189 protein-coding genes and 1 tRNA gene (1 of these 190 only partly in view) are annotated in these 194,542 nt (G+C 63.0%); 77 read left to right on the forward strand and 113 right to left on the reverse strand.

What is annotated here, in order from left to right; all coding sequences use genetic code 11:
* From PVW27_RS02175 to PVW27_RS02220, 10 genes are all read right to left on the reverse strand, one after another.
* On the reverse strand, positions 1-652 hold the 5' portion of the coding sequence (locus tag PVW27_RS02175; RefSeq protein WP_274554896.1) for an enoyl-CoA hydratase-related protein. The gene continues 125 nt to the left of window position 1, outside the view; the window shows 652 of its 777 coding nt (coding positions 1-652); the start codon lies at positions 650-652; its stop codon lies beyond the left edge, outside the window.
* Between the two features lie 78 nt (positions 653-730).
* On the reverse strand, positions 731-1,216 hold the full coding sequence (locus PVW27_RS02180) for a cytochrome c-type biogenesis protein (RefSeq protein WP_274554897.1): 486 nt from the start codon (positions 1,214-1,216) through the stop codon (positions 731-733).
* Entirely contained in the window at positions 1,213-3,189 is a 1,977-nt protein-coding gene (locus PVW27_RS02185; protein ID WP_274554898.1) for a heme lyase CcmF/NrfE family subunit, read from the reverse strand. The genes PVW27_RS02180 and PVW27_RS02185 overlap by 4 nt, the downstream gene beginning before the upstream one ends.
* A gap of 109 nt (positions 3,190-3,298) precedes the next feature.
* On the reverse strand, positions 3,299-3,901 hold the full coding sequence (locus PVW27_RS02190) for a holin family protein (protein ID WP_274554899.1): 603 nt from the start codon (positions 3,899-3,901) through the stop codon (positions 3,299-3,301).
* Positions 3,892-4,503 carry a holin-associated N-acetylmuramidase gene (locus PVW27_RS02195; protein ID WP_274554900.1) on the reverse strand — a complete coding sequence of 204 codons (612 nt, stop codon included), beginning with the start codon at positions 4,501-4,503 and terminating at the stop codon, positions 3,892-3,894. Before PVW27_RS02195 ends, PVW27_RS02190 begins: the two co-directional genes overlap by 10 nt.
* Before the next feature lie 87 nt (positions 4,504-4,590).
* Positions 4,591-5,049 (reverse strand): cytochrome c maturation protein CcmE, encoded by a 459-nt coding sequence (gene ccmE, locus PVW27_RS02200; protein ID WP_274555082.1) that lies wholly within the window; start codon positions 5,047-5,049, stop codon positions 4,591-4,593.
* A gap of 28 nt (positions 5,050-5,077) precedes the next feature.
* Positions 5,078-6,106 (reverse strand): N-acetyl-gamma-glutamyl-phosphate reductase, encoded by a 1,029-nt coding sequence (gene argC, locus PVW27_RS02205; RefSeq protein ID WP_274554901.1) that lies wholly within the window; start codon positions 6,104-6,106, stop codon positions 5,078-5,080.
* Positions 6,107-6,190: 84 nt separating this feature from the next.
* Positions 6,191-7,006: a glutamate racemase gene (gene murI / locus PVW27_RS02210; protein WP_274555083.1), complete on the reverse strand. Its 816-nt coding sequence runs from the start codon at positions 7,004-7,006 to the stop codon at positions 6,191-6,193.
* 26 nt (positions 7,007-7,032) lie between these two features.
* Complete coding sequence (locus PVW27_RS02215; protein ID WP_274554902.1) at positions 7,033-7,911, reverse strand: lysophospholipid acyltransferase family protein; 879 nt, start codon at positions 7,909-7,911, stop codon at positions 7,033-7,035.
* A 128-nt stretch (positions 7,912-8,039) separates the two neighbouring features.
* Positions 8,040-11,462 (reverse strand): indolepyruvate ferredoxin oxidoreductase family protein, encoded by a 3,423-nt coding sequence (locus PVW27_RS02220; protein ID WP_274554903.1) that lies wholly within the window; start codon positions 11,460-11,462, stop codon positions 8,040-8,042.
* A gap of 181 nt (positions 11,463-11,643) precedes the next feature.
* On the opposite strand from PVW27_RS02220, the gene PVW27_RS02225 reads away from it, so the two are divergent.
* On the forward strand, positions 11,644-12,549 hold the full coding sequence (locus PVW27_RS02225) for a LysR family transcriptional regulator (RefSeq protein WP_274555084.1): 906 nt from the start codon (positions 11,644-11,646) through the stop codon (positions 12,547-12,549).
* A gap of 296 nt (positions 12,550-12,845) precedes the next feature.
* Here PVW27_RS02225 and PVW27_RS02230 read toward each other — a convergent pair whose 3' ends face one another.
* Positions 12,846-13,685 carry a hypothetical protein gene (locus PVW27_RS02230; RefSeq protein WP_274554904.1) on the reverse strand — a complete coding sequence of 280 codons (840 nt, stop codon included), beginning with the start codon at positions 13,683-13,685 and terminating at the stop codon, positions 12,846-12,848.
* Positions 13,686-13,788: 103 nt separating this feature from the next.
* Between PVW27_RS02230 and purL the strand changes: the two genes are divergently transcribed.
* On the forward strand, positions 13,789-15,951 hold the full coding sequence (gene purL / locus PVW27_RS02235) for a phosphoribosylformylglycinamidine synthase subunit PurL (RefSeq protein WP_274554905.1): 2,163 nt from the start codon (positions 13,789-13,791) through the stop codon (positions 15,949-15,951).
* A 94-nt stretch (positions 15,952-16,045) separates the two neighbouring features.
* Here purL and PVW27_RS02240 read toward each other — a convergent pair whose 3' ends face one another.
* Positions 16,046-16,462: an OsmC family protein gene (locus tag PVW27_RS02240; RefSeq protein ID WP_274554906.1), complete on the reverse strand. Its 417-nt coding sequence runs from the start codon at positions 16,460-16,462 to the stop codon at positions 16,046-16,048.
* Between the two features lie 138 nt (positions 16,463-16,600).
* Here PVW27_RS02240 and PVW27_RS02245 point away from each other — a divergent pair, with 138 nt between their 5' ends.
* Together PVW27_RS02245 and grxD are read left to right on the forward strand one after the other, a co-directional pair.
* Positions 16,601-16,843, forward strand: a complete 243-nt coding sequence (locus PVW27_RS02245; protein WP_230798629.1) for a BolA/IbaG family iron-sulfur metabolism protein — start codon at positions 16,601-16,603, stop codon at positions 16,841-16,843.
* A gap of 46 nt (positions 16,844-16,889) precedes the next feature.
* Entirely contained in the window at positions 16,890-17,252 is a 363-nt protein-coding gene (gene grxD / locus PVW27_RS02250; RefSeq protein WP_274554907.1) for a Grx4 family monothiol glutaredoxin, read from the forward strand.
* A gap of 69 nt (positions 17,253-17,321) precedes the next feature.
* On the opposite strand, the gene PVW27_RS02255 is transcribed toward grxD, so the two are convergent.
* Positions 17,322-17,714: a cell division protein ZapA gene (locus tag PVW27_RS02255; RefSeq protein WP_274554908.1), complete on the reverse strand. Its 393-nt coding sequence runs from the start codon at positions 17,712-17,714 to the stop codon at positions 17,322-17,324.
* The gene (locus PVW27_RS02260) at positions 17,714-18,241 is read right to left on the reverse strand and encodes a hypothetical protein (RefSeq protein ID WP_274554909.1); all 528 of its coding nucleotides are present in this window, start codon (positions 18,239-18,241) and stop codon (positions 17,714-17,716) included. The genes PVW27_RS02255 and PVW27_RS02260 overlap by 1 nt, the downstream gene beginning before the upstream one ends.
* Before the next feature lie 215 nt (positions 18,242-18,456).
* On the opposite strand from PVW27_RS02260, the gene tkt reads away from it, so the two are divergent.
* Complete coding sequence (tkt, locus tag PVW27_RS02265; protein WP_274554910.1) at positions 18,457-20,472, forward strand: transketolase; 2,016 nt, start codon at positions 18,457-18,459, stop codon at positions 20,470-20,472.
* A 68-nt stretch (positions 20,473-20,540) separates the two neighbouring features.
* Here the strand turns inward: tkt and PVW27_RS02270 are convergent, their stop codons facing one another.
* The gene (locus PVW27_RS02270) at positions 20,541-21,509 is read right to left on the reverse strand and encodes a DUF808 domain-containing protein (RefSeq protein WP_274554911.1); all 969 of its coding nucleotides are present in this window, start codon (positions 21,507-21,509) and stop codon (positions 20,541-20,543) included.
* Between the two features lie 259 nt (positions 21,510-21,768).
* Between PVW27_RS02270 and gap the strand changes: the two genes are divergently transcribed.
* The 3 genes from gap (at position 21,769) to PVW27_RS02285 (ending at position 24,025) form a co-directional block, all read left to right on the forward strand.
* Positions 21,769-22,770, forward strand: a complete 1,002-nt coding sequence (gene gap, locus PVW27_RS02275; protein ID WP_274554912.1) for a type I glyceraldehyde-3-phosphate dehydrogenase — start codon at positions 21,769-21,771, stop codon at positions 22,768-22,770.
* Positions 22,771-22,857: 87 nt separating this feature from the next.
* On the forward strand, positions 22,858-23,001 hold the full coding sequence (locus PVW27_RS02280) for a hypothetical protein (protein ID WP_274554913.1): 144 nt from the start codon (positions 22,858-22,860) through the stop codon (positions 22,999-23,001).
* A gap of 76 nt (positions 23,002-23,077) precedes the next feature.
* A complete protein-coding gene (locus tag PVW27_RS02285) occupies positions 23,078-24,025 on the forward strand; it encodes an alpha/beta fold hydrolase (RefSeq protein WP_274554914.1) in 948 nt (315 codons plus the stop codon).
* Positions 24,026-24,156: 131 nt separating this feature from the next.
* Here the strand turns inward: PVW27_RS02285 and coaD are convergent, their stop codons facing one another.
* From coaD to PVW27_RS02300, 3 genes are all read right to left on the reverse strand, one after another.
* Positions 24,157-24,666, reverse strand: coding sequence for a pantetheine-phosphate adenylyltransferase (coaD, locus tag PVW27_RS02290; RefSeq protein WP_274554915.1), 510 nt, complete (start codon positions 24,664-24,666; stop codon positions 24,157-24,159).
* A gap of 133 nt (positions 24,667-24,799) precedes the next feature.
* Positions 24,800-25,234: a CBS domain-containing protein gene (locus PVW27_RS02295; protein WP_274554916.1), complete on the reverse strand. Its 435-nt coding sequence runs from the start codon at positions 25,232-25,234 to the stop codon at positions 24,800-24,802.
* Positions 25,235-25,322: 88 nt separating this feature from the next.
* A complete protein-coding gene (locus PVW27_RS02300) occupies positions 25,323-26,213 on the reverse strand; it encodes a LysR family transcriptional regulator (RefSeq protein WP_274555085.1) in 891 nt (296 codons plus the stop codon).
* A 108-nt stretch (positions 26,214-26,321) separates the two neighbouring features.
* Here PVW27_RS02300 and PVW27_RS02305 point away from each other — a divergent pair, with 108 nt between their 5' ends.
* The 7 genes from PVW27_RS02305 (at position 26,322) to PVW27_RS02335 (ending at position 32,452) form a co-directional block, all read left to right on the forward strand.
* On the forward strand, positions 26,322-27,821 hold the full coding sequence (locus PVW27_RS02305; RefSeq protein ID WP_274554917.1) for a CoA-acylating methylmalonate-semialdehyde dehydrogenase: 1,500 nt from the start codon (positions 26,322-26,324) through the stop codon (positions 27,819-27,821).
* A 175-nt stretch (positions 27,822-27,996) separates the two neighbouring features.
* Positions 27,997-29,139: an acyl-CoA dehydrogenase family protein gene (locus PVW27_RS02310; RefSeq protein ID WP_274554918.1), complete on the forward strand. Its 1,143-nt coding sequence runs from the start codon at positions 27,997-27,999 to the stop codon at positions 29,137-29,139.
* The gene (locus PVW27_RS02315; RefSeq protein WP_274554919.1) at positions 29,136-30,167 is read left to right on the forward strand and encodes an enoyl-CoA hydratase/isomerase family protein; all 1,032 of its coding nucleotides are present in this window, start codon (positions 29,136-29,138) and stop codon (positions 30,165-30,167) included. The genes PVW27_RS02310 and PVW27_RS02315 overlap by 4 nt, the downstream gene beginning before the upstream one ends.
* Positions 30,168-30,179: 12 nt before the next feature.
* On the forward strand, positions 30,180-31,052 hold the full coding sequence (gene mmsB / locus PVW27_RS02320; protein WP_274554920.1) for a 3-hydroxyisobutyrate dehydrogenase: 873 nt from the start codon (positions 30,180-30,182) through the stop codon (positions 31,050-31,052).
* The gene (locus tag PVW27_RS02325) at positions 31,049-31,702 is read left to right on the forward strand and encodes a Crp/Fnr family transcriptional regulator (protein WP_274554921.1); all 654 of its coding nucleotides are present in this window, start codon (positions 31,049-31,051) and stop codon (positions 31,700-31,702) included. The genes mmsB and PVW27_RS02325 overlap by 4 nt, the downstream gene beginning before the upstream one ends.
* Before the next feature lie 67 nt (positions 31,703-31,769).
* A complete protein-coding gene (locus tag PVW27_RS02330) occupies positions 31,770-31,970 on the forward strand; it encodes a YgaP family membrane protein (RefSeq protein WP_274554922.1) in 201 nt (66 codons plus the stop codon).
* Positions 31,971-32,074: 104 nt separating this feature from the next.
* Complete coding sequence (locus PVW27_RS02335; protein WP_274554923.1) at positions 32,075-32,452, forward strand: excinuclease ABC subunit A; 378 nt, start codon at positions 32,075-32,077, stop codon at positions 32,450-32,452.
* A gap of 12 nt (positions 32,453-32,464) precedes the next feature.
* On the opposite strand, the gene PVW27_RS02340 is transcribed toward PVW27_RS02335, so the two are convergent.
* Together PVW27_RS02340 and uvrA are read right to left on the reverse strand one after the other, a co-directional pair.
* Positions 32,465-33,370: a patatin-like phospholipase family protein gene (locus tag PVW27_RS02340; protein WP_274554924.1), complete on the reverse strand. Its 906-nt coding sequence runs from the start codon at positions 33,368-33,370 to the stop codon at positions 32,465-32,467.
* Positions 33,371-33,375: 5 nt separating this feature from the next.
* A complete protein-coding gene (gene uvrA, locus PVW27_RS02345) occupies positions 33,376-36,234 on the reverse strand; it encodes an excinuclease ABC subunit UvrA (protein ID WP_274554925.1) in 2,859 nt (952 codons plus the stop codon).
* A 269-nt stretch (positions 36,235-36,503) separates the two neighbouring features.
* On the opposite strand from uvrA, the gene PVW27_RS02350 reads away from it, so the two are divergent.
* Positions 36,504-36,860 carry a rhodanese-like domain-containing protein gene (locus PVW27_RS02350; protein WP_274554926.1) on the forward strand — a complete coding sequence of 119 codons (357 nt, stop codon included), beginning with the start codon at positions 36,504-36,506 and terminating at the stop codon, positions 36,858-36,860.
* A 73-nt stretch (positions 36,861-36,933) separates the two neighbouring features.
* On the opposite strand, the gene lpdA is transcribed toward PVW27_RS02350, so the two are convergent.
* The 5 genes from lpdA to PVW27_RS02375 form a co-directional block, all read right to left on the reverse strand.
* Positions 36,934-38,328 (reverse strand): dihydrolipoyl dehydrogenase, encoded by a 1,395-nt coding sequence (gene lpdA / locus PVW27_RS02355; protein WP_274554927.1) that lies wholly within the window; start codon positions 38,326-38,328, stop codon positions 36,934-36,936.
* 107 nt (positions 38,329-38,435) lie between these two features.
* Positions 38,436-39,011, reverse strand: coding sequence for a DUF924 family protein (locus tag PVW27_RS02360; RefSeq protein ID WP_274554928.1), 576 nt, complete (start codon positions 39,009-39,011; stop codon positions 38,436-38,438).
* A 132-nt stretch (positions 39,012-39,143) separates the two neighbouring features.
* Complete coding sequence (locus tag PVW27_RS02365; RefSeq protein WP_274554929.1) at positions 39,144-40,409, reverse strand: MFS transporter; 1,266 nt, start codon at positions 40,407-40,409, stop codon at positions 39,144-39,146.
* 135 nt (positions 40,410-40,544) lie between these two features.
* Entirely contained in the window at positions 40,545-41,600 is a 1,056-nt protein-coding gene (gene queA, locus PVW27_RS02370) for a tRNA preQ1(34) S-adenosylmethionine ribosyltransferase-isomerase QueA (protein WP_274554930.1), read from the reverse strand.
* Positions 41,601-41,673: 73 nt separating this feature from the next.
* Positions 41,674-45,051: an AsmA-like C-terminal region-containing protein gene (locus PVW27_RS02375; protein WP_274554931.1), complete on the reverse strand. Its 3,378-nt coding sequence runs from the start codon at positions 45,049-45,051 to the stop codon at positions 41,674-41,676.
* A gap of 212 nt (positions 45,052-45,263) precedes the next feature.
* Between PVW27_RS02375 and PVW27_RS02380 the strand changes: the two genes are divergently transcribed.
* The 4 genes from PVW27_RS02380 (at position 45,264) to PVW27_RS02395 (ending at position 48,583) form a co-directional block, all read left to right on the forward strand.
* On the forward strand, positions 45,264-45,725 hold the full coding sequence (locus PVW27_RS02380) for a peroxiredoxin (RefSeq protein ID WP_274554932.1): 462 nt from the start codon (positions 45,264-45,266) through the stop codon (positions 45,723-45,725).
* A 29-nt stretch (positions 45,726-45,754) separates the two neighbouring features.
* A complete protein-coding gene (locus PVW27_RS02385) occupies positions 45,755-46,579 on the forward strand; it encodes a ferritin-like domain-containing protein (protein WP_274554933.1) in 825 nt (274 codons plus the stop codon).
* 176 nt (positions 46,580-46,755) lie between these two features.
* Positions 46,756-48,099 carry a M23 family metallopeptidase gene (locus PVW27_RS02390; protein ID WP_274554934.1) on the forward strand — a complete coding sequence of 448 codons (1,344 nt, stop codon included), beginning with the start codon at positions 46,756-46,758 and terminating at the stop codon, positions 48,097-48,099.
* On the forward strand, positions 48,089-48,583 hold the full coding sequence (locus PVW27_RS02395) for a bactofilin family protein (RefSeq protein ID WP_274554935.1): 495 nt from the start codon (positions 48,089-48,091) through the stop codon (positions 48,581-48,583). The genes PVW27_RS02390 and PVW27_RS02395 overlap by 11 nt, the downstream gene beginning before the upstream one ends.
* A gap of 70 nt (positions 48,584-48,653) precedes the next feature.
* Here PVW27_RS02395 and PVW27_RS02400 read toward each other — a convergent pair whose 3' ends face one another.
* Positions 48,654-49,241, reverse strand: coding sequence for an HNH endonuclease (locus PVW27_RS02400; protein WP_274554936.1), 588 nt, complete (start codon positions 49,239-49,241; stop codon positions 48,654-48,656).
* Positions 49,242-49,471: 230 nt separating this feature from the next.
* On the opposite strand from PVW27_RS02400, the gene PVW27_RS02405 reads away from it, so the two are divergent.
* Positions 49,472-49,921, forward strand: a complete 450-nt coding sequence (locus tag PVW27_RS02405) for a VOC family protein (protein WP_274554937.1) — start codon at positions 49,472-49,474, stop codon at positions 49,919-49,921.
* Positions 49,922-49,926: 5 nt separating this feature from the next.
* Here PVW27_RS02405 and PVW27_RS02410 read toward each other — a convergent pair whose 3' ends face one another.
* Positions 49,927-50,592 (reverse strand): alpha/beta hydrolase, encoded by a 666-nt coding sequence (locus PVW27_RS02410; protein WP_274554938.1) that lies wholly within the window; start codon positions 50,590-50,592, stop codon positions 49,927-49,929.
* Entirely contained in the window at positions 50,589-51,218 is a 630-nt protein-coding gene (locus tag PVW27_RS02415) for a DNA-3-methyladenine glycosylase family protein (RefSeq protein ID WP_274554939.1), read from the reverse strand. Before PVW27_RS02415 ends, PVW27_RS02410 begins: the two co-directional genes overlap by 4 nt.
* A 309-nt stretch (positions 51,219-51,527) precedes the next feature.
* Between PVW27_RS02415 and cobA the strand changes: the two genes are divergently transcribed.
* Both cobA and PVW27_RS02425 read left to right on the forward strand, forming a co-directional pair.
* On the forward strand, positions 51,528-52,361 hold the full coding sequence (gene cobA, locus PVW27_RS02420) for a uroporphyrinogen-III C-methyltransferase (protein ID WP_274554940.1): 834 nt from the start codon (positions 51,528-51,530) through the stop codon (positions 52,359-52,361).
* A gap of 72 nt (positions 52,362-52,433) precedes the next feature.
* The gene (locus tag PVW27_RS02425) at positions 52,434-53,651 is read left to right on the forward strand and encodes an MFS transporter (RefSeq protein ID WP_274554941.1); all 1,218 of its coding nucleotides are present in this window, start codon (positions 52,434-52,436) and stop codon (positions 53,649-53,651) included.
* A 4-nt stretch (positions 53,652-53,655) separates the two neighbouring features.
* Here PVW27_RS02425 and PVW27_RS02430 read toward each other — a convergent pair whose 3' ends face one another.
* Genes PVW27_RS02430 through cysS form a run of 3 tightly spaced genes read right to left on the reverse strand, consistent with a single transcriptional unit; the run spans position 53,656 to position 57,454 of the window.
* Positions 53,656-54,411: a squalene/phytoene synthase family protein gene (locus PVW27_RS02430; RefSeq protein ID WP_274554942.1), complete on the reverse strand. Its 756-nt coding sequence runs from the start codon at positions 54,409-54,411 to the stop codon at positions 53,656-53,658.
* On the reverse strand, positions 54,408-56,042 hold the full coding sequence (gene cimA / locus PVW27_RS02435; RefSeq protein ID WP_274554943.1) for a citramalate synthase: 1,635 nt from the start codon (positions 56,040-56,042) through the stop codon (positions 54,408-54,410). Before cimA ends, PVW27_RS02430 begins: the two co-directional genes overlap by 4 nt.
* Positions 56,042-57,454 carry a cysteine--tRNA ligase gene (gene cysS / locus PVW27_RS02440; protein ID WP_274554944.1) on the reverse strand — a complete coding sequence of 471 codons (1,413 nt, stop codon included), beginning with the start codon at positions 57,452-57,454 and terminating at the stop codon, positions 56,042-56,044. The genes cimA and cysS overlap by 1 nt, the downstream gene beginning before the upstream one ends.
* A gap of 224 nt (positions 57,455-57,678) precedes the next feature.
* On the opposite strand from cysS, the gene PVW27_RS02445 reads away from it, so the two are divergent.
* Positions 57,679-58,869, forward strand: a complete 1,191-nt coding sequence (locus tag PVW27_RS02445) for a pyridoxal phosphate-dependent aminotransferase (RefSeq protein WP_274554945.1) — start codon at positions 57,679-57,681, stop codon at positions 58,867-58,869.
* A gap of 165 nt (positions 58,870-59,034) precedes the next feature.
* Here the strand turns inward: PVW27_RS02445 and PVW27_RS02450 are convergent, their stop codons facing one another.
* Entirely contained in the window at positions 59,035-59,583 is a 549-nt protein-coding gene (locus tag PVW27_RS02450; protein WP_274554946.1) for a peptidylprolyl isomerase, read from the reverse strand.
* Positions 59,576-60,082: a peptidylprolyl isomerase gene (locus PVW27_RS02455; protein ID WP_274554947.1), complete on the reverse strand. Its 507-nt coding sequence runs from the start codon at positions 60,080-60,082 to the stop codon at positions 59,576-59,578. Before PVW27_RS02455 ends, PVW27_RS02450 begins: the two co-directional genes overlap by 8 nt.
* A gap of 126 nt (positions 60,083-60,208) precedes the next feature.
* On the opposite strand from PVW27_RS02455, the gene PVW27_RS02460 reads away from it, so the two are divergent.
* From PVW27_RS02460 to PVW27_RS02490, 7 genes are all read left to right on the forward strand, one after another.
* A complete protein-coding gene (locus PVW27_RS02460) occupies positions 60,209-61,393 on the forward strand; it encodes a phosphoglycerate kinase (RefSeq protein ID WP_274554948.1) in 1,185 nt (394 codons plus the stop codon).
* 180 nt (positions 61,394-61,573) lie between these two features.
* Positions 61,574-61,873 carry an FtsB family cell division protein gene (locus PVW27_RS02465; protein WP_274554949.1) on the forward strand — a complete coding sequence of 100 codons (300 nt, stop codon included), beginning with the start codon at positions 61,574-61,576 and terminating at the stop codon, positions 61,871-61,873.
* Between the two features lie 155 nt (positions 61,874-62,028).
* On the forward strand, positions 62,029-63,039 hold the full coding sequence (gene pdhA / locus PVW27_RS02470; protein ID WP_274554950.1) for a pyruvate dehydrogenase (acetyl-transferring) E1 component subunit alpha: 1,011 nt from the start codon (positions 62,029-62,031) through the stop codon (positions 63,037-63,039).
* Positions 63,040-63,053: 14 nt separating this feature from the next.
* Entirely contained in the window at positions 63,054-64,421 is a 1,368-nt protein-coding gene (locus PVW27_RS02475; protein WP_274554951.1) for a pyruvate dehydrogenase complex E1 component subunit beta, read from the forward strand.
* Between the two features lie 11 nt (positions 64,422-64,432).
* Entirely contained in the window at positions 64,433-65,746 is a 1,314-nt protein-coding gene (locus tag PVW27_RS02480; RefSeq protein WP_274554952.1) for a pyruvate dehydrogenase complex dihydrolipoamide acetyltransferase, read from the forward strand.
* A 180-nt stretch (positions 65,747-65,926) separates the two neighbouring features.
* Positions 65,927-66,529, forward strand: a complete 603-nt coding sequence (locus PVW27_RS02485; protein ID WP_274554953.1) for a toxin-activating lysine-acyltransferase — start codon at positions 65,927-65,929, stop codon at positions 66,527-66,529.
* Positions 66,530-66,532: 3 nt separating this feature from the next.
* Complete coding sequence (locus tag PVW27_RS02490) at positions 66,533-67,408, forward strand: Hint domain-containing protein (protein WP_274554954.1); 876 nt, start codon at positions 66,533-66,535, stop codon at positions 67,406-67,408.
* Between the two features lie 35 nt (positions 67,409-67,443).
* On the opposite strand, the gene cysE is transcribed toward PVW27_RS02490, so the two are convergent.
* The 18 genes from cysE to PVW27_RS02580 all read right to left on the reverse strand — a co-directional run bounded on the left by cysE (position 67,444) and on the right by PVW27_RS02580 (position 82,448).
* Positions 67,444-68,253, reverse strand: coding sequence for a serine O-acetyltransferase (gene cysE / locus PVW27_RS02495; RefSeq protein ID WP_274554955.1), 810 nt, complete (start codon positions 68,251-68,253; stop codon positions 67,444-67,446).
* Between the two features lie 77 nt (positions 68,254-68,330).
* Positions 68,331-68,636 carry a DUF7742 family protein gene (locus PVW27_RS02500; RefSeq protein WP_274554956.1) on the reverse strand — a complete coding sequence of 102 codons (306 nt, stop codon included), beginning with the start codon at positions 68,634-68,636 and terminating at the stop codon, positions 68,331-68,333.
* Positions 68,636-72,553 (reverse strand): baseplate multidomain protein megatron, encoded by a 3,918-nt coding sequence (locus PVW27_RS02505; RefSeq protein WP_274554957.1) that lies wholly within the window; start codon positions 72,551-72,553, stop codon positions 68,636-68,638. The genes PVW27_RS02500 and PVW27_RS02505 overlap by 1 nt, the downstream gene beginning before the upstream one ends.
* Positions 72,553-72,993, reverse strand: coding sequence for an NlpC/P60 family protein (locus tag PVW27_RS02510; RefSeq protein WP_274554958.1), 441 nt, complete (start codon positions 72,991-72,993; stop codon positions 72,553-72,555). Before PVW27_RS02510 ends, PVW27_RS02505 begins: the two co-directional genes overlap by 1 nt.
* Entirely contained in the window at positions 72,990-73,862 is an 873-nt protein-coding gene (locus PVW27_RS02515) for a DUF2163 domain-containing protein (protein WP_274554959.1), read from the reverse strand. The genes PVW27_RS02510 and PVW27_RS02515 overlap by 4 nt, the downstream gene beginning before the upstream one ends.
* A complete protein-coding gene (locus PVW27_RS02520; protein WP_274554960.1) occupies positions 73,859-74,491 on the reverse strand; it encodes a DUF2460 domain-containing protein in 633 nt (210 codons plus the stop codon). The genes PVW27_RS02515 and PVW27_RS02520 overlap by 4 nt, the downstream gene beginning before the upstream one ends.
* 16 nt (positions 74,492-74,507) lie before the next feature.
* Positions 74,508-75,167, reverse strand: a complete 660-nt coding sequence (locus PVW27_RS02525) for a phage tail tape measure protein (RefSeq protein ID WP_274554961.1) — start codon at positions 75,165-75,167, stop codon at positions 74,508-74,510.
* Positions 75,160-75,363: a rcc01693 family protein gene (locus tag PVW27_RS02530; protein WP_274554962.1), complete on the reverse strand. Its 204-nt coding sequence runs from the start codon at positions 75,361-75,363 to the stop codon at positions 75,160-75,162. The genes PVW27_RS02525 and PVW27_RS02530 overlap by 8 nt, the downstream gene beginning before the upstream one ends.
* Positions 75,350-75,688, reverse strand: a complete 339-nt coding sequence (locus PVW27_RS02535; RefSeq protein ID WP_274554963.1) for a gene transfer agent family protein — start codon at positions 75,686-75,688, stop codon at positions 75,350-75,352. The genes PVW27_RS02530 and PVW27_RS02535 overlap by 14 nt, the downstream gene beginning before the upstream one ends.
* Before the next feature lies 1 nt (position 75,689).
* On the reverse strand, positions 75,690-76,103 hold the full coding sequence (locus PVW27_RS02540) for a phage major tail protein, TP901-1 family (protein ID WP_274554964.1): 414 nt from the start codon (positions 76,101-76,103) through the stop codon (positions 75,690-75,692).
* A gap of 28 nt (positions 76,104-76,131) precedes the next feature.
* Entirely contained in the window at positions 76,132-76,539 is a 408-nt protein-coding gene (locus tag PVW27_RS02545) for a DUF3168 domain-containing protein (protein WP_274554965.1), read from the reverse strand.
* Entirely contained in the window at positions 76,536-76,874 is a 339-nt protein-coding gene (locus tag PVW27_RS02550) for a head-tail adaptor protein (protein WP_274554966.1), read from the reverse strand. The genes PVW27_RS02545 and PVW27_RS02550 overlap by 4 nt, the downstream gene beginning before the upstream one ends.
* A complete protein-coding gene (locus PVW27_RS02555; RefSeq protein ID WP_274554967.1) occupies positions 76,871-77,485 on the reverse strand; it encodes a head-tail connector protein in 615 nt (204 codons plus the stop codon). The genes PVW27_RS02550 and PVW27_RS02555 overlap by 4 nt, the downstream gene beginning before the upstream one ends.
* Before the next feature lie 171 nt (positions 77,486-77,656).
* Positions 77,657-78,859: a phage major capsid protein gene (locus tag PVW27_RS02560; RefSeq protein ID WP_274554968.1), complete on the reverse strand. Its 1,203-nt coding sequence runs from the start codon at positions 78,857-78,859 to the stop codon at positions 77,657-77,659.
* 36 nt (positions 78,860-78,895) lie between these two features.
* The gene (locus PVW27_RS02565; RefSeq protein ID WP_274554969.1) at positions 78,896-79,468 is read right to left on the reverse strand and encodes an HK97 family phage prohead protease; all 573 of its coding nucleotides are present in this window, start codon (positions 79,466-79,468) and stop codon (positions 78,896-78,898) included.
* Positions 79,469-79,479: 11 nt separating this feature from the next.
* Positions 79,480-79,746 carry a GTA head formation protein, RCAP_rcc01685 family gene (locus PVW27_RS02570; protein ID WP_274554970.1) on the reverse strand — a complete coding sequence of 89 codons (267 nt, stop codon included), beginning with the start codon at positions 79,744-79,746 and terminating at the stop codon, positions 79,480-79,482.
* The gene (locus PVW27_RS02575; protein ID WP_274554971.1) at positions 79,743-80,945 is read right to left on the reverse strand and encodes a phage portal protein; all 1,203 of its coding nucleotides are present in this window, start codon (positions 80,943-80,945) and stop codon (positions 79,743-79,745) included. Before PVW27_RS02575 ends, PVW27_RS02570 begins: the two co-directional genes overlap by 4 nt.
* 132 nt (positions 80,946-81,077) lie before the next feature.
* Positions 81,078-82,448: a DNA-packaging protein gene (locus PVW27_RS02580; RefSeq protein WP_274555086.1), complete on the reverse strand. Its 1,371-nt coding sequence runs from the start codon at positions 82,446-82,448 to the stop codon at positions 81,078-81,080.
* Between the two features lie 4 nt (positions 82,449-82,452).
* Between PVW27_RS02580 and PVW27_RS02585 the strand changes: the two genes are divergently transcribed.
* Complete coding sequence (locus PVW27_RS02585) at positions 82,453-82,719, forward strand: hypothetical protein (protein WP_274554972.1); 267 nt, start codon at positions 82,453-82,455, stop codon at positions 82,717-82,719.
* 202 nt (positions 82,720-82,921) lie between these two features.
* On the opposite strand, the gene mltG is transcribed toward PVW27_RS02585, so the two are convergent.
* From mltG to fabD, 5 genes are all read right to left on the reverse strand, one after another.
* A complete protein-coding gene (mltG, locus tag PVW27_RS02590; protein ID WP_274554973.1) occupies positions 82,922-84,100 on the reverse strand; it encodes an endolytic transglycosylase MltG in 1,179 nt (392 codons plus the stop codon).
* A complete protein-coding gene (gene fabF / locus PVW27_RS02595) occupies positions 84,100-85,359 on the reverse strand; it encodes a beta-ketoacyl-ACP synthase II (protein WP_274554974.1) in 1,260 nt (419 codons plus the stop codon). The genes mltG and fabF overlap by 1 nt, the downstream gene beginning before the upstream one ends.
* A gap of 211 nt (positions 85,360-85,570) precedes the next feature.
* Positions 85,571-85,804 carry an acyl carrier protein gene (locus PVW27_RS02600; RefSeq protein ID WP_068293114.1) on the reverse strand — a complete coding sequence of 78 codons (234 nt, stop codon included), beginning with the start codon at positions 85,802-85,804 and terminating at the stop codon, positions 85,571-85,573.
* A 236-nt stretch (positions 85,805-86,040) separates the two neighbouring features.
* Positions 86,041-86,778 (reverse strand): 3-oxoacyl-[acyl-carrier-protein] reductase, encoded by a 738-nt coding sequence (gene fabG / locus PVW27_RS02605; protein ID WP_274554975.1) that lies wholly within the window; start codon positions 86,776-86,778, stop codon positions 86,041-86,043.
* Positions 86,779-86,787: 9 nt separating this feature from the next.
* Complete coding sequence (gene fabD / locus PVW27_RS02610) at positions 86,788-87,726, reverse strand: ACP S-malonyltransferase (protein ID WP_274554976.1); 939 nt, start codon at positions 87,724-87,726, stop codon at positions 86,788-86,790.
* Positions 87,727-87,927: 201 nt separating this feature from the next.
* Between fabD and PVW27_RS02615 the strand changes: the two genes are divergently transcribed.
* Positions 87,928-89,151, forward strand: coding sequence for a cytochrome b/b6 domain-containing protein (locus tag PVW27_RS02615; protein ID WP_274554977.1), 1,224 nt, complete (start codon positions 87,928-87,930; stop codon positions 89,149-89,151).
* 78 nt (positions 89,152-89,229) lie between these two features.
* Here the strand turns inward: PVW27_RS02615 and PVW27_RS02620 are convergent, their stop codons facing one another.
* Positions 89,230-89,808, reverse strand: coding sequence for a YceI family protein (locus PVW27_RS02620; protein WP_274554978.1), 579 nt, complete (start codon positions 89,806-89,808; stop codon positions 89,230-89,232).
* Positions 89,809-89,975: 167 nt separating this feature from the next.
* Positions 89,976-90,341 (reverse strand): hypothetical protein, encoded by a 366-nt coding sequence (locus tag PVW27_RS02625; protein ID WP_274554979.1) that lies wholly within the window; start codon positions 90,339-90,341, stop codon positions 89,976-89,978.
* Positions 90,342-90,781: 440 nt separating this feature from the next.
* On the opposite strand from PVW27_RS02625, the gene rpsF reads away from it, so the two are divergent.
* From rpsF to rplI, 3 genes are read left to right on the forward strand one after another with little or no spacing between them, the layout of a single operon-like run.
* A complete protein-coding gene (rpsF, locus tag PVW27_RS02630) occupies positions 90,782-91,225 on the forward strand; it encodes a 30S ribosomal protein S6 (RefSeq protein WP_274554980.1) in 444 nt (147 codons plus the stop codon).
* A 28-nt stretch (positions 91,226-91,253) separates the two neighbouring features.
* The gene (gene rpsR / locus PVW27_RS02635; protein WP_068292848.1) at positions 91,254-91,481 is read left to right on the forward strand and encodes a 30S ribosomal protein S18; all 228 of its coding nucleotides are present in this window, start codon (positions 91,254-91,256) and stop codon (positions 91,479-91,481) included.
* 12 nt (positions 91,482-91,493) lie between these two features.
* Entirely contained in the window at positions 91,494-92,078 is a 585-nt protein-coding gene (gene rplI / locus PVW27_RS02640) for a 50S ribosomal protein L9 (RefSeq protein ID WP_274554981.1), read from the forward strand.
* Between the two features lie 236 nt (positions 92,079-92,314).
* On the opposite strand, the gene tig is transcribed toward rplI, so the two are convergent.
* Both tig and PVW27_RS02650 read right to left on the reverse strand, forming a co-directional pair.
* Positions 92,315-93,649, reverse strand: a complete 1,335-nt coding sequence (gene tig / locus PVW27_RS02645; protein WP_274554982.1) for a trigger factor — start codon at positions 93,647-93,649, stop codon at positions 92,315-92,317.
* Between the two features lie 24 nt (positions 93,650-93,673).
* Positions 93,674-93,758, reverse strand: a tRNA-Leu gene (locus tag PVW27_RS02650).
* Positions 93,759-94,017: 259 nt separating this feature from the next.
* Here PVW27_RS02650 and PVW27_RS02655 point away from each other — a divergent pair.
* Positions 94,018-94,518, forward strand: coding sequence for a Hint domain-containing protein (locus PVW27_RS02655; protein WP_274554983.1), 501 nt, complete (start codon positions 94,018-94,020; stop codon positions 94,516-94,518).
* 19 nt (positions 94,519-94,537) lie between these two features.
* Here the strand turns inward: PVW27_RS02655 and PVW27_RS02660 are convergent, their stop codons facing one another.
* Complete coding sequence (locus PVW27_RS02660; RefSeq protein ID WP_274554984.1) at positions 94,538-95,401, reverse strand: NAD(P)H-hydrate dehydratase; 864 nt, start codon at positions 95,399-95,401, stop codon at positions 94,538-94,540.
* A gap of 35 nt (positions 95,402-95,436) precedes the next feature.
* Positions 95,437-96,105 (reverse strand): NAD(P)H-hydrate epimerase, encoded by a 669-nt coding sequence (locus PVW27_RS02665; protein ID WP_274554985.1) that lies wholly within the window; start codon positions 96,103-96,105, stop codon positions 95,437-95,439.
* A 169-nt stretch (positions 96,106-96,274) separates the two neighbouring features.
* Here PVW27_RS02665 and PVW27_RS02670 point away from each other — a divergent pair, with 169 nt between their 5' ends.
* The 4 genes from PVW27_RS02670 (at position 96,275) to PVW27_RS02685 (ending at position 100,259) form a co-directional block, all read left to right on the forward strand.
* Positions 96,275-96,613 (forward strand): P-II family nitrogen regulator, encoded by a 339-nt coding sequence (locus tag PVW27_RS02670; RefSeq protein ID WP_068292860.1) that lies wholly within the window; start codon positions 96,275-96,277, stop codon positions 96,611-96,613.
* A 30-nt stretch (positions 96,614-96,643) separates the two neighbouring features.
* The gene (glnA, locus tag PVW27_RS02675; RefSeq protein ID WP_274554986.1) at positions 96,644-98,050 is read left to right on the forward strand and encodes a type I glutamate--ammonia ligase; all 1,407 of its coding nucleotides are present in this window, start codon (positions 96,644-96,646) and stop codon (positions 98,048-98,050) included.
* A 216-nt stretch (positions 98,051-98,266) separates the two neighbouring features.
* Complete coding sequence (locus tag PVW27_RS02680; RefSeq protein ID WP_274554987.1) at positions 98,267-99,328, forward strand: hypothetical protein; 1,062 nt, start codon at positions 98,267-98,269, stop codon at positions 99,326-99,328.
* A 121-nt stretch (positions 99,329-99,449) separates the two neighbouring features.
* Positions 99,450-100,259: a lytic murein transglycosylase gene (locus PVW27_RS02685; protein WP_274554988.1), complete on the forward strand. Its 810-nt coding sequence runs from the start codon at positions 99,450-99,452 to the stop codon at positions 100,257-100,259.
* A 3-nt stretch (positions 100,260-100,262) separates the two neighbouring features.
* Here PVW27_RS02685 and PVW27_RS02690 read toward each other — a convergent pair whose 3' ends face one another.
* Entirely contained in the window at positions 100,263-101,021 is a 759-nt protein-coding gene (locus PVW27_RS02690; RefSeq protein ID WP_274554989.1) for a heme-dependent oxidative N-demethylase family protein, read from the reverse strand.
* Positions 101,022-101,202: 181 nt separating this feature from the next.
* On the opposite strand from PVW27_RS02690, the gene PVW27_RS02695 reads away from it, so the two are divergent.
* On the forward strand, positions 101,203-102,417 hold the full coding sequence (locus PVW27_RS02695) for a bifunctional alpha/beta hydrolase/OsmC family protein (protein ID WP_274554990.1): 1,215 nt from the start codon (positions 101,203-101,205) through the stop codon (positions 102,415-102,417).
* Here the strand turns inward: PVW27_RS02695 and PVW27_RS02700 are convergent.
* The 5 genes from PVW27_RS02700 to PVW27_RS02720 all read right to left on the reverse strand — a co-directional run bounded on the left by PVW27_RS02700 (position 102,414) and on the right by PVW27_RS02720 (position 107,244).
* Positions 102,414-102,812, reverse strand: coding sequence for a response regulator (locus PVW27_RS02700; RefSeq protein ID WP_274554991.1), 399 nt, complete (start codon positions 102,810-102,812; stop codon positions 102,414-102,416). The genes PVW27_RS02695 and PVW27_RS02700 overlap by 4 nt on opposite strands.
* A 172-nt stretch (positions 102,813-102,984) precedes the next feature.
* On the reverse strand, positions 102,985-104,403 hold the full coding sequence (locus PVW27_RS02705) for a sensor histidine kinase (RefSeq protein WP_274554992.1): 1,419 nt from the start codon (positions 104,401-104,403) through the stop codon (positions 102,985-102,987).
* A gap of 453 nt (positions 104,404-104,856) precedes the next feature.
* Complete coding sequence (locus PVW27_RS02710) at positions 104,857-105,621, reverse strand: acyl-homoserine-lactone synthase (RefSeq protein ID WP_274554993.1); 765 nt, start codon at positions 105,619-105,621, stop codon at positions 104,857-104,859.
* A gap of 518 nt (positions 105,622-106,139) precedes the next feature.
* Positions 106,140-106,739, reverse strand: a complete 600-nt coding sequence (locus tag PVW27_RS02715; protein ID WP_274554994.1) for a biotin transporter BioY — start codon at positions 106,737-106,739, stop codon at positions 106,140-106,142.
* A 91-nt stretch (positions 106,740-106,830) separates the two neighbouring features.
* Positions 106,831-107,244: a DUF6314 family protein gene (locus PVW27_RS02720; protein WP_274554995.1), complete on the reverse strand. Its 414-nt coding sequence runs from the start codon at positions 107,242-107,244 to the stop codon at positions 106,831-106,833.
* 77 nt (positions 107,245-107,321) lie between these two features.
* Here PVW27_RS02720 and purB point away from each other — a divergent pair, with 77 nt between their 5' ends.
* From purB to PVW27_RS02755, 7 genes are all read left to right on the forward strand, one after another.
* Entirely contained in the window at positions 107,322-108,629 is a 1,308-nt protein-coding gene (gene purB / locus PVW27_RS02725) for an adenylosuccinate lyase (RefSeq protein ID WP_274554996.1), read from the forward strand.
* Positions 108,630-108,699: 70 nt separating this feature from the next.
* A complete protein-coding gene (locus PVW27_RS02730) occupies positions 108,700-108,855 on the forward strand; it encodes a hypothetical protein (RefSeq protein WP_274554997.1) in 156 nt (51 codons plus the stop codon).
* Positions 108,856-109,043: 188 nt separating this feature from the next.
* Positions 109,044-110,111: a flagellar motor switch protein FliG gene (locus PVW27_RS02735; RefSeq protein ID WP_274554998.1), complete on the forward strand. Its 1,068-nt coding sequence runs from the start codon at positions 109,044-109,046 to the stop codon at positions 110,109-110,111.
* 78 nt (positions 110,112-110,189) lie between these two features.
* Positions 110,190-110,549, forward strand: coding sequence for an SH3-like domain-containing protein (locus PVW27_RS02740; RefSeq protein ID WP_274554999.1), 360 nt, complete (start codon positions 110,190-110,192; stop codon positions 110,547-110,549).
* Complete coding sequence (locus PVW27_RS02745) at positions 110,542-110,820, forward strand: SH3-like domain-containing protein (protein ID WP_274555000.1); 279 nt, start codon at positions 110,542-110,544, stop codon at positions 110,818-110,820. The genes PVW27_RS02740 and PVW27_RS02745 overlap by 8 nt, the downstream gene beginning before the upstream one ends.
* On the forward strand, positions 110,810-111,496 hold the full coding sequence (gene nthA, locus PVW27_RS02750; RefSeq protein WP_274555001.1) for a nitrile hydratase subunit alpha: 687 nt from the start codon (positions 110,810-110,812) through the stop codon (positions 111,494-111,496). Before PVW27_RS02745 ends, nthA begins: the two co-directional genes overlap by 11 nt.
* Positions 111,493-112,407, forward strand: a complete 915-nt coding sequence (locus PVW27_RS02755; protein ID WP_274555002.1) for a DMT family transporter — start codon at positions 111,493-111,495, stop codon at positions 112,405-112,407. Before nthA ends, PVW27_RS02755 begins: the two co-directional genes overlap by 4 nt.
* Here PVW27_RS02755 and PVW27_RS02760 read toward each other — a convergent pair.
* The gene (locus tag PVW27_RS02760) at positions 112,382-113,095 is read right to left on the reverse strand and encodes a DUF1223 domain-containing protein (RefSeq protein WP_274555003.1); all 714 of its coding nucleotides are present in this window, start codon (positions 113,093-113,095) and stop codon (positions 112,382-112,384) included. The genes PVW27_RS02755 and PVW27_RS02760 overlap by 26 nt on opposite strands.
* Positions 113,096-113,316: 221 nt before the next feature.
* Here PVW27_RS02760 and acnA point away from each other — a divergent pair, with 221 nt between their 5' ends.
* Positions 113,317-116,091 (forward strand): aconitate hydratase AcnA, encoded by a 2,775-nt coding sequence (gene acnA / locus PVW27_RS02765; protein WP_274555004.1) that lies wholly within the window; start codon positions 113,317-113,319, stop codon positions 116,089-116,091.
* Positions 116,092-116,186: 95 nt separating this feature from the next.
* Here acnA and PVW27_RS02770 read toward each other — a convergent pair whose 3' ends face one another.
* From PVW27_RS02770 to yajC, 10 genes are all read right to left on the reverse strand, one after another.
* Positions 116,187-116,732, reverse strand: a complete 546-nt coding sequence (locus PVW27_RS02770; RefSeq protein ID WP_274555005.1) for a DsbE family thiol:disulfide interchange protein — start codon at positions 116,730-116,732, stop codon at positions 116,187-116,189.
* On the reverse strand, positions 116,725-116,883 hold the full coding sequence (gene ccmD, locus PVW27_RS02775) for a heme exporter protein CcmD (protein WP_274555006.1): 159 nt from the start codon (positions 116,881-116,883) through the stop codon (positions 116,725-116,727). Before ccmD ends, PVW27_RS02770 begins: the two co-directional genes overlap by 8 nt.
* Positions 116,880-117,611, reverse strand: a complete 732-nt coding sequence (locus tag PVW27_RS02780) for a heme ABC transporter permease (RefSeq protein WP_274555007.1) — start codon at positions 117,609-117,611, stop codon at positions 116,880-116,882. Before PVW27_RS02780 ends, ccmD begins: the two co-directional genes overlap by 4 nt.
* A gap of 46 nt (positions 117,612-117,657) precedes the next feature.
* Positions 117,658-118,314: a heme exporter protein CcmB gene (gene ccmB / locus PVW27_RS02785; protein WP_274555008.1), complete on the reverse strand. Its 657-nt coding sequence runs from the start codon at positions 118,312-118,314 to the stop codon at positions 117,658-117,660.
* A complete protein-coding gene (ccmA, locus tag PVW27_RS02790; RefSeq protein WP_274555009.1) occupies positions 118,311-118,928 on the reverse strand; it encodes a heme ABC exporter ATP-binding protein CcmA in 618 nt (205 codons plus the stop codon). The genes ccmB and ccmA overlap by 4 nt, the downstream gene beginning before the upstream one ends.
* A 43-nt stretch (positions 118,929-118,971) precedes the next feature.
* Entirely contained in the window at positions 118,972-119,340 is a 369-nt protein-coding gene (locus PVW27_RS02795) for an Mth938-like domain-containing protein (RefSeq protein WP_274555010.1), read from the reverse strand.
* A gap of 25 nt (positions 119,341-119,365) precedes the next feature.
* Positions 119,366-120,118, reverse strand: a complete 753-nt coding sequence (locus PVW27_RS02800) for a sulfite exporter TauE/SafE family protein (RefSeq protein ID WP_274555011.1) — start codon at positions 120,116-120,118, stop codon at positions 119,366-119,368.
* Positions 120,111-121,079, reverse strand: coding sequence for a protein translocase subunit SecF (secF, locus tag PVW27_RS02805; RefSeq protein ID WP_274555012.1), 969 nt, complete (start codon positions 121,077-121,079; stop codon positions 120,111-120,113). Before secF ends, PVW27_RS02800 begins: the two co-directional genes overlap by 8 nt.
* Before the next feature lies 1 nt (position 121,080).
* Positions 121,081-122,754 carry a protein translocase subunit SecD gene (gene secD, locus PVW27_RS02810; RefSeq protein WP_274555013.1) on the reverse strand — a complete coding sequence of 558 codons (1,674 nt, stop codon included), beginning with the start codon at positions 122,752-122,754 and terminating at the stop codon, positions 121,081-121,083.
* 98 nt (positions 122,755-122,852) lie between these two features.
* Positions 122,853-123,134, reverse strand: a complete 282-nt coding sequence (gene yajC / locus PVW27_RS02815) for a preprotein translocase subunit YajC (protein WP_274555014.1) — start codon at positions 123,132-123,134, stop codon at positions 122,853-122,855.
* 229 nt (positions 123,135-123,363) lie between these two features.
* Between yajC and serS the strand changes: the two genes are divergently transcribed.
* Entirely contained in the window at positions 123,364-124,656 is a 1,293-nt protein-coding gene (gene serS, locus PVW27_RS02820; RefSeq protein WP_274555015.1) for a serine--tRNA ligase, read from the forward strand.
* A gap of 17 nt (positions 124,657-124,673) precedes the next feature.
* Here the strand turns inward: serS and PVW27_RS02825 are convergent, their stop codons facing one another.
* On the reverse strand, positions 124,674-125,843 hold the full coding sequence (locus PVW27_RS02825; protein WP_274555016.1) for a DUF2235 domain-containing protein: 1,170 nt from the start codon (positions 125,841-125,843) through the stop codon (positions 124,674-124,676).
* A gap of 137 nt (positions 125,844-125,980) precedes the next feature.
* Here PVW27_RS02825 and PVW27_RS02830 point away from each other — a divergent pair, with 137 nt between their 5' ends.
* Complete coding sequence (locus tag PVW27_RS02830; protein ID WP_274555017.1) at positions 125,981-126,685, forward strand: TspO/MBR family protein; 705 nt, start codon at positions 125,981-125,983, stop codon at positions 126,683-126,685.
* Positions 126,686-126,697: 12 nt separating this feature from the next.
* Here PVW27_RS02830 and der read toward each other — a convergent pair whose 3' ends face one another.
* The 3 genes from der to PVW27_RS02845 all read right to left on the reverse strand — a co-directional run bounded on the left by der (position 126,698) and on the right by PVW27_RS02845 (position 130,322).
* Positions 126,698-128,194 carry a ribosome biogenesis GTPase Der gene (gene der / locus PVW27_RS02835; RefSeq protein WP_274555018.1) on the reverse strand — a complete coding sequence of 499 codons (1,497 nt, stop codon included), beginning with the start codon at positions 128,192-128,194 and terminating at the stop codon, positions 126,698-126,700.
* A 51-nt stretch (positions 128,195-128,245) separates the two neighbouring features.
* The gene (locus tag PVW27_RS02840) at positions 128,246-129,586 is read right to left on the reverse strand and encodes a PQQ-like beta-propeller repeat protein (RefSeq protein WP_274555019.1); all 1,341 of its coding nucleotides are present in this window, start codon (positions 129,584-129,586) and stop codon (positions 128,246-128,248) included.
* Positions 129,587-129,650: 64 nt separating this feature from the next.
* Positions 129,651-130,322: a hypothetical protein gene (locus PVW27_RS02845; RefSeq protein ID WP_274555020.1), complete on the reverse strand. Its 672-nt coding sequence runs from the start codon at positions 130,320-130,322 to the stop codon at positions 129,651-129,653.
* 331 nt (positions 130,323-130,653) lie between these two features.
* Here PVW27_RS02845 and PVW27_RS02850 point away from each other — a divergent pair, with 331 nt between their 5' ends.
* Both PVW27_RS02850 and PVW27_RS02855 read left to right on the forward strand, forming a co-directional pair.
* Positions 130,654-131,739, forward strand: coding sequence for an efflux RND transporter periplasmic adaptor subunit (locus PVW27_RS02850; RefSeq protein WP_274555021.1), 1,086 nt, complete (start codon positions 130,654-130,656; stop codon positions 131,737-131,739).
* Complete coding sequence (locus PVW27_RS02855) at positions 131,739-135,344, forward strand: efflux RND transporter permease subunit (protein ID WP_274555022.1); 3,606 nt, start codon at positions 131,739-131,741, stop codon at positions 135,342-135,344. Before PVW27_RS02850 ends, PVW27_RS02855 begins: the two co-directional genes overlap by 1 nt.
* Before the next feature lie 98 nt (positions 135,345-135,442).
* Here PVW27_RS02855 and PVW27_RS02860 read toward each other — a convergent pair whose 3' ends face one another.
* From PVW27_RS02860 to PVW27_RS02870, 3 genes are all read right to left on the reverse strand, one after another.
* Entirely contained in the window at positions 135,443-137,260 is a 1,818-nt protein-coding gene (locus PVW27_RS02860; protein WP_274555023.1) for an ABCB family ABC transporter ATP-binding protein/permease, read from the reverse strand.
* A 70-nt stretch (positions 137,261-137,330) separates the two neighbouring features.
* A complete protein-coding gene (locus tag PVW27_RS02865) occupies positions 137,331-138,401 on the reverse strand; it encodes a DUF2855 family protein (RefSeq protein ID WP_274555024.1) in 1,071 nt (356 codons plus the stop codon).
* A gap of 99 nt (positions 138,402-138,500) precedes the next feature.
* On the reverse strand, positions 138,501-140,009 hold the full coding sequence (locus tag PVW27_RS02870) for a LysM peptidoglycan-binding domain-containing protein (protein WP_274555025.1): 1,509 nt from the start codon (positions 140,007-140,009) through the stop codon (positions 138,501-138,503).
* Positions 140,010-140,113: 104 nt separating this feature from the next.
* On the opposite strand from PVW27_RS02870, the gene PVW27_RS02875 reads away from it, so the two are divergent.
* The gene (locus PVW27_RS02875; RefSeq protein ID WP_274555026.1) at positions 140,114-140,698 is read left to right on the forward strand and encodes a TIGR00730 family Rossman fold protein; all 585 of its coding nucleotides are present in this window, start codon (positions 140,114-140,116) and stop codon (positions 140,696-140,698) included.
* Here PVW27_RS02875 and rarD read toward each other — a convergent pair.
* The 7 genes from rarD to PVW27_RS02910 form a co-directional block, all read right to left on the reverse strand.
* On the reverse strand, positions 140,584-141,534 hold the full coding sequence (gene rarD / locus PVW27_RS02880; RefSeq protein ID WP_274555027.1) for an EamA family transporter RarD: 951 nt from the start codon (positions 141,532-141,534) through the stop codon (positions 140,584-140,586). The genes PVW27_RS02875 and rarD overlap by 115 nt on opposite strands.
* 99 nt (positions 141,535-141,633) lie before the next feature.
* Positions 141,634-142,092, reverse strand: coding sequence for a host attachment family protein (locus tag PVW27_RS02885; protein WP_274555028.1), 459 nt, complete (start codon positions 142,090-142,092; stop codon positions 141,634-141,636).
* Between the two features lie 159 nt (positions 142,093-142,251).
* Complete coding sequence (locus PVW27_RS02890) at positions 142,252-142,851, reverse strand: superoxide dismutase (protein WP_274555087.1); 600 nt, start codon at positions 142,849-142,851, stop codon at positions 142,252-142,254.
* A 94-nt stretch (positions 142,852-142,945) separates the two neighbouring features.
* Positions 142,946-143,527, reverse strand: a complete 582-nt coding sequence (locus PVW27_RS02895; RefSeq protein WP_274555029.1) for a sarcosine oxidase subunit gamma — start codon at positions 143,525-143,527, stop codon at positions 142,946-142,948.
* Positions 143,520-146,531, reverse strand: coding sequence for a sarcosine oxidase subunit alpha family protein (locus PVW27_RS02900; RefSeq protein ID WP_274555030.1), 3,012 nt, complete (start codon positions 146,529-146,531; stop codon positions 143,520-143,522). Before PVW27_RS02900 ends, PVW27_RS02895 begins: the two co-directional genes overlap by 8 nt.
* Complete coding sequence (locus PVW27_RS02905; RefSeq protein WP_274555031.1) at positions 146,528-146,857, reverse strand: sarcosine oxidase subunit delta; 330 nt, start codon at positions 146,855-146,857, stop codon at positions 146,528-146,530. Before PVW27_RS02905 ends, PVW27_RS02900 begins: the two co-directional genes overlap by 4 nt.
* Positions 146,858-146,918: 61 nt before the next feature.
* Positions 146,919-148,163, reverse strand: a complete 1,245-nt coding sequence (locus PVW27_RS02910; RefSeq protein ID WP_274555032.1) for a sarcosine oxidase subunit beta family protein — start codon at positions 148,161-148,163, stop codon at positions 146,919-146,921.
* Positions 148,164-148,350: 187 nt separating this feature from the next.
* Here PVW27_RS02910 and ccmI point away from each other — a divergent pair, with 187 nt between their 5' ends.
* Genes ccmI through PVW27_RS02925 form a run of 3 tightly spaced genes read left to right on the forward strand, consistent with a single transcriptional unit; the run spans position 148,351 to position 150,300 of the window.
* Positions 148,351-149,595 carry a c-type cytochrome biogenesis protein CcmI gene (gene ccmI / locus PVW27_RS02915; RefSeq protein WP_274555033.1) on the forward strand — a complete coding sequence of 415 codons (1,245 nt, stop codon included), beginning with the start codon at positions 148,351-148,353 and terminating at the stop codon, positions 149,593-149,595.
* On the forward strand, positions 149,592-150,074 hold the full coding sequence (gene ruvX, locus PVW27_RS02920; protein WP_274555034.1) for a Holliday junction resolvase RuvX: 483 nt from the start codon (positions 149,592-149,594) through the stop codon (positions 150,072-150,074). Before ccmI ends, ruvX begins: the two co-directional genes overlap by 4 nt.
* Positions 150,067-150,300 (forward strand): DUF1289 domain-containing protein, encoded by a 234-nt coding sequence (locus PVW27_RS02925; protein WP_274555035.1) that lies wholly within the window; start codon positions 150,067-150,069, stop codon positions 150,298-150,300. The genes ruvX and PVW27_RS02925 overlap by 8 nt, the downstream gene beginning before the upstream one ends.
* Before the next feature lie 25 nt (positions 150,301-150,325).
* Here PVW27_RS02925 and PVW27_RS02930 read toward each other — a convergent pair whose 3' ends face one another.
* The 7 genes from PVW27_RS02930 to dctP all read right to left on the reverse strand — a co-directional run bounded on the left by PVW27_RS02930 (position 150,326) and on the right by dctP (position 158,010).
* Entirely contained in the window at positions 150,326-151,339 is a 1,014-nt protein-coding gene (locus PVW27_RS02930) for a calcium-binding protein (protein ID WP_274555036.1), read from the reverse strand.
* Positions 151,340-151,521: 182 nt separating this feature from the next.
* The gene (locus PVW27_RS02935; protein WP_274555037.1) at positions 151,522-152,304 is read right to left on the reverse strand and encodes a hypothetical protein; all 783 of its coding nucleotides are present in this window, start codon (positions 152,302-152,304) and stop codon (positions 151,522-151,524) included.
* A complete protein-coding gene (locus PVW27_RS02940; protein ID WP_274555038.1) occupies positions 152,305-153,129 on the reverse strand; it encodes a sulfite exporter TauE/SafE family protein in 825 nt (274 codons plus the stop codon).
* Positions 153,130-153,220: 91 nt separating this feature from the next.
* Positions 153,221-154,219 (reverse strand): tRNA dihydrouridine(20/20a) synthase DusA, encoded by a 999-nt coding sequence (gene dusA / locus PVW27_RS02945; protein ID WP_274555039.1) that lies wholly within the window; start codon positions 154,217-154,219, stop codon positions 153,221-153,223.
* A gap of 730 nt (positions 154,220-154,949) precedes the next feature.
* Positions 154,950-156,293 (reverse strand): TRAP transporter large permease, encoded by a 1,344-nt coding sequence (locus PVW27_RS02950; RefSeq protein WP_274555040.1) that lies wholly within the window; start codon positions 156,291-156,293, stop codon positions 154,950-154,952.
* Positions 156,294-156,296: 3 nt separating this feature from the next.
* Positions 156,297-156,839 carry a TRAP transporter small permease gene (locus PVW27_RS02955; RefSeq protein ID WP_274555041.1) on the reverse strand — a complete coding sequence of 181 codons (543 nt, stop codon included), beginning with the start codon at positions 156,837-156,839 and terminating at the stop codon, positions 156,297-156,299.
* 94 nt (positions 156,840-156,933) lie between these two features.
* Complete coding sequence (gene dctP, locus PVW27_RS02960) at positions 156,934-158,010, reverse strand: TRAP transporter substrate-binding protein DctP (protein ID WP_274555042.1); 1,077 nt, start codon at positions 158,008-158,010, stop codon at positions 156,934-156,936.
* A 163-nt stretch (positions 158,011-158,173) separates the two neighbouring features.
* Between dctP and PVW27_RS02965 the strand changes: the two genes are divergently transcribed.
* From PVW27_RS02965 to PVW27_RS02980, 4 genes are all read left to right on the forward strand, one after another.
* A complete protein-coding gene (locus tag PVW27_RS02965) occupies positions 158,174-158,980 on the forward strand; it encodes an IclR family transcriptional regulator (RefSeq protein WP_274555043.1) in 807 nt (268 codons plus the stop codon).
* Positions 158,981-159,069: 89 nt separating this feature from the next.
* Positions 159,070-160,326, forward strand: coding sequence for a 3-isopropylmalate dehydratase large subunit (locus PVW27_RS02970; RefSeq protein WP_274555044.1), 1,257 nt, complete (start codon positions 159,070-159,072; stop codon positions 160,324-160,326).
* A gap of 9 nt (positions 160,327-160,335) precedes the next feature.
* A complete protein-coding gene (locus PVW27_RS02975) occupies positions 160,336-160,854 on the forward strand; it encodes a hypothetical protein (RefSeq protein WP_274555045.1) in 519 nt (172 codons plus the stop codon).
* Positions 160,851-161,780, forward strand: coding sequence for an isocitrate lyase/PEP mutase family protein (locus PVW27_RS02980; RefSeq protein ID WP_274555046.1), 930 nt, complete (start codon positions 160,851-160,853; stop codon positions 161,778-161,780). Before PVW27_RS02975 ends, PVW27_RS02980 begins: the two co-directional genes overlap by 4 nt.
* 174 nt (positions 161,781-161,954) lie before the next feature.
* Here PVW27_RS02980 and PVW27_RS02985 read toward each other — a convergent pair whose 3' ends face one another.
* Both PVW27_RS02985 and PVW27_RS02990 read right to left on the reverse strand, forming a co-directional pair.
* Entirely contained in the window at positions 161,955-162,782 is an 828-nt protein-coding gene (locus PVW27_RS02985; protein WP_274555047.1) for an MBL fold metallo-hydrolase, read from the reverse strand.
* Positions 162,783-162,988: 206 nt separating this feature from the next.
* Positions 162,989-164,281, reverse strand: coding sequence for a Rieske 2Fe-2S domain-containing protein (locus PVW27_RS02990; RefSeq protein WP_274555048.1), 1,293 nt, complete (start codon positions 164,279-164,281; stop codon positions 162,989-162,991).
* Positions 164,282-164,406: 125 nt separating this feature from the next.
* Between PVW27_RS02990 and PVW27_RS02995 the strand changes: the two genes are divergently transcribed.
* From PVW27_RS02995 to PVW27_RS03010, 4 genes are read left to right on the forward strand one after another with little or no spacing between them, the layout of a single operon-like run.
* Positions 164,407-165,354 carry a PDR/VanB family oxidoreductase gene (locus tag PVW27_RS02995; RefSeq protein WP_274555049.1) on the forward strand — a complete coding sequence of 316 codons (948 nt, stop codon included), beginning with the start codon at positions 164,407-164,409 and terminating at the stop codon, positions 165,352-165,354.
* Positions 165,344-166,528 (forward strand): Gfo/Idh/MocA family protein, encoded by a 1,185-nt coding sequence (locus tag PVW27_RS03000; protein WP_274555050.1) that lies wholly within the window; start codon positions 165,344-165,346, stop codon positions 166,526-166,528. Before PVW27_RS02995 ends, PVW27_RS03000 begins: the two co-directional genes overlap by 11 nt.
* Before the next feature lie 14 nt (positions 166,529-166,542).
* Entirely contained in the window at positions 166,543-167,535 is a 993-nt protein-coding gene (locus tag PVW27_RS03005) for an ABC transporter substrate-binding protein (RefSeq protein ID WP_274555051.1), read from the forward strand.
* A 9-nt stretch (positions 167,536-167,544) separates the two neighbouring features.
* Complete coding sequence (locus PVW27_RS03010; RefSeq protein WP_274555052.1) at positions 167,545-167,991, forward strand: hypothetical protein; 447 nt, start codon at positions 167,545-167,547, stop codon at positions 167,989-167,991.
* A 3-nt stretch (positions 167,992-167,994) separates the two neighbouring features.
* Here PVW27_RS03010 and PVW27_RS03015 read toward each other — a convergent pair whose 3' ends face one another.
* Positions 167,995-168,507, reverse strand: coding sequence for a MarR family winged helix-turn-helix transcriptional regulator (locus PVW27_RS03015; protein WP_274555053.1), 513 nt, complete (start codon positions 168,505-168,507; stop codon positions 167,995-167,997).
* Positions 168,508-168,739: 232 nt separating this feature from the next.
* Between PVW27_RS03015 and PVW27_RS03020 the strand changes: the two genes are divergently transcribed.
* From PVW27_RS03020 to PVW27_RS03040, 5 genes are read left to right on the forward strand one after another with little or no spacing between them, the layout of a single operon-like run.
* Positions 168,740-169,804: a hypothetical protein gene (locus tag PVW27_RS03020; RefSeq protein ID WP_274555054.1), complete on the forward strand. Its 1,065-nt coding sequence runs from the start codon at positions 168,740-168,742 to the stop codon at positions 169,802-169,804.
* Positions 169,801-170,190: a hypothetical protein gene (locus tag PVW27_RS03025; protein WP_274555055.1), complete on the forward strand. Its 390-nt coding sequence runs from the start codon at positions 169,801-169,803 to the stop codon at positions 170,188-170,190. The genes PVW27_RS03020 and PVW27_RS03025 overlap by 4 nt, the downstream gene beginning before the upstream one ends.
* Positions 170,187-171,569, forward strand: a complete 1,383-nt coding sequence (locus PVW27_RS03030; RefSeq protein WP_274555056.1) for an acetyl-CoA carboxylase biotin carboxylase subunit — start codon at positions 170,187-170,189, stop codon at positions 171,567-171,569. The genes PVW27_RS03025 and PVW27_RS03030 overlap by 4 nt, the downstream gene beginning before the upstream one ends.
* Positions 171,566-172,060, forward strand: coding sequence for an acetyl-CoA carboxylase biotin carboxyl carrier protein (locus PVW27_RS03035; protein WP_274555057.1), 495 nt, complete (start codon positions 171,566-171,568; stop codon positions 172,058-172,060). Before PVW27_RS03030 ends, PVW27_RS03035 begins: the two co-directional genes overlap by 4 nt.
* A gap of 7 nt (positions 172,061-172,067) precedes the next feature.
* On the forward strand, positions 172,068-173,534 hold the full coding sequence (locus PVW27_RS03040) for a hypothetical protein (protein WP_274555058.1): 1,467 nt from the start codon (positions 172,068-172,070) through the stop codon (positions 173,532-173,534).
* Here PVW27_RS03040 and PVW27_RS03045 read toward each other — a convergent pair.
* The 7 genes from PVW27_RS03045 to PVW27_RS03075 all read right to left on the reverse strand — a co-directional run bounded on the left by PVW27_RS03045 (position 173,531) and on the right by PVW27_RS03075 (position 178,843).
* Positions 173,531-174,262: a GntR family transcriptional regulator gene (locus tag PVW27_RS03045; RefSeq protein ID WP_274555059.1), complete on the reverse strand. Its 732-nt coding sequence runs from the start codon at positions 174,260-174,262 to the stop codon at positions 173,531-173,533. The genes PVW27_RS03040 and PVW27_RS03045 overlap by 4 nt on opposite strands.
* Before the next feature lie 115 nt (positions 174,263-174,377).
* Positions 174,378-174,680: a hypothetical protein gene (locus tag PVW27_RS03050; RefSeq protein WP_274555060.1), complete on the reverse strand. Its 303-nt coding sequence runs from the start codon at positions 174,678-174,680 to the stop codon at positions 174,378-174,380.
* A complete protein-coding gene (locus PVW27_RS03055; RefSeq protein WP_274555061.1) occupies positions 174,664-175,746 on the reverse strand; it encodes a hypothetical protein in 1,083 nt (360 codons plus the stop codon). Before PVW27_RS03055 ends, PVW27_RS03050 begins: the two co-directional genes overlap by 17 nt.
* Positions 175,746-176,165 carry a hypothetical protein gene (locus tag PVW27_RS03060; RefSeq protein WP_274555062.1) on the reverse strand — a complete coding sequence of 140 codons (420 nt, stop codon included), beginning with the start codon at positions 176,163-176,165 and terminating at the stop codon, positions 175,746-175,748. The genes PVW27_RS03055 and PVW27_RS03060 overlap by 1 nt, the downstream gene beginning before the upstream one ends.
* Complete coding sequence (locus PVW27_RS03065) at positions 176,162-177,646, reverse strand: FAD-binding protein (RefSeq protein WP_274555063.1); 1,485 nt, start codon at positions 177,644-177,646, stop codon at positions 176,162-176,164. The genes PVW27_RS03060 and PVW27_RS03065 overlap by 4 nt, the downstream gene beginning before the upstream one ends.
* Before the next feature lie 121 nt (positions 177,647-177,767).
* On the reverse strand, positions 177,768-178,457 hold the full coding sequence (locus PVW27_RS03070) for an RES family NAD+ phosphorylase (protein ID WP_274555064.1): 690 nt from the start codon (positions 178,455-178,457) through the stop codon (positions 177,768-177,770).
* A complete protein-coding gene (locus PVW27_RS03075) occupies positions 178,454-178,843 on the reverse strand; it encodes an antitoxin Xre-like helix-turn-helix domain-containing protein (protein ID WP_274555065.1) in 390 nt (129 codons plus the stop codon). Before PVW27_RS03075 ends, PVW27_RS03070 begins: the two co-directional genes overlap by 4 nt.
* A 206-nt stretch (positions 178,844-179,049) precedes the next feature.
* On the opposite strand from PVW27_RS03075, the gene selD reads away from it, so the two are divergent.
* A complete protein-coding gene (gene selD, locus PVW27_RS03080; RefSeq protein ID WP_274555066.1) occupies positions 179,050-181,230 on the forward strand; it encodes a selenide, water dikinase SelD in 2,181 nt (726 codons plus the stop codon).
* Positions 181,231-181,233: 3 nt separating this feature from the next.
* On the opposite strand, the gene mnmH is transcribed toward selD, so the two are convergent.
* Complete coding sequence (gene mnmH / locus PVW27_RS03085; RefSeq protein ID WP_274555067.1) at positions 181,234-182,280, reverse strand: tRNA 2-selenouridine(34) synthase MnmH; 1,047 nt, start codon at positions 182,278-182,280, stop codon at positions 181,234-181,236.
* 111 nt (positions 182,281-182,391) lie between these two features.
* On the reverse strand, positions 182,392-185,907 hold the full coding sequence (gene putA / locus PVW27_RS03090; protein ID WP_274555068.1) for a bifunctional proline dehydrogenase/L-glutamate gamma-semialdehyde dehydrogenase PutA: 3,516 nt from the start codon (positions 185,905-185,907) through the stop codon (positions 182,392-182,394).
* A gap of 134 nt (positions 185,908-186,041) precedes the next feature.
* Between putA and PVW27_RS03095 the strand changes: the two genes are divergently transcribed.
* On the forward strand, positions 186,042-186,512 hold the full coding sequence (locus PVW27_RS03095; protein ID WP_274555069.1) for an Lrp/AsnC family transcriptional regulator: 471 nt from the start codon (positions 186,042-186,044) through the stop codon (positions 186,510-186,512).
* A gap of 7 nt (positions 186,513-186,519) precedes the next feature.
* On the opposite strand, the gene PVW27_RS03100 is transcribed toward PVW27_RS03095, so the two are convergent.
* Positions 186,520-187,647 (reverse strand): CaiB/BaiF CoA transferase family protein, encoded by a 1,128-nt coding sequence (locus PVW27_RS03100; RefSeq protein WP_274555070.1) that lies wholly within the window; start codon positions 187,645-187,647, stop codon positions 186,520-186,522.
* Between the two features lie 479 nt (positions 187,648-188,126).
* Here PVW27_RS03100 and PVW27_RS03105 point away from each other — a divergent pair, with 479 nt between their 5' ends.
* The 4 genes from PVW27_RS03105 to PVW27_RS03120 all read left to right on the forward strand — a co-directional run bounded on the left by PVW27_RS03105 (position 188,127) and on the right by PVW27_RS03120 (position 194,485).
* Entirely contained in the window at positions 188,127-192,614 is a 4,488-nt protein-coding gene (locus PVW27_RS03105) for a PAS domain-containing protein (protein ID WP_274555071.1), read from the forward strand.
* Positions 192,615-192,806: 192 nt separating this feature from the next.
* Entirely contained in the window at positions 192,807-193,208 is a 402-nt protein-coding gene (locus PVW27_RS03110; RefSeq protein WP_274555072.1) for a response regulator, read from the forward strand.
* 84 nt (positions 193,209-193,292) lie between these two features.
* Positions 193,293-194,258, forward strand: coding sequence for a response regulator (locus tag PVW27_RS03115; RefSeq protein ID WP_274555073.1), 966 nt, complete (start codon positions 193,293-193,295; stop codon positions 194,256-194,258).
* A 5-nt stretch (positions 194,259-194,263) separates the two neighbouring features.
* Complete coding sequence (locus PVW27_RS03120) at positions 194,264-194,485, forward strand: hypothetical protein (protein WP_274555074.1); 222 nt, start codon at positions 194,264-194,266, stop codon at positions 194,483-194,485.
* Positions 194,486-194,542: the final 57 nt, after the last annotated feature.

Consider the following 194,542-nt stretch of genomic DNA (forward strand, 5'->3'; position numbering starts at 1 on the left):
TATCCCAGCTGCCCCGGATCGCCTGCTTCACATGGGCATAGGCCACGGTCGGGCCCTTGGCCAGATGCGCGGCCCGCGCGCGCCATGTGGCGTCAAAGGCATCATCGGCCACCGCCTCCCAGATCAGGCCCCAGTCATCGGCCTGTTGCGCGCTGATCTTGTCGGCAAAAAGGGCCGCTCCCATCGCCTTTGCAGTGCCCATCTGGCGCGTCATCCAATAGGTGCCGCCCGCATCGGGGATCAGGCCAATCCGGGTGAATGCCTGCAGGAAATAGGCGCTTTGCGTGGCGATCACCACATCGGCCGCCAGCGCCAGATTGGCCCCTGCCCCGGCAGCGGCCCCGTTCACGGCGCTGATTGTCGGGATCGGGCAATCATAGATCGCCTGCAGCATGGGCAGGTATTCGTCGCGAAGCGTGCGCTCCATATCCAGGTTGGCGGCATTGGCCCGGTCGCTGAGATCCTGGCCCGAGCAGAAGGCGCGGCCCGCCCCTGTCAGCACCAGAACCCGCGCCTCCTTGCCGGCCGTGCGCGCCGCATCGGCGATTTCGGCCCGCATCTGGGTATTCAGCGCGTTCATCTTGTCCGCGCGATTGAGGGTCAGCACCGCGACATCGTCGGTGATGTCCAGCGTGATGGTCTGATACTCCATGGGATCGGCCTCTCCTTGTCTCCGCCTCGTCGCGCCACCTTATCGCAGCGGATCACAAGGAAAAGATCAAACCCGGCGTCAGTCTTCCAGAATCTTGCTGAGCTTGGCCTTTTCCTCATCGCTCAACTGGCCCGGTCCCGTCTCAGTCGCGGATTGACGCGTGCGCAGATAGGAAAAGCCAACCCCAAGCGCCAGAAGCATCATCAACGGGCCAGCGGCCCATAGCAGCCAATTTGCCCCGCCCGTGGTCGGTTTCAGCAGGGCATATTCGCCGTAGCGATCCACGATGAATTCCACGACCTCCTGATCGCTGTCCCCGGCAACCAGACGCTCGCGCACAAGGAGACGCATGTCGCGGGCCAGTTCGGCATTGGATTCGTCGATACTTTCGTTCCGGCAAACCATGCAGCGCAACCCCCGCGACAATTCGCGGGCGCGCGCCTCAAGGTCAGGATCGTCGAGCACCTCGTCGGGTTGCACCGCATAGGCGGGGATGGCCGTCACGAGTGACAACGGCGCGACACCGGCCAAGGCCAGCCACAGGGCGATGAACAGACGGGTCATTCCGCAGGTACCCCTGCCGTCGGTTCGCGTCGTGCGGCCCCGGCGGCCACACGGAAGCGACGGTCGCTGATGCTGAGCATGCCCCCCAGCGCCATCAGGATGGTGCCTCCCCAGATCCAGTTGGCCAGGGGCTTGTAATAGGTGCGGATTGCCCAGCCACCATTGGCCTGCGGATCACCGATCACCACATAGACATCGCGCCAGAAGCCGATATCGATCGCCGCCTCGGTCGTGGGCATTTGCGCCACCGGATAGAAGCGCTTTTCTGGCGTGAGCGTAGAGATCGCCCGTCCGTCGCGGGACAGATCAACCCAGCCCATGGTCGAGATGTAATTGGGCCCTTCGATCCGCTGCACATCTGTCAGGGACAGGGTGAAGCCTGCCACCTCGAACGGTTCGTTGAACTGCACGACGCGGATGTCTTCCTGCTGCCATGCCAGAAGCCCGGCAATGCCCAGCATGGTCACACCAAGCCCGCCATGGGCCACGGCCTTGCCCCAATCAGCGCGTGGCAGGCGGCCCAACCGCGACAGGCGCCCCGCGACGGCCCCGCGCCCGGTGCGCGACCAGACATCGACCATCGCGCCGGAAATCAGCCATGTGCCAAGGAACAGGCCCACTGGCCCCAGCGCCGAGCGACCTGTCTGCATGGCGAAGGCCAGGACAGCAACCGACAGCGCCAGAACGAAAGCCGGGATGAGTGGACGGAGACTTCGTCCCAGTTCCGCCCGCTTCCACGGCATCATCGCGCCAATCGGCAGGATCGCGCCAAGAACCACCATGAAGGGGGTAAAGGCCATGTCAAAGAAGGGCGGACCGACCGAAAGCTTGCGGTCGAACAGCATCTCGGCCACCAGCGGCCAGATGGTGCCGATGAAGACGACGAAACAGGACACCGCCAGCAGGATATTGTTCATGACCAGTGCGCTTTCGCGGCTGACAAGGCTGAACACGCCCTTGGCTTCCATCGAACTGGCGCGAGCGGCGAACAGGGTCAAGGCCCCCCCCATGAAGAAGCCAAGGATCATCAGGATGAACACGCCGCGTTCGGGATCATTGGCAAAGGCGTGGACCGATGTGATGACGCCCGACCGCACGATGAATGTGCCGATCAGCGAGAAACCGAAGGCCAGGATCGCCAGAAGAATCGTCCAGCTTTTCAGGCTTTCGCGTTTTTCCACCACGATGGAGGAGTGAAGCAGGGCAGCCGCCAGAAGCCATGGCATGAAGCTGGCATTTTCGACCGGGTCCCAGAACCAGAAACCACCCCAGCCAAGCTCGTAATAGGCCCACCAGCTTCCAAGGCCGATCCCGATGGTCAGGTTGACCCAGGCCAGCAGCGTCCAGGGGCGCACCCAACGCCCCCAGGCCGCATCCACGCGCCCTTCGATCAGGGCCGCCACGGCAAAGGAAAAGGCAAGGCTCAGCCCCACGTAACCCAGATACAGAAACGGCGGGTGAAAGGCCAAGCCGGGATCTTGAAGCAGCGGGTTCAGATCCTGCCCGTCAAAGGGCGGCACGCTCATGCGGATGAAGGGGTTCGAGGTGAAGATGATGAAGGCGAAGAAAGCGACCGCCACCGAGGATTGCACCGCCAGCACGCGGGCCTTGAGCGTGGGCGGCAAATTGCCCCCGAACCATGCCGCCATGGCTCCGAACAGGGTCAGGATCAGCACCCAAAGAAGCATCGACCCCTCATGGTTACCCCAGACGCCGCTGATCTTGTAAATCATGGGCTTGAGGGAATGCGAGTTCTGCACCACCAGCGCCACCGAGAAATCGGAGGTCACGAAAGCATAGGTCAGCGCGCCAAAGGAAAACGCGGTCAGCATGAACTGCGCGTTGGCGGCGGGTTCAGCCATCGCCATCCAGCCCGGCCAGCGTTGATGCGCGCCAATCAGCGGCACCACCGCCTGCACGCAGGCGACGAGAAAGGCGAGGATGAGGGCGAAATGTCCAAGTTCTACTATCATGGGCCTGTTATAGGGCCTGCATCAGGACGCTCCAAACGGAATCGGTATTCCGCGGTGTTCACATTGTCGCGGCCCTTCTGCCTTTCGGGGGCTTGGTGCGGCCGCCATCTCACCGTCCGCCAAGCGGGTCGGCATGCGGCGTGGACGCGGCAGCGTTACGCCAATCGGTCAGGGCCGGATTGTCGGCCTCTGACATGGCCGGGTGATGTGCGTCAGGAAGGCTGTCGGCCGTCGTGCTACTCCCCGCTTCCAGCGCGCGCAGGGTCTTGAGGTTGTCCACCACCTGCGGGACCTGCGCCATGCTTTGCGCGACACGCATCTGAAACTCCTGCCCTTTCGCCTGATGGCGCGCACCGAAGTAGAAGGAAACGATAGCGCCCAGCAGCCACCAGAGCGGCTCGGGTACCAGTGCAATCCCCTGCATCCGGCTGGCGAACCAGACGGGATCGACCATGGCCGAGACGAAAAGCCCCAGCGTTCCCAAGGCCATCATGGGGCGCGGCAAGCGATTGGCGGCATCGACGGCCCGGTCGAACCAGCCCTGCCGGGCCAGTGCAAATTCCGCTCCGAATTGCGACAGGGCGGCTTGCCTCAGGGCGATCTCGCGGTTGGCGCCCTCTTCCGCATTCTCGCGAAAGACCTCGGCCGTTTCGCGCAGGACATTGCGCCCACCGCCGAATATCGCGCCCAGAATCGTGTCGATCAATGCCATTGCGCGGTCCTCGCTGCGAATTCGGAAGGGCTGAGGTGATACCGGGGATGGATGAATTCCTCGGCCCGCCTGATCCAGCCGCCCTTGGTTCCCTCGCGTGTTCTGGCGAATTTGCGGCTTTCGGGGCGCAGATCGGCCAGTCGCAGGTAGTAGTTGCGCCGCGCGATTCCATAGGCGTCAGCCAGATGATCGGGCGCCGCGGCGGCAGCGGCCTGACTGGCCGCAATGGTCTGTGGGCCGACAATCCCATCGACGGTCACGCTTTGCCCCATCTGGCGCAGCAGGCGTTGCAGGATCTTGACCGCATTGGCCCCGGCATTGACATACATGTCAAAGACGCTGGCCTGTATGCGCTCGGGCAATCGGTCAAGTCCGGGCGCATGAAAGTAGTGATCCACGAAAATCTCGGCCGCGCGGGTCTGGGTCATCGCCTCGACATCGGCGATTGTCACCCGCCCGTCGCCGGTCAGATCCAGACCCAGCCGGCGCAGGGTGCCGATGGTCACACCGTGTTTGGTCGCCCCACCCGGATCGGCCGGGTCGTTCACGAAACCACCCTCGCGCGCCACGATGTCCTGCGCGATCCGTCTGACATTATGCATAAGCCTGTTCCCGATTGATGCGGGATCAGGCTGAGGCATCGGGATTAATGGCAGGAAAACCCACCGGGCGGATCACCTAGCAGTGGGTTAACTGTCAGTGGCTTCTGCGTTCGGGTCCTTGTAGATGCCCTGTTCCTTCAGCGCGTCGATCACTTCGGCGGGCATGTAGGTTTCATCATGTTTCGCAAGGATTTCAGAGGCTTCAAAGACACCATCCACAAGGCGTCCGGTGCCTACCATGCCTTCATTCTCGCTGAAGAGGTCGGGAAGCACGCCCGTATAGACGACCGGAATACTGGCACCGCCATCGGTCACGCTGAAGCGGATCTGTTCGCCCTGCCCGCGCACGATGCTGCCTTCCTCGACCAGACCGCCGATCCGAAACACCTCGTTCGGGCCGGGCGGTTCGGCGATGATCTGGCTGGGCGCACGGAAGAAGTTGATCCCGTCGCGCATGGCATAGCCGATCAACGCGGTCGATATGATCAGCGCCACAGCCGCCAGCGCCACGATCTGGATCCGGCGTTTCTTTTTCAGTCCACCCATGGCCATGCGTCGTCTCCTTGATCCCGCGTTACGGGAAACAGGGGGCCAGCATCAACCCCGTTGTCTCGTCTTCACCTAACATCAGATTGGCGTTTTGCAACGCCTGCCCGCTGCTACCTTTTGTCAGGTTATCCAGCGCGGCGATGATGATCGCGCGACCGGCGCGCCGGTCGGCCACCACGCCGATATGGCAGAAATTCGAACCGCGGATATGCCGCGTGCTGGGATGCTGGCCGAAGGGAAGCACCTGCAGGAACGGCTCTTCCGCATAGGTGCTGGCCAGAACCTCATGGATGCGCGCGGCATCGCCCTTGACATAGACCGTCGCCAGAATTCCCCGGTTGGCCGGGATCAGATGCGGTGTGAACTGCACATGGACAGGCCGGCCCGCAACAGCGGAAAACTCCTGATCGAATTCGCCCAGATGGCGATGCACCCCGCCGACGGAATAAGCGTGATAGCCTTCTGACAATTCCGCGTGAAGCAGGTTTTCCTTGAGGCTGCGGCCCGCGCCCGACACGGCGCATTTCAGATCAAGGATGATGTCATCCAGATCAATCACGCCTTCAGCAATCAGCGGGCGCAAGGCATATTGGCCCGTAGCCGCATTGCAGCCCGTCCCCGCCACCAGACGCGCGACGCGGATCTCGGCGCGGTAGAACTCGGTCAGGCCATAGACGGCCTCGGCCTGGCATTCCAGCGCGGCATGGTCATTGCCATACCAGCGTTTGTATTCCGCAGGATCACGCAGCCGGAAATCGGCGGACAGATCCACGATCTTCAACGTCTTTGGCAGATCGCGGATCACTTCCTGCGATGTCGCATGCGGCAGCGCGCAAAAGCACAGATCGACGCCAGAGAAATCAATCTCTTCGATCTTCTGCAGCACAGGCAGGTCCAGATGGCGCAGATGCGGGAAAACATCCGCCATGCTTTGCCCGGCCTTGGAGTTGGCCCCCATCGCGGTGATCCGCATGTTCGGATGCGTGGCGATCAGGCGGACAAGTTCTGCCCCCGTATAGCCCGAAGCCCCCAGAATAGCTATGTTATGCGGCATGTCATCTGTCCTTGCTTGCACCGGCACCATGGCCTGCGCAGGTTGTATCATCATCTACAGTAGAAGCGGAAACCTTGACCGGGATCAACCGGCGGACCGAAAGGTGATCTGTCGTCGCAGGAATTGCGTCGCCCTGTCCGACACGCGACGCGGATCGCCCGTGGTCAGAAACATATCCTCGGCCCCCTGCCCCAGCATCTCGGGGCGGCGGGCCAGATAGTCGGCCAGACTCTCGGCCACCAGATTGGCTTGGGAATAGACCTGCACATCCGCCCCCAACGCATCCTGAAACACTTGCTGCATCAAGGGATAATGCGTGCAGCCCAGAATCGCCGCCTCGGGCCGGGGCATCTTGCGCTTGAGAGCATCGACATGGGAGCGCACCAGCGCCTCGGCCAGGATCATATCTCCCTCTTCGATCGCATCGACAACGCCGCCACAGGCCTGCGCCTCGACATCCACGCCGATGGCACGGAAAGCCAGTTCGCGCTGAAAGGCGCGGCTGGCCACGGTCGCAGGGGTCGCAAACAGGGCGACATGTTTCACCGCCACTTCACGCGGCGGCGAGTTGTCACCCCATTGCCGTTCGGTCAGCGCCTCGATCAGGGGCACGAACACACCCAGCACACGCTTGCCGGGGGGCACGCCCGCCTCCTGCATCCGGCGCAGGGCGGCCGCGCTGGCGGTGTTGCAGGCCAGGATCACCAGATCGCAGCCATGGGCCCACAGGTATTCCACGGCGGTTTTGGTCAGCTTGTAGACATCATCGGCATCGCGCACGCCATAAGGCGCGTGGGCATTGTCGCCATAATAGACAAAATGCACGTCCGGCAGCCGCTTTGTCACCGCTTCCAGAACGGTCAAGCCGCCAAGACCACTGTCGAAAATCCCTACTGCCATCGCGCGCCCGTCCTTGGGCGTGATGGTCACGCCCGGTGTTTCTCCTCGAACTCGAACCCGTAATCGTAATTGGCGAGCGGAGTCGGAGACAGGTCATACGTCGCTTTGCGCAGGAAATCCATCATTGCTTTGGTATCCCCCGCGCAGGTGGCGATCTGGTCGGCAGAGATCGGCGCGCCGATGGCGACACGCACGGGTGTATCGACGCGGGTCGCGAATTCCTTGATCAACAGCCCCATACGCAGCGTGACATGCAGATGGCTGGCAATCTGGAACATGCGGCTGGTGTGCCCGTCGAAATAGATCGGGACGACAGTTGCACCGGATTTCGCCACCATGCGCGCGGTGAAACTACGCCAGCCGGGGTCCATCGGCTGGGAAAAGGGCGTGGCGGCGGTGGACACCGTGCCGCCCGGAAAAATCCCGATAGCCCCGCCCTGCCCCAGATAATCCAGCGCAACCCGGCGCGTTTCAAGATTGCGCTGCACCGCGGCCTTGGTTTCGTCAAAGGCGACGGGCAGGATCACCCTTGCCAGATCAGGGGCCTTGCAGAAGACATGATGGGCAAGGATGCGGAAATCACCCCGCCGATGCGACAGGATATGCCCCAGCATCAGCCCGTCGAGGAGTCCGTAAGGATGGTTCGCAATCACGATCAGCGGACCGTCGCGCGGGATCAGATCCAATGAGCCGCGCAGGATATCAAGGCCAAGGCCATAGCGGTCCACCATGACCTGCCAGAAGTCCCGGCCTTGCGCCACCTCCTGCTCATACCCGGCCGCGCGGCGGATCAGTCTGATCCGCCCTGTGGCATTCTCCATCATGCGGATCAGGGCGCGGCCGCCCTTGGTGGTCGCCGAATGGGCATAGCTGATATCGCGGGCGATGCTTGATTGGGTGGTCACGCGGGGATGCTCCGGGCTGCGCGGGATATTTGCCCGAACCATGCCGCGAGACTGTGACGGTTGCATGAAGCCATAATGACAACGCCCGCCATGGGGCGGGCGTTGCTATCCTGTCTATGACCTGCCGATCACTCCGCGGCTTGCGCCATCCCCTTGCCGCCATCGCGGAAGGTCGCCAGCAATTCCTCACGCCGTTTGGCGGCCTTGGCCTCATTCGCTTCCTTGACCGGACCAAACCCACGGATCGACAAGGGCAGTTCCGCCAAGGCCACAGCGGCATCCATCGTCGCGGGTGTGACCTTGGGCAGGATCTCGGCCATGTCGGCCTCGAACTGAGCGATCAGGGCGCGCTCCATCCGGCGTTCAGTGGTCCGGCCGAAGATATCCAGCGGCGTGCCGCGCAGCATCTTCATCCCGGCAAGGATACGCATCGGTCTGGCCATCCACGGGCCGAACGTCCGTTTCACGGGGCGACCATCAGGCCCGATTTTCGAGATGATCGGCGGTGCCAGATGGAAAGTCATGCGGAAATCGCCGTCGAACTGTTCGGCTGCCTTCTCCTGCGAGGTCAGCAGAAGCCGCGCCACCTCATATTCATCCTTGTAAGCCAACAGCTTGTGATAGCCCTTGGCGACTGCTTCCTTGAGGCGCGCATCCGCGACGCCATCCACCATCTTGCGGTAGCGTTTGGCCAGCCGCTTGCCCTGATAAGCCACCAGATGATCCGCGCGGAAGGCGATTTTCTCTTCCAGCGATTTGGGCAGTTCGATCACCTTGGGTTTCAGCAACCGCGCGGCCTGATCGGGGTAGAGCGCCGCCCAGCGACCCAGTTCAAAGGCGCGCTGGTTCTTTTCCACCGCCGCACCGTTCAATTTGATCGCATGGGTAATCGCCTCATGGCTGAGCGGGATCAAGCCGCGCTGCCAAGCGGCCCCGAACAGCATCATGTTGGAATAGATCGAATCCCCCAGCGTGACGCGGGCCAGTTCGGACGCATCGAACAGCATTACCCGGTCCTGCAACCGCGCCTCCAGCGCAAGCGCCAGACGGTCGGACGGCAGCGAGAATTCAGTGTTGCGGGTGAAATCGCCTGTAATGATCTCGTGATTGTTCACGACCGCCCCGGTTCGCCCCGTGCGGGTCAGACCAAGGGTTTTGGCCCCGGCCGACACGACCAGATCGCCGCCGATCAGGGCATCCGCTTCGCCCGTCGCCACGCGCACGGCGCTGATGTCGTCAGGCTGCTCTGCAATACGGCAATGGATATGCACGGCGCCGCCCTTCTGCGCGAGCCCCGCCATTTCCATCATGCCAGCTCCCTTGCCATCGATCTGCGCGGCCTGTGCCAGCACCGCGCCGATGGTCACGACGCCGGTGCCGCCCACGCCAGTGATCACCACGTTATATGTGCCTTTGATCGCGGGCATATCGGGTGTCGGCATATCGGGCAGATCGACCGCGGCGGTCGCGGCCTTTTTCGGTGTCGCCCCCTCCAGCGTCACGAAGGAGGGGCAGAATCCCTTGAGGCAGCTGAAATCCTTGTTGCAGCTTGACTGGTCAATCGCTCGTTTGCGGCCCAGTTCGGTCTCCACGGGCACGATGGACACGCAGTTCGATTGCACACCACAATCGCCGCAGCCTTCGCAGACATCCGTATTGATGAACACGCGCTTGTCGGGATCGGGGAACTTGCCCCGCTTGCGGCGGCGGCGCTTCTCGGCGGCGCAGGTCTGCACATAGACGATGGCCGACACACCCTTCAGCTTGGCGTATTTCTCCTGCACCGACTGCAATTCGGCACGCTCATGCTTTTCCACGCCTGCCGGGAAGGTGGACAGGTCGATCTCTTCCTTCTCGTCATAGACGACGGCGATGTTCGGCACGCCCATCGCCTTCAACTCGGCCACGATCCGCTGCGAGGTCAGGCCCCCTTCGTTGCCCTGCCCGCCGGTCATGGCGACCGCATCGTTGAACAGGATCTTGTAGGTGATGTTCACATCCGAGGCGAGCGCGGCACGGATCGCCTGAATGCCCGAATGGTTATAGGTGCCGTCCCCAAGGTTCTGGAACACATGATCGCGGGTCGAAAACTTCGCCTCACCGATCCAGTTCGCCCCTTCGCCGCCCATATGGGTGGCCCCGATGGTCGAACGGTCCATCCACTGCACCATGTAATGGCACCCGATGCCGGCATAGGCGCGGCTTCCCTCCGGTACCTTGGTCGAGGTGTTGTGCGGACAGCCCGAGCAGAAATAGGGCAGACGCGAGGCCAGTTCCTGCGCGTTATCATTGCGCCGCGCATCGGCCAGCGCGGACAGACCCGCCTTGATGCCATCGGTGCTGCGGCCTTCCTCGATCAGGATACCGCCCAGTTTTTCGGCGATCATGATCGGGTCCAGCGCGCCGCGCGTCGGGAACAACTCCTCGCCATGCATGGACCCCGCACCGCCACCCTTGTGCCAGCCCCAGACGCGGCGACCATGACGGTCGTCGAAAATCGCTTCCTTGATCTGCACTTCGATCAGCTTGCGCTTTTCTTCCACCACCACGATCAGGTCCAACCCTTCGGCCCAGTCGTGAAAGCCCTTCATATCCAGCGGGAAGGTCTGCCCGATCTTGTAGGTCGTGACGCCCAACCGTTCCGCCTCGGCCTCGTCGATGTTCAACAGCGCCAGCGCATGCACCAGATCCAGCCAGTTCTTGCCCGCAGCCACAAAGCCGATCTTGGCACCAGGCTTGCCCCAGATGCGCTTGTCCATCTTGTTGGCGTGCGAAAACGCCTCGGCCGCGAAGCGCTTGTAGTCGATCATCCGCGCTTCCTGCGCGTGGGGCGTGTCGATCAGCCGGATGTTCAGACCGCCTTCCGGCATCTCGAACTCGGGCATCACAAGCTTCATGCGCTCCGGACGGCCATCCACGACCGCCGTCGCCTCGACCGTGTCCTTCATCGTCTTCAGACCGACCCAGAGGCCGGAAAAGCGCGACAAGGCATAGCCGTAGACACCGTAGTCCAGAATTTCCTGCACCCCGGCAGGGCTGACCACGGGCATATAGGCATCCACCATCGCCCATTCCGACTGGTGCAGCACGGTCGAGGATTCGCCGGTATGGTCATCCCCCATCGCCATCAGCACGCCGCCGTGGCGCGACGATCCGGCCATATTGGCATGGCGCATCACATCACCCGAGCGGTCCACGCCGGGGCCCTTGCCATACCAAAGACCAAAAACCCCGTCGAACCTGCCCTCCCCGCGCAACTCGGCCTGCTGGGCGCCCCAAAGCGCTGTCGCGGCCAGATCCTCGTTCAGACCTTCCTCGAATGTCACGTCTGCGACCGCCAATTGCTTGGCCGCGCGGTTCATCTGCATATCGACCGCCCCCAGCGGCGATCCGCGATAGCCCGTCACGAAACCGGCCGTATTCAGACCTGCGGCACGATCCCGCGCTTTCTGGATCAGCATCAGACGAACAAGTGCCTGGGTTCCGTTCAACAGCACAGGAGACTTTTCAAGGTCGAACCTGTCGTTGAGAGTGATTTCCTGCCTTGTCATCGCGCATCTCCCCATCTGAACGATCTTGTTTTAACTATAACGCGATATTAGGTCACAAATCATGACCTACCAAACTATTTTTTATTTGCCCTATGGGCTATAGGAAGTTTGGGGAGCATTTGAGCGTAACGATTTTCGCCTGTTACACGCAGGCGCCACAAGAAGACGGAATATTGCCATGATGGACTGGGACAAACTCAGAATATTTCACGCGGTGGCCGATGCGGGCAGCCTCACACATGCCGGTGACACGCTGCATTTGTCCCAGTCGGCGGTCAGTCGCCAGATCCGCGCGCTTGAGGACAGCCTGAACACGACCCTCTTTCACCGCCATGCGCGCGGCCTGATTCTGACCGAACAGGGCGAGTTGCTGTTCGAGGCGACATCTTCGATGGCCAAGCGGCTTGAAACCGCCGCCGCGCGGATCCGCGACAGCGAGGAAGAGGTGTTCGGAGAGTTGCGCGTGACCACCACCACGGGATTCGGCAGCCTGTGGCTGGCCCCGCGCCTGCCCCGGCTTTACGAGAAATATCCCGACCTCAAGATCGACCTGATGCTGGAAGAACGCGTTCTGGACCTGCCCATGCGCGAGGCCGATGTGGCCATCCGCATGAAGGAACCCAGCCAGGCCGACCTGATCCGCAAGCGGCTGATGCATATCCGGATGCGTCTCTATGCGTCGCCCAGCTATCTCGAGAAACGTGCAGCCCCCGACAGGATCGAGGAGATCTCGGGCCATCGCCTGATCTGCCAGAACCCGCAATCGGCGCAGGTCGGGGCCGGGGCGAACCTTGTGCAATATCTGATGACCCATGACATCCAGTCCACGCTGACGGTGAACAATTACTTCGGCGTGCTGCAAGCTGTGCTGCATGATCTGGGGATCGGGGTGCTGCCCGACTATCTGACCCATGATTTTCCCGAGCTCGTGCGCATCCTGCCGGATATCGAATCTGTCGAAGTGCCGGTCTTTCTGGCCTACCCGGAAGAACTGCGGCAGTCCAAACGGGTCGCCGCCTTCCGCGATTTCGTCCAGGACGAGATCGTCAGTTATCGCAAACAGATGAAAGATCAGGAAGTTAGCTAACAGGTTAAGCAAGCCATGCAAAGGACGCATAGCGGCCTTGCTGTAATGCAGCATGTTTTGCCTTGATCGTACACAAACGGATGCCTAATTCATCGTTTGACGGTGATGCTGATTAGGTTCGCATCATCATCATACCTCCCTGTTGGACTTTGGCCGAGCTTAGTGCTCGGCCTTTTTTTTGACCAAACGGGTGGAAAACCGCCTTTTGCACCGCCCGCACGGGCAGTAGCGCGGCACGGCGCAACCCATGGTTACCCCTGCCCCTCAACGCAAACGACGCACGCCTCCTGCGCGCATCACCGGATCAAATGACTCTGCGGCGCAGCGACAGGTACCGCAGCCATGCTGCACTCATATGCCTGTAACCACATTGCATCGATCACCGCCAATGAGGCAGGCGTGATGTCGCGCCCCTCCAGCCAGTAGCGACCCGAGCGCACGCGCGCTCCCAGATCCTGCTCCGCATCGAGTGCTGCGCGCACCGCGACGTCATCCACCATCATTGGCCGCAACCGTGCCAGCCCATCGGCGCGCGCCCTTGGAAACAGCAACCGGCTGGGATCGTTGGACAGGTTCACCACGGCACAGCCCTGACGCGCGGCAAGCAGCATGATCCGCGCCGATTTCGACTCAAGGCTTTGCAAGGTCATGTCGGGGCGCAGCGGGTCGGCAGTGCCGTTGCCATAGAAATGCGTGTTCACGGCGACAGGATAAACCATGTCACAGCCCATCACTGCCAGCACACGGGGCCGGTGCCGCCACAGCGCCCAATAGGCCGCCGTGAAGGCCATCGTGCCCCCGGCATAGACCACGCCGCCATAGGCGTTGTTGGCCGGGATATAGTCCTGAGACGTCACCACGCTCTGGCTTGCGGTGACGCTGTCAGGCCAGCGGTCCTGCGGAAAATCATCGGGGTGGATCAGCGCGTCCCAGTCCGGGCGGACGCGCCATGCGTTGTTGATCGCCAGAACATGCCCAAGCGCCGTCTTGGGCCAGGCTTGCGCCCGGATCACATTGGGCCCGCTGCCCAGGATCGTCACCACCGTCATATCTGCCCTCTGCCCGTGACCTACCGGCAGAGCGCCGGCTGCCGCAAAGCTAGGGCAATGGTCGCGCAGGGCGACAGGTTTTTGCATGCCTCGATCCGCTTTCTGTTGCCGCCTGCCCCTTTCCCCGCGCAAAGCCTTGTCGTAAAGAGACGGCGCAGACCTGCCCAGGGGGACGAAAGACATGCAAGACATGGCGCAAGAACCGGCCATCACGCCCGAACTGATCGCGGCGCACGGGCTCAAGCCCGATGAATACCAGCGCATCCTCGACATCATCGGACGCGAGCCGACCTTCACCGAGCTTGGCATCTTCTCGGCCATGTGGAACGAGCATTGCTCCTACAAATCCTCCAAGAAATGGCTGCGCACCCTGCCGACAACGGGCCCGCAGGTGATCTGCGGCCCTGGCGAGAATGCGGGCGTCGTGGATATCGGCGACGGGCAGGCCGTTGTCTTCAAGATGGAAAGCCACAACCACCCCTCCTACATCGAACCCTATCAGGGGGCGGCCACCGGCGTGGGCGGCATCCTGCGCGATGTTTTCACCATGGGCGCGCGCCCCATCGCGGCGATGAACTCTCTGTCTTTCGGCGCCCCTGATCATCCCAAGACGCGGCAGCTGGTGCATGGCGTTGTCGAAGGGATCGGCGGCTATGGCAATGCCTTCGGCGTGCCCACCGTGGGCGGCGAGGTGCGGTTTCACCCCGCCTATAACGGCAACTGCCTTGTAAACGCATTCGCCGCCGGTCTGGCTGACGCGGACAAGATCTTCTACTCCGCCGCCTCGGGCGTGGGCATGCCCGTCGTCTATCTGGGCGCCAAGACCGGCCGCGACGGCGTGGGCGGGGCCACGATGGCCAGCGCCGAATTCGACGACAGCATCGAGGAGAAGCGCCCCACGGTGCAGGTGGGCGACCCCTTCACCGAAAAGCGCCTGATGGAAGCCTGCATGGAGCTGATGCAAACCGGCGCCGTCATCTCGATCCAGGACATGGGGGCCGCGGGCCTGACCTGTTCGGCGGTGGAAATGGGCGACAAGGGCGATCTGGGCGTGCGGCTGGATCTGGAAAAGGTCCCCTGCCGCGAAACCGGAATGACCGCCTACGAGATGATGCTCTCGGAATCCCAGGAGCGCATGCTGATGGTTTTGCGCCCCGAGAAAGAGGCCGAGGCCAAGGCCGTCTTCGACAAATGGGATCTGGACTTTGCAATCGTTGGCGAAACAATTGCCGAAGATCGTTTCCTCATCATGCACAACAACGTCTGCAAAGCGGATCTCCCGCTCAAGGCTCTGTCTGGCAATGCACCGGAATATGACCGCCCCTGGGTCGAACCCCAAGCCCCCGCGCCTTTGGGCGATGTGCCGGGCATCGACCCCATCGACGGGCTGAAGGCCCTCATCGGCAGCCCCAACTACGCCGCCAAACAATGGGTTTACGAGCAATATGACAGCCAGGTCATGGCCGACACCCTGCGTACGCCGGGTCTGGGTGCAGGTATCATCCGGGTGCATGGCACGGACAAGCTGATCGCCTTCACCTCGGACGTGACGCCGCGCTATGTCTTTGCCAACCCGTTTGAAGGCGGCAAGCAGGCCGTGGCCGAAACCTATCGCAACCTCACCGCCGTGGGGGCCAAACCCTTGGCCACAACCGACAACCTCAATTTCGGCAATCCCGAAAAGCCGCAGATCATGGGGCAATTCGTGGGTGCGATCAAAGGCATCGGCGCGGCTGTGGCGGCGCTGGACATGCCAATCGTGTCCGGCAATGTCAGCCTCTACAACGAAACCGATGGCAAGGGCATCCTGCCCACCCCCACGATCTGCGCCGTGGGTCTGATCCCGCATGTGGATCAGGCCATCACAGGACAGGCCCGTGACGGGCATGTGGCCCTTCTGGTCGGCGACAGCGCAGGCCATCTGGGCCAGTCCGCGATCCTTGCCGAAGTGTTCCACCGCGAAGAGGGTGATGCGCCCCCTGTGGACCTTGAGGCCGAACGCCGCAACGGCGATTTCATCCGCGCCAATCACACGCTGATCCGTGCCTGCACGGATCTCTCCGATGGTGGTCTGGCGCTGGCCGCCTTCGAGATGGCCGAGGCCGCAGGTGTGGGCGTGCAGATCGACGCGGCGGACACCCCCACCCTCTTCGGCGAGGATCAGGCCCGCTACCTGATCGCCTGCAATTTCGATCAGGCCGAGGCGCTGATGATTGCCGCTGGCAAGGCGGGCGTGCCGATCCAGACCGTCGGCAAGTTCGGTGGCAGCATGGTGCGTTTCGGCGCATCCGAAGCGCCGCTCGCGGACCTGTCAGCCCTCTATCGCGGCGCATTCGAGGCGGCCTTGGGCTAAGCGTTTCTTCTTGCGGGAAATATCCTCGGGGGGAGCGTCGAACAAAGTTCGACGCGGGGGGCAGACAGCCCCCCTCTGCGCCCCGACAAGCCGATCACGCCTCTTCGATCTTCCACTCATGCGTCAATGTGGCGGTCTTTTCAAACATCTTGGAGGCCGAGCAATATTTCTCCGCCGACAGATTCACCGCGCGTTCCACCAGCGCGGGTTTCAGATCATGCCCACGGATCGTGTAAACCAGTTTGACGGCGGTAAAGACCTTCGGCTCCTCATCCGCGCGGGTGCCGACCAGTTCCACCTCGCAGCCCGTCACCTTGGCGCGGGCCTTTTCCAGGATCATCACGATGTCAAAGGCGGTGCAACCGCCCAACCCCAGCAACATCATCTCCATTGGGCGCGGGCCGATATTGCGCCCGCCCGCCTCGGGCGCGCCGTCCATGACCACCCCGTGACCGGAACCTGTCTCGCCCAGAAAGGCGCGTCCGTTGATCCAGCTGACCTTGGCTTTCATGCGATCCTCCATCTGATTGCCGCGCAGCTTTGGCCGATCTAGGACCCCTTGTCAAAGCCGGGCCTTGCGCGGCGACCAACCCTTGCAGCGCAGCCGTCAAAGGCATAAATCTGATGCAAAGAGACAGGAGCATCCCATATGGCCATCGAAGCACAGGAAATCGAAGACCTGATCCGCGCAGGCTTTCCGCAAGCCAAGATCACCGTCACCGATCTGGCTGGGGACGGAAACCACTACGCCGCCGAGGTGATCGACGCCTCGTTCAAGGGCATGAACCGCGTGCAGCAGCAGCGCGCCGTCTATGCCACGCTCAAGGGCAAGATGGACGGGGCGAACGGGCAGTTGCATGCTCTGGCCCTCACCACCAAAGCCCCCGACTGATCCCATTCCCGGGGGCTTTCCCCCGCCTTACCAAGGAACATCCCAGATGACCGACGCAACCACCCAGATCAAGGAAACCGTGACCGCGAATGATGTGGTCCTGTTCATGAAGGGCACCAAGGAAATGCCGCAATGCGGGTTCTCCAGCCGCGTGGCCGGTGTGCTGAACTACATGGGCGTTGAATTCAAGGACGTGAACGTGCTGGCTGATGCCGATATCCGGCAGGGCATCAAGGATTACTCCGACTGGCCCACGATCCCGCAGCTTTACGTCAAGGGAGAGTTTGTCGGCGGGTGCGATATCGTCACCGAAATGACCCTTTCGGGCGAGCTGGATCAACTGTTCGAGGCCAATGGCGTCACCTTCGACAAGGCCGCCGCCGAAAAGATCCGTGAAGCCAACGCCTGATCGTCACCACACCATAAAAAGCCAAAGGCCCCGCGAGGGGCCTTTTTTGCATGCGTGATCAGACGGTTTTCAGCCAGCCTTTTCCTCTACCGCGTCAGCCAGCGCCTCGGCCCGTGCGGCAAGTTCGGACAGCGTGTCCGCCAGTTCCGGCGGAATGACCGCCACCTCGATCTTCTGCGGCTCGGGTGCGGGGCGGGATGACAGGCGGGCGATCTCGGCCTCTTTTTCGGCCATGCGCGCCTCGGCCTCGCGCAGCTTGTCCTCAAGACCGGCCGTCTTGTCGGCCAGCATCAACCCGGCCATCAGCAGCATCCGCGCTTCGGGCAATCGACCGATCTGGCCTGCCAGAACCGAGGCTTCGTCATCCAGCATCTTGGCAGCGGAATGCAGATAATGTTCCTCGCCATCCTGACAAAAGACCTCAAAGGCGCGTCCGCCGATCTTGATTTCCACTTCGGGCATCAGTTCGCCTCCTCTTTGCTGTCCAGCAAGGGCTTGAGCGCGTCCTTGATTGCCTGCGCTTCGGCAATATCCACCTGTCGCGCGGCACGCAGCGATTCCAGCTCGGCCATCATTGCCTTGTTGATCAGATGCGGCTCGCCCACGCCGGATTCATTGGCGGCTCGCAGCGCGCTGTTGCTGGCTTGAAGCTGTTCATTGGCCTTGCGCAGGCGCGACAGCTCGGCGTCCAACTGGCTCAATGCCTCACGGGTCGCGGCCAGATCGGCCTCGGCTTGCGCGGCGCGGGCCTCCTGCTTCAGCTTGATGGCGCGGACGCGCTCTTCCAACTGTTCATTGGCCAGACGTTCCTCGGCCAATTGCGTCCGCAACGCCTCGATATCCGCCGCAGCATCCGCAGAGGCCGACTGCGCCCTGTCCCCGGTTGGCGGCACGGGTGCGGGTGTGGCCCTGTCCAGTGCCTCGATCCCCTTGGCGATCCGCTCCATCGCATAGGCGATCCTGCGTTCCAGTTCGGCGATATCGTTCATTGGCTCACCTTTCACCTGACGTCTGCTCACCCCAAAGATGACCTTGTGCTGACCGAATCATCAACCCATGGTCATGGGAAAACTTTACCCAATGGATATGCAAAATGCGCGCCCTTTGCCACCAATGGGTTACAGCCTGCGCTTGAACTTGCGCGACAGGCTGGTATCAAGCCCGCAACCTATCCTGTCACATCGTCAGACGAAGGACCGATCCCTTGGACATCACCGCCCTGCGCACTGCCCATCCCGAGCATTGGATGAAAGCCGCCGCCATTCGCGCCCTGACGCTGGATGCGATCCACGCCGCCAATTCGGGACATTCCGGGATGCCGATGGGCATGGCCGATGTGGCGACCGTTCTTTACGAGAAACATCTGAAATTCGACCCGACCGCGCCCCATTGGCCGGACCGGGACCGGTTCATTCTGTCGGCAGGCCACGGCTCGATGCTGCTTTATGCGCTGCTCCACCTGACCGGCTATGCCGACATGACGATCGAACAGATCCGCAATTTCCGCCAGTGGGGCGCAAAAACGGCGGGTCACCCCGAATATGGCCATGCCACGGGGATCGAGACCACGACAGGCCCGCTGGGCCAGGGGATCGCCAATGCCGTGGGCTTCGCCATGGCCGAGGAGATCCAGCGCGCCCGCTTTGGTGCCAAGATCGTGGACCATTACACCTATGTCATCGCCGGTGACGGCTGCCTGATGGAAGGCGTCAGCCAGGAGGCCATCGGCATCGCCGGGCGGCACGAACTGTCCCGGCTGATCGTCTTCTGGGACAACAACGACATCACCATCGACGGCAAGGTCTCGCTTTCGGACCGCACCGATCAGGTCGCGCGCTTCCGTGCCTCGGGCTGGGATGTGCAAGAGATCGACGGACATGACCCGGTGGCCATCGACGCGGCCATCTCGGCTGCAAAGAAAAGCCCCCTGCCCTCGATGATTGCCTGCAAGACGCATATCGCACTGGGCTCATCCGCGCAGGACACTTCCAAAGGTCATGGCGCGCTGACCGATCCCAAGCTGATCGCCGATACCAAAGCCGTATACGGCTGGACGGCCGGACCGTTCGAAGTTCCCGCCGACATCAAAGCCGCATGGGAGGCCATCGGCGCGCGCGGCGCGTCCGAGCGCAGCGCGTGGGAGGGGCGTCTGGCTGCGCTGAACGGCAAGAAACGCGACGAATTCACCCGCGCCTATACGCGTGAGGTCCCTGCCCGCCTGTCCGCCGTGATCCGCGCCCTGAAGAAACAGATCAGCGAAAGCGCGCCTTCGGTAGCCACGCGCAAATCATCCGAAATGGTGCTGGAAGTGGTGAACCCCGTGCTGGGTGAAACCGTGGGCGGCTCTGCCGACCTGACCGGGTCGAACAATACCAAGACCGGCGATCTGGGCATATTCGATACGGACAACCGCAAGGGTCGCTACGTCTATTGGGGTATCCGCGAGCATGGCATGGCCTCGGCCATGAACGGCATGGCGCTGCATGGCGGCATCCGCCCCTATGGCGGCACCTTCATGTGCTTCACCGATTACGCGCGCCCCGCGATGCGATTGGCGGCCCTGATGAAGATCCCGACCGTCTTCGTGATGACCCATGACAGTATCGGACTGGGCGAGGATGGCCCCACGCACCAGCCCATCGAACATCTGGCGATCAGCCGTGCCACGCCGAACACCTGGGTCTTCCGCCCCTGCGACACGGTCGAGACAGCCGAGGCCTGGGAACTGGCGCTGACCTCGAAAGAGACACCCTCGGTGCTGTCGCTGACGCGCCAGAACCTCAAGACGCTGCGGACCGAGCACAAGGCCAAGAACCTGACCGCACAGGGGGCCTATGTTCTTGCCGATGCCACGGGCAAACGTCAGGCGATCCTGCTGGCCACCGGCTCCGAAGTGGAAATCGCCATGGCCGCCCGCGATCTGTTGCAGGCCGAAGGGATCGGCACCCGCGTCGTCTCGATGCCCTGCTGGGAGTTGTTCGAGGAACAGGACGAAGCCTATCGCCGCCGCGTCCTGCCCGCAGGCCCGGTGCGCGTGGCCGTCGAGGCCGCGATCCGTTTCGGCTGGGACCGCTGGCTATTCGGCCAAGGCGGCAAGCGCGAGAAGTCGGGCTTTGTCGGCATGCATGATTTCGGCGCATCCGCCCCGGCAGAGGTGCTGTATGAACAGTTCGGCATCACCGCGCAGGCAGTTGCGGACAAGGTAAAGTCCCTGCTCTGATCCGGACATGAACCCGGTCGGGTGCGGATTTTGAGTATTTGAAGAACGATGAAAGGGCCGTTCCGCGATCAGGCGGGGCGGCCCTTTCCCGTAATCGTGGTCCAAAGCGGGGCGATGATCCGCGTGACCACCGGGATCAGCAACAGACCCAGTGCCAGACCGAACACTCCATCCATTGCGGCAGTCGCCGTCCATGTCACCGCGCCTGTGGCTTGTGGCACCAGCGCGCCCAGATAAGCGGCAACATCATGGATCAGATGGGCAGGCGCGGCCACGCCCAACTCCTCCAACCCGTGCAGGATGATCGAGCCGCCCACCCACAGCATCGCCGCCGTGCCGACCGTTGTCAGCGCCTTCAGAAAGCCCGGCATGCCCTTGACGATCCCGCGCCCGATGGTCCGGGTCAGGGCGAAATGGCCGCGTTCCGCCATGAACAGCCCTGCATCATCCGCCTTCACGATCAACGCCACACCGCCATAGACAACAACCGTGATCCCGATCCCGACCACGGCAAGTGTGGCCGCCTCCATCAACAAAGTGCCCACCGGAATCGCTGCCAGCGCGATGGTCATGATCTCGGCCGACAGGATGAAATCGGTCTTGATGGCCCCGGCGACACGCTTTTCTTCCAGATGCAGCGGATCGCCGACATCCAGATCCTTGGCCACATGCTCATCGGCATGGGGAAACAGAACATGCGCGACCTTCTCGGCCCCCTCAAAACACAGATAGGCCCCGCCCAGCATCAGTAGCGGCGTGATCAGAAAAGGGGCAAAGGCCGACAGGATCAGCGCGGCAGGCAGCAGGATCAGCATCTTGTTTTTCAAAGACCCGCGCGCGATGCGCCAGACGATCGGCAGTTCCCGTGCAGGTTCAAAGCCGTGCACATATTTCGGCGTCACAGCCGCATCGTCTATGGCAGCACCTGCCGCCTTGGCCCCCGCCTTGGCCGCCTGCCCGATCACGTCGTCCACTGACGCCGCGGCCACTTTGGCGATCGCTGCGACATCGTCCAGCAGGGCCAGCAAACCGCTCATATCATGCTCCGTTCTATGATCTGCCCCGACAGTAGCGATCCAAGGTGGCGTGGCAAGCAGAGATACCCCCTCGGCGGGGTCCCGCCACCCTTGGGCAAGCGTTAGCGCAATCATGGCCGCCAACCCGACAGTTTGCGCTAACATACTGATAATGTGACCATTTCAGCGCCAATCGACGACAGACTCGTCGCTTTTCACCTTTCGGGTGGCAGGCGGCTTGGCTATACCCCGCGCAACCAGCAAGACGCAGGAGACCCCCATGACCATCACCCTTGGCATCAACGGATTTGGCCGCATCGGCCGCTGCACCCTCATGCATATCGCGGAAAGCGCGCGGCAGGATGTGCGCGTGGTCAAGCTGAACGCGACCGGCCCGCTGGAGACTGCGGCGCATCTGGTGCGCTATGACTCGGTGCATGGGCGGTTCCGCAACCCGGTCACCACGGGCGACGGCTGGATGGATCTGGGCGCGGGCCGGATCGAGATGATGTCGACCTACAACATGGACGAGCTGGATTGGTCAGGCGTCGATGTGGTTCTGGAATGCACTGGCAATTTCAACGATGGCACCAAGGCCAAGACGCATCTGGAGAGGGGCGCGAAGAAAGTGCTTCTCTCCGCGCCCGGCAAGAACGTGGACCGCACGGTCGTCTACGGCGTCAATCATGAGAGCCTTCAGGCCAATGAGACGATGATTTCGAACGGGTCCTGCACGACGAACTGCCTTGCCCCGCTGGCCAAGGTGCTGAACGATGCCATAGGGATCGACAGCGGGATCATGACCACGATCCACAGCTATACAGGCGACCAGCCCACGCTGGACCGGCGGCACAGTGACCTGTACCGCGCACGGGCGGCGGCGATGTCGATGATCCCGACCTCGACGGGGGCGGCCAAGGCGTTGGGCGAGGTGCTGCCCGAACTGAAGGGCAAGCTGGACGGGTCCGCCATCCGCGTGCCGACCCCGAATGTCAGCGCCGTGGATCTGACCTTCGTGGCTGGCAAGGATGTGACCGTGGAGGATGTGAACGCCATCGTGGCCGAGGCGGCGGCGGGCGCGATGAAGGGCATACTGGGCTATGACCCGGAGCCCAAGGTCTCGATCGACTTCAACCATACCGAGGAAAGCTCGATCTTCGCGCCAGATCAGACCAAGGTGATCGGCAAGCGGCTGGTGCGGGTTCTGTCCTGGTATGACAACGAATGGGGCTTCTCCTGCCGGATGGCGGATGTGGCCGCGCTTATGGGGCGTCTGGGCTGATCTGTCCGGAAGGCTTGCACAGGTAGGGGGGGCTGCGGCATAGCTGTCGCAGCCCTTTCGTTTGCGTGTCGGTGACAAGGACCCCTCATGACCAACCAGATCGCCATCGGCCTTGGTTTGTTGATCGTTGCCGGACTGGGTCTGGATGCTGTGCTCTATGATGGGGCAAACCTTCTGTTCCTGCTGCGAAAGCTGGCCGACCTGATCGAGTGGCTGGCCTTCTGGCGCTGACACGGCGGGGCTTGCCCCTGTGGCGGCAGGCTCTATCGTGGCACGGCTTGCTTCTTTTGAAAGGTCCTCCCCTGTCATGCAGATCCTGATTGCCCTTGTATTGATGATCCTGCTGGCCATGGCCGGGCTGGTCTGGTTCACCTGGAACACCAAGCGCGGGGCCGAGGTGGCCATTCCGCCGCGCGGGCGGTTTCTGGACCTGCCGGGCGGGCGCCTGCATTACACGGACGAGGGGAGCGGTCCGGCCATCGTGATGATACACGGGCTGGGCGGGCAGATGGGCAACTTCACCATGGCTCTGGCCCCCCTCTTGTCGGGCACGCATCGTGTGATCGTGATCGACCGGCCCGGCATGGGCTATTCCGACCGCGCCCCTGATGCGCCGGCCAATCCGCGGGCGCAGGCCGAGACTGTCGCACGACTGATCGACAAGCTGGGGCTGGAGCGGCCTCTCGTGGTGGGGCACTCGCTGGGGGGAGCGATTGCCCTCTGCCTGGCGATGGAACATCCCGAGCAGACACGAGGGCTGGCGCTGTTGGCGCCGCTGACGCAGCCGCCGTCGGGGCCGATCGAGGCGTTCAAGGGGCTGGCCATCAGCGGGCGGGTCAAGCTGTTCGTGATCTCGTGGCTGCTGGCGATCCCCATGTCGATCCGGACGGCGCCGCAGGTCTTGGATCAGGTCTTCGGGCCGGACCCGGTGCCTGATGATTATGCGATCAAAGGTGGCGCGCTGCTGGGGTTGCGGCCTGCGTCGTTTCGGAACACCTCGCGGGATTATCTGGCGTCGGGGCGGGATCTGCGGTGGATGGCGGGGCAGTATGAGAGCCTGCGGGTTCCGGTGCGTATCCTTTACGGGGAGCAGGACCGGATCTTGGAGGCTGAGTTGCATGGCCGCGCCTTGGTGGCCAAGCACCCGCATATCGGGCTGGAGGTGATCAGCGGCGGGCATATGCTGCCCATCACCCATGCCCAGGATTGCGCCCGCTTTATCCGGGAGACAGAGGCGGCCATCGCCGCTGACTGATGTCCCACGATGGGACATTTCTTGCAACCCGCAAAATCAATGACTTACGCGTTTGCGTTCATGAATTTTTAACCGTTTCTTCTGATCCGGCCCGAGATTGGCCCGGCCGGATCTGCGCGCGGCTGATGGGCCTATAGCGGGCGCGGGGTCTGGCCCAGTTTGGCGCGCAGCGCCACATTCACGGCGGGGGGGACGAATTTGTGCACGTCGCCGCCAAGGCGGGCGATTTCCTTGACCAGCTTCGAGGCGATCGCCTGATGCCGCGCCTCGGCCATCAGAAACACCGTCTCGATCGAGCTGTCGAGCGCGCGGTTCATGCCGACCATCTGGAATTCATATTCGAAATCAGCCACGGCCCGCAGGCCACGCACGATCATCTGGGCCCCCACGTCGCGGGCACAGTCGATCAGCAGGTTCTCGAACGGATGGGCGACAATCTCGGTTCCCGTTTCCTCGGACAGGGTCACGCATTCCGCTTCGATCATCGCGACGCGTTCTTCGAGGGTGAACATCGGGCCCTTGTCGCGGTTGATCGCAACGCCGATCACCAGCCTGTCCACCAGCGTGGCCGAGCGGCGGATGATATCCACATGCCCGTAGGTGATCGGATCGAAGGTGCCGGGGTAAAGTCCGATGCGCATGGGCATGCTCCGTCTGTGGTCTTCCGGTTATTCTGCGGCGCACGCAATATTATTGCCTGACCGATTGCAACCCCAAAACAACCTTGGTTGCGGTCCCGGCGCGCGGGGAAGGCACCGGGTTCCTGCCCTGCGCCTAATGGCCCATGATCATGCCTTCCAATGCGGATTTCTCCATCGCCAACTCGTCGATGCGGGCCTTGACCACATCGCCGATGGTGACAATTCCCACCAGTTCCCCCGCTTCTGTCACGGGCATGTGGCGGAAACGTCCGTCCGTCATGCGCGCGAGCACATCATCGGCACTGTCGCCACGCCCGCAGCAGGAGGGATTGCGGGTCATCATGTCGCCCACCGTCTCGGTCAGGCAGACCGGGCCGCGCAAGGCGAGGGACCGGACGATGTCACGTTCCGAGATGATCCCGTCCACGGACACGCCATCGCGCGAGACGACGAGGCCGCCGATACGTTTCTCGGCCAAAAGCTGCACCGCATCCGAAACGATCGTGCCGGGTGTGACGGTAAAGACGGATATGTCGCCTTTCGACTTCAGGATCTGATGCACCAGCATGAACTTTTCTCCTCCTCAGGATGGCCCTGTTCCAGTCAGCGTCCATCAGGGAAAAGAGTCTGTCAAGAAAACCCTGTGGTTGCGTGGCTCATGTCTCGGCTTCGAGCCGTGCCACCTCGCGTTTAAGCCCCTCGGCGAGAGCCAGCGCAAAGCGGTTGAGCCGATCCATGCGGCGGTCGTCCGCATGGCGTATCAGATAGAAACTGCGCGTCAGGCTGATCTGATCCGGCAACAACTTGACCAGTCCCTTGGCGAAGGGAATTGCGAAATCATGCACGATGCCCACACCGCTGCCCTGTCTGATCCAGTTGAACTGCACCGACACCGAGTTCGAGGCGAGCGGCACCTTTTCGACGCCAATTCCGGTCAGGTAGTCCAGCTCCTTGTCGAAGATCATGTCGGGGATATAGCCGATCATGCGGTGTCCTTGCAGATCCTGAAGCGTCCTGATCGCGGCGTGGCGGCGCAGGTAGCGGCGCGAGGCGGCCAGATGCAGGCGGTAATCGGTGATCTTCTGCACGGTCAGGCGGCCCGCGGCGGGGGGGCTGACGCCGATGGCCATGTCGGCCTCGCGCTTGGAGAGGTTGAAGACGCGCGGCAGGGCGACGATCTGCACCTCGAGATCGGGGTTGTCGGCGACGATGGCCGCGCAGACCTGCGGCAGCAGGAAATTGGCGCAGCCATCGGGCGCGCCGATGCGGATCTGACCCGAGAGTGCGCCCGCCTGCCCCGCCAGTTCCTCGACCGCGGCCCCCATCGCGGATTCGGCCCGTTCGGCATGGCCCATCAGGCGCTGTCCTGCGTCGGTCATGGCATAGCCTTGCGGGGACTTGGCGAAAAGCGGCGCGCCGAGGTTTTCTTCCAGCCGCGCGATGCGGCGGCCCACGGTGGCGGGATCGACCTTGAGCACGCGGCCCGCCCCCGACAGGCTTTCGGTGCGCGCCACGGCCAGAAAGATCTTCAGGTCATCCCATTGCAGGTCCATGCTGCCCCCTTTGCAGAAATGCAAAACCCTTTTGGAAACTTGTCTCTTTCCGGATGAATTTTGCAAGCCTATCCTGTGGCCAGATTCAGGAGGAGTTATCCCATGCAGGAACTGACCCATTATATCGGCGGCGCGCACGTCAAAGGCACGTCGGGCCGTTTTGCCGATGTTTTCAACCCCGCTACCGGCGACGTGCAGGCGAAAGTGCCGCTGGCCAATGCCGCCGAGATGGCCAAGGCCGTCGAAATTGCCGCCAAGGCGCAGCCCGCCTGGGCCGCCGTGAACCCGCAGCGCCGCGCGCGGGTGATGATGAAATTCGTGGATCTGTTGAACCGGGACATGGACAAGCTGGCCGAGGCGCTGAGCCGCGAGCATGGCAAGACCCTGCCCGATGCCGCCGGTGACGTGCAGCGCGGGCTGGAAGTGGTGGAATATTGCATCGGCGCGCCGCAGCTTTTGAAGGGCGAGTTCACCGATAGCGCCGGTCCCGGCATCGACATGTATTCGATGCGTCAGGCGCTGGGTGTGACGGCGGGGATCACGCCGTTCAACTTTCCGGCGATGATCCCGATGTGGATGTTCGCGCCGGCGATTGCCTGCGGGAACGCGTTTATTCTGAAGCCGTCGGAGCGTGATCCGTCCGTGCCCCTGATGCTGGCCGAGCTGATGGAAGAGGCCGGGTTGCCCAAAGGCATCCTGCAGGTCGTCAATGGCGACAAGGAAGCGGTGGATGCGATTCTGGATCATCCGGTGATCCAGTCGGTCGGGTTTGTGGGGTCCACGCCGATTGCGGAATACATCTATGGTCGTGGCTGTTCGAACGGCAAGCGTGTGCAGTGCTTTGGTGGCGCCAAGAACCACATGATCATCATGCCCGATGCCGATATGGATCAGGCGGCGGATGCGCTGATCGGCGCGGGTTATGGCGCGGCTGGCGAGCGCTGCATGGCGATTTCGGTGGCCGTCCCCGTGGGTGACGAGACGGCGGATCGTCTGGTGGAAAAGCTGGTGCCGCGGATCGAGGCGCTGAAGGTCGGGCCTTATACGGCGGGCAAGGACGTGGATTACGGCCCCGTCGTGACGGCGGCGGCCAAGGCGAATATCCTGAAACTGGTGGAATCCGGTGTGGCACAGGGTGCCGAGCTGGTCATCGACGGGCGTGGCTTCAACCTGCAGGGCTATGAGAATGGCTTCTTCGTGGGTCCGCATCTGTTCGACCGGGTCACCAAGGACATGGACATCTACAAGAAGGAAATCTTCGGTCCGGTTCTGTCGGTGGTGCGGGCGCAGTCCTATGAGGAGGCGCTGGGTCTGGCGATGGATCATGAATATGGCAACGGCACCGCGATTTTCACCCGTGACGGTGACGCGGCGCGGGATTTCGCGAACCGTGTCAATGTGGGCATGATCGGGGTGAACGTGCCGATCCCGGTGCCGCTGGCCTATCACACCTTTGGCGGCTGGAAGAAATCGGCCTTTGGTGACCTGAACCAGCACGGGCCGGATGCGTTCAAGTTCTACACGCGGACCAAGACCATCACCTCGCGCTGGCCGTCCGGCATCAAGGACGGGGCGGCCTTCAACTTCAAGCCGATGGATTGATCGGCGCTGCGGCCCCTCGTGCGTGACACGGGGGGCCGTTTTTCTGTGGGCAGCCGGGTTTGAGTATTTGAGGCAAGATGAAGCGGGGTGGCGTGTCCGTTCCGGCTTTGCAAAACTGCTGCAACAGTTCAGAATTAAACATGCGTTCAATTCGACCTCGGGAGGAGGAGAGACCATGGATTTCGCACTGAGCGAGGAACAGAGTGCCATCTTCGACATGGCGCGGGATTTCGGGCAGGCGCAGATTGCCCCCCATGCGCGGGAATGGGAAGCGGCGGGGATTATTCCCAAAGAGCTATGGCCTGAAGTCGGTGCGCTGGGGTTTGGCGGGCTTTATGTGTCCGAAGAATCCGGTGGCGCGGGGCTGTCACGGCTGGACGCGACGCTGGTGTTTGAGGCGTTGAGCATGGCCTGCCCTTCGGTGGCGGCGTTTCTGTCGATCCACAACATGTGCGCGCGGATGCTGGATTCCTTTGGGTCGGACGATCTGAAGGCGCGCTACATGCCGCAGGTCTTGAGCATGGAGACGGTGCTGTCCTATTGCCTGACCGAACCCGGTTCGGGGTCGGACGCGGCTGCGCTCAAGACGCGGGCGGTGCGGACCAATGACGGCTATGTGCTGAACGGGACCAAGGCTTTCATCTCGGGCGGGGGCTATTCCGACGCTTATGTGGTGATGGTGCGCACGGGCGAGGATGGGCCGAAGGGCGTGTCCACGGTGATCGTCGAGGATGGCGCGAAGGGCCTGAGCTTTGGCGGGCTGGAGGACAAGATGGGATGGCGCAGCCAGCCCACGCGGCAGGTGCAGTTCGACGATTGCGCGGTGCCCGCCGAGAACCTTGTCGGCGAGGAAGGCAAGGGTTTCACCTATGCCATGAAGGGTCTGGATGGCGGGCGGCTGAATATCGCGGCCTGTTCATTGGGGGCGGCTCAGCAGGCGCTGGATATGACGCTGGCCTATATGGGCGAGCGGAAAGCCTTTGGCAAATCCATCGACCAGTTTCAGGCGTTGCAATTCCGGCTGGCCGATATGGAGATCGAGTTGCAAGCCGCGCGCACCTTCTTGCGCCAAGCGGCGTGGAAGCTGGATCAGGGCGCCCCGGATGCGACGAAATTCTGCGCCATGGCCAAGAAATTCGTGACCGAGGCGGGCAGTCGCATCGTGAACCAGTGCCTGCAACTGCATGGCGGATACGGCTATCTGGCCGATTACGGGATCGAGAAACTGGTGCGCGATCTGCGCGTGCATGAAATTCTGGAAGGCACGAACGAGATCATGCGGGTGATCGTGGCACGCCAGATGCTGGCCGACAGATGAGCGACATTGCCATCCGGGTTGAGGGGCGCGCGGGACGGATCACGCTGAACCGGCCTGCGGCGCTGAACGCGCTGACCTATGACATGGTTCTGGCGATCGAGGCGGCGCTGGATGCGTGGCGCGACGATGCGGCCCTGTCCCTGATCGTTCTGGATGCTGCGGGTGAGAAAGCCTTTTGCGCGGGCGGCGATATCGCCGACCTCTATGCCAGCGGCAAGGCTGGCGATTTCGCCTATGGGCGGCGCTTCTGGGCGGATGAATACCGTCTGAACGCCAAGCTGGCCGAATATCCCAAACCCGTCGTCAGTCTGATGCAGGGTTTCACCATGGGCGGCGGCGTGGGGGTCGGCTGTCACGCAAGCCACCGGATCGTGGGTGAGACGAGCCGCATCGCCATGCCGGAATGTGGCATCGGCCTTGTGCCGGATGTGGGCGGATCGCTGCTGCTGGCGCAGGCACCGGGGCGGCTGGGGGCCTATCTGGGCCTGACGGCGGCGCGGATGGAGGCGGGTGACGCGATCATGTCGGGTTTTGCGGATCATTTCGTGCCGCAGGACCGTTGGGCTGACCTGATTGCCACGCTGTGTGAGACGGGTGACGCCGATGCCGCCGCGCGGGTCAGCGAACAGGCCCCACAAGGGCCGCTGAGCGCCCTGATGCCGCAGATCGACACCCTGTTTGCGGGCAGCACATTGCCCGAGGTGATCGCGGCCCTGCGTGGCGATGACAGCGCCTTCGCCACGGAGACGTTGAAGGCGGTGCAGCGCAACTCGCCTCTAGCGATGGCCTGCACGCTGGAGATGCTGGCGCGTCTGCGCGCGGGGGGAGCCACGATCCGTGATGCCCTTGATCTGGAATACAGGGTCACATGGCGGGCGATGGAACAGGGTGACTTCATCGAAGGAATCCGCGCGGCGATCATCGACAAGGACCGCAAGCCGGTCTGGAAACACGACATAGATACCTTGCCTGCAACGGCCGTGTCAGAGATGCTGGCACCGCTGGGCGAGGATGCTCTCAGCCTCTGAAAGGACCATGACATGAAGATCGGATTTATCGGGCTTGGCAATATGGGCGCGCCGATGGCGGCCAATCTGGTCAAGGCGGGGCACGAGGTGACGGGGTTCGACACGGCTGGTGTGACCGTTGAGGGCGTGACGCCTGCCGCCTCTGCCGCGGCGGCGGCCACGGGGGCGGATGTGGTGATCACCATGCTGCCCAATGGCGCGATCCTGCGGTCTGTCGCGGCCGAGGTGATCCCTGCGATGACCAAGGGCGCGGCGCTGGTCGATTGTTCGACCGTGGAAGTGGACAGTGCCCGCGCCGTGGCCGATCAGGCCGAAGCGGCAGGTTTGCTGGCCGTGGATGCGCCTGTATCGGGCGGCACGGGCGGGGCAACGGCGGGCACGTTGACCTTCATGGCGGGTGGCTCGGACGCGGCCTTTGCCAAGGCCAAGCCGCTGTTTGATGTGATGGGCCAGAAGGCCGTGCATTGCGGCGCGGCGGGGGCGGGACAGGCGGCCAAGATCTGCAACAACATGATTTTGGGCGTGACCATGATCGCCACCTGCGAGGCCTTCGCGCTGGCCGACAAGCTGGGGCTGGACCGGCAGAAGATGTTCGACGTGGTCTCGACCTCCTCGGGGTATAGCTGGACGATGAATGCCTATTGCCCGGCACCGGGTGTGGGGCCGAAAAGCCCTGCGGACAACGATTACAAGCCCGGTTTCGCGGCGGAGCTGATGCTCAAGGATCTGCGCCTGTCGCAGCAGGCGGCGGAGAGTGCGGATGCGGACACCCCGATGGGCAAGGCGGCGGCGGCGCTCTATGAGCAGTTCGTCGAGGCCGAGGGGGGCCGCGGGATGGATTTCAGCGCCATGCTGCCCCGGTTCGAGAAGCGCGGGCGCAGTTGAGCTGGCTGGCGGAGGCCCCTGCCCTTGCCGGGCTTGAGCCGCGCGACCGTGACCGGCTGGCGCAGTTGCGCCCCATGGACTTGCCCGCAGGCGCGGTGATCTTTCGCCCCGGTGACGCGGCGCAGGGCTATGCCGTGGTTCTGTCGGGGCGTGTGGATGTGTCGCTGACGGGGGCGTCGGGGCGCGAGATGCTGCTTTATTCGGTCGAGCCGGGGCAAAGCTGCGTGCAGACGACCTTTGGTTTGCTGTCCGAGGCTGCCTATTCCGCCGACGCCGAGACGGCGCGGGCCACGCGGCTGGTGCTTATTCCCCGGACGGTGTTTCTGGATCTGCTGGACCGCTCTGCCCCGTTTCGCGGGCTGGTTTTCGGGGCGTTTGCCGATCGCATGGCCTCGATGCTGAAGCTGGTGGAAACGGTGGCCTTCACCCGCGCCGAATGTCGGTTGGCCGCGCGTCTGCTGCATCTGTCTGCGGAGGGTCCCGTCATGGCCACGCATCAGGAACTGGCCGCGCAGGCCGGCACCGCGCGCGAGGTGGTGAGCCGGCGCCTTGAGGCATGGGCGCGCAAGGGATGGGTGCGCACCGCGCGGGGGCAGGTCGAGGTGATCGACCGCGCGGCCCTGTCGGATCTGGCGCAGGCCGACATGTGACGGTGTCACAGACAGGAGGCCGCGACTCGGGGTAGCGTTATGTCATGACCAACCAATGGAGGACGTCATGACAAGAAATGTCGGCGGTATCGACCGCATCGCCCGGATCGTGCTGGGGCTGGCCCTGCTGGTCGGATATGCGTTCAATCAGGATGGGGCCTATAGCTGGCTTTATCTGTTGGGGATCATCCCTCTGGCCACTGGCCTGATCGGCTGGTGCCCGCCCTATTCGCTGCTGGGAATCAACACCTGCCCGGCGAAGAAGTAGGCGACACACATCCCTGCCCCTGCGCGAGAAACCGCGCAGGGACGCGGGCCAGGGTTTGGCTGGCAGCGGCGAGTGACTATATCTTCTGCAAAAGGAGAGATGCCATGACCCGCCACCTGACTCTGTTGAACGTGGCGCTTGCGCTGTCTTTGCCCGCAAGCGCAATGGCCGACGCTCCACATATGGCCCGCGGCACACAAAGCTTCGGGCTTGTCCCGGTTTCCGCTGCGGGATGCCCGCCCGGCTTGGCCAAGAAGAACCCGTCTTGCGTGCCACCCGGTCAAGCCAAGAAAGCCTATCGCGGCGACTACCGCGTGGGTGATCGCTTGCCGGACGGGTTCATCCTTGTGCGGACGCCCTCGCGCTATGGTCTGGACCCGCGCCGGACCTATTACGAACGGGATGGCTATGTGGTGCTTGTTGACCGCGAGACGCGTGAGATCTTGAACCTTGTCGGTGCGATCAGCGATCTGCTGAACTGACGACCCTGCCCGTCAGGCTGACGGGCACAGGGCGAGGATCTGGGCTTCGTGGGCTGAGACGAGGGCACGTCCCTCGTCTATGGCCTCGCCCGCGCGGTGCATGTCCAGCAGACCGATCCGCCCCAGATCAAGGCTGAGCGTCAGATGGGGCGAGTCGCTGGCGGCGCGCGCCTTGCGCACGAATTCCGCCATGATGTCGATCGCCACCGAGACAACCTCGGCATAGCTGGGTGGCAGCGGAGGTTTCTCGGACGGCTCCGCGCCGACGGGGATGATCTTCTGCAACGGGCCCACGATCCTTGAGACGACCTCGTTCTGGGCGATCTGATCCCACAGGCTGTCCGGCGTCGGTGGACGCGACCAGAGCGCGTTCTCGGGCTTGGCATTGGGGTTGACGGCGATGGTCACATCCGCCCCCAGCGCGCGACAGGCCGAAGCGGGCACGGGATTGGTCAGTCCCCCGTCCAGAAGCCATTTCCCCTCGTGCCAGTGCGGGCTGACAACGCCGGGGATCGACACGGACCCGCGCACCGCATCATAGACCGATCCCTGCTGCAACCAGACCTCACGCCCGCTGGCAAGGTCGGTCGCCACCACGATCAGCGGTCGGGTCAGCGCCCCGAAACTGTCCGGCACGCCCAGATCCGTCAACACGCGCATCACGGCGCTGCCGCGCATCAGCCCACCGCCGGTAAAGCTGAAATCCATGTGCTTCAGGATATCGGCGCGGGTCTGCGCGCGGGCCCAGGCTTCCATTTCGTCCAGCCGGTCAGCGGCCCAGACGGCGCCGATCAGTGCCCCCATCGAGGATCCCGCCACGACATCGGGCTGCACACCCAGATCGCGCAGGCCCAGCAAGACGCCCACATGCGCCCAGCCCCGCGCCCCGCCTGATCCCAGTGCAAGGCCCAGCCGCATCCGATCTACTCCGCCGCGACGCGACGCCCGGTCAGCATCGGCTTGAGATAGCGTCCGGTATGGCTGCGCGGTTCTTCGGCCACGTCTTCCGGCGTGCCGACCGCGACAAGTTCACCACCCCCGTCGCCGCCTTCGGGGCCGATGTCGATGATCCAGTCGGCGGTTTTCACCACATCGAGGTTATGTTCGATCACGATCACCGTGTTCCCCTGATCGACCAGTTCGTGCAGCACTTCGAGAAGTTTCCGCACATCTTCGAAATGCAGGCCCGTGGTCGGCTCGTCGAGGATATAGAGCGTGCGGCCCGTGGAGCGTTTGGCCAGTTCCTTGGACAGTTTGACCCGCTGCGCTTCGCCGCCCGACAAGGTCGTCGCCTGCTGGCCCACCTTGATATAGCCCAGACCCACGCGCATCAGCGCGTCCATCTTCTCGCGGATGGACGGCACCGCCTGAAAGAAGGTTTGCGCATCTTCCACAGTCATATCAAGCACATCGGCGATGCTTTTGCCCTTGAACTTGACCTCCAGCGTCTCGCGGTTGTAGCGCGCGCCTTTGCAGGTTTCGCAGGTGACATAGACGTCCGGCAGGAAGTGCATCTCGATCTTGATGACACCGTCGCCCTGGCACGCCTCGCAGCGCCCGCCCTTGACGTTGAAGCTGAAGCGGCCGGGCTTGTAGCCGCGCGCCTTGGCTTCGGGCAGGCCCGCGAACCAGTCACGGATCGGGGTGAAAGCGCCTGTGTAGGTGGCGGGGTTCGAGCGCGGGGTGCGGCCGATGGGGCGCTGGTCGATGTCGATGACCTTGTCGAGCTGCTCCAGCCCCTTGATCGTCTCGCATGGTGCGGGTGTCTGGCGCGCGCCGTTCAACTTCATCGAGGCGGTCTTGAACAGGGTTTCAATCGTCAGGGTGGATTTGCCGCCGCCTGACACGCCTGTGACGCAGACGAATTTCGCCAGCGGGAAATCCACGGTCACGTCTTGGAGGTTGTTGCCGCTGGCCTTGACGACGGTGATCTTCTTGTTGTTGCCCTTGCGCCGCGTGGCGGGGACAGGAATGCTGCGCGCGCCAGACAGGTATTGCCCGGTCAGGCTGGCCGGATCGGCAATGATCTGTTCCGGTGTGCCGTGGGCGACGACGCGCCCCCCGTGCACCCCTGCGCCGGGGCCGATGTCGAAAACGTAATCGGCAAGCCGGATCGCCTCTTCGTCATGTTCGACGACGATCACGGTATTGCCCTGATCGCGCAGGTTCTTCAGCGTGCCGAGCAGGCGGTCATTGTCGCGCTGGTGCAGGCCGATGGAGGGTTCGTCCAGCACATAGAGCACGCCCGTGAGGCCGCTGCCGATCTGGCTGGCCAGCCTGATCCGCTGGCTTTCACCGCCCGAAAGCGTGCCTGCGTTGCGGCTGAGCGTGAGGTATTCGAGGCCCACATTGTTCAGGAATCCCAGACGTTCGCGGATTTCCTTGAGGATGGCGCGGGCGATTTCGTTTTTCTGATCGGTCAGATGGTCGGGGACGGTCTTGCACCAGTCGAACGCCTCGCGGATGGACATCTGCACGACCTGACCGACATGCAGGCCCGCTATGCGCACCGCCAGCGCCTCGGGGCGCAGGCGGAAACCGTTGCAGACGCCACAGGCGCGGTTGTTCTGGTAACGCTCGAACTCCTCGCGGATCCAGGCGCTGTCGGTTTCACGGTAGCGGCGTTCCATATTGGGAATGACGCCTTCGAACACGCGGGACACCTGATAGACGCGGCCGCCTTCGTCATAGCGGAAGCTGATCTCCTCGCCCGCCGAGCCGTGCAGGAAGACTTGCTGCACATGTTCGGGCAGGTCCTTCCACTTGGCGGTCTTGTCGAATTCGTAATGCTTGGCGATGGCGTCGATGGTCTGGGTGAAATAGGGGCTTTTGCCCTTGCGCCACGGGGCCAGCGCGCCGTCGCTGATCCTGAGGTTCTGATCGGGCACGACAAGACGTTCGTCGAAGAAGAGTTCCACCCCCAAGCCGTCGCAAGCCGGGCAAGCGCCGAAGGGCGCGTTGAAGGAGAAGAGGCGCGGCTCGATTTCGGGGATGGTGAAGCCGCTGACGGGGCAGGCGAATTTCTCGGAGAAGGTCATACGGTCGGGCTCGCCCTCGGATGGGGCGGTTTCCAGAACGGCGATGCCATCGGCCAGATCGAGGGCCGTGCGGAAGCTGTCTGCGAGACGGGTTTCGAGACCGGGGCGGACGACCAGTCGGTCCACCACCACGTCGATATCGTGGCGGAATTTCTTGTCCAGCGTGGGCGGTTCGTCCAGTTCGTAGAATTGGCCATCGACCTTGACGCGCTGGAAGCCCTGCTTGCGCAGTTCAAGGAATTCCTTGCGGTATTCGCCCTTGCGGTCGCGGATGATGGGGGCGAGCAGATAGGCGCGGGTGTCTTCGGGCATGGCCATGACGCGGTCCACCATGTCCTGAACCTGCTGCGCCTCGATCGGCAGGCCGGTGGCGGGGCTGTAGGGGGTGCCGACGCGCGCGAAGAGAAGGCGCATGTAATCGTAGATTTCGGTGACGGTGCCGACGGTCGAGCGCGGGTTCTTGGAGGTGGTCTTTTGCTCGATGGAGATCGCGGGCGAGAGGCCGCTGATGTGATCCACATCGGGCTTCTGCATCATGTCCAGAAACTGGCGGGCATAGGCCGAAAGGCTTTCGACGTAGCGGCGCTGCCCTTCGGCATAGATGGTGTCGAAGGCAAGGCTGGATTTGCCAGACCCCGACAGGCCCGTGATCACCACCAGTTGATCGCGCGGAATGTCCACGTCGATGTTCTTGAGGTTGTGTTCGCGCGCGCCGCGCACTTCGATTTTCTTGAGATCAGCCATATGTGCCCCCGTTCAGCCCTGCATAGATAGTGGAGCCGTGCCGAGTCTCCAATGCTTAGTTAAGAACAAGTCAAGAACATCGCATTTTCCTGCCAGCGTCAACATGCCTTTGTGATGTGGGTTCTGCCCGTTTGCTGTGCGTCCGGGCGAAAACCATGCAGAACGGTTGTTTTTATATTCCACTTTTGGAATTTATTGGTTATCCTGTCTTGACGGGGCCGCGTTGCCCCCCACATACCGCCACGACAGCATTATCAGAGGATTTCCCCATGTTCGGTTTCAAACGTCAGACGGCTCCTGCCCTGCCCCTATCCGATGCGGTTTCCCGTGTCGCGGCGGGAGAGATCCTGCTGCTTGATGTGCGGGATCATGCAGAGGTCGCGCAGACCGGCAAAGCGAAGGGTGCTGTGCATATCCCGCTCATGCGGTTGCCGACGATGGCGGATCCGCGCCATCCCGATTTCGACAAACGCCTGACCGGGGACAAGCCGATCGCGATCTATTGCGCGTCGGGCGCGCGGTCGGGGATGGCGATGAACATCCTGCAAAAACTGGGCTATGCCGAGACACACAATCTTGGCGGCTTGCGCGACTGGATGAGCGCGGGCGGTCAGGTCCAGCGCTGAGGCGGATCGCGGCCATCCCGAAATCAAAAGGCACCCCACGGGGTGCCTTTTTTCATGGGACTGCGGCAGGGTTTCAGTAGTGCAGCGCGCGGCCGTAAGCGTCCAGAACGGATTCGTGCATCATCTCGGACAGGGTGGGATGTGGGAAGACCGTGTTCATCAGGTCCTCTTCGGTTGTCTCCAGCGTCCGTCCGATGACATAGCCCTGGATCAGTTCGGTCACTTCGGCCCCCACCATATGCGCGCCCAGAAGTTCGCCCGTCTTGGCGTCGAAGATGGTTTTGATCATGCCTTCCGCCTCGCCCAGGGCAATCGCCTTGCCGTTGCCGATGAAGGGGAAGCGGCCCACCTTGATGTCATGGCCTGCGGCTTTGGCCTTGGCTTCGGTCAGGCCGACGCTGGCGATTTGCGGGTGGCAATAGGTGCAACCTGCAATGCTTTCGGGTTTGACGGGATGCGGATGGCCGCCCGCGATGAGTTCGGCGACCATGACACCCTCGTGGCTGGCCTTGTGCGCGAGCCAGGGCGCGCCAGCGATGTCGCCGATGGCGTAGAGACCGTCCACGCCAGTGCGGCAATAGGCATCCGTGACCACATGGGTGCGGTCGATCTTGACCCCCAGTTCCTCGAGCCCCAGACCTTCGGTATTGCCGACGATGCCCACGGCGGAGATGACGGTGTCGAAGGTGATCTTCTCGACCTTGCCGTCTTTTTCGATATGGGCGGTGACAGCGCCCTTGGCGCGGTCGAGTTGCTTGACGGTGGATTTCTCGAGGATCGTCATGCCCTGTTTCTGGAAGGATTTGCGCGCGAAGGCGGCGATTTCCTCATCCTCGACAGGCAGGATGCGGTCCATCACCTCGACCACGGTCGTTTCGGCGCCGAGCGTGTTGTAGAAGCTGGCGAATTCGATGCCGATGGCGCCTGATCCGATCACCAGCAGTTTCTTCGGCATGCGGGGCGGGACCAGCGCGTGGCGATAGGCCCAGACCAGATCGCCGTCGGCCTCGAGTCCCGGCAGTTCGCGGGCGCGCGCGCCGGTGGCCAGCACGATATTGGGCGCGGTCAGGTCTTCGCTGCCCTTGTCGGTCTTGACCGTGACGCGGCCCTTGGCGGGGATCGTCGCCTCGCCCATGACCACGGTGATCTTGTTCTTCTTCATCAGGTGCCCGATGCCCGAGGACAGCTGTTTGGCGACCCCGCGCGAGCGTTTGACCACGGCATCCAGATCGTAGGAGATGTTGTCCGCGCTGAGGCCGAATTCCTTGGCGCGGTGCATCAGGTGGAAGACTTCGGACGAGCGCAGCATCGCCTTGGTCGGGATGCAGCCCCAGTTGAGGCAGATGCCGCCCAGGTTTTCACGCTCGACGATCACCACCTTCAGGCCCAGTTGCGCCGCGCGGATCGCCGCCACATAACCGCCGGGTCCGGCCCCGATCACGATCAGATCAAATGCTTTGGCTGACATGCGCCCCTCCGATTCCAAAATTAGTTTGACGTTAAACTAATTTCTGCAACGCTTCAACGCGGCATATCCACCTGCGCGGCCGCGTCGTCGCAAGGGTGTGAAAGGGATCAGCCGGCCTGCAGTTGCCGCACAGTTTCGCCGTAGCCGCCCTGATCGACATAGGCCCGTTCGGGCGCGGTTGACGGACGGTCCAGCGCCGCGTTGCGATAGGGGAAACGCCCGAAGAGGCGGATCACTTCGCGATGCGCCTTGGCATGCAGCAGGTTCGACGCGCCGGTTTCCGGCATCCGCTCGTGCATCAGGCGCACGCAGCGTTCCTGGTCGCAGAGGTTTTCGGAATGCATCAGCGGCAGGTAAAAGAACTGCCGCGCGGGTTCGGCGATCTTGAGATCCCATTTGCGGTCGATGGCCGCCTTGGCCGCGGCCAGCGCGCTGCGATCGGTCGCGAAGGCCTGTCCAGACCCGCGGAACATATTGCGCGGGAACTGATCGGTCAGGATGATATAGGCCAAGGCCCCGCTGGGATAGGTCAGCCAGAGACCCAGCCCGCCCTCGGTCGCCTCTTGCCAGGTTGTCAGGAACCTGTCCCGGATCCGCTGATCCAGCGCATCTTCGGTGGCATACCAGTCCTGCGGACTGACCTCATCCAGCCAGAATGACAGAACCTCATCGGGATTGACCATGGACACACTCCTCGCCTGTGGCCGCCACTTAGTAAAAGGTTACAAAAACTTCAACCGGACTGACCAGTCAATATTTGCGACAAGGCCGACATACAATCGGATGCGTGCGGTCGTTGGCGGATGGTTGCGCTATCACGCTGTTTTTGCGCGCTCTTGTTCGGCATCGGCGGTGCTGATCGCATGTTCGCGGGCCACATCCATCGCCACCGACGTCGCCGTTGGCGAGATCGGCGCATAGGTCGCGGTTTCCGACACCGGCGGGGCGCGGCGCTGGGTCATGCGGTAGGCGGCATAGGCCGACAGCGCGATCATCAGGATGGCGATGATCAGGAAGTACCCCGGCGATCCAAAGACGCCCATCATCCAACCGGTGATCAGCGGGCCGGTGATGGCCCCGAGGCCGTTGATGAACAGCATCCCGCCCGAGGCCGAGGCCATGTCGTCTCGGTCCAGAAAATCGTTCGTATAGGCGATGAGCAGCGAGTAGAGCGGATTGGATGTGCCCCCCACAAGGAAGGCGGCGACCAGCAGCACGGGGAAGGATGTTCCGGCCATCATGCCCAGCAGCGCCCCTGCCCCGCCCATGGCCGAGGCCATCAGGATCAGCATGCGGCGGTCCATCCGGTCCGACAGCCAGCCCAGCGGGAATTGCAGCACCGTGGCGCCCAGATAGAAGGCTGTCACGAAGAGCGAAATCTCGGGGATGCTGAGGCCGGTGCGCGCGCCATAGACGGCCGCCATGCCGAATTGCGCGGCAAAGACGCCGCCGAGCAGGAACATCCCCGTGCAGCCCAGAGGCGAGACCTTGAAGAGCGCGCGCAGGGTCATGGGTTTGGTCGTCTCGAAGGCCGGGGTCGGCGTGACCGATAGCAGGATCGGCGCGAAGGCGATCGACACCAGCACCGACGGGATCACGAAGAGGATGAACCCGCCCGGATCGGCCACCAGCAGCAGACCTTGCGCGATCATGATGCCGCCCACCTGCACCAGCATATACATCGACAGGGCCTGCCCGCGCGTCTCGTTCGTGGCAGCGTTGTTCAGCCAGCTTTCGGCGGTGACATAGACGCCGCAGAAGCAAAAGCCGATGACCACGCGGCAGGCCATCCAGACCCAGGGGTTCGGCAGGCTGGGATAGAGGATCAGCACGGCGGAAATCAGCGATCCGAGGGCGGCGAAGACGCGGACATGGCCGACGCGGCGGATCATTTCGGGGGCAAGCTTTGACCCGCCAAGGAAACCGACGAAATAGGCGGACATGATCAGCGACATCTCGAAGGTGGAAAACCCCTCGATCTCGCCGCGCACGCCCAGGAGGGTGCCTTGCAGACCATTGCCGATCATCAGGAGCAGAAGCCCCAGAAGAAGCGCCCATGCATTGGACAGAAATTTCAGCATTGGGTCCTCCTTGGCAGCGCCGCACCTCGTGCCACGGGATTGTAACATCAGGCTAACGGGGGCTTGCCCCGCCTGTCACGGACAAAAACGACTCATTGATGTCGCCTGCCCCGTGTTCGGCCCCTCCCTCACATCTCAGCGCGGCGGGATCAACAGCGAGGCATCGCCGTAGGAGAAAAACCTGTAGCCTTCCGCAATGGCATGAGCGTAGATCCGCCGGACCCGCTCTTGCCCCATCAGGGCCGAGACCAGCATCATCAGCGTCGATTTGGGCAGATGAAAATTGGTCATCAGCGCATCGGTCACGCGAAAGGTGAAGCCCGGATAGATGAAGATGTCGGTATCTCCGGACCAGGGCGCGATCTGGCCTGTCGCGCGGGCGGCGGTTTCGATCAGGCGCAGGGCGGTCGTGCCTACGGGGATGATGCGCCCTCCCGCCGCCTGTGTCGCGGCAATCTCGGCGGCGGCGGCCTCGCTGACCTCGCCCCATTCTGCGTGCATGCGGTGGGTGGTCACGTCATCCACCTTGACCGGCAGGAAGGTGCCCGCGCCCACATGCAGCGTGACATGGCTGAATTGAACGCCCATGTCCGAGAGTGCCTTCAACAGAGGCTCGTCAAAATGCAGCGATGCGGTCGGCGCGGCCACCGCCCCGGCACGACGCGCCCAGACTGTCTGATAATCTTCCTTGTCCTGCGCATCCGCCGCGCGCCGCGCCGCAATATAGGGCGGCAGGGGCATCGCCCCGGCCTCGGCCAAAGCCGCGTCGAAATCATGGCCGGTCAGATTGAAGGACAGGATGCCTTGCCCTTCCTCTCGCCCCTCCAGCGTGGCGGAGAGCGTGTCCGAGAACACGATCCTTTCGCCTGTGTGCAGTTTCTTCAGCGGCTTGATCAAGGCCGACCACAACCCGCCTGCGCGCGGCTCGAGCAGGGTCACTTCGATCCTTGCGGCTGTGTCACCCGCAGCGCCGCTACGGTGGCGCAGACCGGTCAGCCGCGCGGGAATGACACGGGTATCGTTCAGGATCAGCCGGTCGCCGGGCCGCAGCCATGAGGTCAGGTCGCGCACATGGGCATCGTGGATCGTGTCGCCCTCGGCCACCAGAAGCCTTGCGGCGCTGCGCGGCTTGACCGGGCGCGTGGCGATCAGCGCGTCCGGCAGGTCGAAATCGAAATCGGACAGATGCATCAGTATCCCCGGTGAATGGACTGTTCCGCGCCCAGATAGAGATTGCAGGCGCCTGCTGCAACCGCCGGGCTGATCAGCCGTCCGCACCGGCGCGGGGTTCAGGTGCCGGACGACGGAATATCTCACGCAGCATGCCGGGGGCCAGCGCCGAGAGCGGATTGAGCTGCACCCGTGGCGCATCGGGCGTGCCGCCCAACTGATAGGTAAAACCGATCAGCCCCTCGCCCTTGCGGGTCAGCAGCGAGCCGATCCCGTTGAGCATGAACACGGGCGAAAACACGCCCTGAAAATCCATCTCCTTGCGCGCCAGATTGTAATAACCATCCATGGACACGCCCAGAGAGGCACCGGTCGCCGAACTGCTGCGCAATACCACCTGCTCGGGTGTGAGCAGGAAATCCGCCTCGACATCGGCAAAATGCAGACCCGCGCCGTTCATCTGTTCCAACAAGCCCACCACGCTGACGGCATTGATCAGCGCCGCCAGCGCCGGAGCGTCGCGCAGCCGCACATTTCGCACGGTCAGCATGCCGTCATAGGTTCCCGGTCCGCCGGTCGGGCGCAACGTCAGGTCCATCGCCCCCTCTCGCGCCTGTCGCAGCAGGCCGGCTGCGGCAAAGACCTGTCCGGCATTGTCAGACTGGATCCGGACAGCGCTGCGGCCATTCATCGGCACCACGCGGCCCACAACCGGTGCCTGCCCGTTCACCTGCGCGCTGAAGGTTCCGTCCAGTCCGTTCGTGGTTCCGAACTCGCCGCGGAAACCGGTCAGGGCGATCCCGTCCGAGATCACCAACCGGTCCAGCGCAAGGCTGAGCGGACCGCTGGTCTGCCCGCTTCCCGCGGATGTGGACAAGGTGCTGCGCCGCAGATCGACCTGCCCGCCAGTGACCGCGATGGCTGGTCCGCGGCCCGCCCCGCGCCCGGTCAGGGTCACCGGACCGTCGAGCCAGCCTGCCGCCTGCACCCGGTCCAGACGCGCGGTGGCCAGTTGGCCGTCGGCGGTCAGGTCCAGCGCGCCGGTCAGGGTCAGGCCGGGCGCGTCTATGGCGATGCGGCTGATGGCGACCGGGTTGCCCAATGTCCCCGCAACTTCCAGCGTGCCCGCCGTGGCACGCGGCAGGGACCAGCCAAGCGCGGGCACCGACAGGCCCAGCCCTGCCATGTCCGAGGTCAATCGGAAGGCCGGGGCGCGGTCGCGTTCGAGGTCCAGACGGATCTGCCCCTGTCCGGCCCCGCTGAATGTGCCGGGCGGCAGGTTCAGATCGAACTCGTCGGCAAAAGCCTGCGACAGGGTCACGGTGCCGTTCACCTCGCTCTGGCCGCGGGTATTGTCGCGCAGCGCCGTGCTCCAGACCGCGTCGAAGGGCACATCGCCCAGCCGCCCCTCTCCGCCGATGCTCAGGCTGTTGGTGTCGGCCTTCACCTCCATCGCGGCGGCGCGCAGGATGCGACCGGGCATGATCGCGTCGCTTTCCACATCCCGCAGCCGGGCGCTTGCCGCAAAGCGCAAGGCGTCAAGCGGCATGGGGCGTTGCAAGGGCATGTCGATCAGGGCGGTCACCTCGGCAAAGCCCTTGGCCAGATCGACGGGGCGACCCGCCTTTTCCAGAAACCGCAGGTTCGGGCTGTCCAGCATCGCCAGAACGCCCGTGATGCTGCCGGATGCGGCCAGACGCACCTGTGCCGGGGTCGGACGCCGGGACACATCCGGGATGATGAAGCTGGTGCCGGCCACATCCAGTTGCCCCCCTTGCGGCGGCGTCACGGTGCCTTCGGTGGCGCTGACCACAAAGCGCCGCCCGGTCAATGTGGCCTGCCCCGCGGCTTGCGTCAGCAGCGGCATGTCGCGGGCATAGGTCACGTTGGCCTGATCGAAGCCGAAGCCCAGATACACCTGATCAGGCGTGCCCGGCACGCGGCGATAGCCCAGTTGCACATCATGCAGCCGCGCGCTGTGGACGTTGTCCGCCACCCAGTTGCGCGTTTTCGGCACAAGCCGTTCGGGCCAAAGCTGAAGGATGCGCTCGGGCAGCACCGCATCCATGCTGCCATTCACCGCCACGGTCCAGCCGGTGCTGCCGACGCCGACGCGGCCATCCAGCAACAGGCGCTGCCCCCGGTCGAACAGGGTCATCTGGCCCAGCGTCAGTTCGAACGGGTCCAGTTTCAGCCGCAGGTCCACCAGCGCCTCTTCCAGCTGGACGGGTGTATCATAGAGATCGGCCGGACTGGCGGTGATATCCAGAATGCGGAACTGCCCCAGCAGCGTCGAGGGCCAGCCATCCTCAAGCTCGGCGATGGTGGCGCGCCCCTCGGCCCGGGCGGTGATCCACTTGCTGCGCACGGACAGGTCGTCGAACTGAAGCTGCCCGCTTTGGGGTGTATAGGTCAGATAGGTGCGCGCGGAGTCGAAGGGGATCGGGGCCGCCTGATCGTCGGGCTGCACGACGCCTTTTCCGATCTGCAACGCCACGCTGAGCGGCCCCAGGCTGCCATCCGCGGCGACCGAGACCCGCATGGCACCCGAGATGGGCGCGCGCAGGACGCCAAGCCAGGCCAGCGCACCGGACTGGCTGGCCAGGTCCGCCGCGGTCATATCCTCGAAATTCAGGCCGATCTGGGCGGCGGATGTGCCGATCTGTCCGGTATAGTTGAGGCTGAGCGAGGTTGCATAGTCGTAGCCGGACAAGAGCGAGACATCCCCGCGCAGGGTCAGATCGTCTCCGTTGCGGCGCAATTCGACCCGGCCGCCATCCACCTGCCAGGCCCGACCCGTGCGGGCATCTTCATAGCGCAGGCCAAGGTTGTCGGCGTCGATCACGGTCAGCCCGGCAAAGCGCGGCTGGTTCAGCAGACGGTCAAGGCCTTCGAGCAAGGCGGCGGGGTTAGGGGCCTGTTCGACCGGTGGCAGCGCATCGCCGAAGGCCAGATCGAAGGTCCCGTCCGCCATCCGGCGCAGGGTCAGCCGCGCGCCGGACAGGATCACGCGCCCCGGTTCGAGCCGCCCGCGCAAGAGCGCCTCGCCGGACACCCCCGCTTCCAGATCGCCCAGCGTCATCATCGGCGGTCCGCCCACTTCGCGCAGCGCCACATCGCGCAGGCGAATCCGGGGGGCCCAGCCTTCATCGACGATCAGCACAAGGTCACTGAAGGCGATTTCCATCCCCGGCAGCGCCTCGGCGATCCGCGCCTCGATCCGGTCGCGCATCCAGTCCGGCGCCGCGATGGGTCGCCCGACGGACCAGAGCAACAGACCGGCGACGAGGCCGAAAAGCAGACCCAGGACGGTGATCGTGCCCAGCACCGACCGCAGCATCGAGCCGCGCAACCCCTGTCGGGCACGCTCTTTGCGCGTCGGACGTGCGGGCTTGCCTGCGGCGCCCGCCGGCGCATCGCCTTCGGGGCGCGCCACGGTGTCGGTAGGCTTGTCTGGTTCCCCTGATGTCATCCCGCTCCGGTCTGCCTGTCTGTCCTGCAAGGCGGCGTTCAGGCCCGAAAGGCCCGGCAGCACGCGTCTGGGTATGATCTTCAACGCCCCAACGGTCCTGTTCTGTCGCACAGGTCCGCCATTTTACGGTGAAACTTCCGCTCACCTGTCTTTATTGTCGCCTGTCACGGCCTAATATGAAACTCACATTTTCACCAACCCGAGGATACATGATGCCCGACGTCTCCGCACAAGCTCCGGATTTCACTCTGCCCCGTGATGGGGGCGGCACCGTCACCCTTTCGGCCCTGCGTCCGGCCCCCGTTGTCCTGTTCTTCTATCCGCGCGACGATACACCGGGCTGCACGACCGAGAACAAGGACTTCTCGGCTTTGCTGGACCAGTTCACCGCTGCGGGCGTGCAGGTTTTCGGCATCTCCAAGGAAGACATCACCAGCCATGACAAGTTCCGCGACAAGCATGGTCTGCGGGCGCCCCTGCTGTCGGATGCCGACAGCACCGTCTGCGAGGACTATGGCGTCTGGAAGGAGAAATCCATGTATGGCAAGAAGTTCTTCGGAATCGAACGCAGCACCTTTCTGATCGACGGATCAGGCCGTATTGCCAAGGTCTGGTCCAAGGTCAAGGTGCCCGGCCATGCCGAAGAGGTGCTGGCGGCGGCAAAGGCGCTCTGACGGCGGAAAAGGGAAAAGGGACAGGGCGGATGAGCGACAAGACGCTGGCGCAGATGGCGGTCGAGGTGCTGACAACGGCCGATGGGCGCGCCAAGACCGCCCTGTCCCATGCCCATGCCGCGGCATGGCGGGCGGCGCGGGCGGCGGGCGCTCCGCTGACCATCGGGCACGCAACCCCGCCGGACCATCCGGCGCGGCCTGCACAGCCGGAACTGCTTGATCCGCGTGATGTGCCCCGCCGCAGGCCCGGCAGCCCGCAGGGCCGCATCGCCATGCTGCATGCGGTGGCGCATATCGAGTTGAACGCGGTCGATCTGCACTGGGACATCATCGCGCGTTTCGCGGATGTGCCGATGCCCTTGGGATTCTACGATGACTGGGTCAAGGCGGCGGACGAGGAATCGAAACATTTCAATCTGTTATGCGACTGTCTTGAAGCGCAGGGCAGCCATTATGGTGCGATGCCTGCCCATGCGGGGATGTGGCGTGCGGCATCGGACACGGCGGCGGATTTCATGGGCCGTCTGGCCGTGGTGCCCATGGTGCTGGAGGCGCGGGGGCTGGACGTGACGCCCGGTATGATCGCGCTGTTCGAGAAAGCGGGCGACCAGCAGACCGTGGAGGCGCTGAACGTCATCTATGCCGAGGAGGTCGGCCATGTCGCCTATGGCTCGAAATGGTTCCACTTTCTCTGCGGACGGCACGATCTGGATCCCAAGGAGGTTTTCCATACCCTTGTCCGGCGCTATTTCCACGGGCTTCTGAAACCGCCCTTCAACGAGGAAAAGCGCGCCGAGGCCGGTCTGCCCCCTGATTTTTATTGGCCTTTGACCGAAGAAACACCGGCCGCATAGGACAAATTCCGCGCGGAGTCGGCGGGTTTTTGCCCAATTTCGAGCATCTGCCCGATACATCCGCATTCTTGCCGCAAACGTCTTGCCCCACGGCCCCACCCTGTTTACCACCTGTGCAGGGGTGGCGTTGGGGATGAACGGCCGCTCTTCCAGGGGATGGGACAAGGGACAGATTGGTGAGAACACGACTGGCAATCCGGATCGATGCCACACTTGAGCGTTGGTTTCCGGAACGACGGCTGTTTCTGCGATCAGACACAGATACACGCTTTATCCGGCTGAAGCCGGGAACCCAGATGATCGCCTTCTCGGGCGCGGCGCTTGTCGTGGCCTGGGCCATCATCGCGACAGCGATCCTGCTGATGGACAGCATCGGATCGGGCAATTTCCGCGAACAGGCCAAGCGTGACCAGCGCACCTATGAAACGCGGCTGAACATCCTGTCCTCCGAGCGCGATGCGCGCGCCGCCGAGGCGCTGGCCGCGCAGGAACGGTTCAACTCCGCACTTGAACAGATTTCCGTGATGCAGTCGCAACTGCTGCAATCCGAAACGCGCCGCCGCGAGATGGAGACAGGGATCGAAGTGATCCAGAGCACCTTGCAGCGCACCATGCGCGAGCGCGAAGCCGCCCGTCTGGAACTGGCCGCGCTGAAAGAGCAGGTGACCAATGGTGCCGATGGCAACGGCGAAGTCATGGCTTCGGGCCGGGCTGCGGGCGAGGCGATCGACTTTCTGTCGGATGCTCTGGCTGAAACCGCCGCAGAGCGCGACATCGTGCGCGCCGACGCGGAGGATGCTTTGCTGCGGGCCGACGAGATGGCCTTCGAGATCCGCCTGATGCAGGATCAGAACGACCAGATCTTCCGGCAACTGGAAGAGGCGATGACCGTGTCGGTCAAGCCGCTGGACAAGATGTTCCGCTCGGCCGGGCTGAACACCGACACGATCATCAACCAGGTCCGTCGCGGATATTCCGGCCAGGGAGGTCCGTTGACCCCTTTGAGCTTTTCCACCAGCGGCGACGCGGGAATAGCCCCTGATGCGGAACGTGCGAACCGGATCCTGAACCAGTTGGATCAGTTGAACATCTACCGGATTGCCGCGCAGAAGGCCCCTTTTGCGACGCCGGTGAGATCGGGCTTCCGCTTTACCAGCGGCTTCGGTGTGCGGCGCGACCCCAAGACCGGCGGACGGCGGATGCATGAAGGTGTCGATTTCGCGGGCCCCGTGGGCACGCCGCTGTTCGCCACCGCCGATGGCACCGTGATTCACGCGGGCTGGCAGTCGGGTTATGGCCGTCTGGTCAAGATCCAGCACGAGTTCGGGATCGAGACCCGCTTTGCCCATCTGTCCAAAATTAACGTGAACGTCGGACAAAGGGTATCGCGCGGGGATCGTATCGGTGATATGGGATCCTCTGGACGTGTGACCGGACCCCATCTGCATTACGAAGTGCGCGTGGGCGGACAGGCCGTCAATCCAATGATCTATATCAAGGCTGCAAACGATGTTTTCTAAGAGCAAAATCAACGAGCCGGGTCCCAAGGCACCCGAAGCACCGAAACCGACGATGCCGGAAACTGCGGCCACCACGCCGAATGAATTCAAGGCCAGCGCGCCCAAGCCCAAGCCGCCAGCCTCGGTGCTGTCTTCGGACCTGCATATCACCGGCAACCTCAAGACGACCGGCGACATTCAGGTGGAAGGCTCGGTCGATGGCGATATCCGCGCGCATCTGCTGACCATCGGTGAAAGCGCGACCATCAAGGGCGAGGTTGTGGCCGATGATGTGGTCATCAATGGCCGTATCGTGGGCCGTGTCCGTGGTCTGAAGGTGCGGCTGACCTCGACCGCGCGGGTCGAGGGTGACATCATCCACAAGACGATCGCGATTGAGTCCGGCGCGCATTTCGAAGGATCGGTGCAGCGTCAGGACGATCCGCTGACCCCCAAGGGCACCGCGCCCGCCGCCAAGGCCACCGGCCCCGACAGCACAAGCTGATCTGCCGCACAGGCAGGCAAAAGGCGCCGCTGCATCGCAGTCGGCGCCTTTTTTCTGTCCGGGCATCAGGTCAGTACGCTTCCAGCTCGGCATCCCAGTAAAGGTAATCCATCCAGCTTTCGTGCAGGTGGTTGGGCGGAAATTTGCGCCCCATGTTCCGCAGCTCCTCGGCGGCGGGGGCGCGTGGCGGTTTGCGCAGATGCATGCCCGCATGGCGCAGGGACTTGGCCCCCTTGCGCAGATTGCAGGGGGCGCAGGCGGCCACCACATTCTGCCAGCTTGTGATCCCCCCCGCCGCACGCGGCACCACATGGTCGAAGGTCAGATCGCCCTTGGCCCCGCAATACTGGCAGCTGAATTCGTCCCGCAGAAAAAGATTGAAGCGCGTGAAGGCCACGCGCTTCTGGGGTTTGACGTAATCTTTCAGCACCACCACCGACGGAAGCCGGAAGACGGTGCTGGGGCTTCGGACCACATGGTCATATTCGGCCACGATATCCACGCGGTCCAGCCAGGCAGCCTTGACCGCCTCTTGCCAGGGCCAGAGCGACAGCGGGTAGTAGGACAAGGGCCGGTAATCCGCGTTCAGCACAAGCGCGGGGTAATGCCTGAGCACCGCCGGTTCCCTGACGAATTCTGTTCTGAAATCTACACTCATCTGGCGCAAAGCTCCCCTGCCCTGTCTGCCGGTCTCTGGCTCCAGAGCGGGTGCACCCGCCCCGTCAATGTCAGACTATATATCGTGGTGCGTATCCGGCAAGCCCCACGACATGCAGTAGCCATGCCAAATGCATTAGTGCGCCGATGCGACAGTCATATGACGCTTGTTCCCTGCGGAGGCGCGCCGCCCCCCTTGGAGGGAGGCCATTGAATGCCTATTTTTAAGGCATGACAGAGATAACACGCCATGACGCCCCGCCCCCGCCGCTGTCGGCCATTCTGGAAACCGCGCTCTATGTCGATGACCTTGTCAAGGCGCGCCAGTTCTATGGCGATGTGCTGAAACTGGAGATTCTGACCGAGGTGGAAGGTCGCCACGTCTTTTATCGTCTGGGTCAGGCGATGCTGTTGTTGTTCGATCCGATCGCAACCTCCGGCCCCATGGCGGACCCGCCTGCCCCTCAGGTTCCACCGCATGGCGCGACCGGGCCGGGGCATGCCTGCTTTGCCGTTGCGCGCGACGACCTGACGGTCTGGCGCGATGCTCTGACAGCCGCAGGCGTTCAGATCGAGTCCGAGGTCACATGGCCGAACGGTGCAAAGTCGATCTATTTCCGCGATCCGTCCGGCAATTCGCTGGAAATGGCCGAGCCCGGTCTGTGGTTCGAGGGTGCCTGAGGCGCCTAAAGGCTGAGCTTGTCGCGCATGAAGGCCAGTGCGACGGACAGGCCGTCCGGCGCGATGCCGTGGGCGGTGCCCTTCATGATATGGGCGAAGACTTCGGTGAAGCCTGCATCCTGCAGGGCTTGCGCGGCTTGCGGCAGCGATTGAACGGGGACCACATCATCGGCGTCGCCATGCACCAGCAGGATGGGCATGCGGCTGACCACCTCGTCGGGCAGGACCTCGGGCTGAAGCAGACGGCCTGAAAAGGCGATCACGCCCGCCACCGGGTCTTCGCGGCGCGGAGCCACATGCAGCGACATCATCGAGCCTTGGGAAAAGCCAAGGAGGACCATCTGTTCGGGCAACAGATCCTCGTCCACCAGAATCCCATCGAGAAAGGCGTTCAGATCCTCGACCGCTGCCTGCATGCCGCGGGCCGCCTCTTCCTCGGAGGAGCCGTCGATCCAAGGGATCGGGAACCACTGGAAGCCGAAGGGCGCACCAGCGCAGGCTTCGGGCGCGTCAGGGGCCACGAACAGCGTGTCCGGCAGATGTTCGCCCAATGGATCGGCCAAACCCAGAAGATCGGCCCCATTGGCCCCATAGCCATGCAGGAACACCACGACCGAGCGTGTCTCGCCCGACAATGGCGCGCGGCGCTGTGCGTTCAAACCCCGAGTCATGCGATCCCTTCCTTCTGCTTTTGCACATGGTAGTAGGCCCAAAGCATCCGCGCCGCAACCGAGCGCCACGGGCTCCATCCGGTCGCCATCTGTCGGAGCGCGGATTCGCGCGGGCGGTCGGGCAGGTTGTAGAGCATCCGTGCCCCTTCCTGCAGCGCCAGATCGCCCGGCGCGAAGACATCCGCATGGCCAAGGCTGAACATGGCATAGATTTCGGCGGTCCAGATGCCGATGCCTTTGACCGCGACCAGCGTGGACACAACCTCGTCGGTGGGCGCGTCTCGGAGCGCGGCATAGTCGATCCCCGCCGCCGCCAAGGCATGGGCATAGGCGGCTTTCTGGCGGCTGAGGCCGAGGGCGCGCAATTCGTCTTCGCTATGCTGTGCCACGGACTCGGGCGTCGTGAGCCCTGCGGCCTCCAACCGGCCCCAGATCGCGCGGGCCGAGGCGACGCTGACCTGCTGGCTGACGATGGCGCTGAGGAGTTGGGCGAAGCCATCCGGGCGGCGGCGCAGCGGCAAGGGGCCGGTGGCCGCATAGGCCCGCGCCATGGCAGGGTCAGTGGCGCAGAGCCAGTCCACGCCTTCGGCCACGCAGGCATCGGTGAGGATGATGCGCTGGGTCATGAGCGGTGATCGACGGGCGAATCAAGTGGTGCGGCGGCGGTATGCATGGGACAAACCCTATCCCAGCAGCCCTGAAAGGCCAGCCCGGCCCGGTGAAGCGGGCCGACTTTCCCCGGATCGGCGAAAAGACCGGCCATCCCGCCGGGATGTGCCCCTCTGGCACAATGTTTGCCTTGGCTGGGCACGGCAGAACCAGAGGAGATCGCTCGCCCTGGGAGTGGGAAGATGTTCTGGTCAGTGGCCCGTTCTTACCCTGATTTTCGGAATTTTCCGCTTTGAATCACATCTTACCGGAACGATATTCCGCTTATGAGCAACATGTTCCCCCTTCCCAATGCCCAATGGCCGGTGATGAGCCCCGGTTCTGTCTGGTTGTGCGGCGCAGGCCCCGGCGATCCCGGTCTTCTGACGCTGCACGCGCTCAACGCGCTCAGGCAGGCGGATGTGGTTGTCTATGACGCGCTGGTCAGCCAGCAGATCCTTGATTGGGCACCGCAGGCTGTGCTGGAATATGCGGGCAAGCGGGGCGGCAAGCCTTCGGCGGTGCAGGAGGATATCACCGACAGGCTGGTGGCGCTGGCCAGTCAAGGCAAGCGTGTGCTGCGTCTGAAAGGGGGCGATCCGTTCGTCTTTGGGCGCGGGGGCGAGGAGGCGCGGGTGCTGATCGCGGCGGGTATCGCCACGCGGATCATTCCGGGCATCACGGCCGGGATCGGCGGGCTGGCCTATGCGGGTATTCCCGTGACGCATCGCGAGGTCAATCAGGCGGTGACCTTCGTGACCGGCCATGACGCCACGGGCGAGACACCCGTCAGCGTGGACTGGACTGCGATTGCGCAGGGCAGCCAGATGATCGTGATCTATATGGGCATGAAACATGTGGGCCAGATCGCGGCCAAGCTGATCGCCGCAGGGCGCAGCCCCGACGAGCCTGCCGCCGTGGTCGTGTCCGCCACTACGCCGCAGCAGCGCGTGCTGGATACGACGCTGGGCGGGATGGAGGCGGATATCGCCGCCTCCGGGCTGGAGCCGCCTGCGATCCTATGCATCGGCGAGGGCGTGCGTTTGCGCCACGGGCTGGACTGGCAGGCGCTGGCGGTGGGCCTGTCGCCCGCTTTGCGTCCGGCCATGGCGGCCAGCTGACAGCGCAGCTTGCTGCATTGCGGCAGGATTATCGCCCTTGCGAGCGCCGCGCGCGCGGTCTAGCACTTTCGCATGAGCGAAACTGCATATATCCCCGACGACGCCCGCGCCAAGCGCAACGTGATGATCCTTGTGATGGCGCAGGCCATTCTTGGCGCGCAGATGCCGATGATCTTTACCATCGGCGGGTTGGCGGGACAGTCTCTGGCGACGAATCTGTGCTGGGCGACGTTGCCCATCTCGCTCATCGTGCTGGGGTCAATGCTGGCCGCGACGCCCGTTTCCGCCATCATGCAGAAATATGGCCGCCGCACGGGGTTCCTGATCGGGACCACGGCGGGGGCGATTGGCGGGGCCATCGGGGCTTATGGGCTGTATGTGGCATCCTTTCCGATTTTCCTGCTGGGCAGTTTCATCACCGGTATCTACATGTCGGGGCAAGGGTTTTACCGCTTTGCCGCCGCTGATACGGCGTCTGATGCCTTCCGGCCCAAGGCGATTTCCTATGTCATGGCGGGGGGCCTGCTGAGTGCGGTGATCGGCCCGCAACTGGTGAAAGTTACCGCCGAGTCGATGGTCATCCCCTTCCTCGGCACCTATCTGGCGGTCATCGCGGTCAATGTGATCGGGTCGGGGCTGTTCTTCTTTCTGGACATTCCCACGCCCAAGCCACCTGCCCATGACGCGCCCAAGGGGCGCAGCCGGATGGACCTGCTCAAGACACCCGCCGTGGCCGTGGCCGTCATCTGCGCCACCGTGTCCTATGCGCTGATGAACCTTGTCATGACCTCTTCGCCGCTGGCGGTGGTGGGCTGCGGGTTTCAGACCAATGACGCGGCCAATGTGGTGACGGCGCATGTTCTGGCGATGTATGCGCCCTCGTTCTTCACGGGCCATCTGATTGCCCGTTTCGGGGTGGAGCGGATCGTGGGGCTTGGCCTTGTGATCCTTGCGGGGGCCGGCGGCGTGGCCCTGATGGGGGTCGAGCTGGAGCATTTCTTCGTGGCGCTGATCCTGCTGGGGATAGGCTGGAACTTCGGCTTTATCGGGGCGACCACGATGCTGGCCGCGAACCATGCCCCGCATGAGCGCGGCCGGGTGCAAGGCATGAACGACCTGATCGTCTTCGGCGGGGTGACGATGGCCTCGCTGTCATCGGGCAGTCTGATGAACTGCTCGGGCGGGACCGCGCAGGAGGGCTGGATGGCCGTCAATATGGCCATGCTGCCGTTTCTGGTGCTGGCCACGGGCGCGTTGATCTGGCTGGCGATGCAGCCGAAAGAGGCGTGACTGTCTAAAAGAGGCGCGCGCGCAGCAGGGTGAGGCGGCGCAGCGCCTCGGGTTCGGCCAAGCGTCCCTCGGGAATTGCGGCGGGATCGCGCAGGGCGCGGCTAAGGATCGCTTTGGCGCGCCATGCTGCAAGTTCCGCGATGCGCTGCGGCAGGTTGGGACGGGCACCCCGTCGCTTCAGCCTGTCCAGATGGGACGTGACCAGATCGCTGAACTGCGCGGTGGTCATTTCGGGCAAGGGGTTGATGCCGCGGGCCAGAAACATCGGCACGCCCAAAAGGTAATTGGCCAGCCCCGCTGCCGCGCCACGATCGCGGGCGCGCACCTCATCCGTGCAGCCAAGCGCACGGGCGGTGGCCCACATCAGCGTTCCGCCTGTTTCGGCGACGTATTCGGCCAGATCATCGGCGCTGGCCATCGGCAGGCGCTGCGCCTCGCGACGGCGCGCCGCCACGCAGCCCATCAGCAGGCACGCGCCATCAGGGTCCAGAACCTGCGCCAGCGGGGTGGCGACCTCGTGCCGGCGGACGGGCCCGCCCGAGGCGATCTCCTCCAGCACATCATGCCACCATTGCAGGCGCATTTCCGCGATCAGGGGTTCGTTGCTCATCCAAGGGGCGCGGGCGATTTCAAGGTTGAAGGCGTAGATCGGAAACAGGATCCGGCGCATCGCGACAGGTGCCGCCATGGTCGCGGCGAAACGGTCGGGGTCGCCGCGCTCGACGATCTGCGCGCAGGCGGCCGTATCTGCGGTGATCATGCGCGAGCCCCGGCTGTCTCGGTGGCTTCACGCAGCAGTTTCCAGTTGATCGCATCCAAGAGCGCCTCGAAGCTGGCGTCAACGATGTTGGGGCTGACGCCCACGGTGGACCAGCGGCGGCCCTGCCCGTCCTCGCTGTCGATGATGACGCGGGTCACGGCCTCGGTGCCGCCTTGCGTGATGCGGACCTTGAAATCGACCAGACGCATATCGGCGATGGCCTCGCTATATTGGCCCAAGTCTTTACCGAGTGCCTTGGCCAGCGCGTTCACCGGACCACGGTCTGATCCCGCCTCATCCATCGACTCGCTGACCGAGAGTTTCTTTTCGCCGTCCACTTTCACCACGACGACCGCCTCAGAGAGGCTGACCATGCGGTCATACTTGTTCTTGCGACGCTCGACCGTGACGCGGTAGCGCTTGACCTCGAAGAAGGCTGGGGCCTGGCCCATCTCGGCGCGGGCCAGCAGTTCGAAACTGGCTTGGGCGGTGTCATAGGCATAGCCCTGTTCCTCGCGCGCTTTCACCACTTCGAGGATGCGGCCCAGCACCGGGCTGTCGGGGGCAACGTCCAGCCCCGCCTCGGCCAGACGGCGGCGCAGATTGGATTGGCCTGCCTGATTGGACATGGGGATGATGCGGGTATTGCCCACAACGGCGGGGTCGATATGTTCGTAGGTCGCGGGGTCCTTGAGGATCGCGCTGGCATGCAGCCCGGCCTTGTGGGCAAAGGCGGAAGCGCCGACGTAAGGCGCCTGCCGCATCGGCACGCGGTTCAGGATATCGTCCAGACGGCGGCTGGCGCGGGTGAGGCCCGAGAGGGCCTCAAGGGTCACGCCCGTTTCATACAGGCTGGCATAGGGTTCCTTGAGCAGCAGTGTCGGGATGATCGTGGTGAGGTTCGCATTGCCGCAACGCTCGCCCAGACCGTTGAGCGTGCCCTGCACCTGCCGCGCGCCTGCGTCGATGGCGGCCAGCGTGCCCGCCACAGCGGTTTCAGTGTCATTATGGGTGTGGATGCCCAGACGGTCGCCGGGGATGCCAGCGGCGATGACCTCAGCCGTGATACGGCCGATCTCTTCGGGCAGGCAGCCGCCGTTGGTGTCGCAGAGCACGATCCAGCGTGCGCCCGCGTCGAGCGCGGCTTTCAGGACGGTGAGGGCGTAATCGGGGTTGGCGCGGTAGCCATCGAAGAAATGTTCGGCATCGAACAGCGCCTCGCGGCCCTGCGCCACCAGATGACTGACCGAGGCGGAGATGTTTTCTGCATTCTCTTCGAGTGTGATCCCCAGCGCTGTGGTGACGTGGAAATCATGGGCCTTGCCGACCAGACAGACGGCGCTGGTCCCTGCGTTCATCACGGCGGCCAGAACGTCATCATTGGCGGCCGAGCGCCCTGCCCGCTTGGTCATCCCGAAGGCGGTCAATGTGGCCCGCGTGCGAGGGGCGGCTTCGAAAAAGGCGCTGTCGGTGGGGTTGGCACCGGGCCAGCCGCCCTCGATGTAATCCACGCCAAGCGCGTCCAGCATCCCGGCGATGGTCAGCTTTTCAGCGGTCGAGAATTGCACACCCTGCGTCTGCTGCCCGTCACGCAGGGTGGTGTCGTAGAGGTAGAGGCGGTCTTTTGGCATCAAAGCCCCTCCAGTTTGGCAGGATCGAAGCCGGGACCGGGCACAAGTTCAACGCCGTCTTTGGACATGCGAACCTCGATTCCGGCGTCAAGAAGTGCGGCTTTGAGGCGGTCGACGTCAGCAAAGTCTTTGGATTGCATCGCGACGGCGCGCAGATCATTCAATTTCTGCGCAAGTGACGAGAGCATGTCGCTGGACTCAGGCATCGCCGTATTTCCCGTCGTTTCAATGCCTTGAACCGATATCGCTTGCCGATATCCATCCGACAGGAACCCCAGAAATCGCGCGTTATCCAGAAGTTTTTGCGGCTCTGTTCTCAATTCGTTCACTCTTGCGAGGGCAGAATGGGTGTTCAGATCATTCGCAAGCGCCGCGACAAGTGCGGGGTCAGGCGCGAATTGGGAAAGAGGTGTCGGATGCAGATCGCGCGTTACGCTGCGCCAATGTTCAAGGGTCTTCTGGGCCTGTGCCGCCTTGTCCGCCGTCCAGTCCATCGGCTTGCGATAATGCGTCATCAGAAAGACGTAGCGGATCACCTCGCCGGGGATGCCCTGGTCCAGCAGGTCGCGGACGGTGAAGAAATTGCCAAGGGACTTGGACATCTTCTTGCCCTCGACCAGCAGCATCTCGTTATGCATCCAGACGGTCGCAAAACCGCCCTCGGGATGGGCGCAGCAGCTTTGGGCGATTTCATTCTCGTGATGCGGGAAGGCCAGGTCGATGCCGCCGCCGTGGATGTCGAAGCTGGCCCCCAGCAGTTCCTGCGCCATGGCCGAGCATTCGATATGCCAGCCGGGGCGGCCCCTGCCCCATGGGCTGTCCCATCCGGGCAGATCATCGGTGGACGGCTTCCAGAGGACGAAATCCATCGGGTTGCGTTTGTAGGGGGCGACTTCGACGCGGGCACCCGCGATCATGTCCTCGACCGTGCGGCCCGAAAGCGCGCCGTAGCGGCTGTAGCTGTCCACGGCGAAGAGCACATGACCCCCAGCCGCATAGGCATGACCCTTGGCGATCAGGTCCTCGATCATGGCGATCATCGCGCCGATATAGGCGGTGGCGCGGGGCATGTGGTCGGGTTCGAGCGCGCCCAAGGCGCCCATGTCGTCGAGATACCAGCGGATGGTTTCCGCGGTGATGTCACCGATGCTGCGGCCCGTCTGGGCGGCCTTGGCGTTGATCTTGTCGTCCACATCGGTGAAGTTGCGCACATAGGTGACATGATCCGCCCCATGGACGTGGCGCAGAAGGCGGTAGAGCAGGTCGAACACCACCACGGGGCGGGCATTGCCCAGATGCGCGCGGTCATAGACGGTGGGGCCGCAGACATACATGCGCACATTGTCGGGGTTCAGCGGGGTGAACACCTCTTTCCGGCGGGTCTTGGTGTTGTGCAGCTTGATGATCGTCATCGGGTCCTCACACGCGGGTCCGCGGCGGGCTTAGCAACTTCAACTCGGGTTGGGAATAGAAGAACGCGCCGCCGGAAGGTTCAGGCGGTAATGCAGCAAATGGTCATGATGGCACGGGCGTTCATGGCAGTATCATATCCGTTGATCCGCGCCGCCACAATCGCTGAATTGACATGGCGCGGCCGGATGTGGCCACTGGCGGCAAGCAATGAGAGAGGGTCGCCATGCAATTGTCACAGCGGATCACCACGCTTTTGGGGGATGGGGATGATGGCTGGGGCGTTTTCTACCGCGCACGGGCCATGAAGGCTGCGGGGCGCGAGGTGATCGAGCTGACCATTGGCGAGCATGATATCCGCACCGATCGCAGCATTCTGGACGCGATGCACGGGGCGGCGCTGGCGGGGCATACGGGATATGCCAGCATTCCCGGCATTCCCGCCCTGCGCGACGCCGTGGCGGCCCGGGTTCAGGCGCGCACAGGCGTGCCGACGGCCCGCGAAAATGTGCTGATCACGCCGGGGGGACAGGCCGGGCTGTTCGCGACGCATCACGCATGTGCCGATCCGGGCGATACGGCGCTCTATGTCGATCCGGCCTATGTGACCTATCCGGGTGTGCTGCGCGCGCTGGGCCTCGTGCCGCGGGCGGTCGGCGCAAGACCGGAGGATGGATTCCAGCCCCGGGCCGGTGATCTGGATGCGGCCGTGCGGGCGGCGCATCGACCGCGTTCGCTGCTGGTCAACAGCCCCAACAATCCGACGGGCGGGGTCTATTCCCCCGCCACGCTGGAGGGCATTGCGCGGGTGGTGCAGGAGCACGATCTGTGGCTGATCTCGGACGAGGTCTATGACACGCAGGTCTGGGACGGGGACCATCTAAGCCCGCGCGCCCTGCCCGGCATGGCCGAACGGACATTGGTGATCGGGTCGATGTCGAAGTCGCATGCGATGACGGGCAGCCGGATCGGCTGGATCTTGGGGCCGGAAGCCGCGATCATGCGGCTGGCGGATCTGGCAACGCATACGACCTATGGCGTGCCGGGTTTCGTGCAAGAGGCGGCTCTGTTCGCATTGGCGCAGGGGGATGGACTGGAAACGGCGGTGGCGGCACCGTTCCTGCGCCGCCGTGACATGGCGCTGGAGGTATTGGGGCGGCAGAATATCGTGCGGGTGCAGCCTCCTCAGGGGGCGATGTATCTGATGCTGGATATCCGCGGCACCGGAATGAGCGGCGAGGCCTTTGCAATGGCGCTGCTGGAGCGGCACGGGATCGCGGTGATGCCCGGGGAAAGTTTCGGAGCAGCGGCGGCGGGCCATATCCGCGTGGCGATGACCGTGGCGGATGAGGTTTTCGTGGAGGCGCTGGGGCAGTTGTTGGCGTTTGCCCAAGAACAGGCGGCGCTGGCAGCGTGAGGCGCCGGACATGGAGGCGCGGCTGACGCCTTTGGGATGGATGACGGCGCGACCACAACAGCCGGGGTCGCGACAAAGCCCCCGCACCCGGATGCAACCGGGAAAGACAGCGCCATGAAAAACGGGGCCGCAAGGCCCCGTTTGAGTGACATATGGATCAGATGATCACTCGGTTACGGTGACCGTTTTCATGATGTCGGGCTGCCCAGTGACCATGCCGTTCTGACCGGTGCCACGCTTGATCGCGTCAACGACCTCCATCCCTTCGGTGACACGACCGACGACGGTGTATTGGCCGTTCAGGAAATAACCCTCGTCGAACATGATGAAGAACTGGCTGTTGGCGGAGTTCGGGTTCTGGCTGCGCGCCATGCCGACGACGCCGCGGTCGAAGGGGATGTCCGAGAATTCGGCCTTGAGGTCGGGACGGGCAGAGCCGCCCATGCCAGCGCGGGACATGTTGCCCCCCAGCTTGCCGAATTCGACATCGCCGGTCTGGGCCATGAACCCTTCGATCACGCGGTGAAAGACGACGCCGTCATAGCCGCCCTCGGCCGCGATGGCGGCGATCTGGGCAGCATGTTCGGGGGCCACATCTTCCAGAAGGTCGATGGTGATGGTGCCGTTGGCCTCGCCCTCGACTTCGATCTGGATGCCGGTGGCCAGTGCGGGACCGGCCAGACACATCAGTGTCGCTGCAATCGCCTTATACATCGGCGGCCACCTTGACGCTGATCATGCGATCGGGGTTCGCGGGCGGCTCGCCGCGGGTGATGGCGTCGACATGCTCCATCCCGTCGATGACACGGCCATAGACCGTATACTGGCCGTTCAGGAAATGGTTGTCCTTGAAATTGATGAAGAACTGGCTGTTGGCCGAGTTGGGGTTCTGGCTGCGGGCCGCCCCCAGCGTGCCACGGTCATGCGGCAGGCGTGAGAATTCTGCCGGCACGTCGGGCAGGTCGGAGCCGCCTGTGCCCGCGCGGCGGATGTTGAAGCCGTCTTCCATGTCGCCATGTTCCACATCGCCGGTCTGGGCCATGAAGCCCTCGATCACGCGGTGGAAGCAGACGTTGTCATATTGACCGGAACGGGCCAGTTCCTTCATCCGGGCGCAGTGCTGGGGGGCCACGTCGGGCATCAGCTCGATCGTGACGGTGCCGCCCTTCAGCTCGATGAGGATGGTGTTCTCGGGGTCTTTGATCTCGGGCATCTGGGCCTCCTCTGTCTGGTTCTGGGCAGATACCTAAGGCCCTTGGGCGCAATTGCCAAGCGGGGTGTTGACGCAAGCGCGTCTTCACGCCAAGAGGTGCGCGGGCTGATCCCGAGGAGCGATGGAATGACCTGGAAGACCCTGGATGACATGGACCTGGACGGCAAGCGGGTTCTGGTGCGCGTGGACATCAACGTGCCGGTCGAAAAGGGCAAGGTCACGGATGCCACGCGGATCGAGAAGATCGCCCCCACCGTGCGCGACATCCTGAGCCGGGGCGGACGCGTGCTGCTGGTGGCGCATTTCGGGCGGCCCAAGGGCAAGGTGGTGCTGGATATGAGCCTGCGCGTCACGATCCCCGCGCTGGAGAATGTGCTGGCGCGGCATGTGACATTTGTCGAGACCTTCGACGGGGCGGAGGCCGCCACGAATGACGTGGTGCTGCTGGAGAATATCCGCTTCCATCCCGGCGAGGAGGCGAATGACCCCGCCTTTGCCGCACAACTGGCCGAACTGGCGCAGATCTATTGCAATGACGCGTTTTCGGCAGCGCATCGCGCCCATGCCTCGACGGAAGGGCTGGCGCATCTGATGCCGGCCTGCGCCGGGCGGCAGATGGAGGCGGAGTTGCGGGCGCTGGAAGCAGCGCTGAGCAAGCCCAAGCGGCCCGTGGGGGCGGTCGTGGGCGGGGCGAAAGTCTCGACCAAGATCGAGTTGCTGGAAAACCTTGTCGAGAAGCTGGATGTGCTGATCATCGGCGGGGGCATGGCCAATACCTTCCTTGCCGCACAGGGCGCGCAACTGGGCGCGTCGCTGCGCGAGGCCGAGTTCGAGGAGACCGCGCGGGACATTCTGGCCAAGGCGGCGCGCACGGGATGCAAGATCATCCTGCCCGTGGATGGCAAGGTGGCGCGCACATTCGGGGCGGGTGTGCCCTTTGAGGTGATGCCGCTGGGCGCTGATACGGTGCTGGAGGCGGATCAGATGGTGCTGGATGCAGGGCCGCTGTCCATCGCGGCCATCACGGCGGCGTTCGACGGGCTGCAGACGCTGATCTGGAACGGGCCGCTGGGCGCGTTCGAGATTGCACCTTTCGATGAGGCGACGATGGTGACGGCCCGCCATGCAGCGGCGCTGACGCAGGCGGGCAAGCTGATCACCGTCGCAGGTGGCGGCGATACGGTGGCCGCGCTGCATGCAGCGGATGCGGCGGATGACTTCACCTATATCAGCACGGCGGGAGGGGCCTTCCTTGAATGGATGGAGGGCAAGACCCTGCCCGGTGTCGCCGCGCTTGAGGGGAATGGCTGAGGCCGGTGCTGTCCTTGGAGATTTGACGCAATAAGACGCAGCGGTCTGTGCCGCAGGGCGAATTTTGTGCTTATTTTCAGTGTTTTTTCGTGTTTTTCAACCGAAAGGGGATTCACAAGACGAATCACCTGTGGCATGGTTCGGGAAAGCGTCGAGACAGGCGCAGGCAAAGGCAGAGCAATGACATCCCGCACCCGTCCGGCATTTGGCGTCGTGATCTTTTTCGCTGTGGCGTTCAGCCTTGGCGCCTATTTCACCTTTGCCGCGGTGCAGGGCAATTATGGGTTGTTCCGCCGCGCCGAAGTGACCGCCGATGCCGAAAAGCTGCGTCAGGAGCTGGCCGTGCTTGAGGCGCGCGTGGCGCGGATGGAGAACCTGACGCGCCGGCTGTCGGACGACTATCTGGATCTGGACCTGCTGGACCAGCAGGCGCGCGATGTGCTGGGCCTGCTGCGCGCGGATGAGATCGTCGTCAGATAAGACCTGCCCCGCCGCATAAGGGACCTTTACCCCCCTTTCCAAGCCTTGACCCTGCGCGGACACAGGGCGCGAAGTTTGCACTCGCATCACGGGGTTGAATCCTGTATTAAATAGTTTAACGCTAAACTATCTGATACGCAGGAGGGGGATGCCGCATGGCCACCAGAAAAAGCCAAAAGGTTTCAAACGTTTCCGCCGACGAGCTGAAAGGCTTTTACCGCGACATGCTGCTGATCCGGCGATTCGAGGAGAAGGCGGGGCAGCTTTACGGCATGGGTCTGATCGGCGGGTTCTGCCATCTCTATATCGGGCAGGAAGCGGTGGTCGTAGGTCTGGAGGCGGCAGCCGAGGAAGGCGACAAGCGCATCACATCCTACCGCGATCACGGCCATATGCTGGCCTGCGGGATGGACCCGAACGGGGTCATGGCGGAACTGACCGGGCGCGAGGGGGGCTACTCCAAGGGCAAGGGCGGGTCGATGCACATGTTCTCGAAGGAGAAGCATTTCTATGGCGGGCACGGGATCGTGGGGGCGCAGGTGCCCTTGGGTGCGGGTCTGGCCTTTGCGGACAAGTATCTGGACAACAAGCGCGTGACATTCGCCTATTTCGGCGACGGGGCCGCGAACCAGGGGCAGGTTTACGAGACGTTCAACATGGCGGCGCTGTGGAAGCTGCCGGTGATTTTCGTGATCGAGAACAATCAATATGCGATGGGGACGTCGCAACAGCGTTCGACCTCGTCGGCAGAGATCTATGAGCGCGGGCATGCCTTCGGTATTCCCGGCGAGGCGGTCGATGGCATGGATGTGCTGGCGGTCAAGGCGGCGGGCGAGAAGGCCGTGGCGCACTGCCGGGCCGGTGATGGTCCCTATATCCTTGAGGTGAAAACCTATCGCTATCGCGGCCATTCCATGTCGGACCCGGCGAAGTACCGGACCCGCGAGGAGGTGCAGAAGATGCGCGACGAGAAGGATGCGATCGAGCATGTGCGCGATCTTCTGTTGTCGGGCAAACATGCGACCGAGGACGATCTGAAAGCGATCGACAAGGAGATCAAGGACATCGTGAACGCGAGCGCCGAGTTCGCGAAGGAAAGCCCGGAGCCCGCGCTGAGCGAGCTTTGGACCGATATCTATGCCGATGAAGTGCCGCAGAGCGCGTAAGGGAGACTATACCAATGGCAACTGAAATCCTGATGCCCGCCCTGTCGCCCACGATGGAAGAGGGCACGCTGGCCAAATGGCTGGTCAAGGAAGGCGATACTGTGAAGGCCGGGGACATTCTGGCCGAGATCGAAACCGACAAGGCCACGATGGAATTCGAGGCGGTGGATGAAGGCGTGATCGGCAAGTTGCTGGTGGCCGAGGGCACCGAGGGCGTGAAGGTCAACGCGGCCATCGCCACGCTGCTGGAGGATGGCGAGAGCGCGTCCGATGCGGCGCCGAAGGCTGCGGCGAAGGCCGAGGCCCCGAAAACGGAGGCGCCCAAGGCGGCGGCCCCTGCCCCGGCCCCGGCGGCACCGAAGGCTGCGAAGATGCAGCCCGACTGGCCCGAAGGCACGGAGACGCGCAAGCAGACCGTGCGCGAGGCCCTGCGCGACGGGATGGCCGAAGAGATGCGGCGCGATCCCAATGTCTTCCTGATGGGCGAGGAAGTGGCCGAATATCAGGGCGCCTACAAGATCAGCCAAGGCATGCTGGACGAGTTCGGCCCCAAGCGCGTGATCGACACGCCGATTACCGAGCATGGCTTTACGGGCATCGCGGTCGGCGCGGCTTTTGGAGGGTTGCGGCCCATCGTGGAGTTCATGACCTTCAACTTCGCCATGCAGGCGATTGACCAGATCATCAACTCTGCGGCCAAGACGCTGTATATGTCGGGCGGTCAGATGGGTGCGCCGATGGTGTTCCGTGGCCCCAATGGTGCGGCGGCGCGTGTGGGCGCGCAGCACTCTCAGGATTATGCGGCATGGTATGCACAGATTCCGGGGCTCAAGGTGGTGATGCCCTATTCGGCATCCGACTATAAAGGGCTGATGAAAACCGCGATCCGCGATCCCAACCCGGTGATCTTCCTTGAGAATGAGATCCTCTATGGCCGCAGCTTCGATGTGCCGGTTCTGGAGGATTACACCGTGCCGTTCGGGAAGGCCAAGATCTGGCGCGAGGGGACGGATGTCACCATCGTCAGCTTCGGGATCGGCATGACCTATGCGCTGGAAGCGGCGGAGCGGTTGGAGAAGGACGGGATCAGCGCCGAGGTGATCGACCTGCGGACGCTGCGCCCGCTGGACTATGACACGCTGATTGCGTCCGTCATGAAAACCAACCGCTGTGTGACTGTCGAGGAGGGTTTCCCCGTGGCCTCGATCGGGAACCACCTGTCGGCCTATATCATGGAAAACGCCTTCGATTATCTGGACGCGCCTGTGATCAACTGCACCGGCAAGGACGTGCCGATGCCCTATGCGGCCAATCTGGAAAAGCTGGCGCTGGTGACCACCGACGAGGTTGTCGCAGCCGTGAAAAAAGTGACCTACCGCTAAGGAGACACGCGATGCCTGTTGAAATTCTGATGCCCGCGCTGTCGCCCACGATGGAAGAGGGCACGCTGGCGAAATGGCTGGTCAAGGAGGGCGACACCGTGTCTGCGGGCGACCTGTTGGCCGAGATCGAGACGGACAAGGCCACGATGGAGTTCGAGGCCGTGGACGAGGGCGTGATCGGCAAGCTGCTGGTTGCCGAGGGGACAGAAGGGGTGAAAGTCAATTCGCCCATCGCGCTGTTGCTGGAGGATGGCGAGAGCGCCTCTGACGCCAAGGCGACGGCCCCCAAGTCGGAGGCTGCGTCCAAGGCGGAGGCCGCGCCCAAGGATGAGCCGGCGTCATCCGAGGCCAAGGCGGCGCCCCCTGCCCCGAAGGCCGCGGATGGCGGACGGGTCTTTGCCTCGCCCTTGGCGCGGCGGATTGCGGCGGACAAAGGGATTGATCTGTCCGGCGTGACCGGGTCGGGTCCGCATGGGCGGATCGTGAAGGCCGATGTTGAAGGAGCCAGCCCGCAGGCGAAACCTGCGGCGGCGACCACCGAGGCTGCGGCCCCGGCCTCGGCCAAGGCTGGCGCGCCTGCCGCGATGCCCACGGGTCCGTCGACGGATACGGTTCTCAAGATGTACGAGGGTCGCGCCTATACCGAGATCAAGCTGGACGGGATGCGCAAGACCATCGCCGCCCGCCTGACCGAGGCCAAGCAGACGATCCCGCATTTCTATCTGCGGCGTGACATTCATCTGGATGCGCTGATGGCCTTTCGCGGGCAGTTGAACGCGCAACTGGAAGGGCGCGGCGTCAAGCTGAGTGTCAATGATTTCATCATCAAGGCCTGTGCGTTGGCGTTGAAGCAGGTGCCTGCGGCGAATGCGGTCTGGGCGGGCGACCGGGTGTTGCAGCTGAAACCCTCAGACGTGGCGGTGGCCGTGGCGATCGAGGGCGGTCTGTTCACGCCTGTGCTGAAGGATGCCGAGATGAAGTCGCTGTCGGCGCTCAGCGCCGAGATGAAGGATCTGGCGGCCCGGGCCAAGTCGAAGAAGCTGGCTCCGCATGAATATCAGGGCGGCAGTTTTGCGATCTCAAACCTTGGCATGTTCGGGATCGACAATTTCGACGCCGTGATCAACCCGCCGCATGGGGCCATTCTGGCCGTGGGCGCGGGCGTCAAGAAACCCGTCGTCGGCAAGGATGGCGCGCTGGCCGTGGCGACCGTGATGTCGGTCACCCTCTCGGTGGATCACCGGGTGATCGACGGCGCACTGGGCGCGGAGTTGTTGCAGGCGATCAAGGATAATCTGGAGAATCCCATGGCCATGCTGGCCTGATCCCGGATCTGCCAGGCAACCCAAATACAACAGGACAGGCCGGACCTTGCAGGGGTCCGGCCTTTTCGTTGATTTGAGCGGGGTTGTTTATTACATTTCATCGAAAGATTGCACTGAGGCAGGTGCGCAACCGACAAGACGGGATGAACCCGCATCACGGTATTGCGCGTTGAACGGGACATGCTGGAACCAGAGAACGAGCGGTTCTTCCGCAAGACATTGCGTCATTTCGCAGAGATGCGGAATCAAGGGCCAGGGGCCTCGACCTCCTCGGAGAGTTTTCCGGTGGATTGGTTCGACATTCCGCATGACAAGCTGGCCGATTACGGGGCGATGACCTTTCTGGCCGGATTGACGAATTACCACCGCGAGCAACCGCTGGCGCGGGCCATGCATTATTTCGAGCCGCCGTTGCGTCTGGGGCATTACAAGATATTCCGGTCGAACGGCTTTCCACGCGCCTTCATCACATGGGCCGGGTTGTCCCCGGCAGCCGAGCGGGCCTTTGCGCTGGATCATCTTCCTCTGGAGCCGGAGCACTGGACCAGTGGCAGTTCGGTCTGGCTGGTCGATTTCGTGGCCCCTTTCGGCCATGTGGACCAGATCGTGCCGATGCTGACCCAGAACCCGGACCTGACGCGAGTGCGCACGTTATGGCACAATGCCGCGGGTGACAGATACCGGATCGTGCAATGGAGCCGCCAGCCCGGCACATCGACCGTTGAAGTCAACTCCTATGGGGTCAGGCAGTTTCACGGAATTCTTCAACAGGAAGAGGGTTGACCGATGGGCGGAGCTGCACCGAATATCGTGGGCACGACAAGTGGGAGCGTAACCGAGAAGTCGGGCTTGCCTGCCACGGGCGATCTGGACGACTCGGGCAATACGAACAGCGATGTCTGGAGCATCTCGCAAGCGCCGCTTTATGGAACGGCCACGATCAACAGCAACGGGACATGGAGTTATGTCCTGAATGACAGCAATCCGGCCGTGGATGCGCTGGATGCGGGCGAGACGCTGACGGATACGTTCGTGGTGCTGCTGTCCTCGAACGGGACGGATACGCAGACGATCACCATCACGATCAACGGGGTGCCCTGCTTTGCGCGTGGAACGCATATCGACACACCCGCCGGGCGGGTCCGGGTCGAGGACCTGCGCGCGGGCGACATGGTCGAGACGCTGGATGCCGGGCCGCAGCGGGTTGTCTGGGTCGGCAGCCGCATGGCCTCGGGTCTGGGGGATGATGCGCCGGTGCTGATCCGCAAGGGAACGCTGGGCAACAGTGCCGATCTGCGCGTGTCACCGCAGCACCGGATGCTGATCCGCGATCCGCTGGCAGAGTTGCACAGCGGCGAGGCCGAGGTTCTGGTGCCGTCGGTGCATCTGGTGAATGACGTGACCGTTCTGCGCGCGCCTTGCGAGGCGGTGGAGTATTTCCACATCCTGCTGCCGCGCCATCACATCCTGTTTGCCGAGGGGGCCCCTGCCGAAAGCTTTTTTGCCGGTGGGCAATGGGCCGAAGCGATCCCCGAGGTCAGCGCATGGGCCGCGCGGTTGCAGGCGCGCCATCCGGGCCGCTGGACGCGCGCGATGACGCCGGCCCGTCCGACCGCAAACCGGTTCGAGGGGCAGGTTCTTGCGTTGAACATTGCCGAGTAAGCGCGCGGGCGCGATGGCCCGCGGCCCGAGGTTGCCTAGAGACTGTCGCGCAGCAACTGATCCATGGTGATCGACGGCGTAGCGCAGCCCGCCTCGCCCACGACCTTGGCGGGGACGCCAGCGACGGTGGTTTTAGGCGGCACGTCATGCAGCACGACAGAGCCGGCGGCGATGCGCGAGCAATGGCCGATATGGATATTGCCCAGCACCTTGGCCCCTGCCCCGATCAGCACACCTTCGCCGATCTTGGGGTGACGGTCTTCCTCTTCCTTGCCGGTGCCGCCGAGAGTGACGGAATGCAGCATCGAGACATTGTCGCCCACCACGGCAGTTTCGCCGATCACGATGGAATGGGCATGGTCGATCATGATCCCCTTGCCGATGCGGGCGGCGGGGTGGATATCGACGCCGAAGGTTTCCGACACGCGCATCTGGAAGAAATAGGCCAGATCCTGCCGCCCGGTCGTCCAGAGCCAATGGGCCACGCGGTAGGCCTGCACGGCCTGAAAGCCCTTGAAGAACAGGAGCGGTTGCAGGAAGCGGTGGCAAGCCGGGTCGCGGTCGTAGACGGCCATGATGTCGGCGCGCGCGGCCAGAGCCAGAGCGGGATCGGCGCCATAAGCCTCGTCGCAGATTTCACGGATCAGTTGTTCGGACATCTCGCCCGAGGCCAGTTTCAGGGCGGTGCGATAGGCGAGTGCACATTCGATGGAGCCGTGATGCAGCACGCTGGAATGGATCAGACCGCCCAGCATGGGTTCGTCCTTCACGGCCTGTTCCGCTTCGGTCAGGATGCGGTTCCAGACCGGGTCGATCTGCGCAAGTTTCGTCTGGATTTTCGGCATGGCTTTGTCCTCTTCATCGTCATGATAAACCAAGTCGCGGGGGGAGGCCAAACGCAAAGCTGTGAGAGCGGCCAGATTCATCCGACCGGCCCGTTGCGGGATGCCGGGCCGCGCCGCGTGAGTGCCGTCAGGACAAGGATCAGGCAGCGGGCATACTCTACGTCCTGAAGGCGTGGTTCGGGCGGTAACGGCAGGACACGGGCCCGCGCCATCAGCGTGCCATTGCCCCAGCGGGGATGCGCCCGACCAAAACGTTTGCGGTAGCGGTCGGCGGCATCGGCCTGCGCGATGAGTTGCGCGCAGGCGGTGGGGCGTTGCGGGGCGGCAAGGGTCAGCAGATGGCGCGCCAGCGCTGTCAGGTCGCCATGCATGACGGGGCGCATCAGGCCGCGATGGTCAGGCTGGCGCGGAAGCCGGGACCGGTGCGGGCGGAGCGTTGCGCGACCTCGATCCGGTATGCGCCCTGCAGGGCGTCGGCCTGCCGCATGGCGGTGGTATAGGTCCAGTGAGGGCTGTTGATCGTCTCCTCGCGGCGCAAAGTGGTGCCTTGGAGGATGCGGAGCAGGTAGCTTTCGGTGTCCTCGCCCAGCGGGATATCGGGGCTGTCCCAACTGTCGGCGTCGATGCGGCTGCGGCGGGTCCAGGTGACATGCAGGGTGCCGTCCGCATCCGGGATGGCACGCAGGTGGACGGGTGCAAGGGGTTTGAGGCCGGTGCCATTGAACGCCTGTTCCAGCGCGGTGAAGGAGGGATCGTCATAGCCCTGTTGCGCCGGGCCGATGCGGTAGTGGCGGGTCAGGCCGCGCGCAGAACTGGGCAGGTCGATCTGTTCCGGGGTGCCGTCGAGCAGGACCAGATAGCTGCCTGCGGGCCATGAGCCGGGCATGATGGCATCGGTGCCAAGCTGGCCGCGCAGGAGAAGCGAGAGGGTATAGGTGTCGGGGGCGGTCAGCGTCGCAGAGGCGAATTGCAGCAGTTCCCAGCGGTCGGACGTGCCATCACCGATCGCGGCAAGGTTGCCGCCCGCCAGCAGCGTGGGCAGGTCGATGGAGGAAAGCTGCCCCGCTGTCACGCGCACTGTCACCGTGGCGCGCCGGTCCAGCAGGCCGGGTTGGCCGGCGGCGAGCGGGGTTTGCGTCACGCCGATGACAGAGCGGCGCTGGATCACACGGTTGAGCGTAAAGCCCTGCCCGGTGGGCGAGGCATAAAGGGCCGCCGCCCCCGGCCATGGGTCGGCGGTGACGGCGATATACGGCGCATGGGGAACCTCGTCCCCGGTCATCAGCGGCAGGTCCAGAAACAGGGCAAAGACCGGCATCGGGGGGATGAAGGCGGGCACGGGGGTGGCCTCATCCTCCAGCCCGGCGGGCAGGTTCGTGGCGGGGTGGACACGCAGCGCCTCGATCAACTGGGCGGGGCCGCTTTCGACCCGGTCGATGCGATATTGCGCGCCGGTGGCGTCGCCTTGCAGGGTCAGCAGGTCCCCTGCCCCCAGATGCTGTTGCGAGGGTGGGAGGGCCAGACGCAGGCTGTCGCGGGCCAGTCGCGCCTCGGCCAGCCAGCGTTCGGCGATCTGGCGGCCCTCGGTGCGGGTCAGCAGCAGCGGGATTTCCGAGGCTGCGACGGCATGGGTCGCCTCGTCCGGCAGGATCGCCTCTTCGGCGACGGCGGTATAGGCGGGATCGGCCTGCACGAAGCGCAGGCGGATGCGTCCTGTCATCTCGGCTTGCGCATCGCGGCTGTGTTGCGGATGGGGCGGGCTGTCGGGCAGATCCGCCACTGTGTCGGGGGCGATGGTTTGGGCCACGCCATCGCGGCGCATGAGAAAGCGCAGGCGGCCATCCCGTTCGACGGCGTCGAAGCCATAGGCGAGCATCAGGGGTTGCAGGGCGGCGCGGGCGTCGGCGACCTGCGCCAGCACATAGCCGCGCACGATGCCGTGCAACCGGCTGGTGTCGGGGTCGCTAAGGCCCGCGCGGGCGCAGATCTCATCCACGACCGAGGCGAGAGAGCGGGACGCAAGCCGCCCGGTCACCCAATGGCCGCGCGCGTAGTTCGCGGAATCCGCCCAGAGGCGGGCGTTGGCGGGAAAGAAAGGAAAGGGCCGCGCATCCCATGCCCAGACGAAGGCGCGGGACATGTCCAGCATCGGGCCACCATAGAGGGGCGAGACGGGATTGTTTTCCGGTGCCCGCCAATGGCCCAGCATGGCGCGCAGGTATTGCATCTGGATCACCTCGTCCTGCTGGCCGCTGGAGTGATGGGGCGCGAAGGACTCGGATGATTTCGGGTCGAGAAATACATTGGGCTGATTGGTGCCCTTGTCCACGGCGGGGCAGCCCAGTTCCGTGAACCAGATCGGTTTGGACTGCGGCACCCATGCGGTGGGTGTGGCGCTGCGCTGGCCGTCCACACGTTCGTGGTGGCTGTTGGACCACCAGTTGCGGATGTCCTTGTAGCGCCAGATCCATGGCTCGTCATGCGCGTCATCGGTGATGGGGGTGCGGATCTGGGCGGCGCGGGCCTCGGGGGAGTGATAGAACCAGTCGAAGCCCTCGCCGCCTTCGATATTGGCGCGCAGATAGGCGGGGTCGTAGATGCTGCGCCATGCGGCGTCGGCATGGTCACGCCCGTCGCGCCAGTCGGAGAGCGGCATGTAATTGTCGATGCCGATGAAGTTGATGTTCGGATCGGCCCAGAGCGGGTCGAGGTGGAAGAAGCGGTCGCCATTCCCCGGCTGGTAGCCGAAATATTCCGACCAGTCGGCGGCATAGCCGATCTTCACGCCCGGCCCGAGGATCGCGCGGACTTGAGCGGCGAGTGCGCGGAGCGCGGTGACGGCGGGAAAGCTGTGGGCGGGGCCGCGGAGGTGTGTCAGACCGCGCATTTCCGAGCCGATGCAGAAGCTGTCCACCCCACCCGCAGCGGCGCAAAGGGCGGCGTGGTGCAGGATGAAGCGGTTATAGCGCCATTCGTCGGGGCCATGATAGCTGACCTGTCCCGGTGCGACCGTGAAATGCGCGGCCTGGGCGGTGCCGAAGAAGGCGGCGATTTCGGCGTTCATGGCGGCTGTGCCATCAGGTGAGCCGTCGCGGCCCGGTGCGCGTGAGGCCGTGATGCGACCGCGCCAGGGCAGGACGGGCTGGCTGGTGGCGTCGGAATACGGATCGGGGCGGGTATTGCCTGCCAGTTGATCCATCAGGATGAAGGGATAGACCATGACCGCCTGCCCTTCGGCCTGCAAGCGGCGGATCGCGCCGATCACCGAGGCATCGGTGGGCGTGCCGCCATAGACGGGGCGGTCGTTCAGTTGCACGATGGTCTGGGCTTGTGTGCGGGTCAGGGTGCTGACGCGCCACGGCATTTCGGCCCCGTCGAATTGCGCTTGCTCGACCTTAGGCCGGATCGTGCATTCCGCGCAGCGCAGGTCGTCGCCGAACCAGCTGACGATGAGGGATGTGGCACGGCAATGCGGGGCCTCGATCCGCAGGCGGTCGATGGAGGTGACGATATCGGGCTGGCCGGAGGGGGAATTGATATTGGCGCTGCGGCCCTGCCCCGGTCCGTAGGCATAGCTGACGGGTGTATCGGCCAGCGCGTATTCGCCGCTGCCGGGCATCATCGCCACGGCCCGCACCAGATGGGCGGGGTCCGGATCGGTGTGGCCTGCGCCGCGCGGATCGGGGCGGAGGACTTCGAATTCGAATTGCGGCACACGGTTGCCGAAGCGATCGAGCGCCAGATCCTCGAACACGACATAGGCGGTGCCGCGATAGGCAGGCACCTGGCCCGCGCCCTCGACCGCTTCCATTCTTGGGTCGGGGCGTTGATCGGCATCGCCGGGATAGACGCGCATGTTCAGGTCGCGGATCGGGAGTTCGGTCCCGTCTGCCCAGACGCGCGGCACGCCTGCGATCACGCCTTCGCACAGCGCGATGGCCAGGCTGATGGAGTAGCTGTAGCTGGTCTGGGTGACGCGGGGTTTGCCCTTTCCCCCGCCCGAGCGGGTGACGGCGACGCTTTCGTTGAAATCCGACGCCCAGATCACATGCCCGCCGATCCGCATCCGGCCATAGACCTGTGCGATGGCCTCGCCCTCGCCCGAGCCGGTCAGGCGGAAACGGTCGACGCGGCCTGTTTCGACCGCCTGCGCGCCGGTGCCCAGAAGGCGCTGGTCGATGGCGCGGCCCAGCGTGGCGCCGGCGAGCCGCCCGACGGCGACCATGGACAGGCCCAGTGCTGTGCCCCCGATCGAGCCGCCGATGGCGGCGCCTGCAGCGGAGAGAAGTATCGTAGCCATCACCGGCCCCTTTCTGGAAATGCGAACCGTGCCGCGATGCGCCGTTGCCATGCTGGCCCCAGCGCGCTTTCGACCACCCCGTGACCGGAATAGGCATGGATGAGCCCGGCCCCCTGTGGCGTGTCGGACAGGATGCCAAGATGCTTGGCGACAGATCCCGCGCGCATGCGGAAGAGCAGCACCTCGCCCGGTTGCGGGTCCGTGGCGGGCGTGACGCAGTGGCGGGCAAGGGCTTGCCAGAGCCATTCCTGCCCCTGCGGTTCCGCCCAGTCAGGGCTGTAGGGGGGCAAGGGTTCGGGTTCGGGTCCGATACAGTCGCGCCAGATCCCCCGAATGAGGCCGAGACAGTCGCAGCCCACGCCCTGCAAGGACGCCTGATGGCGGTAGGGCGTGCCGATCCAACGCCGCGCGGCGGTGACGATAAGGCTGTGCGACGTCATCGTCTGCTGCCACCGCGCAGGGGGCCGGTGGCGGGATCGCGCAGCATCCAGCCGTCGCCGGGCAGGTCGGGGAAGCCCTGAAAATTGACCAGATTTCCGAATTTCACGCGGCAGGTCGCGAAACGTTTGTCGCAGCCTGAAATCAACGTGACCTGATCTCCGGGGGCGATGGCGGCGCGCAGGGGCTCCCACAGTTCGATCAGGCGCAACCCATCCTGCGGTCTGTCCTGCTTGATGGTGCTCCAGAGCCCGGAGGCCGCGCCGTCCTGCACCTGAAGGCGACCGCGCCGGAACCAACCTGCGGGCTGTGTGCCGCTGCCCGCCAGATGCAGGATGCGGCCATCCGCGACGGTGACCACTTCCAAGCTCAGCGCGTGATCCGGACCTGTCAGATCGACCCGGCAGGATGCGTCGCCCAGAACGGCGGTGCAGGGTTTCTGATAGATGCGCCCCAAGGGGCGGTTGAGCGCCTCGGTCAGGCCGCGCAATTCGGCGGTGAAGGCGGCACCGGTGCGGCGCATCTCGCCGATGGAACCGCGAAAGCGCAGTTGGCGCTGGCTCGGATCGGCCCAGTTCACGCGCCAGCAACGCACCTCTGCGCCGTCGAAACGTCCTGCCTCGATATCGGCCTCGGAGATGGCGGCGTCGCTGAGGACCCCCAGCGCTTCGGTATTGTCGACCGAGAGGCCAGTGGCCTGTTGCAGCGCGCGGGCGGCAAGGCCGCTGTCGGCGCGGAAGGTGATCGCGTCGAAGGTCAGGTCAAGGTCATGGTCGGTGAAGCCGAGCACCATGCCATCGGCGCGCGTGAGGGCCCATGCGTGGCAAAGCGTGGTGAGGCCGGTGGCCAGATGGTCCATGAGGCTGGTCATAGGCGGATCTCCAGCACGGGGACGCGCGGCACCTCGCCCGCCTTGAAGCTGGCGACGCTGGTCGAGATACGGTCGGTGTCGAAGCGCACGGGCACGTCGAATTCAAAGCCTGCGGTGATTTCCAGCCCTGCCGTCGGTGCCTCGGTCAGGGTGACAAGACCGGTGGTCAGATCGACCTCGAAATCGACGCCTTCATAGAGGCGGGTGCCCTCGATCCCCATGGTGACGGTGCCGAGGACAGGTTTGGCGATGGGGCGGGCGTAGCTTTGGTCGCCGGAGCGGTAGGTCTTGATCAGTTGGAACACCCGGGTCGTGCCGTCTGCGCGGGCGATGACCTGATCGTCGGGGCCTGTCTGTTGCGATGGCAGGCAGGAGCGGAAGTCGGCCCAATCCTTCCAGCGGAAGCCGAACATCTGGGCGCGGCGCGCCTCGAAAAACGCGATGAGGCGTTCGACATCGTCCAACGACCGCAGGCCCACGCCCGCATCATAGCGGCGGCGGGAATGGGCCCATGGGGTGTTGCGTTCCTCATGCCCGTTGGCAAGGGTCACGATGTCGGTGCGCCGCTCTGGCCCGCCCAATGATCCGAAACTCAGGTTCGCGGGAAACCGCACCTCGTGAAAACTCATGACCGTGATCCTTTGGTTAGCGGTTGCGCTGGCCCTGCCCCAGGATTCGGACCATCTGGGCGGCGATCTGGGATTGCGAGCGTTCAAACCCCGCGACATCGGGGGTCTGGATGTTGATGACGACGTTGACCGCGCCGCCTCCGCCGCCGCGCACGCCGAGTTTGCCGTCGGGGCCGCGCGCAAGGGGCATGATCGCCTCGGGTCCCGCCTCGCCCATCAGCCCCATGCCGCCACGCATGGGAAAGGTGGTGGGGCCGGTGACGATACCGCCCGCCGCGAAGGGCATGACGCGGCCCTGGGCGAAGCTGCCGCCCTTGGCGAAGGGCAGGACGCCGCCCACGAGTGCGCCCATACCCTTGGAGAGCAAGCCGCCGACGTGATCTGTCACCGGGCGCAGGGCGGATTGATAGGTGGTGTTGACCATGCTGGTCGCCACGGTTTTCAGCGCATCGGACAGTTTCATCCCGTCGAAGGCCACGCCATCGAAGGCGCGGCGCAACCCGCCCGAAAAGCCGCGTTCCAGCGTGGCCATGTCGCGGCCCGTATCGGCAAGCGCACGGCGCATGCGTTGCAATTCGCCGTCAAAGGCGCCTGCAACCGTTGCGGCGGCGCCGAAGCTGGTGTCCAGCGCCTTGACCTGCTCTTGCAGGGTGGCGGCGGTGTCGAAGTCAGTCATGGGTCTGTCCTCTCAAAGGGTCGGGGAAGGCCTGCATCAGACGGTCCAGACCATCGCGGCCCAAGGGGGCCGGCGCGGCCCCCTGCCCCAGCATCAGGGCGATTTCTGCCGGGGTCAGTGCCCAGAACTGCGCAGGGCTGAGGCGCAGGCCGCGCAGGCCGGCGCGCATCAGGCCGGGCCAGTCAAGATGGCTCATACCGTCCCCCCGCATCCGGCAGGGTGAAGGCGCGCACCAGAAGTTGCGCAGCCGCCTGTGCGGCAGACACGGGGCCGCCTGCGATATCGGCAGCGATCAGATCGACGGGCCTGCCCTGCCATCCTCCGCCCCGCAGCCCTGCCACGATCAGCGCGAGCACGTCGCGGCTGGAGTATCTGCCGCTTTCGAAGCGGGTGACGAGGGCGACAAGGCTGTCATCGCCCAAGCCCGCCTCAAGCTCGGCCAAGGCACCCAGTGTCAGTTTCAGGACATGGCGCTGCCCGTCGATGATAAGATCCACCTCACCGGCCCAAGGATTGGCCATATCAGAGCGCCGTGAACACGAGCGCACCGGCCGAGGCGAGGGAGACATCATAGGTCGCCTCGCCATTGTGGGAGCCCGCGTAGTCGATGCTGGTCAGCTGGAACGCGCCTTCGACGATGCCGAAATCGGGGATCACGATCTGGAAGAGCGGGGTTTCGCCGTCAAAGAAGATCTGGCGGGCGCGTTCATCACTGGCGGCGTCGCGGAAGACGCCCGATCCGCTGATGGCGGCGGATTTGACGCCCGCGCCGGCCAGCAGTTCGCGCCAGCCACCCTGGCTTTCCAATGTGGTCACATCGACGCTTTCCGCGTTGAAACTGACCCGCGTGGCGCGCAGCCCCGCCAGCGTGGCGAATTGACCATCGCCCGTCAGATCCACCTTGACCAAAAGATCCTTGCCGTTCTGGGCACCCATGGCGTCCCCCTTTTGCTGTGATTGAGTTTCAGATGTCGTCGAGACGCGCGCGGAAGGTCAGGTCGATCCGACGCCGCCCTCCGCTGTCGCGCTTGGCGGTGGCGCGGATGAAATGCATCCCGACGAGGCGTCCGCGCGCCAGCACCAGATCGGGATCCAGCAGCGCGTCGCAGACCGCGGCGGCGGCGGTCTTGGCCAGATGGAATCCCGCCGCATCGGCCACGACCGAGAGGGTGATTTCATGCTCGGCCCCCTGCGCTGTTGCATCCGAGCGGTCGCGCGCCACTTCTGGCCCAAGGCTGAGATAGAGCGGCGGCAATGGCCCGGCGGGCAAGGCGTCATGGATCGCCCCGCCAAGGAGCGCGGTCACGTCCGGATCGGCGGCGAGATGGGCAAAGACGGCCTCTTGCAGGGCGGCAGCGGCGGCATAGGTCATGGGGAGACCTCCTCGCGGGTGATGCAGGTCAGGAAGCGGCCACCGGGGTCGCGTTCGGTGACGGCCAGAATGGTGAAGATGCGCGCGCCTTCGCGCAGGCGTTGGTCCGGGCGGGGCCGCATGGACGTGCCGTCGGGCGCGGCGCGGATCACGATGCGATGGCCGCTTTGCGACAGGACCGTTCCGCCCGTGGCGACCTCGCGTCCCTGCAAGGGTGTCATCTCGGCCCAGACCTCGCCCAGTGTCAGCCAGTTCTGGACGAAGCCTCCGGCCCCGTCCGGCAGGCGTTCGGGTTCCTCCAGCAGAAGGCGGCGGCGCAGATGGGGCAGTCTCATGCGGCACCATGGGATGCAGAACCGCCCAGCGTCACGCGCAGGGCGCGGTAGCGTTCGATCAGGCTGGTGACACCAAAGGGCATACAACCGCTGCCAAGGCCGGTTTCCTGCCGGTATTCATAGAAATGCGCGGCCAGCATCAGCACAGCCTGGGCCAGATCAGCAGGCAGGCCCGCCCAATCCGAGGACATGCCTGCCCGGATGTGCAGGACCGCGCGGCCGCCTGCGGGGATCGCGGGCAGAACACCGCCTGTCGCCCTCAGGCAGGGGCGCTGCATGTCCGGCTCCAGCCGCCAGCGCAGAGGGGGCATCGGCGTTGCCACGCCCGCCGCATCGCGCAGGACCAGGGACGTGATCTCGACCACCGGTGCCACCGGCAAGGGTTGGGCGCCAGGATCGGCCCACCGCGCCAGCTCCAGCGTGAAGGCACGCTCCAACAGCACCTTGCCGATCCGCGCCTCGATCGCGGCGAGGGCTGCGCGCAGGAAGCCTTCGAGCAGGTCGTCCTGCAACCCGGATTCGCTGAACCCCGTGCCCAGATGCAGATGCGCCTTGAAGGCTGCCAGGGGCAGCGGGGGCGCGGGCTGCGAGGTGTCTTCTGTCAACATCATGGAATGTCTCCGATTTGTCGGGCTTGTCGGCCCTTTGCCGCGTCCCATGCCCGACAGGGCAAGGGTGCGCGCGCCACCTGCAGCGCCCGGACGGGGAGCAGCAGGACACCGCAGTCAAAGTCGTGACGCGCGCGGAGGAAGGCCGGTGGGTCGGCCTTCCGATGGCGGGCGTCAGGCGGTGGCGAAACGCAACAGCTTGATCGCGGCGAAGTCGCTGATATCGCCGCCCACGCGCTTGGTGGCGTAGAAGAGGACATGCGGCTTGGCGCTGAACGGGTCGCGCAGCACGCGCAGGTCGGGGCGTTCGGCGATGGTGTAGCCCGCGCCGAAATCGCCGAAGGCGATGGCATGGGCACCGCTGGTGATATCGGGCATATCCTCGGCAATCAGGACCGGATACCCCAGAAGGCGGGCGGGTTCGGCGGCGGCAAGACCGTCGGACCACAGGAAGCGGCCATCATTGTCCTTCATCTTGCGCACTGCGCCCGCGGTTTTCGAGTTCATCACGAAGACCGCATTCGCGCGGTAGGCGGCCCCCAGTGCATAGACCAGATCGACGATGGCATCGGCCCCGTCAAAGGCCCCGTCCGCGCCCGTGGGCACGGTGCCCAGGTTGCCCCAGGTCCAGACGTCGTTATCCACCGTGGCATGGGTCAGGAAGCCGCGCGGCTTGTCGATGCCGTTGCCGCTGACGAAGGCCGCCGCCTCGGCGCGGGCGAAACGGTCGGCGATGCGGCCCGCGAGCCAGCCTTCCAGATCGAAGGCGCTGTCGTCGAGCAGGCGTTGGCTGGCTTTGGGCAGGGCGCTGAGTTCGTGCAGCGGGATCGTGATGCGGTCGATGACCGGCGTGCCGGTTTCCGTGGTGCTGCCGGTTTCCGTGGCCCAGCCATGGCCGATATCGGAATGATCGACCAGCACGTCATAGGAGGTCGCCTCGACCTGCACGACATTGGCGATGGCGCGGAGCGATGCCCCTGCCGTCAGGACCGAGCGGATGCGCTGCGCGGTTTCGGGATCGACGAGGTAGCCGCCATCGCCCGCCACGGCGGTGTTCATCGCCTTGCCCTCCAGCACCAGCCCGCGCAGACCATCATCGTCGCCCGAGCGCAGATAGGCGGCGAAGGCCTTCTGATGCGGGGCCTCGGTTTCGGCCTGGACAGAAAGGTGGGGACGCGCTGTCTGCGGGCGCGGGGAGTAGGATTTGTGATCAAGCATGGTCAGTCGCTCTTCCTGCTGTTGAAGTCGGGTGTGAATATCGGCCCGAAAGCCTTTCAGATCATTCATGAATCCCGCCACAGCGGTCTTCAGGTCACGGGTGGGTGACAGGTCATCGGACAGACCTTCCCCGGCCCGAGACGTTCTCTCGGATGTCATGGTGTCATTCTCCTGTGGTTGGATGATGCGGGCGGATCAGTCCCCGGTCGGCCTGTCGCGGGTCAGCATGGCGCGCCCGGTTTCAAACAGGGCGGTCAGGTCGCGCAACGTGGCGTCCGGCTCTGGACCCGCCTTGGCCGAGACGCGCGCTGCAGGCAGCATCGGGAAGGTGACAAGCGAGACTTCCCACAGCTCCAGTTCGGTCAGCAGCCTGTGGCCCTTGTCTGTCGTGGTGGCGCGGATCGTGCGATAGCCGATGGACAGCCCCTCGATCGCACCGGCGGCAATCAATGCCGCAGCTTCGCGCCCGCGTGTCACGCCATCGAGCAGTCGCCCCTTGACGCGCAGCCCGCGCGCATCCTCGACAACCTCGTCCCAGATGCCGATGGGTTGCGCGGGATCGTGCTGCCAGAGCATCCGGACCCGTCTCCCTTCGGCCGTCATGGCCTTGAGGCTGGCGGCATAGGCACCGGGGGCGACCACATCGCCGCCCCTGTCGGGCGCGCCAAACAGGCTTGCATACCCCTCGATCACCGGGCCAGTGCCATCTTCGGTCAGCCGCAGCCCCGCTTCGGGACGGCAGAACTTGTGTTCAAGTCCGGTCTCCATCGCCACTCCTCTCATGGCAGCACCCCGTGCGGCACCGCGAACAAAATCGACTGAAACGCCTGTGCCAGAACCACGGCGACCACGCCGTAGACGGCCAGCCACAAGCGTTTTTCCAGCTTCTCGACCAGCGCCTCCAGCTTTTCGGCGCGACGATTCAAGCCTTCGAAATGAAGGGTCGAGACGCGTTCATGGGCTTCCAGCCGCAAGGCCGGGGCGCAGTCGAAGGCTTCGAACCCGTAGCGCCCCGCATCACGCGGGGTGGCGCGTGGATCGCTCATGCTGCGGTCCCCGCTGTATCCGGGTCATCCATGGCAAGCGCGGGCAGACCAAGCATCGCGCGCTTTTCCGCATCCGTGAGGAAGGCCGCCTCGGCCACGCGGCGCCATTGCGACTCCCGTTCGAAAGCCAGCGCAGGCACCTGATCCAGATCGGGGCGCAGCTCAAGGGTTTCGCCGGTGAAGCGTGACAGCCATTCGGCGAGGCTTGCCACGACACGCGTCGCCATGGGCAGCACGGTCAACCGATAGAGCGCGCGGTTCGCCTCCTGGTAGTTCGCAAAGGTCGCATCGCCCGGAATGCCCAGCAACATCGGCGGCACACCGAAGGCCAGCGCGATTTCGCGCGCGGCGCTTTCCTTGGTTTGTTGAAATTCCATGTCCGAGGGGGAAAAGCCCATCGGTTTCCAGTCCAGCCCCCCTTCCAGCAGCATCGGCCGGCCCGCGTTGCGCGCGCCCTGATGATGGCTTTCCATTTCGGAGACAAGGCGGTCATATTGGTCGTTGCTCAGACTGCCCTGCCCTTCGGCGCCGCGATAGACGATGGCCCCGGATGGTCGCGCCGCATTGTCCAGTAGCGCCTTGGACCAGCGACTGGCCGCGTTATGCACGTCCACCGCCTGCGCCGCCGCCTGCATGGGCGAAAAGCCGTAATGATCGTCCTGCGGGTGGAAGCTTTTGACGTGGCAGATGGGGGCCAGCGGCGTGTTCACCGCGAAGCGATGCTTGCGCCCGCCAACGGTATAGTCATAGGCGACCGGCCAGCCGTCCGCGCCGGGGATCAGGCTCATCCTGTCGGATCGCAGCACATGGAGTTCCGAGAAGGCGCCGACCTCATCGGTGACAAGTTCCACATAACCGTTTCCGGTCAGCAAGAGCTGTGCATAGAGCGCCTCCAGCAATTCGGCCCGTCCCTGTGCGGGGTTGGGGTTGCCCAGTAGGACGAGGACGGGATGGGTCTCAAAGCGCTGTCCCGCGCCCTGCAAGACCAGCGGCAGGGCCGCCGCTGCTTCGGCCAGCATCTTGACGCAGCGAAAGCCGACCGGGTTGCCGGTATAGCCGGCCCTTGTCAGCGAAGCAGTGTCGCGCGGGCTCCAGACCACGCGGCCCGCGCCTTGGAAGGCCAGAACCGGACCTGCGGCGCTGGCCTTCTGCGCGGGGGCCATTTCGGCCGCGCCGCGCTTGAGAAACTGAAAAACCATGTCGTGCTCCTTGAACCGGCCCGCTGTTCTGGTGGGGTCGGTCTGGTCCCTGCCCCGGATGCCGACGCACCGGGGCAAGGGCCGTCCGAACCCATGTGCGGACAATCTGACGAAATGCTTAACAATTCCGGATCAGAGCGCGCGCACCCTTGGCTGCTGCCATTTCGCCGAGGGGGCAATGATCAGCTCGTGCAAAGCCCAGACCAACGCGTCCAGCCGGTCGGGACTACCCTTGCCCGCATAGCCCTGCGCCGTCATGGCACACATCTGATCTTCCAGATCCCCCAGATCCCCGTGATGGAAGACCCGGCCCTGCTCATAGAGCGCGGCCACAGGTTCAGCCCGCGCCCCTTTGCTGCGCGAGGCATGCAGTTTGCGAAATGGCACCAGCGGGTCGATCTGCCGGACAAGGGCTTCGATCATGTCGCCGCCCTGGTTGACCTCGACCACCAGCCTGTCCGCATCCCAGCGCCGCATTGCGGCAAGGGCGTGACCGGCCCATTGAAAGGGCCCCAGCCCTGTGGTGCTGGCATCCTCGAGGACAAAGGCCTGCCAATCCTGCACCGGCCCGCGGGTGACGGCCCCCACGACCATGATCCCGCAGGCGTCCGACCCTTCGCTTGAAGTTGTCGCGGGGTCGATTGCCACGACGATCCGGTCCATCTCCGGCAGCGTGCTGACCCGCGCGCCCTCCAGCAGGGCACCGGTCCAGAGCGCGCCCTCGGCATCCTCGACAAGGATTCCGTCCAGTTCCTGCCGTGAGAGCCGCGACCCGGCATAGCGGATTCGGACCTCTTCGAGAAAGGAGGTGGCCAGATTGGCGGCATTGGCCTCGGTCGGGGCATGGGTGACGACGGTGCTGGACATCTTGAGCAGATCCTTGAGCACTCCGACATTGCGCGGTGTCGTCGTCACGCAGACGCGGGGATCATCCCCCAAACGCAGGGCGAATTGCAGCATGTCCCAGGTGTCGTGGCCTTTCTTCCACTTGGCCAGTTCATCGACCCATGCGCCGTCGAACTGGGGGCCGCGCAGGGATTCGGGGTCATGTGCCGAGAACGCCTGTGCCGTCGCGCCGTTGGGCCAGATCAGCATCCGTCGGGTTGCATGCCATTCCGGGCGGCGATCCGGGGGTGAGCAGGCCAGAATGCCGCTGTCTCCAAAGACCATCACCTCGCGCACCTGATCCAGTGTTTCGCCCACCAGCGCGATGCGGCGGCACCGGCCGGAGTCGTTGGGGCGCGAACCTTCGACCTGCGCGCGCACCCATTCGGCGCCTGCGCGCGTCTTACCCGCCCCGCGCCCGCCCATGATCACCCAGGACCGCCAGGTGCCTTCGGGGGGCAGTTGGTGCGGCATCGCCCAGAAGTCGAACATGAAGGGCAAGGCCAGCAATTCCCCTTCGGTCAGGTCGTCAAGGAACGATTTTTGGACCTCGGCAGTCTCGCAGGCGATCCAGTCGGCACCGGACCTGAGATCGGGCTGCGTCAAAGTCGATGGCATATTCATGGGCGATACCTGCAGTTGCCTTGCGATATGTTTCAATTTCTGTCTCCACGTCATGGGCTTGCTTGAGCCAGTAACGGATGTCGGACAACAGGCGCGCGCCCTCTCGGATCGCGCTCTGATCGCCCTCGGCCACCCTTTCCTGAATTTCGATGAGTTCCGATTTCATGATCCTCAGTTGAAGATCGACGATGCGGATCGTGACTTGCAGCGCGGCATCCCGGTCGGGCGGTGCCTCATCCGGACCCGCGCGCGGGGGTATGTCTGACATTGGTCTCGCTCTGCCTCATCCTTGATTGCCCCGTCCGCAAGACATGAAAAAACGGCGTCCGGGGAAACCCCGGCGCCGTTGGTTCACGTCTTCCAGCTTGCACAACCTATACGCTAGACCGTGCGCAATGTCAAGTTTTCAGGACAGTCACAATCTGACAACCGCGCGTTTTCATTAACAAATTCCTAACGCGCGCGGGTCAGTCGGACTGTTCCTCCTCGGTGCCCTGGGCCTCGCGCTCGGCCTCGATCCGGCGCCAGGCAGCCACGTTGCGGTTATGCTCTTCCAGTGTTTCGGCAAAGGCATGCCCGCCTGTGCCATCGGCCACGAAGAACACGAAAGGCGTGTCATCGGGATCAAGCGCGGCTTCGATGCTGGCCCGCCCGGGGTTGGCGATGGGCGTCGGGGGCAGACCTTCGATCACATAGGTGTTCCAGGGTGTGTTGCCGCGCAACTCGCTTTGGCGCAGGCCGCGTCCCAGCACACCCTCGCCCTTGGTGATGCCATAGATCACCGTGGGGTCGGTCTGCAGCCGCATCCCGCGATTCAGCCGGTTTACGAAAACGGAGGCGACCTGACGCCGCTCTTCGGGAACGCCGGTTTCCTTCTCGATGATCGAAGCCAGGATCAGGGCCTCTTCCGGGGATTCAAGCGGCAAACCTTCGACCCGGTTGGCCCATGCTTCGGCGAGAATGGCATCCTGTGCAGCCGCCATCCGGGACAGAAGGGCTGCACGCTCCTCGCCCGGTGTGACCTCGTAGCTGTCGGGTGCCAGCGTGCCTTCGGCGGGGACCTCGGCCACCTCGCCTGCCAGAACATCAAGGCGCGAGAGCGCATCGACCACCTGCCAGCTGGTGACACCCTCGGCCAACGCCACACGGTAGCGCGTGTCCGCCCGTTCCCGGACCTGCGTATAGTCGCCGGGTGCGACCTCGTTGGCGGGATCGAAGCTGACCTGCTCTACATAACGCGAGGTGGCCGGATCAAGTTCCCGCACCACGACGGAGGAGCTGTTGACGCCGATGCGGTAGACCACTTCGGTGCCGCAGGTGCTGGGCCCGCCGCGCGTGATGATGTCCACGATATCGGTCATGGGGGTTTTCGGCGGGATCAGGAAGCTTCCGGCCTTCAACAAATCGGCCTTGTCGGAGTAATCGGCACCCAACCGGAAGACGCGTGCATTCGTGATTGCGCCCTGCTCTTCCAGCGAGCGGCTGACGCGCGCCATTGAGGAGCCGCGCTCGACCTGCAAGCAGACGGCCTGATCCAGCGGTCCCTCAGACGTATATTCGCGCTGCCCCCAGAGGATGACACCCGCAGCCAGAAAGACTGCCACGATCAGAAAGGTGACCGCATTCGAGGCGATGTGACGCCACATCAGCCCACCTTCCCGAAGATCACGCTGGCATTGGTGCCGCCAAACCCAAAGGAGTTGGACAGCGCCACGTCGATTTTGCGCGCGCGTTTGGCATTCGGGGCCAGATCTATGGCGGTTTCCACCGCCGGGCTATCCAGATTGATCGTGGGCGGGGCCACCTGATCGCGGATCGCGAGGATCGAGAAGATCGCCTCGATGGCGCCCGCAGCCCCCAGCAGATGCCCGGTTGCGGATTTGGTCGAGGACATGGTCACGCTGCTTGCGTGATCGCCCAGCAAACGTTCGACCGCGGCCAGTTCGATGACATCGGCCATGGTGCTGGTGCCATGGGCGTTGATGTAGTCGATATCCGTCGCCTTGAGGCCGGCACGATCCAGCGCCGCCTGCATCGAGCGGAACCCGCCATCGCCATCTTCGGCCGGGGCGGTGATGTGATAGGCGTCGCCCGAGAGACCGTATCCCAGAACCTCGGCATAGATCTTGGCACCGCGCGCCTTGGCGTGCTCGTATTCTTCCAGCACAACAACGCCCGCGCCCTCGCCCATGACGAATCCGTCGCGGTCGGCGTCATAGGGGCGGCTGGCAGCCTTGGGATTGTCGCCGCGTTTGGTGCTGAGCGCCTTGCAGGCGTTGAAGCCGGCAATCCCGATCTCGCAGATCGCCGCCTCGGCCCCGCCCGCGATCATCACTTCGGCATCGCCCCACTGGATCAGGCGCGCGGCATCGCCGATGGCATGGGCGCCTGTGGAACAGGCGGTCACGACCGCATGGTTCGGCCCCTTGAAACCATAGCGGATGCTGACCTGCCCCGAGATCAGGTTGATCAGCGCACCCGGAATGAAGAAGGGCGAGACGCGGCGTGCGCCTTTTTCCTTGATCAGCAGAGTGGTCTGTTCGATCGACTGCAAGCCGCCGATACCGGAGCCCAGCATGACGCCGGTGCGGAGGCGGTCTTCCTCGGCTTCCGGCTTCCAGCCCGAATCCTCGACCGCCTGCGTCGCGGCGGCCATGCCATAGAGGATGAAATCATCGACCTTGCGCCGCTCTTTCGGTTCCATCCAGTCATCGGGATTGAAGGTGCCGTCCGTGCCGTCGCCGAAGGGGACTTCGCAAGCATAGGTCGTCAGCACATTGCTGGCATCAAAGCGGGTGATCGGACCCGCGCCGGACTCTCCGGCCAGCAGACGCGACCAGGTCTCCTCTACTCCGCACGCCAAAGGCGTGACCAACCCCAGTCCCGTTACAACCACTCGACGCATGACGTACCCCTTCGTTCATGTTCTGTCGTGCTCATAGCGCGCCTGCCCCCTCATGGGCAAGAGCGGGCACTTTCCGACACCGGCCTGCGCGGATCGCAGCCCGCAGGATCGGATACCACCGACCGCCGGTCAAACCCCAAAATCCGCGAGTCATGAAAAAACCCCCGTCCGATGGACGGGGGTTTCTCCGACATCGGAAATGATGCGCGCCTCAGGAGGCTTCAGTGATGAACTTCACTGCGTCGCCGAAGGACTGGATCGTTTCTGCTGCATCATCGGGGATCTCGATCCCGAATTCCTCTTCGAACGCCATCACCAGTTCGACCGTGTCCAGGCTGTCCGCACCCAGGTCATCGATGAACGAAGCGTTCTCGACCACCTTGTCCTCGTCCACACCCAGATGTTCCACCACGATCTTCTTCACGCGGTCTGCGATATCGCTCATGTCCAAGTCCTCATACCGTTCGGGCTGTCTGCCCATTTTCTGCCCTTGCCCGCAGGCTCGGCACTTCGTGATGCCCTGTGTATCGGGCGGCTCGTCATCCCGCAAGCAGGACGTCCAAGGGTGCCACCTTCGGCCCCCCCGGCAAATCTGCGTGGCCTATAGCACATGGTGCGCCATTGGCAAACGCTTTCACCAAGGCAAGGCCGCGCGGTGCAACGGCAGCCCGCCCTTGCCTGTCACAGCATGGCCATGCCGCCGTTCACATGCAGCGTGGTGCCCGTGACATACCCCGCCTCGGGGCTGGCGAGATAGAGGACGGCGGCCGCGATTTCCTGTGGCGTGCCCATGCGGGCGGCCGGGATCTTGACGTTGATGGCGGCTTTCTGTTCGTCGGTCAGCTTGTCGGTCATGGCGGTGGCGATGAAGCCCGGTGCCACGGCATTGGCGGTGATTCCACGGCTGGCGACCTCATAGGCGATGGATTTCGTCATGCCCACCATCCCGGCCTTGGAGGCGGCATAGTTCGCCTGCCCCGGATTGCCCGTGGCCCCCACGATGGAGGAGATATTGATGATCCGGCCCCAGCGGGCCTTCATCATCGGGCGCATGACGCCACGGCACAGCCGCATGGTTGAGGTGAGGTTCACGTCCAGCACGCTTTGCCATTCATCATCGGACATCCGCATGAAAAGCTGATCGCGGGTGATGCCTGCGTTGTTGACCAAGATATCGACGGCGCCCATCACCTCGACGGCCTGTTTCGGCAGCGCCTCGACGGCTTCGGCATCCGAGAGGTTGCAGGGTAGCACATGGGCGCGGCTGCCCAGTTCGGCGGCCAGCGCCTCGAGGGGTTCCAAGCGGGTGCCGGACAGAGCGACCGTGGCCCCTGCCCCGTGCAGCGCATGGGCGATGGCCCCGCCGATCCCGCCTGATGCGCCGGTGATCAGCGCGCATTTTCCTGTCAGATCAAACATGTCTATTCCTCAGTTTGGGGCAGCAATGGCTGCGGCCACATCTTCCGGAGTGCCGATGGCCCGGCATTCCATCTCGCGCACGATCCGGCGGATCATGCCCGACAGTGCCTTGCCCGCGCCCACTTCCCAAGCTTCGGTCACACCGGCCTCGGCCATCCACAGCACGCTTTCGCGCCAGCGGACCGAGCCTGTGACCTGTTCGACCAGAAGGGCGCGGATAAGGTCAGGATCGCTGACCGCTTCGGCCCGCACATTGGCGACAAGCGGCACGGCGGGTGTGTTGACCGTCACATCGGCGAGGGCAGCGCGCATCACTTCGGCGGCAGGCTGCATCAAGGCGCAATGGAAAGGCGCGCTGACAGGCAGGATCACGGCGCGCTTGGCGCCCTTGGCGCGTGCAATCTCGACGGCACGTTCGACCGCTGCCTTGTGGCCTGAGACCACCACCTGCGCAGGGTCATTGTCATTGGCAGCCTGACAGACCTGCCCCTGTGCGGCCTCTTCGGCGACGGCGCGGGCGGCGGCGAAGTCGAGGCCCAGCAGGGCGGCCATGGCGCCGACGCCCACGGGCACGGCCTCCTGCATGGCGCGGCCACGGGTGCGCAGCAAGCGCGCGGCATCGGCGACGCTCAGGGCTCCGGCCGCGGCCAGCGCGGAATATTCGCCCAAAGAGTGACCGGCGACGAAGGCGGCATCGGTAACCTTCACACCCTCGGACTCGAGCGCGCGCATCGCCGCGATCGAGGTCGCCATCAAGGCGGGTTGGGCGTTCTGGGTCAAGGTCAGCGCGTCCTGCTCGCCCTCCCAGATCAGGGTGGACAGTTTCTCGCCCAAGGCGTCGTCCACCTCGTCGAAGACGGCACGGGCCGCAGGATAGGCCTGTGCCAGATCGCGGCCCATGCCGATGGTTTGCGCGCCCTGACCGGGAAATACGAAAGCCCTGCTCATCCTGTTGTCTCCGTCCTGCCGCGCCAAAGATCTTTGTCCCGCGCGCTTTTCATAAGGTTTTGCCGGAATACCGCGCCCGGCGCGTCTTCGCAACGCCCGAGCGCGCATCCTTGCACGTCCCATGTGCGGCGGGGCAGATTGGCCGCTCTGGCTTGCGGTTCTAGATAGGCACGAAACATGTCTTCCAGAAGGACCGCCCTCATGTCCCGCAGCAACAGCACCGCACGCTATGGCAGCGTCACCAAGATGTTCCATTGGCTGACCGCTTTTCTGATCCTGTCCGCCATTCCGCTGGGCCTGATTGCCACCGATCTGGCCCACCGGATCGAAGCGGGCGAGACCGATCTTGTCGCGCGGACGACGCTGCTGTTCTCGTTGCACAAGACCATCGGGATTGCGGCTTTCCTGACCGCGCTTGGCCGTATCGTCTGGGCGATGACACAACCCCGCCCCGGTCTTTTGCATGGCGGACGGCGGGCCGAAGCGACCTTGGCGGGCACGATCCATTGGCTGCTTTACGGTGCAATGCTGGTGACCCCACTGTCGGGTTGGGTGCATCACGCGGCGACAACCGGATTCGCCCCGATCTGGTGGCCGCTGGGGCAAACCCTTCCCTTCGTGCCGCAAAGCGCCACCGTGGCACAGGCCGCCGAGACTGTGCATTTCCTGGCCTCCCGCGTGCTGATCCTGTCGATCCTTCTGCATGTGGCCGGAGCGTTGAAGCATCACTGGATCGACCGCGACGACACGCTGCGCCGTATGCTGCCACGCGCCACGGTGCGGCAGAACCCAAGCCCCGCGCAGCCCGGTCATGCGGTGCCGCTGGTGGCGGCTGGTGTGATCTGGCTGGGAATCCTTGGCGCAGGCGCGGCCCCTGCCCTGATCGCCCTGCCGGACAGCCCCGCGCCGGTTGCCGCGCAAACCGCCTTCCCGGGCGACTGGCAGGTGCAGGAAGGCACGCTGGCGCTTGCGATCCGTCAGATGGGCGCAAAGGTCGAGGGCAGCTTTGCCGACTGGACGGCACAGATCACCTTCGCGGATGATCCCACGCAGGACGTGAATGGCGCCGTCCGGGTCGAGGTTGCCATTTCCTCGCTCAGCCTCGGCACGGTCACGGGTCAGGCCATGGGGGCGGATTTCTTCGACGAAGCCTCGCATCCGCGCGCGGTGTTCGAGGCCAGAATCCTGCGGGCGGGCGGCAGCTTCGTCGCGGACGGCCTTTTGACCCTCAAGGGCAATGCGGTGCCGGTGCGGCTGCCCTTTGATCTGGTGAGCAGCGGTGACACGGCGTCGATGATCGGGGAATTGTCGCTTGACCGTCGCGACTTCGGTATCGGCGCAAGCGTGACCGAGGAGGGAACGCTGGGCTTCGGTGTGACGGTGACGGTGCAACTGAAAGCGCAACGGTTGCCAACCGGCGACTGACCCCACCGCGTCCGCCGCGAATGAACAAGGCCGCCGGATCACTCCGGCGGCCTTGGTATTTTTTACGATATGTCAGGCTTACTCGGCCTTCATGGCCTCGATCGAGATCTGAACGGTCACTTCATCGCTGACGAAGGGGGCGAAAGCGCCGACATTATAGTCGCTGCGCAGCAGGGTTGTCGTGGCATTGAAACCGGCCCAGGGCTTGTTCTCCATCGGGTGATCACCGGCCTGATTCAGTTTGGCATCCAGCACGACCGATTTGGTCACGCCGTTCAGGGTCAGGTCGCCGGTGATCAGCGCGGTGTCGTCACCGGTCACTTCGATCCCGGTCGAGGTGAAGGTCACCATCTCGTCCTCAGTGGCACCGAAGAAGTCACCCGACATGAAATGTTCGAAGCGGCCTTCCCAGCCGGTCATCATCGACATGACGGGCATCGACACGGTCACGCTGGAATTGGCCGGGTCTTCCTGATCGAACATGATCTCACCCTCGAAACCCGAGAACATGCCCCAGGTCGTGGAGTAGCCCAGATGGTTGTAAGAGAAGAGGATCTGGCTGTGGCTGGCGTCCAGAACGTATTTTTCGGGCGCGGCAAATGCGGGGGCGGCGGAAAGGGCGACGGCAAGGCCGAAAGCGGCAAAGGTGTTTTTCATGATGGGTCTCTCCTGTTGGACCATGTTTCAGATAGGCCCAAGTTGCGCGCTTTCTGCGATGCGGCAACTCCACAGGAAACCACAGATCATGTGAGAAGATGAACAATGGACTGTTCGTCCGCACCTCGAAACAGGCCAAGCTGCGGACAGAAAAGCGGCAAAACCGCTTAGAAATTACGTAATTTCCGATCGATCAGATGAAGTTGCTCGCGCGCAAGACCCGACAGTTCCATCACGACCTCGCCTGTGCGGGACTTCAGGATCAACTGATCGTCAGAGACTGTGATCTCGCCCAGTTCGGCGAGGGCGAAGCGGCGCTGGACCCGCGCGATGCCGTCACGGCCACGCTGGATGTGACGCAGTTCCTGCGCGCGGATGTCCAGATGCACCTCGTCCCGCAGATGACCGCGTCCGGCATGCAGCAACATCAGACCGATGCACATGAACAGGGCCGATACGGCCAACCGAAGCAGCATCATTTCGGCGTCCCAAAGCGGCCCGGACAGGATCCAGATACCGACCGATGCCAGCATCAGGACAACGCCCGTGAACCGGGCCACACCTGCAAGCGCTTGCAGTCCAGACCTGCGGTGTCTTTTCCCCCAGCCGGCGCGCGGCGCGGCGTTTGACACCGGAGATGAAACATCTGAAAACGCAACCATCCGAGATCCTCCTCATGATGAGGACAGGCTGGCGCGCGAAAACGGCGTGCGTGTGGCGCAATCCCGGACAATTCTGGACTGTTTCCGGCGCATTGCGCCCCATTTGCGCGACCGGGGACACGGTTCTTTCCCCGTCCCACTGTATGCAGGCCTTCAATGCCGATAAACGGCTTGCCTGCTTGCCACGACGCGGAAACCGTCGTATAGGCCCCACTCCTTCCGCAGTTTTGTTGAACCGCGCAGTCTCTCGTGGATGGGTCGCGGAAGGATTGACCCTCCTATGAAATGCGCCTGAAAAGCAAGGAGTGCACATGCCGCTTTACGAGCATGTCTTCATTTCCCGTCAGGACCTGTCGAACACGCAGGCCGAGGGTCTTATCGAACATTTCGGCACAGTCCTGGCTGACAACGGCGGCACCGTCGTTGATCACGAGTACTGGGGCGTCAAGACGATGGCCTACAAGATCAACAAGAACCGCAAGGGTCACTATGCCCTGCTGCGCACCGATGCACCGGCTGCCGCCGTGCAGGAGATGGAGCGTCTGATGCGCCTGCATGATGATGTCATGCGCGTTCTGACCATCAAGGTCGATGAACATGTCGCAGGCCCCTCGGTGCAGATGCAGAAGCGTGACGACCGCGACCGTGGCGACCGGCCCGACCGTGGTGACCGTCCGGACCGCGGCGACCGTCCCGATCGTGGCGACCGCCCCGACCGCGGTGACCGTGGCGGCGAACGCCGCGAACGCCGTTGATCTGACGCCAGGATAAAGGACGCTAACCATGGCTACCAAACCGTTTTTCCGCCGCCGCAAGGTCTGCCCCTTCTCGGGCGACAATGCTCCTGCCATCGACTACAAGGACACCCGTCTGCTGCAGCGCTATATCTCTGAGCGTGGCAAGATCGTGCCGTCCCGCATCACCGCCGTTTCGGCCAAGAAGCAGCGCGAGCTGTCGCGCGCCATCAAGCGCGCCCGGTTCCTGGCCCTGCTGCCCTATGCCGTGAAGTAAGGAGAAAAGCAGATGCAAGTTATCCTTCTTGAGCGCGTGGCCAAGCTGGGCCAGATGGGCGACGTCGTCAACGTCAAGCCCGGCTTTGCACGCAACTACCTGCTGCCGCAGGGCAAGGCGCTGTCCGCGTCCGAGCGCAACATTGCTGACTTCGAGGCCCGCAAGGTGCAACTCGAAGCGCAGAACCTTGAGACCCGCAAAGAAGCCGAAGCCCTGGGCGAACGCCTGGGCGGGCAGACCTTCGTCGTGATTCGCTCCGCCTCGGATGGCGGCGCGCTCTACGGCTCGGTCACGCCCCGCGATGCGGCCGATGCAGCTGCGACCGGCGGCTTCACCGTCGACCGCAAGCAGATCGTGCTGACACGTCCGATCAAGGAACTGGGCCTGCATGACGTGTCCGTCACCCTGCACCCCGAGGTCGAGGTGACCATTCACCTCAACGTCGCGCGTTCGCCTGAAGAGGCCGAACTGCAAGCCGCAGGCAAGTCGATCCGTGAACTCGCAGCCGAGGCGGAAGCCGAAGCTGAATTCGAGATCTCGGAACTGTTCGACGAAATCGGCGCGGCGAACGAAGACGGCGAGGATATGGGCCGCTAAGCCCAGTCTGTCGAAAGACACCTTGCCTTAGAACCGCGCAGGCCCACCCTGCGCGGTTTTTTCATGTCCGGCGCTGTGTTTTGCGGACCGCCTGCTGTGCGTTCACCTTGTTCTGCGGTCACCCGTTTTTTGCGCGCCCTGACGCACGCAATGAAAAAGGGCCACCCCGAAAGGTGGCCCCTCTGATCAGATCTGACCTCTGCGGAGTCTTGCGACCCCTTTACGGCGGAACAGGATCACTCCTCGTCCAGCGCCTCGACGGCCTTTTGCAACTCGTCCTTGCTGATCTCTTTCTCGGTCACATTGGCCTGCGCCAGAATATGATCGACGACTTTGTCTTCAAAGATCGGCGCGCGCAGTTGCTGCTGCATCTGGGCGTTCTGCTGGATGAATTCGAAGAACTGACGCTCCTGCCCCGGATATTGACGCGCCTGCGCCATGACCGCCTGAGTCATTTCGGCATCGGTCACTTCGATCTCGGCCTTGCGGCCGGTTTCAGCCAGCAGCAAGCCCAGACGCACGCGGCGCTCGGCCAGTTTCTTGTGTTCGTCCGTGGGCTCAATCTTGTCGTGGTTGTGATCGTGCACATCGGGGTTTTCCTCGTGCCACAGCTGATGCGCGATCTGGCTCGCCTCGGCCTCGACAAGGCTCGGCGGCAGGTCGAACTTGACCAGACCGTCCAGCGCGTCCAGCAGACCGCGCTTGATCACCGCGCGGGCCGCACCGGCATATTCGGCCTCAAGACGCTCGGCGATCTGACCTTTCAGAGCGGCCAGATCTTCGGCCCCGAATTTCTTGGCCAGCTCGTCGTCAATCGCTGCCGCCTTGGGTTCCTTGACCGCTTTGACGGTGCAATCGAACACGGCTTCCTTGCCGGCCAGATGGGCCGCGCCGTATTCTGCGGGGAAGGTGACCGTCACGGCCTTTTCTTCGCCGGCCTTCACGCCGACAAGCTGTTCTTCGAAACCGGGGATGAACGAGCCGGAGCCCAGCACCAGCGGGTAATCTTCGGCGGAACCGCCCTCGAACGCCTCACCATCGACCTTGCCAACGAAGTCGAACACGATCTGGTCGCCGTCCTTGGCTTTGGAGCCCTTCTTGCGGTCAGCGAAATCCTGAACCGTTTCGGCCAGCGAGGCGAGCGCCTCATCGACGGCGGCGTCATCGGCCTTGGCCACCAGACGCTCCAGCTTGACGCTGGTCACGTCCAGTTCGGGGATCTCGGGCAGGGCTTCATAGGCCAGCTTGACCTTGACGTCCTGACCCTCTTTCCAGTTTTCACCATCGACCATCGTGACCTGCGGCTGAAGGGCCGGACGATCGCCGCTGTCCTCAAAGTGCTGGCTCATGGCGCCATCGACGCTTTCCTGCATCGCTTCGCCCAGAATGCGCGGACCGAACTGCTTTTTCAGCAGCGCCATCGGCACCTTGCCCTTGCGAAAGCCCTTCATTTCCACTTCGGGCTGAGCCTCGGCCAGTTTCTCGTTGACCTTCGCTTCCAGCTCGGCGGCTGTGACGATGATCTCGTACTCACGCTTGAGGCCGTCTTTCAGGGTCTCGGTGACCTGCATTCTTTTCGTCCTTTTCCATATCTCTGGTGCGGGTGGAGGGACTTGAACCCCCACGCCTTGCGGCGCCAGAACCTAAATCTGGTGCGTCTACCAATTTCGCCACACCCGCGAAAACCAAACGCAGGCAACCCCATCCGGAGAATGGAGGCGGCCCGCGGTTCCGGCGCTGTCTAGCAAACCCTGATGAGGGATGCGAGAGGAAAAATCGGGCCGTTCACACGCTCCTGACGGGCTTTTCCGGGACATGGCGACCGCGCGCCGCCCCCCTGACTTTCTACGGGCGTCCGGCGGCAAATAAATGGGCGACTTTCTTGCGCACATTCCGTATGTTGTGCTGGAAAACAGACGCTGCGACGGTCAGGACAGGCGTGAGCACATCTTCCAAGCATCCCGCGGCGCAGCGCTGTGGACAAGAGCGGGATCACACCGCCGGGTATCCCGGGATTGTGGCAGGCACCCGCATTCTGACGGCTGATGGTATCGTTCCCGTGGAACTGCTGGGGCCGGGTGACAGGATCATCACGCGCAATACGGGGCTGGTGGCTTTGACGGGGCTGGTGTTTCGGCAGTATCAGGGCGATTTCCTTCAGGCGAGGGCTGGGGCGTTCGGGGACACACGTCCCGCAACGGACACGGTTCTGGCCGCCGATCAGACCGTGCTGTTGCGAGGTGCTGCGGCCCATGTCCTGTTCGGCCAGCCTTCTGTCTTGATCAGGTCCGGGGACTTGACCCCTCTGGACGGCTGCACCCTTTTGCGCGGGATCGAAATGACAGTCGTGCGGATGGTTTTCGATGCCCCGCAACTTGTATATGCCGATGGGCTGGAAACGCTCTGCCTGCCGTCACAGGACCATTGCCTCGCGGCTTGATGTGCCAAGTACGCGGTATCTAAAGCCCAAGCTCCCGAAACACGGCAGGCAATGTCTCGGGCAGATCTTCGGCGATCAGACCGGGGCCAAAGCGACGGGCCGCCTGCCCATGAAGCCAGACGCCGATATTCGCGGCCATCCGGGGGGATATCGCCCGCGCCATCAGCCCGACGATGACACCAGCCAGCACATCCCCCGACCCGGCTGTCGCCAACCAGGCCAGCGACCCATCCGGAGCGGCCGGATGCGTGGTCACCGCGCCGTCCGGACTGGCCACCAAGGTTTCGGGACCCTTCAACAGCACGACGCAGCCCGCCCGCTGGGCGGCCGCGCGCACGGCCTCGATCCGCGCGTTGCCGCCATCGTTCAGATTGACGGCCAAGTCGGGAAAGACCCGTGCGAACTCGCCTGCATGCGGGGTCATCACACAGGCAGGATGCAGCCTCGCCATCAGGGCCCTGTCGCCTGCCAGAAGGGTCAGCGCATCGGCATCGAGCACGGTTTGTCGCGCCGCTTGCAGAACCGCGTCCAGTTTCGCCGCCTCAAGCGCGCCATGCCCGCACCCTGGCCCAACACAAAGCGCGTTCAGCCGCGGATCTTCCAGAAGCGCCTCAAGCGCTGCAAGCGTGCCGGCCTCGCGCAGCATGATGGCCGTGACCTGACTGGCCACTTCGGCCATCGCATCCGATGGCACGGCCAGCGTGACCAGCCCTGCCCCGACCCGCAGCGCCCCGCGTGCCGCCAACCGTGCCGCACCGCTGCGACCTGCACCGCCCGACAGGATCAACGCGTGACCGTGATGATATTTGTGCGCCGCCGCATCCTTGCGCAGCATGTCCCGCAACTCGGGTGTCAGGGTGAAGATCCGGGACGCTCGGGACATGGACGCCTCATGAAAAAAGGGGCGGATGGGTCATCCTACAGGCCGATGGGCACGACGACGATGCGCACCCGTTGCTCTTCCAGCACCTTATGCACGGGTTTGCGGGCATGGAAAGTCACCACGAGATCCGCATCAAACGGGCGCGGGTTTAACCGATGGCCCGTGTCGCAGTCATATCCCGTGGGCAGGTCGACACTGACGCGGCGCAGGGAGCGGTCCGCCGCCTTGGCCACATCGACGGCCTGCCAGTATGGCGCAAGCATCTCGGCGCTGTTGCGCGACTGCCCGATCCCGAGCAAGGCGTCGACGATCAGAACCGGCGCCGCTCCGGCACCATCGGTCAACGCGGTGAAAGCGTCGGCCAGATCATCCATCGCCAGTATCTTGCCACCCGCCGCGATCCAGTCCGCTGCTGCGGACGCGGCATCCCCTGCCTTTGGTTGGCCGGTCGCACAGACCCGCACATTCCAGCCGCGCCGGGCAAGACCCCGGGCGATGACATATCCGTCGCCGCCATTGTTGCCCGGACCGCAGAGGATCAGCGCCCGGCCCGGAGCATGTGCAAGCTCTGGCCAGGCCTCCAGAGCGGCGGAGATCACGCCCTCGCCCGCGCGCGCCATCAGCGCGGATCCGGTGACCCGGCCCGACTCCATTGCCGCATTTTCAAGCGCGCGCATCTGCGCCGCTGTGACGATTTCGGTCATTTTTCACCCAAATCCGTTTATTTTCCGCCCAAAACAACAGCACTTTGCTTATTTTTTAATCACCATTCGGAAATTGCATCCAGCTACCCGACAATGCACCAAGCCCCCGATTGTCCCGCCCCGGCAGAAATGGTCTGACGCCATAGGAACATAGGCGAGGAGACCCGGGATGAAAAAGATCGAAGCGATCATCAAGCCGTTCAAGCTCGATGAGGTCAAGGAAGCCCTTCAGGACGCGGGTGTCCAGGGTCTTTCCGTGATCGAGGTCAAGGGCTTCGGCCGCCAGAAGGGACATACGGAACTGTATCGCGGCGCCGAATACGTCGTGGACTTCCTGCCCAAGGTCAAGATCGAGGTTGTGCTGGATGACGATCTGGTCGATGCCGCCATCGAGGCCATCATCGACGCTGCGAAAACCGACAAGATCGGTGATGGCAAGATCTTTGTCAGCCCGGTCGAACAAGCCATTCGCATCCGCACCGGTGAATCCGGTTCGGACGCGCTGTAATCTACACCACAAACTGAAAGGGATTAGGGAATGAGCAAGGACGCAGTTCTCAAACTGATCAAGGACGAGGATGTCGAATACGTCGATATCCGCTTCACCGACCCGCGCGGCAGACTGCAGCACGTGACCGTTGTGGCCGATCTGGTCGACGAGGATTTTCTGGAAGAAGGCTTCATGTTCGACGGATCGTCGATTGCCGGCTGGAAATCGATCGAAGCCTCGGACATGAAACTGATGCCCGATACAGACAGCGTCTATATCGACCCCTTCTATGCGGAAAAGACCATCTGCATCCATTGCTCGGTTGTGGAACCCGACACGGGCGAATCCTATGACCGCGACCCGCGCGGCACCGCCGAGAAGGCAGAAGCCTATCTGAAAGCCAGCGGGATCGGCGACACCGCCTATTTCGGGCCTGAGGCTGAGTTCTTCCTTTTTGACGACGTGCGCTATTCGGTTTCGCCGAACAAAGTGTCCTTCTCGGTCGATGCGGATCATGCCGCATGGAACACCGACACCGAGTTCGAAATGGGGAACACCGGCCACCGTCCGGGCTACAAGGGCGGCTATTTCCCGGTCAACCCGGCCGATGACGGTCAGGACATCCGCTCGGAAATGCTGTCCACCATGAAGCGTATGGGCATGAAGGTCGACAAGCATCACCACGAAGTGGCGACCTCGCAGCACGAGCTTGGTCTGATCTTCGGTGGGCTGACCGAGCAGGCCGACAACATCCAGAAATACAAGTATGTCATCCATAACGTCGCGCTGGCCTATGGCCGTTCGGCCACCTTCATGCCGAAGCCGATCAAAGGCGACAACGGTTCGGGGATGCACGTGAACATGTCGATCTGGAAGGACGGCAAGCCGCTGTTCGCAGGCGACAAATATGCTGACCTCAGCCAGGAGGCGCTGTATTTCATCGGCGGAATCCTGAAGCATGCCAAGTCGCTGAACGCCTTCACCAACCCGACCACCAACAGCTACAAGCGTCTGGTGCCCGGTTATGAAGCCCCCGTTCTGCGCGCCTATTCGGCCCGCAACCGCTCGGGTTGCGTGCGTATCCCGTGGACGGAAAGCCCCAAGGCAAAGCGCGTCGAAGCCCGTTTCCCCGATCCGGCGGCGAACCCCTATCTGGCTTTCTCGGCTCTGCTGATGGCTGGCCTTGACGGGATCAAGAACAAGATCGATCCGGGCGAAGCCATGGACAAGAACCTCTATGACCTGCCCGCGGAAGAGCTGGCCGGCATCCCCACCGTCTGCGGATCGCTCCGCGAGGCGCTGGAGGAGCTGCAGAAGGACATGGACTATCTGCTGGCCGGTGACGTGTTCACCAAAGACCAGATCATGGCCTATATCGGCCTGAAGATGGAAGAAGTCGAAGAGTACGACATGACCCCCCATCCGGTCGAGTTCAAGAACTACTACAGCTGCTAAGCCCGCCGACGACCGAGTCGCGGCGAAACCAGCCAAAGTCATGAAAAGGGCGCCTTTCGGGGCGCCCTTTGTCGTTCTGGGCAGAACTGTGGCGGTCAAAGCGGTCAAAATCCGACTTTTTAACGCCATGCCCCAGGCTTGGCGGATTTGGAACAAAATATGCCCCATTTCCTTAACCATAAGTGACCGTCTGAATATCGCCACGCGGAGGCTGCCATGCGTCTGGACAACACTCGGTGCACTTCTGGATTGGTTTTTCTCGGTTCGAGACCTCTTGATCTTCCCTTTCTGGCCACCCGGCTTGAACGTGTGCTGAGCGCGCGCGGTTTCGACGTGGGAACGGCAGAGGTCATGTCCGAAGGTCATCTCAAGATGCACCTTGGCGAGTTCGAACTCCATATGACCGAGTTGCAGAACCCCGGACAGAACGGCCAGTCGGACGGGATGCAGGTGATGGACCTTGCGCTGAGCCATGGTCGCCAACCGCAGACGACATCTGATCTGAGTGTGGCCGATGCAACGTTGACCCTGACGGTCACGATCATCAAGCTGCCCTCCGACCTGCCCAGCCTGCGCGAGGCCGAGCGGTCAACCGTCACGGCGCATTCCGCCCTTGCCCTTGCGACGCTGGAACTGGCGCAGGTGCTTGACCCCGATTTCGTGCAGTGGCTGCAACCCGACATGATGCTGCAAACCTCGTCCTTCCTGTCGGTGCTGGAGAAAGTCACGCCCCGGCGCGTGTCCGCCGCGGACCGTGGCACGACAGCGGAAGTGGCACGCCGCAGACGGCCCATCCCGGTCCTGCCCTTTTCGCAAACACAGGCCAACCGCGTGTCCCGGCTTTTCCCGGACATCGACGACACCTGCGAACGGCTGGACAGCCAGACACGTCTTGATCCTGTGGCCGCCACGACATCCGCACCGACCGAGGACAGCACCAGCCTGCCCTATCTGCGCGCGGTCTTTCGTCGCGAGGACGAGGCAGCCCATGTGACCGAGGAACCGACCACCACACTTCGCCCCGAAGAGCCCAGCACAACGTCGCGCCTTGCAACATGGGCCGTGTCACTTGCTGTCAGCCTGCTGTCGCTTCCAGTAGGGATCGCACTGATGGTGTATAACCTCATCCGGGGTGAGGATCTTCGGCTGGCGCTGACCGCGCTTGCACTGACCGGGCTTTTCACGGGTCTGACCACTTTGGGACTGGGCCAACAGGTCATCGCCACGATCAATGGTCTGCCCTTTGTCGGCGACATCCTGACCCGCCTGCCATTCTAGGACAGCGCACACCCAGAAGGCAGGTCAAGCGCCCCAATTTGCCCGTCGGGGCGCTTGTTTCATTTGCGCCTGAGGCTGGCGCTGGGTATCATGTCGCCATATTCATGCAGGGTTCATTCACATGACGCGCTTTTCGCTTGGGATTTCCATTGGCTCACTTACCCTTTGCGGCCTTCTGGCAGGGCCTTTGGAGGCCGCGCAATGCGGCAACACCGCTGCGGGGTTCGAGGCATGGAAACGCGACTTTGCCCCGATCGCGGCCGCGTCAGGCGTCAAGGAGAGGGGCTTGGCGGCCCTTGCCGGCACCACCTACGCCACCCGCACCATCGCTGCGGACCGCAATCAGAAAAGTTTCGGCTTCACGCTGGAGCGTTTCATGGAGGTGCGCGGTGCCAGCACGATCGTGGCCCAAGGCAAGAAACGCAAAGCGCGCGATGCGGCCTTCTATGACGCGTTGGAGAGGCAATACGGTGTATCCGCAGGCGTGATCATCGCGATCCACGGGATGGAAACCGCCTTTGGCAGTTTCATGGGCGACAGCAATGTCCTGTCCGCCATTGCCACGCTGGCCTATGACTGCCGTCGGTCGGCTTTCTTCACCGAACATACGATCGCCGCGCTGCAACTGGTGGATCGCGGCACGATTTCACCACAGGCGGTGGGGGCGAAACATGGGGAGCTGGGCCATACCCAGTTTCTGCCGGGCAATGTGCTGCGCTATGCGGTTGACGCCAATGGCGACGGGCGCATCGACATGAACAATATCACCGACTCTTTGGCTTCGACGGCCAATTTCCTGCGCCAGAAAGGGTGGCAGCCCGGATTGGGCTATCAGGAGGGCGAGCCGAATTTTCGTGTGATTCAGGAATGGAACGCTGCGGGGGTCTATCAGAAGGCCATCGCCATCATGGCGCGGCAGATCGACGGCTAAGCTTTAGGCGGCCGGCCACAACGCCCGCACGATCGCGCGCTCCAGCACGCTGGTGTGAATGCCGAACACGACCGCGCCGGTCTTTGGCAAGCGCAGAAGGCTCTGACGTTCCGTGCGAAGGTAATTGGCGTCCTGCGCGCCCCGCTCTGGCCGTCGGTCAGCCTCGCTCCGGGGCTGATGCAGGGTCGGATCGACATACCAAAGCGCGTTGAACCGCCAGAGCGGGCGTCCCACCTGCACCCCGTCGAAAAGACGCTGCACGCGGCGGGCCATGCTGTCGTCATAGCTGTCGACGGGCACATGGATGCCGGTCAGTGGTCGCATGAACTTTTCCGCCAGCGTCCAGCTTGCCGGGAAGCACAGGACAGCGGCTGTCAGGACATGTTCGTCACCGCGCTTTTCCATCAGGCACAGATCCTGCTGCACCAGATGGCCCAATGTGCCCATCGGATCGTTCCGGTCCAATATGACGCGCATGCCGTCGGGTCGCTGCACCTGCTGATCCGTCACAGCAAAATCGGCACGTGTCGCCAGCACATTCATAACGGCATCCAGCAATTCGAGAGCGGCAGGTCGCGCCTTCGCGTCCATGGCCAGAACCTTGTCACGCCGCTGCGCCAACAACTGCGCGCGGGTTTCCATCTGGGCGGCATAGGCCTCGTCGACGATGATCCAGTCGGCAGGATCCATCGGTGCGGTCCCCGGCAAAGGCCGGGGTGTGGTCGGGTCATAGCTGAGGCGGGTTTGAAGGATCGCGGTCATGATCCCGATTTGAGCCGGAAAACGACGCCTCTGCAAGGCACCTCGGACATGGGCGGCCGGAGCGGCCCGTCGTCCCGCCTGTCCATCGCGTAGCGTCACCTTGGCGTGAAGGCGATGACACATGGGTTGCGCCCATGCGTCCCCGCGCTCACTCTTGAACGAAGCACAAAGGACGCCGCACATGCCCAGCGAACACATCACTTTCAGCGGCCATGATGGCAGCCAATTGGCCGCGCGGCTGGACCTGCCCGAAGGGCCGCATCTGGCGACTGCGCTGTTTGCCCATTGCTTCACCTGTTCCAAGGACATCGCCGCCGCCCGCCGGATTTCGCAGCGTCTGGCCACGATGGGGCTGGCGGTTCTGCGCTTCGACTTTACAGGGTTGGGCCATTCCGGCGGAGAGTTTTCCAATACGGGCTTCACCTCGAACGTTGCCGATATCCGCGCCGCGGCATCCTGGCTGGCGGATCAGGGCATGCCGCCAAGCCTGCTGGTGGGCCATTCGCTGGGTGGTGCGGCCATGCTCAAGGTCGCGCCCGAGATCAAGGGGATCAAGGCGGTCGCCACGCTGGGTGCCCCCTTCGATCCGGACCATGTGACCCATAACTTCCATGACTCGCTGGACCGTATCCGGGACGAGGGCGAGGCCGAGGTTGATCTGGGTGGACGCCCGTTCCGCATCACGCGGGCCTTTCTCGACGATGTGGAGGGAGCCTCCATCGCCCCCGAACTGGCCCGCTTGCGGGCCGCCCTTCTGTTGATGCACGCGCCTCGTGACGAAATCGTCGCCATCGACAATGCGACGCGTATCTTCATGGCGGCCAAACATCCGAAAAGTTTCGTCACGCTGGATGACGCGGATCATCTGATCAGCCGCGCCACGGATGCCGATTACGCAGCGGATGTGATCGCAACTTGGGCCAGTCGTTATCTGGACCTGCGTCCCCCCGCCCCGCCGCCCGGTGTGCCGGAAGGTATCGTCCGGGTCTCCGAAGCCGACCCCAACGGGTTTTTGCAGGATGTGACCGCCGGCCCGTATCATCATGCCCGCGCGGACGAGCCGCGGGCCTATGGCGGCACCAATCGCGGCATGTCTCCTTATGGATTTATCGCCGCGGGTCTGGGGGCCTGCACCTCGATGACGATCCGCATGTATGCCAGACGCAAGGGCTGGCCTCTGGACCATGTGCGCGTGGATGTGTGCCATGACAAGATGCACGCGCAGGACGCCAAGGCCGGCTCGGGGGACAAGATCGACAGCTTTCGCCGCGAGATCCATCTGCAAGGAAACCTGACCGAGGATCAGCGCAGCCGGTTGATGGACATCGCTGAAAAATGCCCGGTTCATCGCACGCTGGAACGCACCAGCAAGATCGTCACGACGCTGGCCGGTTAGCCCTTCACATGTTCCTGATGGCCGATCCAGGCTTGCTCGATCTGGCCGCAGAGCTCCATCGGATCGAAGGGCTTGGTAATCACGGCAAGCGCGCCCTTGTCCAACATGTTCTGTGAAAAATTCTCTTCCGCCTTGGCAGTCACGAAAATCGCGGGGATATCCGCGAAACCCGGCAGGGATCGAAGCGCAGTCCAGGTTTCCATGCCATCCATGTCCGGCATCATGAAATCCAGAAGGAAAAGTTGCGGCTCACAACCCACCGCACCGTCCACAGCCTCCTGCCCGGAGGAGAATTGATCGACATGGAATCCGCCAACCATCTCCAAGGTGATCTTGATGATCATCCGGATGTCTTCGGCATCATCGACATGCAGGATACGCTGCAGTTTTTCCATCTCTGTCACCTTTGTTCACCGCGAGATCGGATCAGGACCAAACCGATTACGCGAAACCGCACGCTCTGACCATCGCGGACCGACACAGTCGGTCACATCAATCTTCAAATCAACCCGGCAATCGCCAGAAACGACGTTTCTGTCCCGGTCTCCTACCGCTCGTGTTCGGGCGTCACGCTGTTTTCCATCGACGTCCTTCCTCGGGCTGGGTTCCGGTGACCACGGGGGTATGCGGGACGATGTCGAACTCGATAAAGAAGGTCGTCCCATGTCCGAGTGTGCTTTCATAGTCGATCTGGCCATCATGGCGTTCGATGATCTTTTTCGAGATATTCATCCCAAGCCCCGTCCCGCCGACACGGCGCTGATCCGAGGAATCGACCTGGCTGAAACGACCGAACACCCGTTCCTTGGCGTTCTCGGGAATTCCCACGCCCTTGTCCTTGACGTAGATCCGCACCCGGCCATCCACCCGCTTGACCGAAATGTCCACAGTGCCGCCCTTGTGCGAGAACTTGGAGGCGTTCGAAATCAGGTTGGCCATCACCTGCGACAGCCGTCCCGCGTCGCCGTTGATGAAGATATCTTCATCCGCATGGGTAACTGACAGCGACACATCCATCTGCTCGGCATAGCCCCGGCTCAGGGTAACCGAATCATCCACCAGTTCGCGCACGTTCAGCATGTTGAAGCGGAAGGCCATCTCGCCGGCTTCGATCTTTTGAAGGTCCAGCAGATCGTTGATCAGATCGGCCAGGCGCTTGCTGTTCTTGGCCGCGATACCAAGAACGGGTTGCATCTGATCGGGGACCGGCCCCATGACGCCACTGTTGACCAGATCAAGCGTGCCCTTGATCGACGTGAGCGGCGTGCGCAATTCGTGGCTGACTGTCGACAGAAACTGCGACTTGATCTCAAGCGCAGCCTTTGTCTTTTCGTGCTCCAGCGTGATTTCCTCGATCTGCGCCAGACCGCGCCGATAGAGTTTGAGAAAGACGAACGAGCAATCGACGATGAAATACATCACGAAAGCCACCGTGAAGAACTGCAACCAGACGTCCGAGTCGATCGGCGGGTTCAGGCGGATAATGTCCCATGTCGCGATGAAGACGAAGGTCGCACCATAGACGCTGAGCCGCAGGAACAGCGCTGGCAGAAGCTGGTGGTTGTTCACTGCCGCGAACAACGACGCCGCAAACAGGAAAAACAACGGCGTGAAATGTCCGCCAGAGGTCTGCTGCAAGGTGATCAGAATCACGAACAGACTGATGGCGACGGCGCTGGCCACCGTATTGACCATCACCCACCACAGGAATTTGCGGGCCTTGGCGGGATCGTGGTCCGTCCACCGATTCACATTGCGTGCGAGGATGAGGTCCAGCACCTCGGTGAACAGCACGGCCGCATAGGACGAGAAGGATACAACGGGGCTGAAATAGAATGCGGCAAGCAAGGTGGCCGCCAGAAAGATCGCCTGACGTTGCCAGATCAGATTCTCGCTGACGTTGATGTAGTCCTTCAGCTGCCGTTCGAGCCGGTCGATCGGATACCAATCGTCCTTCTTGGGCAAGAATTGCTCGACTATCGCCATGTCCTCACGGACCTCCGCATTTTCGACCGATCAAGGTTCGGTCCCTCACCTTTTCCCGAGAGTGGCCTCGGGGCGCAGCCAGTGCTCTACCGAAGAACACTCACCACGCTGTCACATCGCTACACTTGAACCATACTCACCGGACCATTTCCCCGGGATATCTCCCGGTAGTCATCATCGGATTGGGCATCCGCGAAAGCCTTGAATTGACACCCGCTCAGCCCGCTAAACTCTACCAGAGAGGATGAACATTCCGGATCGAAACCCTCAAACTCTTCCAAACAAGGAATAATTGCGGAATATGACCACAAAAAGGCTGCCAAATGGTAATGTTCGCGCATTTCAGGCATGCCTGCACGACATCCCATCGGAATTGAGATGAATTGAAGGCAGCGCTTTCAATCCAAACAAGGCAGGATTCGAATGATCGCCACAAACGGGCAAATCGCCTGATCAGTTGACGTAGCGCGCCACTGTGAAAAGGGCGGCCTGGCTGACCGTGTCGTCGATCGAGAACTTCGGTCCGACAGGCACCGCGCTGAGGTCAAGGCGGCGCAACCAGCGCGACCAGACGGCTGGCACGATCCCGATGACATGGGTTGCGCCATAGCTGCGGGCGGATTCGCTCAACTGCCCCATCAATGCGGCCTGCACGGCCAGACGGCGATGCGCCGGCACATCGGGGGACACGAAGAGGCGCGAGGCCTCCCAGATCCGTGGATTGACGGGGGCCTCGAAGAACAGGACATCGGTGGGGATGCTTTCCAACATCCCCTTCTGCGCATCGCGCAGCATATAGGAATAGACGCCACAACGCGCCGTCGTCGGCGTCAGGCGGATCCCGGCGAGGATCTCGCCGAATTCGTGAACCACGATCCAGCGGCTGAGCGGCGTGTCATATTGGTCGAACTCCATCCCCTCGGCCTCGGGCAGGCTCCAGTGAAGCCGGTCGATGAAGGTCTTCTTGCGCGCCTTCAGGAGGCTGACGAACAGATCGCCATATTGATGCAGGTTGGAGAATGACAGTGTGGTCGCCTTCACATGCCCCATCACCGCAGACACGGCTTCAGGGATGCGCGGCTTGACCGCAGGCAGATCGGGCAGCAGATCACGGAGACGCGAGCGCGAAACCTCTGGTTGTTCTCTGACAACAGGCGGAAGTTCTGGGAATACAGACCGAGCCAGTCCGACTCCTGCTGCTTCTCTGCTATGTTTCATTGCCTGCTCTCGTCATTTTTTCCACCAATAGATGAGAAATCGCCTCCATCGTCCAGATGAAATTGGATATCGTCTTCTTTTTTCTGCCCTATTTTCTCCACATTTGAAAAGATGCAACACTTCTTGCCCTCTAGTCATCGGCGTATTTCCGCCCAGAAAGCAATTTATGGTTGTTTACTCCAGAGATCAACACGCGGTTTTTCAGCGGGAACGTGGATTTTCTGCCTCGCAGGACTGCAATGGCAGGCCGGGCTGTATGCGCCCAATATTGCCACATTTGAAATAGTCGTGATCAGGAATGTGGCGGATGGGGTTGCAATACCCGTTTTCCACCCGAAAGGCGCTGGGTGCAGGCCGTCGCCTGCCCGTCAATGCCCGTCAAGGGCGCCTTGTATGACTGCTGCAGGAAGATCGTGGACGGCGGACCCGCAGGGCTGGATCGCCGCAGGACACGCGGGCCAGAAACGAAAAAAGCGCAACACAGGGTTGCGCTTTTCTTGGTCGAGTAGAGAGGACTATCAGCCGCGGGCGCGGCCAACCAGTTTCCACAGAGCGGGCAGCAAGGCCGCCGCCAGCGCCAGTTTCAGCGCATCCCCGATCAGGAAGGGCGTCAGACCCCACTGCAGGATCGGCTTGTCCCAGCCATAGAGCATCCCCAGCCAGATCAGGCCCGGCACGTAGATGATCACGTTGCCCGCCAGCATCGCCAGCGCCATCTTGCCCGCCGAACGGTCCCAGCCTGCTTGTGCGAACCAGCCAAGGGCTACTGTCGCCATCACATAGCCCAGCAGATAACCGCCCGTGCCGCCCATCATGTAGGACAGGCCATAAGCTTCGGCGGATGAACCGGCGAAGACGTCAAAGCCAAGCGCGCCGATGATCATGTAACCCAGGATCGTGACCAGACCCAGCCGCGCGCCATAGGCCGCGCCAATCGTCAGCACCGCGAAGGTGCCCATGGTGATCGGCACCGGCCACATCGGGACCTTGATCTTGGCGGCGATCGCCAGAACCGCGATACCCAGCACCACCAGCGCGGCCTGTTTCACCAGCAGCTGCGTGCCTTCGCGCGGGGCGACGGCCTCAACCAGAACCTTGTTAGTCAGAGCAAGCGCCATCCGCCAGCCTCCTTTGCAGAGTTGTCATTGCGGCCCTGTTTCTGCCCCAGCCCCCGCTCCATCGCAAGGGCCAAGGCACATCTGCGCCGATTTACACCGGCATCGGTGTGTAAAGCGACCGCATGACATAGTCCTTGCGGGGCCCGGTCACGCGCCACTCGGCTTGCCAGACGGGCCAACCGCCAAAGTCATAGCGCACCTTATATGTATCCGGGTCGCACCAGTGGTCCGCTTCGGCTGTTTCGCCCGGCTCGAAACGGTGAAAATAGCGCCCATCGGCGAAGAGCACGGCGATTCCGGTCCCCTCCTGCCGCCAGAGATAGCGGCGTTCAGCCTGAAATCCGCCCTGCCCCGTCAGGTTCAGCCGCCCCGCCTCATGCAGGGTCAGGCCCGCATCATCCGGAGTGAACCTTGCGGTCCCGGTGAAAACCGCGTCCGGCCCCAGCGCATCCGAGATCTGCCGTTCCAACAGCCACAGCCCTTCGAAATCCTGCAACGCCAGCATCGCTTGCCCTCCAACCCTTGCCGCCACGCCTGCCCCCCGTTAAAGACTGCGCAAACCGCTGCCAACAAGGATATCCCATGATCCCCCGCTATTCCCGCCCCGACATGGTCGCGATCTGGTCGCCCGAGACGAAATTCCGCATCTGGTTCGAGATCGAGGCCCATGCCTGCGACGCGATGGCCGATCTGGGCGTGATTCCGCGCGAGAACGCCGAGGCGGTCTGGAAAGCAAAAGACGTGGAGTTCGATGTGGCCCGGATCGACGAGATCGAGGCTGTCACGAAGCATGACGTGATCGCTTTCCTGACCCATCTGGCCGAGCATGTGGGATCGGATGCCGCGCGTTTCGTGCATCAGGGCATGACATCCTCGGATGTGCTGGATACCTGCCTGAATGTGCAACTGACCCGTGCGGCCGATCTGCTGATCGCCGATATGGAGGCGCTTCTGGCTGCCCTCAAACGCCGCGCCTATGAGCACAAGGATACGGTCCGCATTGGGCGCAGCCACGGCATCCATGCAGAGCCCACGACCATGGGCCTGACCTTCGCGCGCTTCTATGCCGAGATGGACCGCAATCTGCGCCGCCTGCGCACCGCACGCGAGGAAATCGCAACCGGGGCCATTTCGGGCGCTGTCGGCACGTTCGCCAATATCGATCCGCGCGTGGAAGAGCATGTCTGCGCCAAGCTGGGCCTGATCCCCGAACCTATCAGCACGCAGGTGATTCCGCGCGACCGCCATGCTGCCTTCTTCGCCACGTTGGGTGTGATCGCGTCGAGCATCGAGAACATTGCCATCGAAATCCGGCACATGCAGCGCACAGAAGTGCTGGAGGCCGAGGAATTTTTCAGCAAAGGGCAAAAAGGCTCCAGCGCGATGCCCCACAAGCGCAACCCGGTGCTGAGCGAGAACCTGACGGGTCTGGCGCGGCTGGTGCGCATGGCGGTGATCCCGGCGATGGAGAATGTCGCACTGTGGCACGAGCGGGATATTTCGCATTCTTCGGTCGAGCGGATGATCGGGCCGGATACAACGATCACACTGGATTTCGCCTTGGCGCGTCTGACCGGGCTGGTGGACAAGCTGGTGATCTATCCGGACAACATGCTGGCCAATATGAATAAATTCCGTGGCCTTGTGATGTCGCAGCGGGTGCTGCTGGCCTTGACCCAGGCCGGGGTCAGCCGCGAGGACAGCTATACTCTGGTGCAGCGCAACGCGATGAAGGTCTGGGAGAAGGGCGCGGATTTCAAGACCGAGTTGCTGGCCGACCCGGACGTGACCGCCGCCCTGTCCCCCGCCGAGATCGAGGAGAAGTTCGATCTGGGCTATCACACCAAGCATGTGGATACGATTTTCGCCCGTGTGTTTGGAACAAAGTGACGCGAAACGGCATTTTGACGTAACGGGATTGCGTGCTACCTTAGGGTTCCAACCACATAGGGAGTACGCAATGAAGTTGAAGACCGCATTTGCCGCCCTGGTGCTGACCCTCGCCCCGATGATGGTCAGTGCTGCTTGTTCCTCCAGCCATCAGGCCATGTCCTGCGCCGAAGGCATGGTCTGGGACAGCGAGACCCGCACCTGCACCCAGCAGCTGAGCGGCTGATATCGCCTCCGCGCCCTTCCGGCTTCCGGCCAGGGCGCGGCACATCCCGGCAGTGGACCGGGACAGCGGCGAGCATGAGAGCTTACGCCGCGACCGAATTACCTAAAATTGCAATTGAGACAACGGCCTGACTTCAGGCTTTGTTCATCTTTGCAGCCTTATCTGAACCGGGTTCATGTGAGGTCGCGATGCTGAGTCTGCCCCCTATATCCAGCCGATCGGGCGCCACCACCTCCGCCGCGCCCTTGTCGCAACGCGAAAAGGCGGCGATCGTGGTGCAGTTTCTGCTGTCGGAAGGGGCCGACCTGACTCTGGCAGACCTGCCGGAGGATCTGCAGACCGCTTTGGCGCGGCAATTCGGCCAGATGCGCCATGTGGACCGCGCGACGCTGGCGGCTGTCGTCTCGGAATTCGCGCAAGAACTGGAACAGATCGCCCTACTTTTCCCCCGCGGCGTTGCGGGGGCGCTGACAGCCCTTGATGGGCGGATCAGCCCGCAAACCGCCGCGCGCCTGCGCAAGGAGGCTGGCGTGCGTCAATCCGGTGATCCATGGGACAGGTTGCGCAGCACCCCGGCGGAATTGCTTTTGCCGTTCCTGACATCCGAGGCTGTCGAAGTCGCGGCCGTGATGCTGTCCAAGCTGGATGTTGCGAAATCAGCCGATCTGCTGGGCCGTTTGCCCGGCGCCACGGCGCGCCGCATCGCCTATGCCATGTCCCAGACCGGCGCGGTCACCCCTGAAACGGTCTACCGGATCGGTCTGTCGCTGGCGATGCAACTGGATGCCTCGCCTGATCGAGCCTTCGCAGATGGACCAGAGCAGCGGGTCGGCGCAATTCTGAACCTGGCCACGACAGCCACGCGCAATGATGTGTTGTCGGGGCTGGAAGAAACCGATTCCGATTTTGCAAACAATGTCCGTCGCGCCATCTTTACTTTTGCCAATATCACCGACCGGATCGACCCGCGCGACATGCCCAAGATCGTCCGCGTGGTGGAGCAGTCCGCCCTTGTGGCCGCCATCGCCCATGCGCAGACGCTGGGAGACGAATTCACGGCGGCGGCCGACTTCATGCTGGCCAACATCTCGACCCGGCTTGCGGATGGTCTGCGGGAGGAGGTGTCCCAACTGGGCAAGGTCAAGACCAAGACGGGGGAAGAGGCGATGACAGCCATAACCAGCGCCATTCGCACCCTTCAGGAAACAGGCGACTTGGTCATGCGCAACCCCGGCAACGAGGAGGCAGAGAGCTAGGCGCCCCCTGTCATGCGGCAGCATCGGACACTGCAACTCGTTGTGGACAGCGCAGGCCAGCGCGCCTAACCTGCGGACATGAGCGATATTTCTGGACGCCGCTGGCATGACATGGGTGGGGATGAGGCTGGGCCTGTCCCCAAGGAAGGGCATGACTTCGCCCTTTGGGAGAAACGCGTGGATGCGCTGATGGTGCTGTGTTCCTCCAAGGGACATTTCACCGTCGATGGTCTGCGCCGTGCGCTGGAGGATATGGGCGAAGACGCCTTCGAAAAGCACAGCTATTATGAACGCTGGATCGCGGCGGTGAACCAGAACCTGATCGAAGGCGGTGTCTATACGCTTGAGGAATTGGCCACCCGGATGGAGGTCGTCGCGCAGCGCGGCACCACCTATGGCGAAGCGACTCATGACAGAGCGGATCATCGCCATGGCTGAACGTGTCCGTGTCCGCACGCTGATGCCCCCCGGCCATGTTCGCGCCCCTGCCTATCTGCGCGGCAAAACGGGCATCATCGAGCGTGCCTTGGGCGAGTTCGGCAATCCCGAGCAACTGGCCTATGGCCTGCCCGCCGAGAGAAAGCCGCTCTACCGCGTACGCTTTACCATGGCCGAACTGTGGGGTGACCGCGCGGAACGCCCCGAGGATACGCTTGACGCCGAGATTTATGCCCATTGGCTGGAAGAGGTTCCCGATCATGCCCCATGACCATCACGACCATGATCATGACCACGACCATCATCACCACGGCCTCAGCCCATCCGGCCATCCCTACAGGCAGGACGATGATGCGCCGCTGACCTATTGGCAGCGTATGGAAATCGCGGTGCGCGAACTGCTGATCGAGAAAGGTGTGACCACTGCCGCCGAAGTGGCTGCGCAGATCGACCTGATGGACAGCCGCAGCCCGGCCAATGGCGCCGCGGTCGTGGCGCGGGCCTGGACCGATCCCGCGTTCAAGGAGCGGCTGTTGCAGAATGCCGGCGACGCCAGCCGCGAGATGGGCTTCGATATCGGTCCGCTGCATCTGATCGCGGTCGAGAACACAGCCGAAACGCATAACCTGATCGTCTGCACGCTCTGCTCCTGCTATCCGCGCAACCTTTTGGGCTTGCCGCCTGACTGGTACAAGACCCGCGCCTATCGCAGCCGTGCAGTGCGCGAACCCCGTGCAGTGCTGGCCGAATTTGGCGTCGAATTGCCCGACAGCACCACGATTCGCGTGCATGACAGCACCGCCGACATGCGATACATCGTGCTGCCTGCCCGCCCTGCCGGCACCGAAGACCTGCGCGAAGCGGAACTGGCGGCATGGGTTACACGCGACAGCATGATCGGCACCGGCCTGCCCCGCGCCCCGCAGAACGCAACGCAAGGCGGATGAGGACACTCAGCCCGACGGCCACCGCGATCCTTCTGATGATCGGGGCAATTTTCTGCTTTTCCGTGATGGATGCCACCGCCAAGGCGCTGGCACCGCGCATCGGGACCATTCCGGCGGTCTGGGCGCGCTATGCGGGTCAGGCGCTGTTCGTCCTGATCCTTGTGGCACCCCGCCTGAAAACCGTGGCGCGCACGAACTATCCGTGGCTGCAACTGGCGCGTTCGGTTTTTCTGATGTTCGGCACCGTGTTCTTCTTCTTCAGCGTCGCCAATATCGGGCTGACCGAGGCCACCGCCATCATGAACGTCAACCCCGTGATCATCACCTTGGGGGCAGCCCTGTTTCTGGGCGAGAAGATCGGCATCCGCCGCGCCTTCGGGATCGGTGCTGCCCTGATCGGTGCCCTGATCATCATCAGGCCCGGCTCGGATGTCTTTTCACCCTATGCCATGCTGCCTCTGATCGCGGCTTTCGCCTATTCGGCCTATAACATCACCACGCGCTTTGTGGGCCGGAACGAAGATCCGTGGACCTCGTTGCTTTATACCGCGCTGTTTGGCGCGGTGATCATGACCATCGCGGTGCCTTTCTATTGGCAACCTCTGGATCTGACGTCGGCGCTGCTGATGCTGGTCATCGCCAGTTTCGGCACTTTGTCGCAACTTCTTCTGATCCGCGCCCTGTCACTCGGAGAGGCGGGGATGCTGGCGCCATTTGCGTATACAGGTCTGATCTTCGCCACGGTCTGGGGCGTTGTCATCTTCGGGGAGTATCCTGATGGCTGGACCCTGCTGGGAGCCGCCGTGATCGTGGCCGCGGGCGTTTATGTCTGGCACCGCGAGACATTCGGCAAGGCCGCCAAACACAGCCCAGCCGGTTCAGCCGTCAGCGCAGATGGGCGGCAGCCATGATCGGCCCTGTGCCATTGTGCTGAAGGATCACTACGGCAGGCTTTTCTCTGTCCGATTGCGCCTGCAGCATCAGCGGGGCTGACAGGTCCCACTCGCCCACCGTCACCCAATCGGTCACGACATTGGCATAGTCCACGGTGCGACCTGCATTCTCGCCCCGGGTGATTTCGACCCGCTGGCTGGGGGAGTAGCCGACGATATAGACGACCAGAGGTCCCGGAACGCCGTCTTGGGCTTCGGCCCGGATCGTCACCATTCCGGCACCATCACGATCCGCGGTCACGGACACGCCCGTTTGCACCGCCGCGTGACGCTTGATCAGCGCGCCCGCATCCTCTTCATGGGTGCCCACGACGTGATCCTGCCCGCCGATGATCATCTGGGGCGTATAGACCGAGCGCCGACCGCCTGACTTGGCATAGGCCTTTTGCCGCTGGGTGAAGGCCGGTTGGGCAAAGCTGTCTTTCCAACCGATATAATCCCAGTAGTCCACATGCAGGGCCAGTGCGATCACATCGTCGCGCTTGCTGAGTTCATGCAGAAAGGCATCGGCCGGAGGGCAGGACGAGCATCCCTGCGATGTGAACAATTCCACAACAACCGGTCGTGTCTCGGCGCTGACCATGCCAGCTGTCGCGATCAAGCCGCTGGACACAATGCCCGTCATCCACGTTGTGAAACGCCCCATGTGCTTCCGTCTCTTTCCACTTCGGTTTCATCGGTTCTAGGCGTCTCGCATTGAAATGACCAATCAAGGATTCGAGAGAGGTAAGTGACTGTGTCTAACATGCACGAATTTTTGTGTGCAATGGTATACATTTTGTCGCTGCCCCCCTTGATCGAAATCGCGCGATAGGTCAAAAGCAGCCCAGCAATACCCCTTATTTCCTGATCAGAGGGAGGCCAGAGATGCCCATCACAGTCGGACAAGACAGCGCCAAGACCCGCAAGACCCTTACGGTTGGCGGACAGAGTGTTTCCTATTACTCGATCCCGGCTGCACAGGCCGCGGGCCTTGGCGATTTCTCGCGCCTGCCCGCCGCGCTGAAGGTGGTTCTGGAAAACATGCTGCGCTTCGAGGATGGCGGCTTCACCGTTTCGGTCGATGACATCAAGGCTTTCTCGGAATGGGCTACCAACGGGGGTCAGAACCCGCGCGAGATCGCCTATCGCCCGGCCCGTGTGCTGATGCAGGATTTCACCGGTGTGCCGGCCGTGGTGGACCTTGCCGCGATGCGCGACGGGATCAAGTCGTTGGGTGGTGATGCGCAGAAGATCAACCCGCTGAACCCGGTGGATCTGGTCATCGACCATTCGGTGATGATCGACGAATTCGGCAATCCCCGCGCCTTCCAGATGAACGTGGACCGTGAATATGAGCGGAACATCGAGCGTTATACCTTCCTGAAATGGGGTCAGAAGGCCTTCAACAACTTCCGCGTGGTGCCGCCGGGCACCGGCATCTGCCATCAGGTGAACCTTGAATATCTGGCGCAGACCGTCTGGACAGATACCGACCAGCATGGTGCCACCGTGGCCTATCCGGACACGCTGGTAGGCACTGACAGCCACACCACGATGGTCAACGGTCTTGCCGTTCTGGGCTGGGGCGTCGGCGGTATCGAAGCCGAGGCGGCGATGCTGGGCCAGCCCGTGTCGATGCTGATCCCCGAAGTCGTGGGTTTCAAGATCACCGGCGCGATGATGGAAGGCGTCACCGCCACCGATCTGGTTCTCAAGGTCGTGCAGATGCTGCGCAAACATGGCGTGGTGGGCAAGTTCGTCGAATTCTACGGCGAAGGTCTGGACAACATGCCACTGGCGGACCGCGCCACGATTGCCAACATGGCGCCCGAATATGGAGCGACCTGCGGCTTCTTCCCGATCGACGGCGAGACGCTGCGTTACCTGCGTCAGACGGGCCGGGACGAGGATCGCATCGCACTGGTCGAAGCCTATGCCAAGGAGAACGGGTTCTGGCGCGGGGCGGATTACGCGCCTGTCTATACCTCGACCCTGCATCTGGATCTGGGCGATGTGGTGCCCGCGATTTCCGGTCCCAAGCGTCCGCAGGATCATGTTCCGCTGACTGATGCCGCGCATGTGTTCGGCGACTATATCCGTGGTCTGCGCAAGATGCCCGCTGCCCCCAAGCTTGAAAAGTCCGACATGGTGGAAGAAGGCGGCAAGCCCGGCCCGAACCATGTGCCCGGCAACATCACCGGTTTTTCCAGTGCGCAGGTCGAAGGCGAGGATTACAAGCTGCATGACGGTTCGGTCGTGATCGCCTCGATCACCTCCTGCACCAACACCTCGAACCCCTATGTGATGATCGGGGCCGGTCTGGTGGCGCGCAAGGCGCGCGCGCTGGGTCTGACCCGCAAGCCCTGGGTCAAGACGTCGCTGGCCCCCGGCTCGCAGGTCGTGTCCGAATATCTGGAAGCGGCCAACCTGCAAGAGGATCTGGACGCACTGGGCTTCAACCTTGTGGGTTATGGTTGCACGACCTGCATCGGCAACTCGGGTCCGCTGCAGCCGGAAATCTCCAAGGCGATCAATGAGCATGATCTGGTCGCCGTGTCGGTCCTGTCGGGCAACCGCAACTTCGAAGGGCGCATCAGCCCCGACGTGCGGGCCAACTATCTGGCCAGCCCGCCGCTGGTGGTGGCCTATGCCATCGCGGGGGATATGAATATCGACATCACGAAGGATGCGATCGGCACCTCCAAGGACGGTAAACCTGTCTATCTCAAGGATATCTGGCCGACCTCGCAAGAGATCGCGGATCTGGTGGAAAGCAGCGTGACCCGCGCGGCGTTCCAGAAGAAATACGCCGATGTCTTCAAGGGCGACGAAAAGTGGCAAGCGGTCGAGACCACGGATAGCGAGACCTATGACTGGCCGGCCTCTTCGACCTATATCCAAAACCCGCCCTATTTCCGGGGCATGGGGACCGAGGCTGGCGTGATCCATGACATCAAGGGCGCCCGCGTTCTGGCGCTCTTGGGGGACATGATCACCACCGACCACATCAGCCCGGCGGGATCGTTCAAGGACAGCACCCCTGCGGGCAAATATCTGATCGAACGTCAGGTGCCCGTGCGTGAGTTCAACTCCTACGGTTCGCGTCGCGGCAACCACGAGGTGATGATGCGCGGCACCTTCGCCAACATCCGCATCAAGAACGAGATGCTGGACGGGGTCGAGGGCGGCTACACCAAAGGACCGGACGGCGTGCAGACCTCGATCTTCGACGCCTCGATGGCCTATCAGGCCAATGGCACCCCGTTGGTGATCTTTGGCGGCATCGAATATGGCGCGGGGTCCAGCCGCGACTGGGCGGCCAAGGGCACGGCGCTGCTGGGCGTCAAGGCCGTGATCGCCGAATCCTTCGAGCGCATTCACCGTTCGAACCTGGTCGGCATGGGCGTCATCCCGTTCGAGTTCACGGGCGGCGACACCCGCAAGACGCTGGGCCTGAAAGGCGATGAGACCGTGTCCATCACCGGGCTGGAAGGTGATCTGAAACCGCTGTCCGAGGTGCCCTGCACCATCACCTATGCAGACGGCAAGACCCGCGAGATCACACTCAAATGCCGGATCGATACGGCTGTCGAGAAGGAATATGTCGAGAATGGCGGCGTGCTGCACTATGTGCTGCGCAACCTGGCGAAATCGGCCTGATCCACAGGCTCAAGCCTAAGACAAAGCCCCGGTGCGATGCACCGGGGCTTTTTTCATCTGAAGTGCAACGCGCCAGCGAGGCGTCGGGGTCAGAGTCAGGATCCCGCGCCGCGTGCCTTTTCGATGGCGGGCAGGATGCTGCTGTCCATCACCCGCTGCGTGATCGGTCCGGCATGTCGCAAGACGATATTGCCTGCCCCGTCGATCACATAGGTTTCGGGCACGCCATAAAGCCCCCAATTCAGACCCATCCGCCCGGATTCGTCCGCGCCCATCCCCACATAGGGGTTGCCCAGCTCTTCCAGAAAGCCCATCGCGTTGTCAGGCTTGTCCTTGTAGTTGACCCCATAGATCGTCAGCCCCGTGGCGGCCAGCGCTTCCAGATTGGGATGTTCGACCCGGCAGGGTGCGCACCAGCTGGCCCAGAAATTGACCAGCGTTACGTCACCCTGGCGCAGGTCCTCATCCGTGAAGGGAGCATCCGGCCCAAGTTGCGTGACCTCGACCGCGGGGGCCTGCCGTCCCTCCAGCGCCGACGGCAGCTGATCCGGGTCCTCGCGGGCCATGCCGAACCAGAACATTGCGGCCAGTCCCGCAAAGATCAGCGGCGGGGCCAGCATCAGCGGCGATAGCTTAGCCATTGCGGCGGCTCCTTTTCTCGACCTCGTCCAGCTCGGCCCGCACCTTGCGCGCGCGCATCACGCTGACCGCGACCAAGGCCAGGATCAGCAGGATGGACACCGCATAGGACGACAGCACCGCATCCGCGTATTTTCCAAGATCGGGCATCATCCCAGCCTCTCCCGCGCCAGAAGCGCCCGCATCCGGCGGGCACGAATTTCGGTTTGCGTGCGCAGGAACACCAGCGCGACGAACAACAGCACAAACCCCGCGATGCAGAACAGAAGCGGATGGTAGAACACATCCGCGACGTTCTTTTCTTTATCAAGGCTCAGGGACGCGCCCTGATGCAGGCCCTGATTCCAGAAGTTCACCGCATAGCGGCTCAGCAGCGCAAAGACCGAGCCGACAAGGCACAGCACCGATGTGAGGTCTGCGGCGGTGTCGTCATTCTCGATCGCGGCCCACAGCGCGATATAGCCCAGATAGAACAGAAACAGGATCAGAAACGAGGTCAGGCGCGGGTCCCATGCCCACCATGTGCCCCACATCGGCTGTCCCCAGATCGCCCCGGTGGCCAATGCGATGACCGTCATCACCGCCCCTACCGGGGCCGCCGCGCGCGCGGCCAGCGCCGAGACATGGTGCCGCCGCACAATCCAGACAAGCGAGGCCACCAGCATCATCAGCCAGGCGTTGATCGCCATCAGGGCCGAGGGCACGTGCAGATAGATGATCTTGACTGTCGAGCCTTGCCGGAAGTCATCAGGCGTGAAGAAGAAGCCCCAGATCAGCCCGATCACCAGCGTGATCGCGGCCAGCACGGACAACCATGGCAACAGCCTGTCCGTGGTCTGAATGAACTTTTTGGGGTTCGCATATTCCCAGAGTGAGGCCATGTCCCGTTCCTATTCCATCGCCCTGCGGGCGCAAGTCACATCCCTGTCAGCGCAGGTTTACTCTCAATACAGCTGCCGAAGCAAAAGGCAGCAAGGCAATCGCCCCGAAGGTGATCCCCGCCAGCATTGCCAAAGGCACGCCCGTATCCAGCCCCTCAGCCCCGCGCCGAGCGACCTCGGCCCCGAAAATCAGCGTGGGCACATAGAGCGGCAGCACCAGCAGGCTGAGCAGCAGCCCTCCCCGTTTCAATCCGACGGTCAGCGCCGCGCCGAACGTGCCGATCACGCTTAAGGCAGGCGTGCCCAAAGCCAGAGAGATCACCAGCGGCAGATACCCCTCGACCGGCAGGCTCAACAGCAGGGCAAAGAGCGGCGAGGCCAGAACAAGTGGCACGCCGGTCGTCAGCCAATGGGCCAGCGCCTTGAGGCTGACCAGCGCCTCCATCGGCAAGGGGGCCGTGGCCAGCAGGTCCAGCGAGCCATCTTCCCAGTCCAGTGCGAAGATGCGGTCCAACGACAGAAGGCATGACAACAGCGCACCGAGCCAGAGGATTCCGGGTGCAATCACCGCCAGAAGGCCGCTGTCCGGCCCTACGCCAAAGGGCACCAGCACAACGACGATCAGGAAAAAGGCCAGCCCCAACCCAAAGCCGCCCCCTGCCCGCACCGCCAAGCGGATATCGCGCAACAAAAGCGCCTTCATAGAAAGGACCCGTCGAAATCGTCATGGGCCGGTGCCTTGGCGCGGTAAGGGGCCACGTCCAGAATGCGGGCCTCGGCCAGACCCAGATCAATATGCGTGGCCATCAGCGCCATGCCGCCCCCTGCCAGATGGGTGCGCACGGCTGCCGCGAACAGCGCCACCGCGCTGGCATCCAGCGAGACGGTCGGTTCATCCAGTACCCAGACCGGACGGCCCGTGACCACCATGCGCGCCAAGCCAAGACGGCGCTTCTGGCCCGCCGACAAAGCACCTGCGGCGCGATCCGACAGCCCGACCAGATCGAATGCTGCAAGGGCTGCATCAATGCGGCCAGTGGCGAAGATTTCCGCCCAGAACTCAAGGTTCTCGCGCACAGTGAGGGTGGTCTTGATCCCATCGGCATGGCCGGCATAGGCCATCGCTTCGCGCTCCAGCCCGACCGTGCCGGCCAAGGGGGGCTGCAAGCCGGCCACCGTGCGCAGCACAGTCGTCTTGCCCACTCCATTGGGTCCGCGCAGGATCAGCGCCTCACCTGCGTGCAACGTGAAATCCAGCCCTTCCAGAACCGGAATTCCCCCACGTGCGACGCTCAAACCTGTGACATTCAACTCCATGCGGATGGTCTATCCCATCCTCATATATTCGGAAAGGCGCAGATCACCGCAGCACCTCTCCTACAGGCAGGACGGCAGCGGCGACTCTGCGACCTTCGGACAGGAGCACATTGTAGGTTCGGCAGGCCGCGGGCGAATTCATCACCTCAACCCCCATTCCCAGTGCTTCCAGCCGATCACGCAAGCCGTGAGGGGCATGGGCAATGTCGGCCCCCATGCCCAGAAAGATCACGTCCACCTGCCCCGCCAACGCCTCTAACGCTGCGATATCGTCAAGCCCGCCCCAGGACATTGCGCGTTCGACGGTAACAAGAACGGGCCCCTCGACCACCTGATTGCCAACACGAAAAAACCCCGGCCCATAGCCATCGATCGGCACGGCGCCGTCGAAATTCACTTCGGTCACTCGCATGCGCGCACCTCCCTTGTCCGTGCGTTCAATCCCAGAGCGGCAGGCCACTGATCGCAGCTGCCGCGATGATCACATAGGCCGCCGCCCGGTAAAGCCGTTCCTTTTCGGGGCGAAAGATCGCTGCCCCCGCCATATTGGCCAGCATGACCGGCAGCGCAAGTATCAGTCCCAGGATCACTGGCACCGCGTATAGCCGATCCTGCACCGCCAGAAGTGCGATCAGCACGATATCAAAGGCGAAAAGATAGATCAGGATATTCGCGCGCACCTGTGCCGCCATCCGGGTGGAAGCCAGATAAAGCAGGATCACCGGTGGCCCCGGAACCCCCACGACTCCGCCCAGAAACCCGCTGATGGCCCCCGTTCCCAGCAGGATGGGCGGTGTCAACGGCCTTCGATAGCGCAGACCGGCCAGCAGCAGAATCGGAACAAGGATCGCCAGAAGGGACACCGCGTACCGAAACACCTCGGGCTGGATCGAGGCCAGCACCATCAGCCCGAGGGGCAAAGCGAGTATCATGGCCAGCGTGAGCAGCGCCACTTCCCCCAGATTGCCGTCGCGCCGGGCGCGCGGCAGGTTCGGGATCGGGCCGAACACATCCATCACCACCAGAACGGTGAGCGCCCAGAGAGGCGGCATCAACTGACCCGCAACCGGCATGAAGATCAGCGCCGTGCCAAAGCCCGAAAAGCCGCGCACGAAGCCCGCCACCACCGTTCCTGCGATCAGCCAGAGCAGCCCGTCGAAGGCCAGCGCTTCGGCAAATGCCTCAGGCATCTATGTTCGAGAACTGCGTGCCTGCTTTTGCGTCAGGTTTGGACCAGTCGCGCTTGATGCCCAGTTTCAGCAGCACCATCGACGCGACGAAAATCGAGGAATATGTCCCGACGATGATGCCCCAGATCATCGCGAAGACGAAGCCCCGGATCACATCGCCGCCCAGCACGAACAGTGCAATCAGTGCAATCAGCGTGGTGAGCGAGGTCATCATCGTCCGGCTCAACGTCTCGTTGATCGACAGGTTCAGAACCTCGCGCAGAGGCTTTTGCTTGAACTTCCGCAGGTTCTCGCGCACCCGGTCAAATACCACGACCGTGTCGTTGAGCGAGTAACCGACGATGGTCAGCAGGGCCGCGATGATCGCCAGATCGAACCTGATCTGGAGTTCCGAGAAGATCCCGATGGTCAGCACCACGTCGTGCACAAGCGCCACCACGGCGGCGACTGCGAACTGCCATTCAAACCGAAGCCAGATATAGACCAGCACCGCCGAGATCGCCAGAACGACGGCAATGCTTGCCGTCATGATCAACTCTCCCGACACTTTCGGCCCCACCGATTCGACCGAAATGAAACGGATGTCCGGCACGGCCTGTTGCAAGGCGCCCTCGACGGCCGCGATCAATTCGGGAGTGACCGCCTCTTGATCGTCCTGCGCCTGAATGCGGACCATGGCGACGTTTTCGTCAGGCCCGAAGCTTGGATCGAAAATCTCGGTGATGGTCACATCGCCCAGACCCAGCGTGTCCACCGCGGCGCGATAGGCGCCGATGTCGATGGTCTGCGCGCTTTCCGTGCGGATCGTGGTGCCGCCGCGGAAGTCGATGCCGTAGTTCAAGCCCTGCACGAAGAAGGACACCAGCGCGGCCACCATCATGAGGCCGGAAATGCCCAACCAAAGGGTCGGGCGACCGAAGAAATCGAAATTCGTGGTTTCCGGAACAAGTCTCAGGCGCATCTCATACCTCGATTGTCTTGGGGCGGCGGCGCTCGAACCAGATCACGATGATCAACCGCGTGACGAAAATGGCCGTGAAAACCGAGGTCAGGATGCCCAGACCCAGCGTTATCGCAAAGCCGCGCACCGGGCCGGAGCCCATGACGTAGAGGATCAAGGCGGTCATGAATGTGGTGATATTGGCGTCGACAATCGCGCTCAGCGCCTTTTCATAGCCAAGGTCGATGGCGCGTGCCGGGCCTTTGGCGGTCTTGAGTTCCTCGCGGATCCGCTCGAACACCAGCACATTGGCATCGACCGCCATACCGATGGTCAGCACGATCCCGGCGATCCCCGGCAGGGTCAGGGTCGAACCGATGAGCGACAGCAGCCCGAAGATCAGCGCCACGTTGATGATCAGCGCAATATTGGCAAAGACCCCGAACAGCCCGTAGCTTAGCACCATGAAGACCAGAACGGCGATGCCTGCCACAATGCAGGCGATCTTGCCGGCCTCGATGCTGTCGGCACCCAATTCCGGCCCGATCGTGCGTTCCTCAAGGAAATCCAGCCCTGCAGGCAGCGCGCCCGCGCGCAGAAGCACGGCCAGCTGCGTGCTTTCCTCGACGGTGAAGTTGCCGGTGATGATCCCCGATCCGCCCGGGATATGGCTCTGGATCACCGGGGCGCTGATCACCTCGTTATCCAGCACGATGGCGAAGGGGTTGCCGATATTGGCGGCCGTATAATCCCCGAACTTGCGCGCCCCGGTGGGGTTGAAGCGGAAATTCACCGCGGGACGGCCGTTCTGGTCAAAGGCGGGTTGGGCGTCGACCAATTCCTCGCCCGTGACGACGGGGGCCTGTTCCAGAACGTAGAACTGGCCCTGTTCGTCCAGTGACGGCAACAGCTCGTTGCCCGCGCCGGGGGGCATCTGGGCATTTGTCGTGCGTGTGACCACGGGCTGGAATGTCAGTTGCGCCGTGGTCCCGATGATCTCTTTCAACTCGGCAGCCGATCCCACACCCGGAACCTGAATCAGGATACGGTCCGCGCCCTGCCGCTGGATCGTGGGCTCGCGTGTGCCGACCTCGTCTATGCGGCGGCGGATGATTTCCAATGATTGCTGCACAGTGCGGTCATCAGTCGCCTGACGCTCGGCCTCGGACAGGCGGATCACGATATCGCTGCCGTCCACCGAAACGTCGATGTCGCTGGCCCCTGCCCCTGTCAGGCTGCTTACAGGCCGCGCCAGACCGCGCACAAGTTCCGCCGCGCGCTGCGCCTGATCGGGACGCTCGTTCAACCGCACGCGTAATTCGTCTGTGGCAGAGGGTTGCAGGCGGATCGTTCCGACCGTGTCACGCTCTTCCCGCAGCAGGTCCCGCACATCGGGCCACATGCCCTGAAGGCGCGCCTCATAGACATCGGCAACCCTCACCTCGGCCAGAAGATGCGCACCACCGCGCAGATCGAGGCCCAGATTGACAAGCGACGAGGGCATGAAAGATGGCCAGTTTGCCGCTTGCGCCTCAAGCGTGGCATCGCTGGCCCCCGCGGGCATCGCCTCAAGCGCCGCACGCGCGTCATTGGCCCCCTCGACCCGCGAATAGAAGCCGTTGGGCAGGGCCAAGGCCAGCCCCACTCCCACGGTCAGCCAGATCAGGAGCCGTTTCCAAAGATCAATCTGCAGCATGTCGCCTGCCTTTTGTCGAAGGGGGGCCGTCTGAACTCAAAGGGCCTTAAATGCAAAAACAGTGCGCCGGGGACCACAAGGCCCAAGGCGCGCTGATCTCAGCTCGAGGCCGGTTCAGTCTTGGAGATGACCTGCGCGACGGTCGATTTGACCACACGCACCTTCACGTTCTCGGCCAGTTCGACCTCGATCTCGTTGTCGTCCTTGACCTTGGACACCTTGCCGATGATCCCGCCTTGCGTGATGATCTGGTCCCCGCGACGCAGCGCGGCCACCATGGCCTGATGTTCCTTCAGCTTTTTCTGCTGGGGGCGGATCAGCAGCAGATACATGATCGCGAAGATCAGGATAAGCGGGATAAACTGCGCAAAAGCTTCCATCGGTCTGTCCTTGTCATGAAGCGTCAGGGGGCCGGCTGGCCCCCTTTGAATTGGCAGGGAACCTATGTGCCGACGCCCCCTTTTGCAAGGCAGGAAACGGCCAATCGCCATGATCGCGGCCGCATGCGCCAATTGACCTTGGCAGCCGTGTCGGTCGCCAATTCCCCCTTCAATCGGACAGGCTATTGCGGCATATGGGTGCAAGGACCCAGCCAGACCGGAGCACGCCATGCACGACATCCGCGCCATTCGCGAAAATCCTGCCGCTTTTGACGCCGCCCTTGCGCGGCGCGGAGCCGCGCCGATGTCATCCGAGGTTCTGGCATTGGACGAGGCGCGGCGCGCCCGCATCACCGCAGCGGAAACGGCACAGGCCGAACAGAACCGCGCGTCCAAGGACGTGGGCGCAGCCAAGGCCAGTGGGAACGAGGCTGAATTTGAACGTCTGCGCGCGCTGGTGGCCGAGAAGAAGGCCGAAGTCGCCGCGATGCAGGCCGAGGCCAAGGATCTGGATCAGCAATTGACCGATCTTTTGCTGACGCTGCCCAACAGCCCCCTCGCCGAGGTACCACAAGGGGCTGATGAGACAGAGAATGTCGAGCGTAACCGCTGGGGCACCCCGCGCACGCTGGATTTCAAAGCGTTGGAGCATTTCGACATTCCCGCCGTCAAGCCGGGGATGGACTTCGCCACGGCCGCGAAACTGTCGGGTGCGCGGTTCGTTGTCCTCAAAGGGGCCATCGCGCGGCTTCACCGGGCCTTGGCGCAGTTCATGCTGGATACGCACACGTCCGAACATGGTTTGACCGAGATGATCACCCCCGTTCTGGTCAAGGACGAGGCGATGTATGGCACCAACCAACTGCCCAAGTTCGCCGAGGACAGCTATCGCACCACCAATGGCTGGTGGATGATCCCCACGTCTGAGGTGACTCTGACGAACACCGTCGCGGGCGACGTGCTGGAGGAGGCGCAGTTGCCGATCCGCATGACCGCCCATACGCTATGTTTCCGGTCGGAAGCCGGGTCGGCGGGCAAGGACACGGCAGGGATGCTGCGCCAGCACCAGTTCGAGAAGGTCGAGATGGTCAGCATCACCCGGCCCGAGGACAGTCTGGCCGAACATGAACGCATGACCGGTTGCGCCGAAGCGATTCTGCAAAAGCTGGGCCTGCCCTACCGTGTGGTTGTGCTGTGCACCGGGGATATGGGGTTTGGCGCGCAAAAGACCCATGACCTTGAGGTCTGGCTGCCCGGCCAGAATACCTATCGCGAGATTTCCAGCGTCTCGGTCTGCGGTGATTTTCAGGCGCGCCGCATGAATGCGCGGTTTAAACCGGCCAATGGCGGCAAGCCCGAATTCGTGCATACGCTGAATGGCTCGGGGCTGGCGGTCGGTCGCTGCCTGATCGCGGTGCTGGAGAACGGTCAGCAGGCCGATGGGTCGGTGGATCTTCCCGAGGTGCTGCAAGGCTATCTGGGCGGCAAGACCCGGATCGACGCCACCGGCGCGCTGGTCTGACAGCGCGGCGGGAAGGCTTAGCTGCCGCGCGGCCCGAACAGGTCGCGCAGCACGCGCCTCAGGCTGCCGGGGCGGTAGCCCCCCATGCGGATGACCCGCAGCCGGGCCGCCTCAGCCACCTCGGCAGCCTTTTGCGGACCGCTTCTGTCTGACAGAAGCAACCCGTAAAGGTTTGCGAAAGACTGCTTTTGCAGCATCATGCCCGCCTCGGCCACCGGATCTGCGGGGGCGGTCAGCTCCTGCAATGCGATGCGGTCGAAGTCCAGCCCGGCATGGTCCGCCCGCGCCCCTTCCGCGATCCAGCCTGCCGGATAGGCCGACAATGCCGGCACGGGCCCGCTGCCGCCCACAACCCCATGCACGCCCGGAAACCACATCTGCTGATAAGGGCGGTCAGGCCCGGTCAGATCACCGTTCAGACCGTCGGGCCCGTCCAGATTACCCCAGAGCGCGGGCGGATAGAGCACCCGCCGCTCGTCTATCGCCACCGCATGGCGCGCGGACAGCACCAGATGGGACAGGTCCGTATCGTGAAAGGCGTAGCGGTCGTTCACGATCCGGGCGAATATTCCCAACACGGATGGCAGTCCCAGCGCGCCGACCGTATCCAGCACGCCAAGATACCGGATCTGCACAAGGATCGGCGGCTCACCCCGGCGATCCAGACGCCCCTGCGACAAGCGCCATTCGATTTCGGCCTGACTTGTCGCCACATCGGGTGACAGGGCCGCGCGTTCGGTCATGACCGCATCCGTATCGGGGGCCATCGCACGGCCGCGCTTGAGGTAAAGCTCCATCGCCTGCCCCACCAGATGCACCTTGTCGCGCGGCAGGATACCGGCCTTGCGGATCAATCCGGCCAGTGACCGTGCAGTATAGGCCCCGCGCGAAAAACCGAAGATGAAGATCTGATCACCCGGTTCATAGCAGAAGACGAGGTTGCGATAGGCCTCGACGATGTTGTCCTCAAGGCCCCACCCCAGCGCGCCGCCCAGAAACTTGTCCATCCCCCGCGCAAGGCGCGAGGTGCCGCGTCCGGTGCCAACACCCTGCTGGTAGAACACCACCTGTTTGATCCCGTCCGCCGCAGAGGGTGTGACCGCCTGCGCCAGTCGCAGGATCGAGGTGGGCCGCGCCGCATCCGCTCGGTTCCATGTGCCGTCACAGAAAAATACGATACGCTTCATGGCGGTCCGCCCTCAAGATTACGCAGATATCGCAATTGCGCCCGTACTGCCCCGCCCTTGGGCAGAGCAGCCTTTGGCTTTCTCTTGCAGATGGTTATATGTGGTGCAACCGAACAAGCAAAAGGCGAAAACCGGCGATGACCCGCAAGACCTCCCTCCTCGTGCTCTTGGCAGCCCTTGCCTTCGCCTTGTCGCCGCTGCTGTCGTCGGGATTCAACGGTTTTGCGCCGGATCAGTTTCCCATCCCGCAGGATAATCCGCCGGTGCAACCCGCAGGCTATGCCTTTGCGATCTGGGGGCTGATCTATCTGTGGCTTGTCGCCGGAGCCGTCTACGGGATCTGGGACCGCGCCACCGATCCTGATTGGGAGCCGATGCGCCCTGCCCTGACCGTCAGCCTGCTGATTGGCGCAGCCTGGATTCCGGTCGCACAGCTTTCGCCTCTCTGGGCGACGGTTTTGATCTGGGCGATGCTGGTGACAGCGGTTCTGGCCTTGCTGCGCGCGGGCAAGGCGGATCATCTTTGGCTGCGGACGCCGATTGCCCTTTACGCCGGATGGCTGACGGCAGCCTCTTCCGTGGCGCTGGGACTGATCCTTGCCGGCTATGGCTATCTTGACGCACAGATGGCCGCCTTGCTGGGACTCACGGTGGCGCTGGTGATTGCCCTGACGGTGCAGGCGCTGCGTCCGGATGCGCCCGGCTATCCGGCGGCGGTGGTCTGGGCGCTGGTCGGTGTGCTGGTCGCGAACCTAGACGGCCCGAACTGGATCGTTCTGGCCCTTGTCATCCTTGGCATCGCGCTGCTGGGCTGGCGCATGGTCGCAAACTGGCGCGCCTGAGGACGGCGCTTTTCAGCGCCGCCCTTTCTTGGGAGGTGTCGGGGCCTTGCCCAGATGCTTGGTCAGCGCGCCTGCGTTACGCTCGCGCCGCCCCTTGTAGGGGTTCTTTTCACCCTGCCCGCGCATGAACAGGCGGATCGGCGTGCCCGGCATGTCGAAATCGGTCCGCAGGGCGTTGACCAGATAGCGGGAATAGCTGGCGGGCATGGCCTCGGGGTTGGAACACATCACGACAAAGCCGGGTGGCCGCGTCTTGGCCTGCGTCATGTAGCGCAACTTGATCCGCTTGCCGCCGGGCGCGGGGGGCGGATGCGCCTCCATCATGCCCGCCAGCCAGCGGTTCAGCTGCGCCGTCGTAACCCGACGGTTCCATGTGTCATAGGCTTTTTCGACGGCCTGACGCAGACGGTCCAGCCCTTTGCCGGTCTTGGCGGACACGGTCACCAAAGGCGCGCCGCGCAGTTGCGGTAAGAGCCGCTCAAAGGCTTCGCGCAGAGCATTGATCTTGCCCTGCTTGTCATCCTCGATATCCCATTTGTTGACCGCGATCACGACCGCACGACCCTCGCGCTCGGCCAGATCGGCGATGCGGAGATCCTGCTGCTCGAAGGGAATGGCCGCATCCAGAAGGACGATCACCACTTCGGCGAATTTGACCGCGCGCAGACCGTCCGAGACGGACAGCTTTTCCAGCTTGTCCTGAATCTTGGCCTTTTTGCGCATGCCCGCCGTATCCCAGATGCGGATCGGCATGCCTTCCCAGTCGATCGTCAGGGAAATGGCATCGCGGGTGATCCCTGCCTCGGGTCCGGTCAGCAGGCGTTCATCGCCAAGGATCTTGTTGATCAGCGTGGATTTTCCGGCATTGGGCCGCCCCACCACGGCGATCTGCATCGGCTTGTCGATCGTGGGCCAGCGGACGTGGAACTTGGACTCGTCGTCGCCATCTTCCTCGTCCAGCGTCACGTCGATCTCGGGAAGGTCGCTGCCATCCACTTTGGCCTGTTCCTCGAAAGCATCAGCCAGCGGCATCAGTTGCGAATACAGATCGTTCAGCCCTTCGCCATGTTCGGCGGACAGGCGGATCGGTTCGCCCAGACCCAGACCGTAGGCTTCGATCACCCCGGCATCGGCCAGACGCCCCTCGCCCTTGTTGGCGGCAAGGATCACATGTTTAGCGCGCTTGCGCAGGATTTCGGCAAAGACCTCATCCGTGGGGGTCACACCGACACGGGCGTCGATCATGAAAAGGCAGATATCAGCCATATCCACGGCGCGTTCCGTCAGCTTGCGCATCCGGCCTTGGAGGGATTCGTCGGTCGCTTCTTCCAGACCGGCCGTGTCGATCACGGTAAACCGCAGATCGCCCAGCCGGGCGTCCCCTTCGCGCAGATCGCGAGTCACGCCGGGCTGGTCATCGACCAGGGCCAGGCGCTTTCCAACCAATCGGTTGAAAAGAGTGGACTTTCCCACGTTGGGACGGCCAACGATGGCCAAGGTGAAACTCATGGTCTTGCGGCTCCGGTTCCGGTCAAGCGGCTGCGATACACTATCGCGCGCTTAACGGAAAGCGTGCAATTGCCCCCGCGTGCCTACGACAAACAGCGTGCCACCGGCAACAATGGGCGAAGAGGTCGCGCCGCCGGGCACTGTCACCGCGTGGGTCTGCGCGCCGGAGGCGGGGTCGAAAAAGCGCAACTGCCCGTCATTCGAGGCGACGACAAGCTGCCCACCCGCAAGGATCGGTCCATAATGGGCCACGACCTCGACCTGACGACGTGGACGCCGTTCGGTGAAGTTCGGCAATTTGACGCCCCAGATCCGCGTCCCGTCATTCGCATCCAGCCGCATCAACTCGTTGCGATCACTGATCGCAAAAACCGAACCTCCGGCCACCCAGACCGGGCTGATGGCCCCGTCCTGCGCCGTCCAGCGCCGCTCGCCATTGGCGATGTCCAGCGCCACCATCCGGCCTGAATGGGTGCCGACATAGAGCGTGTCCCCCGCCAGAACCGGATCGCCGGTTATGTCAGCCACCCGCGCGAGGGCGCTGAAACGGCGCTGTCCCGAGACGATGGCATCCCACACACGCAAGCCGCCCTGACGGAACGTGGCCTGCACTTCACCGTTGCCGAACGCAAAGATCGCCAGTTGATCTGTGACGACCGGGGCGGCCCCGCCAAGCACATTGGATTGATCCGGCGCGGTCGAAGTTTGCCAGCGCACACGGCCCGTGGCCGTCTCGATCGCCCAGGCGGTATCGCCGCCCGACACAAGATATACCAGATCGCCCAATACGGTGGGTGTGCCCGATCCGGTCGCTTCAAGCTTCTGTTGCCAGCGGATCTCGCCGGTGGCGGCGTCCAGTGCGGTCAGCAAGCCAAAGGTGGACGAGACGTAGAGAACGCCATCGGCCAGCGCCAGCCCGCCCCCTGTCGCCTGATCCGACCGGTCAGCCGAGGGCGTCAGGTCACGCGACCACAGCGTGCCGCCAGAGGAGGCTGTCGCCGTCACCGTGGCACCTGCATCCAGCGTGAAGATGCGGCCTTGTCCTGCAACCGGGTCGGCCACGATGCGCTGCCGCTTGCCATCGCCTTCGCCGATATTGGCGGACCATGCCAGCTGCGGACGGGTCGACAGGGCCGCGTTCTCGGTGCGGTAGCGCGCCGTATTGGGCCGGTGGCTCCAATCGGCATTGTTCACCTGCGCGGGCAGACTGATCGGCAGGTTCAGGTTCTCGCTCCGGGCGCTGGCGGGATCTTCGACCCCCGTGCTCATCACGGCGCGCAGATCCTCTCGGACGCCCGGAAGGATGACTTGCCGTTCAGCGCAGGCCGACAGAAAGACGACGCCGGCCAGACCTGCGATCCACCCTGTCCTGTGCAAAGATGTTGCTTTCACGCTCGCCTCGCCTTCCCTGCCGCACTGCCCGCCTCTTGCCAAGGTCGGGGCGCGCGGCACCTTCTCAGTTTCCGGCCGTGCCGGTGCCATCCGGTGAACCACCAAGCGCCACAATCAACTGAGACGCCCGCTGACGCAAGCCCGCTGTCGCCTCGGCATCCGATTGAAGGGCTTGAAGCCGGGTTATCGCGGCCTCGATGTCACCTTCTTCGATCTCGATCAGGGCGAGTTGTTCCTCGGCGGCCACCCGCAGCATCGGGCTGGTCTGGGCAATGCCCTCGAACCCGACGCGACGGTCGGCGAGGCTTGTTTCGCCCGCATCCAGCAGCAAAGCCTTGAACCCGGCCAATTGGCGATAGACGGGGTCGATCTGACCGTCCGAGGCGATCCCCTGCAACAGTGTCAGCGCCTCGTCGGTCGCGCCCGTCTCGATCAGTTCGGACACCGTCAGGAAGTCCCGCGCGATGCGCGCCCCGACCGAGGACGCGTCCATTTCGCGCAGGGACGCAACCCGTGCTGCGCTCTCATCGGCCTCCAAGGCTGCGATCAGTGCATCACCCGTGGCTTGCGCCGCCGCGGCATCCTGCGCCTTGCGCCACTCGTTCCAGGCCGCACCACCCACCAGCGCCAGCACAACAAGCACGGCGATCCAGCCATAACGGCGCATCAGGCCGTAAAGCCGATCCCGACGGACCTCTTCGGTGACTTCCTCGATGAAACTTTCGCTCTGGCTCACGCGCTGCCCCTTTTAAGCTTTGCCCCCTCTTACCGTGAAGCCGTCGCCCTGCCAAGGGGCCGGGATGGGTTGCGGCATGCGCTGCGCCGGGTTCCGCCCGTTTGCCAAGGGGTTGTCCTTTCCTTGCCCCCCTCGGACGCCGCACTTTCAAGCGTTTCCAATAGTCTGCGACAGAGACGTGAGAAGCCTTGCTGCGTTGGCGATGCCGCGCTTGCGCGGTCTTGCAGAAATGTTTAATCTGAACTGGTCGGTTTAGCGTATTGAACGACAGACCCCTAGGCCGGGATGTCCGGTCGTTCCGGCACAGAGTGCCACACCAAAAGGACAGTTGATGCGTCTGGTTCCGGTTCTCCTCGCTGTTCTTGTGACGGCGTTCCTGTTCGCGCTTGTTCTGCACCGCGATGCGCTTCTGGCCATTGCCGGCAATGAACCCGCAGATGCCGCCACGCCAGAAGCGGCGCCTTCCGGGCCGGAGCCCGTCCGGGTCGTCGCCCTGTCGTCAACGGCGCGCGGTGTCGAGGATGCCGTGATCCTGCGCGGCGAGACGCAGGCCGCACGCGAGGTCGAGTTGCGCGCTGAAACATCAGGCCGGGTCATGTCCGAACCGCTGCGCCGCGGCACCTTTGTCGAGGAAGGACAGATCATCTGCCGCATCGACATCGGCACGCGCGACGCCATGCTGGCCGAGGCGGAGGCACGTCTGGCCGATGCGCGGATCAACTTTTCAGCGGCTGACCGGCTGTCACAGGATGGCTTCGCCTCCTCGACCCGTGTGGCCACGACCGAGGCCAATCTGCGTGCCGCCGAGGCTGCCGTGGCTGCCGCCGCCAAGGAAATCGAGCGTTTGACGATCATGGCGCCTTTCGCAGGCATTCTCGAAAGCGACAGCGCCGAGATAGGCAGCCTGCTGCAACCGGGCGGGCTCTGCGCCACGGTGATCCAGCTTGATCCGATCCGACTGGTCGGTTTCGTGCCTGAAACCGAGGTGGACAGGATCGACCTTGATGCGATGGCCGGTGCGCGTCTGGCCACCGGGCAGGAAGTTGCGGGACGCGTCAGCTTCATCTCGCGGTCGGCCGATCCGATGACCCGCACTTTCCGCGTGGATATCGAGGTTCCGAATGCCGATCTGGCGATCCGTGACGGACAGACCGCCGAGATCGCCATTGCAGCCCAAGGCACCCGCGCGCATCTGCTGCCTCAGTCGGCCCTGACGCTGAATGACGACGGGGCGATGGGTGTGCGCCTTGTCGCGCCGGACAAGACCGCCCTCTTCGCCCCGGTCAGCCTGTTACGCGATACGGCGCAAGGCGTGTGGGTCAGCGGGTTGGACGACACGGTCAATGTCATCGTCGTGGGTCAGGAGTATGTCGCCGATGGCGTGCCCGTGATCCCGACCTACCGCGAGGCCCAGTGATGATCGGCATGGTGGATTGGGCCGCGTCCCGCGCCCGGATGGTGATGGCCTTCATCATCCTCTCATTGGCCGTGGGTGCCTTTGCCTATGTCAGCCTGCCCAAGGAGGGCGAGCCTGATATCGAGATACCGGCGCTCTTCGTCTCGGTCCCCTTCCCCGGCATTTCCGCCGAGGATAGCGAGGCGCTGCTGGTCAAGCCGATGGAGACGGAACTGTCCGATCTGGACGGGCTGAAGAAGATGACCTCGACCGCCGCCGAAAATTATGCCGGCGTGGCGCTGGAATTCGAGTTTGGCTGGGACAAGACCAAGATCATGGCCGATGTCCGCGAGGCCATGAGCAATGCCGAGGGTCAGTTTCCCGCCGGCTTCGAGAAATACTCGATCAACGAGATCAACTTTTCCGAGTTTCCGATCATCATCGTGAACCTGACCGGCGATGTGCCCGAACGCACCATGGCGCGCATCGCGCAGGACCTTCAGGATGAGATCGAGGGTCTGGATGCGGTGATGGAGGCCGGTATTGCCGGCAACCGCGAAGAGATGGTCGAAGTGGTGATCGACCCGCTGCGGCTGGAAGCCTATAACGTCACGGCGGGCGAGTTGATCAATGTCGTCCAGAATAACAACATGCTCATCGCCGCCGGTGAGGTGGAAAGCGCGCAGGGCACGTTCAGCGTCAAGATCCCCTCGTCTTTCGACGGACCGCGCGACATCTATACCCTACCTGTCAAGACCAACGGCACGCGCGTCGTGACCTTGGGCGATCTGGCCGACATCCGCATGACATTCGAGGATCGTCTGGGCACCGCCCGCTTCAACGGAGAGCCGACCGTCGCCTTGCAGGTGGTCAAGCGCAAGGGTTTCAACCTGATCGACACCGCTGCCGCGGTGCGCCGCGTGGTCGACGAGGCGCAGGCGTCATGGCCCGAAGACCTGCGCGCCGCTGTGCAGGTGGGCACGTCCAATGACCAAAGCCGGGTCGTTGGCTCGATGGTCAGTCAGTTGGAAGGCTCGGTCCTGACGGCCATCGCACTGGTGATGATCGTGATCCTGGCCAGCCTTGGCACCCGCGCCGCGCTGCTGGTGGGCTTTGCCATCCCGACCTCGTTCCTGCTGTGTTTCGTGCTGCTGGCCATGATGGGCGTGACCATCTCGAATATCGTGATGTTCGGCCTGATTCTTGCCGTAGGCATGCTGGTCGATGGTGCGATTGTCGTCGTGGAATATGCCGACAAGCGCATTCAGGAGGGCTCCGGCCCCATGACCGCCTATGTCGAGGCGTCCAAGCGCATGTTCTGGCCGATTGTCAGCTCGACCGCGACCACGCTTTGCGCCTTTCTGCCGATGCTGTTCTGGCCCGGTGTGCCCGGCGAGTTCATGGGCATGCTGCCGGTGACATTGATTTTCGTGCTTTCCGCCAGCCTGATCGTGGCGCTGATCTACCTGCCTGTGATGGGCGGTGTGACGGGCCGCATGAGCCGGATGTTCGGCCGCACGTCCGATGCACTGCGCCGTGCCCTGCCGTGGTGGGGTCGCGCCGCACTGGTGCCGCCTGCCCTCTATATGGTGTTTCTGGGTGCGATGCAGGTGCTGAACCCCGGCTATCTCTTTGGTGGCCAGCCCATCGGCAGCGGCTTCGTCGCGCTGCTGCCGGGCATCGTTCTGTTCCTGCTGGGCTCTTTCGCGTCTTCCATCACGCTGGGTGCCGCACGGATCGAGCGCAAACCGCGCCGCATCACCGCAGGACATCGCCGCACGCTCTTTGGTCATTTCATTCGGGTGATCACCGCCAATCCCGTCATGCCGCTGGTCACCATCGGTGTGGTGATGGCTTTCGTCGTGGTGGTCTTCATGACCTTCCAGCAGAACAGTCGCGGCGTCGAGTTTTTCGTCGAATCCGAACCGGAACAGGCTATCGTCTATGTCCGCGCGCGCGGCAACCTGTCCTTGGCGGAAAAAGACGCGCTGGTCCGTCAGGCCGAAGAGATCGTGTTGGCGCATCCCGGGGTGGACAACGCCTTCGCCTTTGCCGGTGACGGCGGGCTGAATGCCAATACGGGTGGCGCACAGCCGCCCTTGGACACAATCGGCCAGATCCAGCTTGAAACCATCCCATGGGAAGATCGCCGCGACCGCCCGGAACTGGACGGGGATCTGGTCATTGAAGAGCTGACATCCGCCATCGCCGCCATCCCCGGCCTTCAGGTCGAGGTCATTGCACAGGCGCGCGGCCCCGCATCCGCCAAACCCGTGCATCTGCGTCTCAAGGGCGACGACTGGGAGGCCCTGCAAGAGGCCACGCGCCTTGCCCGTGCGCAGTTCGAGGCCAGCGAGGGCCTGACCCTGATCGAGGATACGCTTCCCCTGCCCGGCATCGACTGGCAGATTGACGTGGATGTGGAAAAAGCCGGCCGTTTCGGTGCCGATGTGGCCACCGTCGGCGGCATGGTCCAGCTTGTGACGCGCGGGATCCTGCTCGACACAATGCGCGTGGACACGTCCGATGAGGAAATCGAGATCCGCGTGCGCCTGCCCGAGGATGACCGGGTGCTGTCCACTCTTGATACGCTCAAGGTCCGCACCTCGGACGGTCTGGTGCCGCTGGCCAATTTCATCTCGCGCCAGCCGGTGCCGAAACTGGCGCAGATCAAGCGCGTTGACGGGAAACGCTATTTCGACGTCAAGGCCGGTGTGGCGGATGGTCTGACCCGCACGGTGACAGCGGCAGATGGAGCCACGAGCCAGGTGCCGATCACCGCCACCGAGCGGATTGAGACGCTGACCGATTGGCTGGAAACCAACCCGCTGCCTGCGGGCGTCGCATGGGAATGGACCGGAGATCAGGAGGATCAGGCCGAATCCGGGGCCTTTCTGGCGAATGCCTTTGCGGGGGCGTTGGGTCTGATGTTCATCATCCTGCTCGCGCAATTCAACTCGGTCTATAACTCGGTGCTGGTGCTGCTGGCGGTCGTGCTTTCCACCACGGGCGTGCTGATCGGAATGCTGGTGATGGATCAGACCTTCTCGATCATCATGACGGGCACGGGCATCGTGGCCTTGGCGGGGATCGTGGTGAACAACAACATCATCCTGATCGACACCTATCAGGAATATTCCCGGTACATGCCAAGGATCGAAGCGATCATCCGCACCGCAGAAGATCGCATCCGCCCGGTTCTGCTGACGACGATCACCACCATGGCGGGGCTTGCCCCGATGATGTTCGGCCTCAGCCTTGATTTCATCAATGGCGGCTATTCCATCGACAGCCCCACCGCCCTGTGGTGGAAGCAACTGGCGACAGCGGTCGTGTTCGGGCTGGGCATCGCCACGATGCTGACGCTGGTCTTCACTCCGTCGCTTCTGGCGCTTCGCGTCTGGGCCAGCACCTATGCGCTGGCTCTCTCGCGGATGCTGGCGATCCTGTCCTTCGGGCGCGGCAGTCAGGCCGCCCGCGATTGGGCGCTGAATCGCGCCGCGCGCAAGTTGAAGGCTCCTGAAATCATCTGGGATGATGAAAGCCTTGATCCGCCTCTTGTGATCCCGGTGGCACAGCCTGATCCCTTGACGACGCCGCAACCACCCCTGCGGGCGGCGGAGTGATGCAAGGAAAAAGCGGCGCCTGACCCGGCGCCGCTGCGTCTTCTTGCTCCAAATATCCTCGCCGAAGGCATGGCGGCAAAGCCGCCATTCAGCGCCGGTCAGGCCGCCGCCTCACGCTCGCTGGCCTGACGCTGCCACAGGCCCCAATAGCGGCCCTTGCGCGTCAGCAGGTCCAGATGCGTGCCTTCCTCGACGATATGGCCATCTTCCAGCACGATGATCCGGTCAGCATCGGCCACTGTGGACAAGCGGTGCGCGATCATCAGCACCGTGCGCCCTTCGGCCGCGCGGGCGAGCGCACCCTGAATTTCCTGCTCTGTCTCGGTATCCAGCGCCGACGTCGCCTCGTCCAGCAGCAGGATCGGCGGGTTCTTCAGCAGGGTGCGGGCGATTCCCACGCGCTGCTTTTCCCCGCCCGAGAGTTTCAGCCCGCGTTCACCCACCTGCGTGTCATAGCCATCGGGCAGGCGCGTGATGAAATCATGGATCTGCGCGTCGCGCGCCGCCTGCACGATCTGTTCCTCGGTCGCGCCATCGCGGCCATAGGCGATGTTGTAGCGGATCGTATCGTTGAACAGCACCGTATCCTGCGGCACCACACCGATGGCATCGTGCAAGCTGACTTGCGTGATGTCCCGCAGGTCCTGCCCGTCAATCAGCACAGCCCCTTTGGTCACGTCATAAAAGCGGAACAGCAGCCGTCCGATGGTTGACTTGCCCGACCCGGAAGAGCCGACAATCGCCACCGTCTCGCCTGCGCCGACCTTGAGGCTGACCCCCTTGAGGATCGCGCGCTCCGGGTCATAGCCGAAATGCACATCCCGCAACTCGACTTCTCCGCCTTGCACTTTCAGAACATTTGCGCCCGGTTTGTCGGATACCTCGGCAGGTTGCTCCAGCAAATCGAACATTTCGCCCATGTCGACCAAGGCCTGCCGGATCTCGCGGTAGACGGTACCCAGAAAGTTCAGCGGCATGGTGATCTGGATCATATAGGCGTTGACCATGACGAAGTCGCCGACGGTCAGGTCGCCGCGTTCCACGCCCACCGCCGCCATGACCATCACGATCACAAGCCCCGCCGTGATCAGAAACGCCTGCCCGAAGTTCAGGAAAGCCAGCGAATAGGCTGTCTTGAGGGCGGCGGCCTCATATTGCTCCATCGCCCGGTCATAGCGGCGCGCTTCGCGGGATTCGGCCCCGAAATACTTGACGGTCTCGAAGTTCAACAGGCTGTCTATCGCCTTCTGGTTGGCGTCCGTGTCCTGGTCGTTCATCACCTTGCGCAGCTTCACGCGCCATTCGGTCACGGCGAAGGTGAACCAGACATAGACCGCGATGGTCATCACGATCACCGCCAGATACCAGACATCGAACAGGAAGAACAAAATCCCCGCGATCATCAGCAGTTCCAGAACCAGCGGGCCGATCGAGAACAGCAAGAAACGCAGCAGAAAATCCACGCCCTTCACCCCGCGTTCGATAATCCGGCTGAGCCCCCCTGTCTTGCGCGTCAGGTGATAGCGCATGGACAGGCGGTGGATATGGGTGAAGGTTTCCAACGCCAGCGCCCTGAGCGCGCGCTGCCCTACAGCGGCAAAGACCGCATCGCGCAATTGCTGGAACCCGTTCGACAGCAGCCGCGCCATGCCATAGGCGATGGTCAGTCCCACCGCGCCCAGCATCAGGGGCGAGACCCCTTCATTCGCCAGTGCGTCCACTGCCTGTTTGTACAGAAGCGGCGTGCCCACAGCCACGATCTTGCCCAACAGCAGCGCCAGCAGCGCCAAGACGACCCGCCGTTTGACCCAGGGCTGATCCGTAGGCCACAGATAGGGCGAGACTCGCCGGATCGTGCGTAGGCCCGAGCGCCGCTCGGCCTTTGCTTCATCAGACAGGGGGGGTGTTGGTCGCATGGGAGAGGCCTTTCATCAGCCCCAGACAGATAAGCCGCTTTTCAGGCGAAGGCCAGAGAGCGCGCCGTTGTCAGACCCGGACAATGTGCCCCTCTCGGGGGCTGGTGCGTCCCGCTGCCAGATCAGCCCAGAGCGCAGGTGCAGCGACCAGCCCGTCATGGGTCACAACCTCCAGCCAGCCCCCGGCATCCGCCGCGATCCGCTTCCATGCGGCGGTGATCCGCGCCTCGATGACGCCTGGTCCCCATTCGCTGCGTCGCTTGGCGATCTGGGATGGTGCAAAAAAGAATTGCGGCTTGGGTCCGGGCAGGTTCTGCGGCGGGGCGAACTTGTCCCAGTGACTGGTGCCCACCGCCGCCGAATGGTGCAGATGGTCGCCCAAATGAGTGTGCAGAGCCATCTTGACCTCGGCATTCCCGGCCATATCCACATAGACGCTGGGGACCAGCGGCACGGCGGAGATGTCATCATAGCGCAACACCGTGTCACATGCGCCCAACCCTTCGACAAAGGGCAGGTTCCCTGCTCCGGTCAGACCAACAATGCGATAGGGGCGGTCTACAGGTTCTGCCAGATACTTGCACAGGCCCAGCCCGGTCTTGGACGAGGCGCTGCCCACGAGGATCTGTTCTGCGCCAAACCAGTCATTGTCGGCCAGCCAATCGAACAGCAGATAGGACGTGGCCAGCAAGGGCTGCAAAAGGCTTCGCAGATGGTCGTCATAGGCCGCACCCGCCTTGACCGCGACATAGGTGTTATACACCAAAGCCAACCCGTCGCGATGCGGACTGCGGTCCACGAAAACGCCTTTTGCCACCTGGTCAGGACGGATCACAAGCGCCTCGGCCATCGGCAGGTAGCCATAAAGCCTTGTGCCCGCATCCAGACCCTCGGTCCGGCTTTCAGCCACGACGGCTGTGCCCCAGACCGGCACGATGCCCTGCCCCTCGATCCCGCTGGGAAAGAAACGCCAGTAGTCCAGAACGACCCCTGTTGCGGCGTAGGTGACGTTGTTCACCGTCAAGGCGAAGCTTTCGATAGTCAGACGCGCCTCGCCCGCAGCAAGTGGGCGTGTGGCGGCACCGTCGTCGGAGAGCACCGCGCGGGTGATATCCTTCTGATCGACCAAAATTCGTTGCACCGGCGACCTTTCTGCACATCCGGATTGTTCAGGACCCGAGCTAAACCCGGTAGCCCGCATCTGCACAGACCTTTTCGCCGTGACGATGCGTCACCCGGTCTATTCGGGGATCTCGAAGATCTGGCCGGGATAGATCAGGTCGGGATCGCGGATCCTGTCGCGATTTGCCTCGAACACCCGCACGAACAACGGCCCCTCGCCATAGCTTTCCCGTGCGATGGCCCAGAGTGTATTGCCGGGCTGGACCGTCACAACACGCACGGTGGCGGGGGCAGGACCATCCTCGTTCGCCTGCGTGACCGCCGCCGTCTGGTCACCCGTCACCTGCGGCATGGCTCCTGAAGAGGATGGCTGTTCCGGCATAGCAGGTGTTGTCGCAGCGGGTTCGCTGGCAGCGGCGATGGCCGCCACCTCGTTACGATCCTCGCGTTTGAAGGGCGTCTCGATCCGCGACAGGACCTTGCCCGCCGCATCGACCTCATCCAGACGAAGGGTATAGATGCCCGAGGCCACACCGGGCAGTCCCGTGCTCCAGAGTCCGTCAGCCCCGACAAGCGCCGATGTGACGGGCGCATTGTCCAGATAGATCAGGACATTGGCCGCAACCGTCGCGCGTCCCTGCAACAGGACGTCTCCTTCGCTGGTGTAGCTGATCACGTCCAGTGCGATGCCGCCGATCCGGCTGGGGTCGGCGGGCGTGGCAGGTTGCAACACGCGCACGCCCGATGTGTCGGACAGCAGCAAGGCGGGTGCCGACGCAGGCTCTGCCGCTACGGTCTGGTTCTCGGGTGTGGCCTGCGGGCTGGTCGCGTCCGGGGCGCTGCCATCTGCGGCCTGAGCGACTTCTGTTTTCTGTACGGGTGCGATGATGACTTGTTGCTCCGAAGGGACCACCGTCCCGTCCTTGCTGATGGCCAGCGTCAGAACACGGGGCCCGTTCGAGGGAGGAAGGCTTAGAAACGCGGCAAATGCCCCGTCCCCGCCCGTCATCGCGGTGCCGACCACCACGCCGTCCAGCAGAATGTCCACGGTGCTGCCGGCCATGGACCGGCCTGCCACCACGGCCTCGCCATCGGGCGCAAGGCGCACGGTATCAAAGCTGGGCCGCAGAACCTCTGCTACTTCGGCAGGGGCTGCGGTGGACGTCGGCGCAGGCGCAGGCTCGGCGGTTGCCGTTTCCGGCACGGCATCGCCCGCAGGTGCCGCAGCGGTGGAATCCTGTTCCGTTGCAGGGCCTGCCAGCGGCGCGGGGGGCACGACCTCTTCGGTCTGCGCGACGGTCTCTGGCAAGGCCGCCACAGACACGGGCGGTTCAGTTGTTTCAACCGCAACCTCTGCCTCCGGTTCGGCGGTTGTGGCAGGGGTGTTGTCGGTCACGGCCTCATCGACGGACGCCTCGGGCGTTGCACTGCCCGGCGCCTCGCTCTGTGGCGCTGCTGTTTGGGGCGCGGACGCCTGTTCCTGCGTGACCGCCTCGTCCCTGACAGTGCGATCGGGCGGGGCCAGCTTTCCCGACATTACAAGCCCCAGCAGCACCAAAACAATTGCCACCGCACTACCCGCCAGAGCAAGCCCCTTGCCGCCCGACACCATCGACTGTTTTTCCATCTGTTCCCTTCCGGTCCGCCGTTTTCCCTGCACGGCGGTTGAGCGAGATTAGCAACAAGGCTATCACGGGTCAAAAGCACCTTTTCGGGAAAACGGGAATTCATATGTCGCATCAGCCCAAAGGTTTTGCCGTCTGCGTCTATTGTGGCGCACGTAGCGGCAATGATCCGGCCTATCACGCGCAGGCCACGGCCTTCGGGCAGGTTCTGGCCACTGAGGGGTGGCAACTGGTCTATGGCGCGGGCGATGTCGGGCTGATGGGCGCCGTGGCGCGCGCAGCGCAGGCGGCCGGGGGCGATACGCTGGGCGTGATCCCGGTGCATCTTCTGAAGCTGGAAGTGGGCAAAACCGATCTCACGCGCTTTGTCGTCACCGAGACGATGCACGAGCGCAAGAAGGTCATGTACATGAATTCGAATGCCATCGTCGTGCTGCCCGGCGGGGCAGGCTCGCTGGACGAATTTTTCGAAGTTCTGACATGGCGGCAGCTCGGCCTGCATGCCAAGCCGATCTATCTGTTGAATATCAAAGGTTACTGGTCACCTTTGGTGGACCTGATCGACCATGTGATCGCTCAGGGTTTTGCCGATCCGTCCCTGGCCGGGTTCATCACTGTCGTGGATAACGTGGAGGCGCTGACCCGTGCCCTGCGTGCCGCGCGTTCCAGCGAAACAGACGAGGCCGAGTAGAGCGCCAGCGCTGCCCAGATCAAGGCAAAGGCGATGAGATGCCATGAACTGAACGGTTCTGAAAAGACCATAACGGCGACCACGAATTGCAGTGTCGGGTTGATGTATTGCACCAGACCGACCGTTCCCATGCGCACACGCTTGCTGGCATAGGAAAACAGCATCAGGGGTCCTGCGGTCAGGATGCCTGCGAACATCAGCAGCAGACTGTCCGCCAGATCTGCGCCGAACGCGCCGCCATCCCCACGATGCGCCAGGACCAGCACGATCAGGGCCACGGGCGAGAGAACCAGAACCTCGGCCGTGACCGAGACAACAGGGCCAGCGGAAAGTCTTTTTTTCACAAGGCCATAAAGCCCGAAACTCATGGATAGGACCAAGGCGATCCAGGGTGCGGCACCCAGACCCAGCGTCAAGACCGTCACGGCCAGCGCCGCCAGCGCCACGGCTAACGCCTGCATCCGGCTGAGCCTTTCGCCAAAGATCACCCGCCCGATCCCGACCGCCACCAAGGGAAACAGGTAGTAGCCCAAGGATGCCTCGGTCGCCTTGCCGATCTGGATCGACAGGATGAACACGAACCAGTTGGTCGAGATCATGACGGCCGCAAAGACCACGATCCCCACAGCCCGCACCGAGCCCAAGGCCGCGCGCAGATGCGACAGACGCCCTTGCACCAGCAACACAAGCGTGAAGAAGACCAGCGACCAAAGGGTGCGATGAGCCAGAATCTCGATGGGCGGAACATGGGCCAACAGCTTGTAATACAGCCCGGACAATCCCCAGACCGTGCAGGCGGCCACCAATGCCGCAACGCCCTTGCCTGCCTCGGTCAATTGGATGTCCCCGCGTCGTTCACTGGCCTGCCTTGCGGCACCTTGGCCCAGACGGCGCGGGGGTTCAATGCGTCAGTTGCGGGACCTGATAGTGCAGATTTAGGACACCGCCTCGAGATCCTCGATGATGATCTTCTGCAGGGCTGGCAAAGTGTGACCTGTCAGGGTTTTGGGAATCTCGGCGATCACTGTCTTGCGTACCGTATCGTCCAAATGCTCGCGCAATTCACCCAGGGACCGGGGTGGCGCCACCAGAACGATGCGCGCAATACGGCCACGCCGGACCATGCGGGTCAGGATCTCGGACAGATCGGCGGCGAAACGGTCCTTGGCCAATTGGTGCCAGTCTGCCTCTTCCATCGCAGAGCGTTGTCCTGCGCCGGTGTCCGCGCGGCGACCGGGCCGATCCGAGACTTGCTCACCCTGTCGCGGATTGTCCTGCTGCTCGACCCGCATCACGGCAAGTTGCGGTGCGGCAGCCCCGCCTTCGTTGCGCAGAAAAAGGGCCTTTTCACCATCAGCCACCAGAACCCAGGTTTCTTTTTCCAGTCTGATCATCACGTCCTCCAGATGTTGGGTCGCGGCCCCCATGGGGCCGGACAGGTCTGTGCGCGCGCTGATCTTTAGGTATGAACGATCGGGCAAAATAAAAACCCCGCATCCCAAAGGAATGCGGGGTTTCGCCAAGGCCTTGGCCTTGGCCCTTGGTTCAAGGGATCAGAGGCGCGAAGCCACGTTTTCCCAGTTAACCAGATTCTCAAGGAAATTGGACAGATATGCCGGGCGCTTGTTGCGGAAGTCGATGTAGTAGGAATGCTCCCACACGTCGCAGCCCAGCAACGCGGTCTGACCGAAGCACAGCGGATTCACGCCGTTTTCGGTTTTCGTGACCTTCAGCGATCCGTCCTTGTCCTTGACCAGCCAGCACCAGCCCGAACCGAACTGACCCGCACCGGCGGCGGCGAAGTCCTCCTTGAACTTATCGACCGATCCGAACGCCTCGGTGATGGCCTTTTCAAGCTCGCCGGGCATGGCGGACTTCTTCGGGCCCATCATCTCCCAGAACTGGACGTGGTTCCAATGCTGCGAGGCGTTGTTGAAGATGCCGTTCTGGGCGACGCTGCCGGCCTGATAGGTGCCGGTGATGATGTCTTCCAGCGATTTGCCTTCCCATTCGGTGCCGGCAATCAGCTTGTTGCCGTTATCGACATAGGCCTTGTGGTGGATGTCGTGGTGAAACTCCATCGTTTCGGCGGACATGCCATGTGCGGCCAGCGCGTCATGAGCATAGGGAAGATCAGGAAGTGTAAAAGCCATTGCAAGGCCCCCCTTTATCGTTGCGGTGTTCTCTGCCCCTAGATGGTAGTCTGAGGGGGGCAAGGTCAACCCCTGCCCTGTCCCTGTGCCAGGATCAGCCGAAATATTCCACCACGGCCGCAGGGTCCGCCGCGCTGCGCAGAAGGTCAAAGACATACTGCGCCACCGACCGGAAACAGATCACATGTGCCTGCCCTGCCTCGGCCATCCAGAAGGCCCCTGCCACCTGCGCCAGACGCGTGCGGCGGATGTCACCGGGCTGGAACTGGTCGGGATGCAGATCGACGGGTGCCAGCTTGGCCAGCACCTCGCGCACCCGCGCGTCGGGGCCAGTGACCGTAATCAGCGCGCGGGCATCGGACACATCCTCGGCCAGATGATGGACGCCAGCCAAGGCCGCCTCGATAGCTGCCAAGGCGTTCTGCACCTGCACATAAGGCAGGATCAACAAAAGCTCATCCGGCGACATCCACGCCACCGAGCGCGTGCCATCCGCATTGGCCGTGATCCGGCGCTGCTGCGGCAATGCCAGCCCCATCGCCTTGTCGAGGGCCTGCACCACCGACGCTGCTGCCAGATCCCCACGCAGGGTGATCATGCCGACGGGCCCGCTGTCGCGCAATGTGACCAGACCTTGAAAGCTGGACCCGTTCAGGGCGCTGACCGGTTCAGACATTCTGCTTCTCCCCGTCCTTGTCGTAGAAGACCTGATCGACGATCTTGGCTTTCACCTCGGTGCCGTCGGTCTTGCCAAAGCTGATCACGTCGCCCATCCGGGCAGGTCCGTTCAGCACCAGCCCCATCGCGATCCCACGCCCCAGCGTGGGCGAGTGATAGGTCGAGGTGACGCGCCCTTGGGTGTTGCGCTGGCCGTTGGCATTGCTCCCGTCAGCCAGGGCATAGGCCCCGTCCGGCAAGGTGCTGCCGTCCAGTGTTTCCAGACCCACCAGTTGCCAGCGGTTCGGATCGACCATATGGCTGCGCTCTTGCCCGCGCTTGCCGATATAGTCGTCCTTCTTTTTCGAGATCGCCCAGCCCAACCCCAAATCTTGTGGGATCACGGTGCCGTCGGTTTCATCCCCGATCATGATGAAGCCTTTTTCGGCCCGCATGATATGCAGCGCCTCGGTGCCATAGGGCATCACGCCGAACTCTGCCCCCTCGGCCATCAACCGGTCCCAGAAGGCGCGGCCATGGCTGGCGGGCACGGCGATTTCATAGCTCAACTCGCCCGAGAAGGAGATGCGGAAGACCCGCGCGGGTAGATCGCCCAGTGTACCGGACGCCCATTGCATGAAGGGGAGCGCTTCCTTGGACACGTCCATTCCGCCCAGCTTTTCCAAAACCTTGCGGGCATTGGGGCCGACCACCGCGAATTGCGCGTATTGTTCCGTCACGTTGGCGACATAGACCTTCCAGTCCCACCATTCGGTCTGCAACCATTCCTCCATATGGGCGTGGATACGGTCTGCGCCGCCGGTAGTGGTGTGGCAGAGCCATGTATCCTCGGACATGCGCGCGACCACGCCGTCATCCATCAGGAAGCCATTTTCCGAGCACATCAGACCATAGCGGCATTTGCCGACCGGGAGAGTGCTCATCATGTTGGTGTAGAGCATGTCGAGGAAACGGCCCGCATCCGGGCCTTTCACGACCAACTTGCCAAGGGTCGAGGCATCCAGCAGCCCAAGGCTGGCGCGGGTCTGCTTGACCTCGCGGCTGACCGCATCGTGCACGCTCTCTCCGGGGCGCTGATAGCAATAGGGGCGGCGCCAGTATCCGACCGGCTCCCAATAGGCGCCATTTTCCGCGTGCCAGTCATGCAGCGGCGTGCGGCGCAGGGGTTGGAAAATGTCCCCGCGCGCCTCGCCCGCAATGGCCCCCATGCTGATGGGCGTATAGGGCGGGCGGAATGTGGTGGTGCCGACCGAAGGAATATCGGTATTCAGCGATTTAGCAAGCGTCGCCAGACCGTTGATATTGCTCAGCTTGCCCTGATCTGTGGCCATGCCCAGCGTGGTATAGCGCTTGGCATGTTCCACGGACGTGAAACCTTCCTGCGCGGCCAGATGGACGTCAGAGACTTTCACGTCGTTCTGAAAATCCAGCCATGATTTCGACCGCAGCGCATAGGATGCGCCCTGCGGCATCATCCAGACCGGCGCGATGGCGGCCTGAGCCACATGCTCGGCTTTGGGCGCCTGACCCGGCTGGGCCGTGTGGCCTGTGGCAGTCGCCGCAGCCTCGCCTGCCTGTTGCGCATCGGCCAGCGCAGCCCCCAGTTCCAGCGCGCCATTGGCGGCCCCGGCTGCGATCACCATTGCCGCGCCATCCGCCCCGGTTGGCGCGCGGTCTGGATCGGGGCGGAACATCGCCTGTTCCGCGTCCCAGATCAGCTTGCCGCCGCAATGGGACCACAGATGCACCACCGGCGACCAACCGCCCGACATGGCGACCGCGTCGCAGGCCAGTTCTTCCAGCACGGCACCCTCGCCCACCTGCGTGCAGATCGCGACACCCGTCACGCGCTTGCCGCCCTTGACCTTGGCAATGGCTTTGCCGTTTTCAACGCGAATTCCCAAAGCGCGGGCCTGATCCGCCAGCGCGCCGCCACCAGCGGGCCGTGCGTCCAGAATGACAGGGACGGCAAGACCCAAGCCCTTGAGGGTGATGGCCGTCCGGTAAGCGTCATCATTGTTGGTGGCGACCACGACACGGTCACCGATGGAGACACCCCAGTTCACTGCATAGTCGCGCACCGCCCCCGCCAGCATCACGCCGGGAATGTCGTTGCCTGCAAAGGACAAGGGCCGCTCGATCGCGCCCGTCGCGGTCACGATTTGCTTGCTGCGGATTTTCCACAAACGGTGGCGTGGGCCGTCCTGATCCGGCGCATGGTCGCGCAGCCGCTCGTATCCCAACACATAGCCGTGGTCATAGACCCCGGCCCCCATGGTGCGCAGACGCAGGGTCACGTTGGGCATTGTTTCCAATTCGGAAACGACTGTTCCAATCCACGCATCAACGGGCTGACCATCCACCGTGCCGCCATCGACAGGCGCGCGCCCCCCCCATTGGGCGGTCTGTTCCAGCAGCAGCACCCGCGCCCCGGCCCGGCCCGCGACCCGCGCCGCCTGCAAGCCCGCGACACCGCCGCCGATCACCAGCACATCCACGGATGCGTTGAAATGCTCGTAGCGGTCCGCATCCGCATCCTTGGGAGCCTTGCCCAGCCCTGCGGACATGCGGATGAAGGGCTCGTAGACATGTTTCCAAAAGGCGCGCGGATAGAGGAACATCTTGTAATAGAAACCCGCCGGCAGGAACCGGCTGAGATAGGTGTTCACCGCCCCGATATCGTAGTCCAGCGATGGCCAATGGTTCTGGCTGGCCGATTCCAGCCCGTCGAACAGCTCGGTCGTGGTAACGCGCTGGTTCGGCTCGAACCGCCCGCCCTTGCCCAAACCCACAAGCGCATTCGGCTCCTCCGCGCCCGAGGCGACAACCCCGCGCGGACGGTGATACTTGAAGGACCGGCCCATCAGCATCTGGTCATTGGCCAGCAGCGCCGAGGCCAGCGTATCGCCCTCAAACCCTTTGAGATACTTGCCGTTGAACCGGAACGTGACCTGCTTGCCCCGGTTCAGGAAGCGGCCACCTGTTGCAAGACGCGTGCTCATTGAAACTCTCTCCATGACCAGCCGGGCCGTTTGGCGCTGATCTTGTCCTTGATCTCTTGCGGCGGCTCGGATGTTTGCGCCTTGTAGGTGCCGAACACCTCGAGCGTCATGGTGCAGCGCGCGGCCAGAAACCACTTGCCGCAGCCATAGCTGTGCCGCCAGCACTCGAAATGCACGCCCTTGGGGTTTTCGCGCATGAACAGGTAGTTCTCGAAGGACTCATCCTCCGACCCCGGCCCGTAGCGTTTCAGATGCGCCTCCCCCCCGGCAGAGAGTTCGGTTTCATCGGCTTGCACACCGCAATAGGGGCATTGAAGGGTCAGCATGAGATGCCTCCGGTCATCGTATCGGCGAAGATTGTGCAATCAGTCTGGATCAGGGCGGCCATCAATGCGCCACCCCTGCTGCCACGGACTCGTCGATGAACTTGCCTTCGCGGAAGCGGAACATCGAGAATTCCTGCGTCAGCGGCGAATGGCCCTTGGCCATCAGCTCGGCCATGGCCCAGCCTGATCCGGGGATCGCCTTGAACCCGCCGGTCCCCCAACCGCAGTTGACGAAAACGCCCTCCACCGGCGTTCTCGACAGGATGGGCGAGCGGTCGCCGGTCATATCCACGATGCCGCCCCATTGCCGCAGCATCTTGAGGCGGGAAATCATCGGGAAGGTTTCGATCAGGGCGCGGACCGTTTCCTCGATATGGTGGAAACTGCCGCGCTGGGTGTAGTTGTTGTAGCCGTCGGTGCCGCCGCCGATCACCATCTCGCCCTTGTCGGACTGGCTCATATAGCCATGCACGGTATTGGCCATCACAACCACATCCATGCAGGGCTTGATCGGCTCGGACACCAGTGCCTGCAGCGCGAGTGATTCAATCGGCAGACGGAAGCCCGCCATATCCGCCAGAACGGAAGAATTGCCTGCCACGACGATGCCCAGCTTGTCGCAATCAATCGACCCGCGACTGGTATCGACGCCAACGACCCGGCCCCCCTCGCGGCGCACGGCTGTCACCTCGCATTGCTGGATCACGTCCATGCCCATGTCGGAACAGGCCCGCGCATAGCCCCAGGCCACCGCATCATGCCGCGCCGTGCCGCCGCGCGCCTGCCAGAGTGCGCCCAGAACAGGATAGCGTGGCCCGTCCAGATTGATGATCGGCACCAGTTCCTTGACCTTCGCCGGGCTGATGAACTCGGTTTTCACGCCTTGCAGCGCATTGGCATGGGCGGTGCGCTGATAGCCCCGCACCTCATGCTGGGTCTGCGCCAGCATCATCACGCCACGCGGGCTGAACATCACGTTGTAGTTCAGGTCCTGCGACATCGTCTCATACAGGCTGCGCGCCTTTTCATAGATCGCGGCGGACGGGTCTTGCAGATAGTTCGAGCGGATGATCGTCGTATTCCGCCCGGTGTTGCCGCCCCCCAGCCAGCCTTTTTCAAGGATGGCGACATTGGTGATCCCGTAATTCTTGCCAAGATAGTAAGCCGTGGCCAGCCCATGCCCGCCAGCGCCCACAATGATCACATCATATTTCTTCTTGGGCGCGGCATCGCGCCATGCACGGGTCCAGCCTGTATGCTGGCGCATGGCCTCGCGGGCGATGGCAAAGACGGAATAGCGTTTCATCGGCGCACTGATCCTTCGAATCCGGTTCGGCTTGTCCTGCGGTGATATCTGGACCCGACGCCGGTTTCACCCCCGTTTGAGAACGTCACAATGGCGCATGGTTGCGACATGGTGGACCTATGCGACAGTTTGCTCTTTTTTCAGGGCAGTCGCACCTATACATGAAAGCCAGCACCAAGGAGGACGTATGAGTTTCTGGCTTATCATTTCGGCACTGGCTTTCGCCATCGCAGCATTGCTTGCCTTGGCCATCCTGCGCGGACGCACAGGGGACGAACCACCCGCCGCCTATGACCTGCGCGTCTATCGCGATCAGTTGAAAGAGGTGGAGCGCGATCTGGCGCGCGGCGTGATCGGCCCCGACGATGCCGAGCGTATCCGGGCCGAAGTGTCGCGCCGCATCCTTGCCGCCGATGCCCAGTTGCAAAAAGGGTTGCAAGAGGGTGCCCAACCCAAATCGCTGGCCATGACGGCGGCCGCCCTGTCGCTGCTGGTGATGATGGGCGGGTCGATCTTGGTCTACATGCAGCTTGGTGCGCCCGGCTACCCCGACATGAGCCTTGCCAGCCGTATCGATGCGGCGCAGGACGCGCGGGAGAACCGCATCAGCCAGGCCGAGGCGGAAGCCAAGGTTCCGGCGGGTGCGACCGTGCAGGCCCCCTCGCCCGATTTCATCCGCCTGATGGAGCAGTTGCGCGCTGCCGTGGCCGAACGTCCCCGCGATCTGCAAGGCGCTGTCCTGCTGGCGCGGAACGAGGCGGCTCTGGGCAATTTCGCCGCCGCCCACAAGGCACAGGCCCGCGTCTTGTCGATCAAGGGGGACCAGGCCACAGCCGAGGATTATGTCGATTACGCCGACATGATGATCCTGGCCGCGGGCGGCTATGTCTCGCCCGAAGCCGAGGCGGCGCTGCGTGCGGCCCTTACCCGTGATCCGCAGAACGGCCCCGCGCGCTATTATGTCGGGCTGCTGCAGGCCCAGACCGGGCGTCCCGACGTGGCCTTTCGGACATGGGAAGCGGCCTTGCAGGATGGCCCTGCCGATGCGCCCTATGTTCTGGCGATCCGCGCACAGATCGAGGATATGGCCTTCCGCGCCGGTGTGCGCAATTTCACACTGCCGCCCGAAGGCGACGCCCCTGCTGTGGCAGAGCGCGGCCCGTCGGCCGAGGATATCCAGAACGCCGAAGGCATGAGCGCCGAGGAACGGATGGAGATGATCCGCACCATGGTGCAGAGCCTGTCCGACCGTCTGGCGCTGGAAGGTGGCAACGCCAGCGAATGGGCCCGTCTGATAGGTGCGTTGGGTGTGCTGGGCGACGAGCGTCAGGCACGTCTGATATGGGAGGAGTCGCAGAGCATCTTCTGGGACAGCCCAGAAGGTCTGGCCGAGGTGAATGAGGCCGCACGTCGCGCAGGGCTGACCGAATGATCTGCGAAACGATCGAGGAATTCGCCGCCGCCCTGCCCGCGCATCGTGCGCTTGCGGGTCTGGATTTTGGCGAAAAGACGATCGGAATTGCCGTGTCGGACCGGATGCTGTCGGTGGCCACGCCGCTGGAAACGATCCGGCGCGACAAGTTCACAACCGATGCTGCACGGTTGCTTGCCGTTCTGACGGAGCGCGAGATCGGCGGGATCATTCTTGGTCTGCCGCGCAATATGGACGGGTCCGAAGGGCCGCGCTGCCAGAAAACGCGCGCCTTTGCCCGCAACCTGTCCCGTCTGACCGACCTGCCCATCGGCTATTGGGATGAACGCCTGTCCACCGTCGCGGCCGAACGCGCGCTTCTGGAGGCGGATACGTCGCGAAAACGTCGCGCCGAGGTGATCGACCACGTGGCCGCGTCCTATATCCTGCAAGGGGCGCTGGACCGGCTGGCGCATTTGAAGGTGCAAGTCAATGGATGATGTCTGGAAACGCGACGAGATCGAGAGCCCCTGCATCAAGATCTGCGTGATCCATCCGGCAGAGCGTCTCTGCACCGGCTGCCTGCGCAGCATTGACGAGATCACGGCTTGGTCACGCATGTCCCCCGCCGCCCGCCGCGCGGTGATGGAGGATCTGCCCGCCCGCGCCCCGCGCCTGAAACAGCGCCGCGGCGGACGCGCGGCACGTCTGGCGCAGGAATCGTAGCGCGCCGCCCGCACATCCGTTCCGCTTAGCTTGCGACAACAAACTGCGAGAAGACGACCGACACCATTGAAGCGGTCAATGTCGACGCGGCACCAGTCACACGGGCATAGGTTTGCCCATCCATTTGCACCAGAGCGTCGGGTCCATCGGGCAGGATAGAAACGGTGGCCGAACCGGCATAGTTCTCGGGCACAACGATCACGATCTCCTCGCCCGTCGGTTCGAAGTCCGCGATCACCCCGGTATCCGTCGCTCCGGTCATCCAAGGACCGACGACAAAACGGTCCTCATCTGCGCCGCCAAAGGCCGTATCGCCGCGACCAAGGATCAGCAAATCCTCGCCATCGCCGCCATTGAGCGTGTCGGGATCGACCGCGTCAGAGGTGCTGAACACACGATCCGGGTTGGTTCCAAGCGAGGCACCATCCGATTGCGTATAGCCGACCAGCACATCTCCGCCCGCACCACCAAACAGGCTATCCTGCCCCAGACCGCCTTCCAGCAGATCATCGTCCTGCCCGCCCTCCAAGAAGTCATTTCCAGCACCGCCAAACAAGGCATCCTCGCCCGGACCACCGTTCAGAACATCGTCGCCTTCGCCTCCGCGCATCAGGTCGTCACCCATTCCTCCGCGCAAAGTGTCATTGCCATCGCCACCGTTGAGCGTGTCATTGCCAAGGCTGCCATCCAGCAAATCATTGCCCAAGCCACCCAGCAGCCTGTCCGCGCCATTCTCGCCGAACAGTCTGTCATCGCCTGCGCCGCCTTCCAACTGATCATTGCCGCCGCGCCCGTACAGCAAGTCATCGCCTGCGCCACCTTGCAAGGTGTCGTTGCCAAGATTGCCGATCATCGTATCATTGCCGACGCGCCCGTTCAGCACATCATCGCCGGTCCCACCCTCCAGCCTGATGCCGGGCTGACTTGTCTCTGAGGGGGTTTCTCCTTCGGCAGCCTTTTCGTCATCGTCATCGTCAAACAACGAGGACAAGACCGAGCCTGCCGTAATCAAGCCCATGACGAGCAAAAGTTCAACCATGGCACCACCCAAACTTTGAAACCACACACCAGCATCAGCTTAATTGGACCGGCGGACAAGGCAAGTGCGGTCGAATACCACGCCTTCGATCAGGCATGAATCCTGAACACTTCACTAAATTTAGGCACACTGTTTCTGAATATTGAACAGTTTGCATCATGTCCATCCGGCTGTGCCGCCAGTCACTCGGTCATCAGGGACTGTGCCGCACCCCCGGGCAGAATCGGCCGGAAATAAGCGATCATGCGACCATCTGCCGGGGCTTGAACGCCTTGCATCCAAGGGGCCACGCCATGCAAGGCAAGACGGTGCAGCAGATAGGCCTGCCCCGGTGCGGCGGATAGTTCGACCCGCTCGCAGGTCGCAAAAACCTCGGCCCGCGCCGCCGTATAGGCATCTGTCAGATCCAGATCCCCCCAGGTCTCGGGCGGATGTCCGTCGCAGGCGCGCAGCAACGCATGGCGCAGGATGTGATGGCTACCCCGCCAGATCACAAGCGGGCTTGCACCGGCATCACATTCCGTCAACGGGAGTCCCATGATCCAGGCATGCGGCTCTCGAAAGAACCGCCGCCGCATTGGCCCCTCGGGCAACATCCCGTCCAGATGGGCCCCGTCTCGTCGCTGGCGATAGCGAAAGGCCGCCTCGCTTTCGTCGTCGCGCGGGCGGGGATAGCCCGGCCAGATGACAGAGACTTGTGCACGGTGCAACGGCAACGGCCCGAACAGCGCGTCGGCGGTCTCGCGGACCGCACCGCGTAGAGGAACGCCGCCCACTGTGCCCTTGGGGTCGTTGTCCAGCGCATCGACGCCTACGAACCATGTGCCTTCGCAGACCAGCCCCTTGGCGCGCTGATCGGGGTCCGCCACGGCGGCACGGGCGCGCGGCAAGGCTGCCGCGATCCACTCCAGAAGCGCAGGCTCGGTGGGAAAGGTGACCCATCCATCCTGCGCGAGATCAGCCATTTACCAGCCCAGTGCCTTGCGCAGCATGTTCAGCGCAACCAACGTCAGAAAGACCGCAAAGACCCGCTTCAACGGCTTGGGGTCCATCGCATGGGCCAGCTTCACGCCCAAGGGGGCAGTGATCAGGGTCATCGCAATGGTAATGAAGAAGGCCACGAAATTCACGGCACCAATAGTAAATGGTGGCCGTGTCGCGGGATCGACCTGAAAGAGCAGGAAGCCGATCACAGACGGCACGGCGATGATCACGCCGAAGCCTGCCGCCGTGGCGACAGCCCGGTGAATGGGCACACCATAAAGCGTCATCACCGGCACGCCGAAACTTCCACCACCGATGCCCATCAGCACCGACAGAAAGCCCAGAGCTGGCGACAGGGTGATGCGGCGCAGACCCTTCGGCATGTCATCGCCCAGCCGCCAATGTGCCTGCGAGGTCGCCATATAGACCCCGATCACAAGCGCCAGTATCCCGAATACGGCTTGCAGCGTGACCGAGCGCAGCGAGGCTGCGACCATCACCCCCAGAACTGCGCCCACGACGATGCCCGGGGCCCAGCCGCGCAGGATCTCCCAATCGACGGCACCTTTCTTGTTGTGGCTGAGCACAGACCGGGTCGAGGTCACGATAATCGTGGCCAAGGATGTCGCAAGACAGATCTGCATCAGTTGCGGGCTGTCATATCCCAGCGTCTGAAAGGCATAGAAGAAGGCAGGGACGAGGATGATCCCGCCGCCCACGCCCAAAAGCCCTGCCAGCACACCGGCGAATGCGCCGATCGCCATCAGAAGAACCAGCATCTGCAACAGCAAGGTCATGTCGGGCACGGTCGCGTCTCCTCGTTGGGAATTGCGGCCAGATAGACAGCTTTTTGCCAGCAGGGACAATGGCAAAAAAACCGTCCAAAGAGCGCCTGTCTCAGGCCACCACCTGCGCTCGCGCCTCCAGCACTGCATCCAGCGCGTGGCGCACAAGACCGAAATCCGCACCCTCGCGGGAGGCTCCCTCGGACAGGATACGCCGCCACTGCCGCGCGCCGGGTGTGCCCGCAAACAGGCCCAGCATGTGCCGTGTGACCTGATGCAGTCGGCCGCCCTGTGCCAGATGTTCCGTGATGTAATCCTGCATGCGGCCCACCACATCCACGGGGTCACTGTCCGCGCCCTGCCCCCAGATCAGCCGATCTGCCTGGCACAGGATATCGGCGGGCTGGTGATAGGCGGCGCGGCCAACCATCACCCCGTCCAGCCCCGCATCCAGAAAATGCCGCGCCTGTTCCAGATCGGTGATCCCGCCATTGATCGACAGATGCAATCCGCCGAACATACCCTTCATCCGCAGCACCAGATCATGATCCAACGGTGGGATCTCGCGGTTCTCCTTGGGGCTGAGCCCCTGCAACCACGCCTTGCGCGCGTGGATGATGAAGCGTCCGCAGCCAGCCGCCCCCACGCGGGACAGGAATTCGGGCAGCACCTCCTCGGGGTTCTGCTCATCCACGCCGATGCGGCATTTCACGGTCACCTCGACATCCACCGCCGCGCGCATCGCCGCCACGCATTCTGCCACCAGTGCCGGCTGTTTCATCAGCACAGCGCCAAACGTGCCCGATTGCACACGGTCCGAGGGGCAACCCACGTTCAGGTTGATCTCGTCATAACCGGCGGCCACCCCCAGCCGTGCCGCCTGCGCCAACTCTTCGGGGTCCGAGCCGCCCAGTTGCAAGGCGACAGGATGTTCTGCCGGATGGTGATCCAGCAAATGCAGTGCCCCGCCACGCACAAGCGCGGGAGATGTAACCATCTCGGTGTAAAGCAAGGCATTGCGCGACAGCAGGCGATGCAGATAACGGCAATGCCGGTCCGTCCAGTCCATCATGGGCGCCACGGATAGTCTGGCGTGTTGGCTTAAATTCATCTTTCGTTTCTTCCATCCGCTGATCGGGGTCGCCCATTTTCGCGGGACATCCTGATCGCCTTGACTTTCCCTTTCGACAACCACGCACGACATGTTCTTTGCCGCAGCATGGAGTCTGGCATCACATGTGCCTTCTGCATCTACCGGTTTTGGACCGGACCAAGCGCGGCATGGGCGCGCGTCTTTTTCGGCCGCCAACATCCCCCAGACAGTTCCCGTCGCCCCCCGGCGCATGTCCTGAGACCTGGTTGAGCCCCTATAGCCGAATTCCGCACCGCAGGGAAACCACCCCGTCGCGATCGCGGCACACATGTGCGTCCTGGGCCATCTGACATTCTGACGACGACAGGTTGCACCTTTTCAAAAGCGCTGCAGCCTATGGCAAGGATCGGATCTGCCATTGGCAGAGGGCGCCGCACCGCACCAACTCGGCCGAAAAGAACAGGGGCGCATCGCATCTCACGGCCGCAGGCAACCGGCCTTATCCCGAAAACCCCGAAACGAGCCGCCAGCAGCCCGAGTCCGTTGCCCGCAAACCGCTTCTCTCCAAGCTTGACAAGGACGCAACCGATCTTATCGGTTGCATGGCTTTGAAGCGCGAACATCCTGCCCTGCACACGGTTTGCCAGTCTGGACAGCACGAAGGCCAAAAGGCAAGCGGCCGATCAGGCTCACATTCAGGGACAAATCGCGCCTGACAAATGTGAAGCCACCGGCACCCACTGACCGATTACAGAAGAGAACTCGGCAGCCACAATGACAGGGCAGGTATTCCCACGATCAGACCAAGGACCACGACCTCGGCGATCAGGAAGACACCGATACCGACGAATATTGTTTCAAGGCGCACCTTGTCGCGCAGGATTGACTTGATCACGAAGACATTGAGTCCGATTGGCGGGGTCACCAACCCGATTTCAAGCAACTTGATCACAACCACACCGAACCAGATCAACGACAAGCCATAGCTGTCGACGATGGGGATGGTGAGCGGCAAGGTCAGAAGGATAATGCCGATCGGGTCCAGAAACATGCCCAACACGAGGTAGAGCAAGACAATCAGACTGAGGACGACAAACATCGAGACATCCGCCGTCGCGATCCAACTGCCGATTGCCCCTGACAGCCCCGTCAGCGAGATGAAGCTGACATAGACCTTGCCTGCCATGGCAATGGCGAAAATCATCGAGGACTGATAGACGCTTTCCCGCAGCGCCGCACCAATGCGCGCGAAGGTCAGGCGGCGCAGCGCCAAGCCCAGCACAAGTGCCGCAATGGCTCCCACGCCTGCGGCCTCGGACGGTGTGAAGAACCCGGCATAGATGCCACCGATCACGACCGCAAAAAGCAGGACAATCGACCAGCATTGCCCCAGGCTTTGCCAGCGGTCGCGCGACGAGATGTCCTCACTTGGCCGGGGGGCGTCAGCGGGGCGGAAACGCGCCCAGAGGTAGATCACCACCAGATATGCAAACAGGGACAGCAGGCCCGGAATGATCGCCGCCATGAACAGGCGCGCGATCGACTGTTCGGCAAAGACGCCGTACAGAATGAAAAGGATGGAAGGCGGGATAAGTGAACCGAGTGTCCCTCCAATCGCAACGGAGCCTGTCGCGAGCGATTTAGAGTATCCGAACTTCAGCATTTCAGGGATCGCGATGCGCCCCATCGCTGCGGCACAGGCCACCGACGACCCCGTGATTGCCGAAAACCCGCCACAGCCAACGATCGAAGCCATGGCCACCCCGCCGGGAAGCCTTGCCAGCCACAAGCGGGCGGCTCGGTAAATGTCAGTGGTGAAGCCCGCCTCATAGGACAGATGCCCCATCAGGACAAACAGTGGCACCGTGGCAAGGCTGTAACTCTTGAGAAAGTCATATGGACCATTGGCAATCAGCGAAAGGGTCGGCCGCCAGGCGAATTGCGGCATGAAATCCGCACCGGGACGCCATGCGAAGATGATGAAGATGCCGATCGAGGCCGAAATGCCCAAGGCAGCCGCGATCGGAACGCGTATGGCCAGCAGGAACAGTGTGACACAAAGCGCCGTCAAACCAACAAGAAGCGGATCCAAAGCTCAAACCTCCTCGTGCGGGACGTTCGACGCCGCATCTTCAAGTCCCGTCACCGCAGTTCGGATCCCTTCCATCATGCTCAACAGCAGTCTCAGGCTGAAGAGGATGATTGCCGCGCCAAAAACCGCTTTCATCGGCCATGTGGGGATTTGCAGGACGCCGTCATAGTAAGCGCCGCGCGCGATTTCTTCGGGCATGCGCCGCACGACGATATAGCCGATCCCGCCAAAGAACACTCCCATGGCCAGTGCACCCAAGGCGCGCAACACTCCGCGGGCCCTGAGCCCCATCCAGTCCGTTGTCACAGTCACCGTGATATGCCCCCGGTGACGCTCAACATAGGCCAAGGGCAAAACGATGACGGCCACGTTCAGCAGACCGACCATCAACAGTTCGTCGGGAATGGGTTTCAGAAAAACCGTCTTGCCAATGATCGAGGCAACGATGATGAGCCCCATCACCAGCAGGACACCGCTTGCAAGAACGATGGCAGCGTCCTCCAGAAACGTCTGGACACGACGAAAATCACGGTGAAAGTCGGGCATCGGCGGCACGTCCCTATCGGATGGTCCAAAGAAGAGTGGCGCATCGCCGGGCGCCTTCAAAAAGGGCTGCCCGGCGATGAGCCGTCACTGTGTATCAGTCCCAGGGATAGCCTTTGGCGTCCAGTTCCGCCTTGTGCTTGTCGGTCAAGGCGATCCACTCGGCAAAAAGCGCCTGCCCTTCAAAGCCCTTGCCGTCAGCCTTGGTGACCCAGTTCGCCGCATCTTCTAGAGCGACCTTGACCAAGGCATCCCGCATTTCGGCTGGCGGGTCGATCATGGTGATCTTCTTGCCGTCAACACCTTCTGCCAGCTTGGCCTTGGTGTCGATCCGCGAGCGGGCCATGATCTCGGCCATTTCTACCGTAAAATCACGGCCAAGCTCGTCCATGATCTTTTGTTGTTCGGGTGTCAGGCTCTGATAGGTTTGCAGGTTCATGATGATGCCGAATGCCAGTGTCTGACCCAGATTGAGCTCGCTCATGTAGCTGGCGACCTCATACTGCTTGTAGCCGTCCACCACATAGTAATAGGTTGTCGAACCATCCACCGAGCCGTTCGACAAAGCCTCATAGACTGCCGGTTGTGACATCGAAACAGTCGCCGCACCAAAAGCCTCAAGCGCGGGAACATGCGCGCCGGTGCTGCGGATGGTCAAACCCTTGAGATCCTCAAGACTGGCAACGGGCTTGTCCTTGGTCAGCAGCTGCGTGGGGCCGGTGGTGTAGTTTCCGAAATACTTGACGTTGAACGCCTCGGCCTCTTGCAAGGCGACAGGGTGTGTCGTCATCAACTCATAGGCGGCCATCATGCCGACGTATTCGTCGAAAATCTCGCCGGTATCGACAACTTCATAGACGACAAGCTGTCCGGGCGCGTAGACCGGGACGATGGATCCCATATCGGCAACCCCGTCAGAAATCGCCTGTGCAGCCCCTGCGGCGCCGACCAATGCGCCACCCCAAATGATGTCCAGACCAAGCTCGCCATTGGTGCGGCGGCGCATTTCCTCGTCCAGCCAGACCAACCCGCCCGCCCGCGCGCCTGAGTTCGGACCAAATTCGGCAAAGCGCAATTGCCGCGTTTGCGCCTCGGCGATGGTGGGTGACAAGGCTGTAAGTCCGCCCGACAGCATCATGACGGTCGCGGCCAGCGCAATCTTCAAATGTTTCATTGTTCTCCTCCCTTGCGCCCTCTCCTGCGGGGCCGCAATGAATGTTCGGCAGAAGAGCAAATTAAGTCAACAAGCAAATTTGATTTCACTGTTTGAAATTTATGATCGTATTCAATATTCATAAAGCCCCACAACACCGGACCGCGGAACACGACGAGGACAGATGTCGACGAAACACCAAAAGACCGACCGAGGACAAAATGGCGAGACGCTGGCACGCGTGCGCGCAGTCTCGCGGGCTGTAGCTATCCTGCGATGCTTCACACCCGGTCAGATGTATATGTCGCTGGGTCAAATTGCTTCGGCAACCGACCTCGACGCCGGAACGACACGCAGGTTACTGGTCACCCTGAGGGATGAGGGACTGATCGGACAGGCCGCCGACGGCCGCTATCACCTGACAATGCAGGTATGGCGGCTGGTGTCCGCCGTTCCCGACGGGCGCACGCTGCGCGACCTTGCCATGGACCATATCCGAGAGTTGGCGAACACCACAGGCCATACAGTTCTTTTGTCCATTTTAAGAGGAAATCAAGCGATTTGCCTTGCACGTGAACACGGCAATTCACCTGTCCAGGTGCGCTGGTGGCCGATTGGCGAAGCGATGCCCCTGAACTGCGGGGCGGCGCCGCGCCTGCTTCTCGCCCATATGCCAGAGGATGAATGCAACGCGGTTCTCGAAGGCCCACTTGTCGCTCTGTCGCGCAAAAGCATCACCAATCCTTTTGTGCTGCGCGAGATGCTTGATGATGTCCGGCACAACGGCTGGTCACTTGCGACGGACGACGTTCTTGAGGGCTTGTCGGCATTGGCAGCCCCTATACGCAATCCCAGTGGCGCGGTCGTCGCGGCTGTTTCCCTGGGCGGGCTGACCTCAAGCATCGTGACGGCCAACGGGTCACCAAATCCGGACCTGCTGGCTACGCTCAAGCAGGCTTGCGCGGTGATATCCGATCAGATCCCCTCGTGATTTCATATAGTGAAATTTCCGTTGCCTATTGACATGAAGGCTGACCGGGATACGATTTGAGGCCGTAGGGGAGTGAGCAGGAGGACGCCATGGGCGCAACCATCGCCGAGAAGATCCTGGCGCGATGCGCGGGTCTGGACAGGGTATCGGCTGGCCAGGACATTCGCGCCCGCCCCGACTTCGTGATCGCCTATGACTTCCCGGGATATACCGATGTCATCTTTCGCCAGATGAAGGACGAGTTCGGCATCGACAAGGTCACAGACCCGTCGCGCTTTGCATTATTCATTGATCACATGGTCCCGGCTGTCACGCCTGCCGAAGAAGAGTTGCACCAGATCACGCGCGACTGGGGGGCTGCCCAGAACGTCCCCGTTTTCGAGCGCAAGGGCATCGGTCATCAGGTCGCTGCGGAACTGGGCTATGCGACTCCTGGGGCCTTTGCCGTGCATTTCGACGGGCATATCTCTCAACTGGGCACCTATGGCACCCTCGCCATCGGCCTGCGCCGCCATTTACTTGAAGCCTTCGTCAAGGAACACATCCTGATCACCGTGCCGCATACAGTGCGCGTGAACCTGACAGGCACCCTTCAACCCGGCGTGATGGCGCGGGACGTGTTCCATCATATCGTAAGGGTCCTCGGCCCGTCGTCCTGCCGCTTCAAGGTGCTGGAACTTGGCGGCGAAGTGATTGATGCGCTATCGCTTGAAGGCAGGCAGGCGATCACGTGCCTTGCTATGTTTACCGGAGCGATCACTGCCGTCATCAATCCGGACGAAAAGGCACTCGCCTATGCGGCCCCACGGGCCAGAGCCGATATCGAGCCGGTCTTTTCCGACCCGGACGCAAGCTACGCGGCCGGTTACACGATTGATGTGACCGATCTCGAACCGGTGATCGTTGTGCCCCCCAGCCCGGCGAATACCGAAAACCTCAGTGACCATCTGGGGACAGAGGTTCAGGTCGGATACCTTGGGTCATGTGCCTCGGGCCGGCTTGAGGATTTGCGGATCGCGGCGCAGGTTCTGCGCGGTCGGCAGGTCAAGCCCGGCTTTCAACTCAATGTCGTGCCGACCAGCCAGGAAATCATGCGACAGGCAGCAGCAGAGGGTTTGATCACCGATCTTGTCGCCGCTGGTGCGTTCGTAACTTCCTCATCCTGCGATTACTGCTTTGGCCGTCTTGGCGTCATGAGCGCGGGACAGCGCGCTGTCTCGACCGGAACGCTGAATGTCCGCGGACGCATGGGAAGTCGCGACTCGGAAATCTTCATCGTCAATGCTGCGGCGGTCGCCGCTGCGGCCATTGAAGGCCGCATAGCTGACCCCAGGCGATATCTGTAGGAGAGGTCGATGGCTTTGAAGAACCTGCACGGCCGTGTCGCCTGGATCTTTCCGGAAAAGGACTTCGACGTCGACGACATCGTGGGCGTCGCCAATATCAAGCTGAAAGACCCGGTCAAGCTGGCCGAGGTTGCAATGTCGGACTTCGATCCCGGTTTCGCTGCTCAGGTCCGGCCCGGTGACCTTCTGATCGGGGGTGAGAATTTTGGCTATGGCCATCCGCACTATCCTCCGATGATCGCGATGCGCCAGCTCGGCCTGTCTGGTGTCGTAGCAGAAAGTTTTTCACCCGGCTATTGGCGGGGCGAGATCGCGATGGGCTTTCCGCAAGCCACCTGTCCGGGCGTGCTTGGCATCGTTTCGCGCTGGGACATGGTCGAGGTTGATTGGACCGCCTGTCTATTTCGCAACCTGACAACAGGGCAGAACCTGCCGATCGAGCCCCTGTCACAAGGAGACCGCAAGATGTTGGATAATGGCGGCCTGATTGGCTATCTGCACGCCCGCGATCTGGAGGAGTCCCAATGAGTGATTTGAAAGCTGAGATCTCGGCCCGACTGCGCAGAGGACAGACATTGTGGGCTGCGGGTGCTTACGACGCTTTGTCTGCAAAACTGGCCGAGCGCGCCGGGTTCGAAGCCGTGATGAGCACAGGTTTCGGGGTGTCCGCGTCGCATCTTGGCGCGCCGGATGTCGAACTGTACACCATGACCGAAAATCTGTCTGTCGTTTCCAAGATGGTGGATGCACTATCCGTGCCGTTGATTGCGGATACCGACACCGGTTACGGCAATGCGCTGAACGTCATGCGGACGGTTCGCGCCTTCGAAAAGGCCGGAGTCGTCGGCATGATCTTCGAGGACCAGTTGGCCCCGAAACGCTGTCCCGCTGCCGCTGCGCGGATCGAGATCCTTTCCCCTGAAGAACATGCCGCCAAGATCCGGGCCGCCGTTGACGCACGCCGTGATCCAAACACGATCATCATCGCCCGTACCGATGCCACGACCGAAGATGAGGCGATCTTTCGCGCAAAACTTTATGTCGAGGCCGGGGCAGATCTGATCCAGCCGATCTCAAGATGTTTCTCGGATATTCACGGCTTGCGTCGCTTGCGCGCTGCTGTGGGCGTGCCCTTGTCGCTGCAAATCCTTGGTTGGTTGGAAACGGATCTGTCCCCCGAAGAAATAGAAGAGGTGGCTGGCCTTGCCGTTTTCCCGCTTGTTGCCCTCATGAGCGCGACCGAGGCGGTGCAACGCAACCTTGGTGCCTTGCGCCAGACCTACCAAACGCGGACAATTCCGCAGCCGGTTACAAGCATGACCGACTTCAAAAAGCTGATCGGATTCGAGGCTGCCGAAGCCGCGCAGGATAAATATCTGCTGGGGGATATACCTGCAAGCCCGGCCGAGGCGCGCATCGCGGCCGTCATGGACAAGGTCTTCACCAACGGCTGATCCGTTGCAGACGGGTAAGCGTGGCGTTCCAAGGCGGAAAACCCAACGCTAGGTCGGATGCATTTCAGCCGTTGGACGAGGTGTTTTCCGGATGGTCTGCCCCCCGGACATGGGCACCGCAAGGCATGAAAGGCCGCTCCGTCGGGGCGGCCTTTGCCAGTTTTCCGATACCCTTCAGATATCCAGATAGCGATAGCCAGAGCCATGCCGCACGATCTGGCCGAACTTCGGCATTCTCAGGTGCGAGCCTGTGACCATCAGCTTGTCGGTCGCCAGCATGTCAAGGGCCCGCTCGCGGCTTCTGCGGGCCTGCGCCCCGTCCACATCGAACACGACACCAAGGCTGGGATCGGACAGTTGCACGTCCTGCACATGCACCACATCGGCCATGTGCACCAAAGTTTGCCCGCCGCTTTCAATCCGCAGTCCCGCATGTCCCGGTGTGTGGCCAGGCAGGCCGATGACACTGACACCGGGGATGATCTCTTCGCCATCCCTCACAATCTTCAGCCGATCCTTGTAGGCATTGACCGTGCCCTTGGCCAAGCCTTGCCATCCCAGAACATCCTCAGGCGCGCCCGCGAAATTGGCGTCGTTCACCCAAAAAGCACGCTCTGCTTCCAGCAGCATCAGTTCGGCATTGGGAAAGACAGCCTTACCGTCCGAGGTGATAGCCCCTGCGGTATGGTCGGGGTGCAAATGGGTCATGAACAGATGGGTGATGTCCGCAGGCTTGATCCCCGCTTCAGTCATGGCCTCGCCCAGCTTGCCCGAGGTGGGGCCGAACAATCCGCCGGTGCCGGCATCCACCATCATCACAGTCTCGCCCGACCGGATCACATAGGAGTTGCAATGGGTTTGCACCTCGCTCACGCCCGCGTCCTTCAGCAAACCGTTCACATGTTCGGCCGTGGTGTCAGTGAAAATGCCCGGATCGAAGGTTAGGCGGCTGTCTATCAGCACAGTGATATCCAGCGCGCCGATCTTGGTACCTAATGTCATCGTTACCCTCCCACTCTGTTGACGTTTCGCCCATCCTCTCTGGGCTTTGTTGCCCCTTGTGCGACTGGTGCCCGCAGGGATCGTATGGCTTGGGGTCGTGCCCTGTGTTGCGACCTTCTCGCACAGGGCCAAGGACCCCAATCGTTTCTTTCCTTGGGTGATCGCTCCGCTTCGGGCCTGCCTTCATCATCCTGATGGCAGGCAAGCTATTCAGCGGCGCTTGTCATCCCCTCTTCGCTGTGACCGGAACCAAGAAGGCGCCAATCCACGTCTTTGGGATAGATCCCCTCGCGCGAGGCGATCTGGGCATGAACCGCGCGCGGTTCGTCGGCGCCAATGGCAGGGCCGCCTTCGGCCACCCGTTTGGCGGCGTCCACCATCAGGCGGCGGAATTCGACGATCGCCAGATCCGATGCCCCCAGAATGTCCTTCGAGCGATCAACAATCGCTCCCATGGACACCCACATCACGATATCCTGATTGGGAATACCCTTCACACCCGTGAAGTTGCCCAGTTTCATCGCCTGGCGGTCCTGCAGGAAGTTGTTCGCAGCGTTCCGTCTGGATACCCAGCGATCATCCAGGTCGATGCCCTTCTGCACATGATTGAACTTGCGCCACTCTTCTGTTGACGGGCAGTCCTTCCCACCCCATGCGATAAAGTGGAAATGCGAGGTGGTATCGTCGATAGGCACGATGACGGTCGCAACTTTGTAACTGTTGTTCGGCGGGATCAACGAAGTGAAGGGCGCGATATACTCTGTCACACGCAGATAGTTATGCGTTGCCGCATTCCTGATCGGCTTGCGGATGGCGGCATAGTGAAAGCCATAAGCCGTAGTCTGAGTCTGCATGCGTGGCGACTTGTCAGTCGATGGGCGATACCATGACTTGTCGTCTGCCGCCGCACCTTCCACGCGCGCCGGAACCATGTCGGATGAATGCAGGCTGGACGAGTGGGCGCTGTCGATCTGACCCTCCGTGATCTGCGCCCAATTGGCCGGAATGCGGACTTTCAGGATCGACACCTTCGTATCGGCATGCGGGGCAAAGGCAGGAGGCTGGAAGGGATACATCTCGGCCTCGTCGCCCAGCCATGCCCAGACAAACCCGCCCCACTCCTGCAAAGGATAGGCCTTGTGCTTGACTTTGCCATGCAACGGGCTGCCCTCCGGTTCGGATGACATGGCGACCGCATTGCCTTTGACGTCGAATTTCCAGCCGTGATAGAGGCAGCGCAGCCCGCACTCCTCATTGCGTCCATAGACAAGAGAGGCGCGGCGATGCGGGCATAACTCGTCCAACAGGCCCAGATCACCGTTGCTGTCGCGAAACGCCACATAGCGACGACCAATCGCCTCGACCAGAAGCGGCGTTCCATCGGCCTCGGCCACTTCTTCGACAAGGCAGACCGGCACCCAATGGCGGCGCATCAGCCGGGCCATGGGCGCATCATCCTGCACGCGGCACAGCAGATCATTCTCTTCGGGCAGAAGCATGGTCAACCTCCCTCGACAACATCCCTTAGCTATCTAATCTGTGACAGGAGATTTCAAAAGTCTAGTCCGTTGACAGGATTATTTAGATATCTAAGATATGACTTCAAACAAGGAGACGCCTACCGATGTCACTGGCTGTGCCCATGCGTCCATTCCACGTTGCTGCGCGCCGCGCCCTGACCGAAACAATCGCCGAGTTTACATTGACCCCCGCAGATGGCGGAGAAATCGCCACGTTCACTGCGGGATCGCATGTCACGGTGGAAACGCCATCGGGCGCGATGCGTCGTTATTCGCTGGTGAATGAGGGCGAAGTTCCGGACTCTCTGGTGATTGCCGTGAAACGCGAACCGCAGTCACGCGGGGGATCAGCCTCAATGCACGGGGAGGCGCAACCGGGCACCATCCTGAACGTCAGCGCGCCTCAGAACAACTTTGCCCTGCAATCCGCGCCAAGATACCTGCTGATCGCCGGTGGCATCGGGATCACCCCGATCTTGGCTATGGGACAGCATCTGAGGGCGATCGGCAAACCCTTCGATCTGATCTATTGCACCCGCAGTGTCGCCGAGACCGCCTATCTGGATGCAGTGCGCGCGTTGGGACACCGGGTCACCATCCATCACGACAATGGTGATCCGCACCAGCTCTATGATTTTTGGGATCATTTCGAGACGCCGAGTTCCGCTCAGGTCTATTGCTGCGGACCGGCGCCATTGATGGAAGAGATCAAGGCTGTCAGCGGCCATTGGCCCGAAGGACGTGTGCATTTCGAGGACTTCAAGGGGATCGACGCCGTGCGCCCGAGTGATCAGCCGTTCCGCGTCTCCCTGCATGGTACCGGGCAGGTGGTGGATGTGGCGGCCAGCAAATCCATCCTCGAAGCGTTGCGGGATGCTGGAATCCGCGTCGCCTCATCCTGCGAAAGCGGCACCTGCGGCACATGCCGCTGTCGGTTGATTTCGGGGCGGGCCGATCACCGCGACATGGTGCTTATGGAGGAAGAGAAAGACAGCCAGATCATGATCTGCGTCTCGCGGGCGCAAAGCGGGGATCTGACCATTGCCCTCTAGCGACCATCCCATCGGTCTGGGAGTCGCGGGCCTTGGGCGGGCCTTCATGCTGACCCTTCCCAGCATCCTGGCGGATCGCCGCTTTCGCCTGGTCGCAGCGGCAGCCCCCCGGGAAGAGTCCCGCGCGGCTTTCGCTGCGGCCTTTGGCGGTTCCGTTCATGCGGATGTCGCAGAGCTTTGCCACGATCCAAATGTAGACGCGGTCTACATCGCCACACCTCACCAGATGCACCGGGACCATGTCATCGCCGCTGCGTCCGCTGGAAAGCACGTGCTGGTTGACAAGCCTTTGGCCATTGCGATGGAGGATGGGGCGGCAATGGTCGCCGCAGCCGAGGCCGCGGGTATCCAGATGATCGTCGGCCCCAGCCACAGCTTTGACGGCCCCGTGGCACAGGCTCACGCGATGATTCAAAGCGGCAAACTGGGCCGCCTTCGCATGATCCAGGCTTTCAACTATACCGATTTCCTGTATCGACCCCGCCGCAGCGAGGAATTGGACACCGCCCAGGGCGGCGGCGTGATCTTTAGCCAGGCGGTGCATCAGATCGACATTGTCCGCCTGCTGGCGGGCGGGCTGGCCCGCAATGTGGCCGCGCAAACCGGCCGCTGGGATCAAAGCCGCCCTACCGAGGGGGCCTATGCCGCGCTGATCGCCTTTGCCGACGGAGCTTTCGCCTCTCTGCTCTATTCCGGCTACGCGCATTTTGACAGCGATGCGTGGATGGACTGGGTGGGCGAGTTGGGTCACGCCAAGGACCCTTCGCGCTATGGGGCAGCGCGGCAGATGTTGACGCAAGCCCCGGATGCACAGACCGAGGCGGCGTTGAAGCAGTCTCGCGGCTACGGTGCTTCGCCCGTTCCGGATCCTGCACCACATCATGAACACTTCGGCCCGATCATCCTGTCGCTGGACCGCGCCGATCTGCGCCTGACCCCGGGCGGGCTCTGGCTCTATGGCGATACCGAACAGCGGTTCATTCCTGCGCCACGCATTCTTTCGCCGCGGGCAGGCGCTCTGGATGCGCTGCATGATGCAGTGCGATTGGGTCGCCGCCCGGTTCAATCCGGGGCGTGGGGCCTGGCCAATCTGGAAATCTGTCACGCCATCCTGCACGCCGCCGCAACCGGGCAGTCGGTGGGTCTTGCCCATCAGATCGCACCAGCTGATTGATGAAAGGAAGTTCGATGTCCAGAATTCAGCTTTCCCTTGCGATGGGAGACTACGATCGCACCCGCCCTATCCATGATGGACGGGTGCAGATCGACGGAGTCGAGGCGATCACGCAGCTTCTGTCACCGGAGGAGATGTTCTTTCGCGTGTTCCGGCACGAAGCCTTTGATGTGTCCGAGATGTCCTTCTCGTCCTATTGCGTGAAACTTGCGCGCGGGGACAGTCCCTATATCGCGTTGCCTGTCTTCCTGTCGCGCGCCTTTCGTCATACCTCGGTCTATATCCGCACTGATCGCGGCATCCGCTCCCCGGCCGATCTCAAGGGGCGACGCATCGGTATCGCCGAATACCAGTTGTCGGCCAATGTCTGGGTGCGTGGCATTTTGCAGGACGATCATGGCATCGCCCCCAGCGATATCACATGGGTGCGGGGCGGGATGGACACTCCCAGCCGACCCGAGAAGATTGCGCTGCAATTGCCCGTCGCCATCCGTATTGAACCCGCCCCCGACGGTGCCACACTGAACGCGATGCTGGCGGCAGGCGAGATTGACGGCTTTATCGGCCCGCGCTGGCCGCGCTGCTTTGCCGAAGGTCACCCACATGTGGGGCGGCTGTTTACCGATAGTGTCGGCGCGGCAGAAGACTATTTCCGGCGGCGCGGGGTCTTTCCGATCATGCATCTTCTGGGACTGCGCCGCAGCCTTGCCGACACCCACCCGTGGTTGCCCGGCGCGCTGGTCAAGGCGTTCGGCCAGGCCAAGGCCATGGCACAGGCCGCGCTGGAGGATACTTCGGCCACCAAGGTGACCATGCCCTTTGTCGAAGACAACCTCGCTCGCGCCAAGGCGCTGATGGGGCCGGATTTCTACAGCTATGGCGTAGCGAACAACGAGGCGACGCTGGACGCCTTTCTGGATTATCACCACGCGCAAGGACTGTCCGCGCGCCGCTTGGGCATCGATGAGTTGTTCCACCCCGCCACTTATGAATCCTACAGCCTGTAAGAGAGCCAGATGCTAGCTGCCGCAAAACTGCCCTTGGGCGAGATTGTCGAAATCACCACGGAACACGGCCTGCGCTATGTGCAGATCACGCATCACCACCCCTCCTACCCCGAGGTCGTACGCGCTCTGAAAGGGTGTTTTGAGCAGCGCCCCTCACTGGACAGCCTGGCCCTAGCCCAAAGTGATTTTCATGCGCTCTGCCCGGTCGGTGACAGTCTGGCGGCAGGAACGCTGAAAGGAGAGGCTTTGGGCAGCCGCCCCCTGCCCGACCACGCCCGCGCCTTTCCCACCTTTCGCACGCCGATCCGGGACCGTCGGGGCGATGTGATCTACTGGTGGTTCTGGGATGGCGAAGCACTGCGATTTGACGCCGCACCGCCTCCCGAAGCCGAAACCTGGCCCCTGCGCGAGATCACAGGAGCCGGGACGTTGCTCAGACGATTGACACAAAGCTAGGCGCTACAGATCGGTTGTCACACGCGTGGGCGGCATCTTGCGGCCTTCAGCGATGCCTTGGTCTTCGTCGCGCTGCAGATTCTCTATGATGGTGAAGAGCATCCGCCGCAGATGCGCCTGGTCCGCATCACTCAAGCCCGCCAAGGCTACGGCATTCACCTCAAGAGCCATCGGTTCCAGTTTTTCGCGCAGATCGCGGCCCAGTTCGGTCAGGAAAACACGCTGTCGCCGCTGATCATCTTCGGATTTTCGCCGCGCGACATAGCCCAGCGCCTCCAATCGTTCCAGCGCCTTGTGGGTGGTCGGCTCGGTCAACATGGCCCGCGTGCTGAGTTCCCGCTGGCTGATACCATCCTGTTCCCAAAGGATCCGCAGAAACACCCAATGCCCGAAGGTCACGTCCAGTTCGGTCAAGCGGATCTGCAGCCCGCGCGTGAATCCCCGCCCCGCCAGACGCACCAGATGGGCGATCCGCTCCTTGGGTGACAGGTTCATCGGCACAGGGGACTCCATCATCGACATGACCTTGGGAAACGCGCCGCATGGGCAATCCTGATGACGATACCCGGCACAGCACCGCTGTAAAAGGCTGAAATCCCACGGCAGTTTTGATCAAGCCGGCGTGGCAATCGCCAACATCAACACCATTGCATGCAAAAAAATAGTTATCGGTGAAATTATGTCTGGTTTCGCGCTATTTTGCATGCAAAAATTTCCATGCTGCAACACATCGACCTTAGGATCCCAAATGGAATCGATTTCCCGATACGGCACGCCGCAAACCCGACTGATCTCGATGCTGAAAAGTTTTGATTACCCGTTTCGGCATGTGCAGGCAGGCGACAAATTCGCCATTCTGACCGACGATCAGATGGACCCGTTGATCTGGCAAGCGATGATGGGAACCTTGCATGCCCGCGGAGCAGAAGTATGCCTGTGTCTCTACCCCAAACGCGCGTATCATTGCGCCGACCCATCGCCTATTGCCGTCGGGGCCGCGAAAGAGGCCGATGTGGTGATCGCATTGACCACGACTGCGCTGAACAGTGGAACGCCCGGCTTGCGGCAAATCCGTTCTGAAGGCGGGGCCAAGGGCAAGACCCCGATCTGGCTGTGGGAGGAAATCAACCAGGAGATCCTGATCGAAGGTGGCGGGGCCTGCACCGAAGAAGATGTGCTGGAGATGTGCGAGTTGCAGCGCCGCATGGGCGAAATCTGCGATGCGGGCAAAACGATCACCGTCACGACACCCGCAGGCACAAACCTCACCGCCGATATCACCGGCTATCCGCCCGGCGCCCTTGCACGGCGCTGGGGCGCCATCCCCTTCACACGTGATGCGCAAACCGGACGTTTTGGCCTGTCCCCCGGCACATGGCCCTTCGGCGAATTCCATGTGGAGCCAAAGGCGGGCACGGCCAATGGCGTTGTGGTCTGGGATCATACCGGCCAGCATCCTGCCGGTCATTGGCACGAACCTGTGACAGTGCGCATCGAGAACGGTGTGGCCGTATCCATCGACGGCGGGCATGAGGCCGCGCAGATCCGAGACTATCTGAAAGCCTATGGAGACGAGAATTCCTATGTGGTTGGGGGTGAGATCTCGATCGGCACGAACCGCAAGTGCCCGCCCTATACCGGCAACATGCGCAGCGAGAAGAAACGCTACGGCGCAATGCATTTCGGCATTGGCCACGGGGCGGACCGCGGCGAAGTGGTCAGCAAATTGCGCTATGAGGGCATTTGCGACCGCGTGACGATGATCGTGGATGACACGCATGTCATCGCCAAGGACGGGATCATCCTGGTATGAGCTTGCGCGCGCACCTGACTGATGCGGATGTGATGCAGATCATGCGGGCTTTCAGGAACTCCACCTTGACAAGCCTTGATCTGACAGGTCCCGGCGCGGCGCTGCACCTGTCCCGAAGACGGTCAACGCGCGCGTTTGCAGATGAGTTGATCGTTGCGCCATATGTCGGCATCTTCACGCCTCATCCGGACATCATCTTGGGTGCCTCTGTCGCAACAGGCGATCTGCTGGGTCATATCCGCAGCATCGGGCAAACCGTTGACCTGCGGGCCGGGTCGCCTGGCCATCTGACTGAAATTTCCGTTCCGTCAGGCCGCTTTGTTGAATTCGGACAAACCCTCTTCACGCTGCGTCTCAGCCCGCAAGCCCAGGGTGCCGCTGCATGAGTGTAACCCGCATATTCATAGCCAACCGCGGTGAAATCGCGCTGCGTGTGATCCGTGCTGCCACAGCGGCGGGGCTGGAAACTGTGCTGGGCGTGTCCGAGGCTGACCGCGACAGTCTTCCCGCGCGTATGGCCTCCAGGACAGTCTGCCTAGGGCCTGCCCCCGCATCGGCCAGCTATCTGAACATCGATGCCGTGGTGACTGCGGCAAAAGGCACGGGCTGTGATGCTCTGCATCCCGGCTATGGATTCCTGGCCGAGAACGCCGCTTTGGCCGATCTCTGCGCCGCGCAGGGCATCACCTTCATCGGGCCGCGCGGCGACACCATCCGCGCTTTGGGAGACAAGATCACCGCGCGCGGCCTGGCCGAGACAGCAGGCGTTCCCGTGGTGCCGGGCCGCGATCAGATCACGGATTTCGCCGATGCCAAAGTCGCCGCGGCTGCGATTGGTTATCCAGTCCTGCTGAAAGCCACCGCAGGCGGCGGCGGGCGTGGCATGCAGGTGGTGCGCAGCGAAGCCGACCTGCAACCCGCCTTTGACACGGCGCGCGCCGAAGCCCGCGCCGCCTTCGGCAATGACACGCTCTATCTGGAACGCTTCATCGGCAAGGCGCGCCATGTCGAGGTGCAGGTTCTGGGCGACCGTTTCGGCACGGTGCTGCATCTGGGCGAGCGTGACTGCACTCTGCAACGCCGTCACCAGAAAATCGTCGAAGAAGGTCCCGCCCTCCATGTCCCGGCAGCCATTGTCGCGCAGATGCGCGCAGCCGCCGTCGATCTGGCCGCATCAGTGGGATATGAGGGCGCGGGCACGGTGGAGTTCATCTATGACACGGATGCCAGCGCGTTCTATTTTCTTGAGGTGAACACCCGCATTCAGGTCGAGCATCCCGTGACAGAGATGCTGACGGGGGTGGATCTTGTGGCGCAACAGATCCGTATCGCCAATGGCTTGCCGCTGGATCTTGCACAATCAGATATCATCCTGACCGGGCACGCCATCGAATGCCGCATCACGGCCGAGAACGCGGCCGCAGGATTTCGCCCCTCGCCAGGTTTGATCACGTCCTGGCAGGCACCAACGGGCGTGGATATCCGGCTCGATAGCCATTGCCACGCCGGCTACAACGTGCCGCCATACTATGACTCACTTCTGGGCAAACTGATCGTCACAGGCCCGGATCGGGACACCGCCCTCGCCCGCATGCGCGCTGCTCTGCAAGAATTCGTGGTCGAAGGCATAGACACCACTTTGCCCTTCTTGCAGGCGCTGCTGGCGCGCTCCGAATTCGAGAAGGGCACCGTGAGCACCCGCTGGGTCGAGGCGGTGATGCAAGAACCGGACTTCTCAGAGCAAGTAAACAGGGGGCAGCGATGAGCGATCTAACCTATCAGGATGTGATCCGCATTCTGACCTTGGTCGATCAGGCCGAGGGTATGGATCTGGAACTGACCATGGGCGATCTGCACCTGAAGGTGGTGCGGGGGGCGGGCCATCACCCTGCGCCCGTTCCTGCCGCTGTCGCTCTCCAGCAAACGGGGGTGGCCAAAGGCCCTGCCCCTGCCACGGCACCGGACGCAGCGCCGACATCGCGCCCGGATCTGACCAAATTCCCGGATGCCCTTCCTGTGTTGGCTCCGATGGGCGGCATGTTCTATGCCGCGCCAGCCCCTAACCAGCCGCCATTCGTCATGGTGGGCCAGAAGGTGAAACAGGGTGATCAGTTGGGAATTGTCGAAGTGATGAAACTGTTCACCCCCATCACCGCCGAGGCGGATGGCGAGGTAGTGGCCATCGCCGTGGACAACCAGCAAACCGTGGCGCGTGGTGATGTCCTGATGCTGATCGCCCCCGCGCAGCAAGGATAGCCCGCACATGGTCAAGAAAATCAAGCTGCTGGACGAAACCTTGCGCAATGCACAGCAATCGCTTTGGGCCACGCGCATGCGCACCGAAAGCATGTTGCCCATTGCAGAGGTGATTGATCAGGCCGGTTTTGACACCGTTTGCGTGGCTGCCGGCGTGACCTTTGAATCCGCCGCCATGTTTCTGCACGAAGACCCTTGGGCACGGCAGCGGCTTCTGCGCCAGCGCATGCCCAGAACGCGCTTTGACGTTCTGGTCCGCGCGCGCAATCTGTGGGGTTGGAAAGCGCAGCCCTATGATGTGCAAACACTTTTCCTTGAAACCTTGCTGCGCAACGGGGTGGACAGTTTCAAACTGTTCGACGGCCTGAACGATTTACGCAACATGGCCTACCTGCTGAGCGAAGGACGGCGGCTGGGCTTCATGGTCAAGGGCTTCGTCGGTTTCAACGACAGCCCCGCCCATACGGACGCCTATCTGGCCAGAAAAGCCCGCGAATTTGTCGATCAGGGCGTGGATGCGATGGTGATTTCCGACAGTCCCGGCGTGATGAAACCCGAGCGCGCCTATTCCGCCCTGTCGGCTGTGCGGGCGGCGATTGGTGAAATGGAACTGCACTTCCACTGTCATACCGCAGCAGGGCTCGGCCGCGACGCCTGCCGCGAGGCGATCCGCGCCGATGTGGACGTGATCTGGACAGCCGCCCGCCCATTGGCATGGGGGTCAGCGCTGCCCGCCGCGCGAGACATGGTCGCCATGGCGCGGGAGGCGGGCTGCGAGGTGGACACGGACGATGCCGCCCTGGCCGTGATCGACGACTATTTCTATTGGGTCGCCCATAAGGAAGGCAGGACGGTGCCGCCCGAAAAGCCCTTTGATGAAGCGTATTACAAAGCCTATGTCGGCCATCAGATTCCGGGCGGAATGATTTCCAACCTCGTGCAGCAACTCAAGGATCGGGGGCTTTCAGATCACCTGCCCGCTGTGCTGGAAGAGGCAGGCCGCATCCGTGCCGAACTGGGCTACCCCCACATGTCCACGCCCTTCTCGCAATTCGTCGGCGTGCAGGCCCTGATGAATGTCACGCAAGGCACACGCTATGCCACCCCACCCGAAGCGCTGCGTCTTTACGCCCGTGGCGCCTTTGGCGAACATATCGCCGAGATGGATCAGAACATCCGCGACCTGCTTTCGCAGGGTCTGCCACCGATTGATCCTCTGGAAGGTCTGGACCAGCCTATCCTGCCAAAGATCCGGGCCGAATTCGGTCCATTCGACTCGGACGAAGATCTGCTCATGTTCCTTTTCATGCATCCCGCCGCCTACCAGGACTTTCACAAGAACAAGAAGCCCATTCTGGAATTGCCACGCTTGCATCCCGTGGCGGCCTTGTCGCAAGAAGTGATGGCCCGAAATCTGAGCCATTTCGAGATGCGGAAGGGTGATGCTGTGAGCTTGAAACTGAGCCGGGCCTAGCGGTCCGAGATCAAAGCCCCACCCGGCAGGGCGCGCGCCAAGGCCATGGTTTCGGGGTCGGCCAGATTGACACGCTTGTTGCGGGCACTGACGAAGGCATGCTCGCGCACACGCGCCTCGGCGCGCTGGCTGTGCCGCGCCCGCAACGCCAGCACGATCTCCAGATGATCCGCATGAGCGGATGCCAGTTGAGCATTCCCCTTGGCGAAATCCTTTCGTTCAAAAATGATCATTGCCGGCGACACCAGAGGCAGACGCGACATCTGATCGACTGCGACCCGGATCGCCCAATTGCCCGAAGCCTTGATCAGGGTGTCGTGAAATGCTGTATTCAGATTGATCCATGCCTGGCGTTGGCCCTCATCCTGCACCCCCATCGCAAGCGCCTGCGCCGAGCGCTGCAAGATATCGTCGAAGGCGCTGTCGACATCCTCAGGCAAGCCGCGCTCGGCGGCCTGACGCGCCGCCATGGCCTCAAGATTGCCGCGCACCTCGATAGCCTGCACGATTTGTTCGATCGAGAACCGGTTGACGCGGCATCCGCGATTTGGCGCGCGCGACAGCAGGCCCTCATGCTCCAGCATGCTCATCGCCAGCCGCGCGATGGTGCGTGAGACGCCAAGATCTTCGGCAACGCCTACCTCGCGCAGCTTGGCCGCGGGCATGTAGTCCCCGCGCAGCACCTTGCGGCGCAGCGCGTCAGTGGCATCTTCCAATGCAATGCTCATGCCTCTGGACTTCCTCTTGACCTACGCACCCCAACTAGTCGGACAGAAAGGCGCCTGGACGCAAGCCGTTTTGAACCGCGCCCCGTGTTTAACCGGACGAGAACATGGCCAGACATCAGAGGACGGACGCGTCCTGCAAGAGGGCCAGACAGGTCTTGGCGCGGGCCGGGAAGATGACCACCGCGCCCGAGGCGATCAGTTCCTGCGCCGAGATGTCCCGAAGCACCCAAACCGGGCCGCGCCGGTCGATCACGGTCGCGTCCGTGCCTGTCAGAAAAGCATCGTCCAGCGCCATGACCGCCAGCGTGTCATAGCCACCCCAAACCGCTGCAATCAGGCTGGCGCTCCACCATGTCAGGACGACGGCGATCACGGCGCATAGAAGCATCGGCCAGCGCGCCTCAGTAGTCATAGACATGCTCGATCACGACACCGCGCGCCACCAGTTCACCCAACAGCGCGACCGGCAGCTTCAACAGAAAGCGTGTCACGCCGCTGCGGTCATAGGTGAAGATCTCGGACACCTCGGGCGGCAGTTCCGGCAAGGCAGCGCCCAGCGCGCTGATCAGGATGATGTCATTCCCCGCGATCCCCTGCGGAACGGCACCGTGCGCCAGCACCTGTTGCAGGGCCGTCGTGAACGCGCGGTAGCGATCGACCTCGAAGACCCGGACCTCACCGGCGGTCTCGACCAGCGTCCAGCCGTCCGGCAGGGCAATCCCCTCCATCTCCGTCAACGCCACATCCATGCGCAGGGCATCGGGTGGCATTGTCGCCGCAAGATCGGTGATCACACCGGCCCAAGCCGCCTTGCCCGCCCATTCCAGACGCAGCGCCGCCCGCCGCAGGCGGTCTTTCCAGCCGTCCAGCGACAGCGCCTCAAGCCGGGTCAACCAGTCCTGAAACGGGTAGCGATACCAGGGCGTCTGCAGCAGGAAACCCGCATAGTCCCGCGCCATAGCGCGCTCAAGATCGGCCACCGGTCCGGGCTGATAGACGACAGCGCCCAGCGTTTCCTCGAACGCGCCCTTCAGCGCCATCTCGGCGGTGAAGCTGACACCGATCGTATAGACTGTCGCAGTCATCGAGGTCGCTCCGCCCACCGCATCGGCCTCGGCCATCAGGACGCAGAGCGAGGACCAGAACCCGGCGATCTGATGCATCCAACCCATGTCCCGCGGCGCGCCTGTTTCCAGTGCGGTCGCGTAGTCCTCATAGGCATAGACGATATGCCATTCGGGATAGGCCAGAAATGTGCGCCCTGCCTCACGCGAGGTATCGGTCCAGAGAGATTGCTGCACAGGGCCTGTCTCACCGTGACACAGCAGGGCCGTCCCGGCGACCGGAGCCAGCAGGACAAGAACAGGCAAGGCCAGCACGACGCATGCGATCAGGAGCAAGCGCCCGATGCGACGCCAGAGCGGCCTTGCACCGGCCTTGCGTTTCCCGTCCAGCCTGTCGTCCTTCGGCATAACCGGTACCATCAGCGGCGGTCCACAAGGCCAGCAAGCAATGCCACACCACCCAGTGCAAGATGCGGCGCATTGGCCGCCAGCCGAAAGACAAGCGAGCTGTCCTGTATCCCGTAAATCAGGATGCCCGCGTCAAGATAGCCCGATCCTGTCAGCATCCCCAGAAGCCCATCACCCAGATACAAGGCGCCAAAGCCGATCAGATAGGTCAACGCGGCGCGCCGTCCCAGCCAGCCCGCGATCCCGGCCCAAAGGGCCGAAGCCGCGTGCAGCATGTCGTCGTAGAAATCCAGCGCGAACACTCCAAGGATCGTGCCGTCGTCCTGCTTCAGTCCGGGGATCAGGTTCAGACCTGCCACAAGCGCAAGGATCACCGCATAGGCGAAAGCGATCTTCTGTGGCCGACTGATCCTGTTCTCATGCGCTGTCATGCCAGATCCTCCAGATAAGTGCTCCAGAACCCGTTGCGGAATTTCAACGCGGGATCATGGGCGCGTTTCAGCGCCACGAAATCACGCACCCGCGGATAGGCGCGCAGCAACTGCTGGCGCGTCGCATGGGGCCGATATGGCAGATAGTAGGAGCCGCCATGATCCAGTGCGGCGTCGATCAGCGCCTCGGTCATCCGGCGCATGTCCCCTTCAGCGCGGGTCGTCTTTTCCTGCGAGAACAGCAGGACGCAGGCGATCCGCTCCTCTGGCGCATAGGCCAGCAGGCTGTCGCGGTCAGGCGCAAGATAGCGCAGGGTGATGTTCAAAAGCTGCTGATAGGACCCAAGGATGATATCCCGCGCCGACCCGAGCCAGCCATCCAGACTGTCCGGTGGCAGGAAATACTCATGCAGGATATCGGTGCGGGACGGATCGCGGTCGTCCAGCGTCACAACAGGCTCGTTGATCAGCATGTTGCGTGTTGTCTCTCCAGCCAGGCGCGGGGCAATGCCGGCCTCGAAGATCCAGCGCAGTTCCTTGGCCACCTCATTGTCGACCTGCGCCCGGAAGACGGGTCTTGCCGCCTTGGACAGAAAGCCCGATCCGGTGACGGGGGGCAGTCCGGACTGTTCTGCGCTTGGTGCATATGTGATCAGCATGCCGTCACGGAAGAAATGTTTCTGATCAATCCGCAAGCGGCCATAGGCCATCGAGATCCCGCTGTCAGCCGCGAGACTTTCGACAAAGCGCGGGCCAATGGTGGATTGCGTCACAGGCGTAAAGGTCGGTGCCAGCCTTTGGTTCGGCACGGCCTCAAGCTCCATCTCGATGATTGCGCCGAACAGACCATAGCCCCCCATAGCGGCGGCAAAGAGCGTGCCATCCTGATCACGCGACAGCAGACGGATCTCGCCACGCGGGTCCATCAGCCGCACCCAACGCACGCTCTGCCCGCAGCCGGAAAAGGGCACCGGCCAGCCATGGGCGTTCACGCTATAGGTGGACGCCACACCGAAATCGTTGTTCGACTGCATGATCGCCGGTGACCAGCCCAGCGGATCGAGGGCTGCAATCACATCGGACCAGCGCGTGCCGCCGCTGACACGATAGCGCAACCGTCCGGAGGCGATATCCTCAGCCGTGCGATCCTGCACCTGAACGCTGCCGTCTTCGATGGTCACGACATGGCCATCCGCCACAAGGCTGTGCCCGCCCATCGAATGGCGCGCGGCGCTGACGACCATCGGACGATCCTTGCCCAGAACCGCAGTCAGCTGCTGTTCCAGGGCAGGGCCGTTCCGGGCAAGACGCAGATGTTCCGCAACCTTCACGGGTGACAATTCGCTGGCGTCGTTCAGCGTTTCTGCAAAATCCAACGGTGCCAGCGCGGCCGGCCTTGCACCACGGATCAAAGCCGTCGCACCAAGCCCGCCAAGGGCTGCGCCTGCGCCGACCAGAACGGCGCGTCGTGTCAGGGTCATGATCGAGTCCTTGAATGTCTTTGGGTCAAATGGCGGGGCGTCGCTTCAAATCAAGCGCTGACCATTTTCATCCAGACTGCAGAGAGTTTTGCAAGTGCGGCTTTCCACCGTTTGCCTGAAATCAGGCCCCCTCGACCGCGAAGTCGGGTGATCCGCTCCAGACAAGGGCCCAGCTTGCACCCGGACGCACATTCTGGATGATCCCCGGATCAAAGGCGACAAAGCACCGCCCGCCGGGATGGCGCACCGATGGGTAGATCAGGCCCCTATGCCCCGCCCGCCGCAGATCGGCGGCCAAAGCCTGCCCTGCGGGGTAGCCCTGCCCCGGATCGGGATCCAGCGCCGGATGCGTCTCGCCTTGCATATCCGGAAAATCGCCGATGAAATCGGCCAGCAACTCGACATAGCGGGCTTCGTCCTCAAAACGGCCGATATAGCCAAGTTCCCGCGTGCGGTGATAGCCGACCTCGGCGGCACTGGTCAGCATGTGCCAGGCGCAATACCACGCACCTCTGTCACCCGCATTGAAACGGTTCCCCGTAGGCCGCGTATAGGCGAAGGCGGCATTGATATGGCTCTGCCCGTAAAGCCGCAGATCGCTGGCGCGCCGGGCAAAGGCCAACTCGCGCCGGTCCAGTGCTGGCGTGCCCTCACGCTCGGCGATCAGGCGTGCGCTGGTCTCTCCCTCGATCTCGGCCAGAATGGCTGCCTCGGCATCCGTATCGACAAGTCCGCGCAGAACAGGCGGCTTGTGCCGCGTCTCGGGGATCAGCCGCACCAGTGCTCTGTCGTTGAGGGCGGTGATCTTCACACCCCGCCCCGCAGCGCATCGACATAGGCGCGCACACGCAGGATCTTGGGCAGGCCGCCCGCGATCATCGCATCGACAGGGCGCACACCCTCGAATTCCGGTCCGCGATTGGCCAGACGCACCCAGTCCCGCGCGATGGACTCGCTGAAATACAACTCCAGCGACTTGTAGAGACCGACCAGTGCACTCAGGCGCAGCATCTGATCGCGCGACAACTCACCCGCATAGCCGGGCTTCTTCGCACGTTTCCATGTGGATAGAGACAGATCGGCAAGGGCTGCGGCCTCCGGCAAGGTCAGCGACCACGCCTCTGCGATCCGGGCATACGCCTTGAGAGCGACAGCCTGCCGCTCCGGCACCGCACGTTCGAGGACAAGATGTTCCATCACCATTCCTTCCATGAAGACAACTGGATTATAGGACCAAATGGCCGCTATTTCAAGCTCATATGGCCTAACCCCATGTCGCAGCCCAGCCCACGACCAGAACAGACCGCCACATCCCCTGCGGCAATCGGTTCACGCCCAAGTGCATGGTCCTTTTCCCGGCGATGGTCTAACCCTGCGGGCATCTTTGACCAAAGGTCCGTTCCATGCAGTTGCCCCATCCCCTGACCCGCGACCTTGTCCTGATTGGCGGTGGCCATACGCATGCGCTGGTGCTGCGGAAATGGGCGATGGATCCTCTGGCCGGGGTGCGGGTGACGGTGATCAACCCCGCCCCGACCGCGCCCTACACGGGCATGCTGCCGGGACATATCGCAGGCCACTACGGGCGCGAGGATCTGGATATCGACCTTGTCAGGCTGGCCCGAGCAGCCGGGGCGCGGTTGATCCTTGACCGCGCTGTGGGCCTGGATGTGCAGGCCCGGCAAGTGCGCCTTGGTGCGGGGCGGGTGCTGGACTATGACGTCGCCTCTCTCGATATCGGGATCACCGCCGAAATGCCGGATATCCCCGGCTTCACGGACCATGCTGTCGCGGCCAAGCCACTGGATGTCTATGCCGCACGCTGGCGCGGATTTCTGGCCGAAGTTACGGCCGGCAAACGGCCACCGCATGTCGCGGTAATCGGTGCTGGCGTGGCCGGGGTGGAGCTGGCCATGGCGATGGCCCATGCGCTGTCCTTGGGCGGCACGCGCCCGCAGATTCATCTGATCGAAGCGGCGGACAACCTGACGGGAACCGGTGCTGCGACCCGCGCCCGTCTTCTGCGCGCGCTCAAAACCGCAGGTGTCACCCTGCACACCGGCGCAAGGATCAACCGGATCACCGAGGATGGCGCGCATCTGGAAGACGGCCGCGTGATCGCCGCCGCTCTGGTGGTCGGGGCGGCCGGGGCCTTCGCGCAGGGTTGGCTGGCGCAGACCGGCCTGCCCCTGACCACGGACGGTTTCGTGACCGTCGCTCCTGACCTGCGGGTCACGGGCCAAGAAAGTTTATTCGCTGCGGGCGATTGCGCGCATCTGACCCATGCTCCCCGTCCCAAGGCGGGCGTTTTCGCCGTGCGCGCCGCGCCTGTGCTGCATGACAATCTGCGCGCTGTTCTGTCCGGTCAGCCCACACGCAAATTCCATCCCCAACGCGACTATCTCAAGCTGATCTCGCTGGGAGAGCGGTCAGCCGTGGCCGAGAAATTCGGGCTGGCCTTTTCCGGCCCATGGCTCTGGCGCTGGAAGGACCGGATCGACCAGAGTTTCATGGAGAAATTCCGCACTCTGCCCGCCATGCCCGCGCCCGCCCTGCCCGCCATCCGTGCCTTGGGGGCCGAGGAGGTGGCCGGCCATGGGCAGCCGCTCTGCGGCGGGTGCGGCTCGAAACTGGGGGCGGATGCGCTGCACGCGGTGCTGTCTCGCCTGCCCGCGCCGGCGCGGACGGATATTCTGAGCCTTCCGGGGGATGATGCCGCGATCTTGGCCACGGGCGGTGCGCGGCAAGTCATGACGACAGATCACCTGCGGGCCTTCACCAACGATCCGGCCTTGATGGCTCGGATCACGGCGGTGCACGCTTTGGGGGATATCTGGGCCATGGGCGCCACCCCGCAGGCCGCGACCGCGACAGTGATCCTGCCGCCGATGTCGCCCGCCCTGCAATCGCGCACGATGGACGCGGTGATGCAGGCCGCTTCCGACGTGTTCCGCGCAGCGGGAGCCGAGATCGTAGGCGGCCATTCCACCACCGGAGCCGAACTGACGCTGGGTTTTACCGTGACAGGATTGTGCGAGGGCGCGCCGATCACCCATGCAGGTGGGCAACCCGGTGATGCGCTGATCCTGACACGCCCCATCGGATCGGGCACGATCCTTGCGGCCGAGATGCAGATGCGCGCCAACGGTCGCCATGTCGCGGCCTTGTTGGAAAGCATGACCCGCCCACAGGGCGATGCGGCGCAGGCATTGCGCTCAGCCCATGCGATGACAGATGTGACGGGCTTTGGCCTTGCAGGACATCTTCTGGCCATCTGTCGCGCCTCAGGCCTGAGGGCGGACCTCTGGCTGGATGCGATCCCGCTCTATGATGGTGCCGAACCCCTGGCTGTGGCCGGTATCCGCTCGACGGCATATCCCGCCAATCTGGCGGCCGCCCCTGTCACCGGCGGGTCAGGTCCGCGCGCCGTGCTGCTACACGATCCGCAAACGGCGGGTGGTCTGCTGGCCGCTGTCGCCCCAGATCAGGCAGAGGCACTGGTCGCAACATTGCGCATGATGGGGCATGGGGCAGCGATCATCGGCAGATTGCAGACAGGCGCGCCCGCCATCAACTGTATCTGAACCCTACCCCGCCGCGGCGATGATCTGGCCCAGCGCCGCGTCAAGTTCGGCATCCTCCAACCCGCCAAGGGTGATCCGCGTCAATGGCGCGCGCCCTTGCCGGGACTGCGCCTTGATATAGCGCGGGTCATAGTGCCGATCGACCAGATCGGCGGCCAGTGCTTCGAAATCTCCGCCCCGCGCCATGTCCTGCCACAGCGCGACCCTCTCGGCCCCGTGATAGGTCTTGAGAGGCGCGAGCTTGCTGCACAGCAGATCCGCATCGGCCAACAGATCGGCATAGGCCCGGCACAGATACCGCGCGCGCGCCGCCAAAGGCGCGTCCAGCGTCACATGATCCGCCGCCATCATCGCTTGCCACAGGCTGGGGGGCAGGATCAGCCGACCGATCTTGTTGCTCTCGGCCTCAAGAAATACCGGCCGCGCCGGATCAAGCCGCGCCAGCGCCATGGCCAGACGGCTTTCAAACGCTTTCTGCGCTGGCTGCCCGCCCGGTCGCCCGCCCATAAGCGAGCCGCGATGCGCCGCCATTGCTTCAAGATCAACCACCTGCGCCCCCGCCTTGGCCAACCTTGCCAGCAGTCGCGTCTTGGCCGTGCCTGTCCCGCCATCCAGCAGGATCAGGCGATGCGGCAAGGGATCATCGTAAAGCGCGCCGACCACCAGACGACGATAGCTTTTGTAGCCGCCCTCGATCAGGTCCACCCGCCAGCCGACCTGTGCAAGGATCGAGGCAAAGGACCCCGATCGCTGCCCGCCACGCCAGCAATAGATGAGCGGCCGCCAGCCACCGTCCTTGTCAGCCAAAGGCCCTTCCAGATGCGCGGCTGCATTGCGCGCCACCAGCGCCGCCCCGGTCTTGCGCGCCAGAAACCTGTCCTGTTGCACGTAGATGGTGCCTACGATGGCACGCTCGTCATCGGACAGGACCGGCAGGTTGATGGCCCCCGGAATATGATCCTCGGCATATTCGCTGGGCGCGCGCACATCGATGATCTCATCGAAGGGCAAGGCGGCCAAAGCAGCGAGCGAAGTCAGTTTCAGGGCCATGTCAGCACAACTTTCCAAGGCGTCAGCGCCCTGATCTAGCCTCTTGGCACGGCAATGGCCACTCCCTGCGCTTCATCGTTCCGCAAATACTCAAGACCCGCCTCTGCGCGATCACATCGCTGCGGTTTGGGCACCGTCCTCCGCCTCGGCAGCCAGCAAGGCCGCATTCCCGCCTGCTGCCGTGGTATCGATGCAGATATGCCGCTCGATCCGGCAGCGCGCCGCCAGATCGGCCCCGCAGGCCAGTCCGACCAATGCTCCGTCGCGTCCCGCCAATGCGCGCCGCGCCGCCGTCAGGTCGCGCCTGTCGGACCAAAGCGCGACCAGATCGACGCCGCGCAGATGTTCCAACGCGCCGCGCGGCAGCACACCGTCCACGCCCAGCGCGGCCGAGATACCGGGGGCCACGGCCAGCGCGTGACAACCATTGTCGCGGGCGATCCGCACCTGTTCGGTCGCGTCCGCCGCCGTAGGCCCAAGGCACAGCACCGTGCCGCGCCCGAAGGTGGACAGCCGATTGGACTCGCCCGTCGGCCCCGGCAGGTCGGTCACGGACAGCCGCGCCAGTTCCAGACCGCGCAACTGATCCAGCCGCGCCTGCACCGCACCCACATCGGCGGGTTTGCCTGCTTGGCCTGCGTGATCCATCACCGATGCCTTGAGGAAACGCGGCACATAGGACGGACCTCCCGCCTTGGGACCTGTGCCCGACAGCCCCTCGCCACCAAAGGGCTGGCTGCCGACGATGGCCCCGATCTGGTTGCGGTTGACATAGGCATTCCCCACCTTGAGCCGTGAGGTTACCTGTTCGACCCGCCCGTCGATGCGCGTATGCATCCCGAAGGTCAGACCAAAGCCACTGGCATTGACCGCATCAACCACCGAGTCGATCTGGTCGGCACTGAACGTGGCCACATGCAGGATGGGGCCGAAGACCTCGCGCTCCAGCGCCCCTATGCCGGGCACGCGGATCACGGCGGGACCGATGAAATGTCCGGATTCCGGCGCATCCATCGCTTTCAGCAGCGTGCCTGCCTTGCGCGCGGCGTCGATATAGTCCGCGAAATCGGCCTGCGCGCGCGCGTCGATCACAGGCCCCACGTCGATATCGTGATGCCACGGGTTGCCCAGACGCAACTCGTCCATCGCGCCGAACAGCATCTCCAGAAACGGTTTCTCGATATCCTTCTGCAAATACAACACCCGGAGCGCCGAACAGCGCTGCCCCGCCGACTGGAAGGCCGAGGCGATGATATCCCGCACCGCCTGTTCCGGCAGCGCCGTGCTGTCCACGATCATCGCATTGAGCCCGCCGGTTTCCGCGATCAACGCCGCATCGGGAGCCACGCCCTCCGCCATGGTCCGGTTGATCCGCTGCGCCGTCGTGGTCGATCCGGTAAAGCAGACGCCACCGACGCGCGCGTCACCCGTCAGCACCGGCCCCAGCACGGACCCGGCACCGGGCAGCAGTTGCAACGCCGTGCGCGGCACGCCAGCCTCATGCATCAACTTGACCGCGACATAGGCACATAGCGCCGTGGTTTCCGCAGGCTTCGCCAGCACGGCATTGCCAGCGGCCAGAGCCGCCGCGATCTGCCCGGTGAAAATCGCCAGCGGGAAATTCCACGGTGAAATGCAGGTGAATATCCCGCGCGCCTCGCCTTTCGCCTCTACGCCGCGCGCGGCGTAGTAGCGCAAGAAGTCAACGGCCTCGCGCAACTCGGCAATGGCATCCTTTGGCGTCTTGCCGGCCTCGCGTGCCAGCACCGCGAAAATCTCGCCGAAATTTTGCTCATAGAGATCGGCCACCCGGTTCAGCACAACGGCGCGAGTATGGGCGTCGGCCTGCCATGGCTGAGCGGCGCCAATGGCGGTTTCGGCATTGACCGCCGAACAGACAAATGTGCGTCCGACGATATCAGTGGGATCAGCGGGGTTCACCGCCTCCACCGCGTCGCCCTTGTCCAGATCGACAGCGGCCAGCGGCCCGGCCTGCCACTGATGCGGCGCGGCAAACGGTGCGCGGGCTTCTTCAATCATGGCCAGATCACGCGCTTCATGCAGATCGAAACCGCGCGAATTCGGCCGTTCCGGCGCATAGAGTGCGACCGGGTCCTTGACCGCGGCAGAGCGTCGCCCCGCCGGCCCATCCAGCCCGTCAAACGGATCGGCGGCCACGGCCTCGGGCGGCACATCCTCGTCCACGATCTGATTGACGAAGCTGGAATTGGCCCCGTTCTCCAGCAGACGGCGCACCAGATAGGCCAGCAGGTCGCGATGCGCGCCGACGGGGGCGTAGATACGGCAGCGCGTGCCCGCCTCTTTCATCACCACGTCATGCAGCACCTCACCCATGCCATGCAAGCGCTGGAATTCAAACGTATTTTTGTCCGCCGCCATCTCAAGGATAGCGGCCACCGTATGGGCGTTATGTGTGGCGAATTGCGGATAGATCCGGTCTGTCATGCTCAGCAGTTTCGCCGCACAGCACAGATAGGACACATCCGTCGCCACCTTGCGGGTAAAGACCGGAAACCCCTCCAGCCCCTCGACCTGGGCGCGCTTGATCTCGGTATCCCAATAGGCACCCTTGACCAGCCGCACCATGATGCGACGGTCCAGTTCTTCGGACAGGGCATAGAGCCAGTCTATGGTCTGGGACGCCCGCTTGCCGTAAGCTTGCACCACCACACCGAATCCATCCCACCCGGCCAGGCCCGGATCGCGCAGCACTGCCTCGATCACGTCCAGCGACAGATCCAGCCGGTCCGCTTCTTCCGCGTCGATGTTCAGCCCCATCCCCGCCTTGCGCGCCGCCAGCGCAAGGTCCAGCGTCGCGGGCGCAAGCTCTGCCATGACGCGGTCGTGCTGGCCCACCTCATAACGCGGATGCAGCGCACTCAGCTTGATCGAGATTCCAGGATTGGCGCGGATATCGTCATGGGTGCATTCCCCCGCCAGACGGGCAATCGCCTGCGCATAAGCCGCGTGATACTTGGCAGCATCGCGGGCGGTCAAAGCCGCCTCGCCCAGCATGTCATAGGAAAAGGTATACCCCTGCCCCGCCCGCGCAGATCCGCGCTTGATCGCCTCACCGATATCGCGACCCAGCACGAATTGATGACCCAGCTCTTTCATCGCGCGACTGACAGCCGAGCGGATGACCGGCTCACCCAACCGTTTGATCGCGCCATGCAGGACATTCGCCACACCTGGCGCCTGATCCTCCTTGAGCACCTTGCCGGTCAGCATCAGCGCCCATGTCGAGGCATTGACCAAGGAAGACGAGGACCGCCCCAGATGCGCGCCCCATTCGGAGGGTGCGATCTTGTCCTCGATCAGATCGTCGATCGTCTCGCGGTCGGGCACGCGGAGCAGCGCCTCGGCCAGACACATCAGCGCGATTCCCTCGTTCGTGGACAGGCCGTATTCGGACAGGAACACCTCCATCAGACCGGGACGCCCTGCCCCCCGGATCGACCGGACCAGACCGACAGCACGGGCCGTAGCTGCAGCGCGGGTCGCGGAGTCCGGCTGCAGATCGCTGCGCAAAGCGCTCAGCACCGCATCTTCGGGGCGGTGATGGGCGGCACGGATTTCATCGCGAAGAATGGCAAGACGGGACATGGCGGACTCCGACCGGGGATTTCAGGGGATAACTCTTGCCTCAAGGATACCAGATGCTTGACAGCCGTTTTTCCTGTTGATCAAGGTTGGACCAGCCGTTTGTATTTGTTTGCGGCCATTTTGAAGGAACATACATGTCAGACGAGTTGAAATCAGAACCGTTGGACCGGATCGACACCAAGATTCTGCGCGAGCTCAGCACGGACGGGCGCATCGCCATCACCGATCTGGCAAAGAAGGTCGGACTGTCCAAAAGCCCTTGTCAGGTGCGGATGAAACGCCTTCAGGATCAGGGCTATATTCAGGGTTTCCGCGCCGTGCTGAATCCGTCCAAACTGGGGCTGGACCATGTGGCCTTTGCCGAGGTGCGCTTGACCGACACGACTGAAAAGGCGCTGTCAGCCTTCAATCGCGCGGTCATGGACGTGCCCGAGATCGAACAGTGCCACATGATCGCTGGGTCCTTCGACTATCTGCTCAAGATCCGCAGCCGGGATATTCAAGCCTACCGATTGATCCTGGGCGAGGTGATCTCGGCGTTGCCCTATGTCGGCTCCACCTCGACCCATGTGTCGATGCAGGCCGTCAAGGACAGCGCCTTCTGAGATAGGTTCAGGTCAAGGCTCCGGTCCTGCGCATCGCCTCCAGCGTGGCTGCGTCATAGCCCAAGCCTGTCAGGACGGTGTCCGTATCCTGCCCCGGCGCGCCGGGCACGCCGGGCATGGCCGCTGGCGTGCGGTCAAAACGCGGCGCAGGCGCGGCCTGCATCACCCCATCCACCCGCAGGAACGTGCCCCGCGCGGCGTTGTGAGGGTGATGCTCGACCTCGTCCCAGTCCAGCACGGGGGCCACGCAGGCGTCCGTTCCCTCGAAAATCGCCATCCATTCATCGCGGGTCTTGCGCGCAAAGACCTGTGCGTAAAGGGCGCGGCGCGCGGGCCATGTGGCAGGATCGTTCTGATCGGCGCGATGCGCCTCAGGCAACCCCGCCAGCGTGACCAGTTCCGCAAAAAACTGCGGCTCCAATGGTCCGACAGACAGGGCACGCCCATCCTTGGTCGCATAGCAACGATAGAAGGGCGCGCCGCCGTCCAGAAGGTTTGCTTCCCGCCCCTGCCCCCAGCGTCCCAACGCCAACCACTGATGGATCAGCCCCATCATCGCAGGCACGCCATCCACCATCGCGGCATCCACCACCTGCCCGCGGCCCGAACGGCTGCGTTCATAAAGTGCGGCCAGCACCCCAAAGATCAGGAACATCGACCCGCCGCCATAGTCCGCCGCCAGATTGAGCGGCGGCACGGGTGGCCCATCCGCGCGCCCTATGGCACCCAACGCGCCTGACAGGGACAGGTAGTTGATGTCATGTCCTGCTGTCATCGCCAGCGGGCCGTCCTGTCCCCACCCGGTCATCCGGCCAAAGATAAGCCCAGGATTGATCGCGTGGCATGCGGCCGGTCCAAGTCCCAGCTTCTCCATCACGCCGGGGCGAAACCCTTCGATCAGGATGTCGGATTGCGCGATGATCCGCCGCGCTGCTTCAAGCCCATCAGACGATTTCAGGTTCAGCGCGACCGACTGCTTGCCGCGCCGATTCACGTCCGTCGCATCTGCGGGTGCCGAGGCGCGGTCGATCACCACAACCGTGGCCCCCAGATCAGCCATCAGCTGCCCTGCCAGCGGACAGGGGCCAAGACCCGCCATTTCAACAAGTTTCAGTCCATCCAACGGGCCTGCCATCAGCCGCTCCTCCATCCGTCCCAAGCGCAGGGTTGCAGGTTGCGCGCAGGATGCCAATACCCAGGCTGCGCACGCACCGAATGTGCTGCGACATCGCCCCGAAACCGGTCCGGTGCGACCGCCTGCCATGGCCAAAAAGAAACCCGGAAATCAACTTGTTCCTGCCCTTTACCCCCTGCAAGGAATATGATTGACTTGACCTGCCGAGACAGACCCTTTTCAACGTTGCCGTGTATGCGGTGCGTCGCGGAACGAATGAATTGTGTAGAAGGTTCAGGGCTGCGTGGCTGGTGTCCGAATGTAAAGGTTGGATCAGGTCTCCATGTCGATCCGGTGGGAAAGCCGGGCAGCAGGAATGACGATCATCGGTTCTGGTCTATCGGGCGCGCCCCGTCGCCTACCGTGGAAAGAGGAATGTGCTTGTCACAATCGAAAGCATGCAGACCGTGCGTGACCGGCCCCGGCAAAAGGGTCATGGCGTGAAGCAAGAAACCCTGGTGATCTCTTTCCTGAATGAACTGGTGCGGACACCCGCGGCAGGGCTGGATGCTGCGATCACGCGCGTGCTTGGCCGGATGGGAGAACTGTGCGAGGCGGACCGCGCCTATGTCTTTCTGTTCCGCCATGACGAAGTGATGAACAACACGCATGAATGGGTGGCGGACGGCGTGCAGCCAATGCGCGCGCGGTTGCAGAACCAACCCATCGACATCATCTCGAGTTGGCGCAAAACGCTGGACAATGACGAGGTGGTGCATATAGCCGACGTCGCAGCCTTGCCTGCCAATACACCCGAGAAGCCGGTCCTCGAAATGCAGGACATCCTGTCCGTGGTTACCGTGCCGATTCTGGTAGATGGCAAGCTGGTCGGCCTGGCCGGTCTGGACCGCACCCGGCAGAAGGCACCATTCCCGGACGAGTCGATCGCCTTGCTGCGCGGTGTGGCGGATGTGATCCAGTCCGCGCTGATGCGCAAGGAAGCCTTGCAGGATCTGGAGCGCACCAAGACCAAGCTGGAACTGACGCTCGCCGCCCTGCCCGACCTTATGCTGGAGGTCGATCACGACGGCATTTACCGCGGATTTCATCACACCCGTGCTCTGGGCTGGGCGCCCGAGCCTCATTCGGTCATCGGTCACCGGATCGAGGATATCCTGCGCCCCGAGATCGCGGCCGAGCGGCGTCGCATGATGGCTGCGGCCCGCAATGGCGAAGCGGTTGTGGGGGTCGAGCAGCATCTGCGCCCTGATGATCCCACCAGCTGGGTCGAGGTCTCGGTTGCCCTGCGCGACAGTCTTGGCCCTGACGATCCGGGCGGCTATCTGTTCCTGATCCGCGACATCAGCGAACGCAAGGCGCGCGAGGCGGAACTGGCGCAGACGCAGGCACAGCTTGTCAGCGCCTCGGCGGAACGCGACACCGCCGTCTCCCGCCTGCATGACCTGTCCGAGATCAGCGATGATTGGGTCTGGGAGCAGAACGCCGATGGTCGCTATACCTACATGTCCCAGAGCATCGCGCGCTTTGGCGTGGGGCCCGCGTTCTTTATCGGTCGCACCCGCGAAGAGGTCGCTGCCGAAATCGGCGCGGTCGGGGGCGACGATTCGGGCTTTGAGCAGATCACCGCCAAGATGAAAGCGCGCGAACCGTTCCGCGATGTGATCTACAAGGCGCGTTATCTGGACGGGCGGCCTGCATTCTTCCGTTTCAGTGCCTCGCCCGTATTCGACGCCGAAGGAAATTTTGCGGGCTATCGCGGCGTCGGCTCGGACGTGACAGAACTGCGCCTTCGCGAGGCCGAGGCCCTTGAAACGGCAGGCCGGTTCGAGGCGATCATGGCGGCCCTGCCGGATCTATTGTTCGAACTCGACAGTTCCGGGCGCTATACCGGGTTTGTCGCCGGTCCCCAACATCTGCGGGTGCCCGTGGATGGCCCATTGGCCGGAAAATACCTGGAAGACGTGCTACCGGCCGAGGCCGCCAAGATCGGCCGCGCAGCTCTCCAGCAGGTGCTTGAAGAAGGGCGGATCGATGGCGTGCGCTACCCGATCGACTTCAATGGCGCCCGCCGCATCTTTGAAGTCTCGGGTGCGCGCAAGGATACCGTGCTGCCCGAGGGCATGCCGACCGCCATCTTCCTTGTGCGGGATGTGACCGCAGATACCGAACAGCGCGAAGAACTGCTCAAGATGGGCAAGATCGTCGAAGCGATGACGAATTTCGTGGTCGTCGTCGACCGCGAGAGGCGAGTCGTCTGGTTCAACCGCGCTTTTGCCGAGAAAAGCGGCTGGACGCTGGACGAAGTGCGCGGCCAATCATTCGAGGGACTGGTCCGCTGCCCCGAAAGCGATGCCGACACCGCCCGCGCCCTGAACGCATCCCTGTCACGGGGCGAGCCGTTCAGCGGCGAGATGGTGAATCGCGACAGGCATGGCAACCGCTACTGGATTGACTTCAACGTACAACCCCTGTTCGGAATCGACGGCACCTTGCAAGGGTTCGTCACCGTCGAGACAGACATCACCGAGCACAAGCTGCAACGTGCCGAGGTCAGCCGGTTGGCCGCCGAGGCCATGGCCATGCGCCAGCGGCTTGAAAATGCACTCAACGCGCTGCCCGACAGCGTCGTGATCTTCGACGCGGAAGATCGCCTTGTGATCGCCAATTCCGCCTACACCGAGATGTTCCCCGCCATAGCGCCAGCCTTGGTCGAGGGCGCGACACTGGAAAGCATCCTGCGCTTCGGGCTTGAGGCGAATGTCCTGCCTGGAAGCGGACAGGATGCCGATATCGAGGCGGTTCTAGCCGAACGCCTGCGGATCTACGGCCTGCCGCGCTTTGCGGACGAGGTCCAATTGCCGGACGGCCGCTGGGTGCGGCGGATCAATGTGCGCACGTCGGACGGCGGTTGCATCACCGTCGCCATCGACATCACCGCGCGCCGCCACCAGATTCAGGCGCTGGATGCCGCCAATGCCGAACTGACCAGCGCTCTGGCCGAACGCGATCTTGTGCAAGAGCAATTGACCAAGGTCATGGAAGGCGCCGCCATCGGCACATGGGAATGGGACGCGACGCGCCACACGCTGACCGTCGGCGGGCAATGGCGCGAGATTCTGGGTTATGGTGAAAGCCAGATGCCGCCAATGGACCTTTCCAGTTTCCGCAAACTTGTTCATCCCGAGGATCTCAAGGTCTTCGACACCATCGCAACGGTGCGCGAAGACAACGTCACTGCCCTGTCGGAAAGCGAATTCCGCATGCGGCATAACGACGGGCACTGGATATGGGTGCTGTCCCGCAGTCAGATCACCCGGTTCAGCCCGGATGGCACGCCCGAGATCATCGGCGGCGTGCATCTGAACATTTCGGACCGCAAGAGGCTGGAACAGGATCTGGAATCGGGCAAGAAGTTCCTCGAACAGGTCATGGATGCCAGTATTGCGGCGATCATCGTGATGAACGGTCACGGAGAGATCATCTATGCCAACAGCGAGGCCGAACGCATCCTGCGGCTGACCCGCAACGAAATGACGGGACTCGCCTATAACGCGCCGCGCTGGCACACGTCCCGACTGGACGGGAGCGCTATCCCTGACGAGGAATTGCCTTTCGCACTGGCCATTGCCGACCGCGAGCCCGTGCGCGATGTGCGTTTCGCCATACAATGGGACGACGGCACCCGGCGCTGCCTGTCTGTCAATGCGGTTGCCTTCGAGGGCGAAGGCGCCGAGTTGCGGGTTGTCACCTCCTTCAACGACATCACCGAGGAACTGGCGGCGACCACACGTCTGGAACAGGCCCGCGCTCAGGCCGAAGGGGCCAGCAAGTCCAAGTCGATGTTCCTTGCCAACATGAGCCACGAAATCCGCACGCCGCTGAACGGCGTTCTGGGGATGGCCGAAGTGCTGGAAGGCACATTGGTCGAAGAACGGCAACGCCGCATGATCAGCACGATCCGCACGTCGGGCGAAACCCTGCTGAGCATCCTGAACGACATCCTCGACATGTCCAAGATCGAAGCCGGCAAGATGGAGATCGAACAGGTCCCCTTCGTGGTGAATGATCTGGTGCAACCCGTGCAGGCCCTGAACGCCATCCGTGCCGAAGAAAAGGGGCTGGAATTCCGCGTTCACACCAATAGCGGCTGCGCCATGCCCCTCTTGGGCGATCCCCACCGGATCAGCCAGATCCTGAACAACCTGCTGCACAACGCAATCAAGTTCACCGAAAGCGGATCGGTCACCCTGACATTGCAATGCCAGCCCGGCGAGCCTCTGGAAATGGTTGTGACCGATACGGGAATCGGGATGTCCAAGACGCAGGTCTCGCGCATTCTGGACAGTTTCGAACAGGCCGATGGCAGCATTACCCGGCGGTTCGGCGGCACAGGGCTGGGCATGTCGATCGTGCGCCAGTTGGTCACCCTGATGAATGGCGAAATTGCGGTGGACAGCGCGCAGGGACAGGGCACTTCAATCCGTGTCAGCCTGCCCTTGCCCGTCGCCGAGGCCAGCCAGACGGTCCGCGCGCGCGACAGTAGCCCCGTCAACCGCCCGATGGTGCGCTTGGATCATCTGCGCGCCCTCGTCGCTGACGACAGCCAGACCAACCGTCTGGTGATCTCGGAAATGCTCATCGAATGCGGTGTGGAAATCACGATGGTCGAGAATGGCCGCGAGGCCGTGGATACGTGGTTGGAGAACATCCAGCAGGGCCGGGCCTTCGACATCGTGCTGATGGATATCTCGATGCCGGTGATGGACGGAGTCAGCGCCCTGACCCTGATCCGCGAACACGAGGACACCTTGGGCAAGGACCCGGTGCCCGTGATTGCTGTCACTGCGAATGCCATGCCGCATCAGGTGGCTGACTATCTGATCGCAGGTTTCGACACGCATCTGGCCAAGCCTTTCAAGCAAGCCGAACTGCTGCACGCCATCGTGACACTGACCCAGACCGATTGATCGCAGGGTCACCACCCTGACGCGGAACCCGGACGCCTCACGCCCGCTTAGGGCGAAAGACGATAAAATGGCCTGATGATTTTCATTTTTTTGCCGAATTGACTTGTTTAATGCTACACCATTGCAGAGCGCGCCGCGAACCCGCATTTTTGGTTCGCGTGCGGGTCAACAGTTTGCAGCGACATGGTAAAAATGACATTCAAGATTCTCCTGGCCGAAGACGACGAAGTCACTCAACAGATCGTGCAGTCACTTCTAAGTGGTTTTGGCAACATTTCCCTGACCGTGGCCAACGATGGCCGCGAGGCGCTGGAAGCTGCGTTGACCAAGCATTTCGACCTGATGATTTTTGATCAGAACATGCCCCATATCAACGGAGACCGGGTCATTCGGCACCTTCGCGCTGGCAATTCGGCCAACCGGGATGCCCGCGTGATCCGATTTACCGCGGACGCAGACTCCTTGCGCCAACCGATGCCCGGGTCCGACGCGGATATCGTGATGCCAAAGCCTATTCGTGGCGCAGATTTCATTGCAGTGATCGACGGACTGATCCAGAGACGTCCGACAGCACCCGAAACGAGCACCGTTTAGGTTGAAAAATGCACCGAATTCGCCCTACTCTCGACATATTCGGACGTCAATTTGCGATGAAAGAACCGATCGAGGATAGGCAGAATGAAAGACCTTCGGATACTCGCAGTCGATGATGACCGGGCGTTCCAGATGGTGCTGCAGGGCACACTGGCGCAGCTTGGCTACAACGATGTCACAAGTGTGCCCTCGGCCGCCGCTGCGCTGAAGGTCATTCGTAACAGCCCACAGTTGTTTGACGGCTTTCTGCTGGATATCGAAATGCCCGAAGTGGACGGTGTCGAACTCTGCCGCCGCATTCGCGGCATGTCGGTCTATCGCAAGACCCCCATCATCATGGTCACCTCGCTTGCCGACAAGCATTTCGTGGACAGCGCCTTCGCGGCTGGGGCCACCGATTACTTCACCAAGCCGCTGGACGAGATCGAATTGCGCGCCCGCCTGCAGGTCATGCGCCAGCTGGTGGACGAACGCCAGCGCGCCCTCGATCTGCTGGACGAGTTGAAGTCCTGGTCCGATCTGCCCAAGTCCAAGGTCAAGTTCGACGCGCCCCTGTCGGTGATCAGTGCGAACTGGATGGTCGAGTATCTGGCGATGCAGAACCACCTGTTGACGCTGAACCGTCTGCAACTGTTCGGCCATGCCGCGATCGGTTTCACCGTGACCAACGCGTCCGAGGCGTTTCGTCTGACGGATCATGTGGGATATATCGACTATCTTGCCAATATCGCGACGGTGGTTGCGGAATCCCTCAAGACCTCTCCCTTCAGCATGGCCCATGCCGGTCAGGGTGACTTCGTGGTGCTGACGAACCGCACGGCTGTCAGTGACCCCAAGGGGCTGCAGGACGAAGTGCGCGCTGGCATCGCCAGCTACCAGAAGCTCTACAGCAGCCTTGGCCTGCCGACACCGATGATCCAGGTGGGTCGTCCCGTCTCGGCCAGCATCTTCAGTCAGCGTGCGGAAATTTCCTCGCTGCTGGACCGCGCCCGCATGTCGTCGCAAATCGGTCTGGAGGAAGGCTTCAGTCCCCAAAAGCAATGGAACTGAGTTGAATGAACAGCAACGCTGCCAGAAAATTGCCTGACGGGCTGCCAGAGGTCCTCAAGGCGGCTCATCAGGTCTTCATCACACTGACCACCGACCGCATCCTGCGGATCGAAGCCCTGACACAAGCGGTGCACAAGGGGCAGGATCCGGGCCCTGCCCTGACTGAGAACGGCGGTGCGAAAGTCGGCCACGGTAGCGGCGGGATGAGCCTGCTGCGGGCGGCGTAAAAGTCGTCCACCTTTACCCTTTCTGGCGACAGGGAGGGCGGGAGGATTTTCACTGTG

Source organism: Seohaeicola sp. 4SK31, from assembly GCF_028802875.1.
In the GTDB taxonomy this organism is placed as follows: Bacteria; Pseudomonadota; Alphaproteobacteria; order Rhodobacterales; family Rhodobacteraceae; genus Seohaeicola.

Bases quoted from the DNA above. Each gene is read 5' to 3' on its own strand.
- PVW27_RS02180 (WP_274554897.1), bottom strand. From the start codon at position 1,216: ATGACCCGTCTGTTCATCGCCCTGTGGCTGGCCTTGGCCGGTGTCGCG.
- PVW27_RS02185 (WP_274554898.1), bottom strand. From the start codon at position 3,189: ATGATAGTAGAACTTGGACATTTCGCCCTCATCCTCGCCTTTCTCGTC.
- PVW27_RS02190 (WP_274554899.1), bottom strand. From the start codon at position 3,901: ATGGCATTGATCGACACGATTCTGGGCGCGATATTCGGCGGTGGGCGC.
- PVW27_RS02195 (WP_274554900.1), bottom strand. From the start codon at position 4,503: ATGCATAATGTCAGACGGATCGCGCAGGACATCGTGGCGCGCGAGGGT.
- ccmE (WP_274555082.1), bottom strand. From the start codon at position 5,049: ATGGGTGGACTGAAAAAGAAACGCCGGATCCAGATCGTGGCGCTGGCG.
- argC (WP_274554901.1), bottom strand. From the start codon at position 6,106: ATGCCGCATAACATAGCTATTCTGGGGGCTTCGGGCTATACGGGGGCA.
- murI (WP_274555083.1), bottom strand. From the start codon at position 7,006: ATGGCAGTAGGGATTTTCGACAGTGGTCTTGGCGGCTTGACCGTTCTG.
- PVW27_RS02220 (WP_274554903.1), bottom strand. From the start codon at position 11,462: ATGACAAGGCAGGAAATCACTCTCAACGACAGGTTCGACCTTGAAAAG.
- PVW27_RS02225 (WP_274555084.1), top strand. From the start codon at position 11,644: ATGGACTGGGACAAACTCAGAATATTTCACGCGGTGGCCGATGCGGGC.
- PVW27_RS02230 (WP_274554904.1), bottom strand. From the start codon at position 13,685: ATGCAAAAACCTGTCGCCCTGCGCGACCATTGCCCTAGCTTTGCGGCA.
- purL (WP_274554905.1), top strand. From the start codon at position 13,789: ATGGCGCAAGAACCGGCCATCACGCCCGAACTGATCGCGGCGCACGGG.
- PVW27_RS02240 (WP_274554906.1), bottom strand. From the start codon at position 16,462: ATGAAAGCCAAGGTCAGCTGGATCAACGGACGCGCCTTTCTGGGCGAG.
- PVW27_RS02245 (WP_230798629.1), top strand. From the start codon at position 16,601: ATGGCCATCGAAGCACAGGAAATCGAAGACCTGATCCGCGCAGGCTTT.
- grxD (WP_274554907.1), top strand. From the start codon at position 16,890: ATGACCGACGCAACCACCCAGATCAAGGAAACCGTGACCGCGAATGAT.
- PVW27_RS02255 (WP_274554908.1), bottom strand. From the start codon at position 17,714: ATGCCCGAAGTGGAAATCAAGATCGGCGGACGCGCCTTTGAGGTCTTT.
- PVW27_RS02260 (WP_274554909.1), bottom strand. From the start codon at position 18,241: ATGAACGATATCGCCGAACTGGAACGCAGGATCGCCTATGCGATGGAG.
- PVW27_RS02270 (WP_274554911.1), bottom strand. From the start codon at position 21,509: ATGAGCGGTTTGCTGGCCCTGCTGGACGATGTCGCAGCGATCGCCAAA.
- gap (WP_274554912.1), top strand. From the start codon at position 21,769: ATGACCATCACCCTTGGCATCAACGGATTTGGCCGCATCGGCCGCTGC.
- PVW27_RS02280 (WP_274554913.1), top strand. From the start codon at position 22,858: ATGACCAACCAGATCGCCATCGGCCTTGGTTTGTTGATCGTTGCCGGA.
- PVW27_RS02285 (WP_274554914.1), top strand. From the start codon at position 23,078: ATGCAGATCCTGATTGCCCTTGTATTGATGATCCTGCTGGCCATGGCC.
- coaD (WP_274554915.1), bottom strand. From the start codon at position 24,666: ATGCGCATCGGACTTTACCCCGGCACCTTCGATCCGATCACCTACGGG.
- PVW27_RS02295 (WP_274554916.1), bottom strand. From the start codon at position 25,234: ATGCTGGTGCATCAGATCCTGAAGTCGAAAGGCGACATATCCGTCTTT.
- PVW27_RS02305 (WP_274554917.1), top strand. From the start codon at position 26,322: ATGCAGGAACTGACCCATTATATCGGCGGCGCGCACGTCAAAGGCACG.
- PVW27_RS02310 (WP_274554918.1), top strand. From the start codon at position 27,997: ATGGATTTCGCACTGAGCGAGGAACAGAGTGCCATCTTCGACATGGCG.
- PVW27_RS02315 (WP_274554919.1), top strand. From the start codon at position 29,136: ATGAGCGACATTGCCATCCGGGTTGAGGGGCGCGCGGGACGGATCACG.
- mmsB (WP_274554920.1), top strand. From the start codon at position 30,180: ATGAAGATCGGATTTATCGGGCTTGGCAATATGGGCGCGCCGATGGCG.
- PVW27_RS02330 (WP_274554922.1), top strand. From the start codon at position 31,770: ATGACAAGAAATGTCGGCGGTATCGACCGCATCGCCCGGATCGTGCTG.
- PVW27_RS02335 (WP_274554923.1), top strand. From the start codon at position 32,075: ATGACCCGCCACCTGACTCTGTTGAACGTGGCGCTTGCGCTGTCTTTG.
- PVW27_RS02340 (WP_274554924.1), bottom strand. From the start codon at position 33,370: ATGCGGCTGGGCCTTGCACTGGGATCAGGCGGGGCGCGGGGCTGGGCG.
- uvrA (WP_274554925.1), bottom strand. From the start codon at position 36,234: ATGGCTGATCTCAAGAAAATCGAAGTGCGCGGCGCGCGCGAACACAAC.
- PVW27_RS02350 (WP_274554926.1), top strand. From the start codon at position 36,504: ATGTTCGGTTTCAAACGTCAGACGGCTCCTGCCCTGCCCCTATCCGAT.
- lpdA (WP_274554927.1), bottom strand. From the start codon at position 38,328: ATGTCAGCCAAAGCATTTGATCTGATCGTGATCGGGGCCGGACCCGGC.
- PVW27_RS02360 (WP_274554928.1), bottom strand. From the start codon at position 39,011: ATGGTCAATCCCGATGAGGTTCTGTCATTCTGGCTGGATGAGGTCAGT.
- PVW27_RS02365 (WP_274554929.1), bottom strand. From the start codon at position 40,409: ATGCTGAAATTTCTGTCCAATGCATGGGCGCTTCTTCTGGGGCTTCTG.
- queA (WP_274554930.1), bottom strand. From the start codon at position 41,600: ATGCATCTGTCCGATTTCGATTTCGACCTGCCGGACGCGCTGATCGCC.
- PVW27_RS02375 (WP_274554931.1), bottom strand. From the start codon at position 45,051: ATGACATCAGGGGAACCAGACAAGCCTACCGACACCGTGGCGCGCCCC.
- PVW27_RS02380 (WP_274554932.1), top strand. From the start codon at position 45,264: ATGCCCGACGTCTCCGCACAAGCTCCGGATTTCACTCTGCCCCGTGAT.
- PVW27_RS02385 (WP_274554933.1), top strand. From the start codon at position 45,755: ATGAGCGACAAGACGCTGGCGCAGATGGCGGTCGAGGTGCTGACAACG.
- PVW27_RS02395 (WP_274554935.1), top strand. From the start codon at position 48,089: ATGTTTTCTAAGAGCAAAATCAACGAGCCGGGTCCCAAGGCACCCGAA.
- PVW27_RS02400 (WP_274554936.1), bottom strand. From the start codon at position 49,241: ATGAGTGTAGATTTCAGAACAGAATTCGTCAGGGAACCGGCGGTGCTC.
- PVW27_RS02405 (WP_274554937.1), top strand. From the start codon at position 49,472: ATGACAGAGATAACACGCCATGACGCCCCGCCCCCGCCGCTGTCGGCC.
- PVW27_RS02410 (WP_274554938.1), bottom strand. From the start codon at position 50,592: ATGACTCGGGGTTTGAACGCACAGCGCCGCGCGCCATTGTCGGGCGAG.
- PVW27_RS02415 (WP_274554939.1), bottom strand. From the start codon at position 51,218: ATGACCCAGCGCATCATCCTCACCGATGCCTGCGTGGCCGAAGGCGTG.
- cobA (WP_274554940.1), top strand. From the start codon at position 51,528: ATGAGCAACATGTTCCCCCTTCCCAATGCCCAATGGCCGGTGATGAGC.
- PVW27_RS02425 (WP_274554941.1), top strand. From the start codon at position 52,434: ATGAGCGAAACTGCATATATCCCCGACGACGCCCGCGCCAAGCGCAAC.
- PVW27_RS02430 (WP_274554942.1), bottom strand. From the start codon at position 54,411: ATGATCACCGCAGATACGGCCGCCTGCGCGCAGATCGTCGAGCGCGGC.
- cimA (WP_274554943.1), bottom strand. From the start codon at position 56,042: ATGCCAAAAGACCGCCTCTACCTCTACGACACCACCCTGCGTGACGGG.
- cysS (WP_274554944.1), bottom strand. From the start codon at position 57,454: ATGACGATCATCAAGCTGCACAACACCAAGACCCGCCGGAAAGAGGTG.
- PVW27_RS02445 (WP_274554945.1), top strand. From the start codon at position 57,679: ATGCAATTGTCACAGCGGATCACCACGCTTTTGGGGGATGGGGATGAT.
- PVW27_RS02450 (WP_274554946.1), bottom strand. From the start codon at position 59,583: ATGTATAAGGCGATTGCAGCGACACTGATGTGTCTGGCCGGTCCCGCA.
- PVW27_RS02455 (WP_274554947.1), bottom strand. From the start codon at position 60,082: ATGCCCGAGATCAAAGACCCCGAGAACACCATCCTCATCGAGCTGAAG.
- PVW27_RS02460 (WP_274554948.1), top strand. From the start codon at position 60,209: ATGACCTGGAAGACCCTGGATGACATGGACCTGGACGGCAAGCGGGTT.
- PVW27_RS02465 (WP_274554949.1), top strand. From the start codon at position 61,574: ATGACATCCCGCACCCGTCCGGCATTTGGCGTCGTGATCTTTTTCGCT.
- pdhA (WP_274554950.1), top strand. From the start codon at position 62,029: ATGGCCACCAGAAAAAGCCAAAAGGTTTCAAACGTTTCCGCCGACGAG.
- PVW27_RS02475 (WP_274554951.1), top strand. From the start codon at position 63,054: ATGGCAACTGAAATCCTGATGCCCGCCCTGTCGCCCACGATGGAAGAG.
- PVW27_RS02480 (WP_274554952.1), top strand. From the start codon at position 64,433: ATGCCTGTTGAAATTCTGATGCCCGCGCTGTCGCCCACGATGGAAGAG.
- PVW27_RS02485 (WP_274554953.1), top strand. From the start codon at position 65,927: ATGCTGGAACCAGAGAACGAGCGGTTCTTCCGCAAGACATTGCGTCAT.
- PVW27_RS02490 (WP_274554954.1), top strand. From the start codon at position 66,533: ATGGGCGGAGCTGCACCGAATATCGTGGGCACGACAAGTGGGAGCGTA.
- cysE (WP_274554955.1), bottom strand. From the start codon at position 68,253: ATGCCGAAAATCCAGACGAAACTTGCGCAGATCGACCCGGTCTGGAAC.
- PVW27_RS02500 (WP_274554956.1), bottom strand. From the start codon at position 68,636: ATGCGCCCCGTCATGCATGGCGACCTGACAGCGCTGGCGCGCCATCTG.
- PVW27_RS02505 (WP_274554957.1), bottom strand. From the start codon at position 72,553: ATGGCTACGATACTTCTCTCCGCTGCAGGCGCCGCCATCGGCGGCTCG.
- PVW27_RS02510 (WP_274554958.1), bottom strand. From the start codon at position 72,993: ATGACGTCGCACAGCCTTATCGTCACCGCCGCGCGGCGTTGGATCGGC.
- PVW27_RS02515 (WP_274554959.1), bottom strand. From the start codon at position 73,862: ATGACCAGCCTCATGGACCATCTGGCCACCGGCCTCACCACGCTTTGC.
- PVW27_RS02520 (WP_274554960.1), bottom strand. From the start codon at position 74,491: ATGAGTTTTCACGAGGTGCGGTTTCCCGCGAACCTGAGTTTCGGATCA.
- PVW27_RS02525 (WP_274554961.1), bottom strand. From the start codon at position 75,167: ATGACTGACTTCGACACCGCCGCCACCCTGCAAGAGCAGGTCAAGGCG.
- PVW27_RS02530 (WP_274554962.1), bottom strand. From the start codon at position 75,363: ATGAGCCATCTTGACTGGCCCGGCCTGATGCGCGCCGGCCTGCGCGGC.
- PVW27_RS02535 (WP_274554963.1), bottom strand. From the start codon at position 75,688: ATGGCCAATCCTTGGGCCGGTGAGGTGGATCTTATCATCGACGGGCAG.
- PVW27_RS02540 (WP_274554964.1), bottom strand. From the start codon at position 76,103: ATGGGTGCCCAGAACGGCAAGGATCTTTTGGTCAAGGTGGATCTGACG.
- PVW27_RS02545 (WP_274554965.1), bottom strand. From the start codon at position 76,539: ATGACCTATGCCGCCGCTGCCGCCCTGCAAGAGGCCGTCTTTGCCCAT.
- PVW27_RS02550 (WP_274554966.1), bottom strand. From the start codon at position 76,874: ATGAGACTGCCCCATCTGCGCCGCCGCCTTCTGCTGGAGGAACCCGAA.
- PVW27_RS02555 (WP_274554967.1), bottom strand. From the start codon at position 77,485: ATGATGTTGACAGAAGACACCTCGCAGCCCGCGCCCCCGCTGCCCCTG.
- PVW27_RS02560 (WP_274554968.1), bottom strand. From the start codon at position 78,859: ATGACATCCGAGAGAACGTCTCGGGCCGGGGAAGGTCTGTCCGATGAC.
- PVW27_RS02565 (WP_274554969.1), bottom strand. From the start codon at position 79,468: ATGGAGACCGGACTTGAACACAAGTTCTGCCGTCCCGAAGCGGGGCTG.
- PVW27_RS02570 (WP_274554970.1), bottom strand. From the start codon at position 79,746: ATGAGCGATCCACGCGCCACCCCGCGTGATGCGGGGCGCTACGGGTTC.
- PVW27_RS02575 (WP_274554971.1), bottom strand. From the start codon at position 80,945: ATGGTTTTTCAGTTTCTCAAGCGCGGCGCGGCCGAAATGGCCCCCGCG.
- PVW27_RS02580 (WP_274555086.1), bottom strand. From the start codon at position 82,448: ATGCCATCGACTTTGACGCAGCCCGATCTCAGGTCCGGTGCCGACTGG.
- PVW27_RS02585 (WP_274554972.1), top strand. From the start codon at position 82,453: ATGGGCGATACCTGCAGTTGCCTTGCGATATGTTTCAATTTCTGTCTC.
- mltG (WP_274554973.1), bottom strand. From the start codon at position 84,100: ATGTGGCGTCACATCGCCTCGAATGCGGTCACCTTTCTGATCGTGGCA.
- fabF (WP_274554974.1), bottom strand. From the start codon at position 85,359: ATGCGTCGAGTGGTTGTAACGGGACTGGGGTTGGTCACGCCTTTGGCG.
- PVW27_RS02600 (WP_068293114.1), bottom strand. From the start codon at position 85,804: ATGAGCGATATCGCAGACCGCGTGAAGAAGATCGTGGTGGAACATCTG.
- fabG (WP_274554975.1), bottom strand. From the start codon at position 86,778: ATGTTTGATCTGACAGGAAAATGCGCGCTGATCACCGGCGCATCAGGC.
- fabD (WP_274554976.1), bottom strand. From the start codon at position 87,726: ATGAGCAGGGCTTTCGTATTTCCCGGTCAGGGCGCGCAAACCATCGGC.
- PVW27_RS02615 (WP_274554977.1), top strand. From the start codon at position 87,928: ATGTCCCGCAGCAACAGCACCGCACGCTATGGCAGCGTCACCAAGATG.
- PVW27_RS02620 (WP_274554978.1), bottom strand. From the start codon at position 89,808: ATGAAAAACACCTTTGCCGCTTTCGGCCTTGCCGTCGCCCTTTCCGCC.
- PVW27_RS02625 (WP_274554979.1), bottom strand. From the start codon at position 90,341: ATGCTGGCATCGGTCGGTATCTGGATCCTGTCCGGGCCGCTTTGGGAC.
- rpsF (WP_274554980.1), top strand. From the start codon at position 90,782: ATGCCGCTTTACGAGCATGTCTTCATTTCCCGTCAGGACCTGTCGAAC.
- rpsR (WP_068292848.1), top strand. From the start codon at position 91,254: ATGGCTACCAAACCGTTTTTCCGCCGCCGCAAGGTCTGCCCCTTCTCG.
- rplI (WP_274554981.1), top strand. From the start codon at position 91,494: ATGCAAGTTATCCTTCTTGAGCGCGTGGCCAAGCTGGGCCAGATGGGC.
- tig (WP_274554982.1), bottom strand. From the start codon at position 93,649: ATGCAGGTCACCGAGACCCTGAAAGACGGCCTCAAGCGTGAGTACGAG.
- PVW27_RS02660 (WP_274554984.1), bottom strand. From the start codon at position 95,401: ATGTCCCGAGCGTCCCGGATCTTCACCCTGACACCCGAGTTGCGGGAC.
- PVW27_RS02665 (WP_274554985.1), bottom strand. From the start codon at position 96,105: ATGACCGAAATCGTCACAGCGGCGCAGATGCGCGCGCTTGAAAATGCG.
- PVW27_RS02670 (WP_068292860.1), top strand. From the start codon at position 96,275: ATGAAAAAGATCGAAGCGATCATCAAGCCGTTCAAGCTCGATGAGGTC.
- glnA (WP_274554986.1), top strand. From the start codon at position 96,644: ATGAGCAAGGACGCAGTTCTCAAACTGATCAAGGACGAGGATGTCGAA.
- PVW27_RS02680 (WP_274554987.1), top strand. From the start codon at position 98,267: ATGCGTCTGGACAACACTCGGTGCACTTCTGGATTGGTTTTTCTCGGT.
- PVW27_RS02685 (WP_274554988.1), top strand. From the start codon at position 99,450: ATGACGCGCTTTTCGCTTGGGATTTCCATTGGCTCACTTACCCTTTGC.
- PVW27_RS02690 (WP_274554989.1), bottom strand. From the start codon at position 101,021: ATGACCGCGATCCTTCAAACCCGCCTCAGCTATGACCCGACCACACCC.
- PVW27_RS02695 (WP_274554990.1), top strand. From the start codon at position 101,203: ATGCCCAGCGAACACATCACTTTCAGCGGCCATGATGGCAGCCAATTG.
- PVW27_RS02700 (WP_274554991.1), bottom strand. From the start codon at position 102,812: ATGGAAAAACTGCAGCGTATCCTGCATGTCGATGATGCCGAAGACATC.
- PVW27_RS02705 (WP_274554992.1), bottom strand. From the start codon at position 104,403: ATGGCGATAGTCGAGCAATTCTTGCCCAAGAAGGACGATTGGTATCCG.
- PVW27_RS02710 (WP_274554993.1), bottom strand. From the start codon at position 105,621: ATGAAACATAGCAGAGAAGCAGCAGGAGTCGGACTGGCTCGGTCTGTA.
- PVW27_RS02715 (WP_274554994.1), bottom strand. From the start codon at position 106,739: ATGGCGCTTGCTCTGACTAACAAGGTTCTGGTTGAGGCCGTCGCCCCG.
- PVW27_RS02720 (WP_274554995.1), bottom strand. From the start codon at position 107,244: ATGCTGGCGTTGCAGGATTTCGAAGGGCTGTGGCTGTTGGAACGGCAG.
- purB (WP_274554996.1), top strand. From the start codon at position 107,322: ATGATCCCCCGCTATTCCCGCCCCGACATGGTCGCGATCTGGTCGCCC.
- PVW27_RS02730 (WP_274554997.1), top strand. From the start codon at position 108,700: ATGAAGTTGAAGACCGCATTTGCCGCCCTGGTGCTGACCCTCGCCCCG.
- PVW27_RS02735 (WP_274554998.1), top strand. From the start codon at position 109,044: ATGCTGAGTCTGCCCCCTATATCCAGCCGATCGGGCGCCACCACCTCC.
- PVW27_RS02740 (WP_274554999.1), top strand. From the start codon at position 110,190: ATGAGCGATATTTCTGGACGCCGCTGGCATGACATGGGTGGGGATGAG.
- PVW27_RS02745 (WP_274555000.1), top strand. From the start codon at position 110,542: ATGGCTGAACGTGTCCGTGTCCGCACGCTGATGCCCCCCGGCCATGTT.
- nthA (WP_274555001.1), top strand. From the start codon at position 110,810: ATGCCCCATGACCATCACGACCATGATCATGACCACGACCATCATCAC.
- PVW27_RS02755 (WP_274555002.1), top strand. From the start codon at position 111,493: ATGAGGACACTCAGCCCGACGGCCACCGCGATCCTTCTGATGATCGGG.
- PVW27_RS02760 (WP_274555003.1), bottom strand. From the start codon at position 113,095: ATGGGGCGTTTCACAACGTGGATGACGGGCATTGTGTCCAGCGGCTTG.
- acnA (WP_274555004.1), top strand. From the start codon at position 113,317: ATGCCCATCACAGTCGGACAAGACAGCGCCAAGACCCGCAAGACCCTT.
- PVW27_RS02770 (WP_274555005.1), bottom strand. From the start codon at position 116,732: ATGGCTAAGCTATCGCCGCTGATGCTGGCCCCGCCGCTGATCTTTGCG.
- ccmD (WP_274555006.1), bottom strand. From the start codon at position 116,883: ATGATGCCCGATCTTGGAAAATACGCGGATGCGGTGCTGTCGTCCTAT.
- PVW27_RS02780 (WP_274555007.1), bottom strand. From the start codon at position 117,611: ATGGCCTCACTCTGGGAATATGCGAACCCCAAAAAGTTCATTCAGACC.
- ccmB (WP_274555008.1), bottom strand. From the start codon at position 118,314: ATGAAGGCGCTTTTGTTGCGCGATATCCGCTTGGCGGTGCGGGCAGGG.
- ccmA (WP_274555009.1), bottom strand. From the start codon at position 118,928: ATGGAGTTGAATGTCACAGGTTTGAGCGTCGCACGTGGGGGAATTCCG.
- PVW27_RS02795 (WP_274555010.1), bottom strand. From the start codon at position 119,340: ATGCGAGTGACCGAAGTGAATTTCGACGGCGCCGTGCCGATCGATGGC.
- PVW27_RS02800 (WP_274555011.1), bottom strand. From the start codon at position 120,118: ATGCCTGAGGCATTTGCCGAAGCGCTGGCCTTCGACGGGCTGCTCTGG.
- secF (WP_274555012.1), bottom strand. From the start codon at position 121,079: ATGCGCCTGAGACTTGTTCCGGAAACCACGAATTTCGATTTCTTCGGT.
- secD (WP_274555013.1), bottom strand. From the start codon at position 122,754: ATGCTGCAGATTGATCTTTGGAAACGGCTCCTGATCTGGCTGACCGTG.
- yajC (WP_274555014.1), bottom strand. From the start codon at position 123,134: ATGGAAGCTTTTGCGCAGTTTATCCCGCTTATCCTGATCTTCGCGATC.
- serS (WP_274555015.1), top strand. From the start codon at position 123,364: ATGCACGACATCCGCGCCATTCGCGAAAATCCTGCCGCTTTTGACGCC.
- PVW27_RS02825 (WP_274555016.1), bottom strand. From the start codon at position 125,843: ATGAAGCGTATCGTATTTTTCTGTGACGGCACATGGAACCGAGCGGAT.
- PVW27_RS02830 (WP_274555017.1), top strand. From the start codon at position 125,981: ATGACCCGCAAGACCTCCCTCCTCGTGCTCTTGGCAGCCCTTGCCTTC.
- der (WP_274555018.1), bottom strand. From the start codon at position 128,194: ATGAGTTTCACCTTGGCCATCGTTGGCCGTCCCAACGTGGGAAAGTCC.
- PVW27_RS02850 (WP_274555021.1), top strand. From the start codon at position 130,654: ATGCGTCTGGTTCCGGTTCTCCTCGCTGTTCTTGTGACGGCGTTCCTG.
- PVW27_RS02855 (WP_274555022.1), top strand. From the start codon at position 131,739: ATGATCGGCATGGTGGATTGGGCCGCGTCCCGCGCCCGGATGGTGATG.
- PVW27_RS02860 (WP_274555023.1), bottom strand. From the start codon at position 137,260: ATGCGACCAACACCCCCCCTGTCTGATGAAGCAAAGGCCGAGCGGCGC.
- PVW27_RS02870 (WP_274555025.1), bottom strand. From the start codon at position 140,009: ATGGAAAAACAGTCGATGGTGTCGGGCGGCAAGGGGCTTGCTCTGGCG.
- PVW27_RS02875 (WP_274555026.1), top strand. From the start codon at position 140,114: ATGTCGCATCAGCCCAAAGGTTTTGCCGTCTGCGTCTATTGTGGCGCA.
- PVW27_RS02885 (WP_274555028.1), bottom strand. From the start codon at position 142,092: ATGATCAGACTGGAAAAAGAAACCTGGGTTCTGGTGGCTGATGGTGAA.
- PVW27_RS02890 (WP_274555087.1), bottom strand. From the start codon at position 142,851: ATGGCTTTTACACTTCCTGATCTTCCCTATGCTCATGACGCGCTGGCC.
- PVW27_RS02895 (WP_274555029.1), bottom strand. From the start codon at position 143,527: ATGTCTGAACCGGTCAGCGCCCTGAACGGGTCCAGCTTTCAAGGTCTG.
- PVW27_RS02900 (WP_274555030.1), bottom strand. From the start codon at position 146,531: ATGAGCACGCGTCTTGCAACAGGTGGCCGCTTCCTGAACCGGGGCAAG.
- PVW27_RS02905 (WP_274555031.1), bottom strand. From the start codon at position 146,857: ATGCTGACCCTTCAATGCCCCTATTGCGGTGTGCAAGCCGATGAAACC.
- PVW27_RS02910 (WP_274555032.1), bottom strand. From the start codon at position 148,163: ATGAAACGCTATTCCGTCTTTGCCATCGCCCGCGAGGCCATGCGCCAG.
- ccmI (WP_274555033.1), top strand. From the start codon at position 148,351: ATGAGTTTCTGGCTTATCATTTCGGCACTGGCTTTCGCCATCGCAGCA.
- ruvX (WP_274555034.1), top strand. From the start codon at position 149,592: ATGATCTGCGAAACGATCGAGGAATTCGCCGCCGCCCTGCCCGCGCAT.
- PVW27_RS02925 (WP_274555035.1), top strand. From the start codon at position 150,067: ATGGATGATGTCTGGAAACGCGACGAGATCGAGAGCCCCTGCATCAAG.
- PVW27_RS02930 (WP_274555036.1), bottom strand. From the start codon at position 151,339: ATGGTTGAACTTTTGCTCGTCATGGGCTTGATTACGGCAGGCTCGGTC.
- PVW27_RS02935 (WP_274555037.1), bottom strand. From the start codon at position 152,304: ATGGCTGATCTCGCGCAGGATGGATGGGTCACCTTTCCCACCGAGCCT.
- dusA (WP_274555039.1), bottom strand. From the start codon at position 154,219: ATGAATTTAAGCCAACACGCCAGACTATCCGTGGCGCCCATGATGGAC.
- PVW27_RS02955 (WP_274555041.1), bottom strand. From the start codon at position 156,839: ATGCCCGACTTTCACCGTGATTTTCGTCGTGTCCAGACGTTTCTGGAG.
- dctP (WP_274555042.1), bottom strand. From the start codon at position 158,010: ATGAAACATTTGAAGATTGCGCTGGCCGCGACCGTCATGATGCTGTCG.
- PVW27_RS02965 (WP_274555043.1), top strand. From the start codon at position 158,174: ATGTCGACGAAACACCAAAAGACCGACCGAGGACAAAATGGCGAGACG.
- PVW27_RS02970 (WP_274555044.1), top strand. From the start codon at position 159,070: ATGGGCGCAACCATCGCCGAGAAGATCCTGGCGCGATGCGCGGGTCTG.
- PVW27_RS02975 (WP_274555045.1), top strand. From the start codon at position 160,336: ATGGCTTTGAAGAACCTGCACGGCCGTGTCGCCTGGATCTTTCCGGAA.
- PVW27_RS02980 (WP_274555046.1), top strand. From the start codon at position 160,851: ATGAGTGATTTGAAAGCTGAGATCTCGGCCCGACTGCGCAGAGGACAG.
- PVW27_RS02985 (WP_274555047.1), bottom strand. From the start codon at position 162,782: ATGACATTAGGTACCAAGATCGGCGCGCTGGATATCACTGTGCTGATA.
- PVW27_RS02990 (WP_274555048.1), bottom strand. From the start codon at position 164,281: ATGCTTCTGCCCGAAGAGAATGATCTGCTGTGCCGCGTGCAGGATGAT.
- PVW27_RS02995 (WP_274555049.1), top strand. From the start codon at position 164,407: ATGTCACTGGCTGTGCCCATGCGTCCATTCCACGTTGCTGCGCGCCGC.
- PVW27_RS03005 (WP_274555051.1), top strand. From the start codon at position 166,543: ATGTCCAGAATTCAGCTTTCCCTTGCGATGGGAGACTACGATCGCACC.
- PVW27_RS03010 (WP_274555052.1), top strand. From the start codon at position 167,545: ATGCTAGCTGCCGCAAAACTGCCCTTGGGCGAGATTGTCGAAATCACC.
- PVW27_RS03015 (WP_274555053.1), bottom strand. From the start codon at position 168,507: ATGATGGAGTCCCCTGTGCCGATGAACCTGTCACCCAAGGAGCGGATC.
- PVW27_RS03020 (WP_274555054.1), top strand. From the start codon at position 168,740: ATGGAATCGATTTCCCGATACGGCACGCCGCAAACCCGACTGATCTCG.
- PVW27_RS03025 (WP_274555055.1), top strand. From the start codon at position 169,801: ATGAGCTTGCGCGCGCACCTGACTGATGCGGATGTGATGCAGATCATG.
- PVW27_RS03030 (WP_274555056.1), top strand. From the start codon at position 170,187: ATGAGTGTAACCCGCATATTCATAGCCAACCGCGGTGAAATCGCGCTG.
- PVW27_RS03035 (WP_274555057.1), top strand. From the start codon at position 171,566: ATGAGCGATCTAACCTATCAGGATGTGATCCGCATTCTGACCTTGGTC.
- PVW27_RS03040 (WP_274555058.1), top strand. From the start codon at position 172,068: ATGGTCAAGAAAATCAAGCTGCTGGACGAAACCTTGCGCAATGCACAG.
- PVW27_RS03045 (WP_274555059.1), bottom strand. From the start codon at position 174,262: ATGAGCATTGCATTGGAAGATGCCACTGACGCGCTGCGCCGCAAGGTG.
- PVW27_RS03050 (WP_274555060.1), bottom strand. From the start codon at position 174,680: ATGTCTATGACTACTGAGGCGCGCTGGCCGATGCTTCTATGCGCCGTG.
- PVW27_RS03055 (WP_274555061.1), bottom strand. From the start codon at position 175,746: ATGGTACCGGTTATGCCGAAGGACGACAGGCTGGACGGGAAACGCAAG.
- PVW27_RS03060 (WP_274555062.1), bottom strand. From the start codon at position 176,165: ATGACAGCGCATGAGAACAGGATCAGTCGGCCACAGAAGATCGCTTTC.
- PVW27_RS03065 (WP_274555063.1), bottom strand. From the start codon at position 177,646: ATGACCCTGACACGACGCGCCGTTCTGGTCGGCGCAGGCGCAGCCCTT.
- PVW27_RS03075 (WP_274555065.1), bottom strand. From the start codon at position 178,843: ATGGAACATCTTGTCCTCGAACGTGCGGTGCCGGAGCGGCAGGCTGTC.
- selD (WP_274555066.1), top strand. From the start codon at position 179,050: ATGCAGTTGCCCCATCCCCTGACCCGCGACCTTGTCCTGATTGGCGGT.
- mnmH (WP_274555067.1), bottom strand. From the start codon at position 182,280: ATGGCCCTGAAACTGACTTCGCTCGCTGCTTTGGCCGCCTTGCCCTTC.
- putA (WP_274555068.1), bottom strand. From the start codon at position 185,907: ATGTCCCGTCTTGCCATTCTTCGCGATGAAATCCGTGCCGCCCATCAC.
- PVW27_RS03095 (WP_274555069.1), top strand. From the start codon at position 186,042: ATGTCAGACGAGTTGAAATCAGAACCGTTGGACCGGATCGACACCAAG.
- PVW27_RS03100 (WP_274555070.1), bottom strand. From the start codon at position 187,647: ATGGCAGGCCCGTTGGATGGACTGAAACTTGTTGAAATGGCGGGTCTT.
- PVW27_RS03110 (WP_274555072.1), top strand. From the start codon at position 192,807: ATGACATTCAAGATTCTCCTGGCCGAAGACGACGAAGTCACTCAACAG.
- PVW27_RS03115 (WP_274555073.1), top strand. From the start codon at position 193,293: ATGAAAGACCTTCGGATACTCGCAGTCGATGATGACCGGGCGTTCCAG.
- PVW27_RS03120 (WP_274555074.1), top strand. From the start codon at position 194,264: ATGAACAGCAACGCTGCCAGAAAATTGCCTGACGGGCTGCCAGAGGTC.